Genomic DNA, 224563 nt, shown 5'->3' with positions numbered 1-224563 from the left:
GTCCAACTGGTGGTCAGCGTGCACGACCGCGTGCACCTGGCTCGTGTGATCAAGAAACTGCGTACGCTGACCGGCGTGGTCCGCATCACCCGCATGCGTACGTAGTCCGCCAACCGCAAGGAGTCATCATGAGCAAGACCGTCATCAACAGCGACAAGGCCCCAGCGGCCATCGGCACTTACTCGCAGGCGATCAAGGCCGGCAATACCGTGTACATGTCGGGCCAGATCCCGCTGGACCCGAAAACCATGGAACTGGTCGAAGGCTTCGAAGCCCAGACCGTGCAGGTGTTCGAGAACCTCAAGGCCGTGGCCGAAGCCGCTGGCGGTTCGTTCAAGGACATCGTCAAGCTGAACATCTTCCTCACCGACCTCAGCCATTTCGCCAAGGTCAACGAGGTGATGGGCCGCTACTTCGAGCAGCCCTACCCAGCCCGCGCCGCCATTGGCGTTGCCGCGCTGCCGAAAGGCTCGCAGGTCGAAATGGACGCCATCCTGGTCATCGAGTGATGCCGCTGGTGACGGGCGCCCTGCCCGTCACCTTCCTGTTCAAGGTTATCCCATCATGCGTCAAGCACTGCCTCTCGCGCTGGCAGCCCTGCTCCTGGGCGGCTGCGCCAGCCACAAACCCGAAGATTTCAACGGCACCTGGATCAACCAGGACGCCATCAAGGCCGCCATCAAGGGTGGCAGCCTGCGCCAGGCCCTGAACGAACACGGCCCGGTATTCGAGTGGAAACTCGATGTGGCCAACCAGCAGGCCAGCTACAGCAATGGCTTCGAGGCCGCCGACGGCCAGTTGAGCGCCAATGACAAGCAATGGCAGGCCAGCTTCGAGGGCGGCCAGACAGAACAACTGGCACTGGACGGCGATGAACTGCAAACCACCGACGCTTCCGGCGCCAAACAGACGTTCGTGCGCGCCAAACAAGCGGGCGCTGCGCCACTGGGTGGCAGCTTCGAGAAAGCGCTGTACCAGGCCTACATGGGCGGCGAGTGGAAGATTGTCGAAGGCCAGGGCAAGGGCGGTGTGGTGCATTTCGCCGACAACGGCAGCGTGACCGGCCTGCCAGGCCCGGACCGTTACGCCCTGTGCCTGGCCGGCGACTGCGCCAGCATGGGCGGCAGCAACGACAGCCTGTGGCTGGAGCGCAACCAGCGTGGCGCGCCGTTCATCTTCAAGCGCGATGGCGACAAGCTGGAGATTTTCCAAGCGGTGAACCGTGCACAGGCGGATGAGATGCCGCAATTGGCGGCGGGTAAGCGGCAGTGGGTGCTGGAGCGCGACTAGCTTCAGGCTTGAGCTGACTTTACTGGCCCTATCGCCGGCAAGCCGGCGATGAGGCCTGCAGACTCAGCCCTTACCCTGCAGAATGGCCGCATACCCTTCCTTGTAACTCGGATATGCCGGCACCCAACCCAACGCCCGCACCCGCGCATTGCTGCAGCGCTTGCTGCCGGTACGCCGCACCCGCTGCTCATCCGACCACTCGGTAACCCCCATGTACGCCCGCAACCAGGCCACTACCTCGGCCAGCGGCGCCGGGTCGTCATCGACACCTATATAGCAATCGTCCAGCGCCACTCCCTCAACGTCGGCTTGCAGCAGAAAGGCCAACAGGCTTGCGGCATCTTCGGCATGAATGCGGTTGCCATACAACGGCGGCTCTTCAGCCACCCGATAGCCCTGGCGCACCTGGCTCAGCAACCACTCGCGGCCGGGTCCATAGATCCCGGTCAAGCGCACGACACTGGCCGGGATGCCACTCTCGAGCGCCAGCCGTTCGGCCTCCAGCATCACCCGCCCGGAATAGCCCTGCGGTTCGGTGGCAGCGGTCTCGTCGATCCACTCCCCGTCCTTTTGCGCGAACACACTGCTGCTGGAGACGAACAGCAAACGCCGCGGTCGCTGCCCACGCGCGGCCAGCCACGCCAATACGTTGCGCAAACCTTCGACGTAGGCCGCTTGATAACCTGCCTCATCGTGCTGGCTGGCCGCGACGCAATACACCAGGTAATCCGGTGACTGTTGCGGCCAGGCCTGGGGTATGTGCGTATCCGAGAGGTCGGCAGCGATGGGCGCTACGCCTGGCGGTAGCTGCCCGACAGAGCGCCGCAGGCCGCTCACTTGCCAGCCAGAGGCCAGCAGTTGCTGGGCCAGACGCCCCCCAACATCACCACAACCCACAATGACAGCGGAAAGGTCTGACATCGAAATAGTCCTTTTCCCAAAGGGTCAGACTATCTGGATTACGCGATAAGCGGCTATACCAAGGTTGAAAAAAGCAACAAGATTACTTTTGTTAACAAGAATTACTTGCAATAATGGCCCCCTATTTGTTCTCGGCCTATCTCGAGAGGCCTTGGAGAACGCTCACTTTTTTCTTCATCAGGTCCGGCCAGCATGACACGTACTCAACCTTCCGCTTCGCCAACCCCGTCGCGCGCCTGGCGCGCCATCGCCGCGCTGATGTTCAGCCTGGTGCTGGCCCCGGTGGCCATGGCCGATGAGCCAACTGCCAACGCCAGCGCACCCGCTGCCGCCACCGCTCCGGCAGCCCCGGCCGCCGAAGGCCAGGCACCTGCCGGCGACGCCCAGGCTGCCGTTGCGGCCGACGCCCCGGTAGTGGTGGACCCGGCCACCGAAGCGCTGGTCGAGGACACCTCCCTGGGCATGGCCCACGACCTGTCCCCTTGGGGCATGTACAAGAACGCCGACGTGGTGGTGAAGGCCGTGATGATCGGCCTGGCCATCGCCTCGATCATCACCTGGACCATCTGGATCGCCAAAGGCTTCGAACTGATGGGCGCCAAGCGTCGGCTGCGTGGCGAGATCGCCCTGCTGAAGAAGTCCGCCACCCTCAAGGAAGCCAGCGACCACTCCAACAAGGAAGGCACCCTGGCCCATACCTTGGTCCACGATGCCCTCGAAGAGATGCGCCTGTCGGCCAACGCCCGCGAAAAGGAAGGTATCAAGGAGCGCGTCAGCTTCCGCCTGGAGCGCCTGGTTCACGCCAGCGGCCGTAACATGAGCAGCGGCACCGGCGTGCTGGCCACCATTGGTTCCACCGCACCGTTCGTCGGTCTGTTCGGTACCGTCTGGGGCATCATGAACAGCTTCATCGGCATCGCCAAGACCCAGACCACCAACCTGGCCGTGGTTGCTCCAGGCATCGCCGAGGCCTTGCTGGCCACCGCTCTGGGCCTGGTCGCGGCAATCCCGGCCGTGGTCATCTACAACGTCTTCGCCCGCTCCATCGCCGGCTACAAGGCGCAGGTTTCCGACGCATCGGCACAGGTCCTGCTGCTGGTCAGCCGTGACCTAGACCACCAGGGTAGCGAGCGCGCTGCCCCGCACATGGTGAAAGTAGGGTAAGCCATGGGCCTGCATCTCAACGAAGGTGGCGACGACCTCGCCGAAAACCACGAAATCAACGTCACGCCGTTCATCGACGTGATGCTGGTGCTGCTGATCATCTTCATGGTCGCCGCTCCCCTGGCCACGGTCGACATCAAGGTCGACCTGCCGGCCTCGACCGCCAAACCGGCACCGAGGCCCGAGAAACCGGTGTTCGTCAGCGTCAAGGCCGACCAGAAGCTGTATGTCGGCGACGATCAGGTGCCTGCCCCCGAACAGCTTGGCGCGATGCTCGATGCCAAGACCAAGGGTGACAAGGAAACCACCATCTTCTTCCAGGCCGACAAGGGGGTGGATTACGGTGACCTGATGGAAGTGATGAACAACATGCGCGCGGCCGGCTACCTCAAGGTCGGTCTGGTAGGTCTCGAGACGGCAGCGAAGAAATGACGAAACCGCGCTCAAACGTGGCGCGCTACGGTGGCAGCCTGGCGATCGTGCTGGGCGTGCACGTGGTCGCTGTGCTGCTGACGCTCAACTGGTCGGTGCCCCAGGCCATCGAGCTGCCCCCGGCAGCCATGATGGTCGAGCTGGCGCCGCTGCCCGAGCCTGCACCGCCGCCGCCACCGAAGGCCGCCCCACAGCCACCGGCACCGGTCGAGGAACCGCCGCTGCCCAAGCTGGTGGAAGCGCCGAAACCGAAGATCGCCATCGCCAAGCCACCCAAGCCGAAGCCCAAGCCACAGCCGCCCAAGCCTGAGAAAAAGCCTGAGCCGCCCAAGGACGAGCCACCGGCCAAGGAAGAAGTGGTGGACACGCCGCCAAGCAACACGCCACCGCAGAAGTCGGCGGCACCGGCTCCGAGCATCGCTTCGAACAGCAAAGCCTTGCCGACCTGGCAGAGCGATTTGCTGCGTCACCTGGCGAAGTACAAGCGCTACCCGGAAGACGCGCGCCGTCGTGGCCTACAGGGCATCAACCGCCTGCGCTTCGTGGTCGACGCCGAAGGCAAGGTGGTGTCGTACTCGATGGCCGGAGGCTCCGGCAGCGCGGCGCTGGACCGGGCGACCCTGGAGATGATCCGTCGGGCAGGCACGGTACCGAAGCCGCCACCTGAGTTGCTGAACAATGGCACGATCGAGGTCGTGGCTCCGTTCGTCTACTCGCTGGACCGCCGCTGACACTTTTGTTTCTGTCACAAATCGGCAACTCTGATAACGTGCGTCTATCGATTGCAGCCGCTATGCTGGGCCCGCAACTTCATGGACGCACGTTATGACCCTCACAGAACTCCGCTATATCGTCACCCTCGCCCAGGAGCAGCACTTCGGCCACGCCGCCGAACGCTGCCATGTCAGCCAACCGACCCTGTCGGTCGGCGTGAAAAAGCTTGAGGACGAGCTTGGTGTGCTGATCTTCGAGCGCAGCAAGAGCGCAGTACGGCTGACCCCGGTCGGCGAAAGCATCGTCGCCCAGGCGCAGAAGGTGCTCGAGCAGGCCCAAGGCATCCGCGAACTGGCCCAGGCCGGCAAGAACCAACTGACGGCCCCGCTCAAGGTCGGTGCCATCTATACCGTCGGCCCGTACCTGTTCCCGCACCTGATCCCGCAGCTGCACCGCGTGGCGCCGCAGATGCCGCTGTACATCGAAGAGAACTTCACCCATGTGCTGCGCGAAAAACTGCGCAACGGTGAACTGGACGCGGTCATCATTGCCCTGCCGTTCAACGAAGCCGACGTACTGACCCTGCCGCTGTACGATGAGCCCTTCTGTGCCTTGATGCCCGCCGACCACCCGTGGACCGCGAAGAAGACCATCGACACCGCCATGCTCAACGACAAGAGCCTGCTGCTGCTCGGCGAGGGCCACTGCTTCCGCGACCAGGTGCTGGAAGCCTGCCCGACGCTGAACAAGGGCGGTGAAGGTGCCCGGCACACCACGGTCGAGTCCAGCTCGCTGGAAACCATCCGCCACATGGTCGCCTCCGGCCTCGGCGTGTCGATCCTGCCGCTGTCTGCGGTGCACAGCCACCATTACGCGCCCGGGGTGATCGAAGTACGCCCACTGACCGCGCCAGCACCGTTCCGTACCGTGGCCATTGCCTGGCGCGCCAGCTTCCCGCGGCCGAAGGCCATCGAGATCCTTGCCGACTCGATCCGTCTCTGCTCGGTCGCCAAGCCGCCCGTGGAACAACCGGCCTGATCCATGAGTGAGCTGTCGAAGGTCTCGGTCACCGCGCTCAAGGGCGTTGGCGAAGCCATGGCGGAAAAGCTTGCCAAGGTCGGCCTGGAGAATCTGCAGGACCTGCTGTTCCACCTGCCCCTGCGCTACCAGGACCGTACCCGCGTGGTTCCGATCGGCCAGCTTCGCCCTGGGCAAGATGCGGTCATCGAAGGGGTGGTCAGCGGCGCCGATGTGACCATGGGCAAGCGCCGCAGCCTGGTGGTGCGCCTGGGCGATGGCAGCGGCGTGCTGAGCCTGCGTTTCTACCATTTCAGCAATGCGCAGAAGGAGGGCCTCAAGCGTGGCACCCACCTGCGCTGCTACGGCGAGGCCCGCCCCGGCGCCTCGGGCCTGGAGATCTACCACCCCGAGTACCGCGCGCTCAATGGCGACGAGCCAGCGCCTCCCGTCGAGCAGACCCTGACGCCGATCTATCCGTCCACCGAAGGGCTCACCCAGCAGCGCTTGCGCCTGCTTTGCCAGCAGAGCCTGGGCATGCTCGGCCCGCGCAGTCTGCCGGACTGGCTGCCGGACGAACTGGCCCGCGACTATCACCTGGCACCGTTGGACGATGCCATCCGTTATCTGCACAACCCGCCGGCCGATGCCGACCTCGACGAACTGGCCGAGGGGCAGCACTGGGCCCAGCATCGGCTGGCCTTCGAAGAACTGCTGACCCACCAGTTGTCGCAGCAGCGCCTGCGCGAAAGCCTGCGCAGTTTGCGCGCGCCCGTGCTGCCCAAGGCCAGCCGCCTGCAGGCGCAGTACCTGGCAAACCTGGGTTTTCAACCGACCGGTGCGCAGCAACGGGTGGCCAACGAAATTGCCTATGACCTGAGCCAGGCCGAGCCGATGATGCGCCTGGTACAGGGCGATGTCGGTGCCGGCAAGACCGTGGTCGCCGCGCTTGCCGCGCTGCAGGCGCTTGAAGCCGGCTACCAGGTGGCGCTGATGGCGCCCACCGAGATTCTCGCCGAACAGCACTACATCACCTTCAAGCGCTGGCTCGAACCACTGGGCATCGAGGTCGCCTGGCTGGCCGGCAAGCTCAAGGGCAAGGCCCGCGCCAGCGCTCTGGAGCAGATCGCCAATGGTGCACCGATGGTGGTGGGCACCCATGCGCTGTTCCAGGAAGAGGTCCGGTTCAAGCACCTGGCCCTGGCGATCATCGATGAACAGCACCGCTTCGGCGTGCAGCAGCGCCTGGCCTTGCGCAAGAAGGGCGTGGCAGGCGAGCTGTGCCCGCACCAACTGATCATGACCGCCACGCCCATTCCTCGCACCCTGGCCATGAGTGCCTACGCCGACCTCGACACCTCGGTGCTCGATGAACTGCCGCCCGGTCGCACGCCGGTCAATACCGTGCTGGTCGCCGACAGCCGGCGCTTCGAGGTGGTCGAGCGGGTGCGCGCTGCCTGTGCCGAAGGTCGCCAGGCCTATTGGGTATGCACCCTGATCGAAGAATCCGAAGAGCTCACCTGCCAGGCCGCCGAGAGTACCTTCGAAGAGCTTGGCAGTGCCTTGGGCGAGCTGCGCGTGGGCCTGATCCACGGGCGCATGAAGCCTGCGGAAAAAGCCGCGGTAATGGCCGAGTTCAAGCAAGGCAACCTGCAATTGCTGGTGGCCACCACGGTGATCGAGGTGGGCGTGGATGTCCCCAACGCCAGCCTGATGATCATCGAAAACCCCGAACGCCTGGGCCTGGCTCAGTTGCACCAGCTGCGTGGTCGAGTGGGCCGAGGCAGCGCAGTGAGCCACTGTGTGCTGCTGTACCACCCGCCACTGTCGCAGATAGGCCGCGAACGCCTGGGAATCATGCGCGAAACCAACGATGGCTTCATCATCGCCGAAAAGGACCTGGAGCTGCGCGGCCCTGGCGAGATGCTCGGAACCCGCCAGACTGGCTTGCTACAGTTCAAGGTCGCCGACCTGATGCGCGACGCCGACCTGCTGCCGGCCGTGCGCGACGCCGCCCAAGCCCTGCTGGCACGCTGGCCGGAACATATCAGCCCGCTGCTCGACCGCTGGCTGCGTCACGGCCAGCAATATGGCCAGGTGTGATGCCTGTCCCAGAATGGATCCAGCTTTGCGACCAGGCTGGTTATACTTCGCGTTCAAAAGAATTTGTGGATACAGACCATGACTGAAGTTGCCCTGGACACCGCAACCCCGCACGCACCGTCTGTCATCCGGCTATTGCTCGACAAAGTGGGTGTGGCCTATCGCGAGGTGCCGGATCATCCGCAGCTGGCCGCCGCCTCGCGCGTGCAGGCGATCCTGCTCGACGACGAGATCGGCGCCTTGATGGTGCTGTTTCCGCAGAGCAAGCTGCTTGACCTCGGTCGCCTGGAAGAATTGACCGGTCGCAAGCTCAAGGCCGTGCCCGTCGCACGCCTCAAGCAGATGCTCGACAAGCACCAGCTCAAAGCCCTGCCGGCCATCCCGGCACTGACCAGTTCGCCGTGCCTTTACGAAGGCAAGCTGCTCGAAGCCGAACACTTGTTGATCCAGTCCGGCGAAGCGGACCTGTTGCTGGAAATCAAGCGTGATGACTTCAAGCGCATGCTGGCCAAGGCCAGCGCCGGCAGCTTCGGCCAACCGGTCAGGGATATTCGCCCCAACCTCGACCGTCCGGACGATGACTCCAGGGAGATTACCCAGGCCGTCCAGGCGTTCACCGCGCGCCGTATCCAGAAACGTCTTGAAGAAACCATCGAGATCCCGCCGCTGGCCGACACCGCGCAGAAGATCATCAAGCTGCGCGTCGACCCCAATGCCACCATCGATGACATCACCGGCGTGGTCGAAACCGACCCGGCGCTGGCCGCCCAGGTGGTCAGCTGGGCAGCATCGCCCTACTATGCCTCGCCCGGCAAGATTCGCTCGGTGGAAGACGCCATCGTTCGCGTGTTGGGCTTCGACCTGGTGATCAACCTGGCACTGGGCCTGGCACTGGGCAAGACCCTGAGCCTGCCCAAGGACCATCCGCAGCAGGCAACGCCCTATTGGCAACAGTCGATCTACACCGCGGCAATCATCGAGGGCCTGACCCGCGCCATGCCGCGCGCCGAACGCCCGGAGGCTGGCCTGACCTACCTGGCAGGGTTGCTGCACAACTTTGGTTACCTGCTACTGGCACATGTCTTCCCGCCGCATTTCTCGCTGATCTGCCGGCATCTGGAGGTCAACCCGCACCTGTGCCACACCTTCGTGGAGCAGCACTTGCTGGGTATCAGCCGCGAACAGATCGGCGCCTGGCTGATGAAGCTGTGGGACATGCCCGAGGAACTGTCCACCGCGCTGCGTTTTCAGCACGACCCGGCGTATGACGGTGAGTACGCCGCGTATCCGAACCTGGTGTGCCTGGCGACCCGTTTGTTGCGCGCGCGGGGGATTGGCTCGGGGCCGCAGGAGGCGATTCCGGATGAATTGCTGGAACGTCTCGGGATCACCCGGGAGAAGGCAGAGGATGTGGTGAACAAGGTGCTCGAGGCCGAGACCTTGTTGCGCGAGCTGGCTTCGCAGTTCAACGCACCGCATTGACCTATCTGGGGCCGCTTGCCGGCGATGGGCTGCGCAGCAGCCCCAACGATTTCAGCCTTTCTTCTTCTTGGGCTTCAGGTACTTCATCAACCCCTGGAACCACATCACCAAAGCCGGATTGCCCTTGATCTGGATGTTCTTCTCCTGAATCCCCTGCATGAACGCCAGCTGCTTGTTGCCCGCCTGCAGCGTGGCAAAGCCATAGGCCGCGTCCTTGAAGGCGATGGCAAAGGCCGGCTGTGGGTGCATGCCGCCTTTGCTGCTGATGCGCTCGCCACTGACGATGAAGTGCCGGGCAACCTTGCCGTCCAGCGTCTGCATCTGGAACACCAGGTCCTTGTCCTTGAGTTGCTGCTGGAATGCCGGGTTGGAACGACTGGCCCTGGCCATCAACAGCCCCATGGCCCAGAGAAGAAAGCGAAACTTCATCAACGCGCCTCGAATGAAATATGACTTGAAGCGCGCAGTTTATCCTTTTCTTGAACTATTTATGCAAGTTCGCCACACGATGCCTGCAAAACGCACAACGGGCGCCAAAGGGCGCCCGTTGTGCTGACACTGGGGATGTCAGGAATCGATCACTTGCCTTTCTTGGCCGGCTTGGCAGGCGCATTGACGCTGTCGCGCAGGTTCTTGCCTGGCTTGAAGGCGACGGTATTGCTGGCCTTGATCTTCACTGGCTGGCCAGTCTGCGGGTTTTTCCCGGTGCGGGCACCACGATGGCGTTTTTCAAAGGTACCGAAACCGACCAGCGTGACGGTGTCCTTGTCCAGGGCACCAGTGATGCTGTCGAGAATCGCGTTCAGCACCTGGTTGGCCTTTTCCTTGGTCAGATCGGCCTTTTCGGCGATGACGGCGGCGAGTTCTGGTTTGCGCATAGTGAAGCCTCTTTGACGGAATTTCTTGTTGTTATTGCCGTGCTGCCATTGAAGCAGCGTTCAAGGCACCGCAGGCTCTAATCTGCGGCAGACGGAAGTGAGAATGGCACGCCCTCAGTGGTCGCGCCAGTATCAGCGCGGCCATTGTGCGACCAACAACAGGACAAATCCGACAGAACGACAGCCATTTACGCCATAAGGGCGGGTAACAGCTTATTCAGAGCCAGTTTTTCCATCACTGCATTGCCCGTCAGGGCATACCCCAGCAGCTGGCCGTCAGCGGCGTGGCAGAGCACTTTCAGGTCACTCCCCTGCCCTTCGACCTGCCAGCTGCCTTCTCGGCCCTGAGGTGCAGGAGAAACCACCAGAGGACAAGCCGGCGTCTTCACGGTGATCGGCATCGGCCCGTAGCTGACCGGCGTCGGATTGCCGGTCAGGGTCCGGGCCAGGGCACGGGCGCAGGCCATCAGCGGCATCACATACAGCAGGTTGATACCCTCGACTTCGGCACAATCGCCCAGCGCATGGATATTGTCGTGAGACGTGCGCAGTTGGCGGTCAACGACCACGCCTCGGTTGGTCTGCAACCCGGCAGCGGCGGCCAGATCCGTGCGTGGACGCAGGCCAACCGCCGATACCACCAGATCACAGGCGATCACATTGCCATCGGACAGGTGCGCTTCAAGACCGTCAGCCACCTGTTGCAGTCGGGTCAGCACCGGCCCGAGGTGGAAGCGCACGCCAAGCCCCTGCAGCCCCGCTTGCACCGCAGCGGCTGCGGCAGGGTGCAGCAGGGTCGGCATGACCTGTTCGCAAGGCGCCACCACGTCGACCTGGAAACCGCCCAGGCTCATGTCATTGGCGAACTCGCAGCCGATCAGGCCGGCGCCGAGGATCAGCACGCGTTGCTTGCCCGCGGCAGCGGCACGGAAACGCGCGTAGTCCTCCAGGTCATTGATCGGGAATACCCGGTCAGCGCCATCACCCTCGACCGGCACCTGCACGGTCTGCGCGCCCCAGGCCAGCACCAGGTCGCGATACTCGACGGCCTCTTCACCGATCCACAGGCGCTTGTGGCCCGGGTCGATGCCGCTGATGCGGGTGTGGGTGCGAATCTCGGCCTTGAGCTGCTCGGCCATGGCGCCAGGCTCGGCCATGCACAGGCCATCGGCGTCCTTGTGCTTGGCGAAGCCGGTGGAGAGCATCGGCTTGGAGTAGGAGCGGCCATCATCGGCAGTGATCAGCAGCAACGGCGTCTCACCATCGAGCTTGCGAAATTCACGGGCCAGGTTGTAGCCCGCCAGGCCAGTACCGATGATTACCACAGGGGACGTCATGTCGTGCTTTCCTCTCGCTTGCAACGGGGTGGGATCAGCCGATGGCGATCATTTCGAAGTCGCTCTTGCCCACGCCGCAGTCGGGGCACAGCCAGTCTTCCGGCACGTCTTCCCAGCGGGTGCCCGGGGCGATGCCGTCATCAGGCCAGCCTTCGGCCTCGTCGTAGATCAGGCCACAGACAATACATTGCCACTTCTTCATGGGTCGTTGTTCCTCGGTTCAGGCTTTGTAATGCGGGCATTATGCAAGCAGTCGGGGCAATCATGCTAAGCTCGCCGCCTCTCTGGCTGTAACAAAGCATACCGACGTGTCGTACGAATCCCCGCAAGCAGCCGCTGTCGCGTGGCTGCCGTATTCACAGCTGGCGACCGATATCGACCAGCCTACCCTTGACTGGCTGTTCGACGAAGGCTCCCTGACGCGCCGCCTGACCCGCCTGTCCCACGACCACTTCAGCGTAGCCCCACTGTTCGAGGGCTGGCAGCCGCTGCGCGCGGACGAATGCCAGGCGCTGCGCATCGCCCCCGGTGCCGAAGGCTGGGTGCGCGAAGTGTACTTGCGCGGCCACGGCCAACCCTGGGTCTTCGCCCGCAGCGTGGCCAGCCGGAGCGCACTGGAGCGCGGCGGCCTGGACCTGGAAACCCTGGGCAGCCGCTCGCTGGGCGAGTTGCTATTCTGCGACCAGGCGTTCATTCGCCACCCCATCGAGGTGTGCACTTATCCACAGCCCTGGCTTGCGTCCGAGGTGGCTCACGAGGGCTTGTGGGGGCGGCGTTCGCGCTTCGAACGCAATGGTCTCGACCTGCTGGTGGCCGAGGTGTTCCTGCCGGCACTGTGGCAAGCGGCCAAGGAGGAAAACCGCTGATGTACCTGCAACTGCTCAAGTCGCTCAACCGCGTGCACCCGCGCGCCTGGGACTTCGTCCAGCTCAGCCGCATGGACCGGCCGATCGGCATCTACCTGTTGCTGTGGCCCACCCTGACTGCCGTGTGGATCGCCGGGCAAGGCTCGCCGACGCTGGCCAACGTGCTGATCTTCGGCCTTGGCGTGGTGCTGATGCGGGCGGCCGGCTGCTGCATCAACGACTTCGCCGACCGCAAGGTCGATGGCCATGTCAAACGCACTGCCGACAGGCCGTTGGCCAGCGGCCGGGTCAGGCCCCGCGAGGCACTGACGCTGTGCGCCATCCTGGTCGCGGTGAGCTTCCTGCTGGTGCTGTGCACCAACAGCCAGACCGTCTGGCTGTCGTTCGGCGCGGTGGCCCTGGCGTTCTGCTACCCGTTCATGAAGCGCTACACCTATTACCCGCAGGTGGTGCTGGGCGCCGCGTATTCGTGGGGCATTCCCATGGCTTTCACTGCCGCCGACGGCGAACTGCCGGCCAGCGCCTGGCTGCTGTACATCGCCAACCTGCTGTGGACGGTGGGTTATGACACCTACTACGCCATGGTCGATCGCGACGATGACCTGAAGATCGGCGTGAAGTCGACGGCGATCCTGTTTGGCGAGGCTGACCGGGTGATCATCCTGACCCTGCAGTTGCTGTCGCTGGGTTGCCTGCTGCTGGCGGGCAGCCGCTTCGAGCTCGGGGGCTGGTTCCACCTGGGGCTGCTGGCGGCGGTGCTGTGCTTTGCCTGGGAGTTCTGGTCGACGCGCAAGCTGGACCGGGAGTCGTGCTTCAAGGCGTTCCTGCACAATCACTGGGCGGGGTTGCTGATCTTCATCAGCGTGGTGCTCGACTACGCCCTGCGCTGAATGCATCGCCGGCAAGCCGGCTCCCACAAGACCCGCCGCGGTACCTGTGGGAGCCGGCTTGCCGGCGATTAGGGCCGCAACGCGGCCCCGGCAATCTCAAGGCTTGGCGACGTGCCAGACGTCCTTCATGCCGTCGCCGGTCATGTCACCGGCCTTCTTGTCCTTGACGAAGGTGTACAGCGGCTTGCCGTCATAGGCCCACTGCATCTTGCCGTCGTCGCGTTTGATCTGGGTCCATTTCCCTTCAGCTTTCTCACCATCCTTGACCATCAAAGGCGGCCAGTTGGTGGCGCAGTCACCATTGCACATCGACTTGCCGCCCGCATCCTTGTCAAAGGTATACAGCGTCATGCCAGCGTGATCGACCCACATGCCATCCTTCTCCATGGCATGGTGGGCAGACGCCACCCCTGGAAGCGCCAGTGCAGCAAAAAGGGCCATCCAGCTCAGCGTATGTCGTGTCATTGGAGTCACCATTGATTCGGGGGTAGATATGAATGCGTATTGCCGCCTCAGCGGCCCTGTCTAGCCTAGCCCACACACGCAATGTCGCCAGAACGGCCAACGTCCTGTCACACAGCTGCAATAATTCCGTTATCTAATGCGGGCCAGACACGATTATCCGGGAGAGGTTTTGAGCATGGTTGGCAGGAACATTCTGATCGTCGACGACGAAGCGCCTATTCGCGAGATGATCGCCGTTGCATTGGAAATGGCCGGCTATGACTGCCTGGAAGCCGAGAATTCCCAGCAGGCCCACGCGATCATCGTCGATCGCAAGCCGGACCTGATCCTGCTCGACTGGATGCTGCCCGGCACCTCCGGCATCGAGCTGGCGCGCCGCCTCAAGCGCGACGAGCTGACCGGCGACATCCCGATCATCATGCTCACCGCCAAGGGCGAGGAAGACAACAAGATCCAGGGGCTGGAAGTCGGCGCCGACGACTACATCACCAAGCCGTTTTCCCCACGTGAACTGGTTGCCCGCCTCAAAGCCGTACTGCGCCGCACCGGCCCGAGCGACAGCGAAGCGCCGATCGAAGTCGGCGGCCTGCTGCTCGACCCGATCAGCCACCGTGTGACCATCGATGGCAAGCCCGCCGAAATGGGCCCCACCGAATACCGTCTGCTGCAGTTCTTCATGACCCACCAGGAGCGCGCCTACACCCGTGGCCAACTGCTCGACCAGGTCTGGGGCGGCAACGTGTATGTCGAGGAGCGCACGGTGGACGTGCACATTCGACGCTTGCGCAAAGCATTGGGTGAAGCCTACGAAAATCTGGTACAAACCGTCCGCGGCACTGGCTACCGCTTCTCGACCAAAAGCTGATCGAGCCCAAGGCGCCAAGCTGCACGTCGTTGTACAAGGACCGTCAATTGAACCAGAACTGGCACGCGACCCTCATTCGCCACCTTCTCCTGTTGATCACCGCCTGCCTGATCGGCGGCCTGGTCAGTGGCTACTACGGCTGGAGCCTGGCCATCGGCCTGGCGCTCTACCTGGGCTGGACCCTCAAGCAGCTGCTGCGCCTGCACGACTGGCTGCGCAGTCATCAGCCCGATGAAGCACCGCCCGACGGTTATGGCCTGTGGGGCGAAGTGTTCGACAGCATCTATCACCTGCAACGCCGCGACCAGCGCGTGCGCGGGCGCCTGCAGGCGGTGATCGACCGCGTGCAGGAGTCCACCGCCGCCCTGCGTGACGCGGTGATCATGCTCGACAGCGATGGCAACCTGGAGTGGTGGAACCGCGCCGCGGAAACCCTGCTCGGTTTCAAGACCCCGCAAGATGGCGGCCAGCCGGTCACCAACCTGGTACGCCACCCGCGCTTCAAAGAGTACTTCGAGTCGGAGAACTACGCCGAGCCGTTGGAAATCCCTTCGCCGATCAACGATCGCCTGCGTGTCCAGCTGCACCTGACCCGCTACGGCAACAACGAGCACCTGATGCTGGTGCGCGATGTGACCCGCATTCACCAGCTCGAACAGATGCGCAAGGACTTCGTGGCCAACGTTTCCCATGAGCTGCGCACGCCGCTGACCGTCATCACCGGCTACCTCGAGACCTTGCTGGACAACGTCGAAGACGTGAACCCGCGCTGGGGCCGGGCGCTGCAGCAGATGAACCAGCAAGGCTCGCGCATGCAGACCCTGCTCAACGACCTGCTGTTGCTGGCCAAGCTGGAAGCCACCGACTACCCCTCGGACAACCAGCCTGTCGCTGTCGACGCCATGCTGCAGGCAATCAAGAACGATGCCCAGGCCCTGTCCGGGCAGCGCAACCAGCGCATCACCCTGGAAGCCGCACCGGGCGTGAAGCTCAAAGGCAGCGAGTCGGAACTGCGCAGCGCCTTTTCCAACCTGGTGTTCAATGCGGTCAAGTACACCCAGGACGAGGGCAGTATCCGCATCCGCTGGTGGGCCGACGCCCAGGGTGCCCACCTGTCGGTGCAGGACTCGGGGGTCGGGATCGACGCCAAGCACCTGCCGCGCCTGACCGAACGCTTCTATCGGGTGGACTCCAGCCGCGCCTCCAACACCGGCGGTACAGGGCTGGGGCTGGCCATCGTCAAGCATGTGCTGATGCGCCACCGGGGCAAGCTGGAGATCAGCAGCGTGCCGGGGCATGGCAGCACCTTCACCTGCCACTTTGCCCCGGCGCAACTGGCCAACGACAAGGTGTGACAGCGGGCTGCTGCGCAGCCCGATCGCCGGCAAGCCGGCTCCCACAATCGAAAGTTCGACACGGCCCCTATAGGAGCTGGCTTGCCGGCGATTGGGCCGCAAAGCGGCCCCATGGCACCACTACCCTTTGCTTTTGTGGTCCCAGCCGCTACATTGGATCCCCTGTGCCAGCAAACGCTGGCACTTTTTTTCTCTCTACCCCAAAGACGGACCCCGTAAAAACTCCATCATGGACCCTTCCCCTGGTATCAGCCTCGCTTCCCTGTTCGCCGATTTCGGCATGATCCTTTTTGCCCTGTTCCTGGTGCTGCTCAACGGCTTCTTCGTTGCCGCCGAGTTCGCCATGGTCAAGCTGCGCTCCACGCGCGTCGAGTCCATCGCCGAGCTGCATGGCTGGCGCGGCAGCATCCTGCGCAAGGTACACAACCAGCTCGACGCCTACCTGTCGGCCTGCCAGCTGGGTATCACCCTTGCCTCGCTGGGCCTGGGCTGGGTCGGCGAGCCGGCCTTCGCCCACCTGCTCGAACCGCTGCTGGCCTACCTCGGCGTGGACACCCCCGAGCTGATCAAGGCCGTGTCGTTCTTCGTCGCCTTCTTCGTGATCTCGTACCTGCACATCGTGGTCGGTGAGCTGGCGCCCAAGTCCTGGGCAATCCGCAAGCCCGAGCTGCTGTCGCTGTGGACGGCCGTGCCGCTGTACCTGTTCTACTGGACGATGTACCCGGCCATCTACCTGCTCAACGCCAGCGCCAACGCCATCCTGCGCATCGCCGGCCAGGGTGAGCCAGGCCCGCACCATGAGCACCATTACAGCCGCGAAGAGCTCAAGCTGATCCTGCATTCCAGCCGTGGTCAGGACCCGAGCGACCAGGGCATGCGCGTGCTGGCCTCGGCCGTGGAAATGGGCGAGCTGGAAGTGGTCGACTGGGCCAACTCGCGGGAAGACATGGTCAGTATCGATGCCCATGCACCGCTCAAGGAAATCCTCGCCCTGGTGCGCCGTCACAAGTTCAGCCGCTACCCGCTGTATGACGCCGAGCGCGAGGAATACACCGGCCTGCTGCACATCAAGGACCTGCTGCTGGAACTGGCAGAGCTCGAGCACCTGCCCGAAACCATCGACCTCGAAGACCTGGCCCGGCCGCTGGAACGGGTTACGCGGCATATGCCTCTGTCCCAACTGCTGGAGCAGTTCCGCAAGGGCGGTGCGCATTTCGTGCTGGTGGAGGAAGCCGATGGCAAGGTGATCGGCTACCTGACCATGGAAGACGTGCTGGAGGTGCTGGTTGGCGACATTCAGGACGAGCACCGCAAGACCGAGCGCGGCATCCTCGCCTACCAGCCTGGCAAGCTGCTGGTGCGCGGCGATACGCCGTTGTTCAAGGTCGAGCGCCTGCTGGGCATCGACCTTGACCACATCGAGGCGGAAACCCTGGCCGGCTTGATCTACGAGACCCTCAAGCGCGTGCCGGAGGAAGAGGAAGTGCTGGAGGTCGAAGGCCTGCGGATCATCATCAAGAAGATGAAAGGGCCGAAGATCGTCCTGGCCAAGGTGCTCAAGCTCGATTGACCCACCTCAAGGGTTGCCGGCGGTATAGTCCGGCAGCCCGCCGATCGGCCGGTCGAACTGGAACGGTATCGACTCCAGCGCCAGGCCGACGTTGCGCTGCACCACGAAGTGCAGGTGCGGGCCGGTGCTGTTGCCGGTATTGCCAGACTTGGCCAGCGCCTGCCCCACTGCCACCTGCTGCCCCTCCGCGACCACCACCGAGCCACGCATCAGGTGCAGGTAGACGCCCATGGTGCCGTCCGTGTGCAGAATACGCACGAAGTTGCCCGAGGGGTTGCTACCCCGCCCGCTCTGGCTGTTCTCGACTTTCACCACCCTGCCGCCACGCGCGGCGATGATCGGGGTGCCCTCGGGCATGGCGATATCCATGGCATAGCGGCCTCTGGGGCCGAAGTGGCTGAAGCGGCCGTTGGGGCCCTGGGTCAGGCGAAACGGCCCGCCTTTCCACGGGAAGGGATAGCGGTAGGCCTGCGAACGCTGGCCCGGGTCGCCCATGGCGTACTGGAAGTTGCTGGCGTACTGCAACTTGCCACCCGGCGCCGCCAGTACCGAACTCAGCACCTTGGTCGAGCGCGGCCCCACCACCGCGCGCACGGTGCGCGGCTTGTTGCCGCCAAAGGCATTGGCCAACTGATCGATGCGCAGCTCCACCTGCATGGGCACGTACAGCTCGTTGCGCACCATGAAACGCACGCCGCCAGGGAAGGTCTCGGCTTGCAATCGCACCTGGCCGTCGATGCGCTCGAGCATCGGCTCGCGCAGTTCGAAGGTTTTCGCGCCTGGGCTGTAGCGGTCGGAGTACGAGACCACGCCGGCGTTGTCGACGGTCTTGTAGATAGTCATGCCCAGGCTCGACGCCGAGGCCGAGGCCGAGGCCGAGGCCGAGAGCAAGGCACAGAACAGCAGCAAGCGGGCGGCGGCGGGCATGATAGTGGCTTTTTGACGGGGGGTGTTCTGTCGAAGCCTAGCAGTGGGGAACCGGGAGCGTTATGACAGCTGGTCGGATGATTGTATGCAAGGGCCAATCGCCGGCAAGCCGGCTCCCACAGGGGTCAGTGCAGCACCCGTGGGAGCCGGCTTGCCGGCGATGAGGCCAGCTCAGGCGCCCGGGCTGAAATGCTTCTGCGCGGTACCGCGGGCAATCAGCCGCGACAAGTAGTCGAGCTTCTGCGCATCCTGGTCGACGAACTTGAACGTCAGTTGCAGCCAGTCGCTTTCCGGCTTCGGTTCCAGCGCGGCAACGGCATGCAGGTAGCCGTTCAAGCGGGCCACCTCGGCGTTCTCACCCTGCTCCAGGTCCAGCACCGCACCTTCGAACACCTGCGGCAGCGCTGCACTGCGGCGCACCACCAGCAGCGCCTCCTTGAGGCTCAGGGCCTTGATCACGCAGGGCTGGGTACCGCTGGACAGGCGCAACTGGCCCTGGCCACGGCCCGACTGCGCGGCAGCCGCCGCGGTTTGCGGCGCGGGCGCATTGAGCAAGGGCTTGGCCGCTGCTGCCACCTTGGCCGGCTCGACCTTGGCCGCTTCCACCTTGCCGCCCGTCAGGGCGCTCAGCGAATCGTTGGCGAACGCCGAATTCACCCGCGCCGTCGCGCCAGCCATCAGGCTTTCCAGCTTGCCGATCTTGCTCAGGGCCTTCTTCACCTTGGTCAGCAGCTGCTCATTGGTGAACGGCTTGCCGACGAAATCGGACACCCCGGCCTGGATGGCCTGGATCACGTTCTCCTTGTCACCGCGGCTGGTCACCATGATGAACTGCAGCTGTTTCATCGCCTCTTGCTGGCGGCACCAGGTGAGCAGTTCCAGGCCTGACATTTCCGGCATTTCCCAGTCGCACAGAACCAGGTCGAAGGACTCCTTGGCCAGCATGGCCATGGCCTTGCGGCCGTTCACCGCATCTTCGATGACCATGCCCGGAAAGGCATTGCGCAGGCACTTCCTGACCAGGTCACGGATGAACGGGGCGTCGTCCACCACCAGCACATTCACTTTACTCATCGATACTCCTATTGAATTGCTCGAGCACAAACGAAAACGCCCGGCCAAGGCCGGGCGTCGATGCTCGCGAGCAATCCTATTTATCGTCCGGTTCAGCCGGAACATTAGCGATTTCAGCCTCTGCCCCCGCCGTACCTTCGACTTCCGCCTTCATGCGCTTGAGGCCCAGGTGGCGCACGTCGGTCCCGCGTACCAGGTAGATCACCAGCTCGGAAATATTGCGCGCGTGGTCGCCGATACGTTCCAGCGAACGCAGGGCCCAGATGACGCTCAGCACCCGCGAGATCGAGCGCGGGTCTTCCATCATGTAGGTCACCAGCTCGCGCAGGGCGGTTTTGTACTCACGGTCAATGGTCTTGTCGTACTGGGCCACCGACAGCGCCAGGTCGGCATCGAAGCGGGCGAAGGCGTCCAGTGCATCGCGCACCATGTTGCGCACCTGGTCGCCGATGTGGCGCACCTCGACGTAGCCGCGCGGCGATTCGCCTTCCTCGCACAGCTGGATGGCCCGACGGGCGATCTTGGTCGACTCGTCGCCAATGCGCTCCAGGTCGATCACCGACTTGGAGATGCTGATGATCAGGCGCAGGTCGGAGGCTGCCGGCTGGCGGCGGGCGAGGATGCGCACGCACTCCTCGTCGATGTTGCGCTCCATCTGGTTGATCTGCTCATCGACTTCACGCACCTGCTGGGCCAGGCCCGAGTCGGCCTCGATCAGCGCGGTGACCGCGTCGTTGACCTGCTTCTCGACCAGGCCGCCCATGGCCAGGAGGTGACTGCGCACCTCTTCGAGTTCAGCGTTGAACTGCTGGGAAATGTGGTGCGTAAGGCTTTCTTTGTTGATCATCGTTTCGCTCCGCGAAGTTGCAAGCCTCAAGCTGCAAGCTTCAAGTAGTTCGTGTCGTTCCCTGGCTGCGCGCTGGCCGCTTTTTCTTGAAGCTTGTAGCTTGAAGCTTGCAGCTGCGCCAAAGGCGCCGTTAGCCGTAGCGACCGGTGATGTAGTCTTCGGTCTGCTTCTTCGCCGGGTTGGTGAACAAGGTGTCGGTATCACCGAATTCGACCAGTTTGCCCATGTACATGAACGCGGTGTAGTCGGAGACGCGCGCGGCCTGCTGCATGTTGTGGGTGACGATGACGATGGTGTACTTGGATTTCAACTCGTAGATCAGCTCTTCGACCTTGAGCGTCGAGATCGGGTCCAGTGCCGAGCAGGGCTCGTCGAGCAGCAGCACTTCAGGCTCGACGGCGATGGTACGGGCAATCACCAGACGCTGCTGCTGGCCACCGGACAGGCCCAGTGCCGATTCGTGCAGGCGGTCCTTGACCTCGTCCCACAGCGCCGCGCCCTTGAGCGCCCACTCGACCGCTTCGTCGAGCACGCGCTTCTTGTTGATGCCCTGGATGCGCAGGCCGTACACCACGTTCTCGTAGATGGTCTTGGGGAACGGGTTGGGCTTCTGGAACACCATGCCCACGCGGCGGCGCAGTTCGGCAACGTCTTCGCCCTTGCGGTAGATGTTGTTGCCGTACAGGTTGATGGCGCCTTCCACGCGGCAGCCGTCAACCAGGTCGTTCATGCGGTTGAAGGTGCGCAGCAGGGTCGACTTGCCGCAGCCGGACGGGCCGATGAAGGCGGTCACGCGCTGCTTGGGGATATTCATGCTGACGTCGAACAACGCCTGCTTGTCGCCGTAGTACAGGCTCAGGCCCGGGACTTCGATGGCCACGGTTTCTTCGGCCAGGCGCAGGCTCTGCTTGTCGCGGCCCAGGGCAGACATGTCGATGCCGTGGGTGTGGGATTCTTGCTGCATGGTCTCACTCCGTTTGTAGCTGCAAGCTTCAAGCTGCAAGCTGCAAGTTAGGGCAAAGCGGCAAACCTCTTCGAGCTTGCCGCTTGTGGCTTAAAGCTTCAATCAGTGGTCGAGCGCCTTGTACTTCTCGCGCAGGTGGTTACGGATCCACACCGCCGAGAGGTTGAGGGTGGCGATCACCATCACCAGCAGCAGCGCGGTGGCGTAGACCAGCGGCCGCGCGGCCTCGACGTTGGGGCTCTGGAAGCCGACGTCGTAGATGTGGAAGCCCAGGTGCATGATCTTCTGGTCCAGGTGCAGGTACGGGTAGTTGCCATCCACCGGCAGCGACGGCGCCAGCTTGACCACACCCACCAGCATCAGCGGCGCCACTTCACCCGCGGCGCGGGCCACGGCGAGAATCATGCCGGTCATCATGGCCGGGCTGGCCATCGGCAGGACGATCTTCCACAGCGTCTCGGCCTTGGTCGCACCGAGGGCCAGCGAGCCTTCGCGCACGGTGCGCGGGATACGCGCCAGGCCTTCCTCGGTGGCGACGATCACCACCGGCACCGCCAGCAGCGCCAGGGTCAGCGAGGCCCACAGCAGGCCCGGGGTACCCAGGGTCGGCGCAGGCAGTGCCTCGGGGAAGAACAGGCGGTCGATCGAACCACCCAGCACATAGACGAAGAAGCCCAGGCCGAACACGCCGTAGACGATCGCCGGAACGCCCGCCAGGTTGTTCACGGCGATACGGATCAGCCGCGTCACCGGGCCCTGCTTGGCATACTCGCGCAGGTAGACTGCGGCCAGCACGCCGAACGGGGTGACGATCACGGCCATGATCAGGGTCATCATCACGGTGCCGAAGATGGCCGGGAAGATACCGCCTTCAGTGTTGGCTTCACGCGGGTCGTCGCTGAGGAACTCCCAGACCTTGGCGAAGTAGGTGCCCATCTTGGTCAAGCCGGACATGGCGTTCGGCTGGATGGCGTGCACCACCTTGCTCAGGTTGATCTCCACTTCGCGGCCGTTGCCGTCGCGGGCTACCAGACTGTCGCGAGCGAAAGCCTGGTGCAGGCCGCTGAGGCGCTCTTCGATGGCCTTGTAGCGGCTGTTCAGCTCGGCGCGCTCGGCGTCCATGTCGGCCTGGGCAGCGGCGTCCAGCTTGCCGTCCAGCTCCAGCTTGCGGCTGTGCAGGCGCAGACGCTCGAGGCCATGGTTGATGGCACCGATGTCCTTTTTCTCCAGGCTCTGCAGCTCGCTGTTGAGCTGGTTGGCACGCTTGAGACGCGCCTGCAGCTCGCCCCAGGCGGCCTGGCCGTCGGCGACCACGCGGCCTTCTTCCTTGACGCTGACCAGGTAGCCGTAGAAGTTGCCCCACTCGCGGCGCTCCAGGGCGATCAGGTCGGCCGGACGCTGCTCGTCCACCAGCCACTCGCCGACCACCCAGGTGAAATCGTTGCCGTTGAGGTCACGGTTACCGATCTTGATCAGCTCACGGGTCATGAACTCCGGGCCTTCGTCCGGTACCGGCAGGCCGGCACCCTTGAGGCGCGCACGAGGCACCTCTTCCTTCTGTACCACTTCACCGATGACGATATGATCTGCCTGGCCCGGCACCTTGTAGGTGGCCTGGACCAGGTCGGCCGGCCAGAAGTGGCCAAGGCCGCGCACGGCGATCACCGCCAGCAGGCCGATGGTCATGATCACCGCCATGGCGACCGCGCCACCACTGATCCAGACGCCTGGGGCGCCGCTCTTGAACCAGCCTTTGAGGGAATCCTTTTTCACGGATCTCTACCTTTCTATCAAAGCGACGAGTATTTCTTGCGCAGACGCTGGCGAATCAGCTCGGCCAAGGTGTTCATGATGAAGGTGAACATCAGCAGCACGAGGGCGGCGAGGAACAGCACACGATAGTGACTGCCGCCGACTTCCGATTCAGGCATCTCCACCGCAACGTTGGCCGCGAGGGTACGCATGCCTTCGAACAGGTTCATCTCCATCACCGGGGTGTTGCCGGTGGCCATGAGCACGATCATGGTCTCGCCCACCGCACGGCCCATGCCGATCATCAGCGCCGAGAAGATACCCGGGCTGGCGGTGAGGATGACCACGCGGGTCAGGGTCTGCCACGGTGTCGCGCCCAGGGCCAGGGAGCCCAGGGTCAGGCTGCGCGGCACGCTGAACACGGCGTCTTCGGCGATCGAGTAGATGTTCGGGATGACCGCGAAGCCCATGGCGATACCGACTACCAGAGCGTTGCGCTGGTCGTAGGTGATGCCCAGGTCGTTGGTGATCCACAGGCGCATGTCACCACCGAAGAACCAGGTTTCCAGGAACGGGCTCATGTACAGGGCGAACCAGCCGATCACCAGGATCACCGGGATCAGGATCGCCGCTTCCCAGCCATCCGGGATGCGCAGGCGGATCGACTCCGGCAGGCGGCTCCAGCCGAAGCCCGCCAGCAGGATGCCGACCGGCATGACCACGAACAGGCTGAACACGCCCGGCAGGTGGCCTTCCAGGTACGGCGCCAGGAACAGGCCGGCGAAGAAGCCGAGGATCACCGTCGGCATCGCTTCCATCAGCTCGATCACCGGCTTGACCTTGCGGCGCATGCCAGGGGCCATGAAGTAGGCGGTGTAGATGGCCGCGGCAATGGCCAGCGGCGCCGCCAGGATCATCGCGTAGAACGCCGCCTTCAGGGTGCCGAAGGTCAGTGGCGACAGGCTCAGCTTGGGTTCGAAGTCGGTGTTCGAAGCGGTCGACTGCCAGACGTACTTGGGTTCGTCGTAGTTCTCGTACCAGACCTTGCCCCACAGCGCGCTGAAGGACACTTCAGGGTGCGGGTTCTTCAGGCTCAGCGGCAGCAGCTTGCCACCTTCTTCGATGATGATGCGGTTGGCGCGTGGCGACAGGGCCAGGATGCCGGCGCCTTCGGCAGCGGGCTCGACCAGCAGCGTGCGGTGCGCGGTGCTGTGGAACACGCCGAGCTTGCCTTCGGCGTCCAGGGCGATGAAGCCCTTGCGGCGTTCTTCGGCATCGATCTGCACGACCGGCGCCTTGCCCATCTGGAAGGTGCGGATCTGCTTGAAGCGCGATTCGCCATCCGGGTCGCGGGCCATGAACCACTGGGCCAGGCCACCCTTGGAGTCACCGATGATCAGCGAGATACCGCCGACCAGCTGCGCGCTGGCGGTGATCTCGGTGTCGGCGCTCTCGGACAGCTTGTAGCGGCCGTTCAGGCTCTTCTCGCGCAGGCTGAAGACGTCGGCGGTGGCGCGGCCGTTGATCACGTACAGCCACTGCTGACGCGGGTCGATGAAGATGTTCTTCACCACCTCGGTCATCTGCGGCAGCTCGATGCGGTTCTGCTCGGTGGTGACCTCATCGGTCATCATGTTCTCGGTACGCGTCAGCTCGATCACCTGCAGGTGCGCGCCGGTGGAGCCGGCCAGCAGCAAGGTGTCGCCATTGACGTTGACGCTGACGTGCTCCAGCGCACGGCCCTCGTCATCGAGCACGAACGGCTCCTGGCCGTACGGGTAGTCGATGCCGGGGGTGATGGTCTTCTTGTTGTCCGGGTAGGTGATCTTGTAGGTGTGGTGGAACACCAGCGCCTTGCCATTGGACAAGCCCAGCACGACCGTCGGGCTGCCCGGCTGGTCGGTGCTGATGGAACTGACCTGGGTGCCAGCAGGCAGCGGCAGGTCGACACGCTTGAGCTCGTTACCGGTCTTGGTATCGAAGAACAGTGCCTGACCCTTGTCCGAAACGCGCATGCCGACCAGGTTCTGCTCTTCAAGGGCGATCATCAGCGGCTTGCCGGCATCCTGCTGCAGCCAGGTCGGCTCCAGGGCCTTCTTGCTGGTCAGCTCGGCGCCCTGGAACAGCGGCAGCACCACGTAGGCCAGATAGAAGAAGATCAGGGTAATCGCTGCCAGCACGGCAAGCCCGCCCACCAGTACATACCAGCGGGTCAGGCGATCCTTGAGGGCGCGCATGCGGCGCTTGCGTTGCAACTCGGGCGTATTGAAATCAATCCGCACGGGAGGGGAATTTTGGGTCATTGTGGAGTTGGCCAGATCATTCATGCGCACACCCTAGCGGTCCCGTATGACAAAAACATTACAGTGCGTTGACGCAAAAAAGCCCGCCGCTCAGGAGCCCTGGCTTCGGACTAAGAATGCTTGGAAGAGGCCGGGCATCGGCACCGGCCTCTTCCTCAGTTAGTTACTTCTTTGCAACGTTACCGGCGTGGGACAGGCCCAGGTCAGCCAGGGTCTTGTCGACCACTTTGGCCGGCAGCGGGATGTAGCCATCCTTCACCACGACCTGCTGGCCAGCCTGCGACAGCACCAGCTTGACGAACTCGGCTTCCAGCGGAGCCAGAGGCTTGTTCGGCGCCTTGTTGACGTAGACGTACAGGAAGCGCGACAGCGGGTACGAGCCGTTCAGGGCGTTGGCTTCGTTGTCTTCGATGAACTCGCCGCCTTCTTTCTTGGCCAGGGCAACGGTCTTGACGCTGGCGGTCTTGTAGCCGATGCCCGAGTAGCCGATGCCGTTCAGCGAGGAGCTGATCGACTGCACGACCGAAGCCGAGCCAGGCTGTTCGTTGACGTTAGGCTTGAAGTCGCCTTTGCACAGGGCTTCTTCCTTGAAGTAGCCGTAGGTGCCCGATACCGAGTTGCGGCCGAACAGCTGCACTGGCTTGTTGGCCAGGTCGCCGGTCACGCCCAGGTCGCCCCAGGTCTTGACGTCGGCCTTGGCACCGCACAGGCGGGTGGACGAGAAGATCGCATCGACCTGGGCCATGGTCAGGCCTTTGATCGGGTTGTCCTTGTGCACGAACACTGCCAGGGCATCGACGGCGACCGGGATGGCGGTCGGTTTGTAGCCGTACTTCTGCTCGAAGGCCTGCAGCTCGACGTCCTTCATCTTGCGGCTCATCGGGCCGAGGTTGGCGGTGCCTTCGGTCAGCGCGGGTGGCGCAGTGGAAGAACCGGCAGCCTGGATCTGGATGTTTACGTTCGGATATTCCTTCTTGTAGGCCTCGGCCCACAGAGTCATCAGGTTCGCGAGGGTGTCGGAACCGACGCTGGAGAGGTTGCCCGAAACACCGGTGGTCTTGGTGTAGGTCGGGATCGCAGGGTCGACGGCGGCTACCGCGTTGGCGGTCGCAACGCCAGCGGCGGCAAAGGTGAGGGCCGCCATCAAACGCTTCAGTTTCATGCCTTGCTCCTAGCAGGAATATTGGGGTGTTGGCTGGATCGGGGCCCAGTATCTGCAGGCCGCATGAAGACGATATGACTTCAATGTGACAATTGGATGAAAGGCCAGCATTGCACTGGCCTTCACCTGTTACAGGGCTTATCAGGGAATCAGGCCCCTCCAGGCAGCTCCCGCCGGTCGCGCAGCATCAGGTATAGCGGCTCTAGCCCCGACTCTGCCGGAAAGACCACGATGCAGTCGTCGAAGCGCAAGCGCTCGAGATTGGCGAACGTTCCGACCAGAGGCACCGAGGGCAAGCTGAGGAAACTGATGCTGGCAGGCCTGGCGGAATCTTCAGCGGCGTAGGGCGCGTCGCCCTGTTGCCACAGCACGGTAACTGGCGCCCTGCCCTCCCCGGAATACGCCCAGGCCTGATGCGCCGCCTGCCAGCTGGCCATGCGCACCGGTACACGCGATGGCACCCTCGAACCCTGGGTTGTGGTCAAAAGCACATGCGAATGCTTGAGATGCGGCTTCACACCGAAACTGCGCGGCCCACCGGCGACGGATTCGAACAGGGTGCACATTCTGAACGGCATCTGGATGTCGCCGCGCACCTTGGCCAGGCCCTGCCAATCAGCCTCCCCTTCAGAATACAGTGCAGCCAGTGGCACGCTCACTGCGAAACGCGGGTCGTCGCTTGGCGCACCCAGCACGAACTGCAGAACATCGACATAAATGCCTGGATGATCCTCCAGCGAGGCCGCGGCCTGCCATTGCAGTTCGGCAAGCGCCGACTGGAAGGTCTGCGTCAGCCTGTGCTGCTGCCGCGCCACCTCGCGGCTGAGCCCTTGCACAGTCAGCAAGGCGGGATGCAAGCCGGCCGAGTGCAGCGGCGCGCGTAACGTCAGTGGACCGCGCCCCGGCCCGCTGTCGGTGGCAACGGTCAGTTGGGCGATGTGCGACTCAAGGCTTTCGATCCGTGCCGCACCCCGCTGGTACAGCGCTGGATGCTGCTGGCGTGCCGCGGCGAGTGCCGCCGCGTAATGCTGGCCGACCGGGGTGATTTCCTTTAGCACCACCGTTTGTATGCCGACATTGAAAAAGGGGCTACTGACATTACGCGCGGCATCGCTCACGGCAAATTGCACGCTCACTTCCAGGTTTTCCAGCGCGGCCAAGGCCTGCTGCGCCTGAATTTGAGCCGATTCCAGGTTACGCAGCGTGCCCAGGCAGGCGCTCAACTGCTGCTCCGGCGTGCCGGCGGACGGTTCGATCGCCAGTTGCTGCTCAAGCACCTTGAGCGTATGTGCGCCACGCTGGGTCGCGGACTGGATATCGGCAATGAGCTTGCGTGACTGTTCCAGATTTCGATTGGAGGCCTGAACCGCCCGCTGTTCCCGGGTCAATGGCTGGTGGCTGGCGGGTGATGGCAGCACTTGTCCCTTGAAGGCGGCGCGGCCTTGCCTCAGGTACCAGCGTTTGAGGGTGGCGACCACTTCGTCTGGGGAATTGATGCTGCCTGCCTCGTCGGGCTCCGGGTAGAACAGAAGGTCGCTGCCGGCGCGGTGGCCCACCACACGGTCGAAGTGGGCGATCAGTGCGTCGTGATGGGCCTTGTCGGTGTCCGCGTTCCAGATTTCTTGTACGAGAGAGAGAAAGCGGGGTTCTTCGTAATTTTGCAGTTTGGTTTCAAATTTGATCATGAAAACTCCTTGCCGCCATGGCAATTCATGCTCATAACTTTAAAAGCGAAAGATAGGTGCGGCCGCGCAACTGATCACCCACCTGGGCAGGCAATGCCACTCCTGTCGGCGCCACGCGGGCAGCCCACCAATCGCCACCGGCCACTTGCCCTTTGCCCGTGACAACCCCCGTCCCCGCAGGCGGCAAGACAAACGAGAAATACTGCGGCGCCTGGCCAGGGATGCAGACAATGCAGTCATCGAAGCGAAGGTCCACGCCTGCGCCAACCGTGGCCACTTCCGGCGCTAGCGCCAGCACCCTGGCACTGGACGTATCGCCTGCCGTTGCAGCAGAGCCGCCCAGGACCAGGGTCTTGCCGGTAGGCGTGTCCGGCTCGACCCGGTACGTTTCATTCACCGGATCGAAAACGGCGTTCCTGACCCGCACTTCGGATGCGATACCGGCACCCGTCGAAGCCACCCCGATGCCACTGCCGCCCGGCAAATGCTCGATTCTGATGCGGTTACTCAGGCGGGCGGACCCGCCGGCATTGGCTATTGCTTGCAGGTCCTGGCCGGCCTCGACACCCAATAGCTCCGCGCCTACGCCCAAACCTTCGAGATGCCGCCTGCGCTGCGCCTCGGTCAACTCGCCATTACCCAACGTCGGCGAGTACAGCATGGCCGTAGCCGTAAGGCTCAGGGCCTGCCCGCCGCGGATTGCCGCGACCCTCAGTAGCTCTTTCGCCGCATTGGCGATTGCCTGCTCGATTGCGGCTGCCAACTCAGCCGCCACCTGCGCGCCGCCCTGGGTAAGTAGCACCCCACCCGCCTGGGCAACCCCAACGGGTGCGCCAAGGGTGTTGGCGGCCTTCAGCCGCTGCAGGCGACGATCTTCATCCGCTTGCTGCTTGTAGCGGACTCGCGCTTCACGCTGCTGGGCGTCTTGATGTTGGCGTGCCCAGACCGCTTCCCTGGCCCGCCACACCTCTGCATGGCCCAAGTTGCCGATTTATAACCAGGCAACAGCACTACATATTGCTTTAGTTGAGAGCGTCAATTTCAACTTGTGTCGAAAAATGATGGTTAATTGAAATCGAATTTAAATGATTGGCGAAATTGCTCTGCACAAGGCGGCGCGCTTACCCCGCAAATTAAGCAGTGCAAGTTTTAGCATTAAAGGAATTGGGAAATGCAAGGCGGGGCGTAGATGGCTACGAGAGAGCGGGAACTTGATAATTCATGCGGCAGCCACTTCATGATGGAAGCGGTTGCTGCCGCATGGGTTTAGCCGATCAGCGTTTGTTGGCGAGCAAGTAAATACCAACAAACAGCCCCACGGTGCACAAACCTGCAACATAATACGCCGGCGCCATCGGGCTCACTTTGAGCAGCGCCGTCACCACCATCGGTGTCAGACCACCGAAGATCGCGTAAGCCACGTTGTAGGAGAACGACAGCCCGCTGAAGCGCACCACAGCCGGGAACGCCTTGACCATTACATAAGGCACCGCACCGATCACGCCCACGCACAGGCCGGTCACGGCATACAGCGGGAACAGCAGTTCCGGGTGGGTCGGCAGGCTGTGATAGAAGGTCCACGAGCTCACCAGCAACAGCAGGCTGCCGATGACGAACACACGCCCTGCGCCAAAGCGGTCGGCCAGGCTGCCCGAGGCGATGCAGCCGAAACTGAGCAGCACGATCGCCAGGCTGTTGGCCTTGAGCGAGTCGGTCGGGCTGATGTGATAGATGCTCTGCAGCAGCGCCGGGGTCATCAGGATGACCACCACGATGCCGGCCGACAGCATCCAGGTCAGCAGCATCGACAGGATGATCGACCCACGGTGATCGCGCAGTACTGCGCGCAGCGGCAGCTCCTCGGCCAGTGCCTTGCGCTGCTGCATCTCGGCGAATACCGGGGTTTCATGCAGCCAGCGGCGCAGGTACACGGCAAAGAACCCGAACACACCGCCCAGCAGGAACGGCACACGCCAAGCGTAATCAGCCACTTCCTCGGGGGTGTAGATACTGTTGATCAGCGTCGCCACCAGCGAACCCAGCAGAATGCCTGCCGTCAGGCCGGCAGTGAGAGTGCCGCAGGCATACCCGGTGTTGCGCGCAGGCACGTGTTCGGAGACGAACACCCAGGCCCCCGGCACTTCCCCGCCAATCGCCGCGCCCTGGATGACGCGCATCAAGAGCAGCAGGATCGGCGCCCACAGGCCGATCTGTGCATACGTGGGCAACAGGCCCATGATCAGGGTCGGCAGGGCCATCATGAAGATGCTCAGAGTGAACATCTTCTTGCGCCCGAGCAGGTCGCCGAAGTGCGCCATGACGATGCCGCCCAGCGGCCGCGCCAGGTAACCGGCGGCGAAGATGCCGAAGGTCTGCATCAGGCGCAGCCATTCGGGCATGTCGGCCGGGAAGAACAGCTTGCCGACCACGGTGGCGAAGAACACGAAGATGATGAAGTCGTAGAACTCCAGCGCTCCGCCCAGGGCGGACAGTGAGAGAGTCTTGTAGTCACTGCGGGTCAGCGGCCGCGAAGGCTGCTCGATACTGCTCGGCACGGAGGTCATCGCTCGTTCTTCTCTTTGTAGGTCATGCAGGCCGCTTGGCGCGCGGCTTCTGAATTGCTAGGACAGGCGAAGATAGCAAATTGCCGAGCCGTGCTGAAAGCGATACAAAATCCCGACAGATATTCATGAATACGCGGTCGTCGCTTGCCGTTTGGCTATATATACTGGCCGTTCGTAGGAAAAGGTTGCTGTCGCCCTTGGGATATTGTGCGAAATCGCCGGTCTTGATGTCAGACGGTTTCGCAGAATTTCCCTATGGCCGTCCAGCGAAGCGATATCGGCGTAGTATGTTTCAGCGCGGGTTCGTTATCCCGGCCTTCGCGCCACACCAACGAAAGCGTCACGGGTCAGAGGCCCCCACCGCATGATCGAGCTCGAACAAGAAGATCCCATCCCGCAAGGCGACCTGGCCTTGCAAATCACCGCATTGCCTCGTGAAACCAACGGTTTCGGCGATATCTTCGGCGGCTGGCTGGTCGCCCAGATGGACCTGGCCGGCACGGCCATGGCCAGCCGCGTCGCAGGTGGCCGGGTGGCCACGGTAGCCATCGACCGCATGGCCTTCCTGGTGCCTGTGGCCGTGGGCGCGCAACTATCGTTCTATACCCAGACCCTGGAAATCGGCCGCAGCTCGATCCAGATGATGGTGGAAGTGTGGAGCGACGACCCGCTGTCCAGCGAATGGCGCAAGGTCACCGAGGCGGTGTTCGTGTTCGTGGCCATCGACGGCAGTGGCCGTACCCGTTCGGTGCCTCGTCGCTGAGCTGTGCGAGCGGTAAACTCATTGCACGTCATCGGGTCGAAGACCCACGGACAATTCAATGAGACGAGCGCAATGGCTACCTTCAAGGTCGAAACCGAGCAACACGGCGAACTCAACTGCTGGCGCATCAGCAGCGACCGCGCCGAACTACTGATCGCCCAGCAGGGTGCGCAGATCCTCAGCTACCAGCGTGTTGGCGAGCCACCGCTGCTGTGGCTGAGCGACCAGGCCATCTTCCGCCGAGGCAAGTCGGTGCGCGCCGGTGTACCGGTGTGCTGGCCGTGGTTCGGCAACCTGCAGCGCAACCCGCAAGCGGTTCAATCGATGTACCGCGGCGAACAGGCCCCTGCCCATGGCCTGGCGCGCACGCGTGACTGGCAATTGCTGGGGATCGAGGAAGCGGGTAACGAACTGCGCATCGAATTTGGCTTGCCCGAGGCGCAAGGCGATCTGCCGGACTGGCCGCACGACGTCGAGCTCAAGCTGCTGGTGGTGCTGGGCGATGAGCTCGAGCTGAGCCTGAGCAGCCGCAACATGGGCAATACCCCGGTGACCATCAGCCAGGCCCTGCACAGTTACTTCGCGGTCAGTGATGTACGCCAGGCCCGGGTCGAGGGTGTCGACGGGCTGGGTTACATCGAGACCCTGGCCGACTGGAAGCAGCGCCAGCAGCAAGGTGCCCTGGCGTTTGGCGGGGAAACCGACCGGATCTACCTCGACACTGCACCGACGCTGAGCATTGTCGACCCGCACTGGAACCGGCGCATCACCTTGACCAGCAGCGGCTCGCGTTCGGCGGTGATCTGGAACCCGTGGACCGAGCGGGCCAAGGAACTGGCGGACATGGCTGACGATGGCTGGCAGCGGATGCTGTGCATCGAGACGGCGAATGTGTGGGATGACGTGGTGACTTTGGCGCCTGGGCAGCGCCATGGCCTTGGCGTGAAAATTGGCAGTGAGATGATCTGAATGCTGTACCGGCCCTATCGCGGCTGAAGCCGCCCCTACAAGGACCGCAGATTCCCTGTAGGAGCGGCCTTGTGTCGCGAAAGGGCTGCAAAGCAGCCCCAATGCCTCAAAGGTCAGCGTCTTCCACCATCCTCACCTTCCCCGCATCCAGCGCATAGGCCGCATCCGCCAGGTCATTGCTGACCTTCTCAACCTTGAGCACCCCGTTGACCCAGAGCGGCGCATAGATATCGTCGATCTTCAGCCCCTTCGGATAGCGCACCAGCACCAGCTGGTTCGGCGGCGGCGGCGGAACGTGAATGCAGGCACCTGGGTACGGCACCAGGAAGAACAGCGTGCTGTTGCCCTTGGCATCGCTTTCCAGCGGCACCGGGTAGCCGCCCAGGCGGATTTCCTTGCCATTCATGGCTGCCACGGTCTTGGTCGAATACATGACCGCCGGCAAACCCTTGCTCTGCTTGAGGCCGCCCTTGTCGGTGAAGGTGCCCATGGCCTCGGGTGAGTCGTGATCGATCTCAGGCATTTGCTCCAACGCCTGCTGGTCCGACTCGGGCATCAGGTCCAGCCAGTCGGTTTCAGGCAGTTCGGCATGGGCCAGGGTGCTGGCAAGCAGCAAGGGGAGGAGGAAAAATGCACGCATGAAAATGCTCGGCAACTCGGATGAATTGCCGGGCATTCTAACCAGTATTCAACGCTTCTTGATGAATCCGTAGATCACCAGAACGATCACGGCGCCCACCAGAGCACCCAGGAAGCCCGCCGCCTGGCCAGCCTGGTAGATCCCCAGCGCCTGGCCGCCATAGGTGGCGAGCAGGGAGCCAGCGATACCCAGCAGGATGGTCATGATCCAGCCCATGCTGTCGTCGCCCGGCTTGATGAAGCGGGCCAGCAGGCCAACGATGAGGCCGATGAAGATGGTTCCAATGATGCCCATGGCAATCCCTCTGCAGTGAAAGACGGAACAAGCCAAAGCCTAGACACCGCTTTGACTTGTTGCCATCTCTGAGGGCAAGCCGCTTGCAGAAGTTCGAACCAAAGCCCGATCAGTTGCTGATCAGGGCTTCTACTTCGGCGATCTTGCTGCGCAGGGTAGCCATGTCCTGGCAACGCAGGGTGGCGTGGCCAACCTTGCGCCCGACCTTGAAGGCCTTGCCGTAGTGGTGCAGGTGGCAGTCGTCGATGGCGACGACCTTCTCCACCGCCGGTACTTCACCGATGAAGTTGAGCATCGCGCTCTCGCCGACCTTGGCGGTCGAGCCCAATGGCAGGCCGGCAACAGCGCGCAAGTGGTTCTCGAACTGGCTGCACTCGGCGCCTTCAATGGTCCAGTGCCCGGAGTTGTGCACACGCGGGGCGATTTCGTTGGCCTTCAGGCCACCGTCGACCTCGAAGAACTCGAAGGCCATCACGCCAACGTAATCCAGCTGCTTGAGCACGCGGCCGACGTAGTCTTCGGCCAGCGCCTGCAACGGGTGCGCCTCGCTTGCCACCGACAGCTTGAGGATGCCGCTCTCGTGGGTGTTGTGCACCAGCGGGTAGAAGCGGGTTTCGCCATCACGGGCACGCACGGCCACCAGCGACACTTCGCCGGTGAACGGGACGAAGCCTTCCAGCAGGCACGGCACGCTGCCCAGCTCGGCGAAGGTGCCGACGACATCCTCAGGCTTGCGCAACACCTTCTGGCCCTTGCCGTCGTAGCCCAGGGTGCGGGTCTTGAGCACCGCCGGCAGACCGATGCTGGCTACCGCGGCATCGAGGTCCTGTTGCGAGAGGATGTCGGCGAACGCCGGGGTCGGGATGCCCAGGTCGCGGAACATGCTCTTTTCGAACAGGCGGTCACGGGCGATGCGCAGCGCTTCGGCACTGGGGTAGACCGGCACGAATTGCGAAAGGAAGGCCACCGTTTCGGCCGGAACGCTTTCGAACTCGAAGGTCACCAGGTCGACTTCGTCAGCCAGCTGGCGCAGGTGATCCTGGTCGCTGTAGTCGGCCCGCAGGTGTTCACCCAGGGGCGCGGCGCAGGCGTCTGGCGCCGGGTCGAGGAAGGCGAAGTTCATGCCCAGCGGAGTACCCGCCAGGGCCAGCATGCGGCCCAGCTGGCCGCCACCGATTACACCGATCTTCATGGAGTCAGCCTCAAGCCTGGCGTGGATCTGGGTTGTCCAGCACGGTGTCGGTCTGTTCCGTGCGGAACTGCTTGAGCGCGGCGTGGTACTGCGGGTACTTGGCGCCGAGGATGCTCGCCGACAGCAGAGCAGCGTTGACCGCGCCGGCGCGGCCGATGGCCAGCGTGGCGACCGGCACACCCGCCGGCATCTGCACGATCGACAGCAGCGAGTCGACACCCGACAGCATCGAGGACTGCACCGGCACGCCCAGCACCGGCAGGTGGGTCTTGGCGGCGCACATGCCTGGCAGGTGAGCAGCGCCACCGGCACCGGCAATGATCACCTCGATGCCACGCCCTTCTGCCTCTTCGGCGTACTGGAACAGCAAGTCCGGGGTGCGGTGGGCGGAAACCACCTTCACTTCGTAGGGAATGCCGAGTTTTTCCAGCATATCGGCGGTGTGGCTAAGGGTGGACCAATCGGACTTGGAGCCCATGATCACGCCAACCAGTGCACTCATCGTCGAGCCTCTTCGCTTGTGCGCCCTTGGGCGCGTCAAAAAACAACAAGCCACGCGGGACGACCGGCGTGGCTTGTTTGCTGATCCGGACCGGAGCTGCCCGGTCGAAAGGCCGCGCAGTATACCGCAACCAAGACGGTTGCTGGCACCCCCGGCGACCAACTGTCGGCCTTATTTTTCGGGGCTTTGGCTGACTTTTGGGTCAACAGCCGCGCCACCTTCGAGCTTGCGCCACAACAGCCGCACGTTGGCCTTGCGCACCAGGGCACAGCGGTACAAGCGGATCTCCAGGGGCACGTGCCACTGACTGCCGCCACAAATGGCCAGTTCGCCGCGCTCCAGTTCACCGCGCATGGAGAGCCGCGGCACCCAGGCGATACCCATGCCTTCCAGCGCCATGCTCTTGAGACTGTCGGCCATCGCCGTTTCGTAGACCGTGGTATAGCGAAGGCTGCGCTGGCGCAGCAGAAGATTGACCGAACGGCCGAGGAACGCGCCGGCACTGTAGGCCAGCAACGGCACGCTGGCGTCGCCTTCCAGGTCGAACAACGGTTTGCCGTCGGCATCCACGGCGCACACCGGCAGCATTTCGGTGTTGCCCATGTGCAGCGACGGGAAAATCTCGGCATCCATCTGCAGCGCAGCATCAGGATCGTAGAACGCCAGCATCAGGTCGCAGCCACCCTCACGCAGGGCGTGCACCGCATCTCCGACGTTAGTCGCAACCAGGCGGGTGGCGATGTTCAATCCGTCGTTGCGCAGTTGAGCGACCCAACGGGGGAAAAAACCCGACGCCAGGGAGTGCGCCGCCGCGACCTGGACCACCTCGCCCTGCCCGCCTTCAAGGTGATGCAGGTGACGCAAGACTTCGCCCAACTGATCGACCACGGTCCGCGCCGTCACCAGGAACAGCTGCCCCGCCTCGGTCAATTCGATCGGGGTGCGGGAACGATTCACCAGGGTAAGGCCCAAGGCCGCTTCCAGGCTGCGAATGCGTCGACTGAAGGCCGGTTGGGTAACGAAGCGGCGCTCTGCCGCCTGGGAAAAACTGCGGGTAGCGGCCAGGGCACTGAAGTCCTCCAGCCACTTGCTTTCCAGGTTCATGAAGCGGATCTCCCGGCGCGCACCAAAATGGAACACGCTCGATTGTCAATTAGCGTCACACGAAACACTATGCCGTTTGTGCATAGGTTAGCGTGCAACAGCATTGGCCGCAAAATCCCCTTCAGGCCTAGCATTAGCGCCATTCCGGCATGTGCCGGGTCAAAATCGAGATGATATCCATCATGTCCTCCGCTGCATCGTTCCGCGTCGAAAAAGATCTGCTTGGTACCCTTGAAGTCCCTGCCGATGCCTACTACGGCATCCAGACTCTGCGCGCTGCCAACAACTTCCACCTCTCCGGTGTTCCGCTGTCGCACTACCCGAAACTGGTAGTCGGCCTGGCGATGGTCAAGCAGGCAGCTGCTGACGCGAACCGTGAGCTGGGGCACCTGAGCGATGCCAAGCATGCCGCGATCAGCGCAGCCTGCGCACGACTGATCAAGGGCGACTACCACGAGCAGTTCGTGGTCGACATGATCCAGGGCGGTGCTGGTACTTCTACCAACATGAACGCCAACGAAGTGATCGCCAACATCGCGCTGGAGGCCATGGGCCACCAGAAGGGTGAGTACCAGTACCTGCACCCGAACAACGATGTGAACATGGCGCAGTCGACCAACGACGCCTACCCGACCGCCATCCGCCTGGGCCTGCTGCTGGGCCACGACGCCCTGCTGGCCAGCCTCGACAGCCTGATCCAGGCCTTCGCTGCCAAAGGTAAAGAGTTCGACCACGTACTGAAGATGGGCCGTACCCAGCTGCAGGACGCCGTGCCGATGACCCTCGGCCAGGAATTCCGCGCCTTCGCCACCACCATGACCGAAGACCTGCAGCGCCTGCGCTCGCTGGCTCCGGAACTGCTGACCGAAATCAACCTGGGCGGTACCGCCATCGGTACCGGCATCAACGCCGACCCGGGCTACCAGGCCCTGGCCGTACAGCGCCTGGCCACCATCAGCGGCCAACCGCTGGTACCGGCTGCCGACCTGATCGAAGCCACGTCCGACATGGGTGCCTTCGTACTGTTCTCCGGCATGCTCAAGCGTACCGCGGTCAAGCTGTCGAAGATCTGCAACGACCTGCGCCTGCTGTCCAGCGGCCCGCGCACCGGCATCAACGAGATCAACCTGCCAGCGCGCCAGCCAGGCAGCTCGATCATGCCAGGCAAGGTCAACCCGGTTATCCCGGAAGCCGTCAACCAGGTGGCCTTCGCCATCATGGGCAACGACCTGGCCCTGACCGTCGCCGCCGAAGGTGGCCAGCTGCAGCTGAACGTGATGGAGCCGCTGATCGCCTACAAGATCTTCGACTCGATCCGCCTGCTGCAACGCGCCATGGACATGCTGCGCGAGCACTGCATCGTCGGCATCACCGCCAACGAACAGCGCTGCCGTGAACTGGTCGAGCACTCGATCGGCCTGGTCACCGCCCTGAACCCGTACATCGGCTACGAAAATGCCACCCGTATCGCCCGCGTCGCCCTGGAAACCGGCCGCGGCGTGCTGGAACTGGTGCGCGAAGAGAAGCTGCTGGACGAAGCGATGCTCAACGACATCCTGCGTCCGGAAAACATGATCGCTCCCCGTCTGGTTCCGCTGAAGGCGTAACCCGGCCGCTGCAAACAGTCTCACCAGGTCGAGGGACTAGACACCTCTCAACCTTTCAAGGGCCCGAGCGCACGCTCCGGGCCCTTTTTTTCGCCTGCCGCTGCCCGGCACACAACTTGCTCCATAATGCCTCCCAGCCACACGGGATTACCGAGCATGCTGCACAGCCACCTGACCACCCTGAATGCGGTTTCGCTGATCCTCAACCTGTTCCGGGAAGACGGTTGCGAGGCGGCGGCGTTGCTGGCCGGCAGCGGCATTGGCCCGCACGACCTGGGGCACGCCGACGCACGCATCACCACCCAGCAGGAACTGCAGGTGTGCGCCAACGCCGTGGCGCGGCGCGAGGAGATCGGCCTGGAACTGGGGCAACGCATGCATGTGTCGTGCTACGGCATGCTGGGTTACGCACTGCTCTCCAGTGCCACTTTGGGTGACGCCTTGCGCCTGGCCCTGGAGTATCCGGCACTGCTGGGAACAGTCTTCCAGCTACGCCTGGTCGACGACGGCCAACGGGTCTGGTTCAGCGCCAGCGATTATCACGACAGCCCGGCACTGGCCGCGTTCAATGCCGAGTTCTGCCTGGTTTCACTGAAAGTCATCTGTGACGACCTGCTCGGCCGACCGCTGCCGTTGCTCGGCGCGCGCTTCGAACATGCAAGGCCTGGCTACCACGCACTGTATAGCCGTGCATTCCAATGCCCCCTGAGCTTTGCCGAAGAAGACAACGCCTTCGCCTTCGAGCGGCGCTGGCTCGACACCCCGTTGCCGCTGGCCGACCCGATTACCCACAAGGCCATGAGCGAACGCTGCCGGCGGCTGAATCTGGAGTTCACCGGGCGTCAGGCCTGGCTTGGGCGGATTCGCCAGCTGTTGCTGCAACAACTGGATGCTGCGCCGGGCCTTGAAGGCCTGGCGCGGCAGATGAACTGCTCGTCGCGGACCTTGCGTCGGCATTTGCAGGCACTGGGGAGCAGTTATCAACAGCTGCTCGATGACCTGCGCTTCGAGCGGGCCAAGCAATTGCTGGCGGATGAGCAGATGCCGATCTATCGGATAGCCGAGACCCTGGGATTCAGTGAAACGGCCAGTTTTCGACATGCTTTCCAGCGTTGGAGTGGGGTTGCGCCTAGCCATTTTCGGGGTTGACGTTACTGGCCAGCGACCTTGGCCACATCGATCCCCTTTTGGCCGTTTGCATCGTTCTCCACTCGCAGATCGCCCATGAGAATGGGCCCACGCCTGTCCCTCCTGAGAACAACAAAATGCTGACAATCTATTCCGATGACCACCGCCTGCACCACGGCCGCTGCGAGCTGATCGACGGCAAGCTGATGCCTTGCTTCGAAATGCCTTCGCGCGCCGATCATGTGCTCGAGCAGGTAAAGAAGCGCAACCTCGGTGAGGTTCAAGGCCCGACCGACTTCGGCCGCGCGCCCTTGCAGCGCATCCACAGCGCCGACTACCTCGACTTCTTCGAAGGCGCCTGGGCCCGCTGGGCCGCGCTGGGTCACGATGGCGACCTGCTGCCCTTCACCTGGCCTGCGCGCACACTGCGCCAGGTGAAACCGACCGGTCTGCACGGCGAGCTGGGCTACTACAGCTTCGACGCCGGCGCCCCGATCACCGCCGGCACCTGGCAAGCCGCCTACAGCGCGGCGCAGGTGGCCCTCACCGCTCAAGCCGCGATCCAGCAAGGCGCCCATTCGGCCTTCGCCCTGTGCCGTCCACCAGGGCACCACGCCGCCGCCGAAGTCATGGGCGGCTATTGCTACCTGAACAATGCCGCCATCGCCGCCCAGGCCTTCCTCGACCAGGGCCGCGCCAAAGTGGCCATCCTCGATGTCGACTATCACCACGGCAACGGCACCCAGGACATCTTCTACCAGCGCAGTGACGTATTCTTCGCCTCGATCCACGGCGACCCGCAGGCCGAATTCCCGTTCTTCCTGGGCTATGCCGACGAGACCGGTGAAGGCGCGGGCGAGGGCTGCAACATCAACTACCCGCTGCCGGCCGGCAGCGACTGGAAAGCCTGGAGCGCCGCGCTGGAAGACGCCTGTCAGCGAATCGCCGAGTACGATGCCGATGTGCTGGTGATCTCGCTGGGCGTGGACACCTTCAAGGACGACCCCATCTCCCAGTTCAAGCTGGACAGCCCGGACTACCTGGAAATGGGCAAGCGTATCGGGCAACTGGGCAAGCCGACCTTGTTCGTGATGGAAGGCGGCTACGCTGTGGAAGAAATCGGCATCAACGCCGTCAACGTGCTGGAAGGCTTCCAGCACGCCCAGCCAGGAGCCCGGTAATGGTCCGACTCAAGCGTCTGCTCGCCCCGTTCATCGCTGCCACCCTGTTCACCGGCGCCCTGCAGGCCCAGGCCGAACAGCGCACTCTGCGGGTGTACAACTGGTTCGACTACATCACCCCGCAGACCTTGACCGATTTCCAGAAAGGCAGTGGCGTAAAGCTGGTCTACGACATCTTCGACACCAACGAGGCGCTGGAAGCCAAGCTGCTCACCGGCAACTCCGGCTATGACGTGGTGGTGCCGTCCAACGTGTTCCTCGCCAAGCAGATCGAGGCCGGGGTGTTCCAGCCGCTGGACCGTAGCAAGCTGCCGAACTGGCAGCACCTGGACCCCGCGCTGATGAAGCTGATCGAAGCCAACGACCCCGGCAACAAGTTCGCCGTGCCCTACATGTACGGCACCGTGCTGATCGGCTTCAACCCCGACAAGGTCAAGGCCGTGCTCGGCGACAATGCGCCGGTGGACAGCTGGGACCTGATCTTCAAGGAAGAGAACATCGCCAAGCTCAAGCAGTGTGGCGTGGCGTTGCTCGACTCGCCTTCCGAGATCCTGCCGCTGGCCCTGCAGTACCTGGGCCTGGACCCCAACAGCAGCAAGCCGGACGACTACAAGAAAGCCGAAGCCCTGCTGTTGAAGATTCGCCCGCACATCACCTACTTCCATTCCTCGAAGTACATGGCGGACATCGCCAACGGCGACATCTGCGTCGCTGTCGGTTATTCCGGCAGTTTCTCCCAGGCCGCCAACCGGGCACGGGAGGCGAAGAACGGGGTGGTGGTGGACATGCGCCTGCCCAAGGAAGGCGCGCCGATCTGGTTCGACATGCTGTCGATTCCGAAAGGGGCCGCCAACCCGGAGGATGCGCACGCCTTCATCAACTACCTGCTGCGCCCGGAAGTGATTGCGCCGATCAGCGACTTTGTCGGGTACCCGAACCCGAACAAGGATGCGACCGAGAAGGTCAGCCCGGCGATCCGCAACAACCCCAACCTGTATCCGACGGCAGAGGCGATGGCCAAGCTGTACACACTCAAGCCATTGTCGCGTGACGCCGAGCGGGCGCGGACGCGGGCCTGGACCAAGATCAAGTCCGGGACTTGAACTGCGGGCTGCTGCGCAGCCCCCTAGTTTCTCCAGACCTTGCGCAAGCGCATCAACGCCTCGGCGATCTCCCCCTCCGGCACCGCCGCAAAACCAAGCACCAGCCCCGCACGCTTATCCACAGGCACCTCGCTATCCTCCAACCAGTAACTGCTCAGCGGATTCACCTCCACCCCCACCTCTTCAGCCTTGGCAACCAGCGCCTGCTCGCGTGCAAAGTTATCCACATCCACCTTCACATGCAGCCCGGCAGCCACCGCCGGCATCTCCCCCAACCCCGGAATCTCCCCAGGCCAACCCGCCTTCAGCACGTTGCGCCGGCTCAATGCTGCCCGCCGCATGCGGCGGATATGCCGCTGGAAGTGGCCCTGGGCCATGAACTCGGCCATCACGCACTGCGTACCCACCTCGGAATGTCGCATCGCCAGCGCCCTGCCCTGACTGAAGGCCTGCACCAGCCGCGCCGGCAGCACCAGGTAGCCAAGGCGCAGTGCCGGGAAAGCGATCTTGCCGAATGTCCCCACGTACAACACCCGCCCCTGACGGTCCAACGCTGCGAGCGGGGCCAACGGGGCCCCGCTGTAGCGGTACTCGCCGTCGTAGTCGTCCTCGATGATCCAGCCATCGCTGCGCTCGGCCCAGGCCAGCAATGCCAGGCGCCGCGCCAGGCTCATGGTGACACCGGTCGGGTACTGGTGAGCGGGGGTGACATAGGCCAGCCGGCAATCCTGCAATTGCTCCAGGCGGCTGCAATCCATGCCTTCCTCGTCCACAGGGATACCCGTCACCTTGCCGCCAGTCACAGCGAACGTGTGCCCCGCGGCCCGATAACCTGGGTTTTCCACAGCCACGCGGTCGCCAGGCTGCACCAGCAACTGTGCACAAAGGCTGATGGCCTGTTGCGCGCCACTGGTGATCACAATTTGATCAGCCGTACAGGACAGGCCTCGAGAACGGCGCAAGTACGCCGCAATCAGTTCGCGCAGCCCTCGCTCGCCGGCAGGGTCACCATAACCCAGTCGAGCAGGATCGGGATTTCGCCAGAAAGCCGCCTGCAGCTTGGCCCAGACGTCGAACGGGAACAGGTCGAACGCTGGAATACCGACGCGGAACGCCCGGGGCGCACCACTCCTTGGCAGCGGTAAATGGTTACTTTTCAGACGCTGCAAAGGCTCGCTGGAAAGTGGATTGCTGGATAAATCCTCAGTATTTTCTGACGAACTTGTGGGTAAGCCTGTGGATAAACCCAGGGATAACCCTGTGGACAGTTGTGTGGATAGTTTTGCTTGTCGGCTGACGTAGGTGCCATCCCCTACCCGGCTTTCGATGTACCCCTCGGCATACAGTTGATCGTACGCACGCACCACGCTGTTGCGCGAAAGCGCCAAGGTAGCCGCCAGGTCGCGGGTGGCCGGCAGCCGCGTGCCGCTGCCAAGGCGCCCGTCCAGCACGCGCGCGCGCAGGACCTCGTACAACTGTTGGGTCAACCCGCGACGACGGTCGAGAACGATCCCGGCAGGGTCGAAAGGCGACAGGAGTGGACGCTCGCTCATGGTATTGGACCTATGAAAACAGTCATCAATGGATCTTACTTTGAACCAATAGCCTGCCTAGGATGGAGCCATTCGACAAGGAACCTGCGCATGTACAACAGCAAACCTCACCAGGAGCACGACCTTCAACGCCTGCACCAGCACATGCTTGAGACTCGCCTGGCCGTGCTGGTCAGTCACGGTGAAGGGGGCCTGCTGGCGACACACCTGCCGGTGCTGGTCGACACTGCCGAAGGGGAGTTCGGCACTGTCTACGCCCATCTGGCACGTGCCAACCGCCAATGGCAGGACCTGGAGCGCGGCAGCGAGGCATTGCTGGTTTTCCCGGGTGCCGATGCCTATGTCAGCCCCAGCTACTATCCAAGCAAGGCCGAGAACCCCAAGGTCGTACCGACCTGGAATTACCTGGCCGTGCATGCCTACGGCCCGGCCGAAGTGATCCACGACGCCGCACCGCTGCTCGATATCGTCAGCCGCCTGACCGACCGCCACGAACAAGGGCGCGCCGAGCCGTGGAGCGTGGCCGATGCCCCTGGCGACTACCTCGACGGCATGCTCCGCGCCATCGTCGGTATCCGCCTGCCCATCGCCCGCTTGCAAGGCGCGCGCAAGCTCAGCCAGAACCGTTCGGCGCAAGACATCGCCGGCGTACGCGACGGACTGAGCAGCAGCCCCGATTACCTCGACAACCAACTCGCGGCGCAGATGCGCCAACTCTGAAGGAAAAGCCCCATGCCCAGCGTCACCCTGCGCCCTGTCGGCGCCAACGACCATGCTGCCTGGCTCGCCCTCTGGCAGGCCTATCTACGCTTTTATGAAACCGAGTTGCCCGAGTCCGTCAGCGCCAGCACCTGGCAGCGCCTGCTTGACCCCAACGAGCCGACGAACTCAGCCTTGGCCTGGGTCGATGGCAAGGCAGTAGGCATGGTCAACTGGATCTATCATCGCTCCAACTGGAGCATCGAGAACTCGTGCTACCTGCAGGACCTGTACGTGGACAGCAGCCAAAGGGGATTGGGCATCGGCCGCCAGCTGATCGAGTTCGTCTATGCCACTGCCAAGGCCGCCGGGTGCATCAAGGTGCACTGGCTGACCCACGAAACCAACGCTACGGCCATCAGCCTCTATGAACAGGTTGCCGAGCGGCCGGGCTTCATCCAATTTCGCAAAGGACTGTAGGCCGATCATGACTGACGCATTGAACTGGAAACCTGCCGTGATACCGCAGGCCGAGCCCATCGAGGGCCGCTTCATTCGCCTGGAAAAGCTCGACCCGGCGCGCCACGGCGACGATTTGTGGAACGCGCTGCAGGGTCCGGGCTCCGACCCCGTTCTGTGGGACTACCTGCCTTATGGCCCGTTCAACGAGCGCGCAGCCTTCGACCGCTGGCTCGAGGGCAACGCCGCCGGCCGCGACCCGCTCTACTACACCGTCATCGACCGCGCCAGCAGCCAGGCTCAAGGCGTCCTCACGCTGATGTCGATCGTGCCCGACCACGGCCGCATCGAGATCGGCCACATCGCCTTCGGTGCGCCCATGCAGCGCACCCCCAAGAGCACCGAGGCGGTGTATCTGCTGGCCAAACTCGGTTTCGAACTGGGCAACCGCCGGCTGGAATGGAAGTGCAATAACGCCAATGGCCGATCCAAGCGGGCGGCCGAGCGGTTTGGCTTCCAGTTCGAAGGGGTGTTTCGCAAGCACCTGGTGGTCAAGGACCGTAACCGGGATACGGCGTGGTACTCGATTACCGATGATGAATGGCCGCAGGTGGCAGCGGGGTTTGAGCGTTGGTTGAGCGAGAAGAACCAGCAGCCAGGCGGGCAAGTCAGTAGCCTGGAGACCTGCCGAACTCAAGTCTGAAGTACATCTCAGGCGCCGGCCAGAGCTCAGATTACCTGGCGCTGGCGCCTGACAACGCCCATCTGCAGACCAAAGGGACGAAATACGGCATTCAAGGATTTGAGCGTAGGATTGCCTTCACCCAACTCGATCTGAATGAGCGTGCGCAGTGAGACTTTGCACATGCGGGCGAACTGAGCTTGCTGCAGGTTTGCAACGGTCACCCGCAGATGCCGCACTGCCGTACCCAACTCCCATGAGCCTTCAGCAATGCCGCGTTGAACGTCTTCGATGATCTGTGCACGCTGTTCTGGTGTCAGGCTCATAACAGCTCCCATGCCTTCATACGTTGTTCAAGCTGCCTCAATGCGATTGCTGGATGGTTCATGACGGTGTCCGGCAAACCTGATTCGCTGAGCAGATCCGGTAACGCCAGTAATCGGGCGGCATCCTGACGCAGTCGCTCGAAGACCCACTGCGGATCTATCAGGTTGCCAAGAGGAATAGATCGTCGCTTATGCCATCGGGCTTTGCTCGCCCCAGATGCGCCATGAGAAACCGCTTTGCCGCACCCGATGGGGCGATGTCATGAATGAACGCCGGAGCTGCCGGTAGCAGGAAGCTGTCGAAATCCACGGGCAATCGTGCACTTACCGCCTTGGCAGAAAAACTCTCGTAGGCATCCAGGTTATTCCTTACATAGGAAGGCTCGTAGGCAATAGCACAGGGGCCCATGAAGCCTTGCTCTGGCTGCGCAAAGCTGAGAGTCATCGCATCCTGCCAAATGCCGTTGGCATGAACCTGAAGTGTAAGCGGGTACATAGATGGCCTGCTTTAGCGGATCACGTAACATGCAATATAGTGCATTCGAATCACGTAATGCGGCCCATAATATGTAATAAATTGCATATTTCGTAGTCAGGCCATCGAGAAAATGCATTTTAATGCACAAAAAAAGGGGAGCATCCGCTCCCCTGAGGTAAACCGCTTGTAGATGAAGGCTTATGTCAGCCTTCGATCTCGATCAGGATCTCACCCGGCGTCACGCGATCGCCCTTGGCGACATGGATGGCCACGACCTTGCCGGCGATAGCCGCCTGCACTTCGGTTTCCATCTTCATCGCTTCGGTGATCAGCACGGCCTGGCCGGCCTTGACCACATCGCCTTCCTTGACCAGCACATCGACGATGTTGCCCGGCATGGTGGTGCTGATGTGACCCGGCGCGCTGGCCTGCTTGCGCTTGCTGCCGCCACCGCCGACGAACTCGTTGAGCGGCTCGAACACCACTTCTTCCGGCATGCCGTCGATCGACAGGTAGAAGTGACGCTTGCCTTCGGCCTTGACGCCCACGCCCGTGATATCGACGCGGTAGGTTTCACCGTGCACGTCGATCACGAACTCGGTCGGTACGCCTTCACCACCATGGGCCGCTACCTTGCCGGCTTCCGGAATCGGCAGCAGGGCTTCAGGGGTCAGGGTGCCGGCTTCACGCTCTTCGAGGAACTTGCGGCCAATGTCCGGGAACATGGCGAAGGTCAGGACATCTTCCTCGCAACGGGCCAGGGCACCGATGTCGGCACGCAGCTTGGCCATTTCCGGCTTGAGCAGGTCGGCCGGACGCACGTCGATCACTTCTTCGCTGCCGATCGCCTGGCGGCGCAGCTGCTCGTTGACCACGCCCGGGGCCTTGCCGTAACCACCTTGCAGGTACAGCTTCACCTCGTTGGTGATGGTCTTGTAGCGCTCGCCGGCGAGCACGTTGAAGAAGGCCTGGGTACCGACGATCTGCGAGGTCGGGGTAACCAGCGGCGGGAAGCCGAGGTCTTCGCGAACGCGCGGGATCTCGGCCAGCACTTCGTTCATGCGGTTGAGGGCGCCCTGCTCCTTGAGCTGGTTGGCCAGGTTGGAAATCATGCCGCCCGGCACCTGGTTGACCTGCACGCGGGTGTCCACCGAGGTGAACTCGCTTTCGAACTGGTGGTACTTCTTGCGCACGGCGTAGAAGTACAGGCCGATTTCCTGCAGCAGTTCCAGGTCCAGACCGGTGTCGAACTCGCTGCCCTTGAGCGCGGCGACCATCGATTCGGTGCCCGGGTGGCTGGTGCCCCAGGCGAAACTGGAGATGGCGGTGTCGATGTGGTCGGCGCCGTTTTCCACCGCCTTGAGCTGGCACATGGCGGCCAGGCCAGCGGTGTCGTGCGAGTGGATGAACACCGGCAGCGACTGCTCGGCCTTCAGCGCCCTGACCAGCTCGCCGGTGGCGAACGGGGTCAGCAGGCCAGCCATGTCCTTGATCGCAATCGAATCGCAACCCATGGCTTCCATCTGCTTGGCCTGAGCTACAAAGGCGTCGATGGTGTGCACGGGGCTGACGGTGTAGGCGATGGTGCCCTGGGCGTGCTTGCCGGCAGCCTTGACCGCTTCGATGGCCACACGCAGGTTGCGCACATCGTTCATGGCGTCGAAGATGCGGAACACGTCGATGCCGTTGACTGCAGCCTTGGCCACGAACGCCTTGACCACGTCGTCGCTGTAGTGGCGGTAGCCCAGCAGGTTCTGGCCACGCAGGAGCATCTGCAGGCGGGTGTTGGGCAGTGCGTTGCGCAGTTTGCGCAGGCGCTCCCACGGGTCTTCCTTGAGGAAGCGCACGCAGGCGTCGAAGGTGGCGCCACCCCAGACTTCCAGCGACCAGTAGCCGACCTTGTCGAGCTTGTCGCAGATCGGCAGCATGTCTTCGGTACGCATGCGGGTAGCCAGCAGGGACTGGTGGGCGTCGCGCAGGATCGTGTCGGTTACGTGAATTTTCTTGGACATTATGGGGTTCCTCACAGGCCTGCGTGGGCGGCGATGGCGGCGGCGATGGCCAGGGCCAGCTCTTCGGGTTTGCGCTTGATCGAGTAGTTGGTCAGTTCAGGGTGGCTTTCGACGAAGCTGGTGTTGAACTGGCCGCTACGGAATTCCGGATTGCGCAGGATTTCCTGGTAATACGCGGCGGTGGTCTTCACGCCTTGTACGCGCATGTCGTCCAGGGCCCGCAGGCCGCGGTCCATGGCTTCTTCCCAGGTCAATGCCCACACCACCAGTTTCAGGCACATGGAGTCATAGAACGGCGGAATGGTGTAACCGGTGTAGATCGCCGTGTCGGTACGCACGCCCGGGCCGCCGGGGGCGTAGTAGCGGGTGATCTTGCCGAAGCTCGGCAGGAAGTTGTTCTTCGGGTCTTCGGCGTTGATACGGAACTGCAACGCATAGCCGCGGTGCTGGATGTCTTCCTGCTTGACCGACAGCGGCAGGCCCGAGGCGATGCGGATCTGCTCGCGGACGATGTCGATCCCGGTGATCTCTTCGGTGATGGTGTGTTCCACCTGCACCCGGGTGTTCATCTCCATGAAGTACACCTCGCCATCGGCGAGCAGGAACTCCACGGTACCGGCGTTCTCGTAGTTCACCGCCTTGGCCGCGCGCACCGCCAGGTCGCCGATGTAGGCGCGCTGTTCGGGGGTCAGCTGTGGGCTCGGGGCAATTTCGATGAGCTTCTGGTTACGGCGCTGGATCGAGCAATCGCGCTCGAACAGGTGCACGACGTTGCCGAAGCTGTCACCGAGGATCTGCGCCTCGATGTGCTTGGGATTGACGATGCACTTTTCCAGGAACACTTCCGCCGAGCCGAAAGCCTTGGTAGCTTCGGAAATGACCCGCGGGAAATTCTGCTCCAGCTCTTCGCGGCTGTTGCAACGGCGAATGCCGCGGCCGCCACCACCGGAAGTGGCCTTGAGCATCACCGGGTAACCGATGCGCTCACCTTCGCTGAGGGCTTCATGAATGTCGGCAACGTTGCCTTCGGTGCCCGGCGTCACCGGCACACCTGCCTGGATCATGGTGCGACGCGCTTCGGTCTTGTCGCCCATGCGACGAATGACGTCAGCGGCCGGCCCGATGAACTTGATCCCGCGTTCGGCGCAGATCTCTGCCAGTTCAGCGTTTTCCGACAGGAAACCGTAACCCGGGTGCAGGGCATCACAGCCGGTTTCCACAGCAAGGTTGACCAGCTTGCGCGGGTTCAGGTAACCGGCCAGAGGCTCGGCACCGATGCTGTAAGCCTCGTCGGCGCGCTTGACGTGCAAGGCGTGACGGTCGGCGTCGGAATAGATCGCGACAGAGCGAATGCCCATCTCGGCGCAGGCACGCACGATGCGGACTGCGATTTCACCCCGGTTGGCGATCAGGATTTTTTTTATCACTGGAGTCTTCCCAAAGCCGTAGGAACAGACGATCCGGTTCTACCGGTCGGCGCGTGACCAGACGTCGCTGGCCAGTCGCACATTCACCCTAGCGCTCTGGGTTGATAAACAAAAATCAATATTTGTTAGTGGCTGTATAAGCAAAAGCTTATAGTTTGGTTACAAGGTTTTGCCGGAGCCTCGATAAAAATGCGTAAGTCATTGATGCGTATGACTTTGCGTCAATTGCAGATCTTCAACGAGGTGTGCGATTTACGCTCTTACAGCCGCGCAGCGGAAGAGATGGCGCTGACGCAACCCGCCGTAAGTCTACAGATCCGTCAGCTCGAAGAGCTGATCGGCCAGCCCTTGTTCGAATATGTGGGCAAGAAACTTTACCTGACCGAAGCCGCCGAGGCGCTGCAGCGGGCAAGCCACGACATCTTCGGGCGCCTGGAAAGCCTCGACATGCTGTTGTCGGACATGCAGGGCTCACTGCAAGGTCAGTTGAAACTGGCGATCGAATCCAGCGCCAAGTACTTCGTGCCACACCTGTTCGCCGCCTTCAAGCAACGTCACCCGGAGGTCAACCTGACCCTGACCGTGGTCAACCGGGCCCAGGCGATCCGGCGGCTTTCCGACAATCGCGACGACCTGATCATCATGTCCATGGTGCCGCAGGACATGGGCCTGGAATTCCTGCCGTTCCTCAACAACCCGATCGTCGCCGTGGCGCCGCCGGATCATCCGTTGAGCAAGCTCGACCAGCTGCGCCTGCAGGACCTGGAGCCTCATACCCTGTTGGTCCGTGAACAGGGTTCGGGCACCCGCAAGGCATGCGAGGAATACTTCAAGGACAAGCGCGTGCACTTTACCCAGACGCTGGAAGTCGCCTCGGCCGATGCCCAGCGCGAATGCGTGATCGCAGGCCTGGGGATTGCACTGCTCACCCGTCACGCGGTGAACATGGAACTGGCCACGGGAATGCTCAAGGAGTTGCCGGTGGAAGAACTGCCGCTGTACCGCAGCTGGTGCGTGGTGCAGTCGAAAGCCAAGCGGCAGTCGCCGGTAGCCTTGGCCTTTCTGGCATTCATCCGCAGCGAACGTGTGCTGATCAGCGCGCTTGTTGAGCGCTTTTCGGGGAAGTTGCTGCCGACGCCTGCCACACCGTGAGCGCTTGCAGCTCCGGGTAGTCGGCGAGTTGGCGCAGCAGCTGGCGCTGGTCGCAATAGCTTTCGATCGCCCGGCGATACTCCATGCGGCGCTGATCTTTTTCCTGCTGCTTGCGAGCCTTGGCGCTCGGTTGGTAAGAGCCATCGAAGTCACGAGCCATTTGCTGTCTCCCTGATCGAGTGCGGGAGTTTCAGACTGGCTCGGGGGGTTTACCGTTTGGCTGTGAATCCGTGACAAAACCGTGAATATTCACGGCCTCGCTCACTCATCCATCGCCTTGATCGACTTCGGCGACAGGCGCAGGCTGCGCAAGCTGCGCTTCACGCTCTTGAGGTGATTGACCAGGCTCGGCCCGCGCGCCATGGCCACGCCCATCGCCAGCACGTCGATCACCACCAGGTGCGCGATACGCGAAGTCAGCGGGGTGTAGATCTCGGTGTCTTCATGCACATCGATCGCCAGGTTGACGGTCGACAGCTCCGCCAGAGGCGTCTGGCTCGGGCACAGGGTGATCAGGTTGGCGCCACTCTCTCGTACCAGGTTGGCAGTGATCAGCAAGTCCTTGGAGCGCCCCGACTGGGAAATGCACACGGCCACATCACCCGGCTTCAGCGTTACCGCCGACATTGCCTGCATGTGCGGGTCGGAATAAGCGGCCGCGTTGAGCAGCAGGCGGAAGAACTTGTGCTGGGCGTCGGCAGCTACCGCACCTGAAGCGCCGAAGCCGTAGAACTCCACACGCTGCGCCTGGGCCATGGCCGACACAGCCTGCTGCAGGGCATGCGGATCAAGCTGCTCGCGCACTTCCATCAGCGTGTGCAGGGTCGTGTCGAAGATCTTCAGGCTGTAGTCGGCGACCGAGTCGTCTTCGTGGATGGCGAACTGACCAAAGCTCGCACCCGCCGCCAGACTTTGCGCCAGCTTCAGCTTGAGGTCCTGGAAGCCCGAGCAACCGATCGCCCGGCAAAAGCGCACGATGGTCGGCTCGCTGATGCCCACGTTGTGCGCCAGATCGGCCATGGAGCTGTGCATCACGGCAGCCGGGTCGAGCAGCACGTGGTCCGCGACTTTGAGTTCCGATTTGCGCAGCAGGTGGCGCGATTGGGCGATATGTTGCAACAGATTCACGGGCTGGACTCGGTTATGATCGGCTGGCCGGGACGTAGCTTTCTTGTAGTTATACTACATGGACGCCAACCCGCCCAGTTAAACGAACGTGGAGAGTGGTGGTTTGACGATTCCTTGCGACATTCTGGTGTTCGGTGGCACGGGTGATCTGGCCCTGCACAAGTTGCTGCCGGCGCTCTATCACCTGTATCGCGAGGGGCGCCTGGACATTGCCGTGCGCGTCATCGCCCTGGCGCGTCGCAACCTGTCGCGCGATGACTACCTCAAGCTCGCCGAACGCCATTGCCGGGCCCAGATTGCCCGCAGCGACTTCGACGAAGAAGTGTGGCGACGTTTTTCCGCGCGCCTCGACTACTTCCCCATGGACGCATCGCAGAGCGCCGACTTCGGCCGCCTGGCACGCTTCCTCGGGGAGCCTGGCGGGCTTACTCGCATCTACTACCTCGCCACTGCCCCCAACCTGTTCGTACCGATTGCCAAGCACCTGCACATCGCCGGGCTGGCCGACAACGAAGCCCGCATCGTGCTGGAGAAACCCATCGGCCACTCGCAGGAATCGGCCATCGCCATCAACGAAGCGATCGGCAGCGTGTTCGAGGAGAGCCAGGTATTTCGCATCGACCACTACCTGGGCAAGGAGACCGTGCAAAACCTCATGGCCCTGCGCTTTGCCAATGCCCTGCTCGAACCGGTGTGGCGCAATGGCCAGATCGACCATGTGCAGATCAGTGTGTGTGAAACCCTGGGGGTAGAGAACCGCGGCGGCTACTACGACCGGGCAGGCGCGACCCGCGATATGCTGCAGAACCACTTGCTGCAGCTACTGTGCCTGGTGGCCATGGAACCTCCTGCGCAATTTGAAGCCGAGGCCGTGCGCGACGAAAAAGTGAAGATCCTGCGCGCGCTGAAGCCGATAAATGGCCAGGACGTGCAGGACAAGACCGTACGTGGCCAGTACGGTGCCGGACACATCGGCGGGCAGGAAGTGCCGGCCTACTACTTCGAAAAGGATGTGGACAACGACAGCGATACCGAAACCTTCGTCGCCGTGCAGGCGCACATCGACAACTGGCGCTGGGCCGGCGTGCCCTTCTACCTGCGAACCGGCAAACGCATGGCGCGGCGCTCGTCGCAGATCGTGATCCAGTTCAAGCCCGTGCCCCATGAGCTGTTCAGCGGTGGTCAGGCCAACCAGCTACTGATCCAGTTGCAACCAGACGAGCGCATCAGCCTGCGCATGATGACCAAGAGCCCTGGCAAGGGCATGCGCCTGGAACCTGTGGACCTCGACCTCAACCTGGCCCAGGTGTTTGGCCAGACCCGCCGGTGGGAGGCTTACGAGCGTCTGTTGCTGGATGTGCTGGAGGGGGATTCGACGCTGTTCATGCGACGCGACGAAGTGGAAGCCGCCTGGGCCTGGATCGACGCCATCCTCAAAGGCTGGGACGAGCACTTCCAGCCACCCCGGCACTATGCGGCCGGGAGCAATGGCCCTGATCAGGCAAACAGCCTGCTGGCCGGGCACGGCAGGCATTGGCATAGCTGAAAGTTTGCCCGATACCAGCGCTTGCTTGCAGCAGCGAAAGTGGCGCGGCGTCTGTTGGCGCCACTTTCAACTGCAAAGGCATTCATCATGAATAAAATCGAAAACCTCTATGCGTACAACAACGAAGTCCCAGGCCAGCCAACCTGCTTCGAGGTTCAGGGAACCGTGACCGTTGCCCACCCAGGCATCGAGCCTGTTCTGGCAGAACCCAAGGTACGCCACAAAGGCGGCTGGGAAGTTCTCCAGCTCACACTGGTAGACAGTGGGGAGCCGGCGATCCAGGTGTTGACCGAAAAGCCAGTATTTTTCAGGCGCGAGGGCGCAAGTCCCTGGAAAGGCCTGGAAATCATGCATGCCGACGGTTCGCAAAGGGTTGAAATCGAGCACCGCGTAGCCATCAACTGATGTCTGGCCATGCCAGATCGACTTCAGGCGTTGATCTGGCTGGCGCGGTGCAACAAACCGATGAGCGACAGTACCTGAAGGTGAATATTTATACAGTAGGTGTTTGCCCCGTAACCGGCCTCCCCCTAGAATGGCCGGATGCACACAGATGACCTCTCCCTACTGCTCAATTCCCTCAACGATGCCCAACGCCAGGCTGTCGCGGCCACGCTCGGGCGCCAACTGGTGCTCGCGGGCGCCGGTTCCGGTAAAACCCGCGTGCTGGTGCACCGCATCGCCTGGCTGATCCAGGTGGAGCAGGCCTCGCCGCACTCGATCCTGTCGGTGACCTTTACCAACAAGGCGGCCGCCGAGATGCGCCAGCGGATCGAGCAACTGCTGGGCATCAACCCGGCGGGCATGTGGGTCGGCACCTTCCACGGCCTGGCGCACCGCCTGTTGCGCGCGCATTGGCAGGAAGCTCGCCTGGTACAGAACTTCCAGATTCTCGACAGCGATGACCAGCAGCGCCTGATCAAGCGGGTGATGCGCGAGCTCGGCCTGGACGAGCAGAAATGGCCCGCGCGCCAGGCGCAGTGGTTCATCAACGGGCAGAAGGACGAGGGCCTGCGGCCACAGCATATCCAGGCCAGTGGCGACCTGTTCCTGCAGACCATGCGCGATGTCTATAGCGCCTACGAACAGGCCTGTGAGCGCGCCGGGGTCATCGACTTCTCGGAATTGCTGCTTCGCGCCCTCGACCTGTGGCGCGACCACCCTGGCCTGTTGGAGCACTACCAACGGCGCTTCCGCCACCTGCTGGTCGACGAGTTCCAGGACACCAACGCCGTGCAGTACGCCTGGTTGCGCCTGCTGGCAGGCAAGCATGGCGGCAGCCTGATGGCGGTGGGCGACGACGACCAGTCGATCTACGGCTGGCGCGGCGCCAAGATCGAGAACATCCATCAGTACACTGCCGACTTCCCCGACGCCGAGATGATCCGCCTGGAGCAGAACTACCGCTCTACCGGCGGCATCCTCAAGGCCGCCAACGCCCTCATCGCCAACAACAGTGGGCGCCTGGGCAAGGAGCTGTGGACCGACCTGGGCGAAGGCGAGCCGCTGACGCTGTACGCCGCCTATAACGAGCACGACGAAGCCCGTTATGTGGTGGAGACCATCGAGAGCCTGATCAAGGGCGGCTGTTCGCGTAACGATGTCGCCATCCTCTATCGCTCCAACGCCCAGTCGCGGGTGCTGGAAGAGGCCCTGCTGCGCGAGCGCATTCCTTACCGCATCTATGGCGGCCAGCGCTTCTTCGAGCGTGCCGAGATCAAGAACGCCATGGCCTACCTGCGCCTGCTCGAAGGCCGAGGCAACGACGCGGCGCTGGAGCGGGTGATCAACGTACCACCGCGCGGCATCGGCGAGAAAACCGTCGAAGCCATCCGCGACCATGCCCGCCACAGTCAGCTGTCGATGTGGGAGGCCATGTGTCAGCTGATTGCCGCCAAGGCACTCAAGGGCCGTGCAGCGGGTGCGCTGGGCGCCTTTATCGAACTGATCGAGAACCTGGCCGGCAAGGTCGCGGACATGCCCTTGCACACGATGACCCAAACGGTCATCGAGCAGTCCGGGCTGATCATCTATCACCAGGAAGAAAAAGGTGAAAAGGGTCAGGCACGGGTAGAAAACCTCGAGGAACTGGTCAGCGCCGCGCGCAACTTCGAAGCCAGCGATGACGACGCCGACCTTTCACCGCTGTCGGCCTTCCTCGGCCATGCCTCGCTGGAAGCGGGCGAATCCCAGGCCGACGAGCACGAAGACAGCATCCAGCTCATGACCCTGCACAGCGCCAAGGGCCTGGAATTCCCCTATGTGTTCCTGGTGGGCATGGAAGAAGGCCTGTTCCCGCACAAGATGAGCCTGGAAGAGCCCGGCCGCCTGGAAGAAGAGCGCCGCCTGGCCTACGTGGGTATTACCCGCGCCATGCGCCAGCTGATCATGACCTACGCCGAAACACGGCGCCTTTATGGCAGCGAGACCTACAACAAGGTATCGCGTTTCGTCAGGGAAATTCCGTCGGGGCTGGTTCAGGAAGTACGCTTGTCCAACAGCGTCAGCCGCCCGTTCGGTGGCGCGCAAGCCAGCACCAGCAGCCTGTTCGCCAACGCCAGCATCCCGCAGACCGCCTTCAGTCTCGGCCAGCGCGTGCAACATTCGGTGTTCGGTGAAGGGGTCATCCTCAACTTCGAGGGATCTGGCGCCCAGGCTCGGGTGCAGGTCAACTTTGCCGAAGGCAGCAAGTGGCTGATGCTGGGGTATGCCAAGCTCGAGGCCATCTGAGGCCTTGATGCTGCTATCGCCGGCATGCCGGCTCCCACGGGGGCCGGCTCGGTCAGGCTTGTAACCTTCAGGCAAAAGCTCGAAACATTATGTCGCTGGTCATGTGCCGTGGAACCTGTGCACCATGACGCGCGTGCAATCCACAACAGGGGAAATCCCATTTATGCAACGTTTTCTTAGCATCGCACTGGCGCTCTGCGTCGGCCTGACGCTGAGCCTGGACGCCAACGCCAAACGTTTCGGCGGCGGCAAGAGCTCGGGCTCCGCGCCTATCCACCAGACCCGCCAGGCCACGCCAACCACGCCTGCCGCCGCGCCGACCGCTCCAGGCCGCGCCCCGGCCGCTGCCAGCGGTGCTTCGCGCTGGTTGGGCCCACTGGCCGGCCTCGCCGCTGGTGGCCTGCTGGCTTCCATGTTCATGGGTGACGGCTTCGAGGGCTTCCAGATCATGGACTTCCTGATCGTCGCGCTCATCGCCTTCCTGGTGTTCCGCTTCATCGCCGCGCGCCGCCGCCAGCAGCAGCCGCAAATGGCCGCACCTGGCCACGCGCCGTTCCAGCGTGAAGCCCATCACCAGCCTGCCCAGCCGTCCGTCTTTGGTGGTTCGGCCGCACCTGCCGCTGCTCCCGCTCCGGTGATCAACGCACCAGCCTGGTTCAACGAGCAGAGCTTCCTGGCAGCCGCCCGCAGCCACTTCCAGTCGCTGCAGCAGCACTGGGATGCCAACGAGATGGACAAGATCGCCGAGTTCGTCACCCCGCAAATGCTCGAGTTCCTCAAGCGCGAGCGTGCTGACCTGGGTGATGGCTTCCAGTCCACCTACATCGATAACCTCGATGTGCAACTGGACGGTGTCGACGATCGTGCCGACCGTACCGACGCCACCCTGACCTTCCGTGGCTTGTCGAAGACCTCGCGCTTCGACCAGGGCGAAGCCTTCAGCGAAAGCTGGCACATGGTTCGCGCCCAGGGCGAGAACCAGCCTTGGCTGGTCGCCGGTATCCGTCAAAACGGTTAACCGTCGCACGTTGCACAAAAAACCCCGGGCTTGTCCCGGGGTTTTTGCTTTTGCCAGAGCGGCCTACTAGGGTATAACGCGCAGCGTTGTCATCAAGGTCAGAGGATGTGAACCGTGGAAGAAGTGATCGAACAACTCCGTGAAGCCAATGAACCCGTACCGGTGCCGCTGGAGCTTCCCGATGAAGATCAACTGGTCGAGGTCGAGGAACAGCTGTTCATCAACATTCCGTTCGTGTTCAAGGAGTTCCTGCTGACCGTCAGCGATGTGGTGTACGGCTCGCTCGAGCCGGTAACCGTCACCGACCCACAGTCGCACACCTACCTGCCCGACGTGGCGGCCAATGCCTGGGATGCCGGTGTTCCGCGCGACCTGATCCCGCTGTGCCAGGATGGCGACAACTACTACTGCGTCGAGGAAGACGGCACCGTGGTGTTGTGGGATGGCGACGAAGAAAGCGTCGGTGAGGACAGCTGGGAATCAGTGTGGCACTGGGCACGGGATGTCTGGCTGGAAAGCTGATCGAGAACCAATTGCAAAAAATGATGGCTACAAGCCATCTTCAATCGTAGAATCGCCAGGCTTTCTGCGCCTGGCGACATCGCAACCGCTCCATCCCCTCGGACTTCGATGAACGCTCGCGCAGAGGGCATGCCCTCAATGCGTATGGTCGCGGCTGTTCTCAAGGGTTTCCAGCAAAGCGATCTGCATGCGCGAATGCACGCGAATGAACCAGCGCCACAGCAGTGCCACCACCGCCGCCGCCACCACTGCGATGATCAGCAACAGCTCGTTGGTTGGCAGAATGCTCGCGGACAGCGCTGACAGCAGCAGGAAAATCACCAGCAGCGACAACAGCGGAATCACCTCGGCAACCACGCGGCGCACACGCTGGGTATGCCGCCCGGCCATTTCCGGCTTGACCCCCATCTCCGCCAGCAGCATCGACAGCGCCTTGAGCTTGCGGTACGCCGCGATCAGGAACGGCAGCGACAACAACAGTGCCGCTCCCCAGATCACGGCCTTCTGCTGGCTCACATCACTGACCCATTCAGCGAGCCATTCGCCGATGCGGCCAGCGAAGTAGCCACCGCTGAAGAAGATCGCGATGACCAGCGCCAGGTTCACACCCACCTGCAACAGGATGCGCCGGATCATTGCCGCCAGCATGGCGCTCTCGCCTTGCGGCTGAATGCTGCGCAGCCATTCGCCATAAAGCGACAGGACGCGCGACAGCCGACTGGGCATCACCCTGCCAAGCTTCAGTGAAAGCGGATCAGCCGCGCGGATGAGGTATGGCGTCAGCAGTGTGGTGATAGCCGAAACAGCCACTGCCACCGGATAGAGGAAGTCGCTGGTCACCTGCAGGGTCATGCCCAATGCCGCGATGATGAAGGAGAATTCGCCAATCTGTGACAGCCCCATGCCCACGCGCAACGAAGTACGCCCGTCGTTGCCGGCGATGAATGCCCCCATGCCGCAGGAAAGCATCTTGCCCAGCACGACCGCCAGGGTGATGACCACGATCGGCCAGGCGTAATCGAGCAACACCTGCGGGTCGATCATCAAGCCAATGGCCACGAAGAAGATGGCGCTGAACAGGTCACGCACCGGCTCGATCAACCGCTCGATCTTCAACAGCTGACGCGACTCGGCCATGATCGCACCGATCAGGAACGCACCCAGCACCATGCTGTACTCGAGCTTGACCACCAGCAGGCAGAAACCGAAGCACAGGCCCAGCACGGTGATGAGCAACATTTCGTTGCTCTCGAACTTCGCCACATAGGCCAGCAAGCGCGGTACCAGCAAAATGCCGATGACCAGCGCGACGATCATGAACAGCGACAGCTTGCCCACGGTGGAGAACACTTCCCCGGAGCTGACCGAGCCGCTGACCGCGATACCCGACAGCAAGGCAATGATGCCGATGCCGAGAATGTCCTCGACGATCAGCACGCCAAAGATCAGCTGGGCAAAACGCTCGTTCTTCATCTTCAGGTCGTTGAGCGCCTTGACGATGATGGTGGTCGAGGAAATCGCCAGGATGGCACCCAGGAACAGCGAATCCATGGTGTTCCAACCGAACCAGCGGCCAATCTCGAAACCGATCCAGATCATCAGGACGATTTCGAGGAACGCCGCGATGAACGCCGTGGCCCCCACCTTGAACAACTTGCGCAGGCTGAACTCCAGCCCCAGACAGAACATCAGGAAGATGACACCCAGCTCGGCCAGGGTCTTGATCGTGTCTTCGTCGTGGATAAGGCCGAATGGCGGGGTGTGCGGGCCGATGATGAAGCCGGCGACGATGTAGCCCAGTACCACAGGCTGCTTGAGGCGATGAAAGAGGATCGTCACCACCCCCGCGACCAGCATGATCACTGCCAAGTCCTGGATGAAGCTGATGGCATGCATGGCGCGATTCTCCTTTCTCGATGCCCGTTGTCTCGCTGCGTCGGCAGACCACTCCTCTGCCAAGGCAAACCCGAGCGAGCAGCAAGTACATACTGTATTGAATGCAGGAAAGCCCATGTTGCATGGGCGTACTCAGGTTAACATCGCACCCCGCCGCAAAATGCCGGTGCAATATGTAGAAACAGATCGGCTGGTCAACGGCCTGTGATGGCGTGATCGGCGTGACCATGCCGCGTCCGCCAACGTCCCGTACCAAAGGCAAACTTCATGAGGGGATACAGAAGTGTCAGCAGATAACGACCCCGATTGGCCCGATTCAGCGCAACCTCACCGTGAGCACACTATGGAACCTGGAAACGCCCAGCTGAGCATGACCGTCCTGATGACCCCGGACATGGCCAACTTTTCTGGCAACGTACATGGCGGCACCTTGCTCAAGTACCTCGACGAAGTGGCTTATGCCTGCGCGAGCCGTTATGCCGGCAGCTATGTGGTAACCCTGTCGGTCGACCAGGTGATCTTCCGCGAACCCGTGCATGTCGGCGAACTGGTGACCTTCCTCGCTTCGGTCAACTACACCGGTAACACCTCGATGGAAGTGGGTATCAAGGTGGTTACCGAAAACATCCGTGAGCGCTCGGTCCGCCATTCCAACAGCTGCTTCTTCACCATGGTCGCGGTGGACGACAACCGTCGACCGGTGCCCGTCCCCCCGCGCCAGCCGCACTCGAGCGAAGAGAAGCGCCGCTTCCTGCAGGGCCAGCAGCGCCGCCAGATCCGCCAGGAACTGGAAAAGCGCTATCAGGACCTGAAGACCGATTCGATTTAAAACGCCAGGCGCTGCGCCTCGAAGCGCACGCGCGGATGGGCGATGCGATCCTGGGCCCGCACCAGCTGCAGTTCGTAGCTGGCACTGGCCTGGGTTTCCAGCAGCACCTCATGCACGGCGGCTGCGGTGAATTCGAATGCCTGCAACCAGCTGTCGCCGAGCAGCACGCGGGCCAGGAACAACCCCGAGGTCAGGTCGCCCACCCCCACCGGCTGGCGCGGAAACGCCAGCAGCGGGCGGCGCAGGTGCCAACTCTGGTCGCGGGTCACCAGCAGCATCTCGAACATGTCCGCCTCCCGGTCCGGATAGGCCAGGTGCTTGACCAGCACCACTTGCGGGCCGCGCTCGAGCAGGCTGCGCGCCATGCTGACGCAATCCTCCAGTGATTGCGCTCGCCGGCCACAGAAGCTGTCCAGTTCCAGCTGGTTCGGGCAGAGGATGTCGGCCTGGGTGGCAGCCTCGTCGAGCAGGAACTCGCTGACTTCCTGAGGAACGATGCAGCCCTTTTCCGGATGGCCCATGACCGGGTCACACAGGTACAACGCCTTCGGGTTCACGGCCTTGATGCGCTGCACACCGGCGAGGATCGCTCGGCCCTGTTCGGCGCTGCCCAGGTAACCAGACAGAACGGCATCGCAATGGCCCAACTCACCAATGTTGGCAATACCTTCCACCAACGCAGGAATTTGCGCCGGCGCAAGCACTTCACCCGCCCACTGGCCATACTGAGTGTGATTGGAGAACTGCACGGTATTGAGCGGCCAGACATTGACCCCGATACGCTGCATTGGAAACACCGCGGCGCTGTTTCCGGCGTGGCCGAACACCACGTGAGACTGGATGGCGAGCAGATGCGGGGTACGTTTCATGCGCAAGGTTTCCACAGTTGTTTCAAGGATTGTGCGTCGCAAAGTATGAACTCGATTGCCACCTGTACGACAGACCAGGGACACAGTTAAGCTGGTTCGACCTGTTTGGAGCATACGCAAATGTTGACCCTGGAGAATCTCTTCCTACTGATGCTGGTGGCCACCGCAGGCGCTTGGCTGTGGCACAACCATGGCCTGCGCGAAAAGGCCCTGGAGCGGGTCAAGCAGCACTGCGCCAAACTGGACCTGGAACTGCTCGACGATGCCGTCGCGCTCAAGCGTATCGCCTTCGTTCGCGACGCCAACGGCCGCAAGCGCCTGGCGCGCGTGTACGCCTTCGAGTTCACCGTGACGGGCGAACAGCGCCACCCTGGCAGCGTGACCCAGTTCGGCGCCCACAGCATGCAGATCGAGCTGGCGCCCTACCCGTTCGAGATCAAGACGCCACCCAGGGCCGACAACGTGATCGAAATGCAGCAGTGGCGCCAGGAGCACAATCGCTGGCACAACTGATCAGCGAACCCGGCACTGTTGCAGTGCCGCCTGCAGCGCCTGCCGGGGCTGTGGCTGATCGAAGATCAGCTCGATGCGGCTGTCCCGGCGCCATTCGCTCGACTGCCATTCTGGCAGCTTGCCATCCAGGCCATTGAACGACTGCCAGCCCAGGGGGCTGTGGATAACCCCCTTGGCTCGGCGCCAGCTAAAACTGTTCAGGAAGCTGCGCAAACGTTGCAGTTCAAAGCGCTGGCTCGGGTGCCAGCGCCATCCAATACTCCAGCCTCCCTCGCCGTTGCCAGCCACGCAGATGGGTTGAAGCGGATCTGTCCACAGGCTGCCTTGTAGCTCGGCAGAATTATCCACAGCCAAGTCATCAACAGAAACGCCTGGAGAATGCCTTGTGGATGAAGTGGGCAGGTAGCTCAGGTGGAGCTGCCCCTGTTCAGTCCAGAACCCTTTACCAGCTGAAATATCCTTATTTATCAATAACCTGGAATTTTCATCAACAGCCTCTCCCTTGTTCAGGACGATCAATGCAGCAGCAGCGAGCGCCTGTTGTTGAGCGTCGCAAAGGCGCTCCCCTCTGGCCAGCGCCTGAGCGTCCACTACCATCACCAGTGGTTGTACCGCCAGCACGCCAATCCAAGGGGCTCGCCCAAGTTGATCCAGCAACTGCAAAGGGTGGCCGAGCCCTGAAGGCTCGATGAACAATCGGTCCGGGCGTGCCTTGCGCAACAGCCGACCCAGGCCGACCTGAAAGGGCATGCCATTGACGCAGCACAGGCATCCCCCAGCCACCTCGGCGATGGCAATGCCATCCTGGTCGCTGGCGAGCAGTGCCGCATCGAGGCCGATCTGGCCGAACTCGTTGACCAACACCGCCCAACGCTCGGCTTCCGGGCGCTGAGCCATCAACTGGCGAATCAGGCTGGTCTTGCCAGCCCCCAAGGGGCCGGCAATGACATGGGTGGGAATGTTCTGCAGCATGCGATCACTTCGGGGTGGAGGTGCCCTCACTATGCCCCGTAACGCCCGCCAGTCAAGGTTGCCCGCGCGTGTGGATATCCACAGCGGATACCCACAGGCCTCAAACGGCGTCCTGGTCATGCCAGGGCCCGAACGGGTCGGGCAGGTGGACCCAGCCTGTCGCACCCAAGGCCATCTCTTCGTGGTCAAGCAGGCAGTCTTCCAGCGCTGTGGATAACCTGCCGAAGTCGATATTCTGCCCGATGAACACCAGCTCCTGCCGGCAATCACCGCTCCAGTGCCTTAGAATCTGCGCCGCGCCTTGCTCGTCCTGCGGCCAATGCTCCCGCGGCACGAAACGCCACCAACGCCCCGCGAGCCCATGGCGCATCATGCCGCCCGCCTGCGACCAGCTCCCGGCCTCCTGGTATTTGCTGGCCAACCAGAAGAAACCCTTCGAGCGCAACAGCCGGCCGTTATCCCATTCGCTGTGGATAAAATCGAAGAAGCGTTGAGGGTGCAGGGGCCTGCGGGCTGTCCAGGTGGTTGCTGCGATGCCGTACTCTTCGGTTTCAGGTACATGCTCACCGCGCAGTTCCCGCAACCAGCCTGGCGACTGCGCAGCTTGCTCGAAGTCGAACAACCCTGTATCGAGAATCCGCTCCAGGGGCAGCTGGCCCATGACCATCGGCACGATCTGCGCACGTGCGTTGAGACTGCGCAGAATGGCGGTGAGCTCTTCACGATCGTGCTGGCTGATTAGATCGATCTTGCTCAAGAGCAACACGTCCGCGAACTCGACCTGCTCGATCAGCAAGTCAGTGATCGAGCGCTCGTCCTCGTCGCCCAGGGTTTCACCACGGCTCGCCAGGCTGTCAGCTGCCTGATAGTCACGCAGGAAATTCAACCCATCGACCACGGTGACCATGGTGTCCAGGCGCGCCATGTCGGACAGACTGCGGCCCTGCTCGTCGCGGAAGGTGAAGGTTTCGGCCACGGGCAACGGTTCGGCGATACCGGTGGACTCGATCAGCAAGTAATCGAAACGACCCTCGCCGGCCAGTCGCGCGACCTCTTCCAGCAGGTCCTCGCGCAAGGTGCAGCAGATGCAACCATTGCTCATCTCCACGAGCTTCTCTTCGCCACGGTTCAGGCTGACATTGCGCTGCACCTCACTGGCGTCGATGTTGATCTCACTCATGTCGTTGACGATCACGGCGACCCGAAGGTCCTGACGATTGCGCAGTACATGATTGAGCAAGGTGCTTTTTCCGGCCCCGAGAAAGCCGGAAAGCACGGTGACGGGAAGACGGTGGGGCATGGCGGAACCTCTCAGGCGGGGGCATTCGAAATGATGCATTGCACAATGTTATAAGGTAACAATACAATTTCGCCAAGCCGCATTCATCGATTCCAGCCTGGTACCGCCATGAACAGCCTGACCCTTCCCGATATATGGCCGATGCCGGCGTCAACCTGATAGATGGCCAGTCTCGGGGCATTCACATGTCCAGGCTGTATCTGGCCCTGGAACGCCTCGAACATCAGCCACTGACACCTTCCACTATCCATGGCTTGCTGGAAGCGCTTATCACCAGTCATGAAGGGCTCTCTACTGCAGCGCATTTGCGATTGGACTTCGATCACCCGTTGAAGCGACCTGCCTTGGTCAGCCCACTGACGGGCTGGAAGCGCTATCAGGTCAGCATCGAAGCCAGGCTCGAAAACGAGATGTTCCACGTGGAACTATTTGTGCCCGCCGACTTCATCGAGCGCTGCAGGCGCTGGATTGGTCGACCGGCTTCACCCTTCGCGTGGAGCATGCAGAGAGCCTGCATGCCCACGACACAGTCGCCAGCAGCCAGTGGCAATGGTAGGTATCAGCTGCGGGGCTTGACGGTTCCACAATCATTGCCAAGCCAGACGGCCCGGGTATTCATGCTGCCCTGCTGCTGCACGCCAGATGCATTGAAGGTGCCGTTTACCTGGGTAGTGAATTCCTTGTCGCTCAAGAACGTCGCCTGACCTTTGCCCTGGGCCTTGGGGCAGCTGAACTCGAACTTCCATACGTTCCCGGTACGGTCGGTAATTTTCTGAGTACAGCCAGACTGGGGATCCTGCAACGGAATATCGTTGGTCTGCACCTGCTCCTGCGTCAGGCACGAGCGAACGCCGTTACCCCCGACCGTGATGCCCTGCTTGGCCAATACCCCTTCCATCATTGCCCGTTGCTCAGGCGGCAGATTCTTCAATTGCCCCAGCATGAACTGCATGTCAGGCAACGGCTTGCCGTCGACCTGCATATTGCTGGTGGTCAGCTCCCACAGGCCAGGTTGCAACATCTGCGCATGCACCAGTGGGCTGCTCAGGCCAAGGGCAAGTGCCAGCAGTGGCAGACGTATCTTCATGAACCAACGCTCCTCGAAAAACCGGCCAACGGGCCGGGGTGAGCCTTAGACGCCAAATCCGCATTCAGGTTGCAACGCGGGTCTGTAACGTGTTCTGTTATCCGCTGTGTATTCGGCAAGCAGGATGCGTATGGATTACCACAGCCCCTACTTCTTCGGCTACGTGCTCGGCATCATTCATTTGCTTGGCATCATCGCGGCGTTGCATGCGGTGTTCACCGTGCGTACCGCCCAGGGCGCAATCGCCTGGGCCATGTCACTGTTCTTCATCCCCTACTTCACATTGATCCCCTACCTGATCTTCGGCGCTCGCTCGTTCTACGCCTACATCCAGGCCCGGCGCCAGGCCAACCAGGAAATGCACGTGGCCATGGCCAACCTCAATTGGCGCCCGTGGGTGGAAGAGGCGCTCACGGCGCGGGAGTCGCAAAGCTATGCCGCCTTGCGTGCCATGCCGAAACTCGGCCGTATGCCGTGTCTGGCCAATAACCAAGTAAAGCTTCTGATCGATGGCCAGGCCACGTTCGATGCCATCTTCGACGCCATTGCCCAGGCACGGAAAGTGGTACTGGTACAGTTCTTCATCATCCACGACGACACCCTCGGCAAGGCCCTGCAGCAATTGCTGCTGCGCAAGGCGGCCGAGGGGGTGCAGGTATTCGTGCTGTATGACCGGGTCGGTAGCCATGCCCTGCCCGCCAGCTACAGTCAGGCACTTCGTGAAGGTGGCGTGCAGATCCACGCCTTCGCCACCCGTCGCGGCCTGTTCAATCGCTTCCAGGTAAACTTCCGCAACCATCGCAAGATCGTCGTGGTCGATGGCATGGCCGGGTTCATTGGCGGGCACAATGTCGGGGACGAATACCTCGGCGCCCACCCCCATCTTTCACCCTGGCGCGATACCCATGTGCAGATCAGCGGCCCGGTGCTGGCCTGCCTGCAAGAGTCGTTCGCCGAGGACTGGTACTGGGCTGCCCGGCAACTGCCACCGCTGATCTTGCCGGACGCTTATCCTGACAACGGCGTGCTCTGCCAGGCACTGGCAAGCGGCCCTGCCGATCCCCAGGAAACCTGTTCGCTGTTCTTCCTCGAGGCCATCCATTCCGCCACACGGCGGGTATGGATCACCAGCCCGTACTTCATCCCCGACGAGGCAGTGTTCGCGGCCATGCGGCTGGCGGTGCTGCGCGGGGTGGATGTGCGAGTGCTGATACCGGCACGACCCGACCATCGCATCGTCTATGCCGCATCCAGTCTGTTCGCATTCGAGGCAGTGCGCGCAGGCGTGCGCATGTTCCGCTACCAGCCGGGCTTCCTGCATCAGAAGGTGGTGCTGGTGGACGACGAGGTCAGTGCGATTGGCAGCGCCAATCTGGACAACCGCTCGTTCCGGCTCAACTTCGAGATCACCCTGCTGACTGTCGACCGCGCATTCGCCGACAAGGTCGAGCGCATGTTGCTGGACGACTTCGAGCAGGCCAGGGAAATCACCGCAGAGGACAGCCGCGACACCCATCGCATCCAGCAACTCGGGATGCGCATCGCAAGGCTGATTTCACCGATCCTGTAACGAGACCGGGGCCGCTGATGCGGCCCCGGTTCATTGCTTCAGCGATACAGGTCTTCACGTGTCCACGGCAGGTCATGATGCCCGTCGGCATAAGGTTTCACCGCCAGGATCTGATGCAGGTTGATCCACCCTTTCTGGAAGGCATAGGCACACCCCGCCAGGTACAGCCGCCAGATGCGCAAGGTTTTCTCCGGCACCAGCGTCGCCGCCTTGTGCAACTGGTTCTCCAGGTTCTCGCTCCAGTGGTTCAGGGTCTTGGCGTAGTGCAGGCGCAGGCTCTCCACGTCCACTACTTCCAGCCCCGCTTCACAGATGCTCGCAGTGATCATCGACAAGTGCGGCAACTCGCCATGGGGGAACACATAGCGGTCGATGAACTCACCCGCGCCCCGCCCGACCGGGCGGCCATCGATATGCTTGGCGGTGATACCGTGGTTCATCACCACACCCCCTTCACGCACGGCTGCGAACAGCTTCTGGCTATACAGCGCCAGGTTGGCATGCCCGACATGTTCGAACATGCCCACGCTGACCACCTTGTCGAAGCGACCATCCTGGGGCAGGTCACGGTAGTCGAGGATCTGCAGGTCGACCTTGTCGGCCAGCCCCTCATCCTTGACCCGCTGCCGACCCAGTTTGAGCTGCTCCTTGCTCAAGGTGATACCGAAGACCTTGGCGCCATACTCGCGCGCGGCGAAACGCGACAACCCGCCCCACCCGCAACCCACGTCGAGCAAGTACTCACCCGCCTGCAGGCGCAACTTGCGGCACAGGTGGTCGAACTTGTCCTGCTGGGCCTGATCGAGGGTATTGTCCGGTTCGCGGAAGTAGGCGCAGGAATAGGCCATGTCCTGGTCGAGCCAGAGTTGATAGAAATCGTTGGAGACGTCGTAGTGATAGGAGATGGCCTGGGCATCAGTGGCCTTGTCGTGGGCCTGGCGCTGCGGCAGCGACTCTTCTTCCCCGGCCAGCAGCGCTTCGCTGAGTTCGTCGCACACCCGAATGGCCTCGCCGATATCACCTTCCAGCTCCAGCTTGCCTTCGACGAAGGCCGTCCCAAGCTGGGCCATGCTCGGATGGGTCAGCTGAGTGATCAGCTGCGGCTCCTTGACCAGGATGGTGACCTGCGGGCTAGGCCCCAGGTCGAACTGATTACCGTCCCATAGCTTAAGGCGCAGAGGCAGATGAAGACTCTGCAATGCCGGCGGAAGTTGCGCGAGCATGAACGACCCTCCTTTCCATTGTGGGCATGGCGCCTGTTAATTCGAACACGTTCGAAAGAGAGTAGTTCATTGCTGCACGCCCAACGCTAAACGCGACCATGGTCTAGAACCGAATGATCTTATCAGCGCAAGATTGTATACAATCCGCCGCGCTCAGCTTACCCTTGTGCCCCTCTCGCGCTTCTTCATCTGGAGTAGAAACCCATGAAATCCTATGACGTGGTGATCATCGGTGGCGGCCCTGGCGGCTACAACGCAGCCATTCGCGCCGGTCAGCTGGGCCTCAGTGTCGCCTGTGTGGAGGGTCGTTCGACCCTCGGCGGTACCTGCCTGAACGTCGGCTGCATGCCATCCAAGGCGTTGCTGCATGCTTCCGAGCTGTACGAGGCAGCCAGCGGTGACGAGTTCGCCCACCTCGGTATCGAAGTGAAGCCCACCCTGAACCTCGCCCAGATGATGAAACAGAAGGACGAAAGCGTTACCGGCCTGACCAAGGGCATCGAGTACCTATTCCGCAAGAACAAGGTCGACTGGATCAAGGGCTGGGGCCGCCTGGACGGCGTCGGCAGGGTCATCGTCAAGGCCGAGGATGGCAGCGAAACCCCATTGCAGGCCAAGGACATCGTCATCGCCACCGGCTCCGAACCCACCCCTCTGCCCGGTGTGACCATCGACAACCAGCGCATCATCGACTCCACCGGTGCCCTTTCCCTCCCCCAGGTACCCAAGCACCTGGTGGTGATCGGTGCCGGTGTCATCGGCCTGGAGCTGGGCTCGGTGTGGCGTCGCCTGGGCAGCCAGGTCACCGTGATCGAATACCTCGACCGTATCTGCCCAGGTACCGATGAAGAAACCGCCAAGACCTTGCAGAAAGCCCTCGCCAAGCAAGGCATGACCTTCAAGCTTGGCAGCAAGGTGACGCAGGCCACGGCGACGGCCGAAGGTGTCAGCCTTGTCCTGGAGCCTGCCGCCGGTGGTAATGCCGAGACCCTGCAAGCCGACTATGTGCTCGTCGCCATCGGCCGCCGTCCCTACACCAAAGGCCTGAACCTGGAAAGCGTGGGGCTGCAGACCGACAAGCGCGGCATGCTCGACAACCAGCACCATCGCACCTCGGTCCCGGGCGTCTGGGTGATCGGCGATGTCACTTCCGGCCCGATGCTGGCGCACAAGGCAGAGGACGAAGCGGTGGCGTGCATCGAACGCATCGCAGGCAAACCGCATGAGGTGAACTACAACCTGATCCCAGGGGTGATCTACACCCGTCCGGAGCTGGCCACGGTCGGCAAGACCGAGGAACAGCTCAAGGCCGAGGGCCGTGCCTACAAGGTCGGCAAGTTCCCCTTCACCGCCAACAGCCGGGCCAAGATCAACCACGAGACCGAAGGCTTTGCCAAGGTCATCGCCGACGCCAACACCGATGAAGTGCTCGGTGTGCACCTGGTCGGCCCGAGCGTCAGCGAGATGATCGGCGAGTTCTGCGTGGCCATGGAGTTCTCGGCTTCCGCCGAGGACATCGCCCTCACCTGCCACCCGCACCCGACCCGCTCCGAGGCCTTGCGCCAGGCAGCGATGAACGTGGATGGCATGGCCATGCAAATCTGACCACGGCCACGCTGCAACTTGACGCTCCGCAAGGGGCGTCAGGTTGCCAGCAACCCTGGCGATACCGACAATGGTCCCCGCCGCCCTGTCCAGAGATCGCCCATGCTGCCCCGCTTCGCTGCACTGATTTGCGCATTGAGCCTTGCCGGGTTCGCCCAGGCTGCCGCCACCCACTACCCGCTGACAATCGACAACTGTGGTGTACCGCAGACCTTTGCACAGGCACCCGAGCGCGCCGTCAGCATCGGCCAGGCCGGAACCGAGCTTCTGTATGCCCTGGGCTTGGGTAGCAAGCTTGCGGGCACCTCGCTTTGGTTCAACGACGTACTCCCCGAGTTCAAATCGCAGAACGACAAGGTCGAGCGGCTCGCCAACAACGAGCCGAGCTTCGAGGCCGTTGTCAGCAAGCGTCCACAGCTGGTCACCGTGCAGTTCGAATGGATGGTCGGCCCGCAGGGCGCGGTGGGTACGCGCGAGCAGTTCAACGAGCTGAGGGTCCCGACCTACCTGCTGCCGTCCGACTGCGAAGGCAAGGACAACCTGGTCGGTGCCGACGGCACCCGTCTCCAGCCGTTTCGCATCGCCAGCCTCTACAAGAGTGTCAGCCAGCTGGCAGAAATCTTCGACGTCCAGGACCGTGGTGCTGCGTTGAACGCCGATCTCGCCCATCGCCTGGATCGCGCCAGGCAGCAGCTCGCCGGCAAGGACCTGTCGGAAACCTCCGCGTTGTTCTGGTTCTCCAGCGCAGACCTGCACACCGACCCCTACGTCGCCGGTCGCCAGGGCGTGGCCGATTTCATGCTGCAGACCCTAGGTGTGCGCAATGTCGTCGAGTCCCATGAAGAATGGCCAACCGTCGGTTGGGAAACCCTGGCCAAGGCCAACCCGACATGGATCATCATCGCGCGCATGGACCGTCGTCGTTTCCCTGCAGACGATCACCAGAAAAAACTCGAATTCCTGCGAAGCGATCCCGTCACCCGTCAGATGGACGCGGTCAAGCAAGGCCGTATCGTCATCCTCGATGCCGATGCCATGCAGGCTGGCATCCGCCTGTTCCGGGGCCTGGAAACCCTGTCGAGCGCTTTCGCCACCGGCAAGGCGCCCGCCGATCAGTCAGCAGAAGTCAGTCTGACTCGCCACATGCCGTAGTGACCCAGGTGCAACGGCGCCAGCGGCTGCACATCGATGCGATGAAATGCCGCCACCGGGCACTGCAGCACATGCAACATCGCCGCCCGGATGACCATCGGGTGCGTCACGGCAACCCAATGACCAGGCGCAGCGAAGCCGTCCAGCCAGCAGGCCACGCGCTGGCAGAGGTCAGCGATCGACTCGCCGCCATGGGGCGCTGATCCGGGGTCGGTCATCCATGCCTGGAGCAGGTCTGGCTCATCAAGTTGCAGTGCCTTCAGCGACATACCCTTCCAGCGCCCCAGATCGCAGTCACGCAATGCCAGTTCCACGGCAGGCTGCAGCCCCAGCAGGCTCGCCGTCTGCGTGGCACGCAGCTCAGGGCCGGTGAGGCTGCCTGCCCCTGGTGGCAAGGCCAGGGGCTGCGTCTTGACGGGCTGGAGCCCTTCCCCATCGACGTGAAATCGGCCCAACCGCTGCGCTTCGGTCGGTGCATGGCAGATCAACGTGAGATGGGTGGCCTTCATGGCTGGACCTTAGTGGACGCAAACCACGACAAGGTACATCAAACCGTGGCGCGCAGTGAGCGAGCGGCAGCGACCATGTTCACCAGGGCCGCTTCGGTCTCCGGCCAGGCACGGGTCTTCAGGCCGCAGTCCGGGTTGACCCACAGGCGCTCGGCAGGAATACGCTGGGCAGCCTTGTTCAGCAACTTGATGATCTCGTCCCTGGTCGGCACCCGCGGCGAATGGATGTCGTAGACACCCGGGCCGATCTCGTTCGGGTAGTCGAACTGCTCGAAAGCCTCCAGCAGCTCCATGTCCGAACGTGAGGTCTCGATGGTGATGACATCCGCGTCCATTGCCGCGATCGACTCGATCACGTCGTTGAACTCGCTGTAGCACATGTGGGTGTGGATCTGCGTTTCGTCACGCACACCGGATGCGCACAGGCGGAAGGCTTCGGTTGCCCAGTCGAGGTAGCCAGCCCAGGCGCTCTTGCGCAGCGGCAGGCCTTCGCGGAAGGCGGCTTCATCGATCTGCACGATCTTGATCCCTGCGGCCTCCAGGTCGACCACCTCGTCGCGAATGGCCAGGGCAAGCTGGCGCGCCTGCACTTCACGGCTCAGGTCTTCGCGGGGGAAGGACCACATCAGCATGGTCACGGGCCCCGTCAGCATCCCCTTCATCACCTTGCTGGTCAGGCCTTGAGCGTACTTGATCCACTCCACCGTCATCGCCCTGGGGCGGCTCAGGTCGCCGAAGATCACGGCTGGCTTGACGCAGCGAGAGCCATAGCTCTGGACCCAGCCGAAGCGGGTGAAGATGTAGCCGTCCAACTGCTCGGCGAAGTACTCGACCATGTCGTTGCGTTCCGCTTCACCGTGCACCAGCACATCCAGACCCAGATTCTCCTGAATCTCTACGGCGTGGCGGATTTCGCTCTGCATGGCTTCGACATAGTCGCCCTTGGTCAGCTTGCCCTGCTTGAACGACTGCCGTGCGAGGCGGATCGCCGACGTCTGCGGGAAGGAGCCGATGGTGGTGGTCGGGTAGGCAGGCAGGCCAAGACCTGCGCGTTGCTTGGCGATACGCTGCGCGAAGGCCGACCGGCGCTGGCTGTCGGCTGGCGTGATGGCGGCCAGGCGAGCTTGTACCGCTGGCTTGTGAATCCGCGGCGAGGCCGCGCGGCTGGCCTGGGTGGCGCAGCTGCGTGCCACGGCGGCAATGACGTCGGCAGCACCCGGTTCGTTGACGGCCTTGGTCAGCACCGCGACTTCCTGGCACTTCTGCACGGCGAAGGCCAGCCAGCCCTTGAGCTCTGCGTCGAGCTTGTCTTCACGGGCCAGGTCGACCGGGCTGTGCAGCAGCGAGCAGGATGGCGCGACCCACAGACGATCACCCAGGCGCTCGGCGGCATCCTGCAGCAGGCCGGCGGCGTTCGCCAGGTCGCTGGCCCAGACGTTGCGGCCGTTGACCACGCCCAAGGAAAGCACTTTGTAGGCTGGCAGGCGATCGAGGATGGTCGGGTACTGCTCGGGCGCACGCACGAGGTCGATGTGCAGGCCGTCCACCGGCAGGTTCGCCGCCAGGCCCAGGTTCTCTTCGAGCCCACCGAAGTAGGTAGCGATCAGTTTTTTCAGCGGCGCACGCTGCAAGATGTTGTAGACGCGCTCGTAGGCGTTTTTCCATTCCTGCGGAAGGTCCAGCACCAGGATCGGCTCGTCGATCTGGACCCACTGCACGCCCTGGGCGGCCAGGCGGTTGAAGATTTCGTCGTAGAGCGGCAGCAGGCGCTCGACCAGCTCCAGCTTGTCGAAGTCGGCGCCCTTGGCCTTGCCGAGCCACAGGTAGGTCAGCGGGCCGATTACCACCGGCTTGACCGCATGGCCCAGCGCCTTGGCTTCTTCTACCTCTTCAAACAGTTGCTCCCAGCTCAGGGCGAACTGCTGGTCGGCCGTGAACTCAGGTACGAGGTAGTGATAGTTGGTGTCGAACCACTTGGTCATTTCCTGGGCATGGGCGCCACCGCAGCAGCTGTCGCTGCCCTTCGCTGCCACTGCGCCTCGAGCCATGTCGAACAAGGTCTTCAGCGTGGGCCTGGCGCCTTCATGGCCACGGAAACGCGGCGGAATCACGCCGAACGTCAGCGAGTGGGTGAGCACCTGGTCGTACCAGGCGAAATCGCCCACAGGGAGCAGCTCGATACCGGCGTCCTTCTGTACCTGCCAGTGCGCGGCACGCAGCTCACGCCCGACCGCGCGCAAACCGGCTTCGCTCAGCTCGCCTTTCCAGAATGCTTCCTGGGCGTGCTTGAGCTCTCGGTCACGGCCGATGCGCGGAAAGCCGAGGTTGTGTGCCAGTGCCATGGTGTCCTGTCCTTCTAGCGAGAAATTCGATAAAGGTGATTGTCAGGATCATGCAGTCATGAGGCAAACTCATTTTTTTCGTGAAGTACTGTAGTATTTTTCATGTTTGTCAGTGGTTTGCAGGGAGCTATCCCTGAATCCCACCTGATATTTTTGCCAGTTCCGCCTTGCGAGACAGCCTTTCATACTGTCATCCCCCCACTTAGTGAGAATGCACGTATGTCACATCCAACAATCAAGCACCGCGCAGGGCACTCGCAGCCGCTGAGATTCAAGGTGAGCCATGTAAACGCTGGTGAAGGGTGCGAAGACTTTGCGAACGAACCAATAGGAAGGCTATATCCTGACGGCAACAAATTCCGATTCTCTTCTGGGCTGAACATTCAGCCCATGCCGGCCCGTGGTGCTCCCGTTAATGCAATGATCGTCGCACTGGGCGCAGGCCGCGCACTGTCTTATCAACAGGCAGCCGAAGACAATATGGCTTGGAACGCCATGGTTGTTGGCATCCATAACGTTGACAGCCCTCTCAGTAAACCCATGACAGTCACTGTCGAGTTCGAAGTACTCAACCCCACGTTCCGTCTGCTCGATATTCACTATGCCTGGTCCGGGGGCGAGCCTATTTCCATACTTATATCCCCAACGGCGGGCAGATTTTCCTTAGGTTATCCTGCTGGAGCACGAGTAGACACGCGATATGGCGCTGAAGGGTTTACGTTTCGCATTGTGCGTCATGGCGAAGATTATGGGCCTAGCTCTGGCACAGTGCGGATTAAATCAGTCTGCTGGAAGCAGTGAACGTGGTGAACCAGCCCCGACTCAACGTCAGCACCGATATGGGCCTTCATCCCAAAGAAGTATGGGTTCCCTTTCTTCGTTTGGTGCATCTCTGGATCACGCTTGCCGTCTTCGTTCTTGGTCGAGCTGGGCGCATGGATAATCGTCGCATCGACAATGGTGCCCTGACGCAGAGAGAGGCCTTTTTCCTGCAAATAACCATTGATGACCGCAAGGATCGACGGTGCCAACTTATGCTTTCTAGTAAATGCCGGAAACTCATGATCGTGGTGTCTTCAGGAATCGGCGCGCTCAGGGTCAAATGGGCGAACTGGCGTATGGGCGTGATTTCATACAGTGCTTCTTCCATGGCCGGGTCGCTCAGCGAAAACCAGTTCTGCAACAGGTGAATACGCAGCATGGTTTCCAACGGATACGGTTTGCGGCCACCGCCGGCCTTTGGGTAATACGGCTTGATCAACGTCAGCAAGCCGCTCCAGGGCACGACCTGATCCATCTCGGCAAGGAATCGTTCGCGGCGGGTTTGCTTGCGTTTGCCGGCGTATTCGAAGTCGGAAAAGCTCATCTGGCTCATGGGCGGCTCGGGTCAGGTGGTGAAGGTGTATTTCACCACGGCTGAAGACTTGTTCGGAGATTCCCTAGGAGGGTGTAGACAAAATCATGTAGTGAGTCGGCGCGCGAGTATATCGTCAACGGCCAAAAAGCAAACTCACCACCCAAACCCCGCTCGCCATACTTTACTCGTGCGCCCCTTATTCGACTTGATTGACCTGTAACAGTCTAGAAAGCACTCCGTCGTTTACAGCATGGAGGCCGTGCAGGTCTTGCTGCAAACGCCGGATATGACCGATCACCTGTTTTCCGGTAATAAAGCGACTGCATTCATACTGTCGCTCCGTGCCTTTGTGACGCGGACACCACAAAAAGTCCTGATGATCAAAATCGATGCGCACATCATCCCAACAGCCATTACATACGTGCGAGTTAAATACGCGGTAAGGGGTGTGGAACTCGCAACCAGGCAAGGTGAAACCGCTAATCAGCACCACCGGGATACGGCAGGCCCATGCCAGCCATGCCAGGCCACTGGACAGCCCCATGAAGAACTCGGCATGCTGCAGCAACGCCACCCGTTCGGGCAGCGGGATATCGCCGGTAAAGTCTTCTGCGCCATGGGGAATATGGTTCCAGACAAAGCCCTGTCCAACCGTCGCTTTCTGATCGATGCAAAGGACGCGATAACCTTGCCCCTTGAGAAAAGCTACCACCTCGTCCCAGCCCGTACCGTTGTTCCAGAACTTCGCCTGACAGGATGCTTTGGTGGCGATGCAGACGTAGGGCTCATGGATGGTGCGCGCAGCGTTCAGTTGCAACCTCGGGACAATCTCGGTGGGATCAACACCGAGGATGTAGCCTGCCGTGCGGTGCAATCCCACCATGCGAAAATCAATCGGCTGGTTGTCGAGATTGCCGTTGAAGAACAGGCCGATCCGATAAGTGGCATAAGGCTGGCGCCCGACATACTCTAAGGGCTCGGTAAAGCGGATCTGCGGATAGCTAGCGGCGAACAGCTCGATAAGCAGCGGCCCCATCGTGCACTCGAGCCGACATTGGTGTTGCTCGCGCATCCGCTCGGCATAAGGAACCCAGCCGACAACGTCTCCAAGCGTACCCACCGGGAAAGCGATCCGCACCTCCTGGTCACGCAAGTCCAGCGTATGGTCAAGTATCGGCGTGCTGTCATCACGTTTGAACACTTTGAGATTAAAGCGAACAAAGAATTTCTTGGTACTCGTGACCCAGCCTTCGTCCGAATCGCAAGCGAACAGCAGGTTATCGGTATCGGCATCCCATATTTCGACACGCCATCGGCCGTTCGGGAGCAGCACACGTGCGCCGTCATTGAAGTCGTAGCGAATACCCAGAGGCCCCAACTGCGTGGGCAAATCAGGGGATGCAAAATAGTTTTCACGCTCTTGCGCCGCTGTTGAAGTAGCGTGAGATACCGTGGGGAGGGGGTGGGACGACACATTAAACTCCTACAGATTCGTTTTCGAGTTAAAGCCTGCTGCCTTGTAACTTGATTACCTGGTGCAGCCGTGGCAGCTGGCTTCAACTTTTTACTCGTCACCCATTTGCTGAGAACGGGCAAGCGGTGTTCGACCGCTCCCCCATCCTCGCGAACGCTCAGTTTACCAAGCGTATTTGACGCCCACCTGTGACTTAACGGCGCTGTAATCATCCGCACCGGCCTCGAAGCCGAGCGAGCTCCACACACTCACCGCGTTGGTCACGTTGCCCTGCAGACCCAGCTTGGCCTCCAGGCGGTCGCCCGGCAGCTCATCGCGCACGGTGACCCCGTCGAATGTCGCCGATTGCGAGTCCGGACCATGCCACCAGTTCACCTCGGCGAACGGCCGCAGCGGCTGCGTGCTGCTGTCTAGCTGCAGCTCAGCGTGCGCCCGCAGACCTAGACGCGTTATCACGCTGGAGCCCGATTGCCCCGACACCGTGGTACCGTTGCCCTCGGTATGACGGTCTGCCCGATAGTCCGAAACAATGACCTGGCCCTGCGGTTCGATGAACATACGCTGACGCGCATTCTCATATACCGGGAACGAGTAGCCTGCTTCCAACGACCCCGCCAGGTTCCTCGACTTATAATCCTCCGTTGGCAAGCCTTGGCCTTTTACCGTGTTGTCAAACCAGCCGTGCATTACCCAGCTGTCCACATACGGGCCTGACAGGATGTCCTGGTTGCCGTACCAGGTGCCATAGAGGCCGACGCTGTAACCATCGACGTTACCGCTCGCAGACAGGCGGCCGTTGTCGGCCTGGTTGTCGCTTTTACCGTAAGCGCCCATGACACCGAGGCGGATGCTGCCGTCGGCGCCGTCACTAACGCGCAGCACATCACTACCGGCATGCACCAGGTAGGACGTGTCATCACTGGACTGAACGCCTTCACGCTGACTGTTCGTGCTGGCAACACGCACCCAGCCAGGGGCGTCACCCTGCCCCTGATCCACCATGCCGGGCGCCTGGTTCTGGCGCTCGTGCAACGAGTGGAACTGCAGGTTCGCCACGGCCTGCTGGTTGTTCAGATAGGCACCGACTTCCGGACGATAAACCATCTTCGGCGACGGCGATGGCGATGGCGACGGCGACGGCGATGGCGATGGCGACGGCGACGGCGACGGCGATGGCGATGGCGATGGCGACGGCGATGGCGATGGCGACGGCGACGGCGACGGCGACGGCGACGGCGACGGCGACGGCGACGGCGATGGTGATGGCGATGGCGATGGCGACGGCGATGGCGATGACACGGGCATGTTCGTAGCCAGGTACCAGTCATCGGTAACGCCACCATTACCACCACGCACCAGGTGGTAATCGTAAGCGCCCGCCGCGATCGTGTTCCCCCCCGCACGGTAGCCGTCCGAGGCGCTGGACAAACCGAATGCCCCAGCATCCGTCGCGCCCCCGTTGCGGGTTTCGACAACCCGTATGCCTTGCGTGGTGGCCGCGCCGCTACCCCCTGCACGCTTGATCACCAGGCCGGTAGTGCCCGAAGCTCGGCCGCCATCCACCACCACCTTGTCGGTGGGCGAGGCATCGCCTCCGAGAACGGTATTGAGCCAAATTTGACCACCGGCGCCGCTGAGCGATTTCACCGTGAGCGTCCTGGGCACCAGGCTGCCCGTCGGTGCCTGGAACACCGTCTGACCGGCCAGAGCCAGATTGCCCACGTCCGAGTCACCCGTCAGGGTCCAGCGGCTGCTCGAATCGATGCTGAGGTCTACCGGGTCGATCGTGCCTGTCAACTGCGTCCCATTGCGCAGGTTCAATAAACCGGTGCTGCTGTCCTCAAAGGCAATATCCCCAGTCAATTGGCTATTGTCGACATTCACCGTCAGCTGACTGCCGTTCTTCGCTTGCAGCAGCCAACCATTGTTGGCGGTATCCAGCGCCGTGTCACGGATATCAAGGGTGCTGGCCGTCGCGCCATCGGCCTGAATCAAACCCGCCGGACCGCTCAGGGTTGCGCCCTCGATACTCGCACGCAGGTTCGCCCCGTTCAGCCTCAAGACCGGGCTGGTGGTCGCGGCATGGCTGCCGCCTTGCAACACCAGTGTGCCCCCCTTCAACGTCAAGCCGTTCGCCTGGACAGTATTGCCGGTCAACGTGAGCGCATGGCTGCCACTCTGGACGATGCCACCTGCACCGTTTACCGACTCGGAAAACGCAGTATCAAGACTGCGATCGAAGATCAACGTGCCATCGTTGATCAGACTCACTGTATCCACGAGTCGCCCCGTCCCCTGAATCAACGTCGTGCCCGCCAACTGGCCATCGATGGCGATGTACAGTGCGCCCCCCTCACGCACCGTCGTGTTCGTGGCCAAGTCACCTGTATTTATACTAAAAGAACCGCCGTTCTCGAGCAGGACATTACTGGCCGTTTGGGTCGCGCTATCGATGAAAAATGCACCCAACTCATTGCTGCCGACAACCGTCGCATCGGTTACGGCTTTTAGCGCAGCGCCACTGTTTTGCACTACAGCAAGTGCCTTGCTGCCGCTATCAACGCTCAGCAGGCCGCCGCTGTTCACCGTGGTTGCGGTCGCCGTACTGCCGGGTAATAGTCGCTGCGTTCCTCCATCATTGACCGTGGTGGAAGACGCCACACTCTGACTGCTAAGCCTCTGGATCCCTCCCGCATTGATCGTGGTCGAAGTCGCCGTGCCACCGCCGACTGCGAGGATTTGCTGCCCTCCGCTCTCGATCGTGGTCAAGGTCGCCGTAGCACCGACGTCAACCTGCTGGTATCCTCGTAGTGTGGTTGAGGTCGCCGTGCCGCCGTATTGGATCGTCTGCCTCCCCCCAACATTGACCATGGTCGAGGTCGCCGTGCCGCCGGATTGGATCGTCTGCCTCCCCTGATCATTGATCGTGGTCGAGGTCGCCGTGCCGCCGGAACCGATCGACTGCCACCCCCAATCATTGAGCGTGGTCGAAATCGCCGTGCCACCTGCGCTGACAACCTGCTCTCCACCACTGTTGACAATGATGTTGTTCGCTATGCCGCTACCCTGCACGATTTGCTGTTCGCCGGACTGCAGGTTTTCTCCGCTAACCACGCCGGTGGATACATCGGCTGTATAAACGGCATGGGCCATTGAGGGGAAAGTGGCTCCTGCAACAGCAACCAACTGGCTGGTCAATAGTACGGCCCGGGTACCGCTCTTACCTGCACTCTTGCAATGCTCCGCGACAGGCACCCATGCCTCACGCGTGCGACTCCAAACTAGCCGGTAGACATCATTCAAACTGTTACGCATTTGCAACCACCTGATCGATTAAGGAGACGTGTGAAGACCCGTAAGGCGCCCCATCGCTCAATCCATTGATGCCTACCGGCCCTCCTGCAGGCATCGGATAGAACCGATCACCTGCTTTTGGTAATGAAACGACTGCCTCCGCATTGCCGCTCCGCCCCCTTTCTATCGGACCAGGACACGAAATCTTGACTCCCAAATTAAGGGCAATGGTGTCCGCCTATTTTTAAGCGGACGCGATTCAGGCTGCTCAGCGCTGCCTAGCAGACCCCGGCAGCAGATGTTCTGCACCACCGGGGTCGGCACGCTTCAGGCCACCGAGGCCTGACGCTGCACGCGCACGCTCAGCATGCCCGACAACGAGATCAACCAAAGCACCAGAAACACGCAGGCAATTGCCAGGTTCGAGGTCAGCGGCAAAGCGCTGACCAGCGCCGAGGCCAGTGACCCGAACACCAGCATCAGGCAGCCTTGCAGGCTGGCGGCAACACCGGCGCGGTCGGGGAACAGCGACATCGAGTTGGCCATGGCGTTGGAGAAGATGAAGCCCTGACCGAACGCGACCAGCATGATGCCGCCCAGGATCGAGACCAGGTGAAGGTCCTCTGCCTGCGCGGCGATGGTCACCACGCCGAGCAGAAACACCGCCATTCCTGCCCACATCAGCAGCCGTGGCTTGACCTGCCGAATCAGCGCACGGTTGACCAGGGTGCCGACCAGGTAGCAGCTGCCCACGGCCAGGGCGGTGGTGCCGAAGTATTGCGCGCTGTGCCCCAAGCGTTCCTGGACGATGTGCGGGCCGAACACGTTCCATAGCAGAAACGCCGAGAAGCTCGAGCCGAGCACCACCACCGAGGAACGAAAGCGGCTGTCAGCCAGGATAGGGCGGTAGCCGGCGCAGGTCTGCAAGGCGCTGCGTCTGTTCATTGCGGGCAACGACTCCTTGAGCCCTGCCAGCACGAAGGCCAACACGATGACGGCGTATACGGCGTACAGGACGAAGTTGTAGCGCCAGCCAAGGTGCACTTCGATCACCCCCCCAATGTACGGCGCGATCACCGGCCCCAGGCCGAAGGCCAGGCTCAGGTAGATGATCGCCACGTAGAAACGCGGCCCTTTGACGATGTCCACCAGCAGCGCACGGGCAACTACCTGACAGGCGCCGATGGCGAAGCCTTGCAGGGCGCGGGCGAGCAGCAGCATCTCGATGGACGTGGCCACAGCTGCCAACACGCTGCCCGCGAGGAACACCAGCAGCCCCAATTGCACCGCCGGTCGCCGCCCACGGGCATCGGCCATGATGCCGAAGAACAGCTGCCCCAGTGCGTAGAACAGCAGGGTGATGGTGATGGTGTTCTGCATCAGTGCCGGGCTGGCTGACAGTTCACGGCCAATGGAGGGGATACTCGGCGCGTACAGGTCGATGGCGATACCGCCCACGCTGTTGATCAGCGGCGCCAGGAAGACAATGAAATTCTCGTAACGCTTGGTCGCGTTCATGCTTACCTCCGGCGCGCCGGGCAGCGGATGCCCGGCGCGCGTCGTGGTCAGGCCGAGGCCTGGCGATTGAAATGGGGCAGGGCATGGCCCAGGCCCGCGGCGGATGCCGGTGCGCTCATCCAGATGCTCGGTGGCGACAATCGCGCGGCCACCACGCGCGGGCCTTGTTGGTAGTAGGAACCCCAATTGACCTGCGGATCCTTGACCAGGGCTTGATCGGCGCCGCCCAGATCGTCGAGGGTATCGACGATCGGGGTCAGCAGCTGGCGCACCTGTTCGGTCGCGGTCAGCACCACCAGGCCAAAGTTGCGCAGGGCCAGGGTCTGGATCACGTTGTTGAGCAGGTATTTGCCGGCGCCGCTGCCGCTGCGAAACGAAGCGAAGGCGCCCACTTCGGCAATCCGCGCCCGGTCCAGTCCGTAACGCTGGTCCAGGCTCTGGTCCAGGTAATACTCGCTGAACAGCTTGCCCGAATCACCGTAGCTGATGCCGGCGCAGGCGTAACCTGGCGCGCCGCCATTGGAACCGGTCAGGCAAACGAACAGGTCCGGCTGCGGCTCGGGGGTGGCATCGTAGTGCTTGAGGTAGTGGGCACGCACCGCCTCCTGCAGACAACGGTAGCCGGGCCGGCCTTTGTAGAAATTGCGCACGATGTACATGGGGCTCTTCCTCAGGCGTACATCTGGTCGATGAAACGCGCTTCGATCTCGGCCCGTCGCGGTCGCCCGGTCACGGTGTAGAACTGCTCGCGGAACTGCGCGATGTCCTCGATTACGCGAATCTGCCGGACCCGGGCGAAATCGGCCAGGCGGTGTTCCAGGCGCGCCATTTCGCGGCGTACCTGGTCGCTGCCGGCGCCGCTCAGCACGATGGCGCAGGGCTCGTCCTTGCCTTCGCCCATGACGATCATGTCGTCTACCAACGGGCTTTCCTTGTAGACGTTCTCGACCCACTCGGGCGAGATGTTGCGCGCCGTCGAGAGGATGATCACGTGCTTCTTGCGCCCGGTGATGTACAGGAATCCGTCGCGCAGTTCGGCGATATCCCCGGTGTGCAGGTAGCCATCGGACAGGTCGCAAGCAGTGTCGTCGGCGTTGTAGTAGCCGGCGCATAAGGTAGGCGTGCGCACCAGCAACTCGCCGTCGACCAGCTTGGGCTCGATGCCGTCGAGCAGCTTGCCGGCCGAACCGATACGCCGCTCGGCTGGCGAGTTCAGCGAGATGATCGATGAGTTTTCGCTCAGGCCATAGGCCTCGAATACCTGCACGCCATGGGCCTCCAGCGCCTCCAGCACGCTGACCGGGATCTTCGCGCCGCCGGTGATGATGTGTGGGCGCTTGGCACCGAACAGCTGCTGCACCGAACAGTCCTGCAGCAGCGTGTTGGCTTCCTCCAGCAGCTTGGGCGGCAGGTAGAGGAAATTCGGCTCGTTGGGTGCGATCAGCTCCAGATAATGCCTGGCGTTACCGCTTGCCGCGCCGTACTCGGGCACGCCTTCGGGCATCAGCGTGAGGGTGCCGCCGGACAGGATCGGAATGAACACGCCCAGCACCTGCTCGATCAGCAAGCTCATTGGCACGATCGAGAAATAATGCAGCGGCTTCTGGGGCAAGCGCTTCATGACGTTGTCCACCAACAGACTGACCGCCTCGTCGCGAATCATCACGCCCTTGGGTTTGGAGGTGGTGCCAGAGGTATGGATGATCGAGACGATGCCATCCGGAATCAGCTCGTCCTCGTTGCGCCATTCTTCCCCGATGGCCTGGTTCATCAACTGGCCGGGAATGAAGCAGGGCTTGTCCGGCAGGATGTCGTGCAGCCGCTTGGCGGTTTTCTCGTCGCGCACCAGCACTGCCGTGGCCTTGCCCAGCAAACTGGCGATCTGTTCGTCGGAGAACTCGATCGGCACCGGCAGCAGCACCGCACCGACCTTTTGAATGGCCAGCAGGGTATAGACCCACTCGTAGCACGAACGCATGGCAATCCCGAACACCTTGCGTTCGCAGCGCCCCACGCGCCCCTCCAGGGCGCTGGCCAGGCGCAGTACGTCGCGGCGTAGTTCGTGCAAGGTGTATTCACGGCCATCCATTTCACGGATGACGACGCGGTCAGGCGTGCTTGCCAGATAGTCCTGCATCTTTTGGCTGATCATTGGCCGTTGCCTCCCAGGCGGTAGCTTTGCGCACCGAAAATGCGGCGCGAAGGGTCATCCAGACGGCGACGGCCGTGCATGACGCGGGTGTTGTCGATGACGATGACATCGCCTTTCTGCCAGAAGTGGCTGTAGGTATTGCGCTCGGTCACTTCCTTGATTTCATCCCAGATTTCCAAGGCGATATCTTCGCCGTCGCTCCAGGTGATACGCGGCGGTTCGTAGTTGACGCTGGGGCCGAGCATCGAATTGCAGAACGCCTTGCGGCCGCTGAAGCAGCTGGTTTCCACCGCCGAAATGATCAACTGCGAGGCAATCAGGTTCTGGTCGATGCGCCGATAGGTTTGCCCTGCCACTTGATCATTGACCTGTTGCAGGTGTTCGTCGGTAATGGCCTCCAGCGGCAGTTGCAGTTCAATGCTCAGGAAGCGTTTGACGTTCTGCCAAGGGATGCGCCGGCTATAGCGAATCTCGCGTTGTTCGAACAACTTGCGGGTTTTCGCTGACAGATCGAACAGTACCCGCTGGCCATCGCACAGTGTGGTTTGCGAACCGACGTCGGCCGCTTCCAGGCAATAGAACCATTGCAAGTCGGGGTTGAACGGCAAGTTGCCGTTTTCGCGGTGCAGGCCCATTTCGTGAATACCGGCTTCGATCTCGGCGGTATTGGCCGTGGCCGCCTTGCGCGCTGGGTCGAAGGTAACCCGCGACGAATGCGCGCTGACGAATTCGTTGAAGTCGGACAGGCTGTCGGCGAAGTCGCGGTAGATCACCGCACCGCTGTGGGCGAGGTCTTCATACAATGAAGCGCCGCTGATCGAATCGCTTACACGCATGTCGCGATCGACCGCAATGACACACTCGAAGCCGTAGCACGGCGTCGGTTGTCGGAAGTAGGGAAATACCACAGGTTGGGCGTGCGCCAGCATGACTCATTCCTCCGTGAAAAGTGGGACTCAGGTAGGTCTTGCGCTACCCGATGACCACACGATAAGAGAAATGAGCGGCTGGCTGGTTTTAAGAAATCTAAAAGCGTGGTGAAAATTTAAAAGCCTGTTTCATCGTTCCGTCAACAACACCTCGGCCACCTGTTCGATCAACCTGCGCAGGCTGGCTATATCTTTGCTGTCGCTACGGTCGCGCGCCCAGATCATGTCCAAGGTGAACGTTGGGAAACCCAGCGGCGGCTGGCAGACTTTCACTGATGACGGAATGCGCAGGTGCGGCAACAGGCGCGCCGGCAGTGCGAGCGTGGCCGGTACTGCGGCGACGATGTTCACGCAGGCTTGGTAACCATTGGCGCGCACCAGCACATTGCGCGAACGGCCGACTTTATCCAGCCAGCTGTCGACCATGTTCTTTTCCGAAATCCACGGTGTTGGGAATACCTGGGGCGAGGCGCAGAATTCATCCAGACTCATGGCCGCGTCGTTGGCCAACCCGTTTTGACTGGTCAGGCAGACAAAGTCGTCGTTGACCACCGCTTGCCATTGCAACTCCGGGTGCATCTGGTGATAGCCCGGACCGAAGCCGATGGCGATGTCGATTTCCCCTGACATCAACTGATCCACCGGCAGGTCGCGGCTCAGGCGATCGAGGTGCAGCGAAGTATTGGCATGAGTGCGCGACAGCATCGCCAGGGTTTGCGGCAGGAACGACAACTCGAAATACTCCGGCGCGCAGAGCCGCCAGATCTTGCGCACGGCTTGCGCAGATGCTTGGCTTTCGTCTTCAGCGCAGCGGTTGACCGACTCGACCACCACGCGCAAATAAGGCGCGATCTTCTCGGCCTTGCTGGTCGGTTGCAGCACCCCTTGGGATGAAGAGAACAACGTGTCGTCGAAGCAACCGCGCAGCCGCTTCAAACAATAACTGACCGTCGGCTGGCTCACGCTCATCAGCTCGGCGGTGCGTTTGGCACTGCGCAACTCCAGCAAGTTGAGAAACACCACGATGTCCTGCAGATCCAACTGTTTGAGGTAGTTGCTGTGGAGCATGGAAATTCCTCCTGAATATTCCAGTTCATGGCGTTGGCGCGCCCTCGCCGGGTAAATGCACGAGCACGTGCTTCAACAATTGGGCAAAGTCCGCGCGCTGTTGTTCACTTAAAGGGGCCAATACCAACTCTTGTATTTCGGTATGGGTAAGGACGGCCTGGTCGATCAATTCCTTACCCCCGACGGTCAGCGCGACTTGCGAGCTGCGCTTGTCCTGGCTGTCGGCGATCCGCTCGACCATGCCGGCGCTTTCCAGCCGTGCCAGCCGATTGGTCATGGCACCGGAGGTGACCAGCAGCGAGCGGTAGAGCTCGGTGGGGGTGAGCCGATACGGCGCCCCCGCGCGGCGCAACGTGGCCAGCACGTCGAACTCGCCTTCCTTGAAGCCATACTGGGCCAGGGCCTCGGCGCGCAGGCGTTCGAGATGCTTATGGATGCGCACCATGCGCCCGAATATCGCCATGGAAGAAACGTCCACTTCGGGCATCGCCTGCGCCCACTGCGCCACCACGAAATCCACATGATCGTCCATCGTTTCCCTCGACCGTGCCCTTCATCACTGTTAACCCGCACACAAACCTGAACCCCAGCGCCTTCAAAGTATCTTAACGTTAAGCTATCTTGACGAACATGCGACTGAAGGATCAGGAGAGACACATGGCATTTTTCACACAGGGGCCGCACCGCCACTATTACTACGATGCCGGTGCCGGCAGCACGGTGCTGTTGCTGCACGGCCTGGGCAACAGTGGGCGCGCCTGGATGCCCCAGGTCAGCGCGCTGCTGGGCCTGGGTCACCGCGTCATCGTACCCGACCTGCTGGGCCACGGCGCCTCCAGCCAAGCGCCGGAAGGTATCACAGCCCACGCCCAGGCACTTCAGATGCTTGCACTGCTCGATCACCTGGGGTTGGAATCCACGCATGTCATCGGTCTGTCGCTCGGCGGCATGGTGGCGCTGGAGATGGCCTGTCATGCGCCGCATGCCGTGCAGAAGCTGATCGTCGCCGGCACCTTCGCCCACATGAACGATCGTCACCGCCAAGCCACGCTCAGCGACTGGGCCGACGGCCTGCGGCAAACCGATGGGTGCTTGAAGCGCTTCAAGTCGACCTGGCCGGCATTGGTCGGAGCCGAGTTCGCCGCTTCCAGTCGTGGTCAACGGCTGTACCAGGCTTGGCATGCCCAGGCCGCGCAGCTGGCCACCGCCAACCAGGTGCACTGGTGCCAGGGTATGCAGCAGTACGACCTCAGGGAGCAGCTGCCGGTGATCCAGGCCGCGACCCTGGTGCTGGCGGCCACAGGCGACCAGCTCAGCCCGCGTTCGGAAGCCGAGCTTCTGAGCGAGCGCATCGGCCATGCCCGGCTGCTGACCTTGGCAGGCGACGGTCACGTCTTCAACATTCCGCTCGCCCCAGCGTTCAATCAGGCAATGGGCAGTTTTCTGCAGGAGCAACTTGAGCATGCGTAACGTACCGAGTAAAGCCTGCGTCGGCCTGTTGGCCGTATTGATTGGCCTGAATCTGCGCCCGATCATGGCGGCCATCGGCCCGCTGCTCGGCACCTTGCAGCAGGACCTTGGCCTGAGCAACGCGCAGGCCGGGCTGCTGACTACTTTGCCGGTGATGATGATGGGTTTGTTCGCCCTCTGCGGCCCCTGGTTGTTACGCCTGATTGGCGAGATCAAAGGGATAGCGTTGGGCATCACCTTGATCGCCATCAGTTGCGCGGCGCGCGCCTATGTCACTTCAGGCGCAGCGTTGATCGCCACGGCCATGCTCGGCGGCGTGGGCATCGCGGTGATCCAGGCGCTGATGCCTGCGTTTCTCAAGCGCAGCCACCCGCAAAGCGCCGGCATGCTCATGGGGTTGTTCACCACCGGAATAATGGCCGGTGCGGCGCTGGCGGCTGCTTTCGCGGCGCCCGGCGCAGCAACCTTCGGCTGGCAGCTGACGCTCGGCTGGGCGGCCTTGCCTGCGCTGATCGGCTTGATCGCCTGGGTGCTGGCAGCCGGTAGCGACCCGGCGCGTACCACCGATGCGAGGTTGCCGTACGACAGCGCGCGGGCTTGGTTGCTGCTGGCGTTCTTTGGCATCGGCACCGGTGCCTACACCTTGGTGCTGGCGTGGTTGCCACCGTTCTATGTGGAGCTTGGCTGGAGCGCTGCCGAGGCCGGTTATTTGTTGGGTGCCCTGACCCTCACTGAGGTGGCCGCCGGGCTGATAGTGTCGGCACTGATCCATCGCTATCCGGACCGTCGCCAGCCACTGACGGTGGTCATTCTGCTGTTGCTGGCCGGTCTGATCTGCCTGATGAGCGCCCCGCTGCAACTGGCGATCTTCGCCACCCTTTGCCTGGGCCTTGGCATCGGCGCATTGTTTCCGCTGTCGCTCATCGTCACTCTCGACCACGCTGACTCCCCGGCCCAAGCCGGTGCGCTGCTGGCCTTCGTACAAGGCGGTGGCTATCTGATCGCGGCCAGCGTGCCGCTGATCGCCGGTATCGTGCGCGATCAGCTCAGCTCGTTGCACTGGGCCTGGGGCATCATGGTCATCGGCGCCCTGTGCCTGCTGGGCCTGGCCACACTGCTGCGCCCACCGGTAGTGCCAGCGGCGCAAGCGAGCGGTGCCTAGATCACCTTGACCGCGCGGCCGATGAATTTCACCGGACCGGTGGGTCGCCCGCTCGGCGAACCACCGGCCTGCTCCAGGGTCAGCTCGAACAGCTGGGGCGGGCTGATGGTGAAGCGGATTTTTTACTTCGCTTTCTTCATATGGGACAAGCCATTTTTTCGGAAGAGCAGCGCGTAGGTGTAACTGCTCGCTTTGCCGTATGCGTGGTGCCGTGGCGGTATCAGCTAACCTGGGCGACATCACTGTTACCCAAGGGGAAGAGGCGCTCACTCTTTATCAGTTCAACACACGCGAAGCGAAGCACTACTTCTGCTCCAAATGTGGCATCTACACCGGCCGGCAGCGGACCTACTATGATGGCGGGATCTCGGCTCACCGCGCCAGAGGGCTGCGGTGAGCTTGTCAAAGGACATGACTACTACTTCCTCATCAGCAATGGGGACTGTAACCGTGTCCGCAGGGTTGAGTTTGACGAAAAAGGGTCCTCCGCCCTGCTTCGGGTATAGCTGTTCTGACCGGCATCCGGGAAAACTGCTACTTGCGAGTAACTTGTGTGATCGTGGAGCAACCGATTGAATCCGTAGGTATCAGACCTTCCAAGTACATCAGCGATAAACCCGATGGATTCTCCTCGCATGTAGTATCTGGAGATCTTCTTGAACTCAATCGTCTCCGGTGAGCGTGGATCGACAAAGAAATGCCTTTCTAGGAAGGAACGTAAGGACTCTTGCGGTTGGATGGTCAGCAGCAAGGTGGCGCACCAAGGGGTGTCAAAGCACGAGAGAGGCGAGAGACGTCACGTCGCTCAGAGCCCCTAAAGGCTCCAAGCGAGACTGACTTATTTATTTAAGATCAATTTAATTCGCAACCCCCCCGACTTACTCCACAGTCACCGACTTCGCCAGGTTACGCGGCTGGTCGACGTCGGTGCCCTTGAGCACGGCAACGTAATACGACAGCAGCTGCAGCGGAATGGTGTACAGGATCGGCGCCAGGGCATCGGAGATGTGTGGCACCTTGACCACGTGAGTGCCCTCGCCGTTGCTCATGCCAGCCTTTTCATCGGCGAACACCACCAGTTGACCGCCACGAGCGCGGACTTCCTGCAGGTTCGACTTGAGCTTCTCCAGCAGCTCGTTGTTCGGCGCCACGGTCACCACCGGCATGTCGTTGTCCACCAGCGCCAACGGGCCATGCTTCAGCTCGCCTGCCGGGTAGGCCTCGGCGTGGATGTAGGAAATCTCCTTGAGCTTGAGTGCACCTTCCATGGCTACCGGATACTGGGCGCCACGGCCGAGGAACAGGGTGTGGTGCTTGTCGGCGAACAGCTCGGCGATCTTCTCGACGGTCGCGTCCATGGCCAGCGCTTCGCCCAGACGAGCCGGCAGGCGGCGCAGTTCTTCCACCAGCTCGGCTTCGACGCCGGCCTCGAGGGTTCCGCGCACCTGGCCCAGTGCCAAGGTCAGCAGCATCAACGATACCAGCTGGGTGGTGAACGCCTTGGTCGAGGCCACACCGATTTCCGGGCCGGCCAGGGTCAGCAGGGTCAGGTCGGATTCACGCACCAGCGAGCTGATGCCCACGTTACAGATCGCCAGGCTGCCCAGGAAGCCGAGCGCCTTGGCGTTGCGCAGGGCGGCCAGGGTGTCGGCGGTTTCGCCGGACTGGGAGATCGACACGAACAGGGTGTCCGGCTGCACCACCACCTTGCGGTAGCGGAACTCGCTGGCCACTTCGACCTGGCAAGGGATGCCCGCCAGGCTCTCCAGCCAGTAACGGGCGACCATGCCAGCGTGGTAGCTGGTGCCACAGGCGACGATCTGCACGTTGCGCACCTTGGCGAACAGCTCGGCAGCTTGCGGGCCGAAGGCCTGGACCATCACGTGGTCCTTGCCCAGGCGGCTTTCCAGCGTGCGCTGGACCACGGTCGGCTGCTCGTGGATCTCCTTGAGCATGAAGTGGCGGTAGGCACCCTTGTCGGCCGCTTCGGCACCCTCGTGGTACTGCACGGTTTCACGCTGAACGGCGTTGCCGGCCTGGTCCCAGATCTTCACCTGGTCACGGCGGATCTCGGCGATGTCGCCCTCCTCCAGGTACATGAAGCGGTCGGTAACCTGACGCAAGGCCAGCTGGTCGGAGGCCAGGAAGTTCTCGCCATGGCCCAGGCCGATGACCAGCGGGCTGCCACTGCGCGCGGCCACCAGACGATCAGGCTGCTTGATGCTGACCAGTGCCAGGCCGTAGGCGCCGTGCAGGCGCTTGACCGCGGCCTTGAGCACATCGGCCAGGTCCGGGATGGTCTTCAAGGTGTGGTGGATGAGGTGGACGATGACCTCGGTGTCGGTCTGCGAGGCGAACACATAGCCCAGGCCCTTGAGTTCTTCGCGCAGCTCTTCGTGGTTTTCGATGATGCCGTTGTGCACCACTGCCACTTCGTTGCCGGAGAAATGTGGGTGAGCATTGCCCTCGGTCGGCGCGCCATGGGTGGCCCAACGGGTGTGGGCGATACCCAGCTGGCCGATCAGCGGCTGGGCCGTGTTGGCGGCTTCCAGCTCGGCGACTTTGCCGATGCGGCGCAGACGCTGCAGTTCACCCTGCTGGGTGACGACCGCCAGGCCGGCACTGTCATAGCCGCGGTACTCAAGACGCTTCAGACCTTCGATGAGGATGGCGGTGATATTGCGCTCGGCTACCGCACCAACGATTCCACACATGATTATTGCTCCTGGCTGATCGCGGCACAGATCAGGTTGATGCCGCGGGCTTGAATATGTTCACGCGCCTCTGCGGGGAGGCGTTCATCTGTAATAAGGGTATTCACGCTGCCCCAGGGCAGCTCGAGGTTGGGGATCTTGCGACCGACCTTGTCAGACTCGACCATCACGATCACTTCGCGGGCCACCTCGGCCATCACCCGGCTCAAGCCGAGCAACTCATTGAAGGTAGTGGTGCCGCGGCTGAGGTCGATGCCATCGGCGCCAATGAACAGCTGGTCGAAATCGTAGGAGCGTAGTACCTGCTCCGCGACCTGGCCCTGGAACGATTCGGAGTGCGGGTCCCAGGTGCCGCCCGTCATCAACAGCACGGGCTCGTGCTCGAGTTCGCTGATGGCCCGCGCCACGTTCAGCGAGTTGGTCATCACCACCAGACCCGGCTGGCGCCCTAGCTGTGGGATCATGGCGGCCGTCGTGCTGCCGCTGTCGATGATGATGCGTGCATGCTCGCGGATGCGGCCGACGGCGGCGCGGGCGATGGCTTTTTTATAAGCCGACACCGGCTGCGCAGACTCGCCCAGCATTTCCTGAGGCACAGGCACCGCGCCGCCGTAGCGACGCAGCAACAGACCGTTGGCCTCGAGCGCGGCGAGGTCCTTGCGAATGGTGACTTCCGACGTTTCGAAGCGCTTGGCCAAGGCGTCCACACTGACCTCGCCCTGTTCGCTGAGCAGGGCCAGGATGTTGTGGCGGCGTTGGGGCGTGTTTCGTTTCGACATTGGCGCTTAAGTTTCGATTCGAAAGATAATGGTTGCAATCAAAACCTAAGATGGCGATTTCGTCAAGCTGGCGCTGACCTGTGGATAATTTTTATCTGTGCTGGCCCTATCGCCGGCAAGCCGGCTCCTACAGGATTCTCCACAGGTCTTCAAGCTTGTGCTGTACCTGTAGGAGCTGGCTTGCCAGCGATAAGGCCAGCACAGCCAACAAAAAAGCCGACTTGTTCACACAAGTCGGCTTCCATTCGAAGCAGCTGTGTATAACTCAGCTCTTGTTAATTTTCTCCGGACGTTTCCATCCCGAGATATTGCGCTGGCGCCCACGCGCCACCGCCAGCTCCCCAGCCTCGACAGTCTGGGTAATGGTCGAGCCAGCTGCCGTCGTCGCACCCGCCTTGATTTCCACAGGCGCCACCAACGAGTTGTTGGAACCGATGAACACGTCTTCGCCCATCACGGTCTTGAACTTGTTGGCACCATCGTAGTTGCAGGTGATGGTGCCGGCACCGATATTGGTACGTGCGCCGATCTGTGCATCGCCCAGGTAGGTGAGATGGCCGGCCTTGGCACCCTCACCCAGGTGCGCGTTCTTCATCTCGACGAAGTTGCCCACATGGGCCTTGGCATCCAGCACGCTGCCCGGGCGCAAACGCGCGAATGGGCCAGCATCGCTGCCCTCACCCATCACTGCGCCTTCGAGATGGCTGTTTGCCTTGACCACAACGCCTTTGCGCAGGGTGCTGTTCTTGATCACGCAGTTGGGGCCGATCTGAACATCGTCCTCGATGACCACCTTGCCTTCGAGGATCACGTTGATATCGATCAGCACATCGCGGCCAACGGTGACTTCACCGCGCACATCGAAACGCGCAGGATCGCGCAGCGTGACACCCTGGGCCATCAGGCGCAGACCTTCGCGCAGCTGGTAATGGCGCTCGAGCTCGGCCAGCTGGCGGCGATCGTTGGCGCCCTGCACTTCCATCGGGTCGTGCGGCTGCTCGGTCGCGACCACCAGGCCATCGGCGACCGCCATGGCGATGACATCGGTCAGGTAGTACTCGCCCTGGGCATTGTTGTTCGACAAGCGGCCCATCCAGTCGGCCAGGCGCGCAGCAGGCATTGCGAGAATGCCGGTGTTGCCTTCCTTGATGGCCTTCTGCGCTTCGCTGGCATCCTTGTGCTCGACGATCGCGACAACCTGCCCGTCGCCATCACGCACGATGCGGCCGTAGCCGGTCGGATCCTGCAGCGTGACCGTCAGCAGGCCCAGCTGGGTATCACTGACCTTGGCCAGCAGGCGTTGCAGGGTTTCCACCTCGATCAGCGGGACATCGCCATAAAGCACCAGCACCGTGTCGGCGGTGATTGCCGGCAGCGCCTGGGCAACGGCATGGCCTGTGCCCAGTTGCTTGTCCTGCATGACGAAGTTGAGATCGTCGGCAGCCAGGCGTTCACGCACCAACTCGGCACCATGACCGATGACCACATGGATACCCTGCGGCTGAAGCTGACGTGCGCTGTGGATAACATGGCCGAGCATGGAGTTGCCAGCCACCGGGTGAAGCACCTTGGGCAGCGCAGAACGCATGCGGGTACCTTGGCCGGCGGCGAGAATAACGATATCGAGTGACATTGACTGGCTACCAATCCTGGGCGATCAGTGAAATGACCGGGGGAGGGAAAATCGGAAAAAGAAAAAGGGTAGCCGAGGCTACCCTTTTACTCAATCGCTACAGAAGTGATCAGCCGGGGCCGATTACTTGCCTCTGCGCATTTGCTGGACGGTACGCAGCTGGGCTGCGGCCTCGGCCAGACGTGCGGCGGCGGCGCCGTAGTCGAAGTCCGCGCCTTTCAGATTCAGGGCGTTCTCGGCAGCCTTGAGGGCTTCCTGAGCCTGAGCTTCATCCAGGTCTGCAGCACGTTGCACGGTATCGGCAAGCACCTTGACCATGTTCGGCTGAACCTCGAGGAAACCACCAGAGATGTAGAACACCTCCTGGGCGCCACCCTGCTTGGTCAGCGTGATCGGACCAGGCTTCAGATTGGTGATCAGCGGCGCGTGGCCTGGAGCGATACCAAGATCACCCAGGTTACCGTGCGCAACCACCATCTCGACCAGGCCGGAGAAGATCTCTCCTTCCGCGCTGACGATATCGCAATGGACTGTCATAGCCATCTGCTTGCCTCAACCTGATAGCGCCCCTTGCGGGGCGCAGGAATTACAGTTTCTTGGCTTTCTCGATCGCTTCGTCGATGCTGCCGACCATGTAGAACGCTTGTTCTGGCAGGTGGTCGTAGTCACCTTTGAGGATGCCGCTGAAGCCAGCGATGGTGTCTTTGAGGGACACGTACTTGCCTGGCGAACCGGTGAAGACTTCGGCCACGAAGAACGGCTGCGACAGGAAGCGCTGGATCTTACGAGCGCGGGCTACCAGTTGCTTGTCGGCTTCGGACAGTTCGTCCATACCCAGGATCGCGATGATGTCCTTCAGCTCTTTATAGCGCTGCAGAACATACTGAACGCCACGAGCGGTGTCGTAGTGTTCGTTGCCGATCACGTTCGGGTCCAGCTGACGGGAAGTCGAGTCCAGTGGGTCGACCGCTGGGTAGATACCCAGGGAGGCGATGTCACGGGACAGAACGACGGTGGCGTCCAGGTGGGCGAAGGTGGTCGCTGGCGACGGGTCGGTCAAGTCGTCCGCAGGTACGTATACGGCCTGGACGGAGGTGATCGAACCTTCCTTGGTGGAGGTGATGCGCTCTTGCAGAACGCCCATCTCTTCAGCCAGGGTCGGCTGGTAACCTACTGCCGAAGGCATACGGCCCAGCAGCGCGGATACTTCGGTACCGGCCAGGGTGTAACGATAGATGTTGTCGACGAACAGCAGAACGTCGTTACCTTCGTCACGGAACTTCTCAGCCATGGTCAGGCCGGTCAGCGCTACGCGCAGACGGTTTCCTGGTGGCTCGTTCATCTGACCGTAGACCAGCGCTACCTTGTCGAGAACGTTGGAGTCCTTCATCTCGTGGTAGAAGTCGTTACCCTCACGAGTACGCTCACCCACACCAGCGAACACGGAGTAACCGCTGTGTTCCATGGCGATGTTACGGATCAGTTCCATCATGTTTACGGTCTTGCCGACACCGGCACCACCGAACAGACCAACCTTACCACCCTTGGCGAACGGGCAAACCAGGTCGATAACCTTGATGCCGGTTTCCAGCAGGTCGTTGCCGCCTGCCTGGTCAGCGAACGAAGGCGCTGGCTGGTGGATACCGCGACGCTCTTCTTCGCCGATCGGGCCGGCTTCGTCGATCGGGTTGCCCAGAACGTCCATGATACGGCCCAGAGTGGCCTTACCAACAGGAACGGAAATGGCAGCGCCGGTGTCGACGACATCCAGACCGCGCTTCAGGCCTTCGGTGGAGCCCATCGCAATGGTACGAACCACGCCGTCGCCCAGCTGCTGCTGAACTTCGAGGGTGGTTTCCGCGCCTTGTACTTTCAGCGCGTTGTATACACTCGGCACGACGTCACGTGGGAATTCCACGTCGATGACGGCGCCGATGATTTGAACGATACGTCCGCTACTCATAGCTGGATCCTCTGAATTTTTGAACCGTTAAACCGCGGCAGCGCCGCCGACGATTTCCGAGATCTCCTGGGTGATCGCAGCCTGACGCGCCTTGTTGTAGATCAGTTGCAGCTCTTTGATCAAATCACCGGCGTTGTCTGTGGCGTTCTTCATGGCGATCATCCGGGCCGCTTGTTCAGCAGCGTTGTTCTCGACCACCGCCTGGTACACCTGCGACTCCACGTAACGCACCATCAAGCCGTCCAGCAGCTCTTTTGCGTCGGGTTCGTACAGGTAGTCCCAGTGATGCTTGAGATCCTGATCCGGGGTTGCCACCAACGGTACCAATTGCTCGACCGTCGGTTTTTGGGTCATGGTGTTGATGAACTTGTTCGAAACCACCGAAAGGCGATCGATACGGCCGTCCAGGTAGGCGTCCAGCATCACTTTGACGGAGCCGATCAGATCGTTGATCGATGGCTCTTCGCCCAGGTGGCTGATCGCGGCTACGACGTTACCGCCAAAGATGCGGAAGAAAGTCGCACCCTTGCTGCCGATCACGCACAGGTCGATTTCCACGCCCTGTTCGCGGTTTGCGTTCATGTCCTTGACCAGGGCCTTGAACAGGTTGGTGTTCAAGCCACCGCACAGACCACGGTCACTGCTCACCACGATATAACCGGCGCGCTTTACAGGGCGCTCGATCATGAACGGGTGGCGGTATTCCGGGTTGGCGTTGGCCAGATGACCGATCACCTGGCGGATACGCTCCGCGTAAGGACGGCTAGCAGCCATGCGCAGTTGTGCCCTGCGCATCTTGCTGACCGCCACTTTCTCCATGGCGCTGGTAATTTTTTGCGTGCTTTTGATGCTCGCAATCTTACTGCGAATCTCTTTTGCGCCTGCCATGTATCACCTATCAGGTTAGCAAGCGGGGGCCAGGGCCCCCGCTGCGGCTTACCAGGTCTGGGTGGCCTTGAACTTCTCGATACCGGCTTTCAGGCCAGCGTCGATTTCGTCGTTGAAGTCACCCTTCACGTTGATCTTCGCCATCAGTTCGGCGTGATCACGGTTGAAGAAGGCGATCAGTGCTTGCTCGAAGCTGCCGATCTTGGAGACTTCTACGTCAGTCAGGAAGCCACGCTCAGCGGCGTACAGCGACAGGGCCATTTCCGCGATGGACATTGGCGCGTACTGCTTCTGCTTCATCAGCTCGGTTACGCGCTGACCATGCTCCAGCTGCTTGCGGGTCGCTTCGTCCAGATCGGAAGCGAACTGGGCGAATGCAGCCAGTTCACGGTACTGAGCCAGAGCGGTACGGATACCACCGGACAGCTTCTTGATGATCTTGGTCTGAGCGGCACCACCTACGCGGGATACCGAAACACCGGCGTTCACTGCAGGGCGGATGCCCGAGTTGAACATGGCCGATTCCAGGAAGATCTGACCGTCGGTGATGGAAATCACGTTGGTCGGAACGAACGCGGAAACGTCGCCAGCCTGGGTTTCGATGATCGGCAGGGCGGTCAGGGAACCGGTCTTGCCAGTGACTGCGCCGTTGGTGAACTTCTCGACGTACTCTTCGGAAACGCGCGATGCACGCTCCAGCAGACGGGAGTGGAGATAGAACACGTCACCTGGGTACGCTTCACGTCCTGGTGGACGGCGCAGCAGCAGGGAGATCTGACGGTAGGCAACAGCCTGCTTGGACAGGTCATCGTAAACGATCAGGGCGTCTTCACCGCGGTCACGGAAGAACTCGCCCATGGTGCAGCCGGCGTAAGGCGCCAGGAACTGCAGTGCGGCGGATTCCGAAGCACTGGCAACAACCACGATGGTGTTGGCCAGGGCGCCGTTTTCTTCCAGCTTGCGAACGATGTTGGCAACGGTGGAGCGCTTCTGGCCGACAGCAACATAAACACAGAAAATACCGGAGTCTTTCTGGTTGATGATGGCGTCGATGGCCATGGCGGTCTTGCCGATCTGACGGTCACCGATGATCAGCTCGCGCTGGCCACGGCCGACAGGGATCATGGCGTCGACGGACTTGTAGCCAGTCTGTACAGGCTGATCAACCGACTTACGCCAGATCACGCCTGGAGCTACTTTCTCGACCGCGTCGGACTGGGTGTTGCCCAGAGGACCTTTGCCGTCGATCGGGTTGCCCAGTGCGTCAACGACGCGACCCAGCAGTTCCTTACCAACCGGAACTTCCAGGATGCGGCCGGTGCACTTGGCGCTCATGCCTTCGGCGAGGGTGTCATAGGCACCCAGGATCACTGCACCTACGGAGTCTTGCTCCAGGTTCAGAGCCATGCCGTAGACGCCGCCAGGGAACTCGATCATTTCGCCGTACATGACGTCGGCCAGACCGTGGATCCGCACGATACCGTCGGATACCGAAACAACGGTACCTTCGTTACGGGCTTGGGAGCTCACATCGAGGTTGTCGATGCGGCCCTTGATGATTTCACTAATTTCGGAAGGATTGAGTTGCTGCATTGCTCTGCTGCCCCTTCAAACTCAAGATTTCAATGCTTCGGCCAGTTTCGCGATCTTGCCGCGAACAGAGCCATCGATTACCAGGTCACCAGCGCGGATGACGACGCCGCCAATCAGGCTGGCATCCTCCGACGCGTGCAGGCGAACTTCCTGGCCTAGCCGTGCACTGAGAACCTTGGCGAGTTTGTCTTGCTGTTCTTGGTTCAACGCGAAGGCACTGGTGACTTCCACGTCCACGGATTTCTCTTGCTCGGCCTTGTACAGGTCAAACAGAGCGGCAATCTCCGGCAGAAGCAGGAGACGATCGTTTTCCGCGGCAACATGAATGAAATTCTGTGCCTGTGCATTGAACTTGTCACCGCACACGTCAATGAACGTGGCGGCCTTTTCTGCGCTCGTCAGTCGCGGGGCCTTGAGCAGGCGCTGCATGGTGTCGTCTTGCGACACCGCAGCAGCCAGGCCGAGCATGGCTGACCAATTGGCCAGTTGCTGATGGGCCTGGGCATGCTCAAAGGCAGCCTTAGCGTAAGGTCGGGCCAACGTGGTCAGTTCTGCCATGATCGCCCTCGCTTAAATTTCAGCGGCCAGTTTGTTAACCAGCTCCGCATGCGCGTTTTGATCGATTGTGGCGCCAAGGATCTTTTCAGCACCGCCAACGGCCAGAGCACCCACTTGGGCACGCAGGGCGTCTTTGGCGCTGTTCAGTTCCTGTTCGATCTCGGCCAGAGCCTGAGCCTTCACACGGTCAGCTTCGACGCGGGCCTGATCACGGGCTTCCTCGACAAGCTGAGCAGCGCGTTTCTTGCTTTGCTCAATGATTTCGGCTGCCTGTGCTTTAGCTTCACGCAGTTGCTGACCCACTTTCTCTTGGGCCAGCTCCAGGTCGCGAGCTGCGCGGTTGGCAGCGTCCAAGCCGTCGGCAATCTTCTTTTGACGCTCGTGCAGAGCAGTGATGACCGGAGGCCATACGTACTTCATGCAGAAGAGTACAAAAATCAGGAAGGCAACGGATTGGCCAATCAGGGTTGCATTAATGTTCACGCCAACACCTCGCTCGGTCTTAATTCATCACAGCCATCAACTCGTGGGAACGAGTGATCAGCCGGCGATCTGACCAACGAAGGGGTTCGCGAAGGTGAAGAACAGAGCGATACCAACACCGATCATGGTTACGGCGTCGAGCAGACCGGCAACGATGAACATTTTGACCTGCAGCATCGGAACCATCTCAGGCTGACGAGCAGCACCTTCCAGGAACTTGCCGCCCAGCAGGCCGAAACCAATGGCGGTACCCAGAGCACCCAGGCCGATCAGCAGAGCAACAGCGATAGCGGTCAGACCAACTACAGTTTCCATCTTTCCTCCCGACTTTTACGTCGTATTGGTTAGGTTTTTAGTTTGAAGCGGTAAAACAAATCGTTTGGTACAGCTGCCCTTGCGGACTTTTTAAGCCCTCCCCCCAAACGAGCGGGGAAGGCTATCAGACACGCCAGGCGGTCTTAATGGTTATCTTCGTGAGCCATCGACAGGTAGACGATGGTAAGCATCATGAAGATGAAAGCTTGCAGGGTGATGATCAGGATGTGGAACACAGCCCACGCCCACTGCAGCACCACACCCAGGCCGCTGAGCCAGAGGATGCCGGCGCCGAACATCACCGCGATCAGGATGAACACCAGTTCGCCGGCGTACATGTTGCCGAACAGACGCAGTGCCAGCGAGATCGGCTTGGCGATCAGGGTGACGAATTCCAGCAGGAAGTTGACCGGAATCAGCAGGATCTGCAGGAAGATGTTCTTGCTGCCGAACGGGTGCAGGGTCAGCTCACCGATGAAGCCGCCCAGGCCCTTGACCTTGATGCTGTAGAAGATGATCAGGGCGAACACGCAGAAGGCCATGGCCAGGGTCGCGTTCGGGTCGGTGGTCGACACGGCGCGGAACGGAATGTGCGGATCACCGGAGATCAGGATGGCCAGCTGAGGAATCCAGTCGACCGGTACCAGGTCGATGGCGTTCATCAGGAATACCCAGACGAAGATGGTCAGCGCCAGCGGTGCGATCACCGGGCTACGGCCGTGGAAGGAGTCCTTCACGCTGCCGTGGACGAAGTCCACCATCACTTCCACGAAGTTCTGCAGACCACCAGGCTGACCGGAAGTCGCCTTCTTGGCCGCCATGCGGAAGATGAACAGGAAGATCAGACCCAGCGCGACGGACCAACCCAGGGTGTCCAGGTGGAACGCCCAGAAGCCCATTGCCTTGGCTTCTGCAGCCGAATGGGCGAAGCCCCAGCTGCCGTCTGGTAGTTGACCGTAGGTCAGGTTCTGCAAGTGGTGCTGGATATAGCCCGAAGCGGTTTCTGCTGCCATGGTTGCCTCAAACGCCCTAAGGTCTCGAAAGTCTTTTATTCATCAGCAGGGGCGCGAACCAGCTGACCAAAAGGGTCAACACGAAGACGCCGAATACTGCCAACGGCGCCAATGGCTTCACTCCTGCGAAGGTCAGTGCAAAAAGCACTGCCGTCAAAATCATCTTGCCTGCCTCGCCCGCGTAAAACGACTTGACGATAGCTTGTGCCGCCCGAGCCCCGCTGAAGCGAAAAGCCTTCCAGGCGAAATACACATTGGGCAGCCAGGCAATCAAACCTCCGCAAAGGCCTGAATATCCACTGACCGCCCCTTTCCACTGCCACAACACCAAGGTTGCCAGCAGTAGTACGACGAATTGAGCCAGCAGTACCGGAAAAACCGCCCAGCGATGGAAAGGCAGGCGGTTTGGCGTGCGGATTTCCATCACAACTGCTCCTCGGAAGTCGACCAACAAGTCAGTTATGACTTGGCATAATTTGTGCCGACAAAATGCGCGCAGAGTATAGGGGTGGATTAACCCCTATTCAACTCTTCGGTAGTGATTTCCGACTGCGCGCTACAACGGGAATTGTTTCAGCGGATGTGAGCAAGGACGCCCTGCAACTCGTCAAGCGAGTTGTAACGAATAACCAACTGGCCTTTTCCCTTGTTGCCGTGGCGTATCTGCACGGGCGAGCCCAGGCGCTCTGCAAGCCGCTGTTCAAGGCGCTCGATATCCGGATCAGGTTTGCTCGGTTCGACCGGATCAGGTTTGCCGCTGAGCCACTGGCGCACCAGTGCCTCGGTTTGGCGCACGGTGAGGCCGCGTGCGACAACATGTCGCGCCCCCTCTTCCTGTCGATCTTCCTCCAGGCCGAGCAATGCACGCGCATGGCCCATTTCCAGATCGCCGTGGGCGAGCATGGTCTTGATGGCTTCGGGCAGCGAGATCAGGCGCAGCAAGTTGGCCACGGTGACCCGCGACTTGCCCACGGCATCCGCGACCTGTTGCTGGGTCAGTTCGAACTCTTGCTGCAGGCGTTGCAACGCCAGGGCCTCTTCCAGCGGGTTGAGGTCCTCGCGCTGAATGTTCTCGATCAGCGCCATGGCAATGGCAGCTTCGTCCGGCACTTCCCGGACCATCGCCGGGATGCTGTCCAGGCCGGCCTGCTGGGTGGCGCGCCAGCGGCGCTCACCGGCGATGATCTCGAAGCGGTTGCCATCGATCGGGCGAACCACGATCGGTTGCATCACGCCATGGTTGCGAATCGAGTGCGCGAGTTCTTCCAGCGCTTCGGGATCCATGTCCCGGCGCGGCTGGTACTTGCCGCGCTGGATCAGCTCGACTGGCAGGTGTTGCAGTTCTTTCTGGTCGATCTTGACAGCCTGCTCTTCGAGCGCGCTGACGGAAGGACCACTGAGCAGTGCATCCAACCCACGTCCGAGACCCCGTTTCTTAACGGCCATGCGGATTCCTTAAGTTGTTTGTGCAGTGCGTGATTGACGGCGTTGACGGCGTACCAGTTCCCCGGCCAGGGCCAGGTAGGCGAGCGCGCCGCGCGATTGCTTGTCGTAGGCCAGCGCCGGCATGCCGAAGCTCGGGGCCTCGGCCAAGCGGATGTTGCGCGGAATGACCGTGTCGTAAAGCTGTTCGCCGAAGTGTTCCTTGAGCTGTGCCGAAACATCGTTGTTCAGGCTCAGGCGCGGGTCGTACATGGTCCGCAGCAGGCCTTCGATCTTCAGCTGAGGATTCAGACGAGCGGCGATGCGCTTGATGTTATCCACAAGGTCGCTGAGACCCTCCAGTGCGTAGTACTCGCACTGCATCGGGATGATCACGCCATCGGAAGCGACCAGGGCGTTCAGCGTCAGCATCGACAACGACGGCGGACAGTCGATGAGGATGTAGTCGTAGTTCTCGCGGATCGGCGCCAGCGCATTGCGCAAGCGGCTCTCCTTGACCTGCATTTCCAGCAGCACGACTTCCGCGGCGGTCAGGTCGCGGTTGGCCGGCAGCAGCTGGAAGCCGCCGTGCTCGGAGTAGTGCATGGCCTGGGCAAGGTCGCATTCGCCGATCAGCAGGTCGTAGACCGAATGCTCGAGTTCATGTTTGTCCACACCGCTGCCCATGGTGGCGTTGCCCTGCGGATCGAGGTCGATCAGCAGCACACGACGCTTGGTCGCGGCCAGCGATGCTGCAAGATTGATACAGGTGGTGGTCTTGCCCACTCCACCTTTCTGGTTCGCGATTGCGAATACCTTAGCCATTGTTGCGTGTGTTCCCAGTCATGCCTTGCGGCGCAGTATCAGCAGATGGCGCTGGCCCTGGCAACCTGGAACGGTCAGGGCCTGCTCGCTTTCCACTGTGAAGTCTGCGGGCAATGCTACCAGTTCATCGGCAGGATGCAGCCCCTTCATTGCAAGCCATTGCGTCCCGGTGTCGCCCAGATGGCGGGTCCAGTTGGTGAAGTTCTCCATGCTGCTGAAAGCGCGGGAGATGATGCCGCTGAACGGCTGCGCGGGCTGGAAGACCTCGACCCGGCTGTGGATAACCGTGAGGTTGTCCAGTTTCAGTTCCATTTTCACCTGGGTCAGGAAGCGGGTCTTTTTGCCATTGGCGTCCAGCACCGTCACCTGTTTGTGCGGATGCAGGATAGCCAACGGAATGCCCGGCATGCCACCGCCGCTGCCGACATCGAGCCAGCTGTCGCGGTCGCTGTGGATAAACGGCATGACGCTGAGGCTGTCGAGCAGATGGCGGGAAACCATTTCGTCAGGATCGCGCACGGCGGTCAGGTTGTAGGCTTTGTTCCATTTGATCAACAGGGCCAGGTAGCCCAGCAGCGCTTCGTGCTGCTGCGCGCTCAACTCGATGCCAAGCTGGCGCGCGCCTGTGGACAACTCTTCTGCGTGTTGCGGGGTGACCAGGGAACTCAAGCGCTTTGCTCCAATTCGCGGCCAGCGCCGCGTTTTTTCAGATGAATCAGCAACAGTGAAATCGCCGCCGGCGTGACGCCCGGGATACGCGAAGCCTGGCCCAGGGTCTCCGGGCGGGTCTGCCCCAGCTTGCCCTGAATTTCCTTCGAAAGGCCGGAAATCGTGGTGTAGTCGATATCCACAGGCAGGCGAGTGTCTTCACTGGCGCGCAGTCGGGCGATCTCGTCCTGCTGGCGGTCGATGTAGCCGGCGTACTTGGTCTTGATCTCGACCTGCTCGGCAACCTGTGGATCGATGACGTCACCGCCGGTCGCCTCGATCAGCCCGGCGTAGTCGATTTCCGGCCGTGCCAGCAGGTTGAGCAGGCTGTACTCGTGGCTCAACGGGGTGCCGAACCTATCCACAACGGCCTGGCCTTGCGGGGTATTCGGGCGCACCCAGGTGGATTTCAGGCGCTGCTCCTCGCGTTCGATGCCATCGCGCTTGGTGCAGAAGGCGGCCCAGCGCTCGTCATCGATCAGGCCAAGCTCACGACCTTTCTCGGTCAGACGCAGGTCGGCGTTGTCTTCGCGCAGGATCAGCCGGTACTCGGCACGCGAAGTGAACATGCGGTACGGCTCCTGGGTACCCAAGGTGATCAGGTCGTCGACCAGCACACCGATGTAGGCCTCGTCGCGGCGTGGACACCAGCTCTCGCGGCCTTGTGCACGCAGTGCGGCGTTGGTACCGGCCAGCAAGCCCTGGGCGCCGGCTTCTTCGTAACCGGTGGTGCCGTTGATCTGGCCGGCAAAGAACAGGCCGCCGATGACCTTGGTCTCGAGGCTGTACTTCAGGTCACGCGGATCGAAGTAGTCGTATTCGATGGCATAGCCCGGGCGCACGATGTGGGCATTTTCCATGCCGCGGATCGAGCGGACCAGCTCCAGCTGCACGTCGAACGGCAGCGAAGTGGAAATACCGTTGGGATAGAGCTCATGGGTGGTCAGGCCTTCCGGCTCGATGAACACCTGGTGGCTTTCCTTGTCGGCGAAGCGATGGATCTTGTCTTCGATCGACGGACAGTAGCGCGGGCCTACGCCTTCGATGACACCGGAGTACATCGGCGAACGGTCGAGGTTCGAGGCGATGATCTCGTGGGTGCGCGCATTGGTGTGGGTAATCCAGCAGCTGACCTGGCGCGGGTGCATCTGCGCGTTGCCCATGAACGACATCACCGGGATCGGCGTGTCGCCAGGCTGCTCGGTCATTACCGAGAAGTCCACGGAACGCCCGTCGATACGCGGCGGCGTACCGGTTTTCAGCCGGCCAACGCGCAGCGGCAATTCACGCATGCGGTGGGCCAGGGCAATGGCGGGTGGATCACCGGCGCGGCCACCGGAGTGGTTCTGCAGACCAATGTGGATAAGCCCGCCGAGGAAGGTACCGGTCGTCAGCACCACCTGTTCGGCGAAGAAACGCAGGCCCATCTGCGTGACCACGCCCTTGACCTGGTCCTGTTCGACGATCAGGTCATCGCAGGACTGCTGGAATATCCACAGGTTCGGCTGGTTTTCCAGGATTTCACGCACCACCGCCTTGTAGATGGCGCGGTCCGCCTGTGCCCGGGTAGCGCGTACGGCCGGGCCTTTGCGGTTGTTCAGGATACGGAACTGGATGCCGCTCTTGTCGGTGGCCAGTGCCATTGCACCGCCGAGCGCATCGATCTCCTTGACCAGATGGCTTTTGCCGATGCCACCGATCGCCGGGTTGCAGCTCATGTGACCGAGGGTTTCCACGTTATGGGTCAGCAGCAGGGTTTTCACACCCATGCGTGCAGACGCAAGCGCAGCCTCGGTACCGGCATGGCCGCCGCCGATGACGATCACTTCAAAACGGGAAGGGAAATCCACCACGCACCTCGTGCCTGTTTTTGCGAATAGAGAAGGTAAGCGGACAAGTATAGGGACTTCACCCCCTCTAAAGGAACCTTTTGCGCAAATTTTAACCAGGCTGTGGATGAGTGGCAGACAACAGAAATCAAAGAAGAGAAATTTATAAAAGCTTTGTTTTTATGTTTATTCTTATGCCCATGCCAATCTGTGGATAACGTTCTGCATCCCTTTATTGACGAGGTGTAGAGAAAAATTAAACCCTGTGGTTGGGTGGCCCTGAGGGTTCTGGATAACGTCTTTTAGCCTGTGGATTAAATGCCTGTTTACCCACAGACCGTTTTGTCCTCAGAAAAAAAGGCGGCTTATCAACGGGGCTGAAGGTGAGTTTTCCACAGGGCTCCTGCGGGCAAAAAAAAGCCGCTCCCTGAGGAACGGCCTTTGGTGTCGCAGGTATGTGGATTACTTGCCGATGCAGAAACTCGAGAAAATCCTGCCCAACAGGTCGTCAGAACTGAACGCACCGGTAATTTCACCCAGGGCTTGCTGTGCCTGTCGCAGGTCTTCGGCCAATAGCTCGCCAGCGCCAGCCAGCGTCAGTTGAGCGTGACCGTGTTCCAAGTGAGCACTGGCCTGGCGCAGGGCATCCAGGTGACGCCGGCGTGCGCTGAAGCCACTCTCGGCCGTCTGCTCGTAACCCATGCAGGCCTTGAGATGATCACGCAGCAGCTGCAGCCCCTCATCATCGCCCTTGGCGCTCAGGGTGATGGTCACGTGACCGTCCTCGCACTCTTCCAAGCCGACCTGCTCGCCGCTGAGGTCGGCCTTGTTGCGTATCAGGGTGACCTTGGCCGGATCCGGCCGCTGGTCGAGAAACTCGGGCCACAAGGCGAATGGATCGCCGGCTTCGGATGCCGTGGAATCAACAACCAAGAGCACGCGATCGGCCTCGCCGATCGCCTTCAGCGCGCGTTCCACCCCGATTTTTTCCACATGGTCGTCGGTATCCCGCAAGCCGGCGGTATCGACCACGTGCAGCGGCATGCCATCGATGTGGATATGTTCACGCAGGATGTCCCGGGTGGTACCGGCGATATCGGTAACGATCGCTGCGTCACGCCCCGCCAGCGTGTTCAGCAAGCTCGATTTGCCGGCATTTGGTCGGCCGGCAATCACCACGGTCATGCCGTCACGCAGCAAGGCGCCCTGCCCGGCTTCGCGCTGCACTGTGGACAACTCGCCACGGACCGCATCGAGCATGGACAAGACATGGCCATCGGCGAGGAAGTCGATCTCTTCTTCCGGGAAGTCGATCGCCGCCTCGACGTAGATGCGCAAGGCGATCAAGGCTTCGGTGAGGCTGTGCACACGCTTGGAAAATTCGCCCTGCAGCGAACGCAGGGCATTGCGCGCGGCCTGGCTGGAGCTGGCTTCGATCAGATCGGCGATGGCTTCGGCCTGGGCCAGGTCGAGCTTGTCGTTGAGGAAAGCGCGCTCGCTGAATTCGCCAGGGCGAGCCAGGCGGCAGCCGACTTGTACACAGCGCTGCAGCAGCATGTCCAGGACCACTGGCCCGCCATGCCCCTGCAGTTCGAGCACATCTTCGCCGGTGAAGGAGTTGGGGCCCGGGAAGAACAACGCAATGCCTTCATCCAGCACCAGGCCGTCCTCGTCGCGAAACGGCCCGTAATGGGCGTGGCGTGGCGTCAGGGTACGGCCGGTGATGAGTTGGCCGGCCTTGGCCGCCAGTGGCCCGGACAGACGGACAATGCCCACGCCCCCGCGGCCCTGGGCGGTAGCGATGGCGGTGATGGTTTCACGCACAGTGTTCATGCTCGAAAGCCTCTACGACAAAAACGACAGATAGCAAAAACGCCCCCGAAGGGGCGTTTTTATTCACAGGCTAGCGCAGTAGCCCGTCAAGCAGCAGCTTTTTTGCTGGCCGCTTCGATGCTGCGGGTGATGTACCACTGCTGAGTGATCGACAGGCAGTTGTTCACAACCCAGTACAGCACCAGACCAGCCGGGAACCACAGGAAGAAGAAGGTGAAGATGATCGGCATCATTTTCATCACCTTGGCCTGCATCGGATCCGGCGGCGTCGGGTTCAGGCGCTGCTGGATGAACATGGTGGCGCCCATGATGATCGGCAGGATGAAGAATGGATCCTTGATCGACAGGTCAGTGATCCACAGCATCCACGGGGCCTGGCGCATTTCCACGCTTTCCAGCAGTACCCAGTACAGGGCCAGGAACACCGGCATCTGCACCAGGATCGGCAGGCAGCCACCCAGCGGGTTGATCTTCTCTTTCTTGTACAGCTCCATCATCGCCTGGGACATCTTCTGGCGATCGTCACCGAAGCGCTCCTTCAGCGCGGCAAGCTTGGGTGCCACGGCGCGCATGCGCGCCATCGAGCGGTAGCTGGCAGCCGACAGCGGGAAGAACAAGCCCTTGATCAGCATGGTCAGGACAATGATCGACCAGCCCCAGTTACCCAGCAGGCTGTGGATATGTTGCAGCAGCCAGAAGATCGGCTGGGCGATGAACCACAGGAAGCCGTAGTCGACGGTCAGTTCCAGGCCTGGGGACAACTCCTTGAGCTTGGACTGGATCTTCGGACCGGCATACAGCATGGCGCTGGTTTCGACCTTGCCGCCGGCAGGTACGCTCAGGGCCGGGCCGGTGTAGCCGATGATGTAGTTGCCCTGGCTGTCCTTGCGAGTCTGGATGACGTTGTTGTCCGACTTGGCCGGAATCCAGGCGGTCACGAAGTAGTGCTGCAGCCAGGCAACCCAGCCGCCGGACACATTTTCTTTCAAAGCACCTTTGTCCATGTCCTTCATCGAGACCTTCTTGTAAGGCTCGGAAGGTGTCCACAGCGCAGCACCCAGGTAGGTGGCAGTGCCGGTGGCGGTGCTGGAGGACGGATCGGAGCTGGCGTCACGCTTGAGCTGGGCAAACATGTTGCCGTTCCAGGCCTGACCGCTCTGGTTGTCGATCAGGTAGCTGACGTTCAGGTCGTATTCGCCACGTTTGAAGCTGAAGCGCTTGATGTAGTTGACGCCGTTGTCGCTGAACTTCAGGTCGACCACCAGTTGTTCCTGGCCGTCGGCCATCTGGTAGCTCTTCTGTTCGGTGGCATACAGCGGACGACCTGCAGCGCGGGCATCCGGGCCGTTGACGCCGGTCAGGCCGCTTTGTGCCAGGTAGACACGCTCGCCGCCGTTGTCGAACAGCTGGAACGGAATGTCCGGATGGTCCTGACGGCGTGGGTACTTCGGCAGGTTCAGCTGAACGATGTCACCACCGACTGGATCGATAGCCAGTTCCAGGACATCGGTCTTGACCCGAATCAGATCCTTGCTGAGTGCAACGGGTGCCAGTTCGGCAGGGCTCGACTCACCATTGGCGCTCGGTACATCGGCGCTGGCGCCGTTGTTGGCGGCGGGTACGCCATCGGGCAAGCCCGGAGCAACAGTGCTGGCAGCAGTATTCTGAGTCGGCAAGGCAGCCTGACCGTAGTCATCGTTCCACTTCAGGACCATGACATAGGACACGATTGCCAGGGCGACGATCAGGATCGTGCGTTTAATATCCATGATTACTCGGCTATCGAAGAAGTTCGGGAGGAAGGAGCGGGGGGAACGGGGTCGAAACCGCCGTCGTTCCACGGATGACAACGCCCCAGGCGACGAACGGCTAGCCACCCGCCACGCAAGAGGCCATGGTTCTCAATGGCTTCGTAAGCGTAACAGGAGCAAGTGGGGTAGAAACGACAGTGACTGGCCATCAGAGGACTAATGGCGTAACGGTAAAACTGGATCGGAACGAGTGCCAGTTTACGCATTTTGACTGTCTACCCCTGCGGAATCGGCGTTTGCCGCTGGAGTGGGCCGGCTGCGAGCCAGGCGTTTCCAGAGCTTGCCAAAGTGTTGGTGCAATTCCGGGTTTTCTATCTCACCCAATCCCTTGCGCGCGACGATCACTATGTCCAGGCCAGCGAGCATCTGCTGGTTGAGACGGAAGGAATCGCGCATCAAGCGCTTGAGGCGATTGCGTTGAACGGCAAGCTTGACGCTCTTCTTGCCGATCACCAGGCCGAGGCGTGGATGATCGAGACCGTTCTCGCGAGCAAGGATCAGCAGGTTTTTCCCTGGAACCTTGCCGGTTGGGGAGTCGAAGACCGCTTTGAAATGCCGGGGTGTAAGCAGTCGCTTTTCCCGACTGAAGTCCTGACTCACCACCTGTGCCGAAAAATCAAATGGCCAGACGCTTACGGCCTTTGGCACGACGACGCGACAGAACAGCGCGGCCGTTCTTGGTAGCCATACGGGCACGGAAGCCGTGGGTGCGAGCGCGCTTGATGGTGCTTGGTTGGAAAGTACGTTTCATGGCGTGTTACCTGGGTTTGTCGACAACGGGCCGGGATGGCCCCCTTTTTAAGAGATCGGCGATTCTAGAGAAAGCAAGGCAATAGGTCAATTTCCAACCAGCCTTTCCTTATGGAAGGCGTCTCTGGCTTCTCGTCCAGTCGACACTCGATCGGCTGGACAAACGGACGACAGAATGAAAAAAAAGAAGAGAGATATAAAAAGCTTTTCTGAAGAACTTATAACTCTTAAGTGGATAAGTGTCTGTGGATAACATTCTGCAGGCCAATACTCACGGGCTGTACAGAATTTTGAAACCTTGTCCACAACAGGTGCTGCGTCTGTGTGGCCTGTGGGTAAAACCTGTGGAACAAATCGATGCTTATCCACAGGTGAGTTATCAACAGATCTGAACTCAGGGTTGTGCATAGCCCTCATGTGCGCTTATCCACAGGGCTTATTCGTAGTCATGTCGAGCTGTTTTGGTCGCTAAATGGCTGATTTGGCATGGCTCAGAATGTTTCCACATGTGGATAACTGAGCGCTCGACCGGTACAATGGCGGTTTGTTTTTGCCTCATCCGGCTTTCAACTCAGGGGATATCCGTGTCAGTGGAACTTTGGCAGCAGTGCGTGGAGCTTCTGCGCGATGAACTGCCTGCCCAGCAATTCAACACCTGGATCCGTCCGCTACAGGTCGAAGCCGAAGGCGACGAGTTGCGCGTCTATGCGCCTAACCGTTTCGTTCTCGATTGGGTGAATGAAAAGTACCTCGGCCGCCTTCTCGAACTATTGGGTGAAAACGGCAGCGGCATCGCGCCAGCCCTTTCCTTGTTGATAGGCAGCCGTCGCAGCTCCGCACCGCGGGCCGCCCCCAACGCCCCGGTCAGTGCTGCAGTGGCGGCGTCTCTCGCACAAAGCCATGCGCAACCCGCTGCTGCGCCAGCCGCAGCGCTCGTCGAGCCAGCCACGGCTGCCGTTGTCGAGGCCGTCTCGATCGAAGACAGCCCCGAGCCGTCTTCGCGTGAAAGCTTCGATGCCATGGCAGACAGCAACCCGGTGCCGACCGCGAGCGGACGTACCGAACAGCGCACCGTCCAGGTCGAAGGCGCGCTCAAGCACACCAGCTACCTGAACCGCACCTTTACCTTCGAGACGTTCGTCGAAGGCAAGTCGAACCAGTTGGCTCGCGCCGCTGCCTGGCAGGTGGCCGATAATCCCAAGCATGGCTACAACCCGCTCTTCCTTTATGGCGGGGTGGGCCTGGGCAAGACTCACTTGATGCATGCTGTGGGTAACCATCTGTTGAAGAAGAATCCGAATGCCAAGGTGGTCTACCTGCATTCCGAGCGCTTCGTGGCGGATATGGTCAAGGCGCTGCAGCTCAACGCGATCAACGAGTTCAAGCGCTTCTATCGCTCGGTCGACGCCTTGCTGATCGACGACATCCAGTTCTTTGCCCGCAAGGAGCGTTCGCAGGAGGAGTTTTTCCACACCTTCAACGCCTTGCTCGAAGGTGGCCAGCAGGTGATTCTCACCAGCGACCGCTACCCCAAGGAAATCGAAGGCCTGGAAGAGCGTCTGAAGTCGCGCTTCGGCTGGGGCCTGACTGTGGCTGTAGAGCCACCGGAACTGGAAACCCGTGTCGCGATCCTGATGAAGAAGGCCGACCAGGCCAAGGTCGAACTGCCACACGACGCGGCGTTCTTCATCGCCCAGCGTATTCGCTCCAACGTGCGTGAACTCGAAGGCGCGCTCAAGCGTGTGATCGCTCACTCGCACTTCATGGGCCGCGATATCACCATCGAGCTGATTCGTGAATCGCTGAAGGACCTGTTGGCGCTGCAGGACAAGCTGGTCAGTGTGGATAACATTCAGCGCACCGTGGCCGAGTACTACAAGATCAAGATCGCCGATCTGTTGTCCAAGCGTCGCTCGCGTTCCGTCGCGCGCCCACGCCAGGTGGCCATGGCGTTGTCCAAGGAGCTCACCAACCACAGTCTTCCGGAGATCGGCGACATGTTTGGTGGCCGTGACCACACCACCGTGCTGCACGCCTGCCGCAAGATCAACGAATTGAAGGAATCCGACGCGGACATCCGCGAGGACTACAAGAACCTGCTGCGCACGCTGACGACCTGATGGCCGTCAGCCCAGCTAATTGAAGGCAAGGGACTAGACCATGCATTTCACCATTCAACGCGAAGCCCTGTTGAAACCCCTGCAACTGGTCGCCGGTGTCGTCGAGCGCCGCCAGACCTTGCCGGTCCTGTCCAACGTACTGCTGGTCGTACAAGGCCAGCAGCTGTCGTTGACCGGTACCGATCTGGAAGTCGAACTGGTAGGCCGCGTGCAACTGGAAGAGCCGGCCGAGCCTGGCGAGATCACTGTCCCGGCGCGCAAGCTGATGGACATCTGCAAGAGCCTGCCGAACGACGTTCTGATCGACATCAAGGTCGATGAGCAGAAGCTGTTGGTCAAGGCCGGTCGCAGCCGTTTCACCCTGTCGACCCTGCCGGCGAACGACTTCCCGACCGTGGAAGAAGGCCCAGGCTCGCTCACCTGCAACCTGGAGCAGAGCAAGCTGCGTCGCCTGATCGAGCGCACCGGCTTCGCCATGGCCCAGCAGGATGTTCGTTACTACCTGAACGGTATGCTGCTAGAGGTAGATACGAACCATATTTGCGCCGTATCCACCGATGGGCATCGTCTGGCGCTTTGCTCCATGCATGACAGTATCGATCATTCCAACCTTCATCAGGTGATCGTTCCGCGCAAAGGCATCCTCGAGCTGGCGCGCTTGTTGAACGAGCCTGATGGGCAGGTCAGCATCGTTCTGGGTCAACACCACATCCGTGCTACCACTGGGGAGTTCACCTTCACTTCCAAGCTTGTTGATGGCAAATTCCCGGACTATCAGCGTGTGCTGCCAAAAGGTGGGGACAAGGTAGTGGTCGCAGATCGTCAGGCGCTTCGCGAAGCGTTTAGCCGAACGGCGATTCTGTCGAATGAAAAGTACCGCGGCATTCGCCTGCAATTGTCTGCCGGCCTTCTGAAGATCCAGGCCAACAACCCTGAGCAGGAAGAAGCCGAAGAAGAAATCAGCGTCGACTACGAAGGTAGCTCGCTGGAGATCGGCTTCAACGTCAGCTACCTGCTGGACGTGCTGGGCGTGATGACTACCGAGCAAGTTCGTCTGATCTTGTCTGACTCCAACAGCAGTGCGCTGCTGCAGGAAGCCGGCAATGACGATTCTTCCTACGTAGTCATGCCGATGCGCCTGTAACGTAGCAGGCCAAATGTCCCTTCGACGTATCATGGTCACCGCGGTGCGCAACCTGCACCCGGTGACTCTCACACCCTCTCCCCGCATCAACATCCTCTACGGCGCCAATGGCAGTGGCAAAACCAGTGTGCTCGAAGCTGTGCACCTGCTTGGTTTGGCCCGCTCATTTCGCAGCACCCGCCTGAACCCGGTCATTCAGTACGAACAACCTGCGTGCACGGTGTTTGGCGAGGTGCAGCTGAATGAGGGTGGTACCAGCAACCTGGGTGTTTCTCGCGAACGCCAAGGGGAGTTCACCATTCGCATCGATGGGCAGAATGCACGGAGTGCTGCGCAATTGGCGGAATTGTTGCCGTTGCAGCTCATCAACCCAGACAGTTTTCGACTGCTGGAAGGCGCCCCGAAGATCCGACGGCAGTTCCTGGATTGGGGAGTGTTCCACGTGGAACCCCGATTCATGCCAGCCTGGCAACGTCTGCAGAAGGCGCTGCGGCAGCGGAACTCGTGGTTGCGTCATGGTACACTTGACCCAGCTTCGCAAGCCGCCTGGGACCGGGAACTGTGCCTGGCCAGCGCGGAAATAGATGAATACCGTCGCAACTACATCAAGGCCTTGAAGCCCGTCTTCGAGCAAACCCTGAGCGAACTGGTCGAGTTGGACGGGTTGACCCTGAGCTACTATCGAGGCTGGGACAAGGACCGGGAACTGCAAGAAGTCCTCGCCTCTTCTCTCCTTCGCGATCAGCAAATGGGCCATACCCAAGCTGGTCCGCAGCGTGCTGACTTGCGACTTCGTCTGGCTGCCAACAATGCGGCCGACATTTTGTCGCGTGGTCAGCAAAAGCTGGTCGTATGTGCTTTGCGCATCGCCCAAGGCCACCTCGTCAACCAGGCTCGCCGCGGTCACTGTATTTATCTGGTCGATGACTTGCCGTCCGAACTGGACGATCAACATCGGCGTGCGCTGTGCCGCTTGCTTGAAGAATTACGCTGCCAGGTATTCATCACCTGTGTAGATCACGAATTACTGAGGGAAGGCTGGCAAACGGAAACGCCAGTTGCTTTGTTCCACGTGGAACAGGGCCGTATCACCCAGACCCACGACCATCGGGAGTGAAGGCATGAGCGAAAATCAAACGTACGACTCCTCCAGCATCAAGGTGCTGAAAGGTTTGGATGCCGTGCGCAAGCGTCCCGGCATGTACATTGGCGACACCGATGATGGTAGCGGCCTGCACCACATGGTCTTCGAGGTGGTCGACAACTCGATCGACGAAGCCCTCGCCGGTCACTGCGATGACATCACCGTCATCATTCACCCGGATGAATCCATCAGTGTGCGCGACAACGGTCGCGGCATTCCGGTTGACGTGCATAAAGAAGAAGGCGTTTCAGCAGCCGAGGTCATCATGACCGTGCTGCACGCCGGCGGTAAATTCGACGACAACTCGTACAAGGTTTCTGGCGGCCTGCACGGCGTAGGCGTGTCGGTGGTCAATGCCCTGTCTGAAAAGCTGGTGCTCACCGTTCGCCGCAGCGGCAAGATCTGGGAACAGACCTACGTGCACGGTGTTCCACAGGCTCCAATGGCTGTAGTGGGCGACAGTGAATCCACCGGTACCCACATTCACTTCAAGCCGTCGGCTGAAACTTTCAAGAACATTCACTTCAGCTGGGACATCCTGGCCAAGCGTATCCGCGAGTTGTCGTTCCTCAACTCCGGCGTTGGCATCCTGCTGAAGGACGAGCGTTCGGGCAAGGAAGAGTTCTTCAAGTACGAAGGCGGCCTGCGCGCATTCGTTGAATACCTGAACACCAACAAGACGCCGGTCAACTCCCAGGTGTTCCACTTCAATGTCCAGCGTGAAGATGGCGTGGGCGTTGAAGTAGCGCTGCAGTGGAACGACAGCTTCAACGAAAACCTGCTGTGCTTCACCAACAACATTCCGCAGCGCGACGGTGGTACTCACCTGGTTGGCTTCCGTTCCTCCCTGACCCGTAGCCTCAACAGCTACATCGAGCAGGAAGGCCTGGCCAAGAAGAACAAGGTCGCCACCACCGGCGATGACGCCCGTGAAGGTCTGACCGCGATCATTTCGGTGAAAGTGCCGGATCCGAAGTTCAGCTCCCAGACCAAGGACAAGCTGGTTTCCTCGGAGGTGAAAACCGCCGTGGAACAGGAAATGAACAAGTACTTCGCCGACTTCCTGTTGGAGAACCCCAACGAAGCCAAGGCTGTTGTCGGCAAGATGATCGATGCCGCCCGTGCCCGTGAAGCGGCGCGCAAAGCTCGTGAGATGACCCGCCGCAAAGGCGCGCTGGATATCGCCGGCTTGCCGGGCAAACTGGCGGACTGCCAGGAGAAGGACCCTGCCCTGTCCGAACTGTACCTGGTGGAGGGTGACTCCGCAGGCGGCTCGGCCAAGCAAGGTCGTAACCGTCGCACCCAGGCGATCCTGCCGCTGAAGGGCAAGATCCTCAACGTCGAGAAAGCCCGTTTCGACAAGATGATCTCGTCCCAGGAAGTCGGCACGCTGATCACTGCACTGGGCTGCGGTATCGGCCGTGAAGAGTACAACATCGACAAGCTGCGCTATCACAACATCATCATCATGACCGATGCTGACGTTGACGGTTCGCACATCCGTACCCTGCTGCTGACCTTCTTCTTCCGTCAGCTGCCGGAGCTGGTCGAGCGTGGCTACATCTACATTGCCCAGCCGCCGCTGTACAAGGTGAAGAAGGGCAAGCAGGAGCAGTACATCAAGGACGACGAGGCCATGGAAGAATACATGACCCAGTCGGCACTCGAAGATGCCAGCCTGCACCTGGACGAGTCGGCGCCTGCGGTTTCCGGTGTTCAACTCGAAGCCCTGGTGAACGAATTCCGCAGCGTGATGAAGACCCTCAAGCGTCTGTCGCGCCTGTACCCGGAAGAGCTGACCGAGCACTTCATCTACCTGCCGGAAGTCACCCTCGAGCAACTGGGCGACCAGGCTGTCATGCAGGCCTGGTTGGCGCGCTTGCAGGAACGCCTGAACAACAGCCAGAAGTCGGGCCTGGCCTACAAGGCCAGCCTGCGCGAAGACAAGGAACGCAATGTCTGGCTGCCGGAAGTGGAAATCACCTCCCACGGCCTGGCCAGCTACATCACCTTCAACCGCGACTTCTTCGGCAGCAACGACTACCGTACCGTGGTCAACATCGGTGCCAAGCTGTCCAGCCTGTTGGGTGAAGGCGCCTATGTTCAGCGTGGTGAGCGTCGCAAGGCGATCGTCGAGTTCAAGGAAGGCCTGGACTGGCTGATGAACGAGACCACCAAGCGCCACACCATCCAGCGCTATAAAGGTCTGGGCGAGATGAACCCGGATCAGCTGTGGGAAACCACCATGGACCCAACCGTGCGCCGCATGCTGAAGGTCACCATTGAAGACGCGATCGCTGCCGATCAGATCTTCAACACCCTGATGGGTGATGCAGTGGAGCCGCGCCGCGAGTTCATCGAAAGCAATGCCCTGTCGGTATCGAACCTGGACTTCTGATCAGGTGTAGAAACCGCTCGAAAGAAAGCCCGCGAAAGCGGGCTTTCTTTGGCTGCAGATCCACACGGGCTACGACAAGCCCAGCGCCTTCAGGCGGCGATACAAGGTGCGTTCACTCATCCCGAGGTGCCGAGCCAGTTCACTGCGTGGCCCCTGGAATTGTTCGAGTGCCTGCGCCAGCGCACCGAGGTCGTTGCGGCCTCGCCCTTTGACAAGACTGCGAGCTTGCTCCAGGCCTAGATCTTCAGGCAGATGCTCGGGCCGGATCAGCCCGTCATCGGCAAACAGGCGAGCCCTTTCCAGGATGTTGCGCAGCTCGCGGATATTGCCAGGGAAAGGATGCAGCTCAAGATGCTGCTGTGCTTCCTGGCTCAACCTGGGTGCCGGCATGCCTGGCATGCGCTGCAATAAACTTTCGGCGAGCAACGGCAAGTCTTCCACGCGCTCGCGCAATGCGGGCAAGCGGATCGGGAAGCCGCTGATCCGGTAGTACAGGTCTTCGCGAAACGTGCCCGCTGCCACCATCTGCTTCAATGGCTTGTGGGTCGCCGATACCAGGCGGAAGTCCGAGTGCACGGTGCGCAGGCTGCCTACCGGTCGGAAGCTGCCGGACTCGATCAGGCGCAGCAGTTTGACCTGCATGGCCAAGGGCACTTCACCGATTTCGTCGAGGAACAATGTGCCGCCATGGGCGGCTTCAGCGAGGCCGATCTTGCGCTGGTTGGCGCCGGTGAAGGCGCCTTTCTCGTAACCGAATAATTCGCTCTCGCACAGCGATTCGGTCAGGCCGGTGCAGTCGACCACCACCAACGGGCCGTTGGCCCGTGGGCTGCCCATGTGGATCGCGCGGGCGAACAATTCCTTGCCGGTGCCCGATTCACCCTGGAGCAACACCGGGATCTGCGCAGGGGCCGCACGCTGCAGGCTGGCCAGTGCCCCCTTGAACGCGGGCGACCTGCCCACCAGACCTTGTTGCTGAGGTTGTGCCGAAGCCAGGGTGACAGTGTTCAGGCGCTCGACGAAGGCCACCACCCTACCCTGTTCGTCGAGGATCGGGCGCAGTTCCACATCCACGTGCTCCGGGCCGCGTGGCGTGTGATGGATGTGCAGCACACGCTCCGGCACCTTGCTGTCCCATACCTTGCGCATCGGGCAATGCTCACCGGCCTGATCACAGGGCACGGCGTAATGGTGCGAGACGCGATGGCACTTCTCGCCCAGTGGGGCTTGCTGATCACGGCCGAACAGCCGGCGGTAGGCCGCATTGGCAGCGAGGATGTTGTAGTCGGTGTCCAGCACGATCGTAGGCAGCGCATCGTGTTCGAGGTAGGAAACCAAGGCTAGGATGATGGAGTGGGATTCAGGCATGACGGCACCGATCTATGACGCAGGCAGGGTAACAAGGACTGCCAAACACTGCCATTGGCTGTCAGTCGACTGCCAGCGCAGCTGCCATTGTGCCAAGGCATGCGCCAGCAATGGCCGGTTTCCTTGGCTTTTCAGCGCGTAAGCGGCCTGGCATGCATCTTGATAAACCTCCTGGCACTGCCTACGCCTTATGAGGGCGGTGGATAATTTGGAGAACGTGATGATCATCGGCAACAACCTTCACGTGGAAGCCTTCTTCGACAAGGCGACCTCGACCATCAGCTACCTGGTCATGGACGGCGAGACGCGCAAGTGCGCGTTGATCGACAGCGTCCTGGACTACGACCCCAAGGCAGGACGTACCTGCACCGACTCTGCAGATCTGCTGATTGCCCGGGTCAAGGCGCTGGGGGCCGAGGTGCAGTGGATACTGGAAACCCACGTCCATGCCGACCACCTTTCCGCAGCGGCTTACCTGAAGGAAAAGCTGGGTGGCCATACCGCCATTGGTGCTCACATCACTCAGGTGCAGAAGGTCTTCGGTTCGCTGTACAACGCAGAAGCGGGCTTTGCCCGTGATGGTAGTCAGTTCGACGTGTTGCTCGAGGACGAAGAAGGCTTTCGCATCGGCAACCTGCTCGCGCGTGCCCTGCACACCCCGGGGCATACACCTGCCTGCATGAGTTACCTGGTCCAGGATGGCGGGGAGAAAGCAGTGTTCGTCGGCGACACATTGTTCATGCCCGACTACGGTACCGCGCGCTGTGACTTCCCCGGTGCCGATGCCCGCACCTTGTATCGCTCCATCCGCCGCCTGCTGGCCTTCCCAGACCAGACCCAGCTGTTCATGTGCCACGACTACCTGCCAGGTGGGCGTGACATGCGCTACGTCACCACGGTCGCCGAACAGCGCGGTGACAATATTCACATCCATCAAGGCATCGACGAGGACAGCTTCGTCGCCATGCGCGAAGCCCGCGACAAGACCCTCGACATGCCCGTGCTGATCCTGCCTTCGGTGCAGGTGAACATGCGCAGCGGCCATTTCCCCGAGCCCGAGGAAAACGGCGTGAGCTACCTGAAGATTCCGCTGAACAAGCTCTGACCGCCCTGCTCCATCTATTAGAAATCCAGGAAATACTGTCATGCCTGCCTTGTTGTCCCCAACTCATGCCGACCACCACAAAGTGGTCATCGTCGGTGCCGGTGCCGCGGGTATCGCCACCGCCTCCAGCCTGATCAGCCGCGACCCTTCCCTGGACATCGCGCTGATCGACCCCGCCGATGTGCACTACTACCAGCCCGGCTGGACCATGGTCGGCGCTGGTGTGTTCAACGCACCCAGCACCGCCCGTACCATGGCCTCGGCCATTCCACGCGGTGTGCATTGGGTCAAGGCGCGGGTGCAGGGATTCGATCCTTCTGCCCAACTGGTCATGCTCGAAGACGGCCGTGCCGTCAGTTACGAGCAACTGGTGGTCTGCCCTGGCCTGAAGCTCGACTGGGAGTCCATCGCCGGGCTCAGCGAGACCCTGGGCCGCAATGGCGTGACCTCGAACTACCGGTACGACCTGGCACCCTACACGTGGCAGCTGGTGCAAAGACTCAAGCAAGGCCGTGCGCTGTTCACCCAGCCGCCGATGCCGATCAAGTGCGCCGGTGCGCCGCAAAAAGCCCTGTACCTCTCCTGCGACCATTGGCTGCGCCATGGTCATCTGGGTAACATCAAGGCCAGCTTCTTCAACGCTGGCGCCGTGCTGTTCGGCGTGCCCGACTATGTGCCCGCGCTCATGGCCTACATCGACAAGTACGGCGTCGACCTGAACTACAGCCAGCGCCTGGTCGCGGTGGATGGCCCCAACAAGCGCGCGACCTTCGCCCGTACGCTCGCCGACGGCAGCAGCGAAACCCGCACTGAAGCCTTCGACATGCTGCACGTGGTTCCGCCGCAAGTCGCCCCTGACTTCATCCGCCACAGCCCGTTGGCCGATGCCGCAGGTTGGGTCGATGTCGACCCGCATACCCTGCGCCATCGCCAGTTCCTCAACATCCATGCCCTGGGCGACGTGGCCAACACCAGCAATGCCAAGACTGCAGCCGCGGCGCGCAAGCAGGCGCCGGTGGTGGCCAACAATGTGCTGGTGGCGCTGGGCCGGTTGCCGACCTTGGCCCAGTACGATGGCTATGGTTCCTGCCCGCTGACTGTCGAGCGCGGCAAGATCGTGCTGGCCGAGTTCACCTATGGCGGCAAGGTCGCGCCGAGTTTCCCGCGCTGGTTGCTGGACGGGCGCAAGCCGACTCGCCTGGCCTGGCTGCTCAAGGCGCGAGTACTGCCGCCGCTGTATTGGCAAGGCATGCTCAAGGGGCGTGAATGGATGGCGCGGCCTCAGCCACTGGTCGAGGCACCTCAGTGATAGAGCATGAACTGCTTGGCGCCGGGCTCGGTGCCATCATCGGTGCCGTGCTGGCGCTGACCGGTGCCGGTGGCGGCATCCTGGCGGTGCCGTTGCTGGTGTTCGGCCTGGGCATGTCGATGGTCGAAGCGGCGCCCATCGGCTTGCTGGCGGTGGGGCTGGCGGCTGCCGTGGGCGCCGTGCTGGGTTTGCGCCAAGGGCTGGTGCGCTATCGCGCCGCCCTGTTCATCGCCCTGATCGGTATCGCGGTAGCACCGTTCGGGCTGATGCTCGCCCAGCGCTTGCCCAATACGCCCTTGGCATTGGTGTTCGCCGTGGTGCTGGTGTACGCCTGCCTGCGCATCTGGCGCAAGGCGGCCAGGGAACTGCGCGGCGAGACCGTCGATGCGCACCGGCTGATCGCACCTTGCGTACTCAACCCGCTGCAGGGGCGCTTGCGTTGGACGCTACCGTGCGCGCGTGCCCTGGCTTTCACCGGAGCACTGTCCGGGCTGTTGTCCGGCTTGCTGGGTGTGGGCGGCGGGTTCGTGATCATCCCGGCCTTGAACCGCTACACCAACCTGCGCATGACCAGCATCGTCTGCACATCGCTGGCGGTGATCGCCCTGGTATCGATGGGCAGCGTGGTCAGTGCTACCTTGGCGGGCGTCATGCACTGGCGGGTTGGCGCACCGTTCGCCATCGGTGCGGTCCTCGGCCTGCTGGCAGCCCGGCCGCTGGCTGGCAGGCTCGCCGGGCCGCGTTTGCAGCAGATGTTTGCCGTGGCCGGCTGGTCGGCTGCCCTGCTCCTGGCGGGCAAGGCGCTACTCGGCTAGCAACTCGCCTTGCTGCGCCGCGCACAGCGCCAGCAGGTAGTCCCAGACGACCCGCAGGCGCACCGATTTGTGCAGCTCGCGGCGAGTACAGATCCAGTAGCTGCGCTGGATGGTCTCGCTGGGCAGCACGCGCACCAGCCCGGGATCGTGGCGGGCCATGAAGTTGGGCAGCACGGCAATGCCCAATCCGGCGCGGGCCGCGGTCTGCTGGGCGATCACGCTGGTGCTGCGAAAGGCCACGTTGGGCGCCCGGCAGAAGCTGTTGAGAAACAGCAGCTCCTGGCTGAACAGCAGGTCATCGACATAACCGATCCAGCTGTGGCGGGCCAGGTCTTCGCGACTGCGCAGGGGCGGCGAGCGGTCCAGGTAGGCCTGGCTGGCATACAGCGCCAGGCGGTAGTCGGTGAGCTTGCGGGTAATCAGCAGGTCGGCATTGGGCCGTTCCAGGTGGATGCTGATTTCCGCTTCGCGGTTCAGGATGCTGACGAAGCGCGGCACGGCGACCAGCTCGACCTCAAGGCCCGGATAGCGCTCGAACAGTTCGCTCATGCGCGGGGTGAAGAACATGATGCCGATGCCTTCGGTTACCCCAAGGCGGATCTTGCCCAGTGGCGTTATGGCCTGGGTGATTTCTTCCTGCGCCAGCAGGGCGACGTTCTCCATGGCTTCGGCATGCTTGAGCAGCGCCTGGCCTGAAGGGGTCAGCTCGTAACCCTGGGCATGCTGCATGAACAGGGGGGTGCCGAGGCTCTTCTCGATGCTTTCGATGTGCCGGGCGACGGTGCTGTGGGTGGTATTGAGGCGCTTGGCGGCAGTGAGCAAGCGGCCGCTGCGCTGCAACTCGAGGAAAAACCGCAGATCATTCCAGTCGAACATGCTGATCCTTTTGTGCTGTTCGTTCTGGCGCTATCGCCGGCAAGCCGGCTCCCACAGGTACTCCACAGGGTTCAAGACTTGTGGGTTTCCGGTGTGAGCCGGCTTGCCAGCGATAGCGCCAGTACAGGCTTACCACTGTGCTAAAACGCACAACGGCTGCGCGAAATCTCGTGTTTCCTCAGCGAAATTAATCAATAAGATGTAGGACGACAAGAACAATAATCAGGCGCGAGGTTGCACATGCCATCAGCCGATTCTGTCTTCGACTACGTCGTCGTAGGTGCCGGTCCCGCCGGCTGCCTGTTGGCCAATCGTTTGTCCGCCGACCCGACCTGCCGGGTATTGCTGCTCGAAGCGGGCGGCCGCGACAACTACCCGTGGATCCATATCCCCGTCGGTTACCTCTATTGCATCGGCAACCCCCGTACCGACTGGTGCTTCAAGACCCAAGCACAGCCCGGCCTGGGCGGTCGCAGCCTGGGTTATCCACGGGGCAAGGTGCTGGGTGGCTGTTCATCCATCAACGGCATGATCTACATGCGCGGCCAGGCGGCCGACTATGACCAGTGGGCCGAACAAGGCAACGACGGTTGGGCCTGGAAGGATGTGCTGCCGTTGTTCAAGGCCAGCGAAAATCATTTTTCCGGCAGCAGCGAGCACCATGGCGCCAGCGGCGAGTGGCGCGTCGAGCGTCAGCGCTATAGCTGGCCGATTCTCGATGCTTTCCGCGATGCCGCCGAACAGAGCGGGATCGGCAAGGTCGACGACTTCAACACCGGCGACAACCAGGGCTGTGGATACTTTCAGGTCAACCAGCGCAGCGGCGTGCGCTGGAATGCATCCAAGGCATTCCTGCGGCCGATCAAGGACCGCGCCAATCTCACCGTGCTCACCGATGTTCAAGTCGACCAGGTGCTGTTGAACAACACCCGTGCGCGTGCGGTAAAGGCACGCTGGCAAGGCGCCTGGCACGAATTTGCCGCGCGCCGTGAAATCATCCTGTGCGCAGGCGCGGTGGGCTCGCCCGGTATCTTGCAGCGCTCAGGCATCGGCCCACGCAAGCTGCTGGAAAGCCTGGGGATTGCCGTGCGTCACGACATGCCCGGTGTCGGCGGCAACCTGCAGGACCATCTGCAACTGCGGCTGATCTACCAGATTCGCAACACCCGCACCCTGAACCAGATGGCCAACAGCCTGTGGGGCAAGATGGGCATGGGCCTGCGCTACCTGTACGACCGCAGTGGCCCGTTGGCCATGGCGCCCAGCCAGTTGGGCGCGTTCGTGCGCTCCGGGCCCGAGCAGGCCACGGCGAACCTTCAGTACCACGTGCAACCGTTGTCGCTGGAACGCTTCGGCGAGCCGCTTCATCAGTTCCCGGCCTTCACCGCTTCGGTGTGCAACCTGCGCCCGGCAAGCCGTGGGCGCATCGACATCGCCAGCGCGGACATGCACAGCGCTCCGCTGATCGATCCCAATTACCTGAGCGACCCGCGGGACCTGCGGGTCGCTGCCGACGCCATTCGCCTCACCCGGCGCATCGTCCAGGCCCCTGCCCTCGCCGCCTTCGATCCCAAGGAGTACCTGCCAGGGCCGGCTCTGCAGACGGAAGAAGACTTGTTCGAAGCCGCCGGCAAGATCGGCACCACGATCTTCCACCCGGTGGGCACCTGCCGCATGGGCAGCGGCGCACTGGACGTTGTGGATAACCAGCTGCGCGTGCATGGCATACCCGGCCTGCGCGTGGCGGACGCGTCGATCATGCCGCAGATCACCTCCGGTAATACCTGTTCACCCACCCTCATGATCGCCGAGAAGGCGGCGCAACTGATCCTCAAAGGAGCGGCTACCCAGACCTACCTGAACGAAGACGCGCTACCGACGCCCTGACCGGGTGCGTGCAGTACCGGCGGCTTGCGGTCAGAGGCTGCCGACAGTGGAACAACAAGAATAATCACTGTGGCCTGTGGGCCGAGGACAGCAACGATGTCGGATTACATTCAAGAGCAGGGGGCGACGGCCAGCAGATCCAGCCGTCGTGAAGAACGCAAGATCATTTTCGCGTCATCCCTCGGGACGGTGTTCGAGTGGTATGACTTTTTTCTCTATGGCGCACTGGCCGCGGTCATCAGCAAGCAGTTCTTCGCGGGTGTGAATGACACCACCGCCTTCATTTTCGCCCTGATGGCCTTTGCCGCCGGCTTCCTGGTGCGGCCTTTCGGCGCGCTGGTGTTCGGCCGTCTGGGCGACATGATCGGGCGCAAGTACACCTTCCTGGTGACCATCGTGCTGATGGGCCTCTCCACCTTCGCGGTCGGCCTGTTGCCCACCTATGCCAGCATCGGCATCGCGGCGCCGATCATCCTGGTGGTGCTGCGCATGCTCCAGGGCCTGGCGTTGGGCGGGGAATATGGCGGGGCTGCCACCTACGTGGCGGAACATGCGCCACCTGGCAAGCGCGGTTTCCACACCGGTTTCATCCAGTCCACTGCCACCCTCGGCCTGCTGCTGTCATTGCTGGTGGTACTGGGCAGCCGCTACATCAGCGGCGACCAGTTCGAGACCTGGGGCTGGCGCCTGCCGTTCCTGCTGTCGATCGTGCTGCTGGCGATCTCCACCTGGATCCGCATGAGCATGCACGAGTCGCCGGCCTTCGTGAAAATGAAGGCCCAGGGCAAGGTCAGCAAGTCGCCGATTCGTGAGTCGTTCACTTCCTGGCCGAACCTCAAGGTGGTCCTCACTGCCCTGTTCAGCATCAATGCAGGGCAAGCCGTGACCTTCTACACGGCGCAGTTCTACGTACTGTTCTTCATGACCCAGATGCTCAAGATGGACCCGGCCCAGGCCAACACCTTGCTGATCATCAGCGTGGTGATCGGCGCGCCGTTCTTCGTGTTCTTCGGTTGGCTGTCCGACCGCATCGGGCGCAAGCCGATCCTGATGCTCGGCCTGCTGCTGGCCACGGTGTTGTACTTCCCGCTGTTCAAGGCCCTGAGCCATTACGCCAACCCGCAGATCGACGCCGCCAGCCGCCAGGCGCCGATCGTGGTCACTGCCGACCCGCAAACGTGCACCTTCCAGTTCGACCCGGTGGGCAAGGCACGTTTCGACAGCCCCTGCGACAAGGTCAAGACCTTCCTGGTCAAACAGGGTCTGCCGTACAGCTCGGTGGAAGTGACCGGTAGCCAGGTGGTAGTGAACATTGGCGACAAGAGCATCAACGGCTTCGACGAAGCGGCCATGCGCACGGCAGTGGAGCAGGCAGGCTATCCGGCCAAGGCCGACCCTGGGCAGGTCAACCAGGTGATGGTGGTGGTGCTGATCGTGGCGATGATCCTGATCGCGACCATGACCTACGGGCCGCTGGCGGCGGTGATGGTTGAACTGTTCCCGACGCGGATTCGCTATACCTCGATGTCGCTGCCTTATCACATTGGCAATGGCTGGTTCGGTGGGTTCCTGCCAACGGTGTCGTTCGCGCTGGTGGTGTATACCGGGGACATCTTCTACGGGCTGTGGTACCCGGTGCTGGTGACCGGGATTAGCCTGGTGGTGGGGATCTTCTGCCTCAAAGAAACCAAGGATGTGGATATCGACAAGATCTGATGCCCCTATCGCCGGCAAGCCGGCTCCGACAGAGGGAACTGCACGATCCTTTGTGGGAGCCGGCTTGCCGGCGATGAGGCCCTCGAGGCATAAGAAAACCGGCTGTAAAAGCCGGTTTTCTTATGCCTCGAAAAAACTTATGCACGATTTTCAGAAAAATGTCATACACGGAAATAAATAGCTAATTCAAACACTTAGCGATAACTTCAGGCATTTCATCGAAAAATTGCTAACAAGTTATCCACAGATGGTCAGGCCATCTGCTCCTGCGGCTTTTCGTCCACCGGTGGCAGCGACCCCATGGCCCGCTGGGTCGCTTCGTTCCAGGCTGCAGCGCGGTCATTGAGCTCGGCGATGGCGCGCGGGCCGGTGCCGTTGGCGTACATTGGCTCGCCGATCACCACCTCGATGGTGCCTGCGCGCTTGCCCCAGCCAGCCTTGGGCCAGAACTTGCCCGCGTTGTGCGCAACAGGCAGTACTGGCAGCCCGGCATTCACCGCCAAGGCGGTACCGCCGCGGGAGAACTTGCCCACCGTGCCGAAGGGCACCCGGGTGCCTTCCGGGAAGATCAACACCCAGACCTTCTGCTTGAGCAGATCGTCACCCTTGCTGGCCACCTGACGCAGGGCTTCCTTGGGGTTGTCGCGATTGATCGCGATCGGCCGCAGCATGGCCATTGCCCAACCGAAGAACGGCACATACAGCAGTTCACGCTTGAGCACCTGGCTCAGTGGCGAGAAGTACTGGGACAGGAAGAACGTCTCCCAGGTGCTCTGATGGTTGGACAGAATCACGCAGGGCTCACTCGGCACATTCTCAGCACCCGTGATCTTGTAATCGATGCCAAGGATCGTGCGGGTCAGGAACAGCGCACAGCGGCACCAGTACACGTTGATGAACTTGTAACGCCTGGGGAACGACAGAAATGGCGCGACAAAAAAGCTCAGGGAGCACCACAGCAGCGAACTGGTGCCCAACAGCAGGTAAAAAAGAAAGACTCTGATCGCCTGCAGCATCGACATAGTGGCAAGTACCGTTGCGGGGCATGCCCGCCTGAGAAAAATGCGCCCGAAGGCGCATTGTTTAAATTAGTTCTCTGGCGATAGCTGCCAGATCGTCGAAAATCAGTGTAGTTTCAGGGACGCCCTTTTGCAGGGTCCGCTCACCCTTGCCGGTTTTCACCAGCACCGGTTGTGCATCGACGGCCAAGGCGGCTTGCAGGTCACCTGAACTGTCGCCGATGAACCAGACGCCGCGAAGGTCCGCCTGGTAATGCTCGGCAATCGCCCGCAGCATGCCTGGCTTGGGCTTGCGGCAAGCGCAGCCTTCGTCCGGCCCGTGCGGGCAATACACGATGTGGCCCACCTCGCCGCCCTGCTCTGCCACCAGTGCACGCAAGCGCGCATGCATGGCCTCGAGCGTTGCCAGCGAGTAGTAGCCACGGGCAATGCCGGACTGGTTGGTGGCCACGGCCACCGTCCAGCCCGCCTTGCTCAACTGCGCGATGGCCTCGACCGAGCCGGGTATCGGGATCCACTCCTCCAGCGACTTGATATAGGCGTCGGAGTCCTGGTTGATCACCCCGTCACGATCGAGAATCAGCAGTTTCAAGGCTTACCCCAGCAGCGAAATGTCGGCAACGCCCAGGAACAGGCCGCGCAGGCGGCTGAGCAGGGCATAACGGTTGGCACGTACCTTGGCATCCTCGGCATTGACCATCACTGCCTCGAAGAAGGCATCGACCGGGTCACGCAGGGCGGCCAGGCGCGCCAGCGACTCGCTGTACTGGCGTGCGGCAGCCATCGGTTGCACGGCCTGGTCGGCCTGCTGGATGGCCGAGTACAGAGAGAACTCGTTGGCGTTGTCGAAGTACTTCGGCTCGACCTGGTCGGCGATGGCGCCTTCGGCCTTGCTCAGCAGGTTCGACACGCGCTTGTTCACCGCGGCCAGGGCTTCGGCTTCCGGCAGCTTGCGGAAGGCCTGCACGGCCTGCACGCGCTGGTCGAAGTCCAGGGCCGAGCCCGGCTTCAGGGCGCGTACCGACAGGTAGGTGGCGACGTCGATGCCTTCGTCTTCGTAGCGCGCGCGCAGGCGGTCGAAGACGAATTCCAGCACCTGCTCGGACAGGCCGGCGGCCTTGACCTTGGCGCCAAACTGCTTGACCGCGAACTCGACCGCAGTGGTCAGGTCCAGGTCCAGCTGCTTCTCGATGAGGATGCGCAGCACGCCCAGGGCGGCACGGCGCAGGGCGTACGGGTCCTTGCTGCCGGTGGGCAGCATGCCGATGCCGAAGATGCCGACCAGGGTGTCGAGCTTGTCGGCGATGGCCACGGCCGCACCGGTAAGGGTCTGCGGCAGCTCGGCGCCAGCACCGCGCGGCATGTACTGCTCGTTCAGGGCCAGGGCGACGTCTTGCGGCTCGCCATCGTTGAGCGCGTAGTAGTAACCGGCAACACCCTGCATTTCAGGGAACTCGCCGACCATCTCGGTGGCCAGGTCGCACTTCGACAGCAGGCCTGCACGGCCAGCGCGCTGGGCGTCGCCGCCGATCAGCGGGGCGATGAAGGCAGCCAGCCTGGAAACGCGCTCGGCCTTGTCGTAGACGGTGCCCAGCTGAGCCTGGAACACCACGTTCTTCAGGCGCTCGTTGAAGGTTTCCAGCGGCTGCTTCTTGTCTTGCTTGAAGAAGAACTCGGCGTCGGTCAGGCGTGGGCGCACGACCTTCTCGTTACCCTGCACGATCTGCTTGGGGTCACGGCTCTCGACGTTGGCCACGGTGATGAAGCGCGGCAGCAGCTTGCCTTCGCTGTCCAGCAGGCAGAAGTACTTCTGGTTGTCCTGCATGGTGGTGATCAGGGCTTCCTGCGGCACGTCGAGGAAACGCTCCTCGAACGAGCACACCAGCGGCACCGGCCACTCGACCAGCGCGGTCACTTCGTCCAGCAGCGCCGCTGGCACGATGGCAGTGCCTTCCTGCTGTAGGGCAAGTTCGGCAGTACGCTTGCTGATCAGCTCGCGGCGCTCGGCGAAGTCGGCCAGCACGTAGGCTTTGCGCAGGTCTTCGACATAGTTGGCCGGGGTGGTGATGACCACGTTTTCCGGGTGGTGGAAACGGTGGCCACGGGATTCACGGCCGGCCTGCTGCGACAGGATGGTGCAGTCGACCACTTGGTCGCCGAGCAGCATCACCAGCCACTGGGTCGGGCGCACGAACTCTTCACGGCTGGCCGCCCAGCGCATGCGCTTGGGGATCGGCAGGTCGTTGAGCGAATCTTCGACGATGGTCGGCAGCAGGCTCGCGGTGGCCTTGCCCGGAATGTGCTGGGAGAAGCGCAGCTTGGCGCCGCTCTGGTCGATTTCCGACAGCTCTACGCCGCATTTCTTGGCAAAGCCCAGGGCGGCCTGGGTTGGCTCGCCGTCCTTGAAGGCAGCCTGCATGGGCGGGCCGTCGATATTGATGCTGCGGTCCGGCTGCTGCACGTCGAGCTGGCGGATCAGCACGGCCAGGCGACGCGGTGCGGCGTACACCTGCTTGCCGGTGTAGTTCAGGCCTGCGGCCTGCAGGCCCCTCTCGATACCGGCCAGGAAGGCGTCGCCGAGGGTAGCAAGGGCCTTGGGTGGCAGCTCTTCGGTGCCCAGTTCAACCAGGAAATCTTGAGCACTCATTGTGCAGCCTCCAGCTTCGCCAACACTTCGTCACGCAGTTCAGGGGTGGCCATCGGGAAGCCCAGGCGTGCGCGGGCTTGCAGATAGCTTTGCGCCACGTCCCGGGCCAGGGTGCGTACGCGCAGGATGTAACGCTGGCGCTCGGTCACCGAGATGGCGCGGCGGGCGTCCAGCAGGTTGAAGGTGTGGGAAGCCTTCAACACCATTTCATAGGTCGGCAGCGGCAGGTCCAGCTTGATCAGGCGGTTCGCTTCGCTTTCGTAGAAGTCGAACAGTTCGAACAGCTTGTCGACGTTGGCGTGCTCGAAGTTGTAGGTCGACTGCTCCACCTCGTTCTGGTGGAACACGTCGCCGTAGGTGACCTTGCCGAACGGGCCGTCGGCCCAGACCAGGTCGTACACCGAATCGACGCCCTGGATGTACATGGCCAGGCGCTCCAGGCCATAGGTGATCTCACCGGTGACCGGGTAGCACTCGATGCCGCCGACTTGCTGGAAGTAGGTGAACTGGGTCACTTCCATGCCGTTGAGCCAGATTTCCCAGCCCAGGCCCCAGGCGCCCAGGGTCGGCGATTCCCAGTTGTCTTCGACGAAACGGATATCGTGGACCAGCGGATCCAGGCCGATGGCCTTCAGCGAGCCGAGGTACAGCTCCTGGAAGTTGGCCGGGTTTGGCTTGAGCACCACCTGGAACTGGTAGTAGTGCTGCAGGCGGTTGGGGTTTTCGCCATACCGCCCGTCGGCAGGGCGACGGCTGGGCTGCACGTAGGCGGCGTTCCAGGTCTCTGGGCCGACTGCGCGCAGGAAAGTGGCGGTATGGAAAGTGCCGGCGCCTACTTCCATATCGTAGGGCTGAAGCACCACACAACCTTGAGCTGCCCAGTAGTTCTGCAGGGCGAGGATCAGGTCTTGGAAGGTACGCACGGCTGGCGTAGGCTGGCTCACGAAATTCACCTGTATCTGGGGATGCGGATGTAAAGAGCGGGAGTATAACCTGATTCGCCTCGCCCTCTACTCATTGGAGCCTTATGCCACGCTGCTTTTGGTGTACCGACGATCCGTTGTACCAGGCCTACCACGACCAGGAATGGGGAACGCCACAGCGTGACCCGGCGTTGCTCTTCGAGATGCTTTTGCTCGAAGGGTTCCAGGCGGGGTTGTCGTGGATCACCGTGCTGCGCAAACGCGAGCGCTATCGCCAGGTGCTGCACGGCTTCGACCCGCACAAACTGGCGCAGATGAGCGACGAACGGATCGAGGAGCTGATGCTCGATGCCGGCATCATCCGCAACCGCCTCAAGCTCAAGGCCGTGCGGCGCAATGCGCAGGCCTGGCTGGCTGTGGATAACCCTGCCCGATGGCTGTGGTCGTTCGTCGGCGGCGAGCCGAAGATCAATCACTTCAAGGCCCGCGGCGAAGTACCTGCCGTCACCGACGAGGCCAAGGCGATGAGCAAGGCCCTGCAGAAAGCCGGCTTCACCTTCGTCGGCCCGACCATCTGCTACGCGTTCATGCAGGCCACCGGCATGGTCATGGACCACACCACCGATTGCGATCGCTACGCCGCGTTGCTGCGCTGAGGGGTTACAATGCGCGCCTCGCTGAAATAAGGAATTCGCCTGTGGAAAAGTTCAAGGGCGCCCTGATGGTCGGGGTGCTGCGCCTGTTTGCCAAGCTGCCCTGGGGCGCTGTGCAGCGCGTTGGCGCCGGTATCGGCTGGTTGATGTGGAAGATCCCCAATGGGTCGCGCAATGTCGTGCGGATCAACCTGGCCAAGTGCTTCCCGGAGATGGACCCGGCCGAGCGTGAACAACTGGTCGGCCGTGCGCTGAAAGACATCGGCAAGTCCTTCACCGAAAGTGCCTGTGCCTGGATCTGGCCGCCGCAGCGTTCGCTGGAGCTGGTCAAGGAAGTGCACGGCCTGGAAGTGCTGGAGCAGGCTCTGGCCTCGGGCAAGGGCGTGGTCGGCATCACCAGCCACCTGGGCAACTGGGAAGTGCTCAACCACTTCTATTGCAGCCAGTGCAAACCGATCATCTTCTACCGCCCACCGAAGCTGAAGGCGGTGGATGACCTGTTGCGCGAGCAGCGTGTGCAGATGGGCAACCGCGTGGCGCCTTCGACCAAGGAAGGCATCCTCAGCGTGATCAAGGAAGTGCGCCGGGGTGGGCAGGTGGGTATTCCCGCCGACCCGGAGCCGGCCGAGTCTGCCGGGGTGTTCGTGCCGTTCCTGGGGACCCAGGCGCTGACCAGCAAGTTCGTGCCGAACATGCTGGCCGGTGGCAAGGCGGTGGGGGTGTTCCTGCATGCCCTGCGGCTGCCGGATGGATCGGGCTTCAAGGTGTTCCTGGAAGCGGCGCCGGAGGAGATGTACAGCGAGGATGTCACGGTCTCGGCGACTGCCATGAGCAAGGTGGTCGAGCGGTATGTGCGTGAGTACCCGAGCCAGTACATGTGGAGCATGAAGCGCTTCAAGAAGCGGCCGGCTGGAGAAGCGCGCTGGTATTGAGAGTTTGGGGGCGCTTTGCGCCCCTTTCGCTGGCAAGCCAGCGATGGGCTGCAAAGCAGCCCCAAGATCTCAGATCTTGTTCAGCTTCTTGAGGAACACCGCCATTTCCTTCTCGGCCTGCTTGTCCCCATGGGCCTGCGCCGCCACGATCCCGTCTTCCCAGGCCTTGCGCGCCGCCGGCAAATCCCCCAGCAACTGATAGGCCTTGCCCAGCAGCTTCCATGCCGCCGAATACTTCGGGTCCTGCTCCACACAGCGCGCCAGGTGCACCGCCGCCTCGGCCCCGTTGCCCTCATCGAGCCAGGCCTTGCCCAGGCCAAACCGCAGCAGCGGGTTATCCACACCCTTGGCCAGCATCTTTTCCAGCGACTCGCGCATGCCGTTTCTCCTCAGAAGAAGGTCAAGCCGACGTGGAACAGCTTCTCCACATCGCGGATCTGCTTTTTATCCACAACGAACAGGATCACATGGTCGCCCGTCTCGATCACCGTGTCGTCATGGGCAATCAGCACTTGTTCATCACGGATGATCGCGCCGATGGTGGTACCGGGCGGCAGGGCGATGTCTTCGATGGCCTTGCCGACCACCTTGCTCGACTTCGCGTCACCGTGCGCCACCGCCTCGATGGCCTCCGCCGCACCGCGGCGCAGCGAGTGCACGCTGACGATATCGCCCCGGCGCACATGCGCCAGCAAGGTACCGATGGTGGCCAGCTGCGGGCTGATGGCGATATCGATGTCGCCCCCTTGCACCAGGTCGACATACGCCGGGTTGTTGATGATGGTCATCACCTTGCGCGCGCCCAGGCGCTTGGCCAGCAGCGACGACATGATGTTGGCCTCGTCGTCGTTGGTCAGGGCCAGGAAGATGTCGGCATCGGCGATGTTCTCTTCGAGCATCAGGTCCTTGTCCGAGGCGCTGCCCTGCAGCACCACGGTGCTTTCCAGGGTATCGGAGAGGTGGCGGCAACGTGCCGGGCTCATCTCGATGATCTTCACCTGGTAGCGGCTTTCGATGGCCTCGGCCAGGCGCTCGCCGATCTGCCCACCGCCGGCGATGACCACGCGCTTGTTAGTCTCGTCGATGCGGCGCAGCTCGCCCATCACGGCGCGGATGTCCTTGCGCGCGGCAATGAAGAACACTTCGTCATCCGCTTCGATGACCGTGTCGCCACGCGGGGTGATCGGCCGGTCGCGACGGAAGATCGCCGCCACGCGGGTATCGACATTGGGCATGTGGGCGCGGATCTGGCGTAGCTGCTGGCCCACCAGTGGGCCGCCGTAGTACGCCTTGACCGCCACCAGCTGGGCCTTGCCTTCGGCGAAGTCGATCACCTGCAGCGAACCTGGGTGCTCGATCAGGCGCTTGATGTAGTTGGTCACCACCTGCTCGGGGCTGATCAGCACGTCCACCGGAATGTGGTCGTTGTCGAACAGCTCCTCGCGGGTGAGGTAGGCCGACTCGCGCACCCGGGCGATCTTGGTCGGGGTGTGGAACAGCGAGTAGGCCACCTGGCAGGCGACCATGTTGGTTTCATCGCTGTTGGTCACCGCCACCAGCATGTCGGCGTCATCGGCACCGGCCTGGCGCAGCACCGTGGGCAGCGAGCCACGGCCCTGCACGGTGCGGATGTCGAGACGGTCGCCGAGGTCGCGCAGGCGTTCGCCGTCGGTATCGACCACGGTGATGTCGTTGGCTTCGCTCGCCAGGTGTTCTGCCAGCGTACCGCCCACCTGCCCTGCGCCGAGGATGATGATCTTCATCCGCTACTCCCTAACGTTTTGCTTACCCGCGCGAGGCGGCGATCTTGATCAGCTTGGCATAGTAGAACCCGTCGTGGCCGCCTTCCTGGGCCAGCAACTGGCGGCCATGAGGCTGGCGCAGGCCGGCCTCGGTGGCCAGGTCCAGCTCCCGCGCACCCGGGGTGCGGGCGAGGAAGGCGTCGATCACCTCGGTGTTCTCGGTCGGCAGGCTGGAGCAGGTGGCGTACAGCAGCATGCCGCCCACTTCCAGGGTCGGCCACAGGGCATCGAGCAGCTCGCCTTGCAGGGCAGCCAGGGCCGGAATGTCGTCGGCCTGGCGGGTCAGCTTGATGTCCGGGTGGCGGCGGATCACGCCGGTGGCCGAGCACGGTGCATCGAGCAGGATGCGCTGGAACGGCTTGCCGTCCCACCAGCTGGCGGTGTCGCGGGCGTCGCAGGCGATCAGCTCGGCGTCCAGCTGCAGGCGGTCGAGGTTTTCACGCACGCGGGTCAAGCGCTTGGCTTCCAGGTCGATGGCTACCAGATGCGCCAGGCCCGCTTCGGCTTCGAGCAGGTGGCAGGTCTTGCCGCCCGGCGCGCAGCAGGCGTCGAGCACGCGCTGGCCGGGGGCCAGTTCGAGCAGGTCGGCAGACAGCTGCGCGGCTTCGTCCTGCACGCTCACCCAGCCTTGGGCAAAGCCCGGCAGGCCACGCACGTCGCAGGCCTCGGTCAGAACGATGCCGTCGCGGCTGAATTGGCAGGCGCTGGCGCTGACGCCCGCTTCGGCCAGCAGCGCCAGGTAGACATCGCGGCTGTGGTGGCGGCGGTTGACCCGCAGGATCATTGGCGGGTGCGCATTGTTGGCGGCGCAGATCGCTTCCCACTGTTCTGGCCAGAAGGCTTTCAGTTGCTTTTGCAGCCAGCGCGGGTGGGCGGTGCGCACCACCGGGTCGCGTTCCATGCCGGCGAGCAGTGCTTCGCCTTCGCGTTGGGCGCGGCGCAGCACGGCGTTGAGCAGGCCCTTGGCCCAAGGCTTCTTCAGCTTGTCGGCGCAGCCGACGGTTTCGCCGATGGCGGCGTGGGCTGGAACGCGTGTGTAGAACAGCTGGTACAGACCGACCAGCAGCAGTGCCTGCACATCGGCATCGGCGGCCTTGAAGGGCTTTTGCAGCAGCTGTGCGGCGAGCAGGTCGAGGCGCGGCTGCCAGCGGGCGGTGCCGAAGGCCAGGTCCTGGGTCAGACCACGGTCGCGCTCGTCGACCTTGTCCAACTGAGCCGGCAGCGAGCTGTTCAGCGAGGCCTTGCCACTGAGTACAGCGGCCAACGCGCGGGCGGCGGCGAGGCGCGGGTTCATTGGCCAAGCACCTTGCCGCTGGCGAACTTCTCGCGGCGGCTGTTGAACAGGTCACTGAAGTTCAGCGCCTTGCCGCCTGGCAATTGCAGGCGGGTCAGGCTCAGCGCCTGCTCCCCGCAGGCAACGACCAGGCCGTCCTTGCTGGCAGAGAGGATCTCGCCGGGCGCGCCTTTGCCTGTGGACAGGTTGGCAGCCAGCACCTTGACGCTTTCGCCGTCCAGGGTGCTGTGGCACACCGGCCATGGGTTGAAGGCACGGATCAGGCGCTCAAGCTCGACGGCCGGGCGGTTCCAGTCGATGCGCGCTTCGTCCTTGTTCAGCTTGTGTGCATAAGTGGCCAGGGCATCGTCCTGCACCTCGCCCTGCAAGCTGCCGTCGGCCAGGCCGGCGATGGCCTGCACCACGGCGGGCGGGCCCATCTCGGCGAGGCGGTCATGCAAGCTGCCACCGGTGTCATCGGCGCTGATCGGGGTGACCACCTTGAGCAGCATCGGGCCGGTGTCCAGGCCAGCTTCCATGCGCATCACGGTGACGCCGCTGTCGGCATCGCCGGCTTCCACGGCGCGCTGGATCGGCGCCGCACCGCGCCAGCGTGGCAGCAGCGAGGCATGGCTGTTGATGCAGCCCAGGCGCGGGATGTCCAGCACGGCCTGGGGCAGGATCAGGCCATAGGCGACCACCACCATCAGGTCCGGTTTCAGCGCAGCGAGTTCGGCCTGGGCCTCTGCGTTGCGCAAGGTTGGCGGCTGGAACACGGGGATGTCATGGGCCACGGCCAGCGCCTTGACCGCGCTCGGCATGAGCTTCTGGCCACGGCCGGCAGGGCGGTCGGGCTGGGTGTAGACGCCGACGATCTGGTAAGGGCTGTCGAGCAGGGCCTTGAGGTGTTCGGCGGCAAACTCTGGAGTGCCTGCAAAGACGATGCGCATGGAGTTCTCGCTTCAAAAAAGAAAAAGGCTTGCCGGAGCAAGCCTTCAGGAAGGTCGGGATCAGGCTTGCTGGCGGTGCTGCTTTTCCAGCTTCTTCTTGATCCGGTCGCGCTTGAGCTGCGACAGGTAGTCGACGAACAGCTTGCCGTTCAGGTGATCGAATTCGTGCTGCACGCACACCGCCAGCAGGCCTTCGCATTCCAGTTCGAACGGCTTGCCGTCGCGGTCCTGGGCCTTGACCCGCACGCGCAGGGGGCGGTCGACGTTCTCGTAGAAGCCCGGCACCGACAGGCAGCCTTCCTGGTACTGGCCCATGTCGTGGGTCAGCTCTTCGACCGAGGGGTTGATGAAGACCCGCGGCTCGCTGCGGTCTTCGCTCAGGTCCATGACCACGACCTGCTTGTGCACGTTGACCTGGGTCGCGGCCAGGCCGATGCCAGGGGCTTCGTACATGGTTTCAAACATGTCGTCGATCAGCTGACGCAGTGCGTCGTCGAACTCCGTCACCGGTTTGGCAATGGTGCGCAGGCGCGGGTCCGGGAATTCGAGAATGTTCAAGATGGCCATAAGGTCAGGCAGTCACTGTGCGTTTGGTTGAAAACTGAGCACACATAATAAAGGGAATCGGCGATTTCGGCACCTGGCATGCTCGACTAGGGTGTCTATGGGCTTGATAGCGTTCAATTCATGGACAGCTTTTCAAACTGTTACCCACAAAGTTATCCACAGCTTGTGCCACGTAATTGGCCCTGTTTCGATCAAGGATGATCCCCATGCCTACCCACCATTCGTCACTTTGTTCACCTGCGGAACTGGAGGCCCGATTACGCCTGCATCGCCTGCCCGAGACTGGTTTGCGTCGCTTCAACACTTTGCTGAAAGCGTTCGGCAGTGCCTCTTCGGCGCTCAGTGCACCGGCAGGCGCATGGCGTGCACTGGGCATTCCCCAGGCAACGATCGATGCCCGGTGTAGCGCCCAGGTGCGCGACGGCGCATTGGCTGCAATAGCCTGGCTAGAACATCCGGGCCAGCATTTACTGATGTGGGACAGCCCCGGCTACCCCGCCCTGCTGGCCGAAATCGACGATCCTCCACCCCTTCTTTTCGTCGCAGGGGACCTCACTTTGCTCGACCGGCCGCAGATGGCAATTGTGGGCAGCAGGCGTGCTTCACCCCCCGCCATCGACACCGCCAGGGCATTTTCCCGTTGTCTCGCGCAAGCCGGGTTCACCATCACCAGCGGGCTGGCGCTGGGGGTCGACGGTGCCGCTCATCGGGCAGCCCTGCAGGCTCAAGGGAGGACAATCGGGGTACTGGGCACCGGGTTGCAAAAACTTTATCCACAGCGCCACCGAGACCTGGCCGAGGCCATGATCGGCAACGGTAGTGCACTGGTTTCGGAATTCCCGCTGGATGCCGGGCCGCTGCCAGCCAACTTCCCGCGGCGCAATCGCATCATCAGTGGGCTGTCGCTGGGGGTACTGGTGGTCGAGGCCAGCCTGGCCAGTGGTTCCTTGATCACCGCTCGCCTGGCAGCCGAGCAGGGCCGCGAGGTCTATGCCATCCCCGGCTCGATCCACCATCACGCAGCGAAAGGCTGCCATCAGCTGATCCGGGACGGCGCGTTGCTGGTGGAAAGCGTGGAACAGATCCTGGAAACCCTCCAAGGTTGGCAGAACCTTCCGCCAGCCACTGTGGATAAAGCCTCGCATCCCTTGCTCGCATTGCTGCATGCTGCGCCGCAGACCACCGAGGCTCTGGCGCATGGCAGCGAGTTGCCTTTGGCCCAAGTGCTGGCGCAATTGACCGAGCTGGAGCTTGAAGGGCGAGTAAGTAATGAAGCCGGGCGTTGGTTTGCCCGCGTGGGCTAAGTAAACTGCGGCCATGGCTTAAATGCGGAGAGATACAAATGGTGAGCAGTTGGCGTGTGCAACAAGCCGCACGTGAGATTCGGGCGGGCGCGGTGATCGCCTACCCGACGGAAGCGGTCTGGGGCCTGGGCTGCGACCCTTGGAACGAGGACGCGGTATACCGCCTGCTGGCGCTCAAGTCGCGGCCTGTGGATAAAGGGCTGATCCTGGTCGCCGACAATATTCGCCAGTTCGATTTCCTGTTCGAGGACTTCCCCGAAGATTGGATCGATCGCATGGGCAGCACCTGGCCGGGGCCCAACACCTGGCTGGTACCGCATCAGGACCTGTTGCCCGAGTGGGTGACGGGGCAGCATGACACGGTGGCGCTGCGAGTCAGTGACCATCCGCAGGTGCGCGAGTTGTGTGCGTTGGTGGGGCCATTGATTTCCACGTCGTGCAACCCTGGCGGGCGGCCGGCGGCGAAGACCCGGTTGCGGGTCGAGCAGTACTTCCACGGGCAACTGGACCTGGTGCTCGGTGGGGCGTTGGGTGGGCGGAAGAATCCGAGTGTGATTCGTGACCTGGCGACCGGCGAGGTTGTTCGCCCGGGTTGATCCTCTTGGGTGAGCGCTCCTACAAAGGGGGCGCTGGCTTTTCTGAAGTGTCTTATCAAATACGAATTTGGGAAATTTCCTACAACTCGTATCGAGTACTATCACCTTCTCAGTAGGAACACCTGCCTCTAGTCTTCACATCGTCGCCGAACAACTTGGCGATCGGGTGTGGTAACCCGAATCTGGAGAGTTCCTGACAGTCAATGGCGGCTGTACGCGGGAGGCCCCGTGCCTGCCGGGTTTAGGGAACTCTCCCCGGTTTACCACCCTGCGTACAGCTGCCACCTAATCGTGTGGTAACGATTTGGTGGGGCATCGAAGCGAGAGTTTCCGATGAAAAAGATTGTTCCTGATCCGCCCATGCCCTGCACTTCCACCCGCCCCTTCGGCCGCTGCGACGCCGGCCACCCACCGCTCTTCACCGTTAACCCCGACATTCCCGCCGCCGATGCTTTGGTCCACGTGGCCCTGTATCTGCGTTGTGCCTACGAGACGGGCTACAAGACCCTCGATTACCTGCGCGAAGAAGGCCGCGGCATGTATTGGTCGAACCTGCATGCGATTGAGATGGCGGAGGGTTTGGTAGAGGCGATGCTGGATGGTATTGAGTCTTCGCCTATGCCGCAGAGGTAGGTGTGTGGCTTGCAGGTGCTTGCCTTGGTTTTTGCATCGTTGCGTAGATCGAGCGCCGCCCGCGCGGCGCTCGATCTCATAGGCGCCAAAAGCCCCAAGACGGGCACTCAAGGCAACAAAACAGTCGACCCCACCGTCCTCCGCGCCGACAACTCGGTCTGCGCCTTGGCCGCCTCGCTCAGCGGATACCGCTGCTGGATATCCACAACCACCTCGCCACTGGCGATCACCGCAAACAGGTCATCCGCCATGGCCTGGGTATTCTGGGCAGTGTTGGCATAGCTGGCCAAGGTCGGGCGGGTCACATACAGCGAGCCCTTCTGCGCCAGAATCCCCAGGTTCACCCCACTTACCGCGCCCGAGGCATTGCCGAAGCTCACCATCAAGCCACGCGGTTGCAGGCAGTCCAGCGAGGTCAGCCAGGTGTCGGCGCCGACGCCGTCATACACCACGGGGCATTTCTTGCCATCGGTCAGTTCCAGCACCCGCTTGGCCACATCTTCGCGGCTGTAGTCGATGGTCGCCCACGCCCCCAGTGCCTTGGCCCGCTCAGCCTTCTCGGCGGAACTGACGGTGCCGATCAGGTTGGCGCCCAACGCCTTGGCCCATTGGCAGGCCAGCGAGCCCACGCCCCCGGCCGCGGCGTGGAACAGGATCACCTCGCCCGGTTGCACGGCATAGGACTGCTTGAGCAGGTACTGCACGGTCAAGCCCTTGAGCATCACCGCCGCCGCCTGCTCGAAGCTGATGTTGTCGGGCAGCTTCACCAGGTTCGCTTCCGGCAGCGTATGCACCTCGCTGTAGGCACCCAGCGGGCCGACGGCGTAGGCCACGCGGTCGCCCACCTTCAGACGGGTGACGCCCTCGCCTACCGCATCGACCACCCCGGCACCTTCGGTGCCCAGGCCGGAAGGCAGCGCAGGCGGTGTGTACAGCCCGTTGCGGAAATAGGTGTCGATGAAGTTCAAGCCGACCGCATGGTTACGCACGCGTACCTGCAGCGGGCCGGGCGGTGCCGGGTCGAACTCCACAAGCTGCAGCACTTCCGGGCCGCCATGCTGGCTGAACTGGATTCGCTTGGCCATCTCGCACTCCTGTTGTCGGGATCGGGAAAGGCCTTCTATCGGACGCCTTTGCTTGATCGCCGTCAACTGCGGCGCGCGGGCCGCCGGTGGTATGCTACGCGGCGAATTCTTCCCTGCCCGTTCCTGGTGACCCGATGACTAGCCGCACCGAGGCCGTGAAAGCCTACCTGCTCGACCTGCAAGACCGCATCTGCTCTGCCCTCGAAACCGAGGACGGCGGCGCCCGCTTCGTCGAGGATGCCTGGGTGCGCGAAGCCGGTGGCGGGGGCCGCACGCGGGTGATCGGCGACGGCAAGGTGATCGAGAAAGGCGGGGTCAACTTCTCCCACGTGTTCGGTGCCGGCCTGCCGCCGTCAGCCAGCGCTCACCGCCCCGAGCTGGCGGGCCGTGGTTTCGAGGCCCTGGGCGTGTCGCTGGTGATCCACCCGCATAACCCGCATGTGCCAACCTCCCACGCCAACGTGCGCTTCTTCATCGCCGAGAAAGAAGGCGAAGAGGCCGTCTGGTGGTTCGGTGGCGGCTTCGACCTGACCCCGTACTACGGCAACGAAGAAGACTGCATCCACTGGCACCGCGTCGCCGAGCAGGCCTGTGCGCCGTTCGGTGCCGACGTGTACCCGCGCTACAAGGCCTGGTGCGACCGCTACTTCCACATCAAGCACCGTGGCGAGCCGCGCGGTATCGGCGGGCTGTTCTTCGATGATCTGAACGAATGGGACTTCGACACCTGCTTCGCCTTCATCCGTGCCATCGGCGATGCCTACATCGACGCCTACCTGCCGATCGTGCAGCGCCGCAAGAACACGCCCTACACCGCCGAGCAGCGTGAGTTCCAGGAGTACCGCCGCGGCCGTTACGTGGAATTCAACCTGGTCTACGACCGTGGCACCTTGTTCGGCCTGCAGTCGGGCGGTCGCACCGAGTCGATCCTGATGTCGCTGCCGCCGCAAGTACGCTGGGGCTACGACTGGAAGGCCGAGCCCGGCAGCGAGGAAGCGCGCCTGACCGACTACTTCCTGCAAGACCGCGACTGGCTTGGCCAGTAAGCCCTGTGGATAACCGAGGAGCCCCCATGGACCAGTACGTCGTTTTCGGCAACCCCATCGGCCACAGCAAGTCGCCGTTGATCCACCGTCTGTTCGCCGAACAGACCGGCCAGGACCTGGAGTACACCACCCTGCTGGCGCCGGTGGACGAGTTCAGCGACTGCGCCCGTGGCTTCTTCAAGCAAGGCAGCGGCGCCAACGTCACCGTGCCGTTCAAGGAAGAGGCCTACCGCCTGTGCGACAGCCTCACTCCGCGCGCGCAGCGTGCTGGCGCGGTGAACACCCTGAGCAAGCTGGCCGACGGCACGTTGCAAGGTGACAACACCGACGGCGCCGGTCTGGTGCGTGACCTGACGGTGAATGCCGGGGTCGAGCTGACCGGCAAGCGCATTCTCATCCTCGGTGCCGGCGGTGCTGTGCGCGGTGTGCTGGAGCCGATTCTGGCCCTCGACCCGCAATCGCTGGTGGTCGCCAACCGCACGGTGGAAAAGGCCGAGCAGCTGGCGCGCGAGTTCGCTGAGCTGGGGCCGGTGGTGGCGAGTGGTTACAGCTGGTTGCAGGAGCCGGTGGACGTGATCATCAACGCCACCTCGGCAAGCCTGTCCGGCGAGTTGCCGCCGATTGCCGAAAGCCTGGTCGAGCCGGGGCGCACGGTGTGCTACGACATGATGTATGGCAAGGAGCCTACGCCCTTCTGCAAGTGGGCGAGCAAGCTGGGGGCGGCGAAGGTGCTGGATGGGCTGGGCATGCTGGCTGAGCAGGCGGCCGAGGCGTTCTTCATCTGGCGTGGGGTTCGGCCGGATACCGGGCCGGTGCTGGCGGAGCTGCGACGGCAATTGGCGCGGGGTTAGAGGTCAGGGCCGCTTTGCGGCCCCAACGATCACTGCGCAAATCGAATCGGACACAGCGCCACCCCTTCCAGCTTCTGCAACTCCTCGATCACCTGCGGCCTGGCCCTGTGCAAGGTCAGACTCCCACCCGCCCGTTTCAGCCGCCGCGCCTCGCGGTGCAGCATGTCCACCCCCGAGTAATCGATGAAGTTCACCTGCCGCGCATCGATCACCACATGCGGCCCCTGGCAGCGCTGCAAGCGCACCTGCAGGTAATGCGCCGCGCCAAAGAAGATCGACCCGCCCACCCGCAGCACATCGGCCTGCCCTTCACGGCTCTGCTGCACCCGTGGCCTCGATGTGCGCTTGAGGTAGAAGAACAGCGAGGCCAGCACTCCAGCGTAAATCGCCGTCTGCAGCTCCAGCAGCAAGGTCGCGGCAGCGGTCAGGGCCATGACCAGGAACTCCGAACGGCTGACCCGGAACAGCGCGCGAATCGCCCGGTGATCGACCAATCCCCAGCAGATCATCAGGATGCTGCCGGCCATGGCCGGGATCGGCAGGTGTGCGATCAGGCCGGCCCCCGTCACCGCGAACAATGCCACCCACAATGCCGAAAACACGCCGGCCAGGGGTGAGCGGGCGCCGGCGTCGTAACTCAGGCCCGAGCGGGTGAACGAGCCGGAAGACAGGTAGCCGGAAAAGAACGCGCCAACCATGTTCGACAGGCCCTGGGCGCGGATTTCCTGGTCGGCGTCTATCAGCTGTTCCGAGCGTGCCGACAGCGAGCGGGCGATCGACAGGCTGGTCACCAGGCCGAGCATGCCGACCGCAACAGCGCTGGGCAGCAGACGCAGGATCAGCTCCAGGTCCAGGAGCGGCAACGGGCTGAGCGGTGGCAGCTGACCGGTGAAGGCCGGTACCCGTGGCACATGTCCGAAGAACCCCGGCAGCAGCCAGGCCACCAGGCTGACCAGCACCAGGCTTATCAACAGGCTCGGCCAGCGCGGCCGCCAGATTTTGAGGGTTACGCCGATCACCAGCGTGGCCAGACCAAGCAGCAGCGACGGCAGGTCGACCTCGCCGGCGTGACTGGCCAGGTCCTGAACGGTCTTCAGCGCCGTGGCCTGGCTGGGCAGGTCCATGCCCATCAGGTTGGGCAACTGGCCAAGGGCGATGACGATGGCGGCGCCGAGGGTGAAGCCGAGCACCACCGAATGGGAGACGAAATTGACCAGCGCGCCGAAGCGCAGCAGGCCAAGCAGCAATTGGAAGATGCCGCCGAGGAACGTCAGCAGCAGCACCAGGGTCACGTAGTCGTCGCTACCGGCCACGGCCAGGGGGTTGATGCTGGCGTAGAGGACAATGGAGATGGCGGCGGTCGGGCCGCAGATCAGGTGCCAGGAGGAACCCCACAGGCAGGCGACCAGCACCGGCACGATGGCGGCGTACAGGCCGTACTCGGCGGGCAGGCCGGCGATCAGGGCGTAGGCGATCGATTGCGGCAGGGCGAGGATCGCACCGCTCAGGCCCACCAGCAGGTCCTGGCGCAGACTGCGACCCGATTGGCGGGGCAGCCAGGTGAGGAAGGGCAGCAGGTGGGTCAGGTGAATCATGGGGTACTCGTATTGGGGTTATCTTGTGTTGGCTGTACCGGCCTCATCGCCGGTACAGGTTCTACAAATGGCTTTTGACTGCTTCCTGAGCACTACCCCCGGCCATGGTGGTCACCCCAGCCAACCAACCCTCGATGACCTGGGGGTTAGCCTTGACCCAAGCCTTTGCCGCCTCGTCGAAGCTGATCTTCTTATCCACAACCTCGGCCATGATGCTGTTTTCCATGTCCAGGGTAAATTTCAGATTGCCCAGCAGCTTAGCCGCATTCGGGCAGGCTTGTGGATAACCCTTGCGGGTCAAGGTATAGACTTCGCCCTTGCTGCCGAACCACTGCTCCCCGCCTGTCAGGTAATGCATCTTCAACTTCACGTTCATCGGGTGGGGTGTCCAGCCGAGGAAGGTGATGAGGATATCGGTGGAACAAGGGTTGTTGTGTCGACCGTTGGAGGGGAGTTTGCGGTCGCAGCGGGGGTATTACGTGGTGCTGCCGCCGCGCAAGCGGCGGGGGGCGCTGATCGAGCGGTTCGTGGAGTGGCTGGAGCAGGAGCGGGGGCAGTGAAAGGGGCTGCTGTGCAGCCCATCGCCGGCAAGCCGGCTTCCACAGTGCCCGCGGGTTTTTCGAGATCCCTGTGGGAGCCGGCTTGCCGGCGATGAGGCGTCAGGATACGAAGTTCAAATGCTCGCCCCGGTGCAGCCCCAGCTCCAGCATGTCGACCATCCCCGCCGCCACCCCGGCCAAGCGCCGCAGCGGCGCAGCCAGCTCCGGCTCGACCGTGCCGCTGGCCGTGCGAAAGTGCTCCATGCCCATGCCAGGCCAATCCGCCGGGGCATTGATCAGCGTCCAGTGCAAGGCACTGCGCTGCAGCGCATCGACCACCTGGTCCGCCCCGCCGCGCTGTTCATCGCTGTAGCGGCCCGGCGTATCGAGCACGGCAAAATCGCCCACCAGCAATAGCCGGCGTATAGTCGTGCGGCCAAGCCCGGCCACCAGCGCTTCGCTCATGCGCCACTGGGCCGGCAGGTCTCCGGGCGCCAGCGCAGACAGCAGGGCAATCACCGCCGAGCCGCCTGCGGCGCCCTGCTCAGCCTGGTCAGCCCCGGCCAGCCCGCCTATCTTGAAATGCAGGCCCGGGCGCGGGGCATGGCGATTGAGGTCGTCGACCACCGCCGTGACCTCATGCTGTCGTGACAGCAACTCGACCATCAGGGCACTGCCAAGGCTGCTCTCAGCCCCGAACAGGACCAGCTTGAACATTGGGGTTTCGGCATTTTTCACCACATCACTCCCGTTACAGGTGGTGATGGTTTGACCGCAATCAGGAGTTATCGTGCAGAGGATCAAGGGCTATCACGCCCACGTTTACTACGACGCATCCACCCTCGAGCAGGCCCGCGAGTTGTGCGAGGAAGCGGCGCGGCTGTTTCCCGTGACCATGGGCCGCCTGCACCAGAAGCCGGTGGGGCCGCACCCGGACTGGAGCTGCCAGCTGGCGTTCGGGCCGGAAGTGGTGGGCGTGGTGCTGCCGTGGCTGGCGTTGTATCGGAGGGGGCTGGTGGTGTTCTTGCACCCGCTGACCGGGGATGAGCTGGCGGATCACCGGGATCATGCGATCTGGATGGGGGCCGTGCGGCCTCTGGATCTGTCGATCTTCGAGTAATAGGTTGGTTTTGCTGGCCCTATCGCCGGCAAGCCGGCTCCCACAATGGGCATGTGCAGCGCTAACCCTGTGGGAGCCGGCTTGCCGGCGATGAAGGCGACGCGGATCAGCGTCGAGCGCCGCGCACCCCTTCAGCCAGCGCCGAGCACAGGCTCAACACATCGTTGACCGCCTGATCGGCATCCTTGGCCTGGGCGATCTTGTCGACCAGCGCCGACCCCACCACCACACCCTCGGCCAGGCGCGCGATTGCAGCGGCCTGCTCCGGTGTACGAATACCGAAACCAACGCTGATCGGCAGGTCGGTATGCCGGCGCAGGCGAGTGATCGCCTCGGTCACGTGCTCGGTGGTCGCGGAACCTGCACCGGTCACACCGGCCACCGACACGTAGTAGACGAACCCGGAGCTGCGCTCCAGTACGCGCGGCAGGCGCGCATCGTCGGTGGTCGGGGTGGTCAGGCGAATGAAGTCGATGCCGGCGGCCTGGGCCGGGGTGGCCAGTTCGGCGTCGTGCTCCGGCGGCAGGTCGACGATGATCAGGCCATCGACACCGGCAGCCTTGGCTTGGGCAACGAATTTCTCCACGCCAAAGCGATGGATCGGGTTGTAGTACCCCATCAGCACGATTGGCGTGGCCTGGTTGTCCACACGGAATTCGCGAACCATCTGCAGGGTCTTGGCCAGGGTCTGGCCTGCGTCCAGTGCACGCAGGGTGGCCAGCTGGATGGCAACGCCATCGGCCATCGGGTCGGTGAACGGCATGCCCAGTTCGATCACGTCGGCACCGGCCGCCGGCAGGCCCTTGAGGATCTGCAGCGAGGCGTCGTAGCCCGGGTCGCCTGCGGTAACGAAGGTGACCAGCGCGGCGCGGCCTTCGGCCTTCAGCTCGGCGAAGCGTTGTTCAAGACGGCTCATGCCTGTTTCTCCTGGGCGGCCATGTGGTTCATCACGGTTTGCATGTCTTTGTCGCCGCGACCGGACAGGCAGATCACCATCAGGTGGTCCTTGGGCAGGGTCGGCGCGCGCTTGATCGCTTCGGCCAGCGCGTGGGAGCTTTCCAGCGCCGGGATGATGCCTTCCAGGCGGCAGGTGGTGTGGAAGGCGTCGAGGGCTTCGTTGTCGGTGATGCTGACGTATTCCACGCGCTTCACTTCATGCAGGTAGGCATGCTCCGGGCCGATGCCGGGGTAGTCGAGGCCGGCGGAAATCGAGTGGGCGTCGGTGATCTGGCCGTCTTCGTCCTGCAGCAGGTAGGTACGGTTGCCGTGCAGCACGCCCGGTACGCCGCCGTTGAGGCTCGCGGCGTGCTTGTCGGTATCGACGCCGTGGCCACCGGCTTCGACGCCGATGATCTGCACGCTGGCATCTTCGAGGAAGTCGTGGAACAGGCCCATGGCGTTGGAGCCACCGCCCACGCAGGCGATCAGGCTGTCAGGCAGCCGGCCTTCCTTTTCCTGCAGCTGGGCACGGGTTTCCTTGCCGATGATCGACTGGAAGTCGCGGACCATGGCCGGGTACGGGTGCGGGCCGGCAACGGTGCCGATCAGGTAGAAGGTGTCGTCGACGTTGGTGACCCAGTCGCGCAGGGCCTCGTTCATGGCGTCCTTCAGCGTGCCGGTACCGGCGGTGACCGGCACGATCTCGGCGCCCAGCAGCTTCATGCGGAACACGTTGGCCTGCTGGCGCTCGATGTCGGTGGCACCCATGTAGATCACGCACGGCAGGCCGAAGCGGGCAGCGACGGTGGCGGTGGCCACGCCGTGCATGCCGGCGCCGGTTTCGGCGATCAGGCGCTTCTTGCCCATGCGCTTGGCCAGCAGCACCTGGCCGATGCAGTTGTTCACCTTGTGCGCGCCGGTGTGGTTGAGCTCTTCACGCTTGAAGAAGATCTTGGCGCCGCCGCAGTGTTCGGTCAGGCGCTCGGCGAAGTACAGCGGATTGGGGCGGCCGATGTAGTCGCGCTGGAAGTAGGCCAGCTCTTCGAGGAACTTGGGGTCGGCCTTGGCCGCTTCGTACTCGCGGGCCAGGTCCAGCACCAGGGGCATCAGGGTTTCGGCCACGTAGCGGCCGCCGAACGAGCCGAACAGGCCGTTGGCGTCTGGGCCGGGGCGGTATTGGGTCTGGGTCATGGGTCGCTCCAGGGCGTTGGCAATGAGTGATGGGCTTTAGTCTAACCACGGCACGCCCGGCTGAAAACCGATAAGATTGCGCAAACCTGTCAGGAAAACTCACAAGTCTCATGGTCCAGGACCTCCCTCCCCTCAATGCCCTGCGGGCCTTCGAGGCCACCGCCCGGCTCAACAGTGTCAGCCAGGCTGCCGAAGTGCTGCACGTGACCCACGGGGCCGTGAGCCGGCAGATCAAGGTGCTCGAGCAGCATCTGGGCGTGGCGCTGTTCGTCAAGGACGGGCGCGGCATCAAACTCACAGATGCTGGCGTCAGGCTACGCGATGCCAGCGGCGAAGCGTTCGACCGGCTGCGTGGGGTCTGCGCCGAGCTGAGCCGCGACACCCGCGAGGCGCCGTTCGTGCTGGGTTGCTCTGGCAGCTTGCTGGCCCGCTGGTTCATCCCCAGGCTCGGGCGGCTCAAGGCGGACTTGCCCGAGTTGCGCCTGCACCTGTCGGCAGGAGAAGGCGACCTCGACCCACGGCGGCCTGGGCTGGATGCGTTGCTGGTCTACGCCGAACCCCCGTGGCCTGCGGACATGCAGGTGCATGTGCTGGCCGCAGAGCGCATCGGGCCGGTACTCAGCCCGCATTTCGCCGGCTTCGAGCGTTTGCGTGGGGCACCTGCCGACGCCTTGCTTGACGAGGCTTTGCTGCATACCACTTCACGCCCGCAGGCGTGGCCGACCTGGGTCGAGGAGCAGGGGCTGGAGGTTGCGCGGTTGAAGTATGGCCAGGCCTTCGAGCACCTGTACTACTTGCTTGAAGCTGCGGTAGCCGGCCTTGGCGTCGCCATCGCACCTCAGCCTCTGGTGGCGGACGACCTGCGTGCCGGGCGGCTGTGCGCGCCATGGGGCTTTTCCCCCACACCTGCGGCGCTGGCGCTGTGGGTGCCACGGCGCGCCGCGGACGGGCGCGCCGAGCAGTTGGCGCAGTGGCTGCGCCGTGAACTGGAACGGCAGGCAGGTTAGTTGCGGCGGTACAGCAGGTAGGCGGCCAGCAAGCCGAGCGCGCCTATTGCCACACCGGCGGTGGTGACGGGGTGTTCCTGGGCGTAATCGCGGGTGGCGATACCGGTCTGCCGGGTGCGGGTCTTCACTTCCTCATAAGCATCGCTGAGCAGGCTGCGCGAATGTTTCAGCGCACTTTCCGCGTTGCTGCGGATGGCCTTCACCGACTTCTGGGATTCCTCCGAAGCATCATGCTTGAGGTTTTCCAGGCTCTTCAGAAGGCTTTCGATTTCCGCTTCCATGCTTTCCAGGGACGTTTTACGCAGCGAGTTGCGGTGCATGTTGACTCTCCTTTGCAGAATGGACTGTAAGGATTGCGACTGCCCGACGCGGCGAAAGTGCGATCGAACTTTACTCGGTGGCGACGGCTCGCAGGTAAACCAAGCCTGCACTGCTAGGCTCAATCTCACCGTCAATCAAGGAGAGCGCTCATGTCCGATCATCACACCTACAAGAAGATCGAGCTGGTGGGGTCTTCGCCCACCAGCATCGAGGAAGCGATCAACAATGCCCTGGCCGAGGCAGCCAAGAGCATCAAGCACCTGGAGTGGTTCGAGGTGCTTGATACCCGTGGCCATATCCGCGACAACAAGGCGGCGCACTTCCAGGTCACGCTCAAGGTGGGCTTCCGTATCGCCAACAGCTGAAACAGTGTCGGGCTGGTAATGCCCGGCGTGATGGCGTAATACAGTCAGAGGGGCGCCTGGCCGGCTCCCACAAAGGCGCTACAAATCGCCTGTGGGAGCCGGCTTGCCGGCGATTGACGCCTACTCGGCCTTCAAGGCCTGCGCCAGCATTTCATAGGATCGCACCCGATCCGCATGCTCATACAAGTCGCAGGTGAAGATCAACTCATCCGCCCCGGTCTGCTCCAGCAACACCTCCACCTTGGCCCGCACCTTCTGCGGGCTGCCAATCATCGCCAGGCCCAGGAAACTGCCGACGGCGTCCCGCTCATGGGGCAGCCACAAGCCGTCCATGCGCTGCACCGGCGGCCGCTGCATCAGGCTCTGGCCGCGAATCAGGGCAAGAATGCGCTGGTACACCGAGGTGGCCAGGTATTCGGCTTTTTCGTCGGTTTCGGCCACCACCATCGGAATGCCCAGCATCACATAGGGCTTGTCCAGCGTGGTCGACGGCTTGAAGTGGTCTCGGTAGATGCGGATCGCCTCGTGCATGTAGCGCGGCGCGAAGTGCGAGGCAAAGGCGTAGGGCATGCCGCGCATGCCGGCCAATTGCGCACTGAACAGGCTGGAGCCGAGCAGCCACATCGGCACGTCGGTGTCGTGGCCGGGCACTGCGATCACTTTTTGATCATCAGTGCGCGGGCCCAGGTAGCGTGACAGCTCCTCGACATCGTCCGGGAAGTCGTCGGCGCTGCCCGAGCGCTCGCGGCGCAGGGCGCGGGCAGTCATCTGGTCGGAGCCGGGCGCACGGCCCAGGCCCAGGTCGATGCGTCCCGGGTACAGGCTGGCCAAGGTACCGAACTGCTCGGCGATCACCAGTGGCGCATGGTTGGGCAACATGACGCCGCCGGAGCCCACGCGGATGGTCGACGTACCACCGGCCAGGTAACCGATCAGCACCGAGGTGGCCGAACTGGCGATGCCATCCATGTTGTGGTGCTCGGCCACCCAGAAACGGTGGTAGCCAAAGCGCTCGACGTGTCGCGCCAGATCCAGTGAATTGCGCAGTGATTGCGCGGGCCCGGCGTCGGCGCGCACTGGCACCAGGTCGAGGGTGGAAATTTTCAGGTCACGCAGCGACGTCATCGAAGCCTCCTTGAAGGGGATTGGCCAGAGGCCTTTTAGACTCTGTATGGGCACATTCGGTGGATTCAATGCCCGCTGTAAGATTGCGCTGAACTTGCCGTAGGCCGCTGTCCTCTGAACCTTAAGCATGTAACCCAGTGACCAGGAGGCATCATGAAGAAGACAGCATCGGCGATCTGGCAAGGTGGCCTGAAAGATGGCAAGGGCCTGCTTTCCACGGAAAGCGGCGCACTCAAGCAGAATCCTTATGGATTCAATACCCGTTTCGAGGGCTCGCCGGGGACCAACCCGGAAGAGCTGATCGGCGCCGCCCATGCGGGCTGCTTCTCGATGGCGCTGTCGATGATGCTGGGCGAGGCGGGCCTGACCGCAGAGCGCATCGACACCATTGCCGAAGTCAGCCTCGACAAGCAGCCCGATGGCTTCGCCATTACTGCGGTGCATCTGATTCTCAAGGCCAAGGTACCGGGGGCGAGCGAGGCGCAGTTTGTCGAAATCGCCAACAAGGCCAAGGCCGGCTGCCCGGTATCGAAGGTGCTCAACGCTACTATCAGTCTGGACGCCACGCTGGTGGGCTGAGCGGCGCAACGGCGGTGGATTGCTGTAGTCTAAGGAGTGTCGGCAGCATTACTGCCTTTCCGGGAGCCGTTCCATGATCCGCGTAGCAATTGCCGTGCTGGCGTCCCTGCTGGCCACATCTGCACTGGCGGCGGTCAAACCGTGCGAGGAACTGAAGGCCGAGATCGAAGCGAAGATCCAGGCCCAGGGTGTGACGTCCTACACCCTGGAGATCGTGCCCAACAGCGAGGTCAAGGACCGCAACATGGTTGTGGGCACCTGTGATGGTGGCACGAAGAAGATCATCTACCAGAAGAATGACCGGTAGTTGATGGGGGCCGCCTGCGGCCCCGACATTCAAGGGATGCAGAACACGTTGCTGGGCTCGTTCACCAGCACCTTGCGGCTGGCGTCGTACAGCAGCACCTGCGGCTCCATCACCGGAGCGCGGGCTTCCAGCCGATAGCGTTCGCCGGCCTTGAAGTCGTCGAAGCGCACGGTCAGGTAACAGGTGCGGTCCTTGGGCGATGTCAGCATGCCGCCGGCGTAGATTTCGTAATCGAAACGCACCACCAGTTCGTGCTTGCCGGGGGTTACCTGGAAATAGCGGCCGTCATCCAGGCGTTTGCCGTCCAGTCGGTCGGCCATGATGACCCTGCCCGGGGTCATGGTGTAAAGGTCGACCCAGGCCTGCTTGGGGTCGACAGGCGGCAAAGGGCTGGCGCAAGCCCCCAGTGCACTGAGGGCGATCAGCATCATGGGCTGGCGCATGGTGAAGCTCCCACTTGCAACTCACAAGTTACAAGCATAGCGCCGTTTGTGCGGTTCAGGTGCGTTGGCAGCCTGCCGGCATGCCTTGGCCGAGCAGTTTCTGCTGCTGGTCATAGAGTTTGATCCACGGGCGGAAGCCGATGCTGCCCGCTTGCAGCTGGTAGCGCTGGCCAGCGTTGAAGTCCTTGAAGGTCAGGTTGAGCTGGCAATCGCGCCACAGCGGCTCGTCAACCGGGCCGATGTTGCTCGGCGTGACCGGGAACTGGTAACGCACGGTCAGCTCGTGGCTGCCGGGCTGAACCTCGAAATAGCGGCTTTCGGTCCAGTCGCGTTCGTCCACCTGCACGGCGTGCAGTGAGGTGTGGTCGTCCGGGGTCAGCTCGATCCAGGCTTGGTTCGGGTCAGGGTCGGGCAGGGTCGAACAGGCAGATACCAGTAACAGTGAGCCGGCGACGAACAGTGCACGCATGGCGAAACTCCCCCTTGGCGAGATAGTCTTGGAGCGTATCGGCCGTGAGCGAGTTGAACAGCCCAAGATGGTTTGGTTTTTTCTTTTGAAGCGCTCAGGCCCTGGGCCACTCGACCGCGTTTTCAGCGCTTTGGTTCCCGTCCTTGGCAGCTTTCTGCTGAACGGTTGCAGCAGCCTTGGCTATTACGGCCAATTGGCCGAGGGCCAATGGCAGTTGCTGCGCGCCCGTCAGCCCGTGGAGCAGGTGATTGCCGACCCGGGCAGCAGTGCGCAGTTGCGAGCCCGCTTGCAGGGCGCCGAGCAGGCGCGGGTATTTGCAAGCGAGCATTTGCAGCTGCCTGACAACCGCAGTTATCGGGTGTATGCCGATCTCGGCCGCCCCTACGTGGTATGGAACGTGTTCGCCACGCCGGAGCTTTCGCTGCAGCCGGTGACGCATTGCTTCCCCATCGCCGGTTGTGTCGCCTATCGCGGCTATTACCGGCAGGGCGCGGCGCGTGGCGCGGCAGCCTTGATGCGCGAGGACGGCATGGATGTGTACGTGGGCGGTGTCGAGGCCTACTCGACATTGGGCTGGTTCGACGACCCGATCCTGTCGTCGATGGTCGGTTGGGGCGACGAGCGCCTGGCCACGTTGATCTTCCATGAGCTGGCGCACCAGCGGTTCTATGTGCAGGACGACACCGCGTTCAACGAGTCATTCGCCACCTTCGTCGAGCAGGAAGGATCACGGCAATGGCGCGCGGCGCGCGGGCTTGCAGCGATTGAGGACGATCAGTTTCGGCAGCGGGACCAGTTCATCCGCCTGGTGTTGGCCAGCCGCGAGCGGCTGCAGGCGATTTATGCCGGACCGTTGGACGAAGCGCACAAGCGGGCCGCCAAGCAGGCTGAGTTCGAGCGCATGCGGCGCGAGTACCGCGCGTTGCGTGATCGTGAGTGGGGCGGTGACAAGCGTTACGACGCCTGGATCTACGGGCCGATAAACAATGCCAAGCTGCTGCCGTTCGGGCTGTATGACCAGTGGGTACCGGCGTTTGCGGCGCTGTTCGGTGAGGTGGGCGGGGATTGGTCGCGGTTCTATGCGCGAGTTGAAGTGCTGGGAAGGATGCCGGGAGCAGAGCGCAAGGCGGCGTTGACCCGATTGGCGGGGCGTCAGTGAGATTCTGGGGCCGTTCTGCGGCCCATCGCCGGTAAGCCGGCGATGGGCTGCGAAGCAGCCCCCTGAACATCAAGCCTTGATAAAGGCCTGATGCATCTCGGCCAAGGTGGCGAAGTGGAATTCCGGCGTGTGGGCCTTCAATTCTTCCTCGCTACCAAACCCATACCCCACTGCCACTGCCTGCAACCCGTTGCTGCGCGCACCGATCAGGTCGTGCTTGCGGTCGCCGATCATCAGTGTCTGCGCCGGGTCCAGCCCTTCCTGATCCAGCAGGTGGCGGATCAACTCCACCTTGTTGGTCCGTGTTCCGTCCAGTTCACTGCCATAAATGACCTTGAAGTGATGGTCGAAGGCAAAGTGCCGGGCGATCTCTCGGGCGAACTCCCAAGGCTTGGAGGTCGCGATGTACAGGGTACGGCCCTGGCCGTTCAATGCTTCGAGCAGTTCCGGCACACCCTCGAACACCAGGTTCTCGTACAGGCCGGTAACGCGGAAGCGTTCCCGGTAGAAGTTCACCGCATCCCACGCCTTGGCTTCGTCGAAGTTGTAGAACTGCATGAAGGCCTGCAGCAAGGGTGGGCCGATGAAGTGCTCCAGGCGCGCCAGGTCCGGCTCGTCGATGCCCAGCTTGGCCAGGGCGTACTGGATCGAGCGGGTGATGCCCAGGCGTGGGTCGGTCAGGGTGCCGTCGAGGTCGAAGAGGATGTTCTGCTGGTGCATGTATGAGGTTCCACTCAAGTCATTCAGGTTGGTCATAGCCTTCGGCCAGGTGCTGGTCCTTGAGCTTCACGTAGTTGCTGGCGCTGTAGGGGAAGAACGCGCGCTCCTTGTCGGTCAGCGGCCGGGCCTGCTTCACCGGGCTGCCCACGTACAGGTAACCGCTTTCCAGGCGCTTGCCCGGTGGCACCAGGCTGCCGGCGCCGATGATCACTTCGTCCTCGACGATGGCGCCATCCATGATGGTGCTGCCCATGCCGACCAGGATGCGATTGCCCAGGGTACAGCCATGCAGCATGACTTTGTGACCGATGGTCACCTCGTCGCCGATGATCAGCGGGTAACCTTCCGGGTTGAACGGGCCGGCATGGGTGATGTGCAGCACGCTGCCATCCTGCACGCTGGTGCGCGCGCCGATGCGGATACGGTGCATGTCGCCGCGGACCACGGTCAGCGGCCACACCGAGCTGTCCTCGCCGATTTCCACGTCGCCCAACACCACCGCCGAACGGTCGACGAAGGCCCGTGGTGCAACTTTCGGAGTGTGTTGCTGGAAGCTTCGGATGGCCATGATAGCGTCTCTCATCTGTGCCGATAGGCAGGCTGCCTGCTGCGGTCGGCGTCGATTGTAATTAAGATGGGGCAGTGTTTCTTCTGCCAAGGTATCCAAACCGTGAGTGCCAACAACCCGCTTCTGCAGTCCTATGATCTGCCGCCCTTCTCGGCGATCCGTGCCGAACACGTGCTGCCGGCCATCGAACAGATCCTGGCCGATAACCGCAAGGCCATTGCCGAGATCCTCGAAAAGCAAGGCAAGAACCCCACCTGGGCCGGCCTGGTGCTGGCCATGGACGAACTGAACGACCGCCTGGGCGCCGCCTGGAGCCCGGTCAGCCATCTCAATGCGGTGTGCAACAGCGCGCAACTGCGCGAGGCCTATGAGTCCTGCCTGCCGGCGCTGAGTGCCTACTCTACCGAACTGGGCCAGAACCGTGCGCTGTTCGAGGCCTACGAGGCCCTGGTCAACAGCCCCGAAGCGGCTGGTTTCGACGTGGCGCAGAAAACCATCCTCGACCATGCCCTGCGTGACTTCCGCCTGTCGGGCATCGACCTGCCGGCAGACAAGCAGCAGCGCTACGCCGAAGTGCAGAGCAAGCTCAGCGAACTGGGCAGCCGTTTCTCCAACCAACTGCTCGACGCCACCCAGGCCTGGACCAAGCACGTCACTGGCGAGGCCGCCCTCGCCGGCCTGACCGACTCGGCCAAGGCGCAGATGGCCGCCGCCGCCCAGGCCAAGGGCCTCGACGGCTGGCTGATCACCCTCGAGTTCCCCAGCTACTACGCGGTGATGACCTACGCCAGCGACCGCGCGCTGCGCGAAGAGCTGTATGCCGCCTATTGCACCCGCGCCTCCGACCAGGGGCCGAACGCCGGCCAGTTCGACAACGGCCCGGTGATGCAGGAAATCCTCGACCTGCGCCAGGAACTGGCCGGACTGCTGGGTTACGAGAACTACGCCGAGCTGAGCCTGGCCACCAAGATGGCCGAATCCAGCGACCAGGTGCTGAGCTTCCTGCGTGACCTGGCCAAGCGTTCCAAGCCGTTCGCCGCCCAGGACCTGGAGCAGCTCAAGGCCTACGCCGCCGAGCAGGGCTGCCCCGAGCTGGCCAGCTGGGATGCCGGTTACTTTGGCGAGAAACTGCGCGAACAGCGTTACAGCGTGTCGCAGGAAACCCTGCGTGCCTACTTCCCGATCGACAAGGTGCTGTCCGGCCTGTTCAGCATCGTTCAGCGCCTTTACGGCATCGAAATCGCCGAGCTCAAGGGCTTCGACAGCTGGCACCCGGATGTGCGCCTGTTCGAGATCAAGGAAAACGGCCAGCATGTCGGCCGCTTCTTCTTCGACCTCTATGCCCGCGCCAACAAGCGTGGCGGCGCCTGGATGGATGGTGCCCGTGACCGTCGACGTACCGTGGACGGCGCGCTGCAGAGCCCGGTGGCCAACCTGGTGTGCAACTTCACTCCGGCTGCGCCCGGCAAGCCTGCGCTGCTGACCCATGATGAAGTGACCACCCTGTTCCACGAGTTCGGGCATGGCCTGCATCACCTGCTGACCCGTATCGAGCATGCTGGCGTATCCGGCATCAACGGGGTGGCCTGGGATGCGGTCGAGCTGCCCAGCCAGTTCATGGAAAACTGGTGCTGGGAGCCGGAAGGCCTGGCCCTGATTTCCGGCCACTATGAAACCGGCGTCGCCCTGCCCCAGGACCTGCTGGACAAGATGCTGGCGGCGAAGAACTTCCAGTCGGGCATGATGATGGTGCGCCAGCTGGAGTTCTCGTTGTTCGACTTCGAACTGCACGCCAGTCATGGCGATGGCCGCAGTGTCCTGCAGGTGCTCGAAGGGGTGCGCGACGAGGTGTCGGTGATGCGCCCGCCGGCGTACAACCGCTTCCCCAACAGCTTCGCGCACATCTTCGCCGGCGGTTACGCGGCAGGCTACTACAGCTACAAGTGGGCTGAAGTCCTGTCGGCCGATGCCTTCTCGCGCTTCGAGGAAGAAGGTGTGCTCAATGCCGAGACCGGCCGCGCCTTCCGTGAGGCGATCCTGGCCCGTGGTGGTTCACGTGAGCCGATGGTGCTGTTCGTCGACTTCCGTGGCCGTGAGCCTTCCATCGATGCACTGTTGCGCCACAGCGGCCTGAGCGAGGACGCGGCGGCATGAGCGAGGTAGCCGTGAACAAGACCAAGAAGCGCTTCATCGCCGGGGCGGTCTGCCCGGCGTGCAGCGAGCCGGACAAGCTGATGATGTGGAGCGAGGATGACGTGCCGCACCGCGAATGCGTGGCCTGCGGCTTCACCGACACCCTCAACGAGCAAGGCTTGTCGGTACCCAAGGAGCTCGGTACCCGGGTCAACCAGCTGGCGCCCAAGGCAGCGCCGGCCAAGGTGCAGACGGTGCAGTTCTTCCCAAATCCGAAGTTGAAGAAAACGACGGATTGAGTGTCTTGGCTGGCGCCTGGGAGGCGCCAGCCATGCCGGGTGGTAAGCAAGGCTGCACGTTCGGGCAAGGTGGCTGATTAGAGTGGCGGTTCTTTAACCTGCCCCTTGAGGTGCCTCTTGAACAATAGCCTTGCCATCCTTGCGAATGGCTTGCTCGATTACCCGTCGCTGCGGCCCGAGCAACTCGAACCCACTTTCATGTCCCTTCGCGACGCCAATGTCGCAGAACTCGAACACCTGATTGCCGAGCATGGCCAAGCGCCGGATTGGGATACGTTCGTACTGGCCATCGATCGATTGGACCTGCGCCTGGAAGATCTTTTCCACACCTTGGTCCCGCTGAACTACGAAAGCGAAGAGTGGGCGGTGGCAGTCGCCGCCTGCAACCAGCTGCTACTCGATTGGACACGGCACAAGCACGAGCATCCAGACCTGCATGAGGCTTACCAGCGCCTTGATATGGCCGAGTTGGATGACGAGCGCCGGGCTGTCCTCAAGTTGATCCTGAGGGATTTCCGCTACGCCGGGCATGGCCTGGCTGGCAGTGAACACAATCAGTTACGCATCACCGAGCAAGCGATCGCGGGGTTGGAACAGCAGTTCATGGCCAACCTGATCGAGGCGCGGGCTGCCTGGACTTGCCTGCTGGCCGACGAGGCCCGGCTGGCCGGCCTGCCCACGCTTGAACGTGATCGACTGGCTAGCAAGGCCAGGGCCCGCGGCGAGCCTGGCTGGCTTGTCGATCTTGAAGAGAGCACCGTCGAAGTGATTCTTGCGTGGGCCGATGAGCGAGCGCTGCGTGAAATGGTCTACCAGGCCTCACGGCGCCTGGCTTCGGACCTGGGCGAGGACGCCTCGCAGGACAATCTTCCGGTGTTGCAGGCGTTGTTGCGTTTGCGTCATGAACGCGCACAGTTGCTGGGCCTGGCCAATGCCGCCGAGTTGGGCCTTGAAGTCAAGGATGCCCGCACCACGGCGCAGGTCGAAGGTTTCATCAAGGAATTGATGGAGCAGAACCGCCAGCGGCTGGAAGAAGATTTGAAGGCATTACAGGTACTGGCAGACGAACTCGGCATCGACGAGGTTGCGCCGTGGGACGTGGCTTATCTGAGCCGTCAGTTTCGGGCTCAAGGCAATGAAGCGCTTGAGGCCAGCCTGCGCGAGCGCTTTCCATTGGATGCCACGTTGCAGGGGCTGTGGCAATTGCAAGAGAGGGTACTCGGCATCAGGATTGCGCCTGTTAGCATGGCAGGCTGGCACCCTGATGTGCAGGTGCTGGAGGTAAGCGAAGGTGAGACGCCGCTTGGTCATATCTACCTGGATGCCTATGAGCGCCCAGGAAAACTGCCGTGGCCATACAGCTACCCCATGTGCCAGCGCCATGTGCATGCCGATGGGACAGTCACCCTGCCAGTCGCGCTGCTTTCCTGTTGTTTCGAGCGGACGCCAGGGCAGGGTTCGCCGAACTTGAGCCACGAAGACCTGTGCAAGCTGTTTCATGAGGCCGGTCACGCCGTTCATCAGTTGTTGGTCACCAACCAGCATCGTCGTCTCAATCGTACTGCAACATCGGAGTTGGGCCCTGACACCTGCGAGTTCGTCGGCACCTTGCTGGAACAGTGGTGCTGGTCCGCGTCGACCCTGTTTGCGCTGCCGCAACCGTCGATGGGCGACGTGCCGGTATCGTTGCCACAGATGCAGCAGTGGCTTGCAAGCAAGCGTCTTTTGCAGGCCGTGAAGGAAGCCGAGCAACTACGCCTGTGCTGGTTTGACTTTTTGGCTCACCGCGACCCCCAGGCGCGCCAGGATCTTCGCCATCTGGCCATTTCCACCACCCGGCATGTAGGGTTGCCGGAAGCCTTCACGCAGGACAGATTCGCCGAAGGATTCGACTACATGGTGACGGGCTACGAAGCTGGCTACTACTGCTACAAATGGGCGCAGGTGCACGCTATCGATGCCTTCAGCGTCTTCGAGGCGACCAACGCCGATGATCCGGTTCTGGGGCGTCGGATGCGTAGAGAAATCCTGGCCAAGGGAGGCCTGCGAAGGATGACAGCTTCGTTCAATGCATTCGCAGGCAGGCCGTTGTCGCTCGCGGCGTACGCAGGACGGCACTTGTCCGCCTGATGGCAGTAGCGGGAGCGGGAAGCAAAGAGTACTGTATGAAAAAACAGTAGTCAGGGCCATGGTCATGCTTCCCTCCCCAGTTCGCGGTCGTGGTACCACCAACAATCCACAGAATCGTTATGCGCCTCGGCAGTCGGTGGTTGAAGATGACGGCTGGTATCAGGAAGTGCCGCTCACCCAAGGCACCGAAGTGCGCCTCGAGACGGCCAAGTCGGTCATTACCCGCAATACCTCGCCGGACCTGCCCTTCGACCGCTCCATCAATCCCTATCGCGGTTGCGAGCATGGCTGCATCTACTGCTATGCCCGCCCTTCCCATGCCTATTGGGACCTTTCACCAGGGCTGGACTTCGAAACCAAGCTGATCGCCAAGACCAACGCCGCCGAGGTGCTCGCGCAGCAGTTGAGCAAGCCAGGCTATGTGTGCGCGCCGATCAACCTGGGATCCAACACGGACCCCTACCAACCCATCGAACGCGAACAGATGCTGACCCGGCGCCTGCTCGAAGTGCTGCTGCGCTTTCGCCACCCGGTGACCATCGTCACCAAGGGCTCGCTGGTGCTGCGCGATCTCGACCTGTTGTCCGAGATGGCCAGCCAGCGGCTGGCGCGGGTGATGATCAGCCTGACCACCCTGGACGACGATCTCAAGCGCGTGCTGGAGCCGCGTGCGGCATCGCCCAAGGCAAGGCTGCGGGCGATTCGGGTGCTGCGCGAAGCGGGCGTGCCAGTGGGCGTGTTGTGTTCGCCGATGATTCCGATGATCAACGACAGCGAACTGGAGCGTCTGCTCGAAGCCGCCAAGGAAGCCGGGGCGCAAAGCGCGGCTTACATGATGCTGCGTCTGCCGCTGGAAGTGGCGCCCTTGTTCGAACAATGGCTGCAGGATCATTACCCCCAACGTGCGTCCCATGTGCTCAGCCTGATTCGCCAAAGCCGCGGTGGGGAGTTGTATGACAGCCGGTTCGGTGCGCGGATGCGGGGGGAAGGCGTATTCGCCGAGCTGCTGGCGCAACGTTTTGCCAAGGCGATGCGGCGGTTGCAGTTCGAAGGGCGGGAGGCGCAGGCACTGGACTGTTCGGCATTCTGCCCACCCGGCGGTCAGATGGTGCTGTTCTGATCCTCAGTCCAGCTAATCCAAGCACATAATTTCATGCTGGGCTCTTGGCAGTTGATGCTTTTTTGCTATTATTCCACTCCCGCCTTTTTCTTCTGGAACACCCGTTCTAGAGCCTTCGAATTAAGTTTCAGTTAAGTTTTCCTCGCTAGCGTAGGAAACCAGTCCACGAGGACTGTGATTTATGGCCCGTGCGTGTCATCTAAATCCCTGCATAGCCAGAATCTTTCACCGGTAAACTGGATTTACCAAAACACCGTCAAGAGGATGAATCATGCCCGTCAAGGACCCATCCAAGGTCATTCCGCAGGCCCCCGCGGAGAGCGCCGATGCCGCCCTGAAGCACATCGTCGACGGCTTCCTGCGTTTTCACCATGACGTCTTTCCCGAGCAACAAGAGCTGTTCAAGAAGCTCGCCACCGCGCAGACCCCGCGCGCCATGTTCATCACCTGTGCCGACTCGCGCATCGTTCCCGAACTGATCACCCAGAGCTCGCCCGGCGACCTGTTCGTGACCCGTAACGTCGGTAACGTGGTGCCGCCTTATGGCCAGATGAACGGCGGTGTTTCCAGCGCCATCGAGTACGCCGTTTCGGCGCTGAAGGTGCACCACATCATCATCTGCGGCCACTCCGACTGCGGTGCCATGCGCGCGGTGCTCAACCCGCACTCGCTAGCCAAGATGCCGACCGTTTCCGCCTGGCTGCGTCACGCCGAAGTGGCCCGCACCGTGGTCGAGAACAACTGCTCCTGCGGCAGCGAGCACGAGACCATGCAGGTGCTGACCAAGGAAAACGTCATCGCCCAGCTGCACCACCTGCGCACCCACCCGTCCGTGGCTTCGCGCCTGGCGGCTGGCGAGCTGTACATCCATGGCTGGGTCTACGACATCGAGACCAGCAAGATCGAAGCCTACGATGCCCTCAGCGATAGCTTCCTGCCTTTGGCGGCTGGCGAGCCAGTCCCCTGCGCTACTCCGAGAGGCCGCTACTAAGCGTCCCATCCACCGCTAGAACCTTGATAGCCGGCTGCACCCTCCCCGGTGCCTTGCTTGGCGTGGCGGCGATGACGGCGATCAGCATGGGGCTGGCGCTGCCGGTGAACCGCGTGCAGGTGCCCGCGGACCTCTCCCAGGCGATCGACTGGATCCGCCCGGATGACCTGATGCAGCTGGCCGACCCTACCCTGCTGGTCGCGGCCTTCGCCCTGGCGTTCATCGCCAGCGCCGAGACCTTGCTGTCAGCCGCGGCAGTAGACCGTATGCACAGCGGCCAGCGCTCGGACTTCGACCGCGAGCTGTCGGCTCAAGGCATCGGCAACATGCTCTGTGGTGTACTGGGCGCATTGCCGATGACCGGGGTGATCGTGCGCAGTTCGGCCAATGTCCAGGCGGGCGCGCAGACCCGTGCCTCGGCCATCCTGCATGGCGTATGGCTGTTGGCGTTCGTCGTGGTGCTGAGCAGCGTGCTGCAGCAGATTCCAGTGGCGAGCCTGGCCGGCGTGCTGGTCTATACCGGTATCAAACTGGTGGACTTCAAGGTCTTTCGCGGCCTGGGCCGGTATGGCCGGATGCCCATGTTCACCTACGCCGCCACTGCGCTGGCGATCGTCTGCACCGACCTGCTGACCGGGGTGCTGTTGGGCTTTGCCCTTACCTTGCTGAAGCTGGCTCTGAAGGCGGCGCGGTTGAAGATCAACCTGATCAGCCTGGACAAGCCGCAGCACATGGAATTGCGCCTCAGTGGCGCCGCCACCTTCCTCAAGGTGCCTGCGCTGTCCCGGGTGCTGGACAAGGTGCCCGCCGGCACGCAGCTGCACGTGCCGCTGACCAACCTCCACTACATCGACCACTCCGTGCTGGAGATGCTCGAGGACTGGGGGCGCGCCCAGCGCAGCGCCGGGTCGCGCCTGATCATCGAGCAGCGCGGGTTCAAGCGCAGGATCGAGGGACGTGTGCGTACTGCGGCCGAGTGCTGAGCTCAGTCTTCTTCGACGACCTGAAGCGATGGCGAGCCGGGCCAGATACCGAACAGGTTGATGGTCCGGCTACCCCCCACCCACTGGCTCAGCGGGGTGGCCCACTGTTTCTTGAGCACTTCGTTCTGGCCGACATTGACGAACTCGGCACTGAACTCGAGGTTCCTGGCACCCAGCGGTATGTCGAAGTTGGTCGACAGGCCCCCGGAAACGGTAACCGGGCCTTCGGTCTTGCGGCTTTCACCGGCCAGGTCATAGGCAATGGATACCTTGGTGATGTAGGTGGTGGCGGAACTGGCCTTGCTGTCCACCGTCATTCGCAGGCTGCCGATCTTTTTCACCCAGATCGGAATGATCAGCCTGTCAGGGCCGAAAGATGCGAAGCTGTAAGCCACAGGCAGTGGAGTGGTCGCAATCTGGCCATCCTGTGCGGGAAGCGTGTGCGACTCCACCGACGACGCATCGCGGTTGGAAATGAACGATGCCCCGCCTTTGCCGGAAATGCCGTTTTCGCCCAGCAAGGCATTCAGGCCACTGGCCGAGCCGGAAAGGGAGAACTTGGCATTCTTGCTCTTCGCCCCGGCGTTCACGCCGCTGTCGGCAAGGATGACGCTGGTCACTACGCCAAACCCTTCTGCGATCCTGCCATTGCTGGCCATGCCGACCTTCTCGGCCTGAGCGTAGAGCCAGTCGTACTGATCATGAATCAACGCCAGGTCGCTCAGTCGCTGTTCGCCGTTGAGGGCAAACTCCGAAGCAATCGACTCCTCCTTGCCGAAGGTCCACTCCAGTGTCAGGTCCGGCTTGATCTGAACACCGCTGGTCGGGTCCATCACCGTGCCGGAAACATTGGCCTTGGTTTCCTTGCGGGACACGTCCTTGGAGCTGATGGCCCAGCGCCGGCCCTGCTGGACGTTGGTGATCTTTACGTCTGGCAGTGCTTCGCTGACCAGGGTGAAGTCGCCGGAGGCCGGGTCGATGATGCCCACCGCGCCGGGTCTGATGAGCGGATTGAGCGCCCAGTTGCCCCACAGGGTGGAGCGACTGCCGCGCAGCAGGTCGGTATAAAGCCTGTTCCATTTGATGCTCATAGCGTCTTCCTCGCCATTCAAGGGGATGCCTCTTTGAAGAAAGGCGGGAAGAATCTATCTGTGCGCGGTGCAGCGAATCAGTTGGAGCCGATTCCCCTGAGCGGGTCAGGCCGGCTGGCCCAATTCGACGCCCAGCTGGCGCGACAGGCACGGCCAGCGTTTCCATGCGGCGCCAGTCTCGGGGCTGCTCAAGGTCTCGCGGTACGCTTCCACCGATTCTGCGGCGAAGCTCTCGTCATCGAGCATTTCATCCACCGAATGATGCACCACTTCATCCAGTTGGTTGGCAAACGCTTCACCGATCAATTGATGCGCCACCAGGTTCGCCACGGTGGTATCGAACGGAATCAGCGGCTGCTGGAAGTGGCGGATATACAGGTCGTTGACTTCTTCCACCAGACGGTGCGCGAGGTAGGCCTCATCCAGCAGGCAATCCAGGCCTGCATGCCCTTGCATCACGCTTGGAGGCTGCAGGAAATAGGCTTCGGCGATTTTCAGTACAGGTTTGATCTGCGACTCGATACCGGCTTCGAGCGCTACCGCATGGGCAGCCTCGAGCAATTCCGGAACCTGGTCGATGTAGGCGCTGACGAAGCGCACCAAAGTACCCTGGGCGTCCTGCTCAGGCAGTTGGATCGAGGGGTGCAGGTGGGGCAGTTGCAGCTCGAGACGCTGTTTCAGTTGGCCGGTACGGCCTTCGTGATCGTGGGCTTGGCTGATTTGCTCGCGTACAGCAGCGATGTTCATGACAACTCCAGGGACAAGACGTTTCAAACGGAAGACACTAAATTAGCTCGGTATACCGAATACCTAAGACTCATTTGTTATAAATTTCGCAAACGTGTGCGCTGTTGGGTATAACCAAGTGCCACCATTATGCCAGACCCCCTCTAGCACGCACTTTGCGGGGGATTTCACGAATTCGTTCGTTTCATTTCCGCGCTTGCGTTGCGTGCCATTGGTCGCTGTCTATACTCGGGTTGAACGTGATTCGTTGATGAGGCCCGTCTGCTTTCGCAGGGGGCTCGGTCGTCGAAGTCAGGCAGTCTTGACCGCCGTTCCCGCTTGCCGCAGGCCACGCCTTCGGGAAAACAAGAACTAGAAGGGGAACCCGCAATGATGCGACATCCACATGTCTGGATGGGCCTTCTGTTGTGGTCGGTTTTCGGTCAGGCAAACGCCGCCTGGACCGTGAACATGGCGCCAGGGGCGACGGAAGTCTCCAACGCCGTGTTCGACCTGCACATGACCATCTTCTGGATCTGCGTGATCATCGGCGTCGTGGTGTTCGGCGCGATGTTCTGGTCCATGGTCGTGCACCGCCGCTCCACCGGCCAGCAGGCCGCGCATTTCCACGAGCATACCTGGGTGGAAATCCTCTGGACCGTGGTCCCGTTCCTGATCCTTGTGGCCATGGCCATTCCCGCTACCAAGACCCTGATCGACATCTACGACGCCAGTGAATCGGATATCGACATCCAGGTCACCGGCTACCAGTGGAAATGGCACTACAAGTACCTGGGCCAGGACGTCGAGTTCTTCAGCAACCTGGCCACCCCCACCGACCAGATTCACAACAAGGCGCCCAAGGACGAGCATTACCTGCTCGAAGTCGACCAGCCGCTGGTGCTGCCGGTAGGGGCCAAGGTGCGCTTCCTGGTCACCGCCGCCGACGTGATCCATTCCTGGTGGGTGCCGGCCTTCGCGGTCAAGCGTGACGCCATTCCGGGCTTCGTCAACGAAGCCTGGACGCGCATCGAGAAACCCGGCATCTACCGTGGCCAGTGCACCGAACTGTGCGGCAAGGACCACGGCTTCATGCCGGTGGTGGTCGAGGTCAAGTCCAAGGCCGACTACGACACCTGGCTCGGCGAGCGCAAGGCCGAGGCGGCCAAGCTCAAGGAGCTGACCAGCAAGGAATGGACCCTGCAAGAGCTGGTCGAGCGCGGCGACAAGGTCTACCACACCACCTGCGTGGCCTGTCACCAGGCCGAAGGCCAGGGCCTGCCGCCGATGTTCCCGGCGCTCAAGGGCTCGAAAGTCGCCACCGGGCCGAAGGAAGAACATTTGAGCGTGGTCTTCCATGGCCGCCCAGGCACGGCGATGGCCGCGTTCGGCAAGCAGCTCTCGGAAGTCGACATCGCCGCCGTGGTCACCTACGAGCGCAACGCCTGGGGCAACAACAAGGGTGACATGGTCACGCCGAAGGACGTGCTGGCGCTCAAGCAGGCAGAAGCGAAATGAGCCGGGCCATTCGCCGCAGTCAGTGGATTGCAGGAGACAGGACATGAGTGCAGTGATCGACGACCACGCCCACGGCCATGACCACGCGCACGGCCCCGCCAAGGGCCTGATGCGCTGGGTGCTGACCACCAACCACAAGGACATCGGCACGATGTACCTGTGGTTCAGCTTCATGATGTTCCTGCTCGGCGGCTCGTTCGCCATGGTGATCCGCGCCGAGCTGTTCCAGCCCGGGCTGCAGATCGTGGAGCCGGCGTTCTTCAACCAGATGACCACCATGCATGGCCTGATCATGGTGTTCGGCGCAGTGATGCCAGCCTTCGTCGGCCTGGCCAACTGGATGATCCCGCTGATGATCGGGGCCCCGGACATGGCCCTGCCGCGCATGAACAACTTCAGTTTCTGGCTGCTGCCGGCGGCGTTCCTGCTGTTGGTCTCGACCTTGTTCACCCCTGGCGGCGGGCCGAACTTCGGTTGGACCTTCTACGCCCCGTTGTCGACCACCTACGCCCCGGCCAGCGTGACCTTCTTCATCTTCGCCATCCACCTGATGGGCATCAGTTCGATCATGGGCGCGATCAACGTGATCGCCACCATCCTCAACCTGCGCGCGCCCGGCATGACCCTGATGAAAATGCCGCTGTTCGTCTGGACCTGGCTGATTACCGCGTTCCTGCTGATTGCGGTGATGCCGGTGCTGGCCGGGGTGGTGACCATGATGCTGATGGACATCCACTTCGGCACCAGCTTCTTCAGTGCTGCCGGCGGTGGTGACCCGGTCCTGTTCCAGCACGTGTTCTGGTTCTTCGGCCACCCCGAGGTGTACATCATGATCCTGCCGGCGTTCGGCGCGGTCAGCTCGATCATCCCGGCGTTCTCGCGCAAGCCGCTGTTCGGCTACACCTCGATGGTCTACGCCACCGGCGCGATCGCCTTCCTCTCGTTCATCGTCTGGGCCCACCACATGTTCGTGGTCGGCATCCCGGTGGTCGGCGAGCTGTTCTTCATGTACGCGACAATGCTGATCGCCGTGCCCACCGGGGTGAAGGTGTTCAACTGGGTCAGCACCATGTGGGAAGGCTCGCTGACCTTCGAGACACCGATGCTGTTCGCCATCGCCTTCGTAATCCTGTTCACCATCGGTGGCTTCTCCGGGCTGATGCTGGCGATCGCACCGGCGGACTTCCAGTACCACGATACCTACTTCGTGGTGGCGCATTTCCACTATGTGCTGGTGCCAGGAGCGATCTTCGGCATCTTCGCGTCGGCCTATTACTGGCTGCCGAAGTGGACCGGGCACATGTACGACGAAACCCTCGGCAAGCTGCACTTCTGGCTGTCGTTCATCGGCATGAACATGGCCTTCTTCCCCATGCATTTCGTGGGTCTGGCCGGCATGCCGCGGCGGATCCCCGACTACAACCTGCAGTTCGCCGACTTCAACATGGTGTCGTCGATCGGTGCCTTCATGTTCGGCGCCACGCAGATCTTCTTCCTGTTCATCGTCATCAAGTGCATCCGCGGGGGGGCGCCGGCACCGGCCAAGCCCTGGGACGGGGCCGAGGGCCTGGAGTGGTCGATCCCCTCGCCCGCGCCCTACCACACCTTCCAGACACCACCGGAAGTGAAATAGGTAACCGCCATGAACGGCCAACCGCTCAAACCCCTGGTAGTGCGCCTGCTGATGCTGACGGTGGTGATGTTCGCCTTCGGCTTTGCCCTGGTGCCGATCTACGACGTGATGTGCAAGGCCTTCGGCATCAACGGCAAGACGGGCGGGCAGTACGAGGGCAGCCAGGTCAGCGACCCGACGCGCTCGGTGCGGGTGCAGTTCATGTCCACCAACGCCAGCGACATGGTCTGGGACTTCTATTCCACCGCCGACCAGCTCGAGGTCAACCCCGGGGCGGTCAACCAGATGATCTTCGTCGCCCACAACCCGACCGACCGGCCCATGAGTGCCCAGGCCATTCCCAGCATCACCCCCGCCGAAGCGGCGGCCTATTTCCACAAGACCGAGTGCTTCTGCTTTACCCAGCAGGTGCTGCAGCCCGGCGAACGCATCGAAATGCCGGTGCGCTTCATCGTCGACCGCGACCTGCCGGCCAGCGTGAAGCACCTGACACTGGCCTACACCTTGTTCGACATCACCGCTCGCCACCCGCCGGTCGCTCACATCGCGGCCCAGGACGTCCAGGGCGCCCGTTAAGGGAAGGAGAACAGCAATGGCAAGTCATGAGCACTACTATGTTCCGGCGCAGAGCAAGTGGCCGATCATCGCCACCATCGGCATGTTCATCACGGTGTTCGGCCTGGGCACCTGGTTCAACGACCTCAAGGCCGGCCACCCCGACTCCCACGGGCCGCTGATCTTCTTCGTCGGTGCACTGTTTTTGGCCTACATGCTGTTCGGCTGGTTCGGCTCGGTGGTCAGAGAAAGCCGCGCCGGGCTCTACAGCCCGCAGCTGGACCGCTCGTTCCGCTGGGGCATGAGCTGGTTCATCTTTTCCGAAGTGATGTTCTTCATGGCCTTCTTCGGCGCGCTGTTCTATGTGCGCGTGCTGGCCGGGCCATGGCTCGGGGGCGAGGGTGCCAAGGGGGTCGCGCACATGCTCTGGCCCAGCTTCGAATTCACCTGGCCGTTGCTGCACACGCCTGATCCGAAACTGTTCCCGCCGCCCAAGGAAGTGATCGACCCGTGGCACCTGCCGCTGATCAACACCATCCTGCTGGTCAGCTCCAGCGTGACCATCACCATCGCCCACCACGCCCTGCGCCGCGACCATCGCGGTGCGCTGAAACTGTGGATGGCGCTGACCATCATCCTGGGCATCAGCTTCATCACGTTGCAGGCCTACGAGTACCACGAGGCCTATACCAAGCTGGGGCTGACGCTGGGTTCGGGGATCTACGGCGCGACCTTCTTCATGCTCACGGGCTTCCACGGTGCCCACGTGACCCTGGGCACGATCATCCTGATCGTGATGTTCGTGCGCATCCTGCGCGGGCATTTCAACCCCGACAAGCACTTCGGTTTCGAAGCGGCCAGCTGGTACTGGCACTTCGTCGATGTGGTGTGGGTGGGGTTGTTCATCTTTGTGTATGTGCTTTAGGGCCCATGCGCCTTTGTGGGAGCGGGCTTGCCGGCGATAGGGCCAGTACAGACTCAGAAGGGAGCATGGGAGACAAGCTGACCACTGATAAAGCCATAAGCCACCAGGCCAATGGTCAAACTGGCCAGGGTGACACGCACGGTCAGCGCCTTGAGCAGGCGGGTCGAGTTTTCATCGTCCTTGACCAGAAACACCAGGCCACTGAACAGGCTGGCAACCGTGGCCAACAGCATCAGGACAATCGCGGCCTTGAGCATGGCGACAACTCCGGGGGGATGCGGTGATGAATACAAGTATAGCGACTGACCCGACGAGCCTTCGATGAGGCCGTTTCGCCCAGGCTGGATACCGACCCTGGTGGTGCTCGCACTGCTGCCGGGGCTGATTGCGCTCGGCTGCTGGCAACTCGGCCGCGCCGAGGAGAAGCGCGCGCTGCTGGCGAGCTACGCCCAGCGCAGTGCCGACGCGCCAATGAGCACCTCCCTGTTGCAGCAAAGCGATGACTCGGCGTTCCGTCGGGTCCATCTCTATGGCCGATTCGACGCCGAGCACAGCCTGCTGCTGGACAACCGCATGCGTGATGGCCAGGCCGGTGTCGAACTGCTGCAGCCGTTCCACGACCAGCCCAGCGGCCTGTGGCTACTGGTCAACCGTGGCTGGCTGGCATGGCCCGACCGGCGCGTGCCGGTGCACTTCGACACCCCTGCCCAGGCATTGGCCCTGGATGCTTCGGTGTACGTGGAACCGGGCCGCACCTTTCAGCTACGTCCCGATCCGCAGGGCGGCCAGTGGCCGCACCTGCTGACGGCAATCCACCCCGAGCAGCTCTGGCAGCAGCTCGACCGCGAAGGGTTCGTCCATGAACTGCGCCTGGAACCTGGCCCGGCGAGCTACCGCCTGGACTGGCCGGTGGTCGCCATGGGCCCGGAAAAGCACCTGGGTTATGCCGTGCAGTGGTTTGCCCTGGCCACGGCGCTGGTGCTGCTCTACCTCTATTTTGGCTGGCACAACAGGAAAAAGGAGAACCCCCATGGCCGCCGCCACCACTCCACTGGACCCGTCTGAACGTCGCAAACCCAGAGTCCACGGGCGTTTGCAGCTGATCCTGATCCTCCTGGTGGTACTCGGCCCGATGATCCTGGCCACCAGCATGTACAAGCTCAAGTTCTGGGTGCCGGACGGGCGCAGCTATCACGGCGCGATGATCGGCAACGGCCAGAGCCGGGCCGAAATCGGTATTGCCGGCGAGGACGCGCGCTGGCAACTGCTGGTCAGCGCGCCCGAGGCCTGTGCCGAGGATTGCCAGCGCCTGGTGTACCTGGCCCGGCAGATCCAGGTGGGCCTCGGCCGTGACGCCAGCCGCGCCAGCCATGCGCTGGCCGCTGCCCAGCCGCTGAGCGCGGACTTCCAGGCATTGCTGGGTCGAGAGTACCCGCAGTTGCAGCGTTATCCGCTGGATGCCCCGCAGTATGTGCAGAAGGTCGGCGAGCCCGGCCCGCAGCTGTGGATCGTCGACCCGCACGGCAACCTGGTGCTGCGCTATGACGCCAAGGTCAACGGCAAGCATGTGCTGGATGACCTGCGCCACCTGCTCAAGCTGTCCAACATCGGCTAGGAGCCTGCCATGGCCAGACCTGGATTTCGCCTTGCTGTGTTCGCCACCCTGCTGGCCCTGCTGGTCGTCCTGCTCGGTGCCTATACCCGCCTGACCCACGCCGGGCTTGGCTGCCCGGACTGGCCGGGTTGCTATGGCTTCATCGGCGTGCCGAAGACCGATGCCCAGCTGGCCCATGCCGAGCTGCACTTCCCGGAGCACCCGGTGGAAGAAGCCAAGGGCTGGGCCGAGATGGTCCATCGCTACTTTGCCGGGACGCTTGCCATGGTGATTGCCCTGCTCGCCGTGCAGGCGTTGCGGCGCCATGCCCGCGACGGCCAGCCGTACCGTCTGCCCGTGCTGTTGCTCGGCGTCGTGCTGGCCCAGGCGGCGTTCGGCATGTGGACCGTGACATTGAAGCTATGGCCGCAGGTGGTCACCGCGCACCTGTTGGGCGGTTTCACCACCCTGAGCCTGCTGTTCCTGTTGTCCCTGCGTTTGTCACGGGCCTTTGCGCCCTTGCCGAAGTTGCCCTTGAGCCTGCGCCGGATCGCGGCACTGGCCTTGCTGGTGGTCATCGGCCAGATCGCCCTGGGCGGCTGGGTCAGCGCCAACTATGCGGCGGTCGCCTGCATCGACCTGCCGACCTGCCATGGCCAGTGGTGGCCGGCGGCGGACTTCAGCAACGGCTTTCACCTGACCCAGCACGTCGGCCCCAACTACCTGGGCGGGCAACTGGACAGCGATGCGCGCACGGCCATTCATGTCAGCCATCGGCTGGGCGCGCTGATGGTCACTGCGGTGCTGCTGATGCTCAGCTGGAAGCTGCACCGCTGTGGCTTGCCAGGTCTGTCGCGTTTGGTGCTGTGTGCCCTGGCGTTGCAGGTGGGGCTGGGCATCAGCAACGTGCTGTTGCACCTGCCGCTGGCGGTGGCTGTGGCGCACAACGCCGGCGGCGCGTTGTTGCTGCTGAGCATGGTGCTGGTGAACTACCGTATCTGCGTGGTCGACAAGGTCCGCGTCGGGGTCGGCCAGGGCTGGCGCTTGCGGCCGGTCGCTGGCGTGGCCATCTCCCAACACATGAGGAATGGCTCGTGGCGACGCTTCTAGAGGCCCGGCGTGCGGGCTGGCGCGACTATCTGGAGCTGACCAAGCCCAAGGTCGTGGTACTGATGCTTATCACCTCGCTGGTGGGAATGTTGCTGGCGACCCGGGCGGGTGTGAGCTGGAGCGTGTTGCTGTTCGGCAACCTGGGTATCGCCCTGTGTGCCGGTGGCGCGGCGGTGGTCAACCATGTGGTGGACCGGCGCATCGACGCGTTGATGGCGCGCACCCACAAACGGCCCTTGGCCCAGGGACGGGTCGAGCCACTGCCAGCGCTGCTGTTCGCACTGGCTCTGGCGCTGCTGGGCATGACGGTGCTGCTGGTGTTCACCAATGCCCTCACCGCCTGGCTCACCCTCGCTTCGCTGCTCGGTTATGCCCTGCTCTACACCGGCTTTCTCAAGCGTGCCACGCCGCAGAACATCGTCATCGGTGGCCTGGCCGGTGCGGCCCCGCCGTTGCTCGGCTGGGTGGCGGTGAGTGGTCACATCAGTGCCGAACCCTTGCTGCTGGTGCTGATCATCTTCGCCTGGACGCCGCCGCACTTCTGGGCCCTGGCGATCCATCGCAAGGCGGAGTACGCCAAGGCCGACATCCCCATGCTGCCGGTGACCCACGGCGAGCGCTACACCAAGCTGCATATCCTGCTCTATACCCTGATCCTGCTGGCGGTGACCCTGCTGCCCTATGCCATCCACATGAGCGGCCCGCTGTACCTGGCCTGCGCGCTCGCCCTGGGCCTGCGCTTCCTGCATTGGGCCTGGGTGTTGTACCGTGGCAGCCGGCCGCACGCGGCGATCGGCACCTTCAAGTACTCTATCGGCTACCTGTTCGCGCTGTTCGTCGCGTTGCTCGTTGACCACTACCTGTTGCTGAGCCTATGACCAGAACCCAGAAAACCGTCTTCATCCTCGTTGCCGTGGTCGCACTGATCATGGGCCTGACCGTCAAAAAGGTGCTCAATGGCCGTGACCAGCCCAACCCTGCCGAGCTGATCGACGCCGGCATCATCCTCCTGCCGCAAAGCCGCACGGTGGCCGACGTGACCATGACCAACCAGGATGGCCAGCCGTTGCAGCTGGACGACCTCAAGGGCAAATGGTCGCTGCTGTTCTTCGGCTATACGTACTGCCCGGACATCTGCCCGACGACGCTGGCCCAGCTGCGCCAGGTGAAGAGCGAACTGCCGAAGGAGGCCGTGGACCGTCTGCAGGTGGTGCTGGTGAGCGTGGACCCGAATCGCGATACCCCGAACCAGCTCAAGCAGTACCTGGGCTATTTCGACAAGGATTTCGTGGGGGTGGCGGGGTCGATCGAAGATACCCAGAAGCTCGCCAATGCCTTGAGCATTCCGTTCATTCCGGCTGATACCAGCAAGCCGGGGTACACCGTGGATCACAGCGGCAACCTGGCCATCGTCGGGCCGGATGGGCGTCAGCGCGGGTTCATTCGTGCACCGTTCAACAACCAGAAACTGGTGGCGCAGCTGCCGGGGCTGGTCAAGCGGGACTGATGGAGGCCGCAAAAGCATCGCCGGCAAGCCGGCGATCGGAGCAATGAAATGTTGCGGCTTAGAACGCCGGCACCACAGCGCCCTTGTACTTCTCGGTGATGAACTGCTTCACCTCAGGCGAGTGCAGCGCTGCGGCCAGCTTCTTCATGTCTTCCGAATCCTTGTTGTCCGGGCGGGCAACCAGGATGTTCACGTAAGGCGAGTCGCTGCCTTCGATGGCCAGCGCGTCCTTCTCCGGGTTCAGCTTGGCTTCCAGCGCATAGTTGGTGTTGATCAGGGCGGCATCGACCTGGGTCAGCACGCGCGGGATGGTGGCCGCTTCCAGCTCGCGGAATTTCAGGCTTTTCGGGTTTTCGGCAACATCCTTCACGGTGGACAGGATGTTGGTGTTGTCCTTGAGCTTGATCACGCCTGCCTTGTCCAGCAGCAGCAGGGCACGGCCGCCGTTGGTGGCGTCGTTGGGGATGACCACGGTGGCGCCGGAGGACAGCTCGTCGAGCTTCTTGATCTTGGCCGAGTAGACGCCCAGCGGTTCGATGTGCACGCCGGCCACGCTGACCAGATTGGTGCCCTTGGCCTTGTTGAACTCATCCAGGTACGGCTGGTGCTGGAAGAAGTTGGCGTCCAGGCGCTTTTCGGCCACTTGCACGTTCGGCTGGATGTAGTCGGTGAATTCTTTCACCTTGAGGTTCACACCGTCTTTCGCCAACTGCGGTTTGACGAAGTTGAGGATCTCGGCGTGCGGCACCGGGGTGGCGGCGACCGATAGGTCACCGGCATGGGCCGAGAAGGCCGCGACAGCGGCAGCGACAGCAAGCAGCTTCTTCATGAATCACTCCTTGTGAGGGCCGCGACGGCCCCCGAACGGGTCGGCAGGGCCGACCCCATTGGGGTTACTTACGGGAAAAATGCACTACCAGTTTGTCGCCCACGCTCTGCAGGACTTGAACCAGGATCAGCAACAGCACGACGGTGACGATCATCACGTCGGTCTGGAAGCGCTGGTAGCCGAAGCGGATGGCCAGGTCGCCCAGGCCGCCGGCGCCGACCACACCGGCCATCGCGGTGTACGACACCAGGGTGATGGCGGTGACGGTGATGGCGGCGAAGATGCCCGGACGGGCTTCTGGCAGCAGTGCGTTGGTGATGATCTGGCGAGTGGTGGCGCCCATCGACTGGGTGGCCTCGATGATGCCGCGGTCCACTTCACGCAGGGCGGTTTCCACCAGGCGCGCGAAGAACGGCGTGGCCCCCACCACCAGCGGCGGGATGGCACCCGCCACGCCCAGCGAGGTGCCGGTGATCAGCACGGTGATCGGGATCATCACGATCAGCAGGATGATGAACGGCAGCGAACGCAGGATGTTGACGATCAGCGACAGCAGCGCGTAAACGCCCTTCTGCTCGAACATCTGCCGCGGGCCGCAGAGGAACAGCAGCACACCCAGCGGCAGGCCCAGCAGCACGGTGAAGAACAGCGAGCCGAACAGCATGATCATGGTATCGACGGTGGCCAGCCAGATTTCGGCCCAGTCGACGTTGGCGAAGAAATTCAGGGCGTCCATCAACGCAGTACCTCCATATGTACGTCAGCTGCCTTGAAGCGGTCGAACGCCGCTTCCATGTCGCCGCCGGTGACGGCCAGGGTCAGCTGCCCATAGGGCACATCCTTGATACGGTCGATACGCCCGGCGAGGATGCTGTAGTCCACCCCGGTTTCGCGGGCGACGGTGCCCAGCAGTGGTGCGTAGGTGGCTTCGCCCTGGAAGGTCAGGCGAATGATGCGGCCTGGCACATGGGCGAAGTCGTCGCGCTGTTCGCTCTCGTCGACCTGCTCGTCTTCCTGGACGAAGCGCTTGGTGGTCGGGTGCTGCGGGTGCAGGAACACCTCGGCCACCGAGCCCTGCTCGACGATCTGACCGGCATCCATCACCGCCACGCAGTCGCAGACCCGGCGGATCACGTCCATTTCGTGGGTGATCAGCACGATGGTCAGTTTCAGCTCACGGTTGATCTCGGCCAGCAGTTGCAGCACCGAGGCCGTGGTTTGCGGGTCGAGGGCGCTGGTGGCCTCGTCGCACAGCAGGATCTTCGGGTTGGTGGACAGGGCACGGGCAATGCCGACGCGCTGCTTCTGGCCGCCAGACAGCTGTGCCGGGTACTTTTTGGCGTGGTCCTGCAAGCCCACGCGGGCCAGCAGTTCGGTGACACGCTTGTCGATTTCGCTGCGCGACAGCTCACCCGCCAGGGTCAGCGGCAGCGCGACGTTGTCGGCGACGGTCTTGGAGGCCAGCAGGTTGAAGTGCTGGAAGATCATCCCGACCTGTTGGCGGAAACCGCGCAACTGGTTGCCGTTGAACGCGGTGACGTCCTCGCCATCGACGATGATCTTGCCGCCGGAGGGCTCTTCCAGGCGGTTGATCAGGCGCAGCATGGTGCTCTTGCCGGCGCCGGAATGGCCGATCAGGCCGAACACCTGGCCATCTTCGATGGTCAGGCTGGTCGGGTTGAGCGCGGGAATTTCCCTACCGGCGACGCGGTAGGTCTTGTGTACATGTTGGAACTCGATCACGTAGCGAACCTTGTGGGGCGCATGGAATTTGGGTCAGCGGTTAGCTGGGGTCGCGCATTTTAGCCTTTTCCCCTAGCTGTTCTTAGCATTTATTTCGTAATGGTCCAATCCATCGGGCATAACGCGACAACTGGTAATCCCGATTGAACGCTCGGCGAAGCCTCCCAGTCACTAATGGAACAAGCCCGCCACGGGCACGCGTGAAGACTGACGAGGAGAGCCGACCATGCCCAGCAAGAAAACGGACGCGCCCAAGCACAGCGAGGCCGCCGGTACCCAGACCCCTGATCGGGCCAATACCAATGCCAAGCTGCAGAGCCTGGAAACGTTTCGCAGCGATGCCACCGGCCAGGCCCTGCGCACCAATCAGGGGGTGAAGGTCGCCGACAACCAGAACAGCCTGAAGGCTGGGGCACGTGGGCCGTCGCTGCTCGAAGACTTCATCATGCGCGAGAAGATCACCCACTTCGACCACGAACGCATCCCCGAACGCATCGTCCACGCCCGTGGCACCGGGGCCCATGGCTATTTCCAGAGCTACGGCTGCCATGCCGAGCTGACCAAGGCCGGGTTCCTGCAGGACCCGGAGAAGATAACCCCCGTGTTCGTGCGTTTTTCCACCGTTCAGGGGCCGCGCGGCTCGGGTGACACGGTGCGCGACGTGCGCGGCTTTGCGGTGAAGTTCTACACCGATGAAGGCAACTTCGACCTGGTTGGCAACAACATGCCGGTATTCTTCATCCAGGACGCGATCAAGTTCCCCGACTTCGTGCATGCGGTGAAGCCCGAGCCGCACAACGAAATGCCCACCGGTGGCTCGGCGCACGACACCTTCTGGGATTTCGTCTCGCTGGTGCCGGAATCGGCACACATGGTCATCTGGGCGATGTCCGACAGGGCCATTCCGCGCAGCCTGCGGATGATGGAAGGCTTTGGCGTGCACACCTTCCGCATGATCAACGCCGAGGGTGTCGCCAGCTTCGTCAAGTTCCACTGGAAGCCGCGTCAGGGCGTGCATTCGGTGCTCTGGGACGAAGCCCAGAAGCTGGCGGGCAAGGACACCGACTACCATCGCCGCGACCTGTGGGAGGCGATCGAGACCGGGGATTACCCTGAATGGGAGCTGGGCGTACAGATCGTCCCCGAGGCCGACGAGCACACGTTCGACTTCGACCTGCTCGACCCCACCAAGATCATTCCTGAGGAACTGGTGCCGGTGACACTGCTGGGCAAGATGGTGCTCAACCGCAATCCGGACAATTTCTTCGCCGAAACCGAGCAGGTCGCCTTCTGCCCGGGGCACATCGTGCCGGGCATCGACTTCAGCAACGACCCGTTGCTGCAGGGACGGTTGTTCTCCTACACCGACACCCAGATCAGCCGGCTGGGTGGGCCGAACTTCCATGAAATCCCGATCAACCGGCCGGTGGCACCGAACCACAGCGGCCAGCGCGATGCCATGCACCGCATGACCATCGACAAGGGTCGGGCGTCGTATGAACCCAATTCGATCGATGGCGGCTGGCCCAGGGAAACGCCGCCAGCCGCGCAGGACGGTGGCTTCGAGAGTTACCAGGAGCGCATTGAGGCGCACAAGATCCGCCAGCGCAGCGAGTCGTTCGGCGATCACTTTTCCCAGGCCCGGCTGTTCTTCCAGAGCATGAGCCCTACCGAGCAGCAGCACATCATCAAGGCCTACAGCTTCGAACTGGGCAAGGTGGAGCGCGAGGCGATACGCGCCCGCGAAGTGAACGAGATCCTTGCCAACATCGACCTGAAACTGGCCGCGGCGGTGGCCGCCAACCTCGGACTACCGGCGCCCAAGCAGGGCACGGTTCAGGTAAAAGGCAGCAAACCGGCGAAATCCAAGGCCTTGAGCCAGATGAACCATCCCGGTGACGTGGGCATCAAGGGGCGCAAGATCGCAGTGCTGGTAGCAGATGGCGTAGACGCTGCGAGCGTCGACAAGCTGGTCAAGGCGCTGCAGGCACACAGTGCACGGCCGATGCTGCTGGGGCCGACCTCGGCACCGGTGAAGTCGGCTGATGGCAAGGCATTGCCGGTAGCGGCGTCGATTGAGGGGATGCCGTCGATCATGTTCGACGGGATCGTCGTGGCCGGTGGGCAGGGTTCAGTCGATGCCCTGGCAGCCAGTGGCGTGGCCAAGCACTTCCTGCTCGAGGGCTACAAGCACCTGAAGGCCATGCTCCTGGCGAAGGAGGCCAAGGCAATGCTGGGCAGCCTGGGGCTCAAGGAGGACAAGGGGTTGTTGCTGGGGGATGAGCAGAAGGGCGTCGAGGCTTTCGTCAAAGTGGTCGAAGGGCATCGGGTGTGGGAGCGGGAGGCGGCTGCCGAGGGTGTTCCTGCCTGATCGGGGTCGTCTTCATCGCCGGCAAGCCGGCTCCCACAAAGGATTCGCACTGAAACCTGTGGGAGCCGGCTTGCCGGCGATGAGGCGCTCAACCTTCACTGCTGATGCGGAACCAATACCACCTGCGCCGGCATCTTGCGCTGAATCTCATGCTTCTGCTTCAGCTCGAAGCCACTGTCGAGCTTGTGCACACGCTTGTGCAGCAGGTTCTTCAACCAGGGCGCATCCTCGGTACGCGGCACCTGGAACACCACCTCGCACTGGTAATTCACCACGTCCTTGGCAATTTCATCGAGCTGACGACGCATGGCGGCAATGTCCGTGGTCTTCAGGGCGATCACCGTGCTTGGGGCGGTGGGGTCGATCACGCGTGGCTTGGGCTTGGCCTCGGCCGCCTTCAAGGCCGCTTCGGCTTTCTCCAGTTCAGCCTTGCGCGCCTGGGCTACAGCGTCACCCCCGGTGACTGCCGGCGCCTGCGGCATCAGCGCACGGGCCCGGGCCAGCGCGGTCGCCGCTGCGTTGACATCGCCCTTTTGCAGGACGACCTGGCTGCGCTTGAGGTAGGCCTCGGCCAACTGGCGCTGGTATTGCTCCAGGCGTGCGTCATCGGGTGACTGGGCCTGCAGGGCTGCCAGCTGGTCTTCGGCGGTGGCCAGCTCATTGCTGGCGATATTCTGTTGCAGCTGCTGCCAGGCATCGGCTTGGGCAGGTGCATCGGCCTGATTGACCGGCGCACTGGAACATGCGGCCAGCAACAGGGAAAACGCGGCAACAAGCAGATAACGGGATGCGAACGGCTTCATTCCTGCGACTCTCTATTTGCGCAAAAAGCGAGCAAGTCTACACCCAGGTGCGCACGCTCGAAAACAGGTCTTACAGACCCTTTACCCGCGAAAAAGTTGCAGGGCACACCAACGTGTACCCCGCGCTTCAGCGTTTTGGCAGGGCCAGGCTCAGCAAGAATAGCACCGCCGCGCAGACCACGATCGATGGGCCGGCCGGCGTGTCCTTGAACCAGGACATGGCCAGGCCACCACACACCGCGACAATGCCCAGCAAGCTGGCGCCCAGCGCCATCTGCTCGGGCGAGCGGGCATGGCGTTGCGCCGCAGCGGCCGGAATGATCAGCAGCGAGGTGATCAGCAGTACGCCGACGATCTTCATGGCCACGGCGATCACCACGGCGATCAGCAGCATCAGCGCCATGCGCAGGCCGGCCACCGGCAGGCCTTCGACCATCGCCAGTTCCTCGTGCACGGTGATCGCCAGCAGTGGCCGCCACAGAGCTGCAAGCAACAGCAATACCAGGGTGCTGCCACCGAGGATCCAGCCCAGGTCGCCGGGGCTGATGGCCAGCAGGTCACCGAACAGGTAGCCCATCAGGTCGATGCGCACATCTTTCATGAAGCTCAGTACCACCAGGCCCAGCGACAGGGTGCTGGGTGCAAGGATGCCGAGCAGGGTGTCCGAAGCCAGCGGCTGACGTTGCTGCAAGGTAACCAGCAGGATCGCCAGCAGCAGGCAGCCGACGGTCACCGCCAGCGCCGGGCTGATGTCCAGCACGAAGCCAAGGGCCACGCCCAGCAGTGCGGCGTGGGACAGGGTGTCGCCGAAGTAGGCCATGCGCCGCCACACCACGAACGAGCCAAGCGGGCCCGCCACCAGTGCCAGGGAAAGACCCGCAAGCAAGGCGTAAAGAAGAAAATCAGCCATGCTTGCAGTGCTCTCCGTGAACATGGGCGCCAGGGGCCACGACCGAGCCGTGCAGGTCGTGGCTGTGGTCATGATGGTGGTGATAGATGGCCAGACTCGGGGCGTTCTGGCCGAACAACTCGACGAAGGCCGGGTCGTTGCTGACCTGCTCGGGGTGGCCCGAGCAGCACACATGGCGGTTCAGGCAGACCACCTGGTCGGTCGCGCTCATGACCAGGTGCAGGTCGTGGGAGACCATCAGCACGCCGCAGCCGTGACGGTCGCGCAGGCGGGTGATGAGGTTGTACAACTCGGTCTGGCCGACCACGTCGACGCCCTGCACGGGTTCGTCCAGCACCAGCAGTTCGGGCTCGCGCAACAGTGCCCGGGCCAGCAGCACGCGCTGCATCTCACCCCCGGAAATGGTCTGGATCGGGCTGTCGATCACCTGCTCGGCACCGACTTCCTGCAACGCTGACAGGGCCGCTGCGCGGTCCACGCCCGGCACCAGGCGCAGGAAGCGCAGGACCGAGAGCGGCAGGGTGGGGTCCACCTGGATTTTCTGCGGCATGTAGCCGATCCGCAGCTTCGGCTTGCGCCAGACCTTGCCGCGGTGCGGTTTGAGCAAACCCAGTACTGCGCGCACCAGGGTGGTCTTGCCGGCACCGTTGGGGCCGATCAGGGTCACGATCTGGCCGGGTGCTACCGACAAGTCGATGCTGTCGAGAACCGCCTCGCCGCCGAAGGTGACACCGACCTGCTCGAGGCGGATCAGGGCGTCACTCATGCTGCGCTCCGGCAGTTGCCGCAGAGGCCGACGATTTCCACGGTCTGGGTCTCGACCGTGAAGCCCACGCCCTTGGCGCTGGCGACGATGGCGTCGCTGATGCTGTCCTGTTCCAGTTCGATGGCCACGTGGCACACGCGGCAGATCAGGAACTGGCCATGGTGCGCGTGTTCCGGGTGGCTGCAGCCGATGAAGGCATTGAGCGAGGCGATGCGGTGCACCAGGCCGTTTTCCAGGAGGAAGTCGAGGGCGCGGTACACGGTGGGCGGCGCGGCGCGGCGGCCATCCTGCTCGCTGAGCACGGCAAGGATGTCGTAGGCACCCAGCGGCTTGTGGCTCTGCCACACCAGCTCCAGCACGCGCTTGCGCAGCGCGGTCAGGCGCAGGCCCTGGCGCGCGCACAGGGCATCGGCTTCGGCCAGGGCGCTGTGCACGCAATGGGAGTGATCGTGGGGGCGGTGGGCCAGCGGCGTGATGGACATGGGCAGCGACGGTTCTGGATGGAGACGTTATTATGTTACCTGTTTCCGACGAGACGAGTATTCACCGTGTCCCGATTCCTTGTGCTTTTTGTCGCTTTCATCGCCTGCTCGGCGCAGGCAGACATGCGCGTGCTGACCAGCATCAAGCCGCTGCAGCAGATTGCCGCTGCCGTGCAGGACGGCGTGGGCAGCCCTGAAGTGCTGCTGCCGCCCGGTGCTTCGCCGCACCATTACGCCCTGCGCCCTTCCGACGTGCGGCGGGTGGGCGATGCCGACTTGCTGTACTGGATCGGCCCGGACATGGAAAGTTTCCTGCCGCGGGTGCTGGGCAGCCGCAGCAAGCCGGCGGTAGCCGTGCAGTCGCTGCCCGGCCTGCAACTGCGTCACTTCGGCGAGGACAGCCATTCCCACGAAGAAGACGACCACGACGAGCATGACCACGACCACCGTCCGGGTAGCCTGGATGCGCATTTGTGGCTGTCGTCGGCCAATGCCCGGGTCATCGCGGCGAAGATGGCGGCGGACCTGGCGGCGGCGGACCCGGCCAATGCGGCGCGCTACCAGAGCAACCTGAAGGCGTTCAGCGAGCGTCTTGATGGCCTGGATGCCCGCATCAAGGCGCGTGTGGCAGGTATCGCTGGCAAGCCGTACTTCGTGTTCCACGAGGCGTTCGACTACTTCGAGTCGGCCTATGGGCTGAAACACACCGGTGTGTTCAGTGTGGCCTCGGAGGTGCAGCCGGGGGCGCAGCACGTCGCGGCCATGCGCCAGCGCCTGCAGGAAGTGGGCAAGACCTGTGTGTTCAGCGAACCGCCGCTGCGGCCGCGTCTGGCGCAGACGCTGACGGCGGGGCTGCCGGTGCGGTTGGCCGAGCTGGATGCGCTGGGTGGCACGGACTCTGTGGACGCCAAGGGGTATGAGCGTTTGCTGGAGAAGCTGGGCGGTGACCTGGCGGGGTGCCTGGAGCAGTTGTGATGGCTGGGCTGGCCCTATCGCCGGCAAGCCGGCTCCCACAATGGAGGCGTGAACTCTCTTGCTGGGAGCCGGCTTGCCGGCGATGGGGCCTTCGAGGTCAGAGCGCGAACGGCAGGTGCAACGCCACTTGCTGACGCTGCGCCAGGCGCACCTCGAACTCGCTCGGGTCATGGATCATCACATCCATCCCGGCAAACGATTCGGCCGCGATCAGGCGCGACAGCCAGAAACGCACGCACCCGACACGCAACATTTCCGGCCACAGCTCGGCCTCGGCTGCGGTGAACGGCCGCAGCGCCGCGTAGGCCGCCAGCAGCGCCTGGGCGCGTGGCACATCGATCGCACCCTGCTCGTCCAGGCACCAGTCGTTCACGGTGATGGCGATGTCATACAGCATCGGCCCGGAACAGGCGTTGTAGAAGTCGATCACACCGGTCAGGTGAGTGCCTTCGAACATCACGTTGTCACGGAACAGGTCGGCATGCAGGTTGGCACGCGGCAAGGCCAGGATCTGCGCCTTGTGCGCGGTGATCTCGTCCAGTGCCGGTTGCAGCAGCGCCACCTGTTCGGCGGTGAGGCGTGGCATCAGCTCGGCACCGGAGGCCAGCATCCAGTCCAGGCCACGGTCGGTCTTGCGTTCGATGACGTGGTCACGGGTAGCCAGGTGAATGTGCGCCAGCAACTCGCCGACCTGGGCGCAGTGCTGGGCGTTCGGCGCCTTGATGTGCTTGCCCGACAGCCGCGGCTGCAGCAGGGCAGGCTTGCCGCACAGCTCGCGCAGGCCATTGCCGTCGCGGTCACGCACGGCGTAGGGCACCGGCATGTCGGCAGCGTGCAGGGTATCGAGCAGTTCGATGAAGAACGGCATGTCCTCGCTGGGCCCGCGCTCGATCAGCGTCAGGACGAACTCCCCCTGTTCGAGGCTGACGAAGAAATTGCTGTTTTCGGTGCCGGCGGCAATACCCTGGAAGTCGAGCAGACGGCCCAGCTGGTAAGGCGCCAGAAAGGTTTCCAGCTCAGGCCGGGTCACGGGGGTGAAGACTGACATGATGAAAGAATGCCCATGCGGGCACTTCGCCGGGGAAGTGCCGAGTTGATGTGAACGATACGCGTCAGATTACCACTCGAAGATCTTCCAGGACGGGATCAGCATGTCCGGCTGGTCGGATCGAATGAAATTGCCATCGGAGCCATCGGCGCGTACCAGAAAATAAGGCTTGCCGTTTTTCGGCGTGATCTTGATCGCATACAGGAAGCCGTTCTGACGGTATTCCTGGATGGTTTTATCGCCTTCCGTGCGAATGGTCACCTCGGGATCGGCCGAGGGGGCGTCGTCCGCCGCCAGGGTGACGACCGGCATGGTTGCCAGCAGACCGAGCAGTAACAGGCGATTGAGTGAACGCATGATAACCTTGTCCTTTTGTCGTCATCGATCCGGCTATTCTAGCTCCGGACCCGCCGAAAAGGTTGATTCTCCTCATGAGCCAAGCGCCTCTCGTCCTGGTGGACGGTTCCTCCTACCTCTACCGCGCTTTCCACGCGCTGCCGCCGCTGACCACTTCCAAGGGCATGCCCACCGGCGCGGTCAAGGGTGTGCTGAACATGCTCAAGAGCCTGCGCAAACAGTACCCGGACAGCCTGTTCGCCGTGGTCTTCGACGCCAAGGGTGGCACTTTCCGCGATGCCATGTTCGCCGAGTACAAGGCCAACCGCCCGAGCATGCCGGACGACTTGCGGGTCCAGGTCGAGCCTTTGCACGCCAGCGTCAAGGCACTGGGCTACCCGCTGCTGTGCGTGGAAGGCGTGGAGGCTGACGACGTGATCGGTACCCTGGCGCGCAGCAGTGCCGCCCAGGGCCGGCCGGTGATCATTTCGACCGGCGACAAGGACATGGCGCAGCTGGTGGACGGCCACGTCACGCTGGTCAACACCATGACCGGCAGTGTGCTGGATGTGGCCGGTGTGCACGAAAAGTTCGGCGTCGGTCCGGAGCACATCATCGATTTCCTCGCCCTGATGGGTGACAAGGTCGACAACATCCCAGGCGTACCCGGTGTTGGCGAGAAGACCGCTGTCGGCTTGCTGACCGGTATCGGCGGTGGTCTCAGCGACCTGTACGCCAACCTCGACAAGGTGCCGGCGCTGGCCATCCGTGGCGCCAAGACCTTGCCGGCGAAGCTTGAGGAGCACCGCGACGCCGCGTTCCTGTCCTATGAGCTGGCGACCATCAAGCTCGACGTGCCGCTGGACATCGAAGTGGACGCGCTGGTGTGCGGCGAGCCGGACCGCGAAGCGCTGATGGCGCTGTATACCGAGATGGAGTTCAAGAGTTGGATCGCCGACGTGCAGCGCGACGCGGCCAAGGCTGGCGACGAGATTGCTCCGGCCGAGGAGCCTGCCGCCAAGGTAGAGCCGAAGTACGAGACCATCCTCGACCAGGCCCGTTTCGATCAATGGCTGGAGAAGCTGCGCCAGGCGCCGCTGTTCGCGTTCGATACCGAGACCACCAGCCTGGATGCCCAGCAGGCGCAGCTGGTGGGCCTGTCGTTCGCCGTCGAGGCCCATCAGGCGGCCTACGTGCCGTTGGCCCATGACTATGAAGGCGCACCGGTCCAGCTCGACCGCGAAGCCGTGCTGCTGGCCCTGAAGCCGTTGCTCGAAGACCCGGCCAAGGCCAAGGTCGGGCAGAACGCCAAGTACGACATCAACATCCTGGCCAATGGCTCGCCGGCCATCGAGATGCGCGGTGTGGCCTACGACACCATGCTCGAGTCCTATGTGCTCAACTCCACTGCCACCCGTCACGACATGGACAGCCTGGCGCAGAAGTACCTCGACCACACCACCATCGCCTTCGAGGACATCGCCGGCAAGGGCGCCAAGCAGCTGACCTTCAACCAGATCGACCTGGACAAGGCCGGCCCATACGCTGCCGAAGATGCCGACATCACCTTGCGCCTGCACCAGGCGCTGCAGGCGCGCCTGGCCAAGACGCCGAGCGTGCTGCCGGTGCTGATGGACATCGAGATGCCGCTGGTGCCCGTACTGGCCAAGATCGAGCGCCAGGGGGCGTTGGTCGATGCCGCATTGCTGCAGGTGCAGAGCGGTGAGCTGGGCGTGAAGATGGCCGAGCTGGAGCGCCGTGCCCATGAGCTGGCCGGTGAGGAATTCAACCTCGGTTCGCCCAAGCAGCTGGGCGCGATCCTGTACGACAAGCTGGGCATGCCGGTGCTGGGCAAGACCGCCAAGGGCCAGCCCTCCACCGCTGAATCGGTGCTCGATGAACTGGCCGAGCAAGGCTACCCGCTGCCTGAGGTGCTGATGCAGTACCGCAGCCTGAGCAAGCTCAAGAGCACTTACACCGACAAGCTGCCGGGGCAGATCAACCCGCGTACCGGGCGCATCCATACCTCCTACCAGCAGGCCGTGGCGGCTACCGGGCGCCTGTCGTCGAGCGACCCGAACCTGCAGAACATCCCGATTCGCACTGCCGAGGGCCGGCGCATTCGCCAGGCGTTCGTTGCCAGCCCGGGCTACAAGCTGCTGGCGGCGGACTATTCGCAGATCGAGCTGCGCATCATGGCGCACCTGGCCAAGGACGAGGGCTTGCTGCACGCCTTCCGCAATGACCTGGACGTGCACCGTGCCACGGCGGCGGAGGTGTTCGGCGTCGCCCTGGAAGCGGTCACCACCGACCAGCGTCGCAGCGCCAAGGCCATCAACTTCGGCCTGATCTACGGCATGAGCGCGTTCGGCCTGGCCAAGCAGATCGGCGTCGACCGCAAGCAGTCACAGGATTACATCGACCGTTACTTCGCGCGCTATCCGGGCGTGCTGGCCTACATGGAGCGCACCCGCGCCCAGGCTGCGGAGCAAGGTTTCGTCGAGACCCTGTTCGGCCGCCGCCTGTACCTGCCGGACATCAATGCCAAGAACCCTGCCCTGCGCAAGGGCGCCGAGCGCACGGCGATCAACGCGCCGATGCAGGGCACCGCCGCCGACATCATCAAGCGGGCAATGGTCAACGTCGACAATTGGCTGAGCGAAAGCGGCCTGGAGGCGCGCGTGATCCTGCAGGTGCACGACGAACTGGTGCTGGAAGTGCGTGAGGACCTGGTCGAGCAGGTGAAAGATGAAATCCGCGGGCACATGAGCAACGCCGCGCAACTGGATGTGCCGTTGCTGGTCGAAGTCGGTATTGGCGCGAATTGGGACGAAGCTCACTGATTGAGCAGGCAAAGCTGTGTAGGATCTGCGGCGTAGTGACGCGGATCCTGGCATGGCTCAATGCCATCGGTTTGGAAGTTTCATGAAACTATCGCAAATAGTTTTCAGGTCTTCGGAACTAATCTGGTGAAACGGGACTCAGAGTAACTGAATGGCTGGTGAAGCCTTTCGATGCTCCTATGTTGTGTTAAGTGTTGGCAGATATCTGGACCCCGCCCTAGCGGTCCGGACTTGAACCCCGAACTTCCCCCTCCCCATACGAAGTCCGGGGTTTTTTTTGCCCGGAATTTGGGGTGTCGGTGCTGGCCCTATCGGCGGCAAGCCGGCTCCCACAGGGTCACGTGGGAGCCGGCTTGGCGGCGATGAGGCCGCCTCAGGCCACTGGCTTGTCTTCCAGCTCCATCCAGTCCGCCAGCACCTTGTAGGCTTCTTCAAGCCCCAAGCGCTTGGGTGCCGAGAACAGCTGGATGGTCACGCCATCACCCCAGCCCTTGCGAATCTCCGACTGCACCTTGAGCAGGGTGTTCTTGCCCGCGCCGTGGGTCAGCTTGTCGGCCTTGGTCAGCAGGATGTGCATCGGCATGCCGCTGGCCTTGGCCCAGTCGAGCATCATCTTGTCGAAGTCGGTCATGGGATGGCGCACGTCCATCATCAGGATCACCCCGCGCAGGCACTCGCGGCTGCCCAGGTAGGCTTCCAGGTGGCGCTGCCAGTGTTGCTTGAGCGGAATCGGAACTTTTGCATATCCATAGCCCGGCAGGTCGACCAAACGCCGTTCATCGTCCAGACTGAAGAAATTCAACAGCTGGGTGCGTCCTGGGGTCTTCGAGGTACGCGCCAGGCTGGCATGAGTCAGGGTGTTGAGGGCGCTGGATTTGCCGGCGTTGGAGCGGCCGGCGAAAGCCACCTCGTAACCCTGGTCGTCCGGGCATTGTTCGACCTTGGCAGCGCTGAGGGCGAATTTGGCTTTCTGGCAGAGGCCGAGGATGGGGTTCTTGACTTGCATGGGATATCCGATGTGGGTGTTGCCAAAGCCTAGGCCGGCAAGCGGTGTCGTTTCCGTTTGGATGGCGGAAGTATATAATGCCCCAGTTTTTGTGTGCTCATTCTCCCAGCGAAGGGGAATGTGCATGGGGTGTCGAACAATAGCTCGCGCATCAGAACGCAGCGCGTCCCCCAACCCTGTCAGGTCGTTTCGCATGGCGAAATGGCTGCTTGCTGTCGGTATGTTCCTGCCGTTTTTCAGCGCACAGGCTACACAGGATCCCGAGGCGTTGTACAACCGCACGTGTGCGGCCTGTCACGCCGGGCAGTTGCCACAGGCACCCAAGAAGGGCGACCTGGCAGCGTGGGAGCCAAGGCTGGCGAAAGGCATGGAGGTACTTCAGACGCATGTTACACAGGGTTTCAAGGTTATGCCGCCGCGTGGATTGTGCATGGACTGCAGTGCCGAGGACTACCGTTTGGTCATCCTTTGGATGAGCGGCAGTCCCGATACATAACATTTCACCCTTAGCCGTGTTGGATTAGCTGATGAACAAACTAGTCGTGAGTCTGCTGTTGACCATGGGTGTCGCCGGTGCAGCCACTGCTGCGGACCCCATCAAAGGCGATGCCGCCGCCGGCCAGGCCAAAACGGCCGTTTGTGGGGCCTGCCACAACCCCGACGGCAACAGCCTGGCGCCGAACTTCCCGAAACTGGCCGGCCAGGGCCAGCGCTACCTGGAGAAGCAGTTGCACGACATCAAGTCGGGCAAGCGTACCGTGCTGGAAATGACCGGCATGCTGACCAATTTCAGCGAGCAGGACCTGGCCGACATTGCCGCCTACTTCTCCAGCCAGAAAGGCAGTGTCGGCGCCGCCGATCCGAAGCTGGTCGAGCGTGGCCGCGCCTTGTTCAATGGTGGCGACCTGGAAAAGGGCATGCCTGCCTGTACCGGCTGCCACTCGCCCAATGGCGCGGGTATCGCACTGGCCGGCTTCCCGCATCTGGGTGGCCAGCATTCGCAGTACGTGACCAAGCAGCTCACCGACTTCCGTGAGGGCAACCGTACCAACGATGGCGATGCGATGACCATGCGCACCATCGCCGGCAAGCTGAGCAACCACGATATCGAGGCATTGGCCAGCTACATCCAGGGTCTGCATTAACATTCGGTTAATGCGCAGACGCTAAAGATGAAAGGGCGGCGCGGACCGCCCTTTTTTCTGTCCGCAGCCGTTACACTACAGAACTCGGGCCCTTCCCGACCTGTCTGAAGCACAGGTCGCGTCGAGGCGACCTATGAATGCTCAGGAGTAAAGCATGCGTAAACTGATTCTCAGCGCCGCGCTGGTCGCTGCCAGCGTCTTCGGTATGGCCGCCGTCCAGGCAGCAGAGCCTGTCACGGCCGGCAAGGAGTACATCGAGCTGAGCGACCCGGTTCCGGTATCCGTGCCCGGCAAGATCGAAGTGGTCGAGCTGTTCTGGTACGGCTGCCCTCACTGCTACCACTTCGAACCGACCGTCAATCCATGGGCAGAGAAACTGCCGGCAGACGTCAACTTCAAGCGCGTGCCCGCCATGTTCGGCGGCCCTTGGGATGCCCACGGCCAGATGTTCCTGACCCTCGAAGCCATGGGCGTCGAGCACAAGGTCCACGCCGCCGTGTTCGATGCCATCCAGAATCAGAAGAAGCGCCTGACCGACCCTCAGGACATGGCCGATTTCCTCGCCACTCAGGGTGTCGACAAGGACAAGTTCCTCACCACCTTCAACTCCTTCGCCATCAAGGGCCAGGTCAACCAGGCCAAGGAACTGGCGAAGAAGTATGAAATCACCGGCGTACCGAGCATGGTCGTCAACGGCAAGTACCGCTTCGACCTGGGTACCGCGGGCGGCCCGGACGGCGTGCTGAACGTCGCCGACCAACTGATTGCCAAGGAGCGCGCCGCTAAGTAAGCGGCGAATCCCATGCGCCGTTTCAGATCCGCGCGTGGCATTGGCTTGCACCAGCCGCAGGTCAACGAGCATCACCTGCAGGCCCCTGGCCTGCCCGAGGATGGTCGCCTGCGGCTGCTCAGTTTCAACATCCAGGTCGGCATCAGCACCGAACGTTATCGCCATTACCTGACCCGCAGCTGGCAACACCTGTTGCCGCACAACGGGCGGGCCGGCAACCTGCAGAAGATTGGCGACCTGCTCAACGACTTCGACCTGGTGGCCTTGCAGGAAGCCGACGGCGGCAGCCTGCGGTCGGGCTACGTCAACCAGGTGGAGCACCTTGCCCACCTGGGCGCCTTCCCCTACTGGTACCAGCAGCTCAATCGCAACCTCGGGCGTTTTGCCCAGCACAGCAACGGCGTGCTCAGCCGGCTCAAGCCACACCTGCTCGAAGACCACCCCCTGCCCGGCCCGGCGGGGCGCGGTGCGATCCTGGTGCGCTTCGGCGAAGGTGAAGATGCGCTGATCGTGGTCATGATGCACCTGGCGCTGGGCGCCAAGACCCGCGCCCGCCAGTTGGCCTACATTCGCGAGCTGATCGGCGGCTACCGCCATCAGGTGCTCATGGGCGACATGAACACCCATGCCACCGACTTGCTCGACCATTCCCCCCTGCGCGACCTGGGCCTTGTCGCCCCTCAGGTCGAAGCGACCTTCCCCAGCTGGCGCCCGCAGCGCTGCCTGGACCATATCCTGCTCAGCTCGAGCCTGACCCTGGAGCGGGTCGAGGTACTGGCGCAGCCGATTTCCGACCATCTTCCGGTCGCCGTGGAGATCCGATTGCCGGATGCACTGACTGTGGATACGCTGCCGGTCTTGAGCTAGATCAGCTAACGCCTCGTGCACCCTCAAGTGTTGGAAGTGCGCGCCGACAGCGTTTATTCCCGTCCCTCAGATGCATCACCCGTCGCGGATCCAGGCATGACCGAAGAAGCCGAGCGCTGGAAAGAAAAGTACCTCAAAAGCATCGAACAACAGGAAAAGCTCGAGCGTCGCTGGGCTGCCCGCCTCGACTTGCTGCGCCGAGGGCTGGTACGAAGTTCTCTTGCCGCCGAGGGTAGCGACAAGGTCGTCGACCAGTGCATGAAGGAGATGCGCGAGGTCATCCGCACTGACAACATGGACGCCGGCCTTGCCGGGTTGATCCCGCGCCTGGAAAAGGCCGTGCTGGACTCCGAGCAGCGCCGCGAGACGCGAATGAACCAGGTCAGCGATGCGCTGACCGCGCTGGTTGGCCAGCTGCAAGGCCTGCCGCTGCCCGGTGAAGTTTCCCGCCCGCTGAAGAAGCTGGCGAAGAAACTCGACGGTGGCGTCAGTCAGTCACGTGAGCTGCCGCCCTTGCTGGGTGAGCTCAGCGGCCTGCAGGGACGTGCCCTGTCATCGCTGACCAGGCCGGACGAACACGCGCGGCCTGGTTTGCTGCAGCGGCTGTTCGGCCACCGCGACAGTGACCCGGAAACGGATAACGACCCAGTGCCTCCGGCCGTCGAAGCGCAAGTCGAAGCACCGGCGCAGCCTGAAGGTCCCGCGCTGGTGGACGTGCCGCCCTGCGATGTCGACGAGCTGCGCCCGCTTGCATCAGCGGCGGAAACCGAGCAAGACCAGCAAGCGCCTGAGATGGCGGTTGTCGAACCGGAAATCAATAATGAAGACTCGGAGCCCGAGCCGGATGCCCGCGATGGTGCGGTAGCGTCAGCGTTGCCCGAGGCCGCGACAGCCGAGACCGAAGCCCTGCCAAGCCTCGAACAGACGTTCGGCGAAGATGGCCCCTACTCGCTTCCGGACGCGGTAGAGCCGCCCTACAGTCAGGTTGCCGCGCATATCGAGCAGACGCTGCTCGGCCTGCTCGATGACCTGAGCCTGCCGGAACGTCACAAGGCTCAGGCACTGGCGATGCGCGAGCGCGTCGCCCGAGGCTTGAACTGGTACGAACTGATCCCGGTCCTGGATGACCTGGCGGTGCTCATGCTGGCGATTACCGACAGCGGGCAGCACGAGTTCGAAACCTACCTGCAGCAGCTCAACGAACGCCTGGAAAGTTTCCAGAGCCATTTGCACGAAGCCAGTGCAGGCCATGCCGACAACAGTTCGGCCGCCCGTGAACTGGATAGCCAGCTGCGCGAGCAGGTCGACGACCTGCACAGCAGCGTGCAGGGTGCGGCCGACGTGGACAGCCTCAAGCACATCCTGGAAAACCGCCTGGAAGGTCTATTGGGGACCATGGACGATCACCAGCATGAACGCGACCGTCGTGAACAGGAACTGGCGGGGCGCCTGCAAGGCCTGGCGGAGCGGGTCGCAAGCATGGAACAGGAAGCCCTCGGCTATCGCGAACATCTGGAGGAGCAGCGGCAGAGAGCCCTGATCGACCCGCTGACAGGTCTGCCCAATCGCGCCGCCTGGAGCGAGCAAGTCGAGCGCGAGATGCTCGATTGGCAGGACAAGAGTGGCCATCTGGCGATGGCGATTCTCGACCTGGATCACTTCAAGCGGATCAACGACAACTATGGCCACCTGGCGGGCGACAAAGTGCTGAAGATCGTCGCCGACCAGTTGCGCAAGCGCCTGAGGGCGCGTGACTTCATTGCCCGTTTCGGCGGCGAGGAATTCGTCGTTCTGCTGCCCCAGACGTCGCTTGCCGTTGCTGCCCAGGTCGCCGAAGTGCTGCGTGCGACCATCGAGGCCTGCCCGTTCCACTTCAAGGGCGAGCGTGTGGTCATCACCACCTCCATCGGCCTGAGCACCTTCCGTTCCGGCGAGCGTGGCGACCAGGTCCTCAAACGCGCCGATGCGGCGCTGTACCGAGCCAAGGACCAAGGCCGCAATCGGGTGGAACAAAGCTGAGCAGGTGGGCCGGACGCGCATACGTTATGCTGTTGCGTTATCGGCTCATCACTTGGCTTCTCCTATGAAAGCGCTGATTTCCGCATTCCTGCTGCTGATCCTGGCAGGGTGCTCCACGGGCTTGCGCATCGACCGCAGCCACCCCTCTGCCAACCAGGACGACCGCATCCAGTTCGTCGTCCTGCATTACACCAATGCTTCGCTGGAGCGCTCGCTGGCGTTGCTGACCCATGGTGAAGTCAGCGCCCACTACCTGATCGGCGATGGCCCGGCCACGATCTATCAGCTGATCGACGAAAACCGCCGCGCCTGGCATGCCGGTGAAAGCGAGTGGCAAGGCCGGACCTGGCTGAACTCCAGCTCGATCGGCATCGAAATCGTCAACCCAGGGTTCGACGATACGCCCAACGGGCGTGTCTGGTACCCGTACACGGAAGCGCAGATCCAGTCGTTGATCACCTTGCTCAAGGACATCGTCAAGCGCAACCACATCGAGCCGCGGCACATCATCGGCCACGGCGACATCGCGCCACTGCGCAAGCTCGACCCGGGTCCGCTGTTCCCGTGGAAGCGCCTGGCCTATGCCGGGCTTGGGGTCTGGCCCGAGGCCAACGCCGTGGCCCGGCAGCAGGCCTACTTCAATACGAGCCCGCCAACCATCGGCTGGTACCAGCAAGAGCTGGCCCGCTTTGGCTACGCTATCGAGCAGACGGGGCAGCTGGATGTCGCTACGCGGCACGTGATTGCGGCCTTCCAGATGCGTTTTCGACCGCAGCGCTTCGATGGCACGCCTGACGCCCAGACGGCTGCCATGCTGCAGGTGCTCAACCGCATGCGCTAAGTCCTCTGCCAAACGGGCAGGCCAATCTTCGATTCAGTTGCTATACCTTGGATATCAACTGGATGCTGCCCATGTCGGCCCTGATAACTGCGCTTCGCCAATTTTTCTACCGACCCTGGATGCTGGCTTCCTTGGCAGCGGTGGCCAGCGCCGCAGTATTGCTGACCGCCAGCATCGGCATTGCCTTGCAGCAGATGAAGGAAAGCGAGAGCGCGCAGATGAACGCCCAGGGCGAGCGCTTTCTCGATCGTCTGGAGCAAGTCTTCGGGCAACTGCGTGAGGGGGTCGACGAACTGCAGGGGCAGCCGCTTCGGGGGTGCAGCCCGGCGATGCTGGCATTGCTGCAACAGGTTGGGCTGGGTTCCCGGTTCATCTACGAGGCCGCCTACGTCGACGTCAATGTCGCCTGCTCAAACCGTGGCGGTGCCAGGGCCTTCGTCCCCAAACGGGCGCCGGATATCCAGGGGCCGACCTACAGCTACTGGCTCAATACCACCACCGAGCCCAACGAAAACCTCGCGGCCCTGATGCTCGCGCGGGGCAATTTCCTGGTTTCCACCTCGCGCGGGCACCTGACAGACGTGGTCGACCTGCCGCCCGGTGGCAGCTTGCTGGTGGTGCTCGACAATGGCACGCGGGCCATTCCGGTGCTGGGCCCGCCGCAGGTCTGGCCACCGGCCAACAGCTGGCCGCCACCCAGCGGCAATTCGCTGTTCGAACTGCATGACCGCCTGGTCTATCGCATGCCGACCAAATCCCCGGACTACCAGCTGGTGCTGATCGCGCCGCGGGCCAGCTTGCCGCTGCGGATGAACGGCATGCTCTGGCTGCTGTTCCCCGGCAGCGTGCTGGCGGCCTGTTGCATTGGCTGGCTGGTGCTGCAGCTGATCCTGCAGCGCCGCTCGATGAGTTCGGAGCTGCAGAATGCGCTGCGGCGCGGCGAACTGCAGGTGCTCTACCAGCCCATCATCGAACTCGATAGCCGGCGCTGCGTGGGCGCCGAAGCGCTGGTGCGATGGCGGCGACCCGATGGCACACTGACCAGCCCGGATTTGTTCATTCCACTGGCCGAGAACACCGGGCAGATCCGGCAAATCACCGATTTCGTGCTGCAGCGCGTGCTGGAGCAGCTTGGCCAGTTGTTGCGTTCGCACCGCAATTTGTACATCTCGGTGAACCTCGCCGCCTGCGATGTCATGGCGCCGCGCATCGGCCGGGTGGCGGCGCGGCTGCTGGCGCTGCACCGGGTCGCAGCCAGCCAGATCGCCTTCGAGGTCACCGAGCGCGGGCTGATCGATGTGGTGGTGGCCCGCGACAACCTGCAAGCGCTGCGTGCCGTAGGGCATCAGGTGCTGATCGATGACTTCGGCACCGGCTACTGCAGCCTTGCCTATCTGCAGACCCTGCCGGTGGACTGCCTGAAGATCGACAAGGCATTCATCGATGCGCTGGGCCACGATGCCGCCAGCAGTGGGGTAGCGCCGCACATCATTCGCATGGCCCATGACCTTCATCTGCGGGTGATAGCCGAGGGCATCGAGTGCGAAGCCCAGGCGGTGCTGCTCAACAGCGAAGGGGTCAATTACGGGCAGGGCTGGCTGTTCGCCCACCCGCTGAATGCACGGCAGTTCGCCGAGCTGGTGACGCGCGGGCGGCAGGTCAGGCGCCAGCGCATCGATGATGAGCCTTGAGCGCAGGCCTCACACCGGCAGCGCCATGTAGAACTGCGTGCCCTGCCCCGGCCGGGAAAATACGCCCATTCGCCCGCCATGCAGCTGGACGATTTCCTTGCACAATGCCAGGCCCAGCCCTGCCCCGCCTTTCTTGCGCCCGACCTGTACGAACGGCTCGAAGATCCGCCCCTGCTGGCCATAGGCGATTCCTTCACCGTTGTCCTCGACGCTGATGATTACCCGCTCTGCATGCCGCCGCGCATGCAGCCGTATGCGCCCACCCCTGGCGGTATGGCGGATGGCGTTGTGCAACAGGTTGTCGAGCACGCGGTCGAGTTGCGCGATGTCGGCTTGAATGCGCGGCAGCGGCAACTCCAGTTCCTGCAACAGTTCGATCTGCTTGGCCGAGGCCGACTCGCTGAAACGTGTCCGGGCACGGTCCAGCAGATCATCGATGGCGCATGGCGCGAGTTCGAGCTTTTGCAGCCCGCTTTGATAGCGCGAGAAATTGAGCAGGTCGTTGATCAACTGGGTCAGGCGCTGCATCTCCTCGCCGATGGTGTCCAGCAGATCGCTTTCGCGCGCTTCGGGTGGGAACTTGATGCGCTCGCGCAGCAAGCCGAAGGCCATGTGCATGCCGGTGACCGGGGTGCGCAACTCGTGGGAGGCGCGCAACACGAATTCACTGCGCACGCGTTCGAATGCGCGTTGCTCGGTGACATCATGCAACACCATCACCGCCCCAAGGATCGGCCCCTGCGGGTGACTGACTGGGGTCAGGCTGTAGGTCAGCAGACGAGACTCTTCATCGACCTCGATGCTCAAGTCGTCAGGCGGACGATCCAGGCTGCCGCCGCGCAGCACCTGGCGCAGTTGCTGCTCCAGTTCCGGGCGCTGCAGCGCTTCGGCCAGGCTGCTGCCGACACGGCTGGTGTCCCATCCCAGCTGACGCTGGGCCACGGGGTTGAGATGTTCGAGGTGGCCCTGGCGGTCGATGATCAGCAAGCCATCGTCGATGCTGTCGAGCACCGCTTGCAGGCGCTGCTGGCCGGCCAACAGCTCATCGACGTTGGTGGCCTGGTGCTTGCGCAGGGCATCGGCCATCAGGCCGAAGCGACGCGTCAGCTGGTTGAGCTCGATGGCCTGGGTCACCGGCAAGGTGACATCGAAGTTGCCTTGGCCGAGCTGGTCGGCCGCCTTGGCCAAGGCCTCGATCGGTTGGCCGAAGCGACGGGCGATGTTGTGCGCGGTGATGAAACCCAGGACCAGCACCACCAGGCCCATCAGGCCGAGCACTCCGCTGACCAGCAAGGCGCGATCGCGAGTACGTTCCTCACTGCGGGTGATGTATTCCAGTGCTTGCTTGTGGGAGTCGATCAGGTCGGTTCGAACCTGGTTGAACGCCGCGCCCAATGGCTGATCGGCACCCATGCTGCGTGCCGGTGCCGGGCTGTCGCGGTAAGCCTGGAGGAACGCCTGATAGTTGCTGCTGGCCTTGCTGAAACCGGTGCGTTCGCCACCGTGTTCGAGCCCTTGTCGCAAGAGCCCCTGAAAGCTTTCCTGCAGGGACTGCAGACTTTCCGGCGCTGTGCCCTCATCAAGTATCAACGTCAGTTGTTCACCCAGGTTCTGCCGCAGCTTGAGGCCCGTTTCGAGGGCTTGGGTGGTATCGCGCACCGACTTCTGCTGCACCGTGGCCATCTGCATCACGCTCACCAGGCCCAGCATCAGCCCTAGCAGGGCCACCGTGACCAGTGCGCAAATGCTGAGGAAAAGCCGCGTGCGCAGCTTCAACGGCCGTCTCACAGGTTGTACTGCTTGCGTTTGCGATAGAGGGTCGAAGCATCGATGCCCAGCGTCTTGGCGGCCTGGTCGAGCGTGTCACTGGCTGCCAGCACCGCACCGATGTGGGCGCGCTCCAGCTCATCCAGGCTCAACGCTGCGCCCACGCGGGGAGCATTGCTGGCTGGCTGCTCGCCCATGCCCAGGTGGCTGATCTCCACGCGCTCCTGCGGGCAGATGATGCTGGCACGCTCGATCACGTTGCGCAGCTCGCGGATATTGCCAGGCCAGCGGTAGTTGAGCAGCGCGGCACGGGCCTCGTCGCTGAAACCGCGGGCCGGGCGTGAGTATTCCTTGACGAAGCGTACCAGGAAGCGGTCGGCCAAGGTCAAAATGTCCTCGCTGCGCTCGCGCAGTGGCGGCAGGTGCAGGGTGATGACGTTCAGGCGGTACAGCAGGTCCTCGCGGAAACGGCTATCGCGCACCATTTCCTCCAGGTTCAGGTTGGTCGCGGCAAGGATGCGCACGTCGGCGCGGCGGGTCACCGGGTCGCCTACCCGCTCATATTCCTTGTCCTGGATGAACCTCAGCAGTTTCGGTTGCAAGGTCAGCGGGAAATCACCGATTTCATCCAGGAACAACGTCCCGCCGTCGGCCTGGCTGACCCGCCCGAGGGTGCTCTCGCTGGCACCGGTGAAGGCGCCGCGGGTGTGGCCGAACAGCTCGCTCTCCATCAGTTCGGCATTCAGCGAGGGGCAGTTGATGGTCACGCATGCCTTGCGTGCCCGCTTGCTCCAGCCATGAATGGCCCGGGCCAGTTCGCCCTTGCCGGTACCCGACTCGCCAAGGATCAGGATGTTGGCATCGGTGGTAGCCACCTGCCGTGCGGTTTCCAGCACCGCCATCATCGCCGGGCTGTGGGAGTCGAGGCCGTCCTTGGGTTTCTTGATTTCGCCTTCCAACGCCTCCAGACGTGCCGACAGTTGGCGAACTTCCAGTTGCTTGGCGGTGGCCAGGCGCAGCTGATCGGGGCTGCAAGGCTTGACCAGGTAATCGGCGGCGCCTGCCTGAATGGCATCGACGGCGGTATCGATCGCCGAATGCGCGGTGACGATCACCACCCGCATCCACGGTGCCTGGATACGCATCTGCGCCAGTACATCCAGACCGTTGTCTTCACCCAGGCGCAGGTCGAGGAAGCACAGGTCGAACACCTGGCGCTGCAACAAGGTTTCGGCCTGTGCGGCGCTGTTGGCCGTGGCCACGCTGTAGCCTTCGTCTTCCAGGCAATAGCGGAAGGTACGCAGGATTGCGGACTCATCGTCCACCAGCAGAATGCGGCCTTGGTTGTCCTGGGCTGACTCCATTTCCTGCGCTCCTTAGGATAGGTCTTCAATTAGTGTGGGAAAAATCGGGCAAGTTGCATGGTCAATTCTGAAGGATTCTGTCCTTTGCATGCTAGCCAATGGCCTGACCCCCGCCTTCTTCCCTGATTTGTCGATGATTTCCTTAGAGCAACGCGCTGGCACATTGGTTGCGACGATTTACGGATTTTGCCCACAAAGGAGTGCAGTCATGCCCTTTTCCACCCGAATGGCCGCGATAACGGTCAGCCTCCTCGCCATTTGCACGTCGGCCATCGCCGACCCGGTCAAGGACGCACGCCTTGAAGGTGCGCTGCAAACGGCGCTGTCGCTCAACGAGATGCTCAATCCATTTCGCATCCAGGTCGAGGTCGAGGGGCCTCGTGCACGCCTGGTCGGCGAGGTGGAGAACGAGGTCGAGCGTCAGCTGGCAGAGCAGGTGGCGCTGGCCACCCGGGGTATCGAGCAGGTCGACAACCAACTGCGGGTCAATGCCGAACTGGTCGAGCGGCCGCTGGAGCTGCGTGCCTACGCCCAGCGCCTGGAGGACGCCACCCTGGCCGCCGTGATCCGGGCCCGGTTGCTGTGGAGCCGAGTCACGGAAAAAGCCGCCATCGACGTGCAAAGCAGCGATGGCGTGGTGACCTTGCGCGGCAAGGTCGACAGTACAGAAGCCAAGGAGCTGGCCGGGGTAGTGGCGCGCACAACCGATGGCGTGCACCTGGTGAACAACCTGGTCAGTCTGGATACCGTGGCCATGGCCAAGGCCCGGGAGACGCCGGTGGATGCGTCCAGCGGGCCGCAGCCAAAGGACAGCTGGGTGATCGACAAGATCCAGAACAGCTTCCGCTTCAGCCGCAATCTGGACGGGCTGAACATAAAGGTAGCCAGTGAGGAGGGCATGGTGCGGCTGTCTGGCGAAGTGCTCAGCAGTGAGCAGAAAACCGTGGCCGTGGAGATTGCCCGCCAGATCATCGGGGTGCGCGGGGTAGACGCCGACCTGTTGAAAGTGGCGACCAAGGTCGAGGGCTGATCGTGCAATTCGCACGACGCTACAGTGCCCATCGTGCAGGATACGTCCCTCGAAAGAATGAGGAATTCATGTAACTAATTGATTTATAAGTATTTTTATTGAGTCGAAAGGCTGGCATGCAGGCTGCAATTACCTACTCAGGTTTGAATAGAAAAATTACAGCAGGAGAACCGGCATGAACCGCCAATCCGTCAACCGCTCGCACACTGTCGCACTTCCCCTGCGTCAAATCCTGTTGCTCGGGATAGCGATGCTGCTGACCTTGGCCGCCGGCCTCTTCTACTACAGCTGGCAGACCGCACGACTGGCTGAGCAGGTGGCGGCGCAAACTGCGCTGCTGACGCACATCCAGGCCACGCGCGCCAATACCTTGGTGAAGGCCGCCCAACCGCTGCCTTCGGCCAATACCGCCCCGGGCACTGTGGAAAATGTCGTACCGCAGGAACGCTGGGTGTTCTGACGAGCTGGATCGATTTTCCAAAAAGAAAGGAGAAGCATCATGCTTAGCTGGGCTATCACTTTCCTCATCATCGCCATTGTCGCCGCCGTACTTGGCTTCGGTGGTATCGCTGGCGCCGCTACGGGTATCGCGAAGATCCTGTTCATTGTCTTCCTGGTCCTGTTCGTAGCCTCCTTCTTCTTTGGACGTGGTCGAGGTTGACGATGGGCAGGAAGCTTTGCACAGCCATGGCTGGCGCCCTGATGCTGGCGTGTAGTACAGGGGCCATGGCGGCCAATGATGGCCAGGTCCGGGTCGATCAATTGCTCGGCTCGGACCCTCAATACCGGGAAACCTGGCAGGACGCACTCAAAGGTGAGGAACGCCTGCCCGATTGGGTGATCAATCTGACGGGCAGTTCTCAGCAGCAGATGTCGGCAGTGACCGAAGACGGCGACAAGTACCTGGTCGGCCCACTGTGCGAATCCCAGGAGAACTGCACGTACAAGCGCCTGATCGTGGCGTTCAGCTGGGACAAGGATGATGCCTACGGCATGCTCGTTGAAGTGCCCGAGGGCCTGCCGAGCGACAAGTCGCCCACCCGCCACGCGCAATACCGTTGGCTGGGTGAACCCGACGACGGCATGAAGGCAATGTTGCAGGAGCAACTCAAGCGCGACCCGAAATGGTATTGAGCGTCATCGACAAGCGGTCGCGCGCTGTCATGTGATAGAAGCGGAACCTTTCTATATTTCTCGCTTCTATGATGCGCCGCCCCGAGGAGGGGCGACACATGACCAAGGGGCCGGGCTGTTCTGATTGTTGCAGGATCGGAGTGGCCTAGGGGTACAGGGAGTGCCTCCAGGATTGGGCCGGGTCAGGAAAAGGCAGATTCGGAAGCTTCAGGTCCGGCATGTTTCACACCATGCTATCGAGGCCTGGCTTCCGAGGCGCCATTTCTGCTTTTGTGGCTGACTTTTCAGTTTTTGCTGTCAGGACACATCTTGTCTTGACCGTACATCATTTTTTTTCGAGCCCACCTCTTGGCAACGCAAGTGCCATTTTGGCCATTCGGATTGTCGAACAAGCCATATTTCCTCCCCTCTCCCAGCTGTCAAAAATGCCTAAAAATGGCGCTTTGGTCTTGTTCGGAATTCCGAACGTTGTAAATCAAGGACTTGCGAGCGGCCCATTTTGACGCAGATCAGTATGCTTAATCGGTATGGGGTATACGCTTCCGGCATTAGATTTCATCCTTTCCCATCGCAATAGTTGCCGCCTTTTTCGCTGGCCCGAGCGCCTAGACGCTCGATCGCGGTGTCCTTACATGAGGTCTCCGGACGGAAGCTGCTGCTGCCCGTGACGTTGCCAACGGCTCTGTTACGCGCTTTTCCGGTCGGTGCCCGTGACCACTAGAACAAAGGGTAAAGACATGAAGAAGGCAAAACTGAGCCTCGCCTGGCAGATCGTCATCGGTCTGGTCCTGGGCGTTGCAATCGGCGCACTGCTGAATCACTTCAGTGCAGAAAAGGCATGGTGGATCAGCAACGTCCTCCAGCCTGCCGGTGACATCTTCATTCGCCTGATCAAGATGATCGTCGTCCCGATCGTGATTTCGTCGCTGATCGTGGGCATCGCCGGGGTTGGCGACGCGAAGAAACTGGGCAGCATCGGCCTGAAGACCATCATCTACTTCGAGGTGGTGACCACCATCGCCATCGTCGTCGGCCTGGTGCTGGCCAACCTGTTCCACCCCGGTGCCGGCATCGACATGAGCACCCTGGGTACCGTCGACATCTCCAAGTACCAGGCCACTGCGGCCGAGGTGCAGCATGAGCATGCCTTCATCGAGACCCTGCTGAACCTGATCCCGTCGAACATCTTCGCAGCGCTGATGCGTGGCGAGATGCTGCCGATCATCTTCTTCTCGGTACTGTTCGGCCTGGGCCTGTCGAGCCTGCAGGCCGACCTGCGCGAGCCGCTGGTGCGTACCTTCCAGGGCGTGTCGGAAACCATGTTCAAGGTCACTCACATGATCATGAACTACGCCCCGATCGGTGTTTTCGCCCTGATCGCCGTGACTGTCGCCAACTTCGGCTTCAGCTCGCTGCTGCCGCTGGCCAAGCTGGTGCTGCTGGTGTACTTCGCCATCGCCTTCTTCGCCTTCATGGTGCTGGGCCTGGTGGCGCGCCTGTTCGGCTTCTCGGTGATCAAGATCATGCGCATCATGAAAGATGAGCTGATCCTCGCCTACTCCACCTCCAGCTCCGAGACCGTGCTGCCGCGCGTGATCGAGAAGATGGAAAAGTACGGTGCGCCGAAGTCGATCTGCTCGTTCGTGGTACCGACCGGCTACTCGTTCAACCTCGACGGTTCGACCCTGTACCAGAGCATCGCGGCGATCTTCATCGCCCAGTTGTACGGCATCGACCTGTCCTGGAGCCAGCAGCTGCTGCTGGTATTGACCCTGATGGTCACCTCGAAGGGTATCGCCGGTGTGCCGGGTGTCTCCTTCGTGGTGCTGCTGGCCACCCTGGGCAGCGTCGGTATCCCGCTGGAAGGCCTGGCCTTCATTGCCGGTGTCGACCGCATCATGGACATGGCCCGTACCGCGCTGAACGTGGTCGGCAACGCCCTGGCTGCCCTGGTGATCGCTCGCTGGGAAGGCATGTACGACGCCGCCAAGGGCGAGCAGTACTATGCTTCGCTGATCTCTGACAAGCAGGAAGCGGCCGTGGTTGGCGAAGCCGCCAAGCGCTGAGCCTGATGCGTTGAACAAAAAAACCCCGACTTGTCGGGGTTTTTTGTTGTCTGCAGGGGCCTCATCGCCGGCAAGCCGGCTCCCACAGAGGACACTGCAGCCTGTGTGGGAGCCGGCTTGCCGGCGATGAGGCCGGTACAGGCTAAACCAGTTATCATTCGGGCATTTTTCAGGGGGACACACGGATGCTCAACGGCCTTTGGCTCGGCTTTTTCCTGGTGGCGGCCGTCTCCGCCCTGGCCCAATGGCTGGTCGGCGGCAATGCCGGTATCTTCGCCGCGATGGTCGAGAGCATCTTTGCCATGGCCAAGCTGTCCGTGGAGGTCATGATCCTGCTGTTCGGCACCCTGACCCTGTGGCTGGGCTTTCTCAAGATCGCTGAAAAGGCCGGGATCGTCGAATGGCTGGCCAAGGTGCTCGGCCCGCTGTTCGCCCGGCTGATGCCCGAGGTTCCGCCCGGCCACCCGGCCCTGGGGCTGATCACCATGAACTTCGCGGCCAATGGCCTGGGCCTGGACAACGCCGCCACCCCGATCGGCCTGAAGGCCATGCGCGCCCTGCAGGAGCTCAACCCCAGCAGCACCACGGCGAGCAATGCGCAGATCCTGTTCCTGGTACTCAACGCCTCGTCCCTGACCTTGCTGCCGGTGACGATCTTCATGTACCGCGCCCAGCAAGGTGCCACCGACCCCACCCTGGTATTCCTGCCGATCCTCCTGGCCACCAGCGTGTCGACCCTGGTCGGGCTGCTGTCGGTGGCGGTGATGCAGCGCCTGCGCCTGTGGGACCCGGTGGTGCTGGCCTACATGATCCCGGGGGCGCTGCTGCTGGGCGGTTTCATGGCGTTCCTCGGCACCTTGTCGGCAGCGGCGTTGGCCAGTCTGTCGTCGGTCCTCGGCAACCTCACCCTGTTCGGCGTGATCGTTCTGTTCCTGGTGATCGGTGCGTTGAAACGGGTGAAGGTGTACGAAGCGTTCGTGGAAGGGGCCAAGGAAGGCTTCGACGTGGCCAAGAGCCTGCTGCCCTACCTGGTGGCGATGCTGGTGGCGGTGGGCGTGCTGCGTGCCTCCGGTGCCCTGGAGCTGGCGTTGGATGGCATTCGCCACGCCGTGAACTGGCTGGGCATGGACACGCGCTTCGTCGAAGGCTTGCCGACGGCCCTGGTCAAGCCGTTCTCCGGCAGCGCCGCGCGGGCGATGCTGATCGAGACCATGCAGACCCATGGCGTGGACAGCTTCCCGGCGCTGGTGGCCGCGACCATCCAGGGCAGTACCGAAACCACCTTCTACGTGCTGGCCGTCTACTTCGGCGCCGTAGGTATCCAGCGCGTGCGCCACGCCGTAGGCTGCGCCCTGCTGGCCGAGCTGTCCGGGGTGATCGCGGCCATCTGCATCTGCTACTGGTTCTTCGCCTGAGCCTGGGCGCTCTGCGCCACCGTCCAGTTGACGACCTGCCCGGCCAGTTGATCGCTGGCCGCGCCAAAGCCTGCGACCACGCCAGCCACCTGGGTGTCGGCCAGCGGCTGGCGCACCTCGAAGCGCTTGCTGGCGAGGATGCGCTGGCTGCGCCCCTGCACCAGGCGAGCGTCATAACGAATCACCACCTCTACCTTGCCGCCGGGTCGGTACTCGCTCTGGAACGCCTGCAGCTCGCCCGCCAGCTCGTAGTCGGCCTGCAGGTTGCTGTCGTCAGCGCTCAGGCGTTGTACCCGGCCATCGCGCTGGAAGCCGTCGAGCAGGCGGTTGCGGAGCAGCAATGGCGCCGGGTCGCTCCAGCGCGCGCCTTTGTAGCTGCTGACCACATCGCCCTGGGGAATCACGGCGATGCGCGGGCTGGCCAGCACTTCGCTGGCCAGCGGTTTGTTCAGGCGCAGTGACCAGTCCACCGATGTCGCGCTGCGGCTGGCCTGGTTGACCGGCAGGCGGTAGATATCTACAGGCTCGCGCTGGGGCAGGATCGAGCAGGCGGTGGCCAGGTTCAGCGTGGCCGCCAGGGCCAGCAGGCGCAGCGACGGATTCATGGCTGGAACTCCTTGGTGTTGTCACGGCCGAGCAGGTAGCCGCTTGGGTCGGCTTCCAGGCGCCGGGAGATGCCCTTGAGCGAATTGAGCGTTTCGCGCAGCTCGCGGATGGCCGGTGTCAGCTGGTTGAGGCCTTGCGCGCCGTCGTCGATCGACTGGCGGTTGTCCTGCAGCAGGCTGTCGATGGTCGCCATGCTCTGCGCCAGCGACTGCATCGCCTGCTCGGCGCTGTCGATGGCTTGCTTGCCCTGGTTGCCGAGCAGGCCGTTGGCATTGCGCATCAAGGCCTGGGTCTCGGCCAGGGTGGCATTGGCCTGCTTGCCGACCAGCGCCAGTTGCTCGATGGCCGCGCCGATACCGCCCTTCTCGTTGGCGAAGGCCCCGGTGGTCTGCTCGAGGTTGGCCAGGGTGTTGCTCAGGCGCTCGATGTTGCTGTCGGAGAACATCTGGTTGGCGTTGTGCAGCAGCAGGTTGATGTTGGTCACCAGGTCGCTGCTGTCATTGAGCAGGCGCGAGATCGGCGAGGGCGAGGCGACGATCACCGGCAGCTTGCCATTCTTGCTGATGAGCTCCGGGCTCTGCGGGGTGCCGCCGCTGAGCTGGATGAACGAGTTGCCGGTGACGCCGGCCAGGGTCAGCTTGGCCTGGGTGTCTTCCTTCACCGGCGTGTCGCCGCTCAGGCGCACCCTGGCCAGCACCCGGCGGGGGTCCTTGGGGTCCAGGCGCAGGCTGGTGACATCGCCGACCTTGATGCCGTTGTATTGCACGGGGCTGCCACGGGACAGCCCCGAGACGGCCTCGTTGAAGACCACTTCGTAGTCCTTGAAGGCGTCGTCGACGCTGGACTTGGTCAGCCACAGGCCGAACAGCATGGCACCGACCACCACCACCACGGTGACCAGGCCGATGAGAACGTGATGAGCTCGGGTTTCCATCGTTCAGCGCTCCTGCCCGGCACTGGCGGCGGCGTGTTCGGCCGCTCGCCCGCGTGGGCCGTGAAAGTATTCATGGATCCATGGATCGTTGGTTTGTTCGACCTCGGCCAAGGGGCCTGCGACCAGCACTTTCTTCTGCGACAGTACGGCGACGCGATCGGTGATGGTGTAGAGGGTGTCCAGGTCGTGGGTGATCAGGAACACGCTCAGGCCCAGGGCATCGCGCAAGGTCAGGATCAACTGGTCGAAGGCGGCGGCGCCGATCGGGTCGAGGCCGGCAGTGGGTTCGTCAAGGAACAGGATGTCCGGGTCAAGGGCCAGCGCACGGGCCAGTGCCGCGCGCTTGATCATGCCGCCGGACAGTGAAGACGGGTACTTGTCGGCGGCCGACAGCGGCAGGCCGGCCAGGGCCAGCTTGACCCCGGCCAGGTGCTCGGCATCGTCGCGCGACAGGCCGGCATGTTCGATCAATGGCAGCGCCACGTTCTCGGTGACGGTCAGCGAGGAGAACAGCGCGCCCTTCTGGAACAGCACGCCAAAGCGCCGCTCGACCAGCGAACGCTGCTCCTCGCGCAAGCTGGCGAGATCCTCGCCAAACACCTTGATCTGCCCTTCGTTCGGCTGCCTCAGGCCGATGATGCTGCGCAGCAGCACCGACTTGCCGCTGCCCGAACCACCCACCACGGCGAGGATCTCGCCGCGGTACAGGTCCAGGTCGAGCTGCTCGTGCACGCTCTGGCTGCCGAAGCGGTTGCAGATGCCCCGTGCTTCGATCACCGCTTCCCGGCCACTCACCAGCCCATCTCCATGCAGAACAGGGCAGCCACGGCATCCAGCACGATGACCACGAAGATCGACTGCACCACGCTGGAGGTGGTGTGGGCGCCTACGGACTCGGCGCTGCCGCTGACCTTGAAGCCTTCCAGGCAACCGATGGCGGCGATCAGGAACGCGAAGAACGGCGCTTTGGCCAGGCCGACGAGGAAGTGCTGCACGCCGATGTCGCTCTGCAGCAGCGAAAGGAACATCGCCGGTGAAATATCCAGGGTCAGGGCGCACACCACCGCGCCGCCGACGATGCCGCAGATCATCGCGACGAAGGTCAGCAGCGGCAGTGAAATCAGCAGCGCCAGTACCCGCGGGACCACCAGCAGTTCCATGGGGTTCAGGCCCAGGGTGCGGATGGCGTCGATCTCTTCGTTGGCCTTCATCGAGCCGATCTGTGCGGTAAAGGCACTGGCGGTGCGGCCGGCCATGAGAATGGCGGTCAGCAGCACGGCGAATTCGCGCAGAAACGAGAAGGCCACCAGGTCGACGGTGAAGACGGTTGCGCCGAACGCGGCCAATACCGTGGCGCCGAGGAAGGCCACCACGGCGCCCACCAGGAAGGTCAGCAAGGCAACGATGGGGGCGGCGTCGAGGCCGGTCTGCTCGATGTGCGCGACCACCGGCGTGACACGCCAGCGGTGGGGCTGGAACAGGCGGCGCACCAGAGTTTCGAGGATCAGGCCGACGAAGCCGAGCAACTGCATGCTGTCTTGCCACAGCGTGCCGACCGCACAGCCAATGCGCTCCAGCAGCAGGAGCAGTACGTTGCGCTCCGGCGCCTTGACCGGGATGCAGTAGTCCTGCACCGAGCAATAGACGGTTTTCAGCAAGGCTCGGCTGGCTTCGGGCAAGTCTTCGCTGCAGTGCGAGAGGCGCTCGGTACCGAGCAACTCGGCCAGCAGCGCAGCGCCGGCGGTGTCCAGGCGGCCCAGCTGGCTGAGGTCGGCGACTGCGTCGTCGGTGGCTTGCGTGCGCAGTTGCTCGCTGTCGCGCCGCAGGCTGGCGTAGTGGGCCAGGGTCCAGTCACCGGTGATGCGCAGGCAGGCCGGTTGGCAGCTGGTGTCCAGGGTGGCGCTGGGGGTGGTCATAGGCTCCATGCATCTGACTGCGCGCGGGGGCGTAGAGGCTGATCATAGCGCAGCGAGTCTGTCTTGGCCCAATCGCCGGCAAGCCGGCTCCTACAGGGATCTCCACCGCTTCACTGTGGGAGCCGGCTTGCCGGCGATTGGGCTGCAAGGCAGCCCCTTTCCCTCACCCCGCCGGTACGTCGTCGACCACCTTGAAGCGCAGCACCCCGATCACCTGCCCATCTTCGGTCAGCACCCTGACCTGCCACTTGCCCACCGGATTGGGCGGGAAGTTCTGCTTGTGGGTCCAGGCCCGGTAGCCTTCCTTGCGCCCGCCATGGATATCCAGGGCAATGCGGTCGACCTCCTGGCCGTCCTTCTGCCACACATGGTAGATGCGTTCGTTGAGCCCCCGCGGTGCGTTGATGGCGGTATAGGCGTACAGGCCGCTGCTGCGGATGCGGCTGGCGGCGATTTCGTCCAGTGACTTGCCGGGCTGGCGATTGAGCACTTCAGTACTGACTGCCACCTCGGTCATCCACAAGGTGGCGGGCGGTACCCAGGAACGCAGCAGCCAGCCGCCGCCACCGACGGCCAGGGTCACCAGCACCAGTGCCACCCCGCGACGCCAGGTGTTGACCGGGAAGCTGCTGACCAGGCTGGGGAACGACAGCGCCATTGCCGCGATCAACGCCAGCTTGAAGCTTTGCGCAGTGGTCAGGTGAAGGATGATCGGCAGCGCGGTGAGCAGCGCCGCGAACAGCGTCAGGGTATGAAACGCCAGGAACAGCCAGCGCCGCGGGGCCAGCCACTTGTAGTACAGCGGGTCGATGATCGAGATCAGACCGGCGGCACCGAGCAGGCCGGTGAACACCAGCTGGCTGCTGTTCCAGGTCGTGGTGACGAAGAAGAACGGCAGGACGAAGAACAGGCTTTCCTGGTGAATCATCTGCGTCGCGTAGCGCAGCAGCGGCTGCGGGATCTCGCGCTTGAACATGCGGGCGAACAGGCCGGTGAGGGTGTTCTCCAGCATCAGCCAGACCCAGCTGACCAGCATGAGGACAGCGACCCAGCTGGCCAGGCCGGCCTGGCGGTCGACCAGGATGAAGCTGCCGATACCGGAGAGGAAACCGCCGAGCGCGATGATGCCGGGGTAGCGTTTGAGCAGTTCGATGATGCGCTGGACGATCGGGGGTATAGGGGGCATGGGGCTGCAACAGGATTATGGGGGCTATGCCGGCGATAGGGCCGGTACTGGCAAAAGGATACCTCCGATCTACCGCTCCCGTGTAGCGCCACTGGGTCGATCAGGCGCATGACGTCGCCAGCGCAGCAGCCCAGCAGCCAGGATCAGCCCCAGAACCAGCGCCACCCAGCCGTAAAGCTCGTCATACCCGAGAAACGGCCGCTCGATCCGCACGTAACCTTCATCCTTGAGCAGATCCTTCAGCGCCGCGTTGGCCTGCGTCAGGGTGACCTGGCGCAGCTTGCGCACAGGGTCGGCGAAACGCCCGTGGGTGTAGTCGTTGAGCGCGCCCCAGTAATAGTCGGCCAGCGCGCTGTTGCCCTGGGTGCTCCAGCTTTCCTTGGCAACGGCGGCATCCTTGATGCGGGCGAAGGTATCCGGGTCGAGGCCGTCCTTGCGCAAGTGGTCGAACAATTGCTGCATGACCTTGATCGCGGCATCGACATCGTCGCGTTCGAGGTCGGCATTGAAGCTGAGCATGCCGCTGTCACCAAAGCTTTCGCGCTGTACCGAAGGCCCATAGGACAGGCCGTTGCGCAGGCGCAACTGGTCGTACAAGGCCCAGTCCAGGTAGCGCGAGAGCAGGTCGAGGGTCTGCTGGTGGTCGTTGTCCAGGACCGGCTCGATGAACAGCCAGTGCAACTTGGCGCTGTCACCCAGCACTCCCCGGGTCAGGTAACGACGCCGCTCGGCTTGCTGGCTGATGCTTTCGAGGGTACGACGTTCTTCCGGCTCGGTGGCGGGCAGTTCGCCGAAGGTGCGGTCCAGATAGGCCGGCAGCAGGCGATCGAGGCCACCGACCATGATCAGGGTCATGTTGTTGGCGGCATACCAGCGGTCACGCAGGGCCTGCACCTGCTCCAGTGTCATGTCGTCGAGGTTGGAGCGCTCGGGGCATTTGAGGCCCAGCTCGGTGGCCAGCTGGTCGCTGGCGGGGTGGCCGATGTCCTGGCGGTCGAGCCAGCGCTGCAGGTGGCCGTAGTGGCCGCCATCCTCGCGTTCGATGATGCGCTTGGCGGTGGCCAGGCTGTTGGCGTCGATGCGCGTATCGCGGATTACCGCCAGCAGCAGATCCAGCACCTTGCGCTGGTTGCGCGCCGGGGCCTCGATGACGAAGGTGGTGTCGGCGCTACTGGTATAGGCGTTCCACTCCCCGCCCAGCGATTGCAGGCGTTCTTCCAGCCCGCCCTCGCCGGTCTCGTCGATACCGCCGAACAGCAGGTGCTCGAGCAGATGGGGCAGCTCTTTCTGCTCGCAATCGAAGTCGTCCAGGCCAACCCCCACCACCAGGCGGATCGCCACATGGTCGCGTTCGTAGCCGGATTTGAGGATGACCTGCAGGCCATTGGGCAACAGGTAACCCTCGACCCGCGAACGATCGAGGGCAAGTGAGGGCAGGCTGCAGATCAGCAGGCAAACGAACATCAGGCAACGCATGGGCGAGCTCGGGTCTCCGGGTATGCGAGGTCAGGGTAGTCGGGCTTCGTCCGGTACGGTGTCGAGCATCAGCCCGCCCGTGTCCGACCCACCCAGTACCACATAGGCACTGCTGCAGAACAAAGAGTTCAACCGCTTCATGTCGGCGATCAGCTCCAAGTGTAGCGAACTCGTCTCGATACTTTGCACCACCTTGCGTTGCAGACGGCTGACATGGGCATGCGCCAGGCGCCGCTCCTGGGCGCGGAAGCGGCGTTTCTCGCGCAGCAGCAGCCGGGCGCTTTCGGGGTCGGCACTGAGGAATACCGACAGGCCCAGGCGCAGGTTGGCCAGCAATTGCTCCTGCAGACCGGTCAGCTCCTCCAGCCCGACCTGGGAAAACTCCCGGCGCTGGCTGGTCTTCTGTTGCTGAACCTTGCGCAGCATGCGTTCGATGAGGTCGCAGGAGAGCTTGAGGTTGATCGCCAGTTCGATGATCTCGGCCCAGCGCCGGTTGTCCTGGTCGCTGAGGTCTTCCCGGGTCATCTGGGCCAGGTACAGTTTGATTGCGCTGTACAGGGCCTCGCCGTCTTCACCGAGGGCGCGCACCTGCTGTGGCAGCGCGGTATGGGTGCCGCGCAGGGCGCCGAGCATGGCTTCGAGCAGGCTGTCGACGATATCGCCCAGGCGCAGGGTTTCGCGGGCGGCGTTGGCCAGGGCCAGGCTGGGCGTGGTGAGGGCCGAGGCGTCGAGATGGCGTGGGCGCACCTGGCCATTGCCGTTCTCGCGGTCGGGCAGCAGGGCGTTGCATAGCCGGCCCATGGGTTTGACCGTGGGCAGCATGATCAGGCAGCGCAGGGTGTTGTAGAGCAGGTGGAAGCCGATGACCAGTTCCTGGGGGCTGAAGCTCAGCGAGTCCATCCACTCCACCAGTGGATGCAGCACCGGGATGATCAGCAGCAACCCCATCAACTTGTACAGCAGGCTGCCCAGGGCCACGCGCCGGCCGGCGGAGTTCTGCATGCTGGTACTGATGAAGGCCAGCAAGCCGCTGCCGATGTTGGCGCCGACCACCAGGCCGATGGCCACCGGCAGGCTGATCACCTCGGCGCCCGCCAGGGTCGCGGTCAGCAGGACAGCCGCCAGGCTGGAGTAGGTGATCATGGCGAACAGCGCGCCGACCAGGGCGTCGAGCATGATGTCGCCTGTCAGCGAGGCGAACAGTACCTTGACGCCCTGGGCGTGGGTGATCGGCGCTGCGGCTTGCACGATCAGCTCGAGGGCAAGAATGATCAGGCCCAGGCCGATGCCTACCCGCCCCATCTGGCCTGCACGCGTCTGCTTGCGGGACAGGAAGAAGATCACACCGAGGAACACCAGCAGCGGCGACAGCCACGACAGGTCGAAGGTCAGCACGCGCGCCATCAGTGCCGTACCCACATCCGCGCCCAGCATGATCGCCAGGGCCGGGGTCATGGCCATCAAGCCCTGGCCGACGAAGGAGGTGACCAGCATCGCGGTGGCGTTGCTGCTCTGCACCAGCGCAGTGACGACGATGCCGGCGATGAACGCCAGTGGTCGCCGGTTCATGTTCTGGCTGAGCACTCGGCGCAGGTTGGAGCCGAACACCCGCAGGATGCCGGTACGGACGATATGTGTGCCCCACACCAGCAAGGCAACGGCGGAAAGCAGGTTGAGCAGGGTCAGCATGGTCCAGCCCCCCTTGTTCGTGCTCCAGAAACGGAGCCAATGAGTGAAGCCGCGAGCCTGGCCCGGGGGTGGGTGTTTTTATCCAGTGCTCACTCAAGCTTTAGTTGTTTTGCAGGCCAGGCGCCAGCTTGGCATGCCCGGCAAGCATTTGAAATCATTCAGTCATGAAAGCTTCGATGACAAAAAAGGCCCCGGAGGGCCTTTTTACGGTACTGCCGTGGCTTATTGACCCGGAATGTCCTTGCGCAGTTTCACCGGGTCATGTTCCTTGCCCGCCTTGCGTGCCATGGCGGTACGCATGCGGATGTTGATCGCCTCGACGGCCAGGGAGAAGGCCATGGCGAAGTAGACGTAACCCTTTGGCACGTGCACGTCGAAGGATTCGGCGATCAGCACGGTGCCCACCACGATCAGGAACGACAGCGCCAGCATCTTCAGCGAAGGGTGCTTGTCGATGAAATTGCTGATGGCGCCTGCACACAGCATCATCACCAGCACGGCAACGACGATCGCGGCGATCATCACGGGCACGTGCGAGACCATGCCCACCGCCGTGATGACCGAGTCCAGGGAAAACACGATGTCGATGATGGCGATCTGGATGATGGTGTAGAAGAACTTGCCACCCGCCCCTTTCGGCTCATCGCTGCTTTCATCCTCGCCTTCCAGGCCGTGGTAGATCTCCTGGGAGCTTTTCCACAGCAGGAACAGGCCACCGAAGAACAGGATCAGGTCGCGGCCGGATATGCCCTGGCCGAATACCACGAACAGGTCGGCGGTCAGGCGCATGACCCAGGTGATCGACAGCAGCAGCATGATGCGAGTGACCATCGCCAGCGCCAGGCCGAAGATCCGGGTGCGCGGCTGCATGTGCTTGGGCATGCGGCTGACCAGGATCGAGATCATGATGATGTTGTCGATACCGAGAACGATCTCAAGCGCTGTAAGGGTGAAAAAGGCAACCCAGATTTCCGGGCTGGTCAGCCATTCCATGTGTATTCCTTCGAACGATAATGGCGAAACGCCCCTTCAGGGGCGCTTCGCGTTGAGGTGATGCGGGTTTGATCAGAGGCTGCTGAACAGTGGGAAAATGCCCATCAGCAGCGCGGCGACCATTATGCACAGGCATACCAGTACTGCCCACTTGAGGGTGAAGCGTTGGTGATCGCCGAATTCGATACCCGCCAGGGCCACCAGCAGGTAGGTGGAGGGTACCAGCGGGCTGAGCAGGTGTACCGGTTGCCCGACGATCGACGCGCGGGCCATCTCCACCGGGCTGATGCCGTAGTGGCTGGCGGCTTCCGACAGTACGGGCAGCACACCGTAGTAGAACGCATCGTTGGACATGAAGAAGGTGAACGGCATGCTCACGATCGCGGTGATCACCGCCAGGTAAGGGCCCAGGGCTTCGGGGATGACCGCCAGCAGGCTCTTGGACATGGCCTCGACCATGCCGGTGCCCGAGAGAATGCCGGTGAAGATGCCGGCAGCGAAGATCAGCCCGGTCACCGCCAGCACGCTTCCAGCATGGGCGGCGATACGGTCCTTCTGCTGTTGCAGACAGGGGTAGTTGACGATCATGGCGATACTGAAGGCGATCATGAACAGCACCGGCAGCGGCAGCAGGCCGGCGATCAGCGCAACCATCAGCGCGGCGGTCAGTGCGCCGTTGAACCACAGCAGCTTGGGCCGACGGGCTTCGGGGAATTGCGAAACGCTGATTTCGCTGTGGTCGATGTCGTCGGTGGGCAGGTGCAGTTCACCCAGGCGGGCGCGCTCGCGCTTGCCGTACAGGTAAGCGATGCCGAGGATCGCGACGATACCGAACAGCATGGCCGGGATCATCGGCACGAAGATGTCCGAGGGGTCCACGTGCAGGGCGCTGGCGGCGCGGGCGGTAGGGCCGCCCCAGGGGGTCATGTTCATCACCCCGCCGGCCAGGATGATCAGGCCGGCCATGATCCGCGGGCTCATGCCCAGGCGGCTGTACAGCGGCAGCATGGCGGCGCAGCAGATCATGTAGGTGGTGGCGCCGTCACCGTCGAGCGACACCACCAGGGCCAGTGCGGCGGTGCCCACCGAGACCTTGAGCGGGTCGCCCTTGACCAGCTTGAGGATCTTGCGCACGGCCGGGTCGAACAGGCCGGAGTCGATCATCAGGGCGAAATACAGAATGGCGAACATCAGCATCACGCCGGTGGGCGCAAGCTTGCTGATGCCCTCGAGCATCATGGGGCCGATCTTGGCGGAAAAACCGCCGAACAGGGCGAACAGGATCGGTACCAGGATCAGCGCGATCAAGGCCGACAGGCGCTTGGTCATGATCAGGTACATGAAGGTGATGACCATGGCAAAGCCGAGGAAGGTCAGCATGGCAGTACTCCAGGCGTGGCGCGGCGAAAGGAAAGGCTATTCGGGCGAGTCAGCGCGTGGGGCGCTGCGCAGGGAGCAAGGGCAAGGGAGCGGCAAAAGAGCGGGCACGGGAAAACATCGGAATCACCATTGTTGTTGTTGATGGGCCGGGCGCGGAAAGATCCGGGTGCCCTGGCTGACCGGTCTGCTGCCGGTAGTGGGGGCTATCCTAGGGGGACAAGCTTTCAGCCAGCTTTCGCCGGGAAAAGGGCGACGGGAGGTAAGTAATGCCTGATGTAACCGAGGGGGGCTGCCATTGCGGCGCCTTGCGCTATCGACTTCAGGGCGAGCTGACGGATATCGCCCATTGCCATTGTTCGATCTGCCGGCGTGTCAGCGGGGGGCTTGTGGTGACCTGGCTTACCCTGCCCCGGTCAGGCTTTCGCTGGTTGGCGGGCAGGCCCCAGTGCTATGTGGCGCCGGCCAGTTGCAAGCGCTACTTCTGTGGGGAATGTGGTGCGCATGTGGCGTTGGTGACCGATCATAGCCCGGGCAGTATCGATGTGACGGTCGCGACGCTGGATCATCCGGAGCAGGTGCGGGCCAAGCGGCATATCTGGACTAGCAGCCGGTTGCCGTGGCTGCATCTGGATGAGGATTTGCCGGGAGAGGCCGAGGAGCAACCGTAGCTGCTGTGCTGGGTTGTCGGGCCTCATCGCCGGCGCTACGGCAGCTCCAGCCCCCCCGCCGCCTTGTGCAGCGCCCGCAAATGCTCACCCACCTGCTTCACATTGGCCTCGACTGCAGCAATCTCCCTGGCCCGCGAAGGGTCCAGCAGTGCCCTTACCTCTTTGTCCAGGTCGGTACTCAAGCGCAACAACTGGGCTTGCCGCTCATTGCTGACCTTCTCCAGATGCGCGCGCTCATCCGGTTGTGGCAAGCCATAGCCCTTGGCATCGAGCAACTCCGCCGGACGACTCAGGAAACCACTGTTGGCAAGCATCTGCTGCAGGGTCCGGTTGGCCTGGTTCATGCTGCCGTCCTTGAGTTCCACGGCATTCAGATAGCGTTGCTTCACTTCGTCCTGGGCCAGCAACAACTGCCGGCGCAGGCTGGCCTGTTCCAGCAGCAGCAATGCGGCGCTGGTGCGCAGGTTGGCTTGTGGGAACCAGCCGCGGCGTCGCTCGGCATCCAGCTCGAGCCAGTCTTCGACCTTGTCCTGCTTGATCGGCAGCTGCTGCTTGAGTACCTCGAACATGGCCTGGTAACGGTCACGGTAGGAGTCGAAGCGGTAGCCAAGGCGCAAGGCTTCGCGTGGATCATCGAGCACGCTGGTGTCGGCCAGCCCCCTGCCCTTGAGCACCTCCAGCAGGCCATTGGGCATGATGCTGTCGAGATCGTTCAGGCGTGGGTTGCCGGTGCCGCTGCGCAGCAGCTTCAACGATTCCACTGCACAGTTGTTGGACAGGAAGTAATAGCTGCCGTCGTAGCTCCAGTGGATCTCGGCGGCTTGGCGCACCAGGTTCTCGATCTCGTTGCGGTCCAGCTTCAATGGCACCGACGCCAGGCTGCGCAGTTCAGTCTTGGTGTACTCGTCGACTACCTGGCCGAGGGGCAGGACAAACAGCCGCGACGGATAGTTACCGATCAGGCCGTCCCAGCTGGAAAGCTGCACATCGTTGACGAAGGCGCGATACGACAGCACCAGGTGGCGGTCGAGGTCCAGGCGGCAGTCCGGTCCGCGTGGCCGCCCCGGCTTGCAGATGACCAGGCGCAGCATGCTGTGGCCCCAGCGGCTGACCCAGTTCTGGTTGGCTTCGGCGAGCAGGTAGTCCACTTCATACACCCGCTCCGGGTCGATCTCGCCCAATGGCTGGCGGGCGAAGTCGCTGCCGGCGTTGAGGAACGGCAGGCCTTTGGCGCAGGTATCCTGCCGTGGGGCCCAGCCAAAGTGATCGCGAAGGTATTGATTGAGGGCCGGGCGCCGGCAGGCATAGCTCGGGTCGAGGAGAAAATACTCCATGTTGACCGCGACGAATTCCTTGGGGCTGCTCAGTTCATAACTGTCGGGGCTGCGCACCAGTTGGCCATTGTGCTGCTCCCGTTCACCTCGGCGGCCCACGTACTGCGGCCAACCGGCCAGGTCGAGCAAGCGTGGATCGTCGCTGAGGGTGAAACGGCGTTGTGCCTGGCCACGGCAAGCCTCTGGCTGGCCGATCTTGCCCAGGGTGCCCTGCTGGCGCTTGCAGCGGGCGATCATCGAGCGTTCGGCGTCGGGCCAGAGCCGCGCACGGTTGTAGATGTGGGTCAGCTCGTGCAGAACGGTGGCCAGCAGCTCCTGGCGAACCGTGCCATGTGGCCGGTTGGTGCTTTGATGCGCGGCGCTGCCGTCGGTCAGGCTGGGCAGCAGGCGACGATTGAGCGCCAGGGTCGAGACCAGCGAAGCCTGGCCATAGGCATCGGCCGGCATCTTGTCAGTCCAGCTGACCTGGATGCGCCGATCCAGCTGCTGCTTGAAGCGTGGCGGCAGTTTGCTCAGTGCTTCATCGAGCAAGGCCTGGGTGGCTTGAAGTTGCTGGGGGGTAAGGCCGGACGCCTGCAGTTCAAGCTGCAGGTCGGCCAGGGCGGGCATGCCCAGCAGCGTCAGGACGCCGGCGAGCAGCCAGGCACGCACGCCAGTCACAGTGCGAGGATGGCTTCGGCCAGGACCTGGTCGCTGGCGCCGCGCGCTTCAGGTAAGCGCTCGCGCAGGGTCACGAAGGCTGCCTCCAGTTGCGCGCCACGGATGTCGCCGTTGCTGGCGACGAAGCTTGCGGCGTCGTCATGGGCTTCGCGTACCACTTTGGAGTCGCGGATCGACGTGGTGGTGTCGGACGTGAAATCGATCGAGCGACCAATGGCCCGCACGATGATGTTGCTGGTAGCCACCAAGGTCTGTGCCTGGGCCAGGTCGGCCAGCAACAACATGCCGAGGGTCGCGGCGATCAGCGGTTTACGCATGGAGCATCTCCAAAAATACAGGGAGTCAAGGTTATTACTTGGACGAGAATTGTCCGCGCCAGTTCAAGGTCGCCGACGAATGCGGCAACTGACAATGCAGGAGCTTGTTGGCGACCGGGGCGGGCGGCGAAGATTCGAACGAATGCGCAGGCTGTGGCCAGCGCATTCGTTGTGCAGCCGGTGTATCAGATGGTCAGGATGGCCTGGGCCAGTTGTGCATCGTTGGCTTGCAGGGTCGGCATGCTCGAGCGGATGTGCAGGAAGGCACTTTCCAGCCTGGCGCCACGAATGGAGCCCTGGCTGCCGACGAAGCTGGCTGCGTCATCGCGGGCGGCCTGGACGATCTTGTCGTCGCGGAACGACGAGCTCAGGTCGGAGGTGGCATCGGTGGACGAAGCGAAGGCACGTACTACGGCATCGGTCGTGACGACGAAGCTGGTGGCGTTTGCGGTGCCGGCCAGGCCGAGCAGCAGGGCGGCGCCAATCAGGTGTTTGCGGGACATGGGCGTGGACTCCTGGAAGGATCGGGTGAGTCTGCAATATCGGACGTTCACACGGTTCGTCACGGTACTTGCGCATCTGGTTCTTGCCAGACAGCTAAGCCAAGCGTATCACGCGGCGAGATTTCAAGAAGGTAACGAACGTCACGAAAATCTACTGTTATGGTCTATTTGCAGAAATACGAAACTGTATCTGTCTGGCAAGCGCTCTGACACGAGGCTTCGCTAAAGAAAAAACCCGCTGCAGTGACCTGCAACGGGTTTGGGAATTCGCGGTGCCAGCCGGAGCCGGCGAACCGGTGCTTAGCGCCAGAACGGCTTGCTGAGCTCTTCGTAACGCTGCGACTCGCTGATACCGGCGTCTGCCAGCAGGCGGGCGTCCAGGCGAGCCAGTTGACGGCGGCTGGCCATGCGACGCTGCCACAGCAGCAGAGTGGACAGGGCGCGCAGCGGCAGCGATGCGTGGGATTGCTGGGCGTTGCTTTCAAAAACCAGACCGGAACTGAGGGTACGTTCCATGATGCTTCATCCTTCCGCTTGTGGCGGGATTAGGTAGTGATTTAACTGGTGCCCATGATCCTCTTCTGTTGTCCATAACAGTAGATACAGTTCTGTAGAAATAGGATGGCTCAGTTAACTGTGTAACCCTACTGTTGCACTCGAAATTGGCGCAACTGTACTGGTCTGCACTATTGTGGTGCGTTACGTAATAAGTTGGGGGATTTTGAGGAGGCTGACTGGCGGGGATGCCAGTACAGTAGAACAGTTTTACGAAGAGGGATTGCGAGGATTGACTTGCTGGCCCTATCGCCGGCAAGCCGGCTCCCACAGAATGGTGCAGCGCTGGCCTCGAGGGCAGCGCATGACTGTGGGGAGCCGGCTTGCCGGCGACAGGTGCTATGCGGATCAGCCAGCCAGCATGCGGCCACCTTCTTCCAGATTCTCGTGCCAGCTCAACGCCTCGCGCAGGATGTGCGGGGTGTGGCCGCCACGCTGGCAGGCGCGGTCGAAGTAGTCATTCAAGGCTGCGCGGTAGTCAGGGTGCACGCAGTTATCGATGATCGCCCGTGCCCGCTCGCGAGGCGCCAGGCCACGCAGGTCGGCCAGGCCTTGCTCGGTAACCAGGATGTCCACGTCATGCTCGGTATGGTCGACATGGCTGACCATCGGCACCACGCTGGAAATCGCACCACCCTTGGCGATGGACTTGGTGACGAACACCGCCAGGTGGGCGTTGCGGGCGAAATCGCCAGAGCCACCGATGCCGTTCATCATCCGGGTACCGCAGACGTGCGTGGAGTTGACGTTGCCGTAGATGTCGAACTCCAGCGCCGTGTTGATGCCGATGATGCCCAGGCGGCGCACGACTTCAGGGTGGTTGGAGATCTCCTGCGGGCGCAGTACCAGCTTGTCCTTGTAGCGCTCCAGGTTGCCGAACACATCGGCATTGCGGCGCGTCGACAGGGTGATCGAGCTGCCCGAGGCGAAGCTCAGCTTGCCGGCGTCGATCAGGTCGAACGTCGAGTCCTGCAGCACTTCGGAGTACATGGTCAGGTCTTCGAAAGGCGAATCGATCAGACCGCACATCACCGCGTTGGCAATGCTGCCGATACCGGCTTGCAGCGGGCCAAGCTTGTTGGTCATGCGCCCTGCTTCCACTTCTTTCTTGAGGAAGTTGATCAGGTGGTCGGCGATGCCCTGGGTTTCGTCGTCCGGCGGCAGCACGGTGGACGGCGAGTCTGGCTGGTCGCTGATGACGATGCCGACGATCTTGGCCGGGTCGATCGGGATCGCAGTGCTGCCGATGCGATCATCGACCTTCACCAGCGGGATCGGCGTACGGGTCGGGCGATACGTCGGGATATAGATGTCGTGCAGGCCTTCGAGGTTGGCGTTGTGCGACAGGTTGATCTCGACGATCACTTGCTTGGCGAAGATGGCGAAGCTCGCCGAGTTGCCCACCGAGGTGGTCGGCACGATGTGGCCTTCTTCGGTGATGGCCACCGCTTCGATGACTGCGATGTCCGGCAGCTTGAGCTGCTGGTTGCGCAGTTGCTCGACGGTTTCCGACAGGTGCTGGTCGATGAACATCACCTGGCCGTCGTTGATGGCCTTGCGCAGGGTGCTGTCGACCTGGAACGGCATGCGACGGGCCAGCACGCCGGCTTCGGTCAGCTGCTTGTCGAGGTCATTGCCCAGGCTGGCGCCGGTCATCAGGCTGATCTTCAGGGGCGACTGCTTGGCGCGTTCGGCCAGGGCATGCGGGACCGCCTTGGCTTCGCCGGCGCGGGTGAAGCCGCTCATGCCGACGGTCATGCCGTCCTCGATAAGGCCAGCGGCATCAGCCGCACTCATTACCTTGCTGTGCAGGGAGGACAAGCGGATACGATCACGGTACATGGATTGTTATCTCGGGCTACTGAGGCTACTGCAGCGCAGTCTAGAGATTTCGCCCGTCGCCGTCCCACGACCATGGTCGAATGGGAGGCCTGGAAATAGAGCCATTGATCTGGATCAGTGAAATAAAAAAACCCCGGGAATAATGCGCCGGGGTTTTATATCGCAACCTTTATAGGAAAGGTCTTACTCGACGGCTTTGACCATATCCTCGATGACCTTCTTCGCGTCACCGAACACCATCATGGTCTTGTCCAGGTAGAACAGTTCGTTGTCCAGCCCGGCATAGCCGCTGGCCATCGAGCGCTTGTTGACGATGATGGTCTTGGCCTTGAATGCTTCGAGAATCGGCATGCCGGCGATCGGCGACTTCGGATCGTTCTTCGCCGCCGGGTTGACCACATCGTTGGCGCCCAGCACCAGCACCACGTCGGCCTGGCCGAACTCGGCGTTGATGTCTTCCATCTCGAACACCTGGTCATAAGGCACTTCGGCCTCGGCCAGCAGCACGTTCATGTGCCCGGGCATGCGCCCTGCCACCGGGTGGATCGCATACTTCACGGTCACACCGTTGTGGCTGAGCTTCTCGGTCAGTTCCTTGAGCGCGTGCTGGGCGCGGGCGACTGCCAGGCCGTAGCCCGGGACGATGATCACGCTGTCGGCGTTGCTCAGCAGGAAGGTGGCATCGTCTGCCGAACCGGACTTCACCGGGCGCTGCTCCTTCGAGCCTTGGGCCGCACCGGCATCGGTATCGCCGCCGAAGCCGCCAAGGATGACGTTGAAGAACGAGCGGTTCATCGCCTTGCACATGATGTAGGACAGGATCGCACCGCTGGAGCCCACCAGGGAGCCGGCGATGATCAGCATCGAGTTGTTCAGCGAGAAGCCGATCCCCGCCGCTGCCCAGCCCGAATAGCTGTTGAGCATGGACACCACGACAGGCATGTCGGCTCCGCCGATCGGGATGATGATCAGCACACCCATGATGAAGGCCAGGGCCAGCATCAGGGTGAAGGCGCTGTAATGGCCGGTGAAGGTGAACAGCAGGCCCAGGGCGATGGTGGTCAGCCCCAGGATCAGGTTCAGCTTGTGCTGGCCAACGAACTGTACCGGTGCGCCCTGGAACAGGCGGAACTTGTACTTGCCCGACAGTTTGCCGAAGGCGATCACCGAACCCGAGAAAGTGATGGCACCGATGGCCGCGCCGAGGAACAGTTCCAGGCGGTTACCGGTGGGGATCGGGTCGCTGATGCTGGCGACGATGCCCATCGATTGCGGCTCGAGCACCGCAGCGATGGCGATGAACACCGCGGCCAGGCCGATCATGCTGTGCATGAAGGCGACCAGTTCCGGCATCTTGGTCATCTCGACACGCTTGGCCATGATCGAGCCGGCGGTACCGCCGACCAGCAGGCCGACAATCACGTAGCCGATGCCGGCGGTAGCGATTTCAGCCCCGAGCTTATAGATGAGGCCGACCGTGGTGAGGATCGCGATCCCCATGCCGATCATGCCGAACAGGTTGCCGCGCCGCGAGGTGGTCGGGTGCGACAGGCCCTTGAGCGCCTGGATGAAGCACACCGAGGCGACGAGGTAGAGGAGCGTTACCAGATTCATGCTCATGCTTACTTCTGCGCCTCGTTCTTGGTTTTCTTCTTGAACATCTCAAGCATGCGACGGGTGACCAGGAAGCCACCGAACACGTTGACCGCGGCCAGGGCCACCGCCAGGGTGCCCATCAGTTTGCCGGCCGGGGTCACGGTCAGCGCGGCAGCCAGCATGGCGCCGACGATGACGATCGCCGAGATGGCGTTGGTGACCGCCATCAGCGGGGTATGCAAGGCCGGGGTGACGTTCCACACCACGTGGTAGCCCACATAGATGGCCAGCACGAAGATGATCAGGTTGTAGATGCCGTGGGAAATCAGCATGTCGTCCATAGTCGTGCTCCTTAGCCGTTCTTGCGGACGACTTGGCCGTCGCGGCACATGAGGCAGGCCGCGACGATATCGTCTTCGAGGTTGATGACCAGCGCGCTGTCCTTGTCGAACAGCAGCTTCATGAAGTCCAGCAGGTTGCGTGCATACAGTGCCGAGGCATCGGCCCCTACCTGGGCTGGCAGGTTGGTCGGGCCGACGATGGTCACGCCATTTTCCATGATCACCTGGTCGGCCACGGTCAGCGGGCAGTTGCCGCCTTGGGCTGCGGCAAGGTCGATGACCACCGAGCCAGGCTTCATCTGCGCCACGGTTTCGGCGCTGAGCAGGGTCGGAGCCTTGCGGCCGGGGATCAACGCCGTGGTGATGACGATGTCGGCTTGCTTGGCGCGCTCGTGCACGGCCTGGGCCTGGCGTTGCATCCAGCTGGCGGGCATCGGGCGGGCATAGCCGCCAACGCCTTCGGCGCACTCACGCTCTTCATCGGTTTCATAGGGAACGTCGATGAACTTGGCGCCAAGCGACTCGATCTGCTCTTTCACTGCCGGACGCACGTCCGAGGCTTCGATCACCGCACCGAGACGCTTGGCCGTGGCGATGGCCTGCAGCCCGGCAACACCGGCACCGAGGATCAGTACGCGGGCGGCCTTCACGGTGCCGGCAGCTGTCATCAGCATGGGCATGAAGCGTGGGTAATGATGGGCGGCCAGCAGCACGGCCTTGTAACCGGCGATGTTGGCTTGCGACGACAGTACGTCCAGGCTCTGTGCGCGCGATGTACGCGGTGCGGCTTCCAGGGCGAAGGCGGTGATGCCGCGTTCGGCCATCTTGCCGATCAGCTCGTTGTTGAAGGGATTGAGCATGCCGATCAGAAGGCTGCCGCTGTTGATCTGGGCCAGCTCCTGGTCATCAGGCGCGACCACTTTCAGAACCAGTTCGGCGCCGTAGGCATCGGCTGCGGTTCCAAGGGAAGCGCCCACGGCCTCATAGGCACCGTCCGGAATGCTGGCATTGAGCCCTGCCCCCCGTTGGACGGTGACCTGATGGCCTTGGCCAATCAGTTTCTTGATGGTTTCGGGGGTCGCAGCGACCCTTGTCTCACCGGTCTGCGTCTCGAGAGGAACACCAATGTGCACGACTATTTCTCCTGCGGTGACCTTTTTTGTCTTTATAAGAGCCAGCGCACTTCGGGTGGTGCGCAGGGTTGGCTATTGAGCGCCAGTCCGCCGAATCCTGGGCGGGCCGAGCATTTTGCAGACGAACCCAGGGGCCTTCAACAGATTCTGGAGCGAAACCAAGTCAAAACTACAAGTCACCCTGTGACCGTATGTCGCAATCATCGGGCTTCAGCCCGTCAAGCATGGGCTATTGGCAGATTAAGGGATTTTTTGAAATTTTTTGCGATGATTTCGCAAATGGGCTCGCGAGTGTCGTAAAACCTTCTGAAATCCGCGTGTTTGGCGGCTTTGCCGAGATTTTTCGATTCACCTGAACAGTTTGCTTAAATGCGACAAAAGCTTATATCTGTAGGTGTTAAAAATAATTGACTACAACAGTCGGGCGAAGGCCTCGTCTCTGTGCGAGGCGATGTAGTCACGCGCCTGTTCCGCCAACCAGTCACGGAAGGCGCGAAGGGATGCCGACTCCACCTTGCGGTCGGGAATCATCAGATAGTAGGCCTTGTCGCTGGACAGTGCATGCCGGTTAGCGACCACCAGCCTGCCCTCCTCCAATTCGCGCTGGATCAGGAAGGGTGGGATCAGCGCCACGCCCATCTGGTGCATCGCGGCCTGGGCAAGCATGGAGAATAGTTCATAGCGTGGCCCTGTCATGTCACCTGCGACATTCATGCCCTGCCCGTTGAACCATTGGCGCCAGGCGTAAGGGCGGGTGGTCTGTTGCAGCAACGGAAGGCTGGCGATGCGCCGGGCATCGAGCATGCCCTCGCCGCTCAGCAGGACCGGGCTGCAGACCGGCAAGGGGTTTTCGCCCATCAGGCGCTGGGACTGGGTGCCGGACCAGTCGGCGTCGCCAAAATAGATGGCGGCATCGAAGGGGGTGTCGGCGAACAGGAATGGTCGGGTGCGGTTGGTCAGGTTGACGGTGACCTCCGGATGGCGCTGCTGGAAATCCTTGAGCCGCGGCAGCAGCCACTGTGTGCCGAAGGTCGGCACTACCGCCAGTTCGATCACGTTGGCGCCCTGCTGGCGCATTACCGACAAGGCATCGCGCTCCACCGCATCCAGCTGCGCAGCCACCTGGCGGCTGTACGACAGCCCTGCCTCGGTCAGTTTCACCCCGCGTCTCGAGCGCCGGAACAGTTCCACATTGAGGAAGGCCTCCAGGCCGCCAATCTGTCGACAGACGGCACCTTGGGTCAGGGCCAGCTCCTGAGCGGCCTTGGTGAAGCTCTCGTGGCGCGCGGCCGCTTCGAAGCAAATCAGTGCAGTGGTGTTGGGGATCTTGCGGCGCATGTACGTCAACCTCACTCGTGGTGTCGTCAATAGTGGGTTCGCGGGTGTTACGGAGTGACAAATTATCACTAATAGGTGCGCAATCCTCGTTTGTCCCGACGCGCGAACAGGCCTAGGATCAAAGGCACAAGAACCTGCTCTCTATATACGAGGATTTCGCTCATGGCCGGTAAAGCAAGCTTCAACTGGATCGACCCGCTGCTGCTGGATCAGCAGCTCACTGAAGAAGAGCGCATGGTGCGTGACAGCGCTTATCAGTTCGCCCAGGACAAGCTGGCGCCGCGCGTGCTGGAAGCTTTCCGCCACGAGCAGACCGACCCTGCGATCTTCCGCGAGATGGGCGAAGTGGGCCTGCTGGGTGCGACCATTCCCGAACAGTATGGCGGCAGCGGGCTGAACTACGTGTGCTACGGCCTGATCGCCCGCGAAGTGGAGCGCATCGATTCCGGCTACCGTTCGATGATGAGTGTGCAGTCGTCGCTGGTGATGGTGCCGATCAACGAGTTCGGTACCGAGGCGCAGAAGCAGAAGTACCTGCCCAAGCTTGCGAGCGGCGAGTGGATCGGCTGTTTCGGCCTGACCGAGCCTAACCACGGATCCGACCCCGGTTCGATGATCACCCGCGCCAGGAAGGTCGACGGTGGCTACCGCCTCAGCGGCAGCAAGATGTGGATCACCAACAGCCCTATCGCCGATGTCTTTGTTGTCTGGGCCAAGGACGATGCGGGCGACATCCGCGGCTTCGTTCTGGAAAAAGGCTGGGACGGGCTCAGCGCCCCGGCCATTCATGGCAAGGTCGGCCTGCGTGCTTCGATTACCGGCGAGATCGTCATGGACAACGTGTTTGTGCCGGAAGAGAACATCTTCCCCGAAGTGCGCGGTCTCAAGGGGCCCTTCACCTGCCTGAACTCGGCTCGCTACGGCATTTCGTGGGGTGCCCTGGGTGCTGCGGAAGCCTGCTGGCACACCGCGCGTCAGTACACCCTGGACCGTCAGCAGTTCGGCCGCCCACTGGCCGCCAATCAGCTGATCCAGAAGAAGCTGGCAGACATGCAGACTGAAATCACCCTGGCACTGCAGGGCTGCCTGCGCCTGGGGCGCATGAAGGACGAAGGCACTGCAGCCGTGGAGATCACTTCGATCATGAAGCGCAACTCCTGTGGCAAGGCCCTGGATATCGCGCGCATGGCCCGCGACATGCTGGGCGGCAACGGAATCTCCGACGAGTTCGGCGTCGCTCGTCACCTGGTCAACCTTGAAGTGGTCAACACTTACGAAGGTACCCATGACGTGCATGCGCTGATCCTGGGTCGAGCGCAAACCGGCATCCAGGCGTTCTACTGATAGAGGAGCCTGACCATGGGTGCGCTATCTCATCTGCGGGTGCTTGATCTGTCCCGCGTGCTGGCGGGGCCCTGGTCGGGTCAGATCCTGGCCGACCTGGGAGCCGACGTTATCAAGGTCGAGCGGCCTGGTAGTGGCGACGATACCCGCTCGTGGGGGCCGCCCTTCTTGAAGGACGGGCGCGGCGAGAACACCAGTGAGGCGGCTTATTACCTGTCTGCCAACCGTAACAAACGTTCGGTGACGATCGACTTCACCCAGCCTGAGGGTCAGCGTCTGGTGCGCGAGCTGGCGGCCAGGTCGGATATCGTCATCGAGAACTTCAAGGTTGGCGGGTTGGCGGCCTATGGGCTGGACTACCAGAGCTTGAAGGCGCTCAATCCGAAGCTTGTCTATTGCTCGATCACCGGCTTCGGTCAGACCGGTCCCTATGCCAAGCGGGCTGGGTATGACTTCATGATCCAGGGGCTGGGTGGGCTGATGAGCCTGACCGGTCGCCCGGATGGCGAAGAGGGTGCGGGGCCGGTAAAGGTTGGCGTGGCGCTGACCGATATCCTCACGGGTCTGTATTCCACGGTGGCGATCCTGGCTGCCCTCGCCCATCGTGATCAGGCCGGCGTTGGGCAACATATCGATATGGCCTTGCTCGATGTGCAGGTGGCCTGCCTGGCCAACCAGGCCATGAACTACCTGACCACGGGCAACCCGCCTCGTCGACTCGGTAACGCGCATCCTAATATCGTGCCGTATCAGGACTTCCCGACGGCGGATGGCGACTTCATCCTCACCGTCGGTAATGATGGTCAATTCCGCAAGTTCGCCGAGGTTGCTGGGCAACCGCAGTGGGCGGATGACCCGCGCTTCGCAACCAACAAGCAACGCGTGGCGAACCGCGCTGAGCTGATTCCGTTGATTCGCCAGGCTACGGTGTTCAAGACCACGGCTGAGTGGGTGCAGCAGCTGGAGGCCGCCGGTGTGCCGTGTGGGCCGATCAATGATCTGGCGCAGATGTTCCAGGACCCGCAGGTGCTGGCGCGCGGCCTGGCTGTCAGCCTGCCGCATGCGTTGGCCGGAAGCGTGCCGCAGGTGGCTAGCCCGATTCGGTTGTCGGAGACGCCGGTCGAGTACCGGCATGCCCCGCCCTTGTTGGGCGAGCATACCGAAGTGGTGTTGGCTGATGTGCTGGGGCTGGACGCAGGCTCTGTGCAGCGGTTGAGGGACGCGGGGGTGTTGTAGCGCTTCTATATGGAAAGAACGAAAAGCGGGGAGGCCGGCAGGCCTCCCCGCTTCGCTTTTCAGCTATATCAGGGTTTCATGAAATTAAGGGTTGACGGGG

At 62.4% G+C, this 224563-nt stretch carries 213 protein-coding genes and 8 pseudogenes (1 of these 221 cut by a window edge); 97 read left to right on the top strand and 124 right to left on the bottom strand.

Features of this window, described 5'->3' with window-relative positions; genetic code table 11:
• The 3 genes in view from spoT to PPL01S_RS05180 are tightly spaced (at most 55 nt apart) and all read left to right on the top strand, a layout consistent with a single transcriptional unit that may run on beyond the window.
• Positions 1-105, top strand: partial view of a bifunctional GTP diphosphokinase/guanosine-3',5'-bis pyrophosphate 3'-pyrophosphohydrolase gene (spoT, locus tag PPL01S_RS05190; RefSeq protein WP_016394024.1) — the 3' portion only. The gene continues 2004 nt to the left of window position 1, outside the view; the window shows 105 of its 2109 coding nt (coding positions 2005-2109); its start codon lies beyond the left edge, outside the window; the stop codon is at positions 103-105.
• A 23-nt stretch (positions 106-128) separates the two neighbouring features.
• Positions 129-509 carry a RidA family protein gene (locus PPL01S_RS05185; protein WP_003253379.1) on the top strand — a complete coding sequence of 127 codons (381 nt, stop codon included), beginning with the start codon at positions 129-131 and terminating at the stop codon, positions 507-509.
• A gap of 55 nt (positions 510-564) precedes the next feature.
• Positions 565-1290 (top strand): hypothetical protein, encoded by a 726-nt coding sequence (locus tag PPL01S_RS05180; RefSeq protein WP_016394023.1) that lies wholly within the window; start codon positions 565-567, stop codon positions 1288-1290.
• Between the two features lie 63 nt (positions 1291-1353).
• On the opposite strand, the gene PPL01S_RS05175 is transcribed toward PPL01S_RS05180, so the two are convergent.
• Positions 1354-2211, bottom strand: coding sequence for an SDR family oxidoreductase (locus PPL01S_RS05175; protein WP_016394022.1), 858 nt, complete (start codon positions 2209-2211; stop codon positions 1354-1356).
• Between the two features lie 192 nt (positions 2212-2403).
• Between PPL01S_RS05175 and exbB the strand changes: the two genes are divergently transcribed.
• The 6 genes from exbB to PPL01S_RS05145 all read left to right on the top strand — a co-directional run bounded on the left by exbB (position 2404) and on the right by PPL01S_RS05145 (position 9123).
• A complete protein-coding gene (exbB, locus tag PPL01S_RS05170) occupies positions 2404-3375 on the top strand; it encodes a tonB-system energizer ExbB (protein WP_016394021.1) in 972 nt (323 codons plus the stop codon).
• 3 nt (positions 3376-3378) lie between these two features.
• Positions 3379-3807, top strand: coding sequence for a TonB system transport protein ExbD (gene exbD / locus PPL01S_RS05165; protein WP_016394020.1), 429 nt, complete (start codon positions 3379-3381; stop codon positions 3805-3807).
• Positions 3804-4538, top strand: coding sequence for an energy transducer TonB (locus PPL01S_RS05160; protein ID WP_028625866.1), 735 nt, complete (start codon positions 3804-3806; stop codon positions 4536-4538). Before exbD ends, PPL01S_RS05160 begins: the two co-directional genes overlap by 4 nt.
• A 94-nt stretch (positions 4539-4632) precedes the next feature.
• Positions 4633-5559, top strand: a complete 927-nt coding sequence (locus PPL01S_RS05155; protein ID WP_016394018.1) for a hydrogen peroxide-inducible genes activator — start codon at positions 4633-4635, stop codon at positions 5557-5559.
• Positions 5560-5562: 3 nt separating this feature from the next.
• Positions 5563-7641, top strand: a complete 2079-nt coding sequence (recG, locus tag PPL01S_RS05150) for an ATP-dependent DNA helicase RecG (protein WP_016394017.1) — start codon at positions 5563-5565, stop codon at positions 7639-7641.
• A gap of 78 nt (positions 7642-7719) precedes the next feature.
• On the top strand, positions 7720-9123 hold the full coding sequence (locus tag PPL01S_RS05145; RefSeq protein ID WP_016394016.1) for an aminoacyl-tRNA deacylase and HDOD domain-containing protein: 1404 nt from the start codon (positions 7720-7722) through the stop codon (positions 9121-9123).
• A 51-nt stretch (positions 9124-9174) separates the two neighbouring features.
• Here PPL01S_RS05145 and PPL01S_RS05140 read toward each other — a convergent pair whose 3' ends face one another.
• The 4 genes from PPL01S_RS05140 to PPL01S_RS05125 all read right to left on the bottom strand — a co-directional run bounded on the left by PPL01S_RS05140 (position 9175) and on the right by PPL01S_RS05125 (position 11540).
• Positions 9175-9552 (bottom strand): hypothetical protein, encoded by a 378-nt coding sequence (locus PPL01S_RS05140; RefSeq protein WP_016394015.1) that lies wholly within the window; start codon positions 9550-9552, stop codon positions 9175-9177.
• 149 nt (positions 9553-9701) lie between these two features.
• The gene (locus PPL01S_RS05135) at positions 9702-10001 is read right to left on the bottom strand and encodes an HU family DNA-binding protein (RefSeq protein WP_016394014.1); all 300 of its coding nucleotides are present in this window, start codon (positions 9999-10001) and stop codon (positions 9702-9704) included.
• Between the two features lie 188 nt (positions 10002-10189).
• The gene (locus tag PPL01S_RS05130; RefSeq protein WP_016394013.1) at positions 10190-11338 is read right to left on the bottom strand and encodes an NAD(P)/FAD-dependent oxidoreductase; all 1149 of its coding nucleotides are present in this window, start codon (positions 11336-11338) and stop codon (positions 10190-10192) included.
• A gap of 34 nt (positions 11339-11372) precedes the next feature.
• Entirely contained in the window at positions 11373-11540 is a 168-nt protein-coding gene (locus PPL01S_RS05125; RefSeq protein WP_011536423.1) for a rubredoxin, read from the bottom strand.
• A gap of 106 nt (positions 11541-11646) precedes the next feature.
• Between PPL01S_RS05125 and PPL01S_RS05120 the strand changes: the two genes are divergently transcribed.
• Together PPL01S_RS05120 and ubiA are read left to right on the top strand one after the other, a co-directional pair.
• Positions 11647-12204 (top strand): chorismate--pyruvate lyase family protein, encoded by a 558-nt coding sequence (locus PPL01S_RS05120; RefSeq protein WP_016394012.1) that lies wholly within the window; start codon positions 11647-11649, stop codon positions 12202-12204.
• Positions 12204-13094 (top strand): 4-hydroxybenzoate octaprenyltransferase, encoded by an 891-nt coding sequence (ubiA, locus tag PPL01S_RS05115; protein WP_016394011.1) that lies wholly within the window; start codon positions 12204-12206, stop codon positions 13092-13094. Before PPL01S_RS05120 ends, ubiA begins: the two co-directional genes overlap by 1 nt.
• Positions 13095-13190: 96 nt before the next feature.
• On the opposite strand, the gene PPL01S_RS05110 is transcribed toward ubiA, so the two are convergent.
• The gene (locus tag PPL01S_RS05110) at positions 13191-13559 is read right to left on the bottom strand and encodes a COG4315 family predicted lipoprotein (protein ID WP_028625865.1); all 369 of its coding nucleotides are present in this window, start codon (positions 13557-13559) and stop codon (positions 13191-13193) included.
• Positions 13560-13734: 175 nt separating this feature from the next.
• On the opposite strand from PPL01S_RS05110, the gene phoB reads away from it, so the two are divergent.
• The 3 genes from phoB to PPL01S_RS05095 all read left to right on the top strand — a co-directional run bounded on the left by phoB (position 13735) and on the right by PPL01S_RS05095 (position 17349).
• Positions 13735-14424, top strand: coding sequence for a phosphate regulon transcriptional regulator PhoB (gene phoB, locus PPL01S_RS05105; RefSeq protein WP_003253341.1), 690 nt, complete (start codon positions 13735-13737; stop codon positions 14422-14424).
• 47 nt (positions 14425-14471) lie between these two features.
• A complete protein-coding gene (phoR, locus tag PPL01S_RS05100) occupies positions 14472-15779 on the top strand; it encodes a phosphate regulon sensor histidine kinase PhoR (protein ID WP_016394009.1) in 1308 nt (435 codons plus the stop codon).
• Between the two features lie 229 nt (positions 15780-16008).
• Positions 16009-17349 (top strand): hemolysin family protein, encoded by a 1341-nt coding sequence (locus tag PPL01S_RS05095; RefSeq protein ID WP_016394387.1) that lies wholly within the window; start codon positions 16009-16011, stop codon positions 17347-17349.
• A gap of 6 nt (positions 17350-17355) precedes the next feature.
• On the opposite strand, the gene PPL01S_RS05090 is transcribed toward PPL01S_RS05095, so the two are convergent.
• The 10 genes from PPL01S_RS05090 to PPL01S_RS05045 all read right to left on the bottom strand — a co-directional run bounded on the left by PPL01S_RS05090 (position 17356) and on the right by PPL01S_RS05045 (position 30627).
• Complete coding sequence (locus tag PPL01S_RS05090) at positions 17356-18276, bottom strand: peptidoglycan DD-metalloendopeptidase family protein (RefSeq protein ID WP_028625864.1); 921 nt, start codon at positions 18274-18276, stop codon at positions 17356-17358.
• A gap of 171 nt (positions 18277-18447) precedes the next feature.
• Positions 18448-19350 carry a response regulator gene (locus PPL01S_RS05085; RefSeq protein ID WP_016394385.1) on the bottom strand — a complete coding sequence of 301 codons (903 nt, stop codon included), beginning with the start codon at positions 19348-19350 and terminating at the stop codon, positions 18448-18450.
• Positions 19351-19426: 76 nt separating this feature from the next.
• Positions 19427-20197 (bottom strand): phosphate signaling complex protein PhoU, encoded by a 771-nt coding sequence (gene phoU / locus PPL01S_RS05080; protein WP_016394384.1) that lies wholly within the window; start codon positions 20195-20197, stop codon positions 19427-19429.
• 130 nt (positions 20198-20327) lie between these two features.
• Positions 20328-21161, bottom strand: coding sequence for a phosphate ABC transporter ATP-binding protein PstB (gene pstB, locus PPL01S_RS05075; protein ID WP_016394383.1), 834 nt, complete (start codon positions 21159-21161; stop codon positions 20328-20330).
• Positions 21162-21263: 102 nt separating this feature from the next.
• Entirely contained in the window at positions 21264-22934 is a 1671-nt protein-coding gene (pstA, locus tag PPL01S_RS05070; protein ID WP_016394382.1) for a phosphate ABC transporter permease PstA, read from the bottom strand.
• 17 nt (positions 22935-22951) lie between these two features.
• The gene (locus PPL01S_RS05065) at positions 22952-25240 is read right to left on the bottom strand and encodes an ABC transporter permease family protein (RefSeq protein ID WP_028625863.1); all 2289 of its coding nucleotides are present in this window, start codon (positions 25238-25240) and stop codon (positions 22952-22954) included.
• Positions 25241-25379: 139 nt separating this feature from the next.
• Positions 25380-26378 (bottom strand): phosphate ABC transporter substrate-binding protein PstS, encoded by a 999-nt coding sequence (locus tag PPL01S_RS05060; RefSeq protein ID WP_016394380.1) that lies wholly within the window; start codon positions 26376-26378, stop codon positions 25380-25382.
• 149 nt (positions 26379-26527) lie between these two features.
• Positions 26528-28063 carry an S-type pyocin domain-containing protein gene (locus tag PPL01S_RS05055; RefSeq protein ID WP_248694081.1) on the bottom strand — a complete coding sequence of 512 codons (1536 nt, stop codon included), beginning with the start codon at positions 28061-28063 and terminating at the stop codon, positions 26528-26530.
• Between the two features lie 31 nt (positions 28064-28094).
• Complete coding sequence (locus PPL01S_RS05050; protein WP_033743643.1) at positions 28095-29045, bottom strand: S-type pyocin domain-containing protein; 951 nt, start codon at positions 29043-29045, stop codon at positions 28095-28097.
• A 292-nt stretch (positions 29046-29337) separates the two neighbouring features.
• Positions 29338-30627: an MFS transporter gene (locus PPL01S_RS05045; protein WP_016394376.1), complete on the bottom strand. Its 1290-nt coding sequence runs from the start codon at positions 30625-30627 to the stop codon at positions 29338-29340.
• Positions 30628-30991: 364 nt separating this feature from the next.
• On the opposite strand from PPL01S_RS05045, the gene PPL01S_RS05040 reads away from it, so the two are divergent.
• On the top strand, positions 30992-31390 hold the full coding sequence (locus PPL01S_RS05040) for an acyl-CoA thioesterase (protein ID WP_003253317.1): 399 nt from the start codon (positions 30992-30994) through the stop codon (positions 31388-31390).
• Between the two features lie 72 nt (positions 31391-31462).
• The gene (locus tag PPL01S_RS05035) at positions 31463-32359 is read left to right on the top strand and encodes a D-hexose-6-phosphate mutarotase (RefSeq protein WP_016394375.1); all 897 of its coding nucleotides are present in this window, start codon (positions 31463-31465) and stop codon (positions 32357-32359) included.
• Between the two features lie 106 nt (positions 32360-32465).
• Here PPL01S_RS05035 and PPL01S_RS05030 read toward each other — a convergent pair whose 3' ends face one another.
• The 5 genes from PPL01S_RS05030 to PPL01S_RS05010 form a co-directional block, all read right to left on the bottom strand.
• Positions 32466-32999: a DUF3299 domain-containing protein gene (locus PPL01S_RS05030; protein WP_415639457.1), complete on the bottom strand. Its 534-nt coding sequence runs from the start codon at positions 32997-32999 to the stop codon at positions 32466-32468.
• A 48-nt stretch (positions 33000-33047) separates the two neighbouring features.
• Positions 33048-33293 carry a GlsB/YeaQ/YmgE family stress response membrane protein gene (locus PPL01S_RS05025; protein WP_016394373.1) on the bottom strand — a complete coding sequence of 82 codons (246 nt, stop codon included), beginning with the start codon at positions 33291-33293 and terminating at the stop codon, positions 33048-33050.
• Between the two features lie 109 nt (positions 33294-33402).
• Positions 33403-34485, bottom strand: a complete 1083-nt coding sequence (locus PPL01S_RS05020) for a 5-(carboxyamino)imidazole ribonucleotide synthase (RefSeq protein WP_016394372.1) — start codon at positions 34483-34485, stop codon at positions 33403-33405.
• Between the two features lie 10 nt (positions 34486-34495).
• A complete protein-coding gene (gene purE, locus PPL01S_RS05015) occupies positions 34496-34987 on the bottom strand; it encodes a 5-(carboxyamino)imidazole ribonucleotide mutase (RefSeq protein ID WP_003253304.1) in 492 nt (163 codons plus the stop codon).
• A 171-nt stretch (positions 34988-35158) separates the two neighbouring features.
• Positions 35159-36091 (bottom strand): LysR substrate-binding domain-containing protein, encoded by a 933-nt coding sequence (locus tag PPL01S_RS05010; RefSeq protein ID WP_016394371.1) that lies wholly within the window; start codon positions 36089-36091, stop codon positions 35159-35161.
• A 182-nt stretch (positions 36092-36273) separates the two neighbouring features.
• Between PPL01S_RS05010 and aspA the strand changes: the two genes are divergently transcribed.
• From aspA to PPL01S_RS04990, 4 genes are all read left to right on the top strand, one after another.
• Positions 36274-37698, top strand: a complete 1425-nt coding sequence (aspA, locus tag PPL01S_RS05005) for an aspartate ammonia-lyase (RefSeq protein WP_016394370.1) — start codon at positions 36274-36276, stop codon at positions 37696-37698.
• 156 nt (positions 37699-37854) lie between these two features.
• Entirely contained in the window at positions 37855-38847 is a 993-nt protein-coding gene (locus tag PPL01S_RS05000; RefSeq protein ID WP_028625859.1) for an AraC family transcriptional regulator, read from the top strand.
• A 116-nt stretch (positions 38848-38963) separates the two neighbouring features.
• Positions 38964-40007 (top strand): histone deacetylase family protein, encoded by a 1044-nt coding sequence (locus PPL01S_RS04995; RefSeq protein WP_016394368.1) that lies wholly within the window; start codon positions 38964-38966, stop codon positions 40005-40007.
• The gene (locus tag PPL01S_RS04990; RefSeq protein ID WP_028625858.1) at positions 40007-41110 is read left to right on the top strand and encodes a polyamine ABC transporter substrate-binding protein; all 1104 of its coding nucleotides are present in this window, start codon (positions 40007-40009) and stop codon (positions 41108-41110) included. The genes PPL01S_RS04995 and PPL01S_RS04990 overlap by 1 nt, the downstream gene beginning before the upstream one ends.
• Before the next feature lie 23 nt (positions 41111-41133).
• Here the strand turns inward: PPL01S_RS04990 and pdxR are convergent, their stop codons facing one another.
• Positions 41134-42663, bottom strand: a complete 1530-nt coding sequence (gene pdxR, locus PPL01S_RS04985; protein WP_028625857.1) for a MocR-like pyridoxine biosynthesis transcription factor PdxR — start codon at positions 42661-42663, stop codon at positions 41134-41136.
• Between the two features lie 90 nt (positions 42664-42753).
• Here pdxR and PPL01S_RS04980 point away from each other — a divergent pair, with 90 nt between their 5' ends.
• The 3 genes from PPL01S_RS04980 to PPL01S_RS04970 are packed head-to-tail and all read left to right on the top strand — an operon-like array spanning position 42754 to position 44524.
• A complete protein-coding gene (locus PPL01S_RS04980; RefSeq protein WP_028625856.1) occupies positions 42754-43383 on the top strand; it encodes an FMN-binding negative transcriptional regulator in 630 nt (209 codons plus the stop codon).
• 12 nt (positions 43384-43395) lie between these two features.
• Entirely contained in the window at positions 43396-43842 is a 447-nt protein-coding gene (locus PPL01S_RS04975; protein ID WP_016394364.1) for a GNAT family N-acetyltransferase, read from the top strand.
• Positions 43843-43849: 7 nt separating this feature from the next.
• Positions 43850-44524, top strand: a complete 675-nt coding sequence (locus PPL01S_RS04970) for a GNAT family N-acetyltransferase (RefSeq protein ID WP_028625855.1) — start codon at positions 43850-43852, stop codon at positions 44522-44524.
• Between the two features lie 26 nt (positions 44525-44550).
• Here PPL01S_RS04970 and PPL01S_RS04965 read toward each other — a convergent pair whose 3' ends face one another.
• The 4 genes from PPL01S_RS04965 to PPL01S_RS04950 form a co-directional block, all read right to left on the bottom strand.
• Positions 44551-44829 (bottom strand): helix-turn-helix transcriptional regulator, encoded by a 279-nt coding sequence (locus tag PPL01S_RS04965; protein WP_016394362.1) that lies wholly within the window; start codon positions 44827-44829, stop codon positions 44551-44553.
• A gap of 160 nt (positions 44830-44989) precedes the next feature.
• Positions 44990-45325 carry a hypothetical protein gene (locus PPL01S_RS04960; protein ID WP_016394361.1) on the bottom strand — a complete coding sequence of 112 codons (336 nt, stop codon included), beginning with the start codon at positions 45323-45325 and terminating at the stop codon, positions 44990-44992.
• Between the two features lie 185 nt (positions 45326-45510).
• On the bottom strand, positions 45511-47319 hold the full coding sequence (oadA, locus tag PPL01S_RS04955; protein ID WP_016394360.1) for a sodium-extruding oxaloacetate decarboxylase subunit alpha: 1809 nt from the start codon (positions 47317-47319) through the stop codon (positions 45511-45513).
• 11 nt (positions 47320-47330) lie between these two features.
• The gene (locus tag PPL01S_RS04950; RefSeq protein WP_016394359.1) at positions 47331-48746 is read right to left on the bottom strand and encodes an acetyl-CoA carboxylase biotin carboxylase subunit; all 1416 of its coding nucleotides are present in this window, start codon (positions 48744-48746) and stop codon (positions 47331-47333) included.
• A gap of 189 nt (positions 48747-48935) precedes the next feature.
• Between PPL01S_RS04950 and PPL01S_RS04945 the strand changes: the two genes are divergently transcribed.
• On the top strand, positions 48936-49898 hold the full coding sequence (locus PPL01S_RS04945; protein ID WP_016394358.1) for a LysR family transcriptional regulator: 963 nt from the start codon (positions 48936-48938) through the stop codon (positions 49896-49898).
• On the opposite strand, the gene PPL01S_RS04940 is transcribed toward PPL01S_RS04945, so the two are convergent.
• Both PPL01S_RS04940 and hexR read right to left on the bottom strand, forming a co-directional pair.
• Entirely contained in the window at positions 49840-50058 is a 219-nt protein-coding gene (locus PPL01S_RS04940; RefSeq protein WP_028625854.1) for a PA3496 family putative envelope integrity protein, read from the bottom strand. The genes PPL01S_RS04945 and PPL01S_RS04940 overlap by 59 nt on opposite strands.
• A 101-nt stretch (positions 50059-50159) precedes the next feature.
• Positions 50160-51026: a transcriptional regulator HexR gene (gene hexR, locus PPL01S_RS04935; RefSeq protein ID WP_016394356.1), complete on the bottom strand. Its 867-nt coding sequence runs from the start codon at positions 51024-51026 to the stop codon at positions 50160-50162.
• Positions 51027-51129: 103 nt separating this feature from the next.
• Here hexR and zwf point away from each other — a divergent pair, with 103 nt between their 5' ends.
• The 5 genes from zwf (at position 51130) to PPL01S_RS04910 (ending at position 56842) form a co-directional block, all read left to right on the top strand.
• Positions 51130-52572 carry a glucose-6-phosphate dehydrogenase gene (gene zwf, locus PPL01S_RS04930; RefSeq protein ID WP_016394355.1) on the top strand — a complete coding sequence of 481 codons (1443 nt, stop codon included), beginning with the start codon at positions 51130-51132 and terminating at the stop codon, positions 52570-52572.
• Between the two features lie 21 nt (positions 52573-52593).
• Complete coding sequence (locus PPL01S_RS04925; protein ID WP_244212753.1) at positions 52594-52977, top strand: hypothetical protein; 384 nt, start codon at positions 52594-52596, stop codon at positions 52975-52977.
• Between the two features lie 138 nt (positions 52978-53115).
• Positions 53116-55302, top strand: coding sequence for a DNA helicase II (uvrD, locus tag PPL01S_RS04920; protein WP_028625853.1), 2187 nt, complete (start codon positions 53116-53118; stop codon positions 55300-55302).
• Positions 55303-55465: 163 nt separating this feature from the next.
• On the top strand, positions 55466-56320 hold the full coding sequence (locus PPL01S_RS04915; protein ID WP_016394352.1) for a Tim44 domain-containing protein: 855 nt from the start codon (positions 55466-55468) through the stop codon (positions 56318-56320).
• A gap of 114 nt (positions 56321-56434) precedes the next feature.
• A complete protein-coding gene (locus PPL01S_RS04910; protein ID WP_016394351.1) occupies positions 56435-56842 on the top strand; it encodes an SMI1/KNR4 family protein in 408 nt (135 codons plus the stop codon).
• A 135-nt stretch (positions 56843-56977) separates the two neighbouring features.
• Here PPL01S_RS04910 and PPL01S_RS04905 read toward each other — a convergent pair whose 3' ends face one another.
• Positions 56978-58738 (bottom strand): cation:proton antiporter, encoded by a 1761-nt coding sequence (locus PPL01S_RS04905; RefSeq protein ID WP_028625852.1) that lies wholly within the window; start codon positions 58736-58738, stop codon positions 56978-56980.
• Positions 58739-59081: 343 nt separating this feature from the next.
• Between PPL01S_RS04905 and PPL01S_RS04900 the strand changes: the two genes are divergently transcribed.
• The gene (locus PPL01S_RS04900; protein WP_016394349.1) at positions 59082-59567 is read left to right on the top strand and encodes an acyl-CoA thioesterase; all 486 of its coding nucleotides are present in this window, start codon (positions 59082-59084) and stop codon (positions 59565-59567) included.
• Here the strand turns inward: PPL01S_RS04900 and pdxY are convergent.
• Positions 59564-60436, bottom strand: coding sequence for a pyridoxal kinase PdxY (pdxY, locus tag PPL01S_RS04895; protein WP_028625851.1), 873 nt, complete (start codon positions 60434-60436; stop codon positions 59564-59566). The two genes, PPL01S_RS04900 and pdxY, sit on opposite strands and share 4 nt — an antisense overlap.
• A 120-nt stretch (positions 60437-60556) precedes the next feature.
• Between pdxY and PPL01S_RS04890 the strand changes: the two genes are divergently transcribed.
• Positions 60557-60949 carry a DUF3301 domain-containing protein gene (locus tag PPL01S_RS04890; RefSeq protein ID WP_016394347.1) on the top strand — a complete coding sequence of 131 codons (393 nt, stop codon included), beginning with the start codon at positions 60557-60559 and terminating at the stop codon, positions 60947-60949.
• Here the strand turns inward: PPL01S_RS04890 and PPL01S_RS04885 are convergent, their stop codons facing one another.
• Both PPL01S_RS04885 and zigA read right to left on the bottom strand, forming a co-directional pair.
• Positions 60950-61921, bottom strand: a complete 972-nt coding sequence (locus PPL01S_RS04885; protein ID WP_028625850.1) for a CobW family GTP-binding protein — start codon at positions 61919-61921, stop codon at positions 60950-60952.
• Between the two features lie 100 nt (positions 61922-62021).
• Complete coding sequence (zigA, locus tag PPL01S_RS04880) at positions 62022-63221, bottom strand: zinc metallochaperone GTPase ZigA (RefSeq protein ID WP_028625849.1); 1200 nt, start codon at positions 63219-63221, stop codon at positions 62022-62024.
• Between the two features lie 140 nt (positions 63222-63361).
• Here zigA and PPL01S_RS24495 point away from each other — a divergent pair.
• Positions 63362-63777, top strand: a pseudogene (locus PPL01S_RS24495) (GTP cyclohydrolase, FolE2/MptA family); the annotation flags it as partial.
• A gap of 3 nt (positions 63778-63780) precedes the next feature.
• On the opposite strand, the gene PPL01S_RS04870 reads toward PPL01S_RS24495, so the two are convergent.
• Positions 63781-64308: a DUF3617 domain-containing protein gene (locus PPL01S_RS04870; protein WP_016394343.1), complete on the bottom strand. Its 528-nt coding sequence runs from the start codon at positions 64306-64308 to the stop codon at positions 63781-63783.
• Positions 64309-64438: 130 nt separating this feature from the next.
• On the opposite strand from PPL01S_RS04870, the gene cls reads away from it, so the two are divergent.
• Positions 64439-65878, top strand: a complete 1440-nt coding sequence (gene cls, locus PPL01S_RS04865) for a cardiolipin synthase (protein ID WP_016394342.1) — start codon at positions 64439-64441, stop codon at positions 65876-65878.
• Between the two features lie 38 nt (positions 65879-65916).
• On the opposite strand, the gene cfaB is transcribed toward cls, so the two are convergent.
• Complete coding sequence (cfaB, locus tag PPL01S_RS04860) at positions 65917-67101, bottom strand: C17 cyclopropane fatty acid synthase CfaB (protein WP_016394341.1); 1185 nt, start codon at positions 67099-67101, stop codon at positions 65917-65919.
• 204 nt (positions 67102-67305) lie between these two features.
• Here cfaB and lpdA point away from each other — a divergent pair, with 204 nt between their 5' ends.
• Both lpdA and PPL01S_RS04850 read left to right on the top strand, forming a co-directional pair.
• Positions 67306-68706 carry a dihydrolipoyl dehydrogenase gene (gene lpdA, locus PPL01S_RS04855; protein WP_016394340.1) on the top strand — a complete coding sequence of 467 codons (1401 nt, stop codon included), beginning with the start codon at positions 67306-67308 and terminating at the stop codon, positions 68704-68706.
• A gap of 102 nt (positions 68707-68808) precedes the next feature.
• Entirely contained in the window at positions 68809-69858 is a 1050-nt protein-coding gene (locus tag PPL01S_RS04850; RefSeq protein ID WP_016394339.1) for an ABC transporter substrate-binding protein, read from the top strand.
• On the opposite strand, the gene PPL01S_RS04845 is transcribed toward PPL01S_RS04850, so the two are convergent.
• Entirely contained in the window at positions 69819-70367 is a 549-nt protein-coding gene (locus tag PPL01S_RS04845) for a histidine phosphatase family protein (protein ID WP_028625847.1), read from the bottom strand. The two genes, PPL01S_RS04850 and PPL01S_RS04845, sit on opposite strands and share 40 nt — an antisense overlap.
• Positions 70368-70405: 38 nt before the next feature.
• Positions 70406-72709: a 5-methyltetrahydropteroyltriglutamate--homocysteine S-methyltransferase gene (gene metE, locus PPL01S_RS04840; protein WP_028625846.1), complete on the bottom strand. Its 2304-nt coding sequence runs from the start codon at positions 72707-72709 to the stop codon at positions 70406-70408.
• A 276-nt stretch (positions 72710-72985) separates the two neighbouring features.
• Between metE and PPL01S_RS25320 the strand changes: the two genes are divergently transcribed.
• A complete protein-coding gene (locus PPL01S_RS25320) occupies positions 72986-73510 on the top strand; it encodes a hypothetical protein (protein WP_162180276.1) in 525 nt (174 codons plus the stop codon).
• On the opposite strand, the pseudogene PPL01S_RS04835 reads toward PPL01S_RS25320, so the two are convergent.
• From PPL01S_RS04835 to PPL01S_RS04795, 10 genes and pseudogenes are all read right to left on the bottom strand, one after another.
• Positions 73510-74084: pseudogene (locus PPL01S_RS04835) on the bottom strand (IS5 family transposase); the annotation flags it as partial. The gene PPL01S_RS25320 and the pseudogene PPL01S_RS04835 overlap by 1 nt on opposite strands.
• A 178-nt stretch (positions 74085-74262) precedes the next feature.
• On the bottom strand, positions 74263-75540 hold the full coding sequence (locus PPL01S_RS04830; RefSeq protein WP_156042666.1) for an autotransporter strand-loop-strand O-heptosyltransferase: 1278 nt from the start codon (positions 75538-75540) through the stop codon (positions 74263-74265).
• Between the two features lie 162 nt (positions 75541-75702).
• Positions 75703-78693, bottom strand: coding sequence for an autotransporter outer membrane beta-barrel domain-containing protein (locus PPL01S_RS04825; protein WP_028625666.1), 2991 nt, complete (start codon positions 78691-78693; stop codon positions 75703-75705).
• Between the two features lie 18 nt (positions 78694-78711).
• Positions 78712-78855: pseudogene (locus tag PPL01S_RS25890) on the bottom strand (ESPR domain-containing protein); the annotation flags it as partial.
• 306 nt (positions 78856-79161) lie between these two features.
• Complete coding sequence (locus PPL01S_RS04820; protein ID WP_028625667.1) at positions 79162-80352, bottom strand: multidrug effflux MFS transporter; 1191 nt, start codon at positions 80350-80352, stop codon at positions 79162-79164.
• Between the two features lie 47 nt (positions 80353-80399).
• Positions 80400-81011 carry a thermostable hemolysin gene (locus PPL01S_RS04815; RefSeq protein WP_028625668.1) on the bottom strand — a complete coding sequence of 204 codons (612 nt, stop codon included), beginning with the start codon at positions 81009-81011 and terminating at the stop codon, positions 80400-80402.
• A gap of 11 nt (positions 81012-81022) precedes the next feature.
• Positions 81023-82504, bottom strand: a complete 1482-nt coding sequence (locus PPL01S_RS04810) for an AMP-binding protein (protein WP_028625669.1) — start codon at positions 82502-82504, stop codon at positions 81023-81025.
• Entirely contained in the window at positions 82501-83433 is a 933-nt protein-coding gene (locus PPL01S_RS04805) for a TauD/TfdA family dioxygenase (RefSeq protein WP_016394330.1), read from the bottom strand. The genes PPL01S_RS04810 and PPL01S_RS04805 overlap by 4 nt, the downstream gene beginning before the upstream one ends.
• A 129-nt stretch (positions 83434-83562) precedes the next feature.
• Positions 83563-84501, bottom strand: a complete 939-nt coding sequence (locus PPL01S_RS04800) for a LysR family transcriptional regulator (RefSeq protein WP_016394329.1) — start codon at positions 84499-84501, stop codon at positions 83563-83565.
• A 25-nt stretch (positions 84502-84526) separates the two neighbouring features.
• The gene (locus PPL01S_RS04795) at positions 84527-85033 is read right to left on the bottom strand and encodes a MarR family winged helix-turn-helix transcriptional regulator (RefSeq protein WP_016394328.1); all 507 of its coding nucleotides are present in this window, start codon (positions 85031-85033) and stop codon (positions 84527-84529) included.
• Positions 85034-85158: 125 nt separating this feature from the next.
• Between PPL01S_RS04795 and PPL01S_RS04790 the strand changes: the two genes are divergently transcribed.
• Together PPL01S_RS04790 and PPL01S_RS04785 are read left to right on the top strand one after the other, a co-directional pair.
• A complete protein-coding gene (locus PPL01S_RS04790; protein WP_028625670.1) occupies positions 85159-85971 on the top strand; it encodes an alpha/beta fold hydrolase in 813 nt (270 codons plus the stop codon).
• On the top strand, positions 85964-87133 hold the full coding sequence (locus tag PPL01S_RS04785; protein ID WP_016394326.1) for an MFS transporter: 1170 nt from the start codon (positions 85964-85966) through the stop codon (positions 87131-87133). The genes PPL01S_RS04790 and PPL01S_RS04785 overlap by 8 nt, the downstream gene beginning before the upstream one ends.
• On the opposite strand, the pseudogene PPL01S_RS25535 reads toward PPL01S_RS04785, so the two are convergent.
• Positions 87130-87228: pseudogene (locus PPL01S_RS25535) on the bottom strand (RNA polymerase subunit sigma-70); the annotation flags it as partial. The gene PPL01S_RS04785 and the pseudogene PPL01S_RS25535 overlap by 4 nt on opposite strands.
• Positions 87229-87296: 68 nt before the next feature.
• Here PPL01S_RS25535 and PPL01S_RS04780 point away from each other — a divergent pair.
• A pseudogene (locus PPL01S_RS04780) lies at positions 87297-87479 on the top strand (GFA family protein); the annotation flags it as partial.
• 532 nt (positions 87480-88011) lie between these two features.
• Here PPL01S_RS04780 and glmS read toward each other — a convergent pair.
• The 21 genes from glmS to rpmH form a co-directional block, all read right to left on the bottom strand.
• Positions 88012-89847, bottom strand: a complete 1836-nt coding sequence (glmS, locus tag PPL01S_RS04775; protein ID WP_028625671.1) for a glutamine--fructose-6-phosphate transaminase (isomerizing) — start codon at positions 89845-89847, stop codon at positions 88012-88014.
• Between the two features lie 2 nt (positions 89848-89849).
• Positions 89850-90626, bottom strand: a complete 777-nt coding sequence (locus PPL01S_RS04770; protein ID WP_016394324.1) for a DeoR/GlpR family DNA-binding transcription regulator — start codon at positions 90624-90626, stop codon at positions 89850-89852.
• Between the two features lie 265 nt (positions 90627-90891).
• A complete protein-coding gene (glmU, locus tag PPL01S_RS04765; RefSeq protein WP_028625672.1) occupies positions 90892-92259 on the bottom strand; it encodes a bifunctional UDP-N-acetylglucosamine diphosphorylase/glucosamine-1-phosphate N-acetyltransferase GlmU in 1368 nt (455 codons plus the stop codon).
• 123 nt (positions 92260-92382) lie between these two features.
• Positions 92383-92802, bottom strand: coding sequence for a F0F1 ATP synthase subunit epsilon (locus PPL01S_RS04760; protein ID WP_003260039.1), 420 nt, complete (start codon positions 92800-92802; stop codon positions 92383-92385).
• A 43-nt stretch (positions 92803-92845) separates the two neighbouring features.
• Complete coding sequence (gene atpD, locus PPL01S_RS04755; protein ID WP_016394322.1) at positions 92846-94222, bottom strand: F0F1 ATP synthase subunit beta; 1377 nt, start codon at positions 94220-94222, stop codon at positions 92846-92848.
• 27 nt (positions 94223-94249) lie between these two features.
• A complete protein-coding gene (gene atpG, locus PPL01S_RS04750; protein WP_016394321.1) occupies positions 94250-95110 on the bottom strand; it encodes a F0F1 ATP synthase subunit gamma in 861 nt (286 codons plus the stop codon).
• Positions 95111-95158: 48 nt separating this feature from the next.
• The gene (gene atpA, locus PPL01S_RS04745) at positions 95159-96703 is read right to left on the bottom strand and encodes a F0F1 ATP synthase subunit alpha (protein ID WP_016394320.1); all 1545 of its coding nucleotides are present in this window, start codon (positions 96701-96703) and stop codon (positions 95159-95161) included.
• Positions 96704-96724: 21 nt separating this feature from the next.
• Positions 96725-97261, bottom strand: a complete 537-nt coding sequence (locus PPL01S_RS04740; protein WP_003253191.1) for a F0F1 ATP synthase subunit delta — start codon at positions 97259-97261, stop codon at positions 96725-96727.
• A gap of 12 nt (positions 97262-97273) precedes the next feature.
• Complete coding sequence (locus tag PPL01S_RS04735; RefSeq protein ID WP_008092228.1) at positions 97274-97744, bottom strand: F0F1 ATP synthase subunit B; 471 nt, start codon at positions 97742-97744, stop codon at positions 97274-97276.
• A 57-nt stretch (positions 97745-97801) separates the two neighbouring features.
• Positions 97802-98059, bottom strand: coding sequence for a F0F1 ATP synthase subunit C (gene atpE, locus PPL01S_RS04730; RefSeq protein ID WP_003097235.1), 258 nt, complete (start codon positions 98057-98059; stop codon positions 97802-97804).
• A gap of 143 nt (positions 98060-98202) precedes the next feature.
• Positions 98203-99072 (bottom strand): F0F1 ATP synthase subunit A, encoded by an 870-nt coding sequence (gene atpB, locus PPL01S_RS04725; protein WP_016394319.1) that lies wholly within the window; start codon positions 99070-99072, stop codon positions 98203-98205.
• Positions 99073-99088: 16 nt separating this feature from the next.
• Entirely contained in the window at positions 99089-99496 is a 408-nt protein-coding gene (locus PPL01S_RS04720; RefSeq protein ID WP_008092225.1) for a F0F1 ATP synthase subunit I, read from the bottom strand.
• A gap of 149 nt (positions 99497-99645) precedes the next feature.
• Positions 99646-100518, bottom strand: a complete 873-nt coding sequence (locus PPL01S_RS04715) for a ParB/RepB/Spo0J family partition protein (protein ID WP_016394318.1) — start codon at positions 100516-100518, stop codon at positions 99646-99648.
• Positions 100519-100527: 9 nt separating this feature from the next.
• A complete protein-coding gene (locus PPL01S_RS04710) occupies positions 100528-101319 on the bottom strand; it encodes a ParA family protein (protein WP_016394317.1) in 792 nt (263 codons plus the stop codon).
• A gap of 18 nt (positions 101320-101337) precedes the next feature.
• On the bottom strand, positions 101338-101988 hold the full coding sequence (gene rsmG, locus PPL01S_RS04705) for a 16S rRNA (guanine(527)-N(7))-methyltransferase RsmG (protein ID WP_016394316.1): 651 nt from the start codon (positions 101986-101988) through the stop codon (positions 101338-101340).
• Positions 101985-103877, bottom strand: coding sequence for a tRNA uridine-5-carboxymethylaminomethyl(34) synthesis enzyme MnmG (gene mnmG, locus PPL01S_RS04700; RefSeq protein WP_028625673.1), 1893 nt, complete (start codon positions 103875-103877; stop codon positions 101985-101987). Before mnmG ends, rsmG begins: the two co-directional genes overlap by 4 nt.
• Before the next feature lie 441 nt (positions 103878-104318).
• Entirely contained in the window at positions 104319-105689 is a 1371-nt protein-coding gene (gene mnmE, locus PPL01S_RS04695; RefSeq protein ID WP_028625674.1) for a tRNA uridine-5-carboxymethylaminomethyl(34) synthesis GTPase MnmE, read from the bottom strand.
• 86 nt (positions 105690-105775) lie between these two features.
• Complete coding sequence (gene yidC, locus PPL01S_RS04690; RefSeq protein ID WP_016394313.1) at positions 105776-107458, bottom strand: membrane protein insertase YidC; 1683 nt, start codon at positions 107456-107458, stop codon at positions 105776-105778.
• Positions 107459-107460: 2 nt separating this feature from the next.
• Complete coding sequence (gene yidD / locus PPL01S_RS24490; protein ID WP_016394312.1) at positions 107461-107706, bottom strand: membrane protein insertion efficiency factor YidD; 246 nt, start codon at positions 107704-107706, stop codon at positions 107461-107463.
• Entirely contained in the window at positions 107699-108103 is a 405-nt protein-coding gene (gene rnpA, locus PPL01S_RS24485; RefSeq protein ID WP_016394311.1) for a ribonuclease P protein component, read from the bottom strand. The genes yidD and rnpA overlap by 8 nt, the downstream gene beginning before the upstream one ends.
• A gap of 13 nt (positions 108104-108116) precedes the next feature.
• A complete protein-coding gene (gene rpmH / locus PPL01S_RS24480) occupies positions 108117-108251 on the bottom strand; it encodes a 50S ribosomal protein L34 (RefSeq protein WP_003253163.1) in 135 nt (44 codons plus the stop codon).
• Positions 108252-108834: 583 nt separating this feature from the next.
• On the opposite strand from rpmH, the gene dnaA reads away from it, so the two are divergent.
• From dnaA to gyrB, 4 genes are read left to right on the top strand one after another with little or no spacing between them, the layout of a single operon-like run.
• Positions 108835-110370, top strand: a complete 1536-nt coding sequence (gene dnaA, locus PPL01S_RS04680) for a chromosomal replication initiator protein DnaA (RefSeq protein ID WP_016394310.1) — start codon at positions 108835-108837, stop codon at positions 110368-110370.
• A gap of 40 nt (positions 110371-110410) precedes the next feature.
• A complete protein-coding gene (gene dnaN, locus PPL01S_RS04675; protein WP_016394309.1) occupies positions 110411-111514 on the top strand; it encodes a DNA polymerase III subunit beta in 1104 nt (367 codons plus the stop codon).
• Positions 111515-111527: 13 nt separating this feature from the next.
• On the top strand, positions 111528-112631 hold the full coding sequence (gene recF / locus PPL01S_RS04670) for a DNA replication/repair protein RecF (protein ID WP_016394308.1): 1104 nt from the start codon (positions 111528-111530) through the stop codon (positions 112629-112631).
• 4 nt (positions 112632-112635) lie between these two features.
• Entirely contained in the window at positions 112636-115056 is a 2421-nt protein-coding gene (gyrB, locus tag PPL01S_RS04665) for a DNA topoisomerase (ATP-hydrolyzing) subunit B (protein WP_016394307.1), read from the top strand.
• 69 nt (positions 115057-115125) lie between these two features.
• On the opposite strand, the gene PPL01S_RS04660 is transcribed toward gyrB, so the two are convergent.
• Positions 115126-116424 (bottom strand): sigma-54 interaction domain-containing protein, encoded by a 1299-nt coding sequence (locus tag PPL01S_RS04660; protein ID WP_016394306.1) that lies wholly within the window; start codon positions 116422-116424, stop codon positions 115126-115128.
• A 220-nt stretch (positions 116425-116644) separates the two neighbouring features.
• Between PPL01S_RS04660 and PPL01S_RS04655 the strand changes: the two genes are divergently transcribed.
• The 3 genes from PPL01S_RS04655 to PPL01S_RS04645 are packed head-to-tail and all read left to right on the top strand — an operon-like array spanning position 116645 to position 119653.
• Positions 116645-117529 (top strand): MBL fold metallo-hydrolase, encoded by an 885-nt coding sequence (locus tag PPL01S_RS04655; protein ID WP_016394305.1) that lies wholly within the window; start codon positions 116645-116647, stop codon positions 117527-117529.
• A gap of 40 nt (positions 117530-117569) precedes the next feature.
• Entirely contained in the window at positions 117570-118838 is a 1269-nt protein-coding gene (locus tag PPL01S_RS04650) for an NAD(P)/FAD-dependent oxidoreductase (RefSeq protein ID WP_016394304.1), read from the top strand.
• Entirely contained in the window at positions 118835-119653 is an 819-nt protein-coding gene (locus PPL01S_RS04645) for a sulfite exporter TauE/SafE family protein (RefSeq protein ID WP_016394303.1), read from the top strand. The genes PPL01S_RS04650 and PPL01S_RS04645 overlap by 4 nt, the downstream gene beginning before the upstream one ends.
• Here PPL01S_RS04645 and PPL01S_RS04640 read toward each other — a convergent pair.
• Positions 119642-120529, bottom strand: coding sequence for a LysR family transcriptional regulator (locus PPL01S_RS04640; RefSeq protein WP_016394302.1), 888 nt, complete (start codon positions 120527-120529; stop codon positions 119642-119644). The genes PPL01S_RS04645 and PPL01S_RS04640 overlap by 12 nt on opposite strands.
• A gap of 240 nt (positions 120530-120769) precedes the next feature.
• On the opposite strand from PPL01S_RS04640, the gene PPL01S_RS04635 reads away from it, so the two are divergent.
• Positions 120770-122416: a GMC family oxidoreductase gene (locus PPL01S_RS04635; protein WP_016394301.1), complete on the top strand. Its 1647-nt coding sequence runs from the start codon at positions 120770-120772 to the stop codon at positions 122414-122416.
• Positions 122417-122512: 96 nt separating this feature from the next.
• Positions 122513-124132: an MFS transporter gene (locus PPL01S_RS04630; protein WP_016394300.1), complete on the top strand. Its 1620-nt coding sequence runs from the start codon at positions 122513-122515 to the stop codon at positions 124130-124132.
• 251 nt (positions 124133-124383) lie between these two features.
• Here the strand turns inward: PPL01S_RS04630 and PPL01S_RS04625 are convergent, their stop codons facing one another.
• The 4 genes from PPL01S_RS04625 to glyQ form a co-directional block, all read right to left on the bottom strand.
• Entirely contained in the window at positions 124384-125154 is a 771-nt protein-coding gene (locus PPL01S_RS04625) for a lysophospholipid acyltransferase family protein (RefSeq protein ID WP_016394299.1), read from the bottom strand.
• A 61-nt stretch (positions 125155-125215) separates the two neighbouring features.
• Positions 125216-125743 (bottom strand): D-glycero-beta-D-manno-heptose 1,7-bisphosphate 7-phosphatase, encoded by a 528-nt coding sequence (gene gmhB, locus PPL01S_RS04620; RefSeq protein ID WP_016394298.1) that lies wholly within the window; start codon positions 125741-125743, stop codon positions 125216-125218.
• 3 nt (positions 125744-125746) lie between these two features.
• On the bottom strand, positions 125747-127798 hold the full coding sequence (gene glyS / locus PPL01S_RS04615; protein WP_016394297.1) for a glycine--tRNA ligase subunit beta: 2052 nt from the start codon (positions 127796-127798) through the stop codon (positions 125747-125749).
• Positions 127795-128742 carry a glycine--tRNA ligase subunit alpha gene (glyQ, locus tag PPL01S_RS04610; RefSeq protein ID WP_012269869.1) on the bottom strand — a complete coding sequence of 316 codons (948 nt, stop codon included), beginning with the start codon at positions 128740-128742 and terminating at the stop codon, positions 127795-127797. Before glyQ ends, glyS begins: the two co-directional genes overlap by 4 nt.
• 83 nt (positions 128743-128825) lie before the next feature.
• Here glyQ and PPL01S_RS04605 point away from each other — a divergent pair, with 83 nt between their 5' ends.
• Positions 128826-129377 (top strand): DNA-3-methyladenine glycosylase I, encoded by a 552-nt coding sequence (locus PPL01S_RS04605; protein WP_016394296.1) that lies wholly within the window; start codon positions 128826-128828, stop codon positions 129375-129377.
• 41 nt (positions 129378-129418) lie between these two features.
• Positions 129419-130306 (top strand): lysophospholipid acyltransferase, encoded by an 888-nt coding sequence (locus PPL01S_RS04600; RefSeq protein ID WP_016394295.1) that lies wholly within the window; start codon positions 129419-129421, stop codon positions 130304-130306.
• A gap of 69 nt (positions 130307-130375) precedes the next feature.
• On the opposite strand, the gene PPL01S_RS04595 is transcribed toward PPL01S_RS04600, so the two are convergent.
• The 5 genes from PPL01S_RS04595 to def are packed head-to-tail and all read right to left on the bottom strand — an operon-like array spanning position 130376 to position 134898.
• A complete protein-coding gene (locus tag PPL01S_RS04595; RefSeq protein ID WP_016394294.1) occupies positions 130376-130684 on the bottom strand; it encodes a tetratricopeptide repeat protein in 309 nt (102 codons plus the stop codon).
• A gap of 11 nt (positions 130685-130695) precedes the next feature.
• Complete coding sequence (trkA, locus tag PPL01S_RS04590) at positions 130696-132069, bottom strand: Trk system potassium transporter TrkA (protein WP_016394293.1); 1374 nt, start codon at positions 132067-132069, stop codon at positions 130696-130698.
• A 22-nt stretch (positions 132070-132091) separates the two neighbouring features.
• On the bottom strand, positions 132092-133402 hold the full coding sequence (rsmB, locus tag PPL01S_RS04585; protein WP_016394292.1) for a 16S rRNA (cytosine(967)-C(5))-methyltransferase RsmB: 1311 nt from the start codon (positions 133400-133402) through the stop codon (positions 132092-132094).
• Positions 133399-134331 carry a methionyl-tRNA formyltransferase gene (fmt, locus tag PPL01S_RS04580; protein WP_028625675.1) on the bottom strand — a complete coding sequence of 311 codons (933 nt, stop codon included), beginning with the start codon at positions 134329-134331 and terminating at the stop codon, positions 133399-133401. Before fmt ends, rsmB begins: the two co-directional genes overlap by 4 nt.
• 60 nt (positions 134332-134391) lie before the next feature.
• Positions 134392-134898 carry a peptide deformylase gene (def, locus tag PPL01S_RS04575; protein WP_016394290.1) on the bottom strand — a complete coding sequence of 169 codons (507 nt, stop codon included), beginning with the start codon at positions 134896-134898 and terminating at the stop codon, positions 134392-134394.
• Positions 134899-135104: 206 nt separating this feature from the next.
• Here def and dprA point away from each other — a divergent pair, with 206 nt between their 5' ends.
• From dprA to PPL01S_RS04560, 3 genes are all read left to right on the top strand, one after another.
• Positions 135105-136202 (top strand): DNA-processing protein DprA, encoded by a 1098-nt coding sequence (dprA, locus tag PPL01S_RS04570; protein WP_028625676.1) that lies wholly within the window; start codon positions 135105-135107, stop codon positions 136200-136202.
• A gap of 38 nt (positions 136203-136240) precedes the next feature.
• Entirely contained in the window at positions 136241-136798 is a 558-nt protein-coding gene (tsaC, locus tag PPL01S_RS04565) for an L-threonylcarbamoyladenylate synthase type 1 TsaC (protein WP_008096561.1), read from the top strand.
• A 333-nt stretch (positions 136799-137131) separates the two neighbouring features.
• Positions 137132-137431 (top strand): DUF3077 domain-containing protein, encoded by a 300-nt coding sequence (locus tag PPL01S_RS04560; RefSeq protein ID WP_028625677.1) that lies wholly within the window; start codon positions 137132-137134, stop codon positions 137429-137431.
• A gap of 107 nt (positions 137432-137538) precedes the next feature.
• Here the strand turns inward: PPL01S_RS04560 and PPL01S_RS04555 are convergent, their stop codons facing one another.
• Complete coding sequence (locus PPL01S_RS04555; protein WP_028625678.1) at positions 137539-138516, bottom strand: NADPH:quinone reductase; 978 nt, start codon at positions 138514-138516, stop codon at positions 137539-137541.
• 134 nt (positions 138517-138650) lie between these two features.
• On the opposite strand from PPL01S_RS04555, the gene hemF reads away from it, so the two are divergent.
• Both hemF and aroE read left to right on the top strand, forming a co-directional pair.
• Positions 138651-139562 carry an oxygen-dependent coproporphyrinogen oxidase gene (gene hemF / locus PPL01S_RS04550; protein WP_016394285.1) on the top strand — a complete coding sequence of 304 codons (912 nt, stop codon included), beginning with the start codon at positions 138651-138653 and terminating at the stop codon, positions 139560-139562.
• A 26-nt stretch (positions 139563-139588) separates the two neighbouring features.
• Positions 139589-140413, top strand: coding sequence for a shikimate dehydrogenase (gene aroE / locus PPL01S_RS04545; protein ID WP_016394284.1), 825 nt, complete (start codon positions 139589-139591; stop codon positions 140411-140413).
• A gap of 29 nt (positions 140414-140442) precedes the next feature.
• Here the strand turns inward: aroE and PPL01S_RS04540 are convergent, their stop codons facing one another.
• Positions 140443-142008, bottom strand: coding sequence for a SulP family inorganic anion transporter (locus tag PPL01S_RS04540; RefSeq protein ID WP_016394283.1), 1566 nt, complete (start codon positions 142006-142008; stop codon positions 140443-140445).
• A gap of 61 nt (positions 142009-142069) precedes the next feature.
• A pseudogene (locus PPL01S_RS04535) lies at positions 142070-142414 on the bottom strand (glycine betaine ABC transporter substrate-binding protein); the annotation flags it as partial.
• A 10-nt stretch (positions 142415-142424) separates the two neighbouring features.
• Between PPL01S_RS04535 and PPL01S_RS25040 the strand changes: the two are divergent.
• A pseudogene (locus PPL01S_RS25040) lies at positions 142425-142568 on the top strand (choline sulfate utilization transcriptional regulator); the annotation flags it as partial.
• A gap of 99 nt (positions 142569-142667) precedes the next feature.
• Here PPL01S_RS25040 and PPL01S_RS04530 read toward each other — a convergent pair.
• Positions 142668-143285 carry an NAD(P)-dependent oxidoreductase gene (locus tag PPL01S_RS04530; protein WP_028625679.1) on the bottom strand — a complete coding sequence of 206 codons (618 nt, stop codon included), beginning with the start codon at positions 143283-143285 and terminating at the stop codon, positions 142668-142670.
• Between the two features lie 52 nt (positions 143286-143337).
• Here PPL01S_RS04530 and PPL01S_RS04525 point away from each other — a divergent pair, with 52 nt between their 5' ends.
• A complete protein-coding gene (locus PPL01S_RS04525) occupies positions 143338-143667 on the top strand; it encodes a DOPA 4,5-dioxygenase family protein (protein ID WP_016394279.1) in 330 nt (109 codons plus the stop codon).
• Positions 143668-143773: 106 nt separating this feature from the next.
• Here the strand turns inward: PPL01S_RS04525 and trpA are convergent, their stop codons facing one another.
• The gene (gene trpA / locus PPL01S_RS04520; RefSeq protein ID WP_016394278.1) at positions 143774-144583 is read right to left on the bottom strand and encodes a tryptophan synthase subunit alpha; all 810 of its coding nucleotides are present in this window, start codon (positions 144581-144583) and stop codon (positions 143774-143776) included.
• On the bottom strand, positions 144580-145797 hold the full coding sequence (gene trpB, locus PPL01S_RS04515; RefSeq protein ID WP_016394277.1) for a tryptophan synthase subunit beta: 1218 nt from the start codon (positions 145795-145797) through the stop codon (positions 144580-144582). Before trpB ends, trpA begins: the two co-directional genes overlap by 4 nt.
• A gap of 110 nt (positions 145798-145907) precedes the next feature.
• Here trpB and PPL01S_RS04510 point away from each other — a divergent pair, with 110 nt between their 5' ends.
• Positions 145908-146804: a LysR family transcriptional regulator gene (locus PPL01S_RS04510; protein WP_028625680.1), complete on the top strand. Its 897-nt coding sequence runs from the start codon at positions 145908-145910 to the stop codon at positions 146802-146804.
• On the opposite strand, the gene PPL01S_RS04505 is transcribed toward PPL01S_RS04510, so the two are convergent.
• Positions 146801-147124: an ElaB/YgaM/YqjD family protein gene (locus tag PPL01S_RS04505; protein ID WP_008095450.1), complete on the bottom strand. Its 324-nt coding sequence runs from the start codon at positions 147122-147124 to the stop codon at positions 146801-146803. The genes PPL01S_RS04510 and PPL01S_RS04505 overlap by 4 nt on opposite strands.
• A gap of 150 nt (positions 147125-147274) precedes the next feature.
• Between PPL01S_RS04505 and PPL01S_RS04500 the strand changes: the two genes are divergently transcribed.
• Complete coding sequence (locus PPL01S_RS04500) at positions 147275-147490, top strand: dodecin (RefSeq protein WP_016394275.1); 216 nt, start codon at positions 147275-147277, stop codon at positions 147488-147490.
• Positions 147491-147610: 120 nt separating this feature from the next.
• Here the strand turns inward: PPL01S_RS04500 and PPL01S_RS04495 are convergent, their stop codons facing one another.
• Positions 147611-148615 carry an LLM class flavin-dependent oxidoreductase gene (locus tag PPL01S_RS04495; protein WP_016394274.1) on the bottom strand — a complete coding sequence of 335 codons (1005 nt, stop codon included), beginning with the start codon at positions 148613-148615 and terminating at the stop codon, positions 147611-147613.
• A 153-nt stretch (positions 148616-148768) separates the two neighbouring features.
• On the opposite strand from PPL01S_RS04495, the gene PPL01S_RS04490 reads away from it, so the two are divergent.
• A complete protein-coding gene (locus PPL01S_RS04490) occupies positions 148769-149194 on the top strand; it encodes an OsmC family protein (protein WP_016394273.1) in 426 nt (141 codons plus the stop codon).
• A gap of 73 nt (positions 149195-149267) precedes the next feature.
• Positions 149268-149501 (top strand): DUF1161 domain-containing protein, encoded by a 234-nt coding sequence (locus tag PPL01S_RS04485; protein WP_016394272.1) that lies wholly within the window; start codon positions 149268-149270, stop codon positions 149499-149501.
• Positions 149502-149530: 29 nt separating this feature from the next.
• Here the strand turns inward: PPL01S_RS04485 and PPL01S_RS04480 are convergent, their stop codons facing one another.
• Positions 149531-149944, bottom strand: coding sequence for a PA0061/PA0062 family lipoprotein (locus PPL01S_RS04480; RefSeq protein ID WP_016394271.1), 414 nt, complete (start codon positions 149942-149944; stop codon positions 149531-149533).
• Positions 149945-149999: 55 nt separating this feature from the next.
• Positions 150000-150413, bottom strand: coding sequence for a PA0061/PA0062 family lipoprotein (locus tag PPL01S_RS04475; RefSeq protein WP_016394270.1), 414 nt, complete (start codon positions 150411-150413; stop codon positions 150000-150002).
• An 85-nt stretch (positions 150414-150498) separates the two neighbouring features.
• On the opposite strand from PPL01S_RS04475, the gene PPL01S_RS04470 reads away from it, so the two are divergent.
• Complete coding sequence (locus PPL01S_RS04470; RefSeq protein WP_028625681.1) at positions 150499-151572, top strand: aminopeptidase; 1074 nt, start codon at positions 150499-150501, stop codon at positions 151570-151572.
• Positions 151573-151641: 69 nt separating this feature from the next.
• Here the strand turns inward: PPL01S_RS04470 and PPL01S_RS04465 are convergent, their stop codons facing one another.
• On the bottom strand, positions 151642-152292 hold the full coding sequence (locus PPL01S_RS04465; RefSeq protein WP_016394268.1) for an HAD family hydrolase: 651 nt from the start codon (positions 152290-152292) through the stop codon (positions 151642-151644).
• A 19-nt stretch (positions 152293-152311) separates the two neighbouring features.
• On the bottom strand, positions 152312-152860 hold the full coding sequence (locus PPL01S_RS04460; protein ID WP_016394267.1) for a gamma carbonic anhydrase family protein: 549 nt from the start codon (positions 152858-152860) through the stop codon (positions 152312-152314).
• A 102-nt stretch (positions 152861-152962) separates the two neighbouring features.
• On the opposite strand from PPL01S_RS04460, the gene prlC reads away from it, so the two are divergent.
• The 6 genes and pseudogenes from prlC to PPL01S_RS04430 form a co-directional block, all read left to right on the top strand.
• Positions 152963-155014 (top strand): oligopeptidase A, encoded by a 2052-nt coding sequence (gene prlC / locus PPL01S_RS04455; protein WP_255212383.1) that lies wholly within the window; start codon positions 152963-152965, stop codon positions 155012-155014.
• Positions 155011-155292 carry a YheV family putative zinc ribbon protein gene (locus PPL01S_RS04450; RefSeq protein ID WP_016394265.1) on the top strand — a complete coding sequence of 94 codons (282 nt, stop codon included), beginning with the start codon at positions 155011-155013 and terminating at the stop codon, positions 155290-155292. Before prlC ends, PPL01S_RS04450 begins: the two co-directional genes overlap by 4 nt.
• A 117-nt stretch (positions 155293-155409) precedes the next feature.
• Positions 155410-157422, top strand: a complete 2013-nt coding sequence (locus PPL01S_RS04445) for a M3 family metallopeptidase (protein WP_028625683.1) — start codon at positions 155410-155412, stop codon at positions 157420-157422.
• Positions 157423-157486: 64 nt separating this feature from the next.
• Positions 157487-158542: a PA0069 family radical SAM protein gene (locus PPL01S_RS04440; RefSeq protein WP_373271142.1), complete on the top strand. Its 1056-nt coding sequence runs from the start codon at positions 157487-157489 to the stop codon at positions 158540-158542.
• Positions 158543-158813: 271 nt separating this feature from the next.
• A complete protein-coding gene (locus PPL01S_RS04435) occupies positions 158814-159533 on the top strand; it encodes a carbonic anhydrase (protein WP_016394262.1) in 720 nt (239 codons plus the stop codon).
• Between the two features lie 41 nt (positions 159534-159574).
• A pseudogene (locus PPL01S_RS04430) lies at positions 159575-160516 on the top strand (SulP family inorganic anion transporter); the annotation flags it as partial.
• Positions 160517-160518: 2 nt separating this feature from the next.
• On the opposite strand, the gene PPL01S_RS04425 reads toward PPL01S_RS04430, so the two are convergent.
• Together PPL01S_RS04425 and PPL01S_RS04420 are read right to left on the bottom strand one after the other, a co-directional pair.
• A complete protein-coding gene (locus PPL01S_RS04425; protein WP_028625684.1) occupies positions 160519-161607 on the bottom strand; it encodes a hypothetical protein in 1089 nt (362 codons plus the stop codon).
• Between the two features lie 105 nt (positions 161608-161712).
• Positions 161713-162354 (bottom strand): hypothetical protein, encoded by a 642-nt coding sequence (locus PPL01S_RS04420; protein WP_028625685.1) that lies wholly within the window; start codon positions 162352-162354, stop codon positions 161713-161715.
• Positions 162355-162723: 369 nt separating this feature from the next.
• Here PPL01S_RS04420 and coxB point away from each other — a divergent pair, with 369 nt between their 5' ends.
• Genes coxB through PPL01S_RS04400 form a run of 4 tightly spaced genes read left to right on the top strand, consistent with a single transcriptional unit; the run spans position 162724 to position 166964 of the window.
• Positions 162724-163851 (top strand): cytochrome c oxidase subunit II, encoded by a 1128-nt coding sequence (coxB, locus tag PPL01S_RS04415; RefSeq protein ID WP_016394258.1) that lies wholly within the window; start codon positions 162724-162726, stop codon positions 163849-163851.
• Between the two features lie 43 nt (positions 163852-163894).
• Positions 163895-165484: a cytochrome c oxidase subunit I gene (gene ctaD / locus PPL01S_RS04410; RefSeq protein WP_016394257.1), complete on the top strand. Its 1590-nt coding sequence runs from the start codon at positions 163895-163897 to the stop codon at positions 165482-165484.
• A 9-nt stretch (positions 165485-165493) separates the two neighbouring features.
• Positions 165494-166060, top strand: coding sequence for a cytochrome c oxidase assembly protein (locus PPL01S_RS04405; protein ID WP_016394256.1), 567 nt, complete (start codon positions 165494-165496; stop codon positions 166058-166060).
• A 16-nt stretch (positions 166061-166076) separates the two neighbouring features.
• Entirely contained in the window at positions 166077-166964 is an 888-nt protein-coding gene (locus PPL01S_RS04400) for a cytochrome c oxidase subunit 3 (RefSeq protein ID WP_016394255.1), read from the top strand.
• Positions 166965-167017: 53 nt separating this feature from the next.
• Here the strand turns inward: PPL01S_RS04400 and PPL01S_RS04395 are convergent, their stop codons facing one another.
• Positions 167018-167221: a twin transmembrane helix small protein gene (locus tag PPL01S_RS04395; protein WP_016394254.1), complete on the bottom strand. Its 204-nt coding sequence runs from the start codon at positions 167219-167221 to the stop codon at positions 167018-167020.
• Between the two features lie 64 nt (positions 167222-167285).
• Here PPL01S_RS04395 and PPL01S_RS04390 point away from each other — a divergent pair, with 64 nt between their 5' ends.
• From PPL01S_RS04390 to PPL01S_RS04370, 5 genes are read left to right on the top strand one after another with little or no spacing between them, the layout of a single operon-like run.
• Entirely contained in the window at positions 167286-168029 is a 744-nt protein-coding gene (locus PPL01S_RS04390) for an SURF1 family protein (RefSeq protein ID WP_016394253.1), read from the top strand.
• Positions 167995-168579, top strand: a complete 585-nt coding sequence (locus PPL01S_RS04385) for a PA_0111/PP_0108 family redox-active disulfide protein (protein ID WP_016394252.1) — start codon at positions 167995-167997, stop codon at positions 168577-168579. The genes PPL01S_RS04390 and PPL01S_RS04385 overlap by 35 nt, the downstream gene beginning before the upstream one ends.
• A gap of 9 nt (positions 168580-168588) precedes the next feature.
• Positions 168589-169668, top strand: coding sequence for a COX15/CtaA family protein (locus PPL01S_RS04380; RefSeq protein WP_028625686.1), 1080 nt, complete (start codon positions 168589-168591; stop codon positions 169666-169668).
• Positions 169653-170546 carry a heme o synthase gene (gene cyoE, locus PPL01S_RS04375; protein WP_016394250.1) on the top strand — a complete coding sequence of 298 codons (894 nt, stop codon included), beginning with the start codon at positions 169653-169655 and terminating at the stop codon, positions 170544-170546. Before PPL01S_RS04380 ends, cyoE begins: the two co-directional genes overlap by 16 nt.
• Positions 170543-171175, top strand: a complete 633-nt coding sequence (locus tag PPL01S_RS04370; protein WP_028625687.1) for an SCO family protein — start codon at positions 170543-170545, stop codon at positions 171173-171175. The genes cyoE and PPL01S_RS04370 overlap by 4 nt, the downstream gene beginning before the upstream one ends.
• A gap of 58 nt (positions 171176-171233) precedes the next feature.
• Here PPL01S_RS04370 and PPL01S_RS04365 read toward each other — a convergent pair whose 3' ends face one another.
• The 3 genes from PPL01S_RS04365 to PPL01S_RS04355 form a co-directional block, all read right to left on the bottom strand.
• Positions 171234-172004, bottom strand: a complete 771-nt coding sequence (locus PPL01S_RS04365) for a MetQ/NlpA family ABC transporter substrate-binding protein (RefSeq protein WP_016394248.1) — start codon at positions 172002-172004, stop codon at positions 171234-171236.
• A 64-nt stretch (positions 172005-172068) separates the two neighbouring features.
• Positions 172069-172740, bottom strand: coding sequence for a methionine ABC transporter permease (locus PPL01S_RS04360; protein WP_016394247.1), 672 nt, complete (start codon positions 172738-172740; stop codon positions 172069-172071).
• Positions 172740-173747 carry a methionine ABC transporter ATP-binding protein gene (locus PPL01S_RS04355; RefSeq protein WP_016394246.1) on the bottom strand — a complete coding sequence of 336 codons (1008 nt, stop codon included), beginning with the start codon at positions 173745-173747 and terminating at the stop codon, positions 172740-172742. Before PPL01S_RS04355 ends, PPL01S_RS04360 begins: the two co-directional genes overlap by 1 nt.
• Before the next feature lie 226 nt (positions 173748-173973).
• Here PPL01S_RS04355 and katE point away from each other — a divergent pair, with 226 nt between their 5' ends.
• Positions 173974-176118, top strand: a complete 2145-nt coding sequence (gene katE, locus PPL01S_RS04350; protein ID WP_028625688.1) for a catalase HPII — start codon at positions 173974-173976, stop codon at positions 176116-176118.
• 95 nt (positions 176119-176213) lie between these two features.
• Here katE and PPL01S_RS04345 read toward each other — a convergent pair whose 3' ends face one another.
• The 4 genes from PPL01S_RS04345 to zur all read right to left on the bottom strand — a co-directional run bounded on the left by PPL01S_RS04345 (position 176214) and on the right by zur (position 179079).
• On the bottom strand, positions 176214-176921 hold the full coding sequence (locus tag PPL01S_RS04345; protein WP_016394244.1) for a PA5502 family lipoprotein: 708 nt from the start codon (positions 176919-176921) through the stop codon (positions 176214-176216).
• A 127-nt stretch (positions 176922-177048) separates the two neighbouring features.
• Positions 177049-177831, bottom strand: coding sequence for a zinc ABC transporter permease subunit ZnuB (gene znuB, locus PPL01S_RS04340; RefSeq protein WP_016394243.1), 783 nt, complete (start codon positions 177829-177831; stop codon positions 177049-177051).
• Entirely contained in the window at positions 177824-178597 is a 774-nt protein-coding gene (znuC, locus tag PPL01S_RS04335) for a zinc ABC transporter ATP-binding protein ZnuC (protein ID WP_016394242.1), read from the bottom strand. The genes znuB and znuC overlap by 8 nt, the downstream gene beginning before the upstream one ends.
• Entirely contained in the window at positions 178594-179079 is a 486-nt protein-coding gene (zur, locus tag PPL01S_RS04330; RefSeq protein WP_016394241.1) for a zinc uptake transcriptional repressor Zur, read from the bottom strand. The genes znuC and zur overlap by 4 nt, the downstream gene beginning before the upstream one ends.
• 18 nt (positions 179080-179097) lie before the next feature.
• Here zur and PPL01S_RS04325 point away from each other — a divergent pair, with 18 nt between their 5' ends.
• Positions 179098-180054, top strand: a complete 957-nt coding sequence (locus tag PPL01S_RS04325) for a zinc ABC transporter substrate-binding protein (RefSeq protein WP_081663586.1) — start codon at positions 179098-179100, stop codon at positions 180052-180054.
• 97 nt (positions 180055-180151) lie between these two features.
• Here the strand turns inward: PPL01S_RS04325 and PPL01S_RS04320 are convergent, their stop codons facing one another.
• Entirely contained in the window at positions 180152-181102 is a 951-nt protein-coding gene (locus tag PPL01S_RS04320; RefSeq protein ID WP_016394239.1) for a homoserine kinase, read from the bottom strand.
• A gap of 69 nt (positions 181103-181171) precedes the next feature.
• The gene (locus tag PPL01S_RS04315) at positions 181172-181459 is read right to left on the bottom strand and encodes a DUF2782 domain-containing protein (protein WP_016394238.1); all 288 of its coding nucleotides are present in this window, start codon (positions 181457-181459) and stop codon (positions 181172-181174) included.
• 74 nt (positions 181460-181533) lie between these two features.
• Between PPL01S_RS04315 and polA the strand changes: the two genes are divergently transcribed.
• Positions 181534-184281 (top strand): DNA polymerase I, encoded by a 2748-nt coding sequence (gene polA / locus PPL01S_RS04310; RefSeq protein ID WP_016394237.1) that lies wholly within the window; start codon positions 181534-181536, stop codon positions 184279-184281.
• Positions 184282-184654: 373 nt separating this feature from the next.
• Here the strand turns inward: polA and yihA are convergent, their stop codons facing one another.
• The gene (gene yihA / locus PPL01S_RS04305; protein ID WP_016394236.1) at positions 184655-185287 is read right to left on the bottom strand and encodes a ribosome biogenesis GTP-binding protein YihA/YsxC; all 633 of its coding nucleotides are present in this window, start codon (positions 185285-185287) and stop codon (positions 184655-184657) included.
• A gap of 193 nt (positions 185288-185480) precedes the next feature.
• Here yihA and PPL01S_RS04300 point away from each other — a divergent pair, with 193 nt between their 5' ends.
• From PPL01S_RS04300 to PPL01S_RS04270, 7 genes are all read left to right on the top strand, one after another.
• Complete coding sequence (locus tag PPL01S_RS04300; protein ID WP_016394235.1) at positions 185481-185783, top strand: c-type cytochrome; 303 nt, start codon at positions 185481-185483, stop codon at positions 185781-185783.
• Between the two features lie 31 nt (positions 185784-185814).
• Complete coding sequence (locus PPL01S_RS04295; RefSeq protein WP_016394234.1) at positions 185815-186432, top strand: c-type cytochrome; 618 nt, start codon at positions 185815-185817, stop codon at positions 186430-186432.
• A 154-nt stretch (positions 186433-186586) separates the two neighbouring features.
• Entirely contained in the window at positions 186587-187222 is a 636-nt protein-coding gene (dsbA, locus tag PPL01S_RS04290) for a thiol:disulfide interchange protein DsbA (protein WP_016394233.1), read from the top strand.
• A gap of 12 nt (positions 187223-187234) precedes the next feature.
• On the top strand, positions 187235-188089 hold the full coding sequence (locus PPL01S_RS04285; protein WP_016394232.1) for an endonuclease/exonuclease/phosphatase family protein: 855 nt from the start codon (positions 187235-187237) through the stop codon (positions 188087-188089).
• 96 nt (positions 188090-188185) lie between these two features.
• The gene (locus PPL01S_RS04280; protein ID WP_028625689.1) at positions 188186-190108 is read left to right on the top strand and encodes a GGDEF domain-containing protein; all 1923 of its coding nucleotides are present in this window, start codon (positions 188186-188188) and stop codon (positions 190106-190108) included.
• Between the two features lie 64 nt (positions 190109-190172).
• The gene (locus PPL01S_RS04275) at positions 190173-190949 is read left to right on the top strand and encodes an N-acetylmuramoyl-L-alanine amidase (protein ID WP_211252431.1); all 777 of its coding nucleotides are present in this window, start codon (positions 190173-190175) and stop codon (positions 190947-190949) included.
• 71 nt (positions 190950-191020) lie between these two features.
• On the top strand, positions 191021-192640 hold the full coding sequence (locus PPL01S_RS04270; RefSeq protein WP_028625691.1) for an EAL domain-containing protein: 1620 nt from the start codon (positions 191021-191023) through the stop codon (positions 192638-192640).
• Positions 192641-192649: 9 nt separating this feature from the next.
• Here PPL01S_RS04270 and PPL01S_RS04265 read toward each other — a convergent pair whose 3' ends face one another.
• Together PPL01S_RS04265 and algB are read right to left on the bottom strand one after the other, a co-directional pair.
• Positions 192650-194428, bottom strand: coding sequence for a KinB sensor domain-containing domain (locus tag PPL01S_RS04265; RefSeq protein WP_033743489.1), 1779 nt, complete (start codon positions 194426-194428; stop codon positions 192650-192652).
• Positions 194425-195771 carry a sigma-54-dependent response regulator transcription factor AlgB gene (gene algB / locus PPL01S_RS04260; protein WP_016394227.1) on the bottom strand — a complete coding sequence of 449 codons (1347 nt, stop codon included), beginning with the start codon at positions 195769-195771 and terminating at the stop codon, positions 194425-194427. Before algB ends, PPL01S_RS04265 begins: the two co-directional genes overlap by 4 nt.
• Before the next feature lie 208 nt (positions 195772-195979).
• Here algB and PPL01S_RS04255 point away from each other — a divergent pair, with 208 nt between their 5' ends.
• The 6 genes from PPL01S_RS04255 (at position 195980) to PPL01S_RS04230 (ending at position 201416) form a co-directional block, all read left to right on the top strand.
• Positions 195980-196801: a BON domain-containing protein gene (locus tag PPL01S_RS04255; protein ID WP_016394226.1), complete on the top strand. Its 822-nt coding sequence runs from the start codon at positions 195980-195982 to the stop codon at positions 196799-196801.
• A 175-nt stretch (positions 196802-196976) separates the two neighbouring features.
• Positions 196977-197261 carry a hypothetical protein gene (locus tag PPL01S_RS04250; RefSeq protein ID WP_016394225.1) on the top strand — a complete coding sequence of 95 codons (285 nt, stop codon included), beginning with the start codon at positions 196977-196979 and terminating at the stop codon, positions 197259-197261.
• Between the two features lie 39 nt (positions 197262-197300).
• A complete protein-coding gene (locus tag PPL01S_RS24475) occupies positions 197301-197462 on the top strand; it encodes a DUF1328 domain-containing protein (protein WP_003252966.1) in 162 nt (53 codons plus the stop codon).
• A 2-nt stretch (positions 197463-197464) separates the two neighbouring features.
• Positions 197465-197935: an inhibitor of vertebrate lysozyme family protein gene (locus tag PPL01S_RS04240; protein WP_028625693.1), complete on the top strand. Its 471-nt coding sequence runs from the start codon at positions 197465-197467 to the stop codon at positions 197933-197935.
• Between the two features lie 737 nt (positions 197936-198672).
• A complete protein-coding gene (gene gltP, locus PPL01S_RS04235; protein WP_016394223.1) occupies positions 198673-200001 on the top strand; it encodes a glutamate/aspartate:proton symporter GltP in 1329 nt (442 codons plus the stop codon).
• A gap of 185 nt (positions 200002-200186) precedes the next feature.
• On the top strand, positions 200187-201416 hold the full coding sequence (locus tag PPL01S_RS04230; protein ID WP_016394222.1) for a nucleoside recognition domain-containing protein: 1230 nt from the start codon (positions 200187-200189) through the stop codon (positions 201414-201416).
• On the opposite strand, the gene PPL01S_RS04225 is transcribed toward PPL01S_RS04230, so the two are convergent.
• From PPL01S_RS04225 to PPL01S_RS04185, 9 genes are all read right to left on the bottom strand, one after another.
• Positions 201398-202021 carry an ABC-type transport auxiliary lipoprotein family protein gene (locus PPL01S_RS04225; RefSeq protein WP_016394221.1) on the bottom strand — a complete coding sequence of 208 codons (624 nt, stop codon included), beginning with the start codon at positions 202019-202021 and terminating at the stop codon, positions 201398-201400. The two genes, PPL01S_RS04230 and PPL01S_RS04225, sit on opposite strands and share 19 nt — an antisense overlap.
• Positions 202018-202956 (bottom strand): MlaD family protein, encoded by a 939-nt coding sequence (locus PPL01S_RS04220; protein ID WP_016394220.1) that lies wholly within the window; start codon positions 202954-202956, stop codon positions 202018-202020. Before PPL01S_RS04220 ends, PPL01S_RS04225 begins: the two co-directional genes overlap by 4 nt.
• Before the next feature lie 3 nt (positions 202957-202959).
• On the bottom strand, positions 202960-203751 hold the full coding sequence (locus PPL01S_RS04215) for an ABC transporter ATP-binding protein (protein WP_016394219.1): 792 nt from the start codon (positions 203749-203751) through the stop codon (positions 202960-202962).
• Positions 203748-204881 carry an MlaE family ABC transporter permease gene (locus PPL01S_RS04210; RefSeq protein WP_028625694.1) on the bottom strand — a complete coding sequence of 378 codons (1134 nt, stop codon included), beginning with the start codon at positions 204879-204881 and terminating at the stop codon, positions 203748-203750. The genes PPL01S_RS04215 and PPL01S_RS04210 overlap by 4 nt, the downstream gene beginning before the upstream one ends.
• A gap of 154 nt (positions 204882-205035) precedes the next feature.
• Positions 205036-206058 (bottom strand): DUF5924 family protein, encoded by a 1023-nt coding sequence (locus PPL01S_RS04205; protein WP_016394217.1) that lies wholly within the window; start codon positions 206056-206058, stop codon positions 205036-205038.
• A 69-nt stretch (positions 206059-206127) separates the two neighbouring features.
• The gene (locus PPL01S_RS04200; RefSeq protein WP_016394216.1) at positions 206128-207534 is read right to left on the bottom strand and encodes a M16 family metallopeptidase; all 1407 of its coding nucleotides are present in this window, start codon (positions 207532-207534) and stop codon (positions 206128-206130) included.
• 30 nt (positions 207535-207564) lie between these two features.
• Positions 207565-209223 carry a Na/Pi cotransporter family protein gene (locus PPL01S_RS04195; RefSeq protein WP_016394215.1) on the bottom strand — a complete coding sequence of 553 codons (1659 nt, stop codon included), beginning with the start codon at positions 209221-209223 and terminating at the stop codon, positions 207565-207567.
• Between the two features lie 222 nt (positions 209224-209445).
• Complete coding sequence (locus tag PPL01S_RS04190) at positions 209446-210216, bottom strand: TerC family protein (RefSeq protein WP_016394214.1); 771 nt, start codon at positions 210214-210216, stop codon at positions 209446-209448.
• A gap of 72 nt (positions 210217-210288) precedes the next feature.
• Positions 210289-211596: a CitMHS family transporter gene (locus PPL01S_RS04185; RefSeq protein ID WP_016394213.1), complete on the bottom strand. Its 1308-nt coding sequence runs from the start codon at positions 211594-211596 to the stop codon at positions 210289-210291.
• 266 nt (positions 211597-211862) lie between these two features.
• Between PPL01S_RS04185 and PPL01S_RS04180 the strand changes: the two genes are divergently transcribed.
• Positions 211863-212264: a GFA family protein gene (locus PPL01S_RS04180; RefSeq protein WP_016394212.1), complete on the top strand. Its 402-nt coding sequence runs from the start codon at positions 211863-211865 to the stop codon at positions 212262-212264.
• A gap of 35 nt (positions 212265-212299) precedes the next feature.
• On the opposite strand, the gene PPL01S_RS04175 is transcribed toward PPL01S_RS04180, so the two are convergent.
• From PPL01S_RS04175 to PPL01S_RS04140, 8 genes are all read right to left on the bottom strand, one after another.
• On the bottom strand, positions 212300-214258 hold the full coding sequence (locus PPL01S_RS04175; protein WP_033743491.1) for a DUF7844 domain-containing protein: 1959 nt from the start codon (positions 214256-214258) through the stop codon (positions 212300-212302).
• Positions 214255-214575, bottom strand: coding sequence for a DUF2388 domain-containing protein (locus tag PPL01S_RS04170; RefSeq protein WP_016394210.1), 321 nt, complete (start codon positions 214573-214575; stop codon positions 214255-214257). Before PPL01S_RS04170 ends, PPL01S_RS04175 begins: the two co-directional genes overlap by 4 nt.
• Positions 214576-214760: 185 nt before the next feature.
• Complete coding sequence (locus PPL01S_RS04165) at positions 214761-215078, bottom strand: DUF2388 domain-containing protein (RefSeq protein WP_016394209.1); 318 nt, start codon at positions 215076-215078, stop codon at positions 214761-214763.
• Positions 215079-215378: 300 nt separating this feature from the next.
• Positions 215379-215594, bottom strand: coding sequence for a DUF1127 domain-containing protein (locus PPL01S_RS04160; RefSeq protein WP_028625696.1), 216 nt, complete (start codon positions 215592-215594; stop codon positions 215379-215381).
• A gap of 387 nt (positions 215595-215981) precedes the next feature.
• Positions 215982-217475 carry a succinyl-CoA:acetate CoA-transferase ScpC gene (gene scpC, locus PPL01S_RS04155; RefSeq protein ID WP_016394207.1) on the bottom strand — a complete coding sequence of 498 codons (1494 nt, stop codon included), beginning with the start codon at positions 217473-217475 and terminating at the stop codon, positions 215982-215984.
• Between the two features lie 183 nt (positions 217476-217658).
• A complete protein-coding gene (locus tag PPL01S_RS04150) occupies positions 217659-219095 on the bottom strand; it encodes an NAD(P)(+) transhydrogenase (Re/Si-specific) subunit beta (protein ID WP_016394206.1) in 1437 nt (478 codons plus the stop codon).
• Between the two features lie 2 nt (positions 219096-219097).
• Positions 219098-219412: an NAD(P) transhydrogenase subunit alpha part 2 gene (locus PPL01S_RS04145; protein ID WP_016394205.1), complete on the bottom strand. Its 315-nt coding sequence runs from the start codon at positions 219410-219412 to the stop codon at positions 219098-219100.
• 11 nt (positions 219413-219423) lie between these two features.
• The gene (locus PPL01S_RS04140) at positions 219424-220545 is read right to left on the bottom strand and encodes a Re/Si-specific NAD(P)(+) transhydrogenase subunit alpha (protein WP_016394204.1); all 1122 of its coding nucleotides are present in this window, start codon (positions 220543-220545) and stop codon (positions 219424-219426) included.
• A gap of 68 nt (positions 220546-220613) precedes the next feature.
• Here PPL01S_RS04140 and PPL01S_RS25035 point away from each other — a divergent pair, with 68 nt between their 5' ends.
• Positions 220614-220901 carry a hypothetical protein gene (locus tag PPL01S_RS25035; protein WP_156042667.1) on the top strand — a complete coding sequence of 96 codons (288 nt, stop codon included), beginning with the start codon at positions 220614-220616 and terminating at the stop codon, positions 220899-220901.
• 55 nt (positions 220902-220956) lie between these two features.
• Here PPL01S_RS25035 and PPL01S_RS04135 read toward each other — a convergent pair whose 3' ends face one another.
• A complete protein-coding gene (locus tag PPL01S_RS04135) occupies positions 220957-221883 on the bottom strand; it encodes a LysR family transcriptional regulator (protein ID WP_016394203.1) in 927 nt (308 codons plus the stop codon).
• Between the two features lie 162 nt (positions 221884-222045).
• Between PPL01S_RS04135 and PPL01S_RS04130 the strand changes: the two genes are divergently transcribed.
• Together PPL01S_RS04130 and PPL01S_RS04125 are read left to right on the top strand one after the other, a co-directional pair.
• The gene (locus PPL01S_RS04130) at positions 222046-223227 is read left to right on the top strand and encodes an acyl-CoA dehydrogenase (protein WP_028625697.1); all 1182 of its coding nucleotides are present in this window, start codon (positions 222046-222048) and stop codon (positions 223225-223227) included.
• A gap of 15 nt (positions 223228-223242) precedes the next feature.
• Positions 223243-224463, top strand: a complete 1221-nt coding sequence (locus PPL01S_RS04125) for a CaiB/BaiF CoA transferase family protein (protein WP_016394201.1) — start codon at positions 223243-223245, stop codon at positions 224461-224463.
• The last annotated feature ends 100 nt before the right edge of the window (positions 224464-224563 follow it).

The organism is Pseudomonas plecoglossicida NBRC 103162 = DSM 15088 (assembly GCF_000730665.1).
Taxonomy (GTDB): domain Bacteria; phylum Pseudomonadota; class Gammaproteobacteria; order Pseudomonadales; family Pseudomonadaceae; genus Aquipseudomonas; species Aquipseudomonas plecoglossicida.
This window is presented reverse-complemented; position numbering and strand designations above follow the sequence as displayed.

Coding starts and splice junctions, on each gene's coding strand:
- PPL01S_RS04160 (WP_028625696.1), bottom strand. CDS start 215,594: ATGGAACGTACCCTCAGTTCCGGTCTGGTTTTTGAAAGCAACGCCCAG.
- PPL01S_RS04815 (WP_028625668.1), bottom strand. CDS start 81,011: ATGTACATCGTGCGCAATTTCTACAAAGGCCGGCCCGGCTACCGTTGT.
- PPL01S_RS04915 (WP_016394352.1), top strand. CDS start 55,466: ATGCAACGTTTTCTTAGCATCGCACTGGCGCTCTGCGTCGGCCTGACG.
- atpB (WP_016394319.1), bottom strand. CDS start 99,072: ATGGCAGCAGAAACCGCTTCGGGCTATATCCAGCACCACTTGCAGAAC.
- yidC (WP_016394313.1), bottom strand. CDS start 107,458: ATGGATATTAAACGCACGATCCTGATCGTCGCCCTGGCAATCGTGTCC.
- dnaN (WP_016394309.1), top strand. CDS start 110,411: ATGCATTTCACCATTCAACGCGAAGCCCTGTTGAAACCCCTGCAACTG.
- phoB (WP_003253341.1), top strand. CDS start 13,735: ATGGTTGGCAGGAACATTCTGATCGTCGACGACGAAGCGCCTATTCGC.
- glmU (WP_028625672.1), bottom strand. CDS start 92,259: ATGTCACTCGATATCGTTATTCTCGCCGCCGGCCAAGGTACCCGCATG.
- PPL01S_RS04635 (WP_016394301.1), top strand. CDS start 120,770: ATGCCATCAGCCGATTCTGTCTTCGACTACGTCGTCGTAGGTGCCGGT.
- recF (WP_016394308.1), top strand. CDS start 111,528: ATGTCCCTTCGACGTATCATGGTCACCGCGGTGCGCAACCTGCACCCG.
- zur (WP_016394241.1), bottom strand. CDS start 179,079: ATGTCCATCACGCCGCTGGCCCACCGCCCCCACGATCACTCCCATTGC.
- PPL01S_RS05090 (WP_028625864.1), bottom strand. CDS start 18,276: ATGCCCGCCGCCGCCCGCTTGCTGCTGTTCTGTGCCTTGCTCTCGGCC.
- PPL01S_RS04485 (WP_016394272.1), top strand. CDS start 149,268: ATGATCCGCGTAGCAATTGCCGTGCTGGCGTCCCTGCTGGCCACATCT.
- atpD (WP_016394322.1), bottom strand. CDS start 94,222: ATGAGTAGCGGACGTATCGTTCAAATCATCGGCGCCGTCATCGACGTG.
- PPL01S_RS05175 (WP_016394022.1), bottom strand. CDS start 2,211: ATGTCAGACCTTTCCGCTGTCATTGTGGGTTGTGGTGATGTTGGGGGG.
- tsaC (WP_008096561.1), top strand. CDS start 136,241: ATGGTGAGCAGTTGGCGTGTGCAACAAGCCGCACGTGAGATTCGGGCG.
- PPL01S_RS04500 (WP_016394275.1), top strand. CDS start 147,275: ATGTCCGATCATCACACCTACAAGAAGATCGAGCTGGTGGGGTCTTCG.
- PPL01S_RS05035 (WP_016394375.1), top strand. CDS start 31,463: ATGGCTACCTTCAAGGTCGAAACCGAGCAACACGGCGAACTCAACTGC.
- PPL01S_RS04395 (WP_016394254.1), bottom strand. CDS start 167,221: ATGCTCAAGGCCGCGATTGTCCTGATGCTGTTGGCCACGGTTGCCAGC.
- PPL01S_RS04555 (WP_028625678.1), bottom strand. CDS start 138,516: ATGGCCAAGCGAATCCAGTTCAGCCAGCATGGCGGCCCGGAAGTGCTG.
- uvrD (WP_028625853.1), top strand. CDS start 53,116: ATGCACACAGATGACCTCTCCCTACTGCTCAATTCCCTCAACGATGCC.
- metE (WP_028625846.1), bottom strand. CDS start 72,709: ATGGCACTGGCACACAACCTCGGCTTTCCGCGCATCGGCCGTGACCGA.
- PPL01S_RS04660 (WP_016394306.1), bottom strand. CDS start 116,424: ATGCCTGAATCCCACTCCATCATCCTAGCCTTGGTTTCCTACCTCGAA.
- PPL01S_RS04605 (WP_016394296.1), top strand. CDS start 128,826: ATGCCACGCTGCTTTTGGTGTACCGACGATCCGTTGTACCAGGCCTAC.
- PPL01S_RS05030 (WP_415639457.1), bottom strand. CDS start 32,999: ATGCGTGCATTTTTCCTCCTCCCCTTGCTGCTTGCCAGCACCCTGGCC.
- PPL01S_RS04280 (WP_028625689.1), top strand. CDS start 188,186: ATGACCGAAGAAGCCGAGCGCTGGAAAGAAAAGTACCTCAAAAGCATC.
- PPL01S_RS05145 (WP_016394016.1), top strand. CDS start 7,720: ATGACTGAAGTTGCCCTGGACACCGCAACCCCGCACGCACCGTCTGTC.
- pstB (WP_016394383.1), bottom strand. CDS start 21,161: ATGCAGCAAGAATCCCACACCCACGGCATCGACATGTCTGCCCTGGGC.
- PPL01S_RS04420 (WP_028625685.1), bottom strand. CDS start 162,354: ATGAACATCGCTGCTGTACGCGAGCAAATCAGCCAAGCCCACGATCAC.
- PPL01S_RS04870 (WP_016394343.1), bottom strand. CDS start 64,308: ATGAAGATACGTCTGCCACTGCTGGCACTTGCCCTTGGCCTGAGCAGC.
- PPL01S_RS04960 (WP_016394361.1), bottom strand. CDS start 45,325: ATGTACCCGCTTACACTTCAGGTTCATGCCAACGGCATTTGGCAGGAT.
- PPL01S_RS04995 (WP_016394368.1), top strand. CDS start 38,964: ATGCTGACAATCTATTCCGATGACCACCGCCTGCACCACGGCCGCTGC.
- PPL01S_RS04385 (WP_016394252.1), top strand. CDS start 167,995: ATGGCCGCCGCCACCACTCCACTGGACCCGTCTGAACGTCGCAAACCC.
- pdxR (WP_028625857.1), bottom strand. CDS start 42,663: ATGAGCGAGCGTCCACTCCTGTCGCCTTTCGACCCTGCCGGGATCGTT.
- PPL01S_RS04625 (WP_016394299.1), bottom strand. CDS start 125,154: ATGTCGATGCTGCAGGCGATCAGAGTCTTTCTTTTTTACCTGCTGTTG.
- glyS (WP_016394297.1), bottom strand. CDS start 127,798: ATGAGTGCTCAAGATTTCCTGGTTGAACTGGGCACCGAAGAGCTGCCA.
- PPL01S_RS05025 (WP_016394373.1), bottom strand. CDS start 33,293: ATGGGCATCATTGGAACCATCTTCATCGGCCTCATCGTTGGCCTGCTG.
- PPL01S_RS04440 (WP_373271142.1), top strand. CDS start 157,487: ATGCTTCCCTCCCCAGTTCGCGGTCGTGGTACCACCAACAATCCACAG.
- PPL01S_RS05140 (WP_016394015.1), bottom strand. CDS start 9,552: ATGAAGTTTCGCTTTCTTCTCTGGGCCATGGGGCTGTTGATGGCCAGG.
- PPL01S_RS05045 (WP_016394376.1), bottom strand. CDS start 30,627: ATGACCTCCGTGCCGAGCAGTATCGAGCAGCCTTCGCGGCCGCTGACC.
- PPL01S_RS04905 (WP_028625852.1), bottom strand. CDS start 58,738: ATGCATGCCATCAGCTTCATCCAGGACTTGGCAGTGATCATGCTGGTC.
- PPL01S_RS04125 (WP_016394201.1), top strand. CDS start 223,243: ATGGGTGCGCTATCTCATCTGCGGGTGCTTGATCTGTCCCGCGTGCTG.
- PPL01S_RS05110 (WP_028625865.1), bottom strand. CDS start 13,559: ATGACACGACATACGCTGAGCTGGATGGCCCTTTTTGCTGCACTGGCG.
- znuC (WP_016394242.1), bottom strand. CDS start 178,597: ATGAGTGACGCCCTGATCCGCCTCGAGCAGGTCGGTGTCACCTTCGGC.
- PPL01S_RS05095 (WP_016394387.1), top strand. CDS start 16,009: ATGGACCCTTCCCCTGGTATCAGCCTCGCTTCCCTGTTCGCCGATTTC.
- algB (WP_016394227.1), bottom strand. CDS start 195,771: ATGGAGTCAGCCCAGGACAACCAAGGCCGCATTCTGCTGGTGGACGAT.
- PPL01S_RS04130 (WP_028625697.1), top strand. CDS start 222,046: ATGGCCGGTAAAGCAAGCTTCAACTGGATCGACCCGCTGCTGCTGGAT.
- PPL01S_RS04770 (WP_016394324.1), bottom strand. CDS start 90,626: ATGTCGAAACGAAACACGCCCCAACGCCGCCACAACATCCTGGCCCTG.
- PPL01S_RS04405 (WP_016394256.1), top strand. CDS start 165,494: ATGAACGGCCAACCGCTCAAACCCCTGGTAGTGCGCCTGCTGATGCTG.
- cfaB (WP_016394341.1), bottom strand. CDS start 67,101: ATGCTCGCGCAACTTCCGCCGGCATTGCAGAGTCTTCATCTGCCTCTG.
- polA (WP_016394237.1), top strand. CDS start 181,534: ATGAGCCAAGCGCCTCTCGTCCTGGTGGACGGTTCCTCCTACCTCTAC.
- exbD (WP_016394020.1), top strand. CDS start 3,379: ATGGGCCTGCATCTCAACGAAGGTGGCGACGACCTCGCCGAAAACCAC.
- aroE (WP_016394284.1), top strand. CDS start 139,589: ATGGACCAGTACGTCGTTTTCGGCAACCCCATCGGCCACAGCAAGTCG.
- PPL01S_RS04285 (WP_016394232.1), top strand. CDS start 187,235: ATGCGCCGTTTCAGATCCGCGCGTGGCATTGGCTTGCACCAGCCGCAG.
- PPL01S_RS04710 (WP_016394317.1), bottom strand. CDS start 101,319: ATGGCTAAGGTATTCGCAATCGCGAACCAGAAAGGTGGAGTGGGCAAG.
- PPL01S_RS04380 (WP_028625686.1), top strand. CDS start 168,589: ATGGCCAGACCTGGATTTCGCCTTGCTGTGTTCGCCACCCTGCTGGCC.
- PPL01S_RS04990 (WP_028625858.1), top strand. CDS start 40,007: ATGGTCCGACTCAAGCGTCTGCTCGCCCCGTTCATCGCTGCCACCCTG.
- PPL01S_RS04945 (WP_016394358.1), top strand. CDS start 48,936: ATGCGTAAGTCATTGATGCGTATGACTTTGCGTCAATTGCAGATCTTC.
- PPL01S_RS04275 (WP_211252431.1), top strand. CDS start 190,173: ATGAAAGCGCTGATTTCCGCATTCCTGCTGCTGATCCTGGCAGGGTGC.
- PPL01S_RS04170 (WP_016394210.1), bottom strand. CDS start 214,575: ATGCGTAAACCGCTGATCGCCGCGACCCTCGGCATGTTGTTGCTGGCC.
- PPL01S_RS05185 (WP_003253379.1), top strand. CDS start 129: ATGAGCAAGACCGTCATCAACAGCGACAAGGCCCCAGCGGCCATCGGC.
- scpC (WP_016394207.1), bottom strand. CDS start 217,475: ATGTACCGTGATCGTATCCGCTTGTCCTCCCTGCACAGCAAGGTAATG.
- PPL01S_RS04850 (WP_016394339.1), top strand. CDS start 68,809: ATGCTGCCCCGCTTCGCTGCACTGATTTGCGCATTGAGCCTTGCCGGG.
- PPL01S_RS04825 (WP_028625666.1), bottom strand. CDS start 78,693: ATGGCCCATGCCGTTTATACAGCCGATGTATCCACCGGCGTGGTTAGC.
- rsmB (WP_016394292.1), bottom strand. CDS start 133,402: ATGAACCCGCGCCTCGCCGCCGCCCGCGCGTTGGCCGCTGTACTCAGT.
- PPL01S_RS04400 (WP_016394255.1), top strand. CDS start 166,077: ATGGCAAGTCATGAGCACTACTATGTTCCGGCGCAGAGCAAGTGGCCG.
- PPL01S_RS04800 (WP_016394329.1), bottom strand. CDS start 84,501: ATGCTCCACAGCAACTACCTCAAACAGTTGGATCTGCAGGACATCGTG.
- PPL01S_RS05060 (WP_016394380.1), bottom strand. CDS start 26,378: ATGAAACTGAAGCGTTTGATGGCGGCCCTCACCTTTGCCGCCGCTGGC.
- PPL01S_RS04185 (WP_016394213.1), bottom strand. CDS start 211,596: ATGCTGACCTTCCTCGGCTTTGCCATGGTCATCACCTTCATGTACCTG.
- atpA (WP_016394320.1), bottom strand. CDS start 96,703: ATGCAGCAACTCAATCCTTCCGAAATTAGTGAAATCATCAAGGGCCGC.
- zigA (WP_028625849.1), bottom strand. CDS start 63,221: ATGCCCCACCGTCTTCCCGTCACCGTGCTTTCCGGCTTTCTCGGGGCC.
- PPL01S_RS04200 (WP_016394216.1), bottom strand. CDS start 207,534: ATGCGTTGCCTGATGTTCGTTTGCCTGCTGATCTGCAGCCTGCCCTCA.
- PPL01S_RS04150 (WP_016394206.1), bottom strand. CDS start 219,095: ATGAGCATGAATCTGGTAACGCTCCTCTACCTCGTCGCCTCGGTGTGC.
- pdxY (WP_028625851.1), bottom strand. CDS start 60,436: ATGAAACGTACCCCGCATCTGCTCGCCATCCAGTCTCACGTGGTGTTC.
- trpB (WP_016394277.1), bottom strand. CDS start 145,797: ATGACCCAGACCCAATACCGCCCCGGCCCAGACGCCAACGGCCTGTTC.
- PPL01S_RS05085 (WP_016394385.1), bottom strand. CDS start 19,350: ATGAGTAAAGTGAATGTGCTGGTGGTGGACGACGCCCCGTTCATCCGT.
- PPL01S_RS04760 (WP_003260039.1), bottom strand. CDS start 92,802: ATGGCTATGACAGTCCATTGCGATATCGTCAGCGCGGAAGGAGAGATC.
- znuB (WP_016394243.1), bottom strand. CDS start 177,831: ATGGCTGATTTTCTTCTTTACGCCTTGCTTGCGGGTCTTTCCCTGGCA.
- PPL01S_RS04325 (WP_081663586.1), top strand. CDS start 179,098: ATGGAGACGTTATTATGTTACCTGTTTCCGACGAGACGAGTATTCACC.
- trkA (WP_016394293.1), bottom strand. CDS start 132,069: ATGAAGATCATCATCCTCGGCGCAGGGCAGGTGGGCGGTACGCTGGCA.
- fmt (WP_028625675.1), bottom strand. CDS start 134,331: ATGCGCATCGTCTTTGCAGGCACTCCAGAGTTTGCCGCCGAACACCTC.
- PPL01S_RS04740 (WP_003253191.1), bottom strand. CDS start 97,261: ATGGCAGAACTGACCACGTTGGCCCGACCTTACGCTAAGGCTGCCTTT.
- coxB (WP_016394258.1), top strand. CDS start 162,724: ATGATGCGACATCCACATGTCTGGATGGGCCTTCTGTTGTGGTCGGTT.
- rpmH (WP_003253163.1), bottom strand. CDS start 108,251: ATGAAACGTACTTTCCAACCAAGCACCATCAAGCGCGCTCGCACCCAC.
- mnmE (WP_028625674.1), bottom strand. CDS start 105,689: ATGAACACTGTGCGTGAAACCATCACCGCCATCGCTACCGCCCAGGGC.
- PPL01S_RS04425 (WP_028625684.1), bottom strand. CDS start 161,607: ATGAGCATCAAATGGAACAGGCTTTATACCGACCTGCTGCGCGGCAGT.
- PPL01S_RS04365 (WP_016394248.1), bottom strand. CDS start 172,004: ATGAAGAAGCTGCTTGCTGTCGCTGCCGCTGTCGCGGCCTTCTCGGCC.
- PPL01S_RS04595 (WP_016394294.1), bottom strand. CDS start 130,684: ATGCGCGAGTCGCTGGAAAAGATGCTGGCCAAGGGTGTGGATAACCCG.
- PPL01S_RS05040 (WP_003253317.1), top strand. CDS start 30,992: ATGATCGAGCTCGAACAAGAAGATCCCATCCCGCAAGGCGACCTGGCC.
- ctaD (WP_016394257.1), top strand. CDS start 163,895: ATGAGTGCAGTGATCGACGACCACGCCCACGGCCATGACCACGCGCAC.
- PPL01S_RS04195 (WP_016394215.1), bottom strand. CDS start 209,223: ATGCTGACCCTGCTCAACCTGCTTTCCGCCGTTGCCTTGCTGGTGTGG.
- PPL01S_RS04165 (WP_016394209.1), bottom strand. CDS start 215,078: ATGTCCCGCAAACACCTGATTGGCGCCGCCCTGCTGCTCGGCCTGGCC.
- PPL01S_RS04980 (WP_028625856.1), top strand. CDS start 42,754: ATGTACAACAGCAAACCTCACCAGGAGCACGACCTTCAACGCCTGCAC.
- PPL01S_RS04795 (WP_016394328.1), bottom strand. CDS start 85,033: ATGGACGATCATGTGGATTTCGTGGTGGCGCAGTGGGCGCAGGCGATG.
- PPL01S_RS04940 (WP_028625854.1), bottom strand. CDS start 50,058: ATGGCTCGTGACTTCGATGGCTCTTACCAACCGAGCGCCAAGGCTCGC.
- PPL01S_RS04295 (WP_016394234.1), top strand. CDS start 185,815: ATGAACAAACTAGTCGTGAGTCTGCTGTTGACCATGGGTGTCGCCGGT.
- PPL01S_RS04250 (WP_016394225.1), top strand. CDS start 196,977: ATGAACCGCCAATCCGTCAACCGCTCGCACACTGTCGCACTTCCCCTG.
- PPL01S_RS05125 (WP_011536423.1), bottom strand. CDS start 11,540: ATGAAGAAGTGGCAATGTATTGTCTGTGGCCTGATCTACGACGAGGCC.
- PPL01S_RS04540 (WP_016394283.1), bottom strand. CDS start 142,008: ATGATTCACCTGACCCACCTGCTGCCCTTCCTCACCTGGCTGCCCCGC.
- PPL01S_RS04490 (WP_016394273.1), top strand. CDS start 148,769: ATGAAGAAGACAGCATCGGCGATCTGGCAAGGTGGCCTGAAAGATGGC.
- PPL01S_RS04465 (WP_016394268.1), bottom strand. CDS start 152,292: ATGCACCAGCAGAACATCCTCTTCGACCTCGACGGCACCCTGACCGAC.
- PPL01S_RS04790 (WP_028625670.1), top strand. CDS start 85,159: ATGGCATTTTTCACACAGGGGCCGCACCGCCACTATTACTACGATGCC.
- PPL01S_RS04205 (WP_016394217.1), bottom strand. CDS start 206,058: ATGCCCCCTATACCCCCGATCGTCCAGCGCATCATCGAACTGCTCAAA.
- PPL01S_RS05000 (WP_028625859.1), top strand. CDS start 37,855: ATGCTGCACAGCCACCTGACCACCCTGAATGCGGTTTCGCTGATCCTC.
- yidD (WP_016394312.1), bottom strand. CDS start 107,706: ATGCGTAAACTGGCACTCGTTCCGATCCAGTTTTACCGTTACGCCATT.
- PPL01S_RS04495 (WP_016394274.1), bottom strand. CDS start 148,615: ATGACGTCGCTGCGTGACCTGAAAATTTCCACCCTCGACCTGGTGCCA.
- PPL01S_RS04965 (WP_016394362.1), bottom strand. CDS start 44,829: ATGAGCCTGACACCAGAACAGCGTGCACAGATCATCGAAGACGTTCAA.
- recG (WP_016394017.1), top strand. CDS start 5,563: ATGAGTGAGCTGTCGAAGGTCTCGGTCACCGCGCTCAAGGGCGTTGGC.
- PPL01S_RS04315 (WP_016394238.1), bottom strand. CDS start 181,459: ATGCGTTCACTCAATCGCCTGTTACTGCTCGGTCTGCTGGCAACCATG.
- PPL01S_RS04820 (WP_028625667.1), bottom strand. CDS start 80,352: ATGAACGCGACCAAGCGTTACGAGAATTTCATTGTCTTCCTGGCGCCG.
- PPL01S_RS04225 (WP_016394221.1), bottom strand. CDS start 202,021: ATGAATCCGTCGCTGCGCCTGCTGGCCCTGGCGGCCACGCTGAACCTG.
- PPL01S_RS04475 (WP_016394270.1), bottom strand. CDS start 150,413: ATGCGTGCACTGTTCGTCGCCGGCTCACTGTTACTGGTATCTGCCTGT.
- lpdA (WP_016394340.1), top strand. CDS start 67,306: ATGAAATCCTATGACGTGGTGATCATCGGTGGCGGCCCTGGCGGCTAC.
- PPL01S_RS04210 (WP_028625694.1), bottom strand. CDS start 204,881: ATGGAGCCTATGACCACCCCCAGCGCCACCCTGGACACCAGCTGCCAA.
- PPL01S_RS04135 (WP_016394203.1), bottom strand. CDS start 221,883: ATGCGCCGCAAGATCCCCAACACCACTGCACTGATTTGCTTCGAAGCG.
- PPL01S_RS04255 (WP_016394226.1), top strand. CDS start 195,980: ATGCCCTTTTCCACCCGAATGGCCGCGATAACGGTCAGCCTCCTCGCC.
- PPL01S_RS04450 (WP_016394265.1), top strand. CDS start 155,011: ATGAGCGAGGTAGCCGTGAACAAGACCAAGAAGCGCTTCATCGCCGGG.
- PPL01S_RS04890 (WP_016394347.1), top strand. CDS start 60,557: ATGTTGACCCTGGAGAATCTCTTCCTACTGATGCTGGTGGCCACCGCA.
- purE (WP_003253304.1), bottom strand. CDS start 34,987: ATGAGTGCACTGGTTGGCGTGATCATGGGCTCCAAGTCCGATTGGTCC.
- cls (WP_016394342.1), top strand. CDS start 64,439: ATGGATTACCACAGCCCCTACTTCTTCGGCTACGTGCTCGGCATCATT.
- PPL01S_RS04220 (WP_016394220.1), bottom strand. CDS start 202,956: ATGGAAACCCGAGCTCATCACGTTCTCATCGGCCTGGTCACCGTGGTG.
- PPL01S_RS04785 (WP_016394326.1), top strand. CDS start 85,964: ATGCGTAACGTACCGAGTAAAGCCTGCGTCGGCCTGTTGGCCGTATTG.
- dsbA (WP_016394233.1), top strand. CDS start 186,587: ATGCGTAAACTGATTCTCAGCGCCGCGCTGGTCGCTGCCAGCGTCTTC.
- PPL01S_RS04970 (WP_028625855.1), top strand. CDS start 43,850: ATGACTGACGCATTGAACTGGAAACCTGCCGTGATACCGCAGGCCGAG.
- PPL01S_RS04885 (WP_028625850.1), bottom strand. CDS start 61,921: ATGCTGCAGAACATTCCCACCCATGTCATTGCCGGCCCCTTGGGGGCT.
- PPL01S_RS04805 (WP_016394330.1), bottom strand. CDS start 83,433: ATGCTGGCGCACGCCCAACCTGTGGTATTTCCCTACTTCCGACAACCG.
- PPL01S_RS04345 (WP_016394244.1), bottom strand. CDS start 176,921: ATGAAGCCGTTCGCATCCCGTTATCTGCTTGTTGCCGCGTTTTCCCTG.
- PPL01S_RS04300 (WP_016394235.1), top strand. CDS start 185,481: ATGGCGAAATGGCTGCTTGCTGTCGGTATGTTCCTGCCGTTTTTCAGC.
- PPL01S_RS04810 (WP_028625669.1), bottom strand. CDS start 82,504: ATGATCAGCCAAAAGATGCAGGACTATCTGGCAAGCACGCCTGACCGC.
- ubiA (WP_016394011.1), top strand. CDS start 12,204: ATGTACCTGCAACTGCTCAAGTCGCTCAACCGCGTGCACCCGCGCGCC.
- PPL01S_RS05155 (WP_016394018.1), top strand. CDS start 4,633: ATGACCCTCACAGAACTCCGCTATATCGTCACCCTCGCCCAGGAGCAG.
- dprA (WP_028625676.1), top strand. CDS start 135,105: ATGCCTACCCACCATTCGTCACTTTGTTCACCTGCGGAACTGGAGGCC.
- PPL01S_RS05010 (WP_016394371.1), bottom strand. CDS start 36,091: ATGAACCTGGAAAGCAAGTGGCTGGAGGACTTCAGTGCCCTGGCCGCT.
- PPL01S_RS05135 (WP_016394014.1), bottom strand. CDS start 10,001: ATGCGCAAACCAGAACTCGCCGCCGTCATCGCCGAAAAGGCCGATCTG.
- PPL01S_RS05020 (WP_016394372.1), bottom strand. CDS start 34,485: ATGAAGATCGGTGTAATCGGTGGCGGCCAGCTGGGCCGCATGCTGGCC.
- PPL01S_RS04650 (WP_016394304.1), top strand. CDS start 117,570: ATGCCTGCCTTGTTGTCCCCAACTCATGCCGACCACCACAAAGTGGTC.
- PPL01S_RS04900 (WP_016394349.1), top strand. CDS start 59,082: ATGGAACCTGGAAACGCCCAGCTGAGCATGACCGTCCTGATGACCCCG.
- PPL01S_RS04230 (WP_016394222.1), top strand. CDS start 200,187: ATGCTCAACGGCCTTTGGCTCGGCTTTTTCCTGGTGGCGGCCGTCTCC.
- exbB (WP_016394021.1), top strand. CDS start 2,404: ATGACACGTACTCAACCTTCCGCTTCGCCAACCCCGTCGCGCGCCTGG.
- glmS (WP_028625671.1), bottom strand. CDS start 89,847: ATGTGTGGAATCGTTGGTGCGGTAGCCGAGCGCAATATCACCGCCATC.
- PPL01S_RS04190 (WP_016394214.1), bottom strand. CDS start 210,216: ATGGAATGGCTGACCAGCCCGGAAATCTGGGTTGCCTTTTTCACCCTT.
- PPL01S_RS04180 (WP_016394212.1), top strand. CDS start 211,863: ATGCCTGATGTAACCGAGGGGGGCTGCCATTGCGGCGCCTTGCGCTAT.
- PPL01S_RS04510 (WP_028625680.1), top strand. CDS start 145,908: ATGGTCCAGGACCTCCCTCCCCTCAATGCCCTGCGGGCCTTCGAGGCC.
- gltP (WP_016394223.1), top strand. CDS start 198,673: ATGAAGAAGGCAAAACTGAGCCTCGCCTGGCAGATCGTCATCGGTCTG.
- PPL01S_RS04630 (WP_016394300.1), top strand. CDS start 122,513: ATGTCGGATTACATTCAAGAGCAGGGGGCGACGGCCAGCAGATCCAGC.
- PPL01S_RS04655 (WP_016394305.1), top strand. CDS start 116,645: ATGATCATCGGCAACAACCTTCACGTGGAAGCCTTCTTCGACAAGGCG.
- PPL01S_RS04360 (WP_016394247.1), bottom strand. CDS start 172,740: ATGGACGCCCTGAATTTCTTCGCCAACGTCGACTGGGCCGAAATCTGG.
- PPL01S_RS04845 (WP_028625847.1), bottom strand. CDS start 70,367: ATGAAGGCCACCCATCTCACGTTGATCTGCCATGCACCGACCGAAGCG.
- PPL01S_RS04145 (WP_016394205.1), bottom strand. CDS start 219,412: ATGGACGACATGCTGATTTCCCACGGCATCTACAACCTGATCATCTTC.
- PPL01S_RS04560 (WP_028625677.1), top strand. CDS start 137,132: ATGAAAAAGATTGTTCCTGATCCGCCCATGCCCTGCACTTCCACCCGC.
- PPL01S_RS04975 (WP_016394364.1), top strand. CDS start 43,396: ATGCCCAGCGTCACCCTGCGCCCTGTCGGCGCCAACGACCATGCTGCC.
- PPL01S_RS05180 (WP_016394023.1), top strand. CDS start 565: ATGCGTCAAGCACTGCCTCTCGCGCTGGCAGCCCTGCTCCTGGGCGGC.
- trpA (WP_016394278.1), bottom strand. CDS start 144,583: ATGAGCCGTCTTGAACAACGCTTCGCCGAGCTGAAGGCCGAAGGCCGC.
- yihA (WP_016394236.1), bottom strand. CDS start 185,287: ATGCAAGTCAAGAACCCCATCCTCGGCCTCTGCCAGAAAGCCAAATTC.
- gyrB (WP_016394307.1), top strand. CDS start 112,636: ATGAGCGAAAATCAAACGTACGACTCCTCCAGCATCAAGGTGCTGAAA.
- PPL01S_RS05130 (WP_016394013.1), bottom strand. CDS start 11,338: ATGACGTCCCCTGTGGTAATCATCGGTACTGGCCTGGCGGGCTACAAC.
- PPL01S_RS24475 (WP_003252966.1), top strand. CDS start 197,301: ATGCTTAGCTGGGCTATCACTTTCCTCATCATCGCCATTGTCGCCGCC.
- def (WP_016394290.1), bottom strand. CDS start 134,898: ATGGCCATCTTGAACATTCTCGAATTCCCGGACCCGCGCCTGCGCACC.
- PPL01S_RS04505 (WP_008095450.1), bottom strand. CDS start 147,124: ATGCACCGCAACTCGCTGCGTAAAACGTCCCTGGAAAGCATGGAAGCG.
- hemF (WP_016394285.1), top strand. CDS start 138,651: ATGACTAGCCGCACCGAGGCCGTGAAAGCCTACCTGCTCGACCTGCAA.
- PPL01S_RS04270 (WP_028625691.1), top strand. CDS start 191,021: ATGTCGGCCCTGATAACTGCGCTTCGCCAATTTTTCTACCGACCCTGG.
- PPL01S_RS04640 (WP_016394302.1), bottom strand. CDS start 120,529: ATGTTCGACTGGAATGATCTGCGGTTTTTCCTCGAGTTGCAGCGCAGC.
- PPL01S_RS04435 (WP_016394262.1), top strand. CDS start 158,814: ATGCCCGTCAAGGACCCATCCAAGGTCATTCCGCAGGCCCCCGCGGAG.
- PPL01S_RS04715 (WP_016394318.1), bottom strand. CDS start 100,518: ATGGCCGTTAAGAAACGGGGTCTCGGACGTGGGTTGGATGCACTGCTC.
- phoU (WP_016394384.1), bottom strand. CDS start 20,197: ATGATCAACAAAGAAAGCCTTACGCACCACATTTCCCAGCAGTTCAAC.
- PPL01S_RS05065 (WP_028625863.1), bottom strand. CDS start 25,240: ATGAATGATCTGGCCAACTCCACAATGACCCAAAATTCCCCTCCCGTG.
- PPL01S_RS04720 (WP_008092225.1), bottom strand. CDS start 99,496: ATGGAAATCCGCACGCCAAACCGCCTGCCTTTCCATCGCTGGGCGGTT.
- PPL01S_RS05160 (WP_028625866.1), top strand. CDS start 3,804: ATGACGAAACCGCGCTCAAACGTGGCGCGCTACGGTGGCAGCCTGGCG.
- PPL01S_RS04480 (WP_016394271.1), bottom strand. CDS start 149,944: ATGCGCCAGCCCATGATGCTGATCGCCCTCAGTGCACTGGGGGCTTGC.
- PPL01S_RS04370 (WP_028625687.1), top strand. CDS start 170,543: ATGACCAGAACCCAGAAAACCGTCTTCATCCTCGTTGCCGTGGTCGCA.
- PPL01S_RS04390 (WP_016394253.1), top strand. CDS start 167,286: ATGAGGCCGTTTCGCCCAGGCTGGATACCGACCCTGGTGGTGCTCGCA.
- katE (WP_028625688.1), top strand. CDS start 173,974: ATGCCCAGCAAGAAAACGGACGCGCCCAAGCACAGCGAGGCCGCCGGT.
- PPL01S_RS05055 (WP_248694081.1), bottom strand. CDS start 28,063: ATGATCAAATTTGAAACCAAACTGCAAAATTACGAAGAACCCCGCTTT.
- PPL01S_RS04460 (WP_016394267.1), bottom strand. CDS start 152,860: ATGGCCATCCGAAGCTTCCAGCAACACACTCCGAAAGTTGCACCACGG.
- oadA (WP_016394360.1), bottom strand. CDS start 47,319: ATGTCCAAGAAAATTCACGTAACCGACACGATCCTGCGCGACGCCCAC.
- PPL01S_RS04240 (WP_028625693.1), top strand. CDS start 197,465: ATGGGCAGGAAGCTTTGCACAGCCATGGCTGGCGCCCTGATGCTGGCG.
- atpE (WP_003097235.1), bottom strand. CDS start 98,059: ATGGAAACTGTAGTTGGTCTGACCGCTATCGCTGTTGCTCTGCTGATC.
- aspA (WP_016394370.1), top strand. CDS start 36,274: ATGTCCTCCGCTGCATCGTTCCGCGTCGAAAAAGATCTGCTTGGTACC.
- atpG (WP_016394321.1), bottom strand. CDS start 95,110: ATGGCAGGCGCAAAAGAGATTCGCAGTAAGATTGCGAGCATCAAAAGC.
- PPL01S_RS04320 (WP_016394239.1), bottom strand. CDS start 181,102: ATGTCAGTCTTCACCCCCGTGACCCGGCCTGAGCTGGAAACCTTTCTG.